The following is a 226,800-nucleotide window of genomic DNA, read 5'->3' on the forward strand; positions in this document are numbered from 1 at the left end:
ATCGACGGCGACGAACTCACCGACGCCGCCACCCGCGCCCAACAACTCGAACAACCCAACTGACATTGAAAAAGGGTGTCCTGCTTCAGCAGGTGACGCTAGGTTCTCCGGCATGAGTGGTGGTGCCGCATCTGTGTCTGCCGACGAGGTGACCGAGGTCGAGGATGTCGTGGACCAGTTCCTGGCGGCATTCACCAGTGGCCCGGAGTGCGTGGCCAGACTGGACGCCGTAGGCGAGCTGTTCCTCCCGCACGCCACGATCGTGACGTTGAGAGCCGAAGGACCGCACGAGGACGACGTCGAGTCGTTCATCGTGCCGAGGCTCGCCCTGCTCACCGAGGGAGCGCTCGAGGACTTCCGTGAGTGGCGGGTCGAGGGGAGCACAGAGGTGCGCGGAGACGTCGCGCACTGGTTCGGGCGGTATGCGAAACAGGGACGTCAGTCAGGTCAACGATTCGAGGGTGGGGGAACGAAGTCCGTGCAGCTGGTCCGGGTTTCCGGTCGGTGGCGGATCAGCGCGGTGGCCTGGCAGGACGATCCGGAGCCCGAGGTTGCTGGCTGAGGTCTAGGCGACGCAGAACTCGTTGCCCTCGGGGTCATGCATCACGACATGACCGAGGACAGTGCCGCGCTCGTCGGCGTACTCCTCATCTCGGAGCTCGGTGGCGCCTGCCTGCACGAGTCGAGCGGCGGTGGCGCGGATGAGCCGCGCGCGCTCTGCGTGGTCCCAGGGCTGTTCGCCCGCCACGCGAATGTCGATGTGGAAGCGGTTCTTCGAGGTCTTGCGCTCGGGCACGCGCAGGAAGCCGATGGCAGGGCCCGTGCCGTCGGGATCGATGATCGAGGCGCCGTCCGGGTTGTCGTAGCCCGGCTCGTGGACGTATCCGAGGGCGCTGCTCCAGAACGCGGCGAGTGCTTCCGGGTCGAGCGCGTCGGCCCCGATGGTCCAGTGCGTAGCCATGCCGGGACAGTACGTGTGGTTCCGGCCACTTGGCGTCCGGAACCGGCGTCGTTCCGCGGCCTCAGGCAGGTCTGCGGTCGGCGTGCGCCGGTTTCGGCGCACAGGTGACTTCGCGTACGGGTTCTCCACAGGCCTGGCCCTGCACGGGACAGGTTGTCTGCGCTGCGCAGCAATCTGGTCGTGGAGGTGATGACCATGACGAATCAGGTCGTGTTGGAAGGGCGGCTCTCGAAGTCGCCGGAAGAGAAGATCCTGCCCAGTGGCGATGCCGTGTGGACCCTGCGCGTCGTGGTGCCGAGACCGGAGGGCGACCGTCCCGGCGTCGACTGGGTCGACTGCTCGGTGTGGTCGGCCAGGCTTCGGCGCTCGGTCGCGAAGTGGGGCGCCGGCGACGTGGTCGTGGTCGAGGGTGTGCTGCGCCGTCGGTTCTTCCGCGTCGGCGGTGCGCCGGTGTCGAGGCTGGAGGTGGAGGCCACTGCGGGCCGACTCATTCGTCGTTCAGTTCCCGCATGAGCACGCCGAGGTGCGGCTTGGGCTGGAAGGAGGTGGCCTTCTGGGGGAGAAGATGACCCGAGAGTGCCGAGCTGTCCACCTGGTCGAACGTCGGGGCCGGCAGGAGCACGCTCACGCCGTGGCCGGCACGGGTGATGGCGTCACTCGCCGAGTGGTGGAACACCAGCTTTGAGGCGTCGACCTGCCACCGGGGGAGCAGCACCTCGTGGAGCCAGGTGATCAGCATCGGCGGTGATGCGGCAGGTGTGAGCGTGGCCCATTCCTGCCCGTCGTGCAGCACCAGCGCGTGCTCGAGCTTGGCCAGCGCCTTGTGGCTCGAGGAGTGCGTGCGGAACCGGTCGCCGTACTCCCGCGCGTTCTCGGCAATCGTGTCCAGGGAGAGGCGGGGGATCGTGCGGTGGATCGCGCACAGCTGCAGCGGGGTGTCGGCCTGGTCGATCAGCATGACGAGGGTCTGGTCCCAGCCGGTGCCGGGTTCGTCCGTGCGAAGCTGTTGCGCAGCGGCGTAGCGATGGTGCCCGTCGGCGATGACGGCGTGGGTGTCGGCCACCTCGGCACGCAGGAGCGAGACGGTGTCCGGGTCGGTGATCCTCCAGATCCGCTGGAGCTGGTCACCGCGATCGGTGTAGACGAGCTGCGGTTCGCCCCGGGTGGTCTCGTGCAACACGTCGCGCACGGACGGTGTGCCGCGGTGCATCAGCAGGATCGGGGCGGGGTTCAACGACATCTCGCGCATCCGGTGCGCCAGCTGCTGCACCTGCGCGTCCTGGACGTCTTCGTGCGCGAAGATGCGCGATTCGCTCGCTGGGAGGTCCACCAGGGCAACCAGGCCACGGATGGTCACCCCGGCGGAGGTGTACTCGTGCACGTAGAGGGCAGGGTCCGGGTCGACGGTCAGGTGTCGCTTGCGACGCCACTCGAGCAGCCGGGCCGGGACCGCCCGATAGGGTCGGGCGAAGATGCGGTGGGACGCCGGATCGCCCACATGACTGTTGGCCAGCCTGAGGGCGCGGAACGGTCGCAGGTCGAAGTGTGGGCGCGCCACCTGCGGGGTTTCCATTCAAATCATCGTAGGGCGCGACCCCCAACGGGTCGTGATCGGGCAATGAACCAGGAGGTCACCGGTGCTCAAGGCATCAGCCGGCCCGCTGGTCGAGATCTTCGACCTGGCCATGCTGGATCTCGACGGCGTCGTCTACATCGGCCCGGCCGCCGTACCGGGCGCTCCGGAGCACCTACGCCGGGCCCGTACGACCGGCATGCACCTCGCCTTCGTGACGAACAACGCGTCGAGGACGCCGGTGAAGGTCGCGCAACACCTCACCGAGCTGGGCGTCGACGCATCCCCGGAAGACGTGGTCACCTCGGCGCAGGCAGCCGCGCACGTGCTGGCCGGGATGCTCGAGCCCGGTGCACCGGTCTACCTCCTCGGCAGCGCCGGCCTCGAGGAGGCGCTCGTCGCCGAAGGCCTCAGGCCGGTCCGCAGCATGGAGGAAGAACCCCTCGCCGTGGTCAGCGGCTACGACCCGGACCTCGTGTGGCGACGGCTCATGCAGGGCGCGGTGCTGATTCGCGACGGGTTGCCGTGGGTCGCCTCCAACACTGACCTGACCGTGCCGATGGACTACGGGGTCGGTCCCGGCCACGGCGTGCAGGTGCGCATGCTGAGTGAGTTCTCCGGTGTGCAGCCGATCGTCGCTGGGAAGCCGCAGCGTCCACTGCTCGACGAGACCGTACGCCGGGTGGGCGGCAGGCGCCCGCTGATGGTCGGGGACCGCCTCGACACCGACATCGAGGGCGCCAACGGGTCAGGGCTCGACTCGCTGCTCGTGCTGACCGGAGTCACCGGGCTCGGCGACCTTGCGACCGCACGGCCGGAGCTGCGGCCGACGTACGTCGCCAGCGACCTCGGGGGACTGTTCGACACTCATCCGGCGCCGACCCGCGACGGTGAGCACGTCGTGCTCGGCGGGTGGCGCGGCGCGGTCCGTGAGGGGCGGCTCTCGATCGAGGGCGCCGGTGCCGACGACGACTGGTGGCGGGTCGCCGCCACGGTCGCCTGGGCACACCTCGACGCACGCGGGCACGCGCTCGACGTGGCCGGTGTCGACCCACCAACCGACGGCGGCGGACAGGTACGGTGACGACATGAGCGTTCAGTTCCCCAAGCCGGGCCCGCCCCTGGGCCGTCCCGACGAACAGGCGCGGCCCGCCCCGGGCGAGCCGAACGCCGGCCAGGCCCCGGTCGAGGTGCCCGAAGAATCCGATGCGTCAGACGTGTTCGAGGCGGACGAACCCACGCCGGTCGAGGACTACGCGGACGGGACCGAGGACCAGTCGGCAGCGGGCGATGCGGAAGAGCACGCACCGGCCGCGACCGCGCACACCGGGAACCACGCGGTGGACCGGGTGCTCGACAGCCTCGACACCCTGGCCGAGAAGCCGGTCGACGAGCACGTCGCGGTCTTCGAGCAGGCCCACGAGCAGCTGCGCGGGGCCCTCGACGGCCCACGCCTGCCGCGCCCCTGACCGCCGTGCCGCCACGACGCCTGCGGCTCGACGCCGAACTCGTACGCCGCCAACTGGCCCGCTCCCGTGAGCATGCCAGCGAGCTGATCGCCGCCCGCCGGGTCAAGGTGAACGGCGCCATCGCCGGCAAGCCGGCCACCGGCGTGACCACCGACGTCGCGATCGTCGTCATCGAGGATCCGGACAGTCCCGACTACGCCTCCCGTGGAGGCCACAAGCTGGCCGGAGCGCTGGCCGCCTTCACGCCCCTCGGCCTCTCCGTCACCGGACGCCGCTGCCTCGACGCGGGCGCCTCGACCGGCGGCTTCACCGACGTGCTGCTGCGCAACGGTGCCGCTGCGGTGGTGGCCGTCGACGTCGGGTACGGCCAGCTGGTCTGGCGGCTGCGCCAGGACGAACGAGTCGAGGTGCACGACCGCACCAACATCCGCGACCTGACCCCGGAGACCATCGGCGAACCCGTCGACCTGGTCGTCGGCGACCTCTCGTTCATCTCTCTCGAGCTCGTCCTCGACGCGCTGATCGGCGTGACCCGTGACGACGGCGACCTCGCGCTCATGGTCAAGCCGCAGTTCGAGGTGGGCAAGGACCGGGTCGGCAAGGGGGGCGTGGTCCGTGACCTGTCGCTGCGCGCCGAAGCCGTCCAGGCCGTCGCCGCGGCCGCCGCCCGACGTGGCTGGGGTGCCAGGGCGGTCACCACCAGCCCACTGCCGGGTCCGTCGGGCAATGTCGAGTTCTTCCTGTGGATGCGCGCCGGGGAGGCGACCATCGGGGCAGACGAGATCACCGCCGAGGTGGAGCGCTCCGGTGCCCTGGGGGTGCCGGGTGAGAGGGTTGACCCGTGACTGAAGCCAGACGCGTGCTCCTGCTGGCCCACACGGGACGTGAAGACGCCCGTGAGGTGGCGCGCGCCTTCTCCAAGGCGTTGACCGACCACGGCATCGTCGTACGCCTGCTGGCCCCCGAGGCGGCCGACCTCGACCTCGATCCCGCGTCCTTCGACCCCGAGATCGAGGTCGTCCCGGAGAGCCCGGCGGCCGCGACCGACTGCGAGCTCGCGGTCGTCATAGGCGGCGACGGCACCATCCTGCGCGCCGCCGAGATCACCCACGGACAGTCCACGCCCCTGCTCGGCGTCAACCTCGGCCACGTCGGCTTCCTGGCCGAGGCCGAGTACGACGACGTCGAGTCGACGATCCAGGCGATCATCCACCGCAACTACACGGCCGAGGAGCGCCTCACCCTCGACGTGTCGGTCTACCGCGACAAGGAGCTGGTGGCCAGCACCTTCGCGCTCAACGAGGCGAGCGTCGAGAAGGCGGCCCGCGAACGCATGCTCGAGGTGGTCGTCGAGATCGACGGCCGACCGCTGTCTCGTTGGGGCTGCGACGGCGTGGTCTGCGCGACCCCGACCGGCTCCACGGCGTACAACTTCAGTGCCGGCGGACCCGTGGTGTGGCCCGGCGTCGAGGCACTCCTGATGGTGCCGATCAGCGCCCACGCCCTCTTCGCTCGACCCATGGTCGTGGCGCCCACCTCGGTCCTGGCCGTCGAGGTGCTGGCCCGCACCGAAGGAGCCGGCGTGCTCTGGTGCGACGGGCGCCGCACCGTCGACCTGCCCCCCGGTGCGCGCATCGAGGTACGCCGCGGAGCCTCGCCGGTGCACCTGGTCCGACTGCACCAGGCCCCGTTCACCGACCGGCTGGTGGCCAAGTTCGGGCTCTCGGTCGAGGGCTGGCGTGGCGCCTCCGAACGACGTCGGCGCAATGGCGGTGGAGAGTCGTGATCGAGGAGATCCGCATCCAGTCGCTGGGCGTCATCGACTCCTCGACCCTCGAGCTCGGCCCCGGCCTGACCGTCATCACCGGTGAGACCGGTGCCGGCAAGACCATGGTGGTCACGGCGCTCGGACTGCTCCTCGGCGGTCGTGCCGATCCCGGAGCGGTGCGTTCGGGCGCCCGATCGGCACGGGTCGAGGGAGTCGTCGACGCCTCGTCCCTGCCGTCCTTCCTGACCGAGGTCGACGACCTCGGCGGTGAGGCCGAGGACGGCCGCGTCGTGCTGGCCCGCAACATCGCGGGGGAGGGCCGGTCCCGTGCCTTCGTCGGGGGAGCCTCCGTGCCCGCCTCACAACTGGCCGAGGTCACCGACGGCCTCGTCGCCGTGCACGGCCAGTCCGACCAGCACCGCTTGCTCAAGCAGGCGGCGCAGCGCCGCGCCCTCGACCTCTTCGGGGGCACCGACGTGCAGAAGCTCTTCGACCGCTACATCGAGTCGTATGCCGCACTCGCGGCCACCGAGGCCGAGCTGGTCGAGGTGGTCGCGTCGGCCCGTGAACGCGCCCGTGAGGCCGACCTGCTGCGCTTCGGCCTCGAGGAGATCGAGGCGGTCGACCCGCAGAGCGGCGAGGACGACGACCTGGCCGCGGAGGAGTCCCGCCTCGGCTTCGTCGACACGCTCAGGACCGCCGCCGAGCAGGCGCGTGAGGCGCTCTCTGCCGAACAGGGTGGCCCCGACGCGCTCGGTGCGGCCGGCGCGGCCCGACGACTGCTCGACGGCGTACGCGACCACGACCCCGTCGCAGCCGGCCTGGCCGACCGGCTCGCGGAGGTCACCTACCTGCTCTCCGACGTGGCCGCCGACGTCGCCTCCTACGCCAGCGGCCTCGACATCGACCCCGCCCGCCTGGCCGTGGTCTCCGAACGCCGCGCGGCACTGACCGCGCTGACCCGCAAGTACGGCGACACCGCCGACGAGGTGCTGGCCTGGTCGCAGGAGGCGTCCCGCAAGCTGCTCGACCTCGACGGCACCGACGACCACATCGCCGAGCTGAAGGCCGACCGGGTCCGACAGCGCGACGAGCTGGCCGAGACCGGTGCCGCACTGTCACAGGCCCGCACCGAGGCAGCACGACGACTCGGCACCGTGGTCTCCGACGAGCTGACCCTGCTCGCCATGCCGCACGCGAGTGTGGTGGTCGACGTACGCCAGCGCGAGGTCGACGCCCCGGACGACGTGGAGGAGGCCGGGTCGCCGCTCCCGGTCGACGGGCGGTGGGTGCGCTACGGCTCCAGCGGTCTCGATGACGTCGAGATCCTGCTGGCCGCCAACAAGGGCGCCGATGCCCGTGCCCTGCACAAGGGTGCCTCGGGCGGTGAGCTGTCCCGGGTGATGCTGGCCCTCGAGGTGGCCCTGGCCGAGACCAGTCCTGTCCCGACGTTCGTCTTCGACGAGGTCGACGCCGGTGTGGGCGGCAAGGCGGCGGTCGAGGTCGGCCGTCGACTGGCCACCCTGGCCCGCACCTCGCAGGTGCTGGTGGTGACCCACCTGCCCCAGGTGGCGGCGTACGCCGACCGGCACGTCGTCGTGGCCAAGTCCAGCGACGGCACGGTCACCACGTCCGGACTGACCGTCCTCGACGACGCCGAACGGGTGCGCGAGCTCTCCCGCATGCTGGCCGGCATGGAGGAGTCCGACACCGCCCTGGCGCACGCCCAGGAGCTGCTCGAGACGGCGCGCGCGGCCCGTTCCTGACTGACGCTCCGAAGCCCACTGGAGCGGCGCGTCGGGGCCCGGGTCCCGTGACGGGGTGCAACGGGTCACGCTCCGCGTGGCCTCCCGAATCCGCAGGGGGCCGCGTGCCACCATGAATCGGTCATGAAATTGCCCACTCGCCAGCCGCGTGAAGCCGCGCCTCCCGGCATCGTCGGGACCGCCCGGGTCGATCGCCGCACGCCCACCCTGCTCAGCCGCCTCGAACCCGGTGACATCGCCGTGCTCGACCACCTCGACATGGACCGGGCGACGGCCCAGCGTCTCGTCGACGCAGAGGTCGTCGCCGTCGTGAACGCCTCGCCGTTCATCTCCGGTCGCTACCCCAGCCAGGGCCCCAAGATCCTGGTCGACGCGGGCATCACCCTGGTCGACTCGGTCGGACCGGAGTCGTTCCGTGCGCTCAAGGACGGCCGCAGCGTGCGGCTGCACCAGGGCTCGGTCTTCGCCGGTGAGGAGACGGTTGCCAGCGGCCGGGTGCTGGACGCCGACCTGCTGAACATCGAGCTCGGCGACGCCCGCAGCGGCATGGGCAGCCAGCTCGACAGCTTCACCCACAACACGTCGGAGTTCCTGCGTCGCGAGCAGGACCTCCTCCTGCACGGCAGGGGCGCGCCGCGCCTCGGCACGAAGATGGCCGGACGTCCCGTCGTGGTCGTCGTGCCCGGTCCTGACCACGAGGACGAGCTCAAGGGGCTGCGCCGCTACCTGCGCGAGCAACGCCCGGTCCTGGTGGCCGTCGACGCCGGTGCCGACGCGCTGCTGGCCGCCGGCATGAAGCCCGACGTCGTCGTGATGAGCTCACCGAACAGCGCCGACTCCGACGAGACCCGCGTCTCGCCGAAGGCACTCCGGGGCGCCGAGGACGTCGTGGTCCTGGTCGACCGGGGCACCGGCCGCACTCCGATGGACTCGCTCGAGCGCCTCGGCGTACGCCCGCTGCGCTTCGAGACCGGTGCCACCGCCGAGGACGCCGGCCTCATGCTGGCGGCCCTGGGGGAGGCATCGCTGGTCGTCGCCGTCGGTGCGCACGCCAGCCTCGACGACTTCCTCGACCGACAGCGCGGCGGCCTGGCCTCCACGTTCCTCACCCGGCTGCGGGTCGGCGCCACCCTGGTCGACGCCCGCACCGTCCCCGCCCTGTACGCCGGACGCGTGCGCACGTGGCACCTCTGGCTGATCCTGCTCGCCGGACTGGTGGCGGTGGTGGCTGCCATCGCGGTGACCCCCGTCGGCCAGCAATGGCTCGACGACCTCAGCCCGCACGTTCCGGACCTGTTCGACCGCGTCAAAGGACTTCTCCCGTGATCTCGTTCCGCTACCACGTCGTCTCCATCGTTGCCGTCCTGCTGGCCCTCGCCGTCGGCGTGGCGCTCGGCGGCGGCCCCCTGTCCGAGATCGGGCGGGGCTCCGACACCGCCAGCGAGGTCCGCAAGGACAACCAGCGGCTCAGCGGCGACCTCGAGGAGGCCCGCCTCGTCTCCGGCTTCCAGGACGACTTCGGTGCGACGGTGGCCGGCACCCGGGTGTCCGCCGCACTCAAGGGCCGCCCGATCTCGCTGGTGACCCTGCCCGGCGCCGACGCCAAGCGGGTCGCCGCGCTGACCGCGCAGATCAAGGCGTCCGGCGGCTCGGTCACCGGCAGCTACGCCCTCGGCAAGACGCTGCTCTCGGCAGACGAGGGCTCGCTGGTCGACACGCTCGGCGCGCAGCTCGTCGAGACCACCAAGGACTCGGGCGTCGAGGACGGCGCCTCGACGTACGTCCGGATGGGCCAGGTGATGAGCCGGGCCGTCGCCACCGCCACCGACGCGGGCGTCGCGACCGACACCGGGGCGCGCAACATCCTCTCCAGCCTCACCAGTGCCGACCTGCTGACCACGACCGCTGGTGGCGACAAGCGCGGCAGCCTCACCCTGGTCGTGCTCGGTGACGAGCTGACCGGCACCGGTCTCGACAAGCTGCTCTCGGGCCTGGTGACGGGTCTGGCGCACGGGACCGACGGTGTCGTGGTCGCCGGGGACACCGAGTCCGACACGCTCAGCCAGCTCCGGGACGACTCGGCCGCCGCCGCTGCGGTGTCGACCGTCGACTCCGTGCAGACCCGCTCGGGACAGCTCGCGACGGTGCTCGCCTTGGCCGCGGAGGGCGCCGGTGGACCCGGTCACTACGGCGTCCACGGAAATGACGGGGCCGTTCCGCGGGGCTGATTGCTCCAACAGGCGTTTCCGTTGGTAGCCTAGAACCCCGTAGCAGACACGCAGTTCTCCATACCCAGTCTGACAGCGGGAGTTTCCTTGGCCTCATCGGCGCACACCAAGCACGTCTTCGTGACCGGAGGCGTCGCCTCCTCTCTCGGCAAGGGCCTCACGGCCTCGAGCCTGGGCAATCTGCTCAAGTCACGGGGACTTCGCGTCACGATGCAGAAGCTCGACCCCTACCTCAACGTCGACCCCGGAACGATGAACCCGTTCCAGCACGGTGAGGTCTTCGTCACCGACGACGGCGCCGAGACCGACCTCGACATCGGTCACTACGAGAGGTTCCTCGACACCGAGCTGAACCAGATCGCGAACGTGACGACCGGGCAGGTCTACTCCACGGTGATCGCCAAGGAGCGCCGAGGCGACTACCTCGGCGACACCGTCCAGGTGATCCCGCACATCACCAACGAGATCAAGGACCGGGTCCGCGCGATGGGTGGCGACGACGTCGACGTCGTCATCACCGAGATCGGCGGCACGGTCGGCGACATCGAGTCGCTGCCGTTCCTCGAGTCGGCCCGCCAGGTGCGCCACGACATCGGCCGCGACAACTGCTTCTTCCTGCACGTCTCGCTGGTGCCCTATCTCGGGCCCTCTGGTGAGCTGAAGACCAAGCCGACCCAGCACTCGGTGGCCGCGCTGCGTTCGATCGGCATCCAGCCCGACGCGATCGTGCTTCGCTCGGACCGCGAGGTGCCCCAGTCGATCAAGGACAAGATCTCCTTGATGTGCGACGTGGACAAGGAAGCAGTGATCAACTGCGCCGACGCCCCGTCGATCTACGACATCCCGAAGGTGATCCACTCCGAGGGCCTCGACGCCTACGTCGTACGCCGTCTGAACCTGCCGTTCCGCGACGTCGAGTGGACCGTCTGGGACGACCTGCTGCGCCGCGTGCACCACCCCTCCGAGGAGGTCACGGTCGCCCTGGTCGGCAAGTACATCGACCTGCCCGACGCCTACCTCTCGGTCGGCGAGGCACTGCGAGCCGGCGGCTTCGCCCACGAGGCCAAGGTCAAGATCGAGTGGATCGCCTCCGACGAGTGCGCCACGCCCGCCGGTGCCGCCAAGCACCTCTCCGACGTCGACGCGATCTGCGTGCCCGGCGGTTTCGGCATCCGCGGTATCGAGGGCAAGCTCGGCGCCCTGACCTACGCCCGCACCCACGGCATCCCGACCCTCGGCCTGTGCCTTGGCCTGCAGTGCATGGTCATCGAGTACGCCCGCTCGGAGGCCGGCCTCGAGAAGGCGGCGTCGACCGAGTTCGACGCCGACGCCCCGGAGCCGGTGATCGCCACGATGGAGGAGCAGAAGTCCTTCGTCGAGGGCGCCGGTGACCTGGGTGGCACCATGCGCCTGGGCACCTACCCGGCCCACCTCAAGGAGGGCAGCGTGGTGCGTGAGGCGTACGGCGCGGCCGAGATCGAGGAGCGCCACCGCCACCGCTACGAGGTGAACAACGCCTACCGCGACCAGCTGGAGGCGGCCGGACTGGTGTTCTCGGGCACGTCGCCCGACAACAACCTGGTCGAGTTCGCCGAGCTGCCCAAGGACGTGCACCCCTACTACGTCTCCACGCAGGCGCACCCGGAGCTGAAGTCGCGGCCGACCAAGCCGCACCCGCTCTTCGCCGGGCTGATCGGTGCGGCCATCGAGCGGCAGAAGGAACTGCGGTTCCCGATCGACGAGGAGCTGCACCGCAAGGACGAGCAGGCCTGACGGCTCGCCGGACCCCGCGTTGTCGGGGTCGGGCGATAACCTTCGGGCATGCCGCTGACAGGAGACACCCCCGAGTCGTGGCCGGTCACGTCCACGACCGACCTGCACCGTGACGACTGGGTCGTGGCGTTCCGCTCCGACCAGGTGACCCACCCCGACGACCCCGACGGTCGGTCGTTCCGTCGTCTCGTGCTGGAGCACCCCGGCGCCGCGATGGTGCTGGCACTGGACGACGACGAGCGGGTGCTGTGCCTGCGCCAGTACCGCCACCCCGCGCAGCGGCGTTTCCTCGAGCTGCCGGCCGGCATCTGCGACCACCCGGGTGAGGACCCCCGTGACGTCGCGATCCGCGAGCTCCGCGAGGAGGTCGAGTTCCAGGCGGAGGAGTGGACCCACCTGATCTCCGTGTGGGGCTCCCCGGGCATCTCGGCCGAGCAGCACCACTTCTACCTGGCGCGTGGACTGAGCCGCTGCGATCGCGGTGACTTCGCGCTCGAGGCGGAGGAGGCCGACATGGAGACCCTCTGGGTTCCGCTGGCCGAGCTGCGCGAGGCGATCCTCGACGGCCGGGTCACCGACGGGCCGGTCGCCCTCGCGGTCTTCGCGTACGACGCACGCGTGGGTTCGGGACAGCTGCGTGCGGGGCGATCGCACTGACCACTGACCGGGCAGGCGACGTCACGCGCGCCGTACGCACCTACCTCGACCACCTGTCGGTCGAGCGCGGCCTGGCCGAGAACACCCTGAAGTCCTACCGGCGAGACCTGCGCCGCTACCAGGAGCACCTCGCCCGGGAGAGCATCACCGAGCTCAGCGCGGTCACCGAGGCCGTGGTGGCCGACTTCCTCGTCCGGCTGCGCGAAGGGGATGCCGACCACCAGCCCCTCGGGTCGACGTCCGCGGCCCGCACGGTCGTCGCGGTCCGTGGCTTCCACAAGTTCGCCGTACGCGACGGCCTGGCCGAGCTCGACCCTGCGGCCGCGGTCAAGCCGCCCACCCCCGCGAAGCGGCTGCCCAAGGCGCTGCCGCTCTCGGACGTGGAGGCGATCCTGGAGGCGGCCGGCTCGGGCGGCACCGCCCTCGCCAGCCGCGACCGGGCCCTCCTCGAGGTGCTCTACGGCACCGGGGCGCGCATCTCCGAGGCGGTCGGCCTCGACGTCGACGACCTCGACCTGGTCGACGGCACCGTGCGGTTGCGGGGCAAGGGCAGCAAGGAGCGCGTCGTCCCCGTCGGGTCCTTCGCCCGCGAGGCGGTCACGGCGTACGTCGAGGGCGGCCGTCGTGACCTGGTCGGCAACGGCGCGGGTGGCCCGGCCCTCTTCCTCAACTCCCGCGGCGGGCGGCTGTCCCGCCAGAGCGCGTGGACGGTGCTGGTCAAGACCGCGGAGAAGGCCGGCGTGACCCGTGACGTGTCACCACACACCCTGCGGCACTCCTTCGCCACACACCTGCTCGACGGCGGAGCCGACGTGCGCGTCGTGCAGGAGCTTCTCGGTCACGCCTCGGTGACCACCACGCAGGTCTACACCCTGGTCACCGTCGACAACCTCCGGGAGGTCTTCGCGACCGCCCACCCGAGGGCGCAGGGGTGATGGTCCCGACAGGCCCGGGTCCGGCGCCGCGGCTGCGCGTGCTCGACGGCGTCCTGTGGAACGGCGCAGCCTTGCCGGGGGAGCGGATCGCCGCGCTGCTGGGCACGCTGGTTGCCGAGCCGCGCGGGGTCTCCGACACCCGCATGATCGAGGAGGTGTGGCCCGACAGCCGCCCGGAGCGACCACTGAAGGCGCTGCAGGTGCTGGTCTCGCGGTTGCGCACTGCCACGGACGCGGCGCTCGTCGAGAGGTACGACGGCGGCTACCGGCTCGGGCTCCCGGCCGACGACGTCGACGCGTGGTGCCTGGATCGGGCGGTCACCCGCGCCCGCAGTCAGCTGGCCACCGACCCGACCGCCGCGCTCGCCGCACTCGAGGACACTGCGGGCCTCGTGCTCGCCGACCATCAGGCCCCGGGTCCACTGGCAGCAGTCCGTGCGGCCGCAGCCAGCAGACTCGACGAGTCACGCGAGCTGCGGGGTCGGGCCCTGGCCGCGACCGGACAGTTCGCAGAGGCGCTCCCCCTGCTCGAAGGCGTGCTGCGCCGACGGCCCGACGACACGGGAGCCCGGCTGGCGCTGCTGCGCTCCATCGCCGACACGTCCGGACCGGCCGAGGCGCTCGTGCACTACGAGGCCTACCGCCACGACCTGGGCGAGCGGCTGGGCGTCAGCCCCGACCCCGAGCTGCAACGCCTCCACGGCGAGCTGCTGGCCGCCGACGACCCGGTCCGCACCGGACTCCGCTTCGACGGTGGCGCCCTGCTCGGCCGCGAGGGCGACCTGGCCGACCTGCGCACCGCGCTGGCCAACGGCCGGCTCACCACGATCATGGGCCCGGGTGGCATCGGGAAGACCAGCGTGGCCCAGGCCCTGGCGCGTGAGTCGTCGCTGCCGCGGGTGCACGTGGTCGAGCTGGTCGGCGTCGGCTCCGCTGACGACGTGGTCGCCGAGGTCGGCGCCGCCCTCGGCGTACGCGGCTCGATGACCTCGCGACGGACCCTGACCCCGGCGCAGGAGGCGGACGTCCGCGGCCGCATCGCGCAGTCGCTCGGCGAGGGACCGACGCTGCTGGTGCTCGACAACTGTGAGCACGTCCTCGAGGCGGTGGCCTCACTGGTCGCCTTCCTGCTGGTCTCCACGCGTGACCTCCGGATCCTCACCACCAGCCGGGCGCCCCTGCGGATCGCGGCCGAGCGGATCGTGCCGCTGAGCCAGCTCGCGGAGCAGGACGCCGCCGAGCTGTTCCGGCAACGGGCCCGCGCCGTACGCCCGGATGCCGCGCTCGACCCGACACAGGTGGCCGGCGTGGTGGCGCGACTCGACGGGTTGCCGCTGGCCGTCGAACTGGCCGCGGCGCGGGTGCGCACGATGTCGGTGGCGGAGATCCGGCGCGGCCTCGAGCGTCGCTTCGAGCTGCTGCGCACCCGGGACCGCGGCGCACCGGAACGCCACCGCACCCTCGAGGCGGTGATCGGCTGGTCCTGGGACCTCCTAGACGACGCCGAGCAACGCGCGCTCCGCTGGCTCTCGGTCTTCCACGACGGGTTCGACACGGTCGCCGCCGCATCGGTGATCGGCGCGGGTGCAGCCGACCTGCTCGAGAACCTCGTCGACCAGTCGCTGCTGGTGGTCAGCGAGCACGAGGGCGTGACCCGGTTCCGCTCGCTCGAGACGATTCGCGAGTTCGCCTCGCTCCGCCTCAACGAGGCGGGGGAGCGGGACGCGGCGTGGCTCGCCCAGGACGCCTGGGCGGCAGCGATCGCCGACGACAACGCGTCGATCTTCGTGGCCGTCGACCAGGTCGAACGCGTCCACCGGCTGCGCCTCGAGGAGAACAACCTGACCGACGTGCTCCGGCGAGCCCTGGCCAGGGGCGACGCCGAGCTGGTGGCCCGCCTGGTCGCCTCACTGGGCACCCTGTGGACCATCACCGGCGACCACGCCCGCGTCTTCGCGGTCTCCGACGCTGCCGCGGAGCTGCTCACCGGGTGGGACGCGCCGGAGGCAGTGCAGTCGGTCGCGTGCGAGGCGGCGGCCATCCTGCTGGTGCACCTCAACTGGGTGCCGGGGCGTCCGCTCGAGGAGCTGCGCCGGTCGATGCAGGGCTGGGACGAGCCGGACACACCGTGGGCGAAGGCGGCGTACACGATGTTCGCCGAGCCGGGCAGCCAACCGGACCCCGAGCGACTCGCAGTCCAGGCGAGTGCTGCCGATGATCCGTTGACCGCCGGCATGATGATGATGTGGGCAGCGCTGACCGCGGAGAACAACGGAGACGCGGCCCTGGCACTCGACTACGCCACGCGGGGCCTGACCTGGGCGCCCCTGACCCCCTACATCGAGGCCTCGCTCCACTCGGAGATCTCCCAGCTGCAGCTGGTGCTCGGCGACCACCGGGAGGCGGCGCGGCACGCGGAGATCGCCTGGCCCACCCTGATGCGGCTGCACGCGACTGACGACGCCCGGTCACTGCGGATCACCACGGCACTGGCGCGGTTGGTCGACGGCGACCCGGACACAGCAGAGCGCATCCTCGACGAGGTCGAGGCGATCTCCGAGGGCGTCCAGCTCGGCTCACGCATGACCCTGCAGTCGGCGCGGGCGGAGGTCCGCCTCGCCCGAGGTGACGTGGAGGGCGGGCTGAGGGACTACGACGAGGCCGTGCTCCTGATCGAGGACGCCGAGACCGGCGTCGGATTCACTCCCTGGTTGGTGCTGGGCGCGTCGTGCGCGCTGGTGGCCCGTGTCCACCACGCGCCTCCCGGTCCCGATCCGCGGGCCGACCAGCTGGCCCGGATGATCCGGGCCCACAGCACGCTCGGCGGCCAGCGCCAGGCGATTCCGGACCTGCCGCTCAACGGCATGCTCGTGGTGTCGCTGGGTGCGTGGCTGCTGCGTCACGGCGACCAGGCCGCGCGCGAGGTCGGCGTACGCCTGCTCGCGGTCGGCCAGCGGTGGGCCTACAACCGCACGTTGCCGAGCCTGCGCTGGGAGCTGCTCGCGGCGCTCGCCGAACGCATGACGCCCGGCCGGCTCGACGTACACCTCGCGGAGTACGCCGGCCGGCCGAGCGTCGAGCTGGTGCCGGAGGTCGCGGACCTTCTCGGCACGATCACATCTTCGCGTTGAAGGTGCGAAGCGACAGCGGCGCGAAGATCGCGACCAGGGCCGCGCAGCCGAGCAGCGCCCAGCCGGTCTCGGCGCCGAGGTGACCGTTGTTGGCCAGCTCGCGGATCGCAGAGATCACGTGGGAGACCGGGTTGAGGTCGGCGAAGGTCTGCAGCCAGTTCGGCATGGTGTCGGTCGGCACGAACGCGTTGGACAGGAACGTCAGCGGGAACATCACCATCAGGGAGATGCCCTGCACGCCCTGGGCGCTGCGGCCGATGATGCCGAACCACGTGAAGATCCAGGCGAGTGACCAGCCGGCGATCACGGCCAGCGCGACCGCACCGGTGACGCCGAGGATGCCGCCGCCGGGGCGGTAGCCCATCGCGAACCCGGTGGCGAAGGTCAGCACCGACGCGATCAGGTAGCGGATCAGGTCGGCCACCATGGGCCCGGCGAGCGGCGCGATCCGGGCGATCGGGAGCACCTTGAACCGGTCGAACACGCCCTTGTCCATGTCCTCACGCAGCTGGACACCGGTGGCGACGCAGGCGGTGAGCACGGTCTGGCCGATCAGCCCGGGAATGATGATCGGCAGGTAGCTCGACACGTCGCCGGAGATCGCGCCACCGAAGATGTAGGCGAACATCGCGGTGAACAACAGCGGCTGGATGGTCACGTCGAAGAGCTGCTCGAAGTTGCGGCGCATCTTCATGGTGGCGCGCCAGGCCAGGGTCATGGTCTGGCTGAGCGCGTCGGACACGCTGACCCGCGTCGGCAGGTCGAGGGTGGGGGCTGTGGTGGTCATCGGGTGGTCTCCATCAGGTCGGTGGGGTCGGCGGCTTCATCGGAGGCGTCGGCGCCGGAGGGGTGAGTGTCGTGGCCGGTCAGGGCCAGGAACACCTCGTCGAGCGACGGCTTCTGCACCGTCACCGAGTCGATGGACACGCCGCGGTCGCGCAGTGCCACCAGCACCTCGATGGACTGGTCGGTGCTGCGCAGCGGGATGTTGACCCGTCGGGCCTCGGGGCTCAGGGCGGCCTCGCCGACCATCCGCTGGGCGATCTCGGCCGTGATCGCCAGGTCGTCAGGGTCGTTGAGCTGCACCTGCAGGGTGGAGCGGCCGACCGACGACTTGAGCTCGTCTGCGGTGCCCTGGGCGACCTTGCGACCGTGGTCGATGACCGCGATCCGGTCGGCCAGCTGGTCGGCCTCGTCGAGGTACTGCGTGGTGAGCAGCACCGTGCAGCCGTCGACGACGAGCTCGCGGATGGTGTCCCACATCTGGCCGCGGGTGCGCGGGTCGAGGCCCGTGGTCGGCTCGTCGAGGAAGATCAGCGGCGGCCGGGTGAGCAGGCTGACTGCGAGGTCGAGCCGGCGCCGCATGCCGCCCGAGAAGGCGGAGATCGGCTTGCTGGCCGCCTCGGTGAGGTCGAACTGCTCGAGCAGGGTCATCGACCGGGCCCGGGCGTCGTTGCGGCCCATGCCCAGCAGGCGGGCGAAGAGCCAGAGGTTCTCGGTTGCGGTGAGGTTCTCGTCGACCGAGGCGTCCTGACCGGTCACGCCGATCAGCTGTCGGACCAGGTGCGGCTCCCGACGTACGTCGTGGCCGAAGACCTCGGCGGTGCCCCCGTCGATGGGGAGCATGGTGGCCAGCATCTTCAGGACAGTGGTCTTGCCGGCCCCGTTGGGACCGAGCACGCCGAAGACCTCGCCGCGGCGGATCTCCAGGTCGACTCCGTCGACGGCACGCTGGTCGCCGAACTGCTTGACGAGGGCCCGGGCACTCACGGCCGGGGCGTCGGTGGCCGGGACATTGGTAGGGGGTGTCATGCTCCGAGCGTGGGGGCCGCCGGTTTCACGGTGGCTCCGCGGCGGTTTCATGGCCTCTCGTCGTGGTGGTGTGCGGGCGGGTGATTGGATCGGGACATGACCCGACTCGACGTACCCCTGCCCGCGGACTCCGACGCGGACACGTTGTACGACGCGTTCACCGCGTGGGTCGAGTCGCGGGGGCTGGGCCTCTACCCGCACCAAGACGAGGCAGTCATCGAGCTGTTCTCCGGAAACAACGTCATCCTGGCCACGCCCACGGGCTCCGGGAAGTCGCTGGTGGCCCTGGGCGCGCACTTCGCCGCGCTCAACCGCGACCAGGTCAGCTTCTACACGGCGCCCATCAAGGCGCTGGTGAGCGAGAAGTTCTTCGCGCTGTGCGAGGTCTTCGGGGCCGACAACGTCGGCATGCTCACCGGTGACGCCTCCGTGAACGCGGACGCACCGATCATCGCCTGCACCGCCGAGGTGCTGGCCAACATCGCCCTGCGCGAGGGTGCGGCCGCCGACGTCGGGCTGGTCGTCATGGACGAGTTCCACTTCTACTCCGAGCCCGACCGCGGCTGGGCGTGGCAGGTGCCGATCCTCACGCTCCCGCAGGCCCAGTTCCTGTTGATGTCGGCCACACTCGGTGACGTCAGCCCGTTCGTCGAGGACCTCACCCGTCGCACGAAGAAGCCGACCGTGCTGGTCGACGATGCCGAGCGACCGGTGCCGTTGACGTTCACCTGGGCGATGACCCCGCTGGCCGAGACCCTCGAGGAACTGGTCACGACCCGGCAGGTGCCGGCGTACGTCGTGCACTTCACCCAGAAGGACGCCGTCGAGCACGCCAACCAGCTGCTCTCACCCGGGTCGTTCGGCTCGAAGGTCGTCACCCGCGAGGAGCGCGACGCGATCGCCGAGCGCATCGGGGCGTTCAAGTTCGGGGCCGGCTTCGGCAAGACCCTGTCCAAGCTGGTGCGCAGCGGCATCGGCGTGCACCACGCCGGCATGCTGCCGAAGTACCGCCGGCTGGTCGAGCAGTTGGCCCAGGACGGTCTGCTCAAGGTGATCTGTGGCACCGACACCCTCGGGGTGGGCATCAACGTGCCGATCCGCACGGTGCTGTTCACCGGGCTCGCCAAGTTCGACGGCACCCGCCAGCGCACCCTGCGGATCAGGGAGTTCCAGCAGATCGCCGGTCGTGCGGGCCGGGCCGGGTTCGACACCGCCGGGTACGTCGTCGTACAGGCGCCGGAGCACGTGATCGAGAACGAGAAGGCCAAGGCGAAGGCGGCCGCCAAGAACGCCGCACTCAGCGAAGCGAAGCTGGCCAAGAAGAAGTCGAAGGCCCAGCTGCGCCGGCCACCCGAGGGCAGTGTGGTCTGGACCGAGGAGACCTTCGGTCGGCTGGTCGAGGGCACGCCCGAGGCGCTGGTCTCCCGGATGCGGGTCGACAACTCGATGCTGCTCAACGTGGTGGCCCGCGAGACCGACGCGTTCGCGGTGATGCGCGACCTGCTGCGCGACAACCACGAGGACCCGCGCAACCGGCCCCGTCTGGTCCGCCGGGCATTGCGACTGGCCCGCTCGCTCGTGCAGTCGGGCGTGCTCACCCGGCTGACCGAGGTCGACGGGTTGGGCCGGCGGTTCGTGCTGACCACCGAGCTGCCGGAGGACTTCGCACTCAACCAGCCGCTGGCGCACTTCGCGTTGGCCGCGCTGGACGTGCTCGACCCGGAGGACCCCGAGCACCTGCTCAACCAGGTGTCGGTGGTCGAGGCGGTGCTCGAGGGGCCGCGGCAGATCCTCTTCGCCCAGCAGCACGCCGCCCGCGGGGAGGCCGTGGCCGAGATGAAGGCCGACGGCATCGAGTACGACGAACGCATGGCACTGCTCGACGAGGTGACCTGGCCGCAGCCCCTGGCCGAGCTGCTCGGGGCGACGTACGAGATGTACCGCCAGAGCCACCCGTGGCTGCCGGAGGACGGGCTGGCGCCGAAGTCGATCGTGCGGGAGATGTATGAGCAGGGGATGAGCTTCACCGACTTCGTCGGCCGCTACCAGCTGGCCCGCTCCGAGGGTCTGGTGCTGCGCTACCTCACTGACGCCTACCGCACCCTGCGACACACCATCCCCGACTCGCACCGCACGCCCGAGCTCGAGGAGCTCGTCGAGTGGCTGGGGGAGACCATCCGCCAGACCGACTCCTCGCTGCTCGACGAGTGGGAGGCGTTGACCGACCCGGAGCGGGTGGCCGGGTCCGCGGGGGAGCCCCCGCCGCCTCCACGGCCCCTGTCGCTGCAGGAGCGGCCGTTCCGGGTGATGATCCGCAACGCGATGTTCCGCCGGGTCGAGCTGTGTGCCCGCGACGACCTCGACGGGCTGATGCGGGGCGAACGGGCAACGGCAGACCTCTTCGAGCCACCGCGCGAGATCGGGATGACCCGTAGCCAGTGGGACGAGGCGATCGAGGCCTACTACGACGAGCACGACTCGATCGGCACGGCCGGCGACGCCCGTGGTCCCGACCTGCTGCAGATCACGCCAGGAACCGATCCGGAGCAGGGGCGGGTGTGGGAGGTCCGCCAGGTCATCGACGACCCCGAAGGACACCACGACTGGGTGATCGAGGCAGTGGTCGACCTCGACGCGTCGGACGACCTCGGCCAGGCGATCGTCACGTCGACGGCGATGCGACGACTGTGACCTTTCCTCCACAGGGTTGTGCACAGGTGGCACTTGCCCTGTGCAACTGAGCGCGTGGTTCTGCACAGCTTGTGCACAGATTTCCCCATGAACACAGGGATCTGGGCTCCCGCCTTGTTCGGGTCGGAGCAGTGGCCCTAGAGTCGCCCGCAGGCTCGGGCACATGTCGCCGAGTCGACAATGCACTGGAGTTGGAGGAGCGGTACATGAGCGGCGACGGAAATTTCTCCGGCAGTTTCTCCGGCTTTCCCGGTCAGGCGGGGAGTGGCGCGCCGCAGATGCCTCCCCTGCTCCGACCTCCCGTCGCACCGACTTCCCCCGGAGATGACCACCGCGTGAGCGACCCCATTCCCTTCCAGCCCCGGCAGACCGCACCAGCTCCGAAGGAGACCCCGGCCGAGGCCTTGATCGACGAGCCGGAGAAGCTCGGTCCCACGGGCCGGCCGATGCCGCACCTGCCCGAGCCGGCGCCGGTCACCACCCACGGTGGCGCCCGGGTGATCTCCATGTGCAACCAGAAGGGTGGGGNGCTGGTCGACTTCGACCCCCAGGGCTCGCTCTCGGTCGGGCTCGGGCTGAACCCGCACGAGATGGAGCTCTCCATCTACAACCTCCTCATGGAGCGTGACGTCACCTACGACGAGGTGGTCGTGCCGACCGGCGTCGAGGGCATGGACCTCCTGCCCTCCAACATCGACCTGTCCGCCGCCGAGGTCCAGCTGGTGCACGAGGTGGCCCGCGAGCAGACCCTGTCGCGCGTGCTGGCCCCGGCCCTCGAGAAGTACGACGTCATCCTGATCGACTGCCAGCCGTCGCTCGGCCTGCTGACCGTCAACGCGCTGACCGCCTCCGACGGCGTCATCGTGCCGCTCGAGTGCGAGTACTTCGCGCTCCGCGGCGTGGCCCTCCTCAAGACCACCATCGACAAGGTGCAGGAGCGGCTCAACCCGAAGCTCGAGATCGACGGCGTGCTCGGCACCATGTTCGACGGCCGCACCCTGCACAGCCGCGAGGTCATGGAGCGACTGGTGCACGCCTGGGGCGACACCGTCTTCCACACCGTCATCCGCCGCACGATCAAGTTCTCCGACTCCACCGTGGCCGGTGAGCCGATCACGACGTACGCCTCGTCGTCCGCCGGCGCCGAGTCCTACCGGCAGCTGGCCAAGGAGGTGCTGGCGCGTGTCTCGACGGGTGAGCCTGCCCGCGGCTGACGACCTCTTCCGGCCGACCTCGGCCGCCGCCGGTGACACCCGGGACGCTGCTCCGGCGCGGACCTCCGGGCCGAAGGCGGTGCCCGACGTCCAGCCGGAGGCCTCGGCGGAGTCGGCGCCGCGGAAGCCGAGTGGCCGGATCCGTCACGACGAGAAGATGACGGTCTACGTCACCTCCGACGAGCTGCTCGACATCGAGCACGCCCGGCTGCTGCTGCGGCGTACCCAGGGCCTGGCCGTCGACCGGGGCCGCCTGGTCCGGTCGGCGATCGCGATCGCGCTGGCCGACCTGGAGGAGAACGGCGACGACTCGATGCTGGTCACCCGCCTGAGGGAGTCGTGAGCGAGGCGGACGCCGTGGCCGTGGCGCCTGGAGAAGGTGAGGTCACCCCGGCCTTCGCCGTCCACCTGGCGAACTTCGAGGGCCCCTTCGACCTGCTGCTCAACCTGATCGCCAAGCACAAGCTCGACGTCACCGAGGTGGCACTCTCGACGGTCACCGACGAGTTCATCGCCTACGTCAAGGCAGGCGGTCCGGTCTGGGACCTCGAGCAGACCACGTCGTTCCTGCTCGTCGCCTCCACGCTGCTCGACCTGAAGGCCGCCCGGCTGCTGCCCCAGGGCGACGTCGAGGACGAGGAGGACCTCGCCCTGCTGGAGGCGCGCGACCTCCTCTTCGCCCGGCTCATGCAGTACAAGGCGTTCAAGCAGGTGGCCGGTGTGCTGGAGCAACGTCTGGCGGGGGAGTCGCGCAGGTTCCCGCGTGCGGTGGGCCTCGAGGACCGCTTCGCGACGCTGCTGCCCGAGGTGCTGATCGGCATCGGGCTCGAACAGTTCGCCCGGCTCGCGGCCAAGGCACTGGCCCCCAAGCCGGTGCTCGAGGTCTCGCTGCAGCACATCCACGCCGCCAAGGTGTCGGTCAAGGAGCAGGCCGCACTCGTCATCGAGCGGGTACGCCGCACCGGCACGATCACCTTCCGCGCGCTGTGCGGCGACTCACCGGACACCCTGACCACGGTGGCCCGTTTCCTCTCCCTGCTCGAACTGTTCCGCGAGGGCGCGGTCGGCTTCGACCAGATGACCCCGTTGGGTGAGCTGACCATCCGCTGGACCGGGGACGACGACGCCGAGATCGAGATCACCGACGAGTTCGACGGGGCGCCGCCGGTCGATGACCCCGCCCCCGTCGAGAGCTCCGCGCAGCCCGAACCCCCGTTGGTCGACGACGCCGCGCAGCCCGAACCCCCGCTGGTCGAGGAGGTTGCCCTGCAACCGTCTCGAGACCACTCCGACGCATCCGACCCGAACGAGGACGACGCATGACCGACGAGACCGGTGCCCCGGTGAACGAAGCCGAGCAGACCGAGGCGGAGACCCCCGCCGAGCCGACGATCGACGCCGACACGGCGACCGAGGCCGATGCTGCGCCAGAGGCTGACCCGGAGACGTTGGCCGTCCCGGTCACCGAGCTGCGCCCGTCGCTCGAGGCGATCCTCATGGTCGCCGACCAGCCGCTCGACCTGGTCACCCTCGCCTCCTCGGTCGGCTACCGGGTCGAGGAGACCGGGCAGGCGCTCGCCGGCCTCGCCGCCGAGTACGACGAACAGGGCCGCGGCTTCGAGCTGCGCAACGTGGCCGGCGGTTGGCGGTTCTACACCCGCGACGAGTTCGCCGCGGTGGTCGAGGCGTTCGTCCTCGAGGGTCAGCAGGCGCGCCTGACGCAGGCAGCGCTCGAGACCCTCGCGGTGGTTGCCTACAAGCAGCCGGTGTCCCGGGCCCGTGTCTCGGCGATCCGGGGAGTGAACGTCGACGGCGTCATGCGCACCCTGCTGACCCGTGGCCTGGTCGAGGAGGCCGGCCAGGACGGCGAGACCGGCGCCAACCTCTACCGCACCACGACCTACTTCCTCGAGAGGATCGGCGTCACCGACATCACCGACCTGCCCGAGCTCGCGCCGTTCCTGCCGGACATGGCCGACATGGAGGACGACCTCGCTGCACTCGCCGGTGGCAGCGACGAGGCCGTCGCCGCAGTGGCCGTCGAGACCTCGGGGGAGGCCCCGGGCGACCAGGTCGCGACCGACCAGACACTGCCGGCCGACACGACCGCCGCCTCCGACGAGCCGGTCCGACCGTGAACGACGACGCAGCGGACGACGGCCTGGTCCGCCTCCAGAAGCACCTGGCCCAGTCGGGTGTGGCCTCGCGCCGCAAGTGCGAGGAGATCATGCTCGCCGGCCTGGTCGAGGTGGACGGCGAGGTGGTCACCCGCCTCGGCACCAAGATCGACCCGCGCACCGCGGTGATCCACGTCGACGGCAAGCGGCTCCCGCCGATCAGCCCCAACGTCTACCTCGTGCTGAACAAGCCCCGCGGCATCGTCTCGACGATGTCCGACCCCGAGGGACGCCCCACCCTGAGCGACTTCGTGGCCGATCGTCCCGAGCGACTGTTCCACGTCGGACGGCTCGACACCGACACCTCCGGGCTGATCCTGCTCACCAACGACGGCGACTTCGCCCAGCGGGTGGCCCATCCGTCGTACGAGCTGCAGAAGACGTACGTCGCAGAGGTCGAGGGCGAGGCGACCAAGGACACCATCGCGCAGCTGTTGGCCGGCGTCACCCTCGACGACGGCCCGGTCGAGGTGTCGCGGGCGCGCATCATGCGCACCGGACAGGGCGGCGCCAAGGGCCGCAGCATCGTCGAGCTCACCATCCACGAGGGACGCAACCGGATCGTCCGCCGACTGCTCGACCACCTCGGCCACCCGGTGCGCAACCTGACCCGCACCGCCATCGGTCCGGTGCTGCTGCAGACCCTCAAGCTCGGCAAGCTCCGCGAGCTCACCGCCGACGAGCTCGGTGAGCTCCTCGACGCGGCCAAGCTCTAGAAGGTCAGCGCGGAACATCCCAGTCACCAGGTGACTTGGATGTTCCGTGTTGCTCGCCCGGCACGTCGGCGTACCGTCGTGGACATGCCCGCACCGGTGCTCGCGCCGTACGTCGCCTCGCTCGTGGCGTACGACGTGACCACGCCCGAGCCGGGCATCCATCGCGGGCTCCCGTCGCCGACGCTGACCTTCGTGCTGCCCGTCGACGAGCCCCTCGCGGTGTCGTGGGCGGGAGTGCCGGGGTCACGGACCAGTGGCTGGTCGTCGGTGTCCGGGCTGCACGACCGTCCGGCGCACATCCACCACGGCCGTCGCCAGGCGGGCATCCAGCTGGCGCTCACCCCGCTCGGGGCGCGGGCCCTGTTGGGCGTGCCGCTCGGCGAGGTGGCCAGAGCGCTCACCGGGCTCGACGAGCTCGGTCCAGACCTGCCGCTCGTCCTCCGCCGGCTCCCCGAGCAGGTGAATGGGCTCGCCGACCCGCGTGACCGTGTGCGCCTGGTCGAACGGTGCCTGGTCGAGGCGCTGGCCGCCACCGAAGCACCTGCGCCCCGCGCCGAGGTGGGGCATGCGCTGGCCCGGCTGACCCGAGGCGTCCCGGTGCACGAGGTCGCCGACGAGACCGGCTGCTCCCGGCGCCACCTGACCACCATGTTCCGGGCCGAGTGCGGCGTCACGCCCAAGGTGTTCCAGCGCATTGCGCGTTTCTCGGCCAGCCGTGAGCGTTGGGTGGCAAGCCTTGCCGCGGGTGCCGGCTCGCTGGCCGACCTGGCTGCGACATGTGGCTACGCCGACCAGTCCCACCTGACCCGTGAGTGGAACGCGTTGGCCGGTTGCACCCCGTCGGACTGGGCGCGCGAGGAGTTCCCATTCGTCCAAGACACCGGGGTCGACGACGCGGCAACCTGAGGGTCCGACGACGACGAAGGAGCCGATGATGACCTCAGCAGCCGACATCAAGCACTGGCAGACCCTGACCCTGCAGGACCCCGAGCGGATGATGCAGTGGCTCGGTGCCATCGGGTTCACCGAGCACGCGACCTACCGTGACGACAAGGACCCGACGACGGTGGTCCACGCCGAGTGGCTGTGGTCCGGCGGCGGCGGGATCATGTTCGGCTCGGTCCGGGAAGACGCCGTTGGTGTGTCCGGTCCGGGCACGGCCGCGTGCTACCTGGTCACCGACGATCCAGACACCCTCTTCGACGCGGCGGTCGCGGCAGGGGCGAGCGTCGTACGACCGATGGTGGACCAGGACTACGGCGGCCGCGGCGGCACGGTGAGCGACCCGGAGGGCAACCAGTGGTCCTTCGGCAACTACCAGCCGAAGTGAGGCCGCGGCGCCCTCCCTCGACCGGTATGGCCTAGCCTGTGCGGGCAAGGATCCGGTCAGGAAAGGACGACATCGTGGCAGTACGAGCCGTGCGTGGGGCCACGCAGCTCGAGGACGACGTACGCGAGCACATGCTCGAGCGCGTCGCCGAGATGGTCCAGGACGTGATGGCGTCGAACGGGCTCGAGGTCGACGACTTCATCTCGGTGATCTTCACCGCCACCGACGACCTCAACTCCGAGTTCCCGGCGTACGCCGCCCGCAGGCTCGGCTTCGACGACGTGCCGCTGATCTGTGCACGCGAGCTCGAGATCGACGGTTCCATGCCGAGGGTCGTGCGCATGATGGCGCACGTCGAGACCGACCTGCCGCGCGCCGACATCACCCACGTCTACCTGCACGGCGCCGCCAACCTCCGTCGCGACCTCACCCGGGTCCGCGAGGTCCCCGACGACACCGGCGCGGATGGCTGACCTGCGCGGTCCGGTCCTGGTGGTCGGCACCGGCCTCCTCGGCACCTCTGTCGCCCTGGCCTGTCGCCGGGCCGGGCTCGAGGTCTACCTGAAGGACGCCTCCTCCGAGCACCTGCGGACGGCGAGCGGCCTCGGTGCCGGCAAGGCGTACGACGGCCAGCCGGTGCAGCTGGTGGTCGTGGCCGTGCCGCCGGACCACCTCGGCAGCATCGTCGCCGACGCCCTGCGCGACACCGACGCGATCGTGACCGACGTGGGCAGCATCAAGTCCCAGCCGCTGGCCCAGGTCGCGGCCGTCGCCCCCGAGTCGGTGGGCCGCTACGTCGGGAGCCACCCGATGGCCGGCAGTGAACGGTCGGGCCCCCTGGCCGCGTCGGCGACCCTGTTCGAGGGCCGTCCGTGGGCGATCGCCGTCCACGACGAGGCCGACGCCGACGCCGTCCGCCTGGTCACCGAGCTGGTGGAAGCCTGTGGGGGAGTGCCGCTGCAGCTGACGCCGCAGGAGCATGACCAGGCCGTGGCCCGCACGTCGCACCTGCCGCACCTGATGGCCTCGCTGGTGGCCGGCCGACTGGTCGACGCCCCCGAGGAGCACTTGGCGCTCTCCGGGCAGGGGGTGCGCGACGTGACGCGCATCGCCGCGGGCGATCCGCGCCTGTGGCAGCAGATCATCACCGCGAACTCGGCGGCACTGCTCGGCCTCATCGACGAGGTACAGGGCCGGCTGACCGAGTTCCGCGCGGCCATCTCCGCTGACGAGCGCGGCCCGCTCGGCGTGCTCCTGGCCGAGGGCGTGGCCGGCACCCGGGCCATTCCCGGCAAGCACGGCGGGCCCCCGCGCCCCATGCGGAGCCTGTACGTCGCGGTGCCCGACCACCCGGGCGAGCTGGCCCGACTGTTCGCAGACGCGGGCGAGATCGGGGTCAACATCGAGGACGTGCACATCGACCACGACCCGGGCCGCCCGGTCGGCCTGGTCGAGCTGCTGGTCGAGGTCGACCGCGCCGAGCACCTGAGGGTCTCGCTCGGCGAACGCGGCTGGGACCTGCACAGCTGACCGGCGGCCCAGTCGGGGATGCCGAGTCGAGGATGGCCGGGCCGGGCTGACTCACGGGTAGGCTGCACCCTGCACTTATCGACCCAGCAGGAGGCAGGAACCCGTGAGCAACAACGTCGTCGTCGCGATCGACGGACCCTCCGGGTCGGGCAAGTCGAGCACCTCCCGCGGTGCGGCTGCCCGGTTGGGCCTGCGCTACCTCGACACCGGTGCCATGTTCCGGGCGATGACGTGGTGGATGCTCGAGAACGACGTCGACGTCCATGACCCGCAGGCAGTGGCCGCCCACGCGCTGACACCGCGCATCGAGTCCGGCACCGACCCGCTGGCACCGACCATCACCGTCGACGGCACCGACGTGGCCGTGGGCATTCGCGGCGAGGACGTCACCGGCGCGGTCAGCCCGGTCAGCGCGGTCCCCGAGGTCCGGGCCCGACTGCTCGAGCTGCAACGGGACGTGATCGGCGACGGCGGCATCGTCGTCGAGGGCCGTGACATCGGCTCCGTGGTGTGGCCGCAGGCCGAGGTGAAGCTCTACCTCACCGCCGACCCCGCCGCACGCGCGCTCCGCCGGGCCGCCGAGGAAGGCGGCTCCGACCTGGCCGCCACCGAGCAGTCGCTGCTGGCCCGCGACAAGATCGACTCCGGCAGGGCGACCGCGCCGTTGGTGATGGCCGATGGTGCGCACCACATCGACACCACGCCGTACACGCTCGAAGAGGTGATCAATCAGGTGGTCGCTCTGGTGAGCGCCGCCCGGGAAGGGGTGTGATGGCACGCACACTTCCCGACACCGACGGGGTGGAGCTGCCCCGGACCCTCATGCTGCATGGCCTGCGGCCCCTCGCTCGTTTCCTGATCCGCCGCCGCTTCGGCGTGCGGGTGCACAACGCGGACCTGGTGCCCGCCACCGGACCGGTGATCGTCGCGAGCAACCACGTGGGCGTCGTCGACGGTCCGCTGCTGGCGATCTTCGGCGCGCGGCCGGTGCACGCCCTGACCAAGGTCGAGATGTTCGAGGGCAGGCTGGGTGGGTTCCTGCGTGGAGCCGGCCAGATCCCGTTGAACCGCTTCGCCGCCGACCCGTCGGCGATGAAGGCGTGCCTGGCCGTGCTGCGCGACGGGCGTGCAGCCGGCGTCTTCCCCGAAGGCACCCGCGGACCCGGCGACTTCCGCCGCTTCCACGCCGGAGCGGCGTACCTCGGCCTGGTCTCCGGTGCGCCGATCGTGCCGGTGAGCATGATCGGCACCCGCGAACCCGGCGCCGGCAGCAACGCCCTGCCGCCCCGGGGCAGCACCGTCGACATCGTGTACGGCGAGCCGTACCGTTTCGAGCAGACTCCGTGGCCACGCACCCGGGAACAAGTGAGGCACTCGGCGTTGTTGTTGCGGGAGCACATGATCGCCCGGCTTGACGAAGCGCTGGCCCTCACCGGCCGGCAACTCCCCGGGCCCCTGCCCGTGGGGCAGCAGAACATCGATGACGACCCGCACACCGGTGTGGTCGAACAAGGAGCATGATGAGCGAGTACGACGCGTCCACCGAGGCCGGCCCGGAGATCCTGGGACCGGTGCCGGTGCTCGCCGTGGTCGGCCGCCCCAACGTGGGCAAGTCCACCCTGGTCAACCGCATCATCGGCCGCCGCGAAGCCGTCGTCGAGGACCGTCCGGGTGTCACCCGTGACCGGGTCTCCTACGACGCCTCGTGGAACGGTCGCGCCTTCACGGTCGTCGACACCGGTGGCTGGGACCCCGACGCGAAGGGCCTGGCCGAGCGCATCGCCGGGCAGGCCGAGATCGCGGTGTCGCTGGCCGATGCGGTGCTCTTCGTGGTCGACGCGACGGTCGGCATCACCGACTCGGACGAGGCCGTCGTCAAGATCCTGCGCAAGTCGAAGAAGCCCGTCGTGCTCGCTGCCAACAAGGTCGACGACCAGCGCACCGAGGCCGAGGCGTTCGGTCTCTGGAACCTCGGTCTGGGCGAGCCCTACCCGGTCTCTGCGATCCACGGACGCGGCTCGGGCGACCTGCTCGACGCGGTCCTCGAGGCCCTGCCCGAGACTCCCGAGGAGTCGTACGGCGAGGTCGGCGGCCCGCGCCGCATCGCACTCGTCGGCAAGCCCAACGTCGGCAAGTCGTCGCTGCTCAACAAGCTGGCCGGCCAGGACCGCGTCGTGGTCGACAACGTCGCCGGCACCACCGTCGACCCGGTCGACGAGCTGATCACCCTGGGCGGCCGTGACTGGCGCTTCATCGACACCGCCGGCATCCGCAAGCGGGTCAAGGAGGCCTCCGGCCACGAGTACTACGCGTCGCTGCGCACCGCCTCCGCAATCGAGCGGGCCGAGGTCGCCGTACTCGTCGTGGACGGGTCGCAGAGCCTGTCCGAGCAGGACATCCGCATCATCCAGACCGTCCGCGAGACCGGCCGTGCGCTGGTGATCGCGTTCAACAAGTGGGACCTCGTCGACGAGGAGCGTCGCTACTACCTCGACCGCGAGATCGAGCGCGAGCTCGTGCAGGTGCAGTGGGCGCCGCGGATCAACATCACCGCGCGCACCGGCTGGCACGTGGACCGGCTCGTCCCGGCGCTCGACCGCGCGCTCGAGGGCTGGGAGACCCGGGTCACGACCGGCCAGCTCAACGCTTTCCTCGGCCGTCTGGTCGCCGAGCACCCCCACCCGGTGCGTGGCGGCAAGCAGCCGAAGATCCTGTTCGGCACGCAGGCGCAGACCTCGCCGCCCACGTTCATCCTCTTCACCAGCGGCAAGCTGGACGCCGGATACGAGCGCTACATCGAGCGTCGCCTGCGTGAGGAGTTCGGTTTCGTCGGTACCCCGATCGAGCTGTCCGTGCGACCCCGCGAGAAGCGCAAGCGCTGATCGAAGGCGAACGCCCTCCTGGATCGTTGGTCGAGGAGGGCGCTCGCGTTCTTCGTTGGTCGAGGAGGGCACTCTGCGCCCGTCTCGAGACCATCTGCTGCTACATGCCCGGCACGTAGCCCGTCACCTGGTCGACCTGTGAGGCACCGACGATGAACGCATTGCCGTCGAGCCTTGCTTCGCTGACCCCGGCAGCAGCCGGAAGGTGGGACTTGGCGTTGACCGCGCCGTTGAGCAGTCCGAGTGGACCGCACCCGGTGGCGGCCGGCACGGCGAAGGTGTTGTCGACCAACCGCTGACCCTTGAGCTCGAGCACGGTCACGCCCAGGTCCGGAGCGGTGACGGTGCCGTTGGCGCCGGTGATCGGCTCGACTCCCTCCGGGGGAGTCGTCGTTCCGCTGGTCAGGTGCAGCACGAACGGTGCGTCCGGCGCGCCGATGGTGCAGTGGGGGCCGAGCAGGTTGTTCTTGAGCTCGACGTAGACCGGCAGGTCCATCCGGAGGTTGGCGCCCAGTTTGAACGTCGGAGTGCCGGCGAGGTGGACGACAGCCTTGATGTCGGTGATTCCCGGGAGCAGCCCCTCCAGTTGGGCGACGCCCAGCACCCCACCCGGGACGTTCTGGTCGGGGCCGGAGAGGGTCATGCCGTCGTTGGCGAGCACGAACGCGGGCCCGGTCGGGGTGATGCCCAGGCCGCCCTGGACGTTGACGCCCTCGGTGAGCGTCACGACGGTGGAGCCGAGCTTGAACGTGCCGCCGCGTCCCACGGAGGCGATGCAGGTGCTCGTGGTGGCGCCGGTGTCGGGGTTGGTCACCACACCGACCGGGCAGTACGCGAACGGGTCCGGATGGAGGTCGCCGTCGTCGGCCTGTGCCGTCGGAGTGCCGGACAGGCTGGTCATCGCGAGTGCGGCGGCGGCCACCGCGTACGACGTACGTCGGCGCAGCATGGTGTGGCGGATCGAGCGCATGAGGAGGGTCCTTCCCGAGGTGAGTGGATGTCCCCACCGAGCCCGGTGCTCGAGACCCTCCCGTGCTGCAAGCAAGAGGCGCAGTGGTTGGGAACTGGCTTAGCAGTTGCAGAATCCAAGTGTCAACGAATTTCGGTGCGACGAGGATGGACCCTGATTCCGTGTTCGCCGCCGGGCTGCGGTAGGGTTCCACTCGCTCCACGGCGTGAGTCGCGGGGCTTCGGGCTGTAGCGCAGCTTGGTAGCGCACTTGACTGGGGGTCAAGGGGTCGCAGGTTCAAATCCTGTCAGCCCGACCGGAGAAATCGCCTCTGTCCTGCGGAGAACGCAGGACAGAGGCGGTTTTTGCGTTTCTGGCCGACGCACAGCGCGATCGCACGACGGCCCGCATTGGGGCCGATGCCGCAAAACATGCCGCAGACCGTTCGGCCATTCTCGGGGTGACCACCTGACCGGACCCGCCCAAACCGTAGCGAGTATCCCCGCGGACCTACATCCAGGTCGTCGAGGGCGAGTTCTCCCGATCGGCGGTGACAACTCGGCAGTCACAGATCCTTCAGTCTCGGCGCCACCGGTCGTAGGCACTTTCCGCATCGGGCCCAGAAAAGCGAGGCGGCAAACACAAAAAAGCGACGTCACCCTCTTGACATGATGCGCGTCACAGGCCGACGATCGACTCCACGGGGTTGGTAATCGACTTGGAGGAGTCCACGTGCAGGCTCGAAAACTGATGGCAGCCGTTGCCGCGACGACGCTCACGATGTCCTTCGCGGCGTGCGCCACGCGCGACGACGATGCGGCCAATGACAATGAGATCGTCATCGGGCTGGTGGCTCCGACTTCGGGATTCGCCGCCGACTACGGTCCCGAAGCAGCGCAGGGCGTGGAGCTCGCGCTCGACAAGTTCGGCAGCGAGGCCGGTGGCGAGAAGGTCTCGGTGGTCAAGGTCAACGAGGACGTGCTCGACCCGTCCCAGACCCTGGAGCGGGTGAAGAAGCTCGTCGAGTCCGACGGTGCCGACGTCGTCGTCGGACCGATCTTCGGCTCCAGCCAGCAGGCAGTGTCGGCGTACCTCGACCAACAGGGTGTTCCCATGTTCACCCTGCTCGGTGGCGACGTCGCCCTGGCTGGCGGCGACGGAAGCGGGTTCATCTGGCCCGGGGCGGACAAGAAGACGGCGGCTCCGCTCGGCACCTATGCGGCCGAAGAACTTGGCTACAAGAAGATCGCGACCCTCGGACCCGACTACGCCTACGGCCAGAACGCGATCGCCGGTGTCGCGGACGCGTTCAAGTCAGCCGGCGGTGAGGTCTCCCAGCAGCAGTGGGTTCCGCTCGGGACCACGGACATGCTGCAGTACGCCACGAAGCTCGACCAGGACGTCGACGCGCTTGCCATGTGGCTGGTCCCCAACGATGCCGCGGCGTTCGTCCGCGAGTACCGCAACCTCGGGATCAAGGTCCCGTTGCTGATGTTCCAGGGCGTCTTCGACCCCACCTATCAGAGCATCGGCGACGAGCTCTCCGGTGAGATCGGCCTCAACGAGTACAACCACCTGCTCGACTACCCGGAGAATGCGGCCTTCACCAAGGCGTACGACGCCAAGTACCACGGAATTCCGAACCAGACCGTCGCCTTCGCCTACACGGTCACCGACATCTTCCTGACCGGTGCCGACGAGACCGATGGAGACACGTCCGTCAAGGCACTCCGCGAGGAGCTCGACGGGAAGGTGTTCGACACCGTCATCGGCCCGGCGTCGTACGACGCAGACGGCGTCGCCGCGTCCAACCGCACGGTGGTCAAGGCGATCAAGGACGGCAGTCGCTACGAGTGGGAACCCGTGAAGACCTACGAGAACGTCGGACACTGACATGCAGATCATCGCAAATGGGATCTCGCTCGGAGCGGTCCTGTTCCTGATGGGATCGGGTCTCGCCCTGCTCCTGGGAGCGATGGGCGTGCTCAACCTGGCCCACGGGGCGGTCTACATGGTGGGGGCGTTCGTCACCTCGACCCTCGCCGTCGACCAGGGCTACCCCCTCGTGGTCGCGATCCTGGGTGCGGCAGTGATCTGTGCGGCGCTCGGGCTGGCGCTGGAGAGGCTGTTCCGCTTCATCCCCGGCAGACCGAATGAGCAGATACTCATGTCGTTCGGGTTGATCTACGTGTTGGCCAACCTGGCCCAGTGGATCTGGGGCCCGATCGCCAAGGCACCGTTCCGGATCAGCTGGCTCGAGGGCGCCGTCCAGATCGGCGGAGTGTCGGTGCCGGCCAACCGGTTGGCCATCGCTGTCGTCGGATTCGCGATCGCGCTGATGCTCTGGCTGGTGCAGGACCGTACCCGGGTCGGCGCCATGGTGCGTGCCGGCATGGACGACGCGGAGATGACCAAGGGCCTCGGCATCAACCTCGACCGGGTGGTCCTCGCCGTGTTCGTGCTGGGCTCCGCGGTCGCCGGCATCGCCGGTGGCATGGGCGGCCTGGTCCTGGGGGCGAACACGAACCAGCCGATGGAGGTTCTCCTCATGGCACTGGTCGTGGTCGTGGTCGGCGGCATCGGCTCGGTGCCCGGCACTCTCGTCGCGGCGTTGGTGATCGGCCTGCTCGACGCCTTCTCGCGCGACCGGTTTCCCGAGATGTCCTCGGTCATGCTCTACCTGCTGATGGCCGGAGTGCTCGTGCTGCGGCCGACCGGCCTCAGTGGAAGGACGGCCTGACATGACGACCGTGTTCACCCAGCTGCGCCGCAAGGTGCCGGTCCTGGTGCTCCTGATCGGCGCTCTCGAACTGCCGTTCCTGCTCTCCAGCCAGCAGGAGAGCCTGCTCACCCGGGCCCTGATCTTCGCCATGATGGCCGCAAGCCTCGACCTCGCCTACGGTCAGGCCGGGCTCTACAGCCTCGGTCACGCCGCACTCGCCGGTGTGGGCGGCTACACCGCCGGGCTCTTGATGGTGCGCTACGGCCACGAGTCGTTCTGGTACCTCATCGTCGCCGCCGCCCTCGCGTCCGCGCTGGCGTCGCTGGTCTTCGCCCTCGTCTCGCTCAGGGCTCGCGGGCTGTACTTCATCCTGGTCACGCTTGCGCTGGGCCAGATGGTCTCGAACCTCGCCCAGCAGTGGGACTTCCTCAAGACCGCGCAGGCCGAGGCCGTCACCGGCATCTACATCCCTTCGCTCGGTCTCGGCGAGGACTGGCACTCGGGCACGCTCTACCAGTTCGTGCTCGTCCTCACTGCGCTCGGACTGTTCACCATCCAGCGGATCATCGGCTCGCCGCTAGGCCTGGCCTTCCGGGGGAGTCGAGACAACGAGGTCCGTATGGAGGCCCTCGGGTACGACGTGTGGCGCTACCGTGTTGTCGCGATCGTCCTGTCCGGCACCCTCAGCGGAGTGTGTGGTGCCCTGTTTGCCTTCCAGAGCGGGCTGATCTCGCCCACCAACATCGGTGTCGCCACGTCGGGGCTGCTGGTGCTGATGGCGATCATCGGCGGCTCCGGCACGAGGTACGGCGCCTTCATCGGCGGCATCCTCGTCACCTTGCTCCAGTTCTACGCCAACCAGTGGTCGATGGAGCGCGCCCCGATGATCATCGGCGGGCTCTTCATCGTCACCGCGCTGCTGCTCCGGTTCCGACCGAAGGTCGCCGGCGCGTTGCGCTCCCTCACGAGAGGACGGGTCTCCCATGCCGTTGCTTGAGATCGATGCAGTCGGACGGTCGTACGGCGGAGTGCACGCCGTACAGGACGTCTCGTTCAACGTGAAAGCCGGCGAGTGGGTCGGCGTGATCGGCCCCAACGGAGCCGGCAAGAGCACGCTGTTCAACATCCTCGGGGGCCAGGTGAAGGCCTCGAGCGGTCACGTGCGACTGGCCGGACGCGATGTCACACGACTCGCCCCGCACCGCCGCTACCGGGCCGGGATCTCGCGCTCCTTCCAGATCTCAAGCCTGTTCCCTGACCTCACGGTGCGTGAGCACCTGACCCTCGCGTGCCGTCAGAACCACCGATGGAGCATGGTCCGCGGCTGGCGCGGCGACCGGGTTCTCGCGGCGCGCGTCGACGAGCTCCTGGACACGTGGGACCTTGGTCGCAATGACGGCGTGGAGCTGCCCGCAAACATGTCGTACGGCGCACAACGGCGGCTCGAGCTGGCGATCGCCGTCTCGGCACAGCCCAGCCTGCTGCTTCTCGACGAGCCGAACGTCGGGCTGACAGCCTCCGAGTGCGGCGACCTGCGAGACCGCGTCGCGGAACTGGGCCCGGAGACCGCGGTCATCTTCGTCGCGCACGACATGGACATGGTCATGGGCTGGTCCGACCGCATCCTCGTCATGCACCAGGGGCAGCTCGTGGCCGACGACACCCCGGAGGCGATCGCCCGCAACGCGTTCGTGGAGGAGGTGTATCTCGGTGCAGAACCCATCGTTGCTTGAGATCAAGGACCTGCGCGGCGGGTACGGCGGGGCGCCGGTGCTGCACGGCATCGGGCTCACGGTCGAGTCCGGTTCGGTGACCGCGCTGCTCGGGCGCAACGGCATGGGCAAGAGCAGCACCATCCGGGCCATCATGGGTCAGCTGCCACGCTCCTCGGGCGCAGTGCGCCTGGCGGGCCGGGACATCTCCGAGCTGGGCCCGCACAAGCGCGCGAGGCTCGGCATCGGTCTGGTGCCCGAGTCGCGCCAGGTGTTCCGCAGCCTCACCGTGCGCGAGCACCTGGAGGTGGCGGCCAGGCGGCCGGCGTCGGGAACCGGATGGACCACGGACCGGTTGATGGACCTCTTCCCGGTGCTGCGCAAGCGCTCGAAGGCGTTCGGCAACAACCTCAGTGGCGGCGAACAGCAGCTCCTCGTCATCGCCCGCGCGCTGAGCACCAATCCGTCCCTGCTGCTCCTCGATGAGCCGACGGAGGGACTGGCTCCCTCCATCGTCAACGAGATCGCCGTCCTGCTGCGGCAACTGACCCGCGAGGCCGATGCCCCGGCCATCCTTCTGGTCGAGCAGAACCTGCGATTTGCGCTCTCGGTCGCCGATCGTGCAGTCGTCCTGGTCAGCGGCGAGGTGGCCTACGATGGCAGCGCCGAAGATCTCTCGGGCCGGCGCGACGTGCAACAGAGCCTGATCGGAGTCGGAGCCGCGTGAACCTGCCCGCCACGCTCGTGGCCGCCCGGGCCGCACTGGACTCGGGCGAGCTGACCTCGGCCGCGCTGCTCGAGGCGGTGCTGGAGCGCTCGGCGGTGCACGAACCCGCGATCAGGTCGCTGGTCACCGCCACCGTCGACCTGGCTCGTGAGCACGCGGCCAAGGCCGATGCCCGGCTGGCTGCGGGGGAGTCGGGTCCGCTCCTCGGGATCCCCGTCGTGCTGAAGGACCTGATCGACGTCGCGGGCCTCGTGACCACGGCCGGCAGCCGGGTCCTCGAGAAGAACGTGGCTCACACCAACGCCACGGTGTGGAGCCGGCTGGAGCAGGCAGGCGCCGTCCTGGTCGGCAAGGCCAACACCCACGAGTTCGCGTACGGCGGCACCACCGAGCCGACCCGCAATCCCGCGAATCCCGAACGCATCGTCGGCGGCTCGTCCGGCGGACCCGCGGCGGCCCTGGCTGCCGGACTCTGCCTCGGTGCCGTCGGCACCGACACGGCGGGCTCGATCCGCATTCCGGCGAACCTGTGCGGGGTGGCCGGCTTGAAGCCGACCCGTGGGCTGGTGCCGACCGACGGGATCGTGCCACTCTCCCCGACCCTGGACGTGGCCGGCCCGATGGCACGTTCGGTTGCGGACCTCGACCCGCTGCTACGGGTGCTGGCCGGCCTGGCCGGCGGGCCAACGCCGCAGGGGGTGCCGCGCACTGTCGGCGTCCTCGCCGGTCTCGGACGATCGGCGGCCTCGGTCGATGTCGCCGTCTCCTCGGCTGCCGACGCGTTCGGTGATCTCGGCGCGCGGGTGATGGAGGTGCGGCTGCCCGGAATCGAGGCCAGTGTCGGTGACAACTTCACCATCATCGGCCACGAGGCGAGTCGCTTCCACGCCCGGTGGGCGAATCGCGCCGACCTCTACACGCCGTACGTCCGAGCTCGGCTGGCCGCAGCTGCCCTGGTCACCGACGGGCAGTACGACACGGCGCGTACGTCGGGTATGGCGTTCAGTGACGAACTCGACCAACTGCTCGACACGGTCGAGGTCCTGCTGCTCCCGGGAGTGCCGTTCCCCGCGTCACCGGCGTACGACGAGCAGGTGCAGGTGGCAGGCGAGTGGGAGGACCGCGACACCGCGCTGTGTCGCAACACGGCCTTCGCCAACCTGACCGGGCATCCGGTGCTGGCGATCCCGGCCGGCCTGGACGAGGGGCTGCCCGTGGGTGTGCAGCTCGTCGGGCGTCGGGGGAGCGACCTCGATCTCATCGCGATCGGTGCCTCGCTCGAACCGCTGCTTCCCGACGGGCTCCCGCCGCACCTGCGCTCCCTCTAGGAGGAGGCGACCCGGTGGTCGTCGGGACCGAAGAAGGTGACGAACCATGTGTGAGCCACCGTGCGAGCCGCGTCATCGAGGTCGACCTCGGAACCGTGCAGCTTGTGCTGGGCGTACCAGACGTAGGCCGACTGCTCGACCATGCACGCCACGGACTCGGCCGCCAGCGCGGCGTCGACGCCGTTCACCTCGGTGATGCCATGGACGTTCTTGAGCGCGGTGACGAAGCGGTCGATGTGGCGGTTGCGCATCTTCCACCAGAAGTCGCGGAACCGGTCTTCGACGTGGGCAGCCTGGATGAAGGCCCGCATGACGTCGCGTTGCTCGCTGTAATGCCGCAGGTAACCCTTGTTCGACTCGACCAGCGCCTCATAGGGGTCGGTCTTGAAGTCGTGGTCGGTGGCAGTGCTCGCCTGGAAGAGCTCTTCATGGAGGTCGGCGATGACCTGGCCGAAGAGGTCCTCCTTGTTGGCGAAGTAGCGGTAGAGCCCACCCATGGAGATCTCGGCCTCCTGCGCCACGTCGGACATGCGGGCGCTGACGTAGCCGTCGCGGGCGAACACCACACGGCCCGCGTTCACGAGATGGTCGCGGGTGCGCCGGCCCTTGGGGGTGGTGGGTTCTGCGGACACTGGCATGTGCGGGCTCCCGAAGTGATCGTCTTGGCCTGTGTGGACCCGAGCATAACGTAAAGCGACGTGAGCAAAGAAAAAAAGCGACATCACTCTCTTGACAGGAGATGCAGACCGTTGGACGATCGACCTGTGACCCAGACAGCAACGCCTCTCCAGCTCGGCGCAGAGCACCCGCTCGCCGACGACTACCGCCGCAACGGCTGGTGGCCGGGTGAGCAGCTCGCCGACCGTTTCAACCGCCTCGTCGAGGCCGACCCGACCCACCTCGCACTCGTGGACGACCGTGGCCACGCGCTGACCCGTCGCGAGCTCTCGAGTCGGGCGCGCCTGATGGCCCGCGGCCTGGTCAGCGCCGGTGTGCAGGCCGGAGACGCCGTGCTGATCTACCTGCCCAACAGCGTGGAGTGGCAGGTGTCGCTGCTCGCCTGCCTGCAGATCGGCGCCGTGCCGGCGACGCTGCCGATCAGCACCGACTCCCGGACCCTGCGCCATGTCCACGAGCTCATCGGCTCCCGCGTGATCATCGGCGCCCACACCAGCCGCAACCGGCCGACCGGTGAATGGGCCCGCGACGCGGCCGTCTCGTGCGGCTGGGCGACCAGCGTTCTGCTGGTCGACGACGACGGCGCGGAGTTCTGGACCTGGGCACAGGGGGAGCGGCGTGCCCCCGTGGTTCCCGCCGGCGTCGACCACCTCATGTTCACGTCGAGCACGACGGGCATGCCGAAGGCCGTCATGCACACCGCCGACACCATGGCCGCCGTCAACCTGGGCTTCGCCCGGCGTTTCGGGATCACCGAAGAGACCCCCATCTTCATGCCGTCGCCGCTGGGCCACAGCGTCGGCGCGTGGCACGGCGGCCGACTGTCCCTGTTCACGGGTGCCACCCTCGTGCTCCAGGACCGCTGGGACCCGGTGCGTGGCCTCGAGCTCGTCGACGAGCACCAGTGCGTGTTCACCGCAGCCGCGACTCCGTTCCTCAAGGACCTCGTGGATGCCGAATGGCCGGCTGGAAAGGCCAAGCTGGCCAGCCTGACCAGCTTCCTCTGCGGCGGTGCCCCGGTGCCGCCGAGCCTTCTCGAGCAGGCCGCCGAGCAGGCCCCGCACACTCTCGTCACCGTCCTGTGGGGCATGACCGAGGGCGCCGGAACGACGGGCACGGCCGACAGCACGCCCGAGCAACTGACCAGCACCGCTGGCATCCCGCTGCCCGACCTCGAGCTCCGCATCCTCGAGCCCGACGACAACGGGGTCGGCGAGCTGGCCATGCGTGGGCCCGGGGTCTTCGTCGGCTACCTCGGGCAGGAGGAGATGTACCGCAGCCTGCTCACCCCGGACGCCTTCTTCCGCACCGGCGACCTGGCCAGCATCGGCGACGACGGCTACCTCCGCCTGACCGGGCGGCTGAAGGACCTCATCATCCGCGGCGGCGTCAACATCTCCCCGGTGCCGATCGAGAACGCGATCGCGGCTCACCCCGACGTGCTCCGGGTGGCGGTGATCGGCGAGCCCGACGAGCGCCTCGGCGAACGCATCTGCGCCGTGATCGTGGCCAGGAACCTCCCGCCGACCCTCGACGAGCTCGTGCGCTGGCTCCGTCGAGCGGGAGTGTCCGACCGCAAGCTTCCGGAGTCCCTGCGCGTCGTCGACGAAATGCCCGTGACCGCCGCAGGCAAGATCCGCAAGGTCGACCTTCGCCGCATCCTCGAGGAGCACGCATGACAGCCACATCCACCCGAACCATCGGCGACATCGACGTCGAGTGGACGGAGGCCGGCTCCGGCCCGCCCGTCGTGCTCGTGCACGGGCTTGCCGAGGGCAAGGAGACCTGGGCCGTGCAACAGCGCGACCTGGCCGACGTACACACGTTCGCCTACGACCTGCGCGGTCACGGTGGCACCACGGTTGGCGACGGCGACGCAACGCTCGAGCAGCTGGGGCGCGACCTGCTCGGCTTCCTCGAGACGGTCACCGGCCCGGCCACGGTCGTCGGGTTCTCCCTCGGTGGCACCGTCGCCCTCTGGGCCGCTGCCGAGCGCCCCGACCTGGTCACCCACGCGATCGTGCTCGGTACGTCGTCCGTGGTCGGTCGCGCCGCCACCGGCTTCTACGCGAACCGGATCGCGCAGGCCGCGGACACGGCATCCGCCGAGTTCCGTCACGGAATGCGCGAGGACACCGCCGCGGCTCTGGCGGTGGCCCACGACCAGCTCGACCAGGTCGTCGCGGAACGGCTGCGCGTGGTCGGCGACGGGCGTGGCTACGCCAATGCCGCGCAGGCAATGGCCGGTCTGAACGCCGCACCGCTCACGCCGCGCCTGGCCGACATCAAGGTGCACGTCGACGTCGTCGGCGCCACCGACGACACCTTCTGCCCTCGCAAGGCCGCAGACATCATCACCGAGGCCCTGGCCGACGTGACCTACACCGAGATCCCGAATGCGGGACACCTCATGAACATCGACAACCCGGATGCCGTGACTGCCGTCATGCGCACTGCCCTCTCTGGAAGGAACTGAACACCATGGACCGCTGGGGACTCTCGATGGGCGTCAGCCCGCGCGAACCACTGACCAACGTGACCGACCTGGCCAAGGAAGCCGAGGCCAAGGGCTTCGAGGCGATGTGGTTCATCGACTTCCAGCTCGGCATGAAGGACGTGTACGCCGCGATGAACATCGCCGCGCTCGCCACGGAGAACATGCACATCGGCTCGGCCGTCACCAACCTGCTCACGAGGCACCCCACGGTGACCGCCAACGCGACGGTTGCCCTCGACGAGCTGAGCAACGGCAACGCGATGCTCGGCCTCGGCGCAGGCTGGTCCGCGGTGTACGGCGCCGGCGGCCAGCCCTCGAAGCTCGGCGACCTCTCGGCCGGCATCGACGAGTTCCGTCGACTCTTCACCGGCGAGGAGCAGGACCTCTACGGCACCAAGGTGAAGCTGGCGACCGCAGGCAAGCAGATCCCCATCTACCTGGCCGTCTCCCAGCCCGGCATGCTGCGGCTCTCGGGTGAGAAGTGCGACGGCGCGATCCTGATGGGCGGCGCCGACCCCGAGTTCGTCGAGTGGCAGCTGAAGTACATCTACGAGGGCCTCGAGAAGGCCGGTCGCGACCGCTCCGAGATCGTCATCGACCTGGTCGTCACGATGAGCGTGGACGACGACGAGGAGCAGGCGCTCTCCGACGTGCGTGCCTGGGCGACCAGCCAGGCCGCGACGTTCGACGTGTGGAAGCACATGCCGCCCGCCTGGGAGCGCTTCCGTCCGGAGTTCGCTGCGGCCAACTCCGGCTACCACCTGGTCGAGCACCTCTCGCGGCACGCAGGCCACAAGCAGGTCGTCAGCGACGAGTTCGTGAAGTCCGTCGCGCTGGCCGGCACCGCCGACCAGTGCGTGGCGCGCCTCAAGGATCTCTGCGCCCTCGACCTCGACCGGATCACGTTCGCCCTGCTCTCCGGTGGCCGCAAGCGCCGCATGGAGCAGTTGGCCACCGACATCATTCCCGCCGTCAACGCCTGACCGTCCAGGACAAGGAGAGCACCATGACCGAGCACAAGGTCGCCGTCGTCACCGCTGCCGCCGGCGCCGGAATCGGCGCAGCCATCACCCGACGGCTGGCCGCCGACGGATTCGACGTGGTCGTCACCGATGCGCACGAGCGCAGGTGCAAGGAGCTCGCTGACGAGCTGGCCGGCGAGCACGGACGACCGTTCCTGGCCATCCCGCTCGACGTCACCGATGCGGCAGCGATCGAGCAGTGCATGAACACGGTGGTCGCCGAACGCGGTCGCCTGGACGTGCTCGTCAACAACGCCGGCTGGTCGAAGATCGAGCCCGTCGCCCAGATGTCGCTCGAGACCTGGCAGCGCTGCCTCGACGTCGACCTGACCGGCACCTTCCTCGGCATGCGGCACGCACTGCCCCACATGATCGAAGCCGGCTCAGGCGCGATCGTGAACATCAGCTCGATCGCCGCCTACGAGACGACGGCCGAGCACGGGGCGGCGTACTCCGCGGCCAAGGCGGGCGTCAACGCACTCACCCGGGTCGCCGCGGCGGAGAACGGCAAGCACGGTGTGCGGGTCAACGCGATCACACCAGGGCTGATCTACAACGACTTCCTGCGCAAGATCTACCCTGACGAGTTCTTCGACGGCTACCTGCAGGACAAGTCGAAGCTGGGCCGGATCGGGCAGCCTGACGACATCGCCAACCTCGTGGCCTTCCTGGTCTCCGACCAGGCCGGCTACATCACCGGAGAGGTCTACGGCGTCAGCGGCGGGGTCCACCCCCATGGCTGACGAGGACTTCTGCCGGTGGTCGGCGGCCGAGCTGGTCTCGGCGTACCGCCGGGGCACGGTGAGCCCGGTCGAGGTGACCACCACGTTCCTCGACCGCATCGACAGGTACGACGTCGAGTTGAACGCGTTCGTCGAGGTCACTCGTGACCTGGCCCTGGCACAGGCTTCGGAGGCGGAGAGACGGTACGCCGACGGCGGGCCGCTGGCCCCGCTGACCGGGGTGCCGGTGTCGATCAAGGACGCCTTCCACATCGAAGGTGTGGTGACCACCCTCGGCTCGCTCGTCCATCGCGACCAGGTGGCCAAGACCGACTCCGGTGTGGTCCGGCGACTGCGCGCGGCCGGGGCAGTGTTCACCGGCAAGACCAACACCGCCGAGTTCGGCCAGTCGGCCACGACCGACAACCTGCTCGGCCCCGACACGGCGAATCCGTGGGACACCACACGGACACCGGGTGGTTCCAGCGGCGGAGCCGCAGCCTCGGTGGCGGCCGGCCTCTCGACCCTCGCGGTCGGGTCGGACGGCGGCGGGTCGATCCGCATCCCCGCGGCCTTCGCCGGCCTCTACGGCCTCAAGCCCAGCGCCGGCGTGGTGAGCGACGAACGTGGCTTCCGCGCAATGACCGACTTCGTCAGCGCCGGCCCGATGACCAACACAGTGGCCGACGCACGCACCATGCTGGGCGTCCTGGCGGGCCGCACGTTCCTGCCGGCGGTGCCCCGCACCGGGCTCCGGATCGGCTACTGCGCCCACCCCGAGGGGCGCCCGGTCGATCCCGGAGTCGCGGGGGTCATCGCGAAGACTGCGCACATCCTCGAGACCCTCGGACACCACGTCACCGAGATCGACCTCCCGGTCGACGGCTGGAACGACGTGTTCGGTCCGCTGGTCCTCGACGACGAGCACCGTGAGCGCGGGCATCTGCTGGCCCAGCATGCCGACCAGCTCACCCGCTACGAGCGGTCGGCGCTGCGGGCCGCGCTCTCCCTCGACCCGTCGGCCGCACTGCGGGCCAACGAGCTGCTGCCGGTGTTCCGCCAGCGGATCGACGACCTGCTCACGACCTACGACGTGGTGCTGACTCCCGCCGTCGCCGTACCGGCCTTCCCCTTGGGGGAGAGGCCCGCCACGATCGACGGACACGAGGTCGACCAGCTCTGGGGGGCGTTCCCGTTCGCGGTGCCCTTCAACGTGGCGGGCGTTCCCGCCGCCTCACTGCCGTGCGGCCTGGTCGACGGGCTTCCCGTCGGCGCCCAGCTGGTCACCCGGGCTGGCACCGAACAGCTGCTGCTCAACATCTCCGAGCAGCTCGAGCAGGCGGTCGAGTTCGACCGCACCCGACTCGTCGAGCGGTGGTCGTCGGCCCGGGTCGGGGCCTGACATGACCGGGCGGGTCCAACACGTCGTCATCGACGCGCCCGAACGGCGCAATGCCCTGTCGCTGTCCGTGCTCGATTCGCTCACGACGGCCTTCACCACACTCGCGTGCGACGTCACAGGTGTCGTGCTGCACGGCAACGGTGACGTCTTCAGTGCCGGCGCAGACTTCCGGGAGATCACCGGGACCACGGACGACGTGGGTTACGACGAGGCCGTCGCAGCAGCTTCTCGCGCGATCCGCGCAGCGCCGGTCGCCGTCGTGGCCGCACTCGAGGGCCCGTGCCTGGGAGCAGCCGCCGACCTGGCCCTCTCCTGCGACCTGCGGGTGGCCGCGGAGGGCAGCTACCTCCAGGTGCCCGCCGTACGACTCGGACTGCTGTACAACCCGGAGTCACTCGGCCGGCTCTGTGACGCCTACCCGCGCGACGCCGTACGCCGGCTGCTGCTGCTCGGCGAACGCTTCGACCACGACTCGGCCCGGGCGGCAGGTCTGGTCTCCCAGGTCGTGGCGAAGGGCACGGCTGTCGCGACCGCGGAGGCACTCCTGGGCGCCACCACCACCGAGCACCTGGCCGCAGTCGCCGCGACGAAGGCCGTGCTCAACAGCCACGACGCGGGCACGTTCGACCCCGTGGAATGGCAGTCATCCCGTCTCGCCCTGCTCGGATCCCCGGAGCGCGCATCCGCGGTCGCCCGGGCCCGCAGCAAGCACCTCACGAAAGAAGGACAGCATGAGTGACGCCACCAACCTCAAGCGCGCCGACAACCCGCGCGACTTCCTCGACCTCGACACGCTCATCGACCACGAGGAACGCGCCATCCAGCAGACCGTCCGCAGCTTCGTGGTCAACCGGGTCCTTCCCGAGATCGGCGACTGGTACGACCAAGGCGTCTTCCCACGGGAGCTGGCCAAGGAGATGGGCGGCCTCGGTCTGCTCGGCATGCACCTCGAGGGCTACGACTGTGCCGGAACGAACGCGGTCAGCTACGGCCTGGCCTGCCTCGAGCTCGAAGCCGGGGACTCCGGCTTCCGCAGCTTCGTGTCGGTGCAGGGATCCCTGGCGATGTTCCCGATCCACGCCTACGGGTCGGAGGAGCAGAAGGAAGCCTGGCTTCCGGGCATGGCCGCCGGCGAGATCATCGGCTGCTTCGGGCTCACCGAGCCCGACTCGGGCTCGGACCCCGGCAGCATGAAGACCCAGGCCCGTCGTGACGGCACCGACTGGGTGCTCAACGGCACCAAGATGTGGATCACGAACGCACCGATCGCGGACGTCGCGGTCATCTGGGCGAGGACCGACGACGGCATCCGGGGGTTCATCGTCCCGACCGGCACTCCGGGCTTCACGGTCAACACCATCCACAAGAAGGCATCGCTGCGGGCGTCGGTGACCGGCGAGATCGTGCTCGAGGACGTGCGGCTGCCCCAGACCGCGGTGCTGCCCGGTGTCACCGGCCTGCGCGGGCCCCTGTCGTGCCTGAACGAGGCCCGCTTCGGGATCCTGTTCGGCGCCGTCGGGGCCGGCCGTGCCTGCTACGAGGCGGCTCTGGACTACAGCCTCTCCCGTGAGCAGTTCGGCAAGCCCATCGCCGGCTTCCAGCTGGTCCAGCGCAAGCTCGTGGAGATGCTGGTCAGCGTCAACCGCTCGACCCTGGTGGCCCTTCATCTGGGGCGACTCAAGGACGCCGGCACGTTGACGCCGGCGCAGGTCAGCTTCGGCAAGCTCGACAACGTGCGGCAGGCCATGGACGTCGCCCGCGAGGCACGCAACAGCCTCGGCGCGAACGGCATCACCCTGGAGTACCCGGTGATCCGGCACATGAACAACCTCGAGTCGGTCTACACCTACGAGGGCACGAACGAGATCCACACGCTGGCCCTCGGCCACGCGATCACCGGGACGGCGGCCTACCGATGAACATTCCCACCCTTACCCTTGCCGATCTCGCCGGCACCGAACTGGGCTCGCACACCGCGTCGTACGACGACACGGCCGCGATCCTCTACGCGCTCTCGGTCGGTGCCTCGGCGACCGACCTCGACCTCGTCTACGAGCGCGACCTGCGCACCCTGCCGACGTACGCCTGTGCGCTGGGCCTGTGGGCCGTGGAGTCGGCCGGCCGTCTCGGCGCCTACGACCCGAAGCGGTCACTGCATGCCTCGCAGAAGCTTGTCGTGCACGGCGAGATGCCGGCCTGCGGGGAGATCCCGATGACCGGGCGCATCGCCGGCGTTCTCGACAAGGGCAAGGCCGCCGTCGTCGAGATCGAGGTGAGCTCGTCGGTGTTCTCCGCGACGTACAACATCTTCCTGCCCGGCCTCGGTGGGTGGGGCGGAGACCGCGGACCCTCTGCCCCCGCTGCCGCACCGGTCGATCGGAACGCGAGCGACACGTTCGCGACCAGGTCGGACCTGGCCGCGCTCTACCGACTGACCGGCGACCGGCACCCGGTGCACGTCGACCCCGAGGTCGCGACCGCGAACGGGTTCGACCGGCCGATCCTGCACGGCCTGTGCACCCTGGGCATCGCCGCGCGGATCGTCGCCGGTCAGGTGGGCGCACACCCCGCCGACCTGCGTGAGCTGGAGGTCCGGCTGGCCTCACCTGTGCTGCCCGGCGACGAGCTGCGTGTCGAGTCCGGGGAGGCCGACGGCGTGGTCCACTTCGACGCCCTCGTGGGCGACACCGTCGTGCTCAAGGGCGGAACGGCGAGGTTCGGCGCATGACCACGGGGACGGCAGCGACCTCGGCGGAGATGCGGCGTGCGCTGCACCGTGCCCGCCAGGCGGTGACCCTGAACCCCGAGGAGGCGTCGGTGTTGTTGCAGGCGCGTGGGGAGGACCTGGACGCACTGTGCGAGATCGCCGGCCACGTTCGTGACGTCGGGCTCGACCAGGCCGGCCGGGCTGGAGTGATCACCTACTCCCGCAAGGTGTTCATCCCGCTGACCCGGCTGTGCCGGGACCGCTGCCACTACTGCACGTTCGCGACCACCCCGAAGAAGGTGCCGGCGCCCTTCCTGTCGATGGACGAGGTGCTGGCGATCGCCCGCGAGGGTGCGGCACTGGGTTGCAAGGAAGCCCTGATCACGTTGGGAGACCGGCCCGAGGAGCGCTGGCCGGCCGCGGCCGAGTGGCTCGACGCCAACGGGTACGACTCGACCCTGGCCTATGTGCGGGCGGTCGCGATCCGGATCCTCGAGGAGACCGGTCTCCTTCCCCATCTGAACCCCGGCGTGCTGGGGTGGGAGGACCTCCAGCGGCTCAAGCCGGTGTCCCCGTCGATGGGGATGATGCTGGAGACCACCGCGACGCGGCTGTGGTCCGAGCCCGGTGGGTGCCACTACGGCTCGCCGGACAAGGAGCCGGCCGTCCGGCTGAGGGCGCTCGAGGATGCCGGCCGCTCGTCGGTGCCCTTCACCACGGGTGTGCTGATCGGCATCGGCGAGACGTTCGCCGAACGCGCCGACGCGATCTTCGCGCTGCGCGGGATTGCGCGGCAGTACGGCAACATCCAGGAAGTCATCGTGCAGAACTTCCGCGCCAAGCCGGACACGGCGATGGCCCACGAGGATGACGCCGAGCTGGCGGAGCTGGCGGCGACCGTGGCGGTGGCCCGTGTCGTGCTCGGTCCGTCGATGCGGATCCAGGCGCCGCCGAACCTGATCGACGACCAGTTCGCGCTGCTGCTGCGGGCCGGCATCGATGACTGGGGTGGTGTCTCACCCTTGACCGCGGACCACGTGAACCCCGAACGGCCGTGGCCACAGATCGACGAGCTCGCCCTGCGCACCGCGGAGCAGGGCTTCGAGCTGCGTGAGCGACTGACCATCTACCCGGAGTTCGTGCTGCGGGGTGAGCCGTGGTTGGACCCGCGCCTGCGCCACCACGTCGACGGATTGGCCGATGCACGTGGCCTGGCACTCGAGTCGGCTGTGCCGGTGGGTCTGCCGTGGCAGGAGCCGGATCTCGACTGGACCAGCTCGGGCCGCACCGACCTGCACCGGAGCATCGACACGACCGGCCGGACCCATGACCGTCGAGACGACTTCGACCAGGTGTACGGCGACTGGGACGCCCTGCAGGACGCCTCCCTGCACACGGTCCCGGCCCGCCTGGATGGTGACGTCGCGGCTGCCCTGCGCTCTGCCGAACGCGACCCGGCCGGTCTCACCGACACCGAGGCGATGCTGCTGTTCCAGGCCGAGGGGCCTGCACTGGAGGCACTGTGTCGCCTGGCCGACGACGTACGTCGAGCCGTGGTCGGTGACGACGTGACGTATGTGGTGAACCGCAACATCAACTTCACCAACGTCTGCTACACCGGCTGTCGGTTCTGTGCGTTCGCGCAGCGCCGTACGGATGCCGACGCGTTCACCCTGTCCCTGGACGAGGTCGGCAAGCGGGCCGAGGAGGCCTGGGCGGTCGGCGCGACCGAGATCTGCATGCAGGGCGGGATCCATCCGGAGCTGCCCGGGACGGCGTACTTCGAGCTGGCCCGCGAGATCAAGCGCCGGGTCCCCGACATCCACCTGCACGCCTACTCGCCCATGGAGATCCTCAACGGCGCGGCCCGCACCGGGTTGTCGTTCCGGGAGTTCCTGGTCGCGGCCAAGGAGGCCGGGGTCGACTCGATCCCCGGCACCGCGGCGGAGATCCTCGATGACGAGGTGCGGTGGGTGCTGACCAAGGGCAAGCTGCCCGCCGCCACCTGGATCGAGATCGTGGAAACCGCGCACGAGGTGGGGCTGCGCTCGTCGTCGACGATGATGTACGGCCACGTCGACGAACCGAGGCACTGGCTGGGTCACCTCAAGGTCCTGCGCGAGATGCAGGACCGGACCGGCGGGTTCACCGAGTTCGTCGGGTTGCCGTTCGTGCACCAGAGCTCACCGATCTACCTCGCCGGAAAGGCCCGCGCCGGCGCCACCGAGCAGGAGAACCGGGTCGTCCATGCGATGGCCCGACTGCTTCTCCACGGCCGCATCGACAACATCCAGACCAGTTGGGTGAAGCTCGGCGAGCACGGCACCCGCCTGATGCTCACCGGTGGCGCCAACGACGTGGGCGGCACGCTGATGGAGGAGACCATCAGCCGGATGGCCGGTGCCCAGAACGGCTCATTGAAGTCGGTGCGGGAGCTGAACGACCTGGCCGCCGGCATCGGCCGTCCGGCCCGCCAGCGGTCCACCACTTACGGCCCGGTCTGCGAGGAGCGGGTGCAGGCTGCGGCGTCCTTCGACGAGTCGCTGCGCCGGCAACTGCCGCTCACCGTCAACGCCTGATCATCATCAACGCCTGAAGGAGAAACCACATGAGCACCATCGCGATCATCGGAGGCACCGGTCCCCAGGGCAAGGGACTCGGCTACCGGTTCGCCAAGGGTGGCCACGACGTCATCCTCGGTTCCCGCTCGGAGGAACGCGCGGTCGAGGCGGCCACCGATCTGGCCGGACGGATCTCCGGCAATGGGTCGGTCAACGGCGCCGCGAACGAGAAGGCCGCGGAAGCAGCCGACCTGGTGCTGCTCGCCATCCCGTTCGACGGCCACGACGATCTCGTGGCGTCGCTGGCCCCGCAGCTGGCAGGCAAGGTCGTGATCAGCTGCGTCAACCCGCTCGGCTTCGACAAGCGTGGACCCTACGGCCTCGACCTCGGGCCGACGTCCGCGGCCGAGACCGCCCAAGGGCTCCTGCCGGATGCTCGTGTGGTCGGTGCGTTCCACCACCTCTCCGCGGTCTCCCTGGTCAGTGAGGCCGACCTGCTCGACCACGAGGACGTCCTGGTCTGCGGCGACGACGCCGAGTCCAAGGCCGCGGTCATCGAGCTTGCCAGCACGGTGACCGGCAAGCCGGGCGTCGACGCGGGCATGCTCCGGCTGGCCCGCCAGCTCGAACCGCTCACCGCTGTCCTCATCTCGATCAACAAGCGCTACAAGGTCCGCTCCGGCCTGGCCGTCGTCGGGATCGGTCACTGACCATGGCCCCGCACACGCCCGTGAAGTGGTGGGTGATCGTCCCGATGAAGGACACCCGTCACGGCAAGTCGCGACTCGGTGGTGAGCCGGGGGAGCGACGCCAGCTCGCCATCGTGATGGCCCGGGACACCCTCTGCGCGGTGGTGAACGCCTCCGCCGTGGCCGGTGTCCTGGTGGTCTGCGACACCGCCGACGACGTCGAGTCGTTCGACCTGCCCGGAGTGAGGGTGAGGGTCGCCGAAGGTCCGGGCCTCAACGAGGCCATCCGGTTCGGCGCCGATCAGCTGCGTTCCGCAGATCCGGGCCGCGACCTGGCCGTCCTGCCGGGAGACCTGCCCTACCTCCGGTCCTCCGAGCTGGACAACGCCCTGGACCGCGCCGGAGCCGTTCCCGTCGCGTGTGTGGGCGATCGAACCGGTCGGGGCACCACGCTCCTGACCGCCAGGGCGGGCCACGAACTGCTGCCGTCGTACGGCGAAGGGTCGCTGCTGGCTCATCGAGCTGGAGGAGCCGTGGAGATCGGTCTCCCGGCCTGGTCCGGCCTGCGTCGCGACGTCGACCATGCCGGCGATCTCACCGTCGATGCGTCGCTCAACGCCCGCACTCGGTCGGTGTTGCCAGCGCGAACCGAGAGGAACCCGGGTCGGGTGCGCCCTTCCCGTGGAGACGGGTCCGTCCAGGGCACTCTCGCGTAGTCGGACGCCGGCCCGGGCAGGCTACGAAGCGACGGCGCGCAGTGCGGCGAGGAGCAGGTCTGGCGTGCCGTCCTTGTCGAAGAACTGGGTGGCGCCGGCGGCGAGCGCGCCGCCTCTCAGCCCGCCGTCGATGCTCATGGCGACGGTTGGGATGTGGAGATCGTCGGTGATCGCGCGGAGGAGTCCGAGACCGTCGCTCAACTCCGGGAGAAGGATGTCGATGAGCGCGACCGACGGTCGGTGCTGCCTGGCCGCGGCCAGTGCGGCTTCGGTAGTCGCGGACGCGTCGACGATGTCGAAACCAGCTGCACCGCCGAGGAGTGCCGACAGCGCGGTGCGGACACGGTGGTCGTCGTCGGCGATCAGCACGCGGATGGGCTCGCCTCGACGTCGGACCACCTCGGGCTCCCTTCCAGGTGCGGGTTCCTGGTCCAAGTCAAGCTGGGGCGCACCCGATGGGCGAGAGGCATTCGACGCGGTTCGCGCGCGACAATTGTCCTGGGCGATCGTCAGGGCGCAGGGACAAGCCCCTCCCTGATCGCCCACAGGGCGGCCTGCGTGCGCGAGGCAAGACCGAGCTTGACGAGCACGTTGCTGACGTGGGTGCGCGCCGTGCGTTCACTGATCACCAGGGCGTCCGCGATCTCCCGGTTGGAGCTGCCGCGGGCAACCAGCACGAGGACGTCTCGTTCCCTTGCGGTGAGGGCGCTCGAGGTGGGACCGGGGGCGACCAGGAGCTGGGTGAGCTTGCGGGCCACCAAAGGGTCGAGGTGCACCTCGCCGTCCCGGGCAGCCCGGATCGCGGCAGCCAGCTCGTCCGGCTCGGCGTCCTTGAGCAGGTAGCCGGCGGCGCCGGCCTCCAGGGCTGCGTGGACGCGCTCGGTCTCGCTGAAGCTGGTGAGCGCCACGACCTGTACGGCGGGGTGTCGCTGCGTGATGGCCGACGTGGCGGCGACTCCGTCGAGCCGGGGCATGAGCAGGTCCATGAGCACGACATCGGGCAGCTTCTCGGCCTTGTCGAGGGCTGCCAGCTCGTCAAGCGCCGCCTGTCCGTCCGCGGCCTCGCCGATCACCTCCATGTCGGGGAGCATGTCCAGGAAGGCGCGCATGCCGCGGCGTACGACGCTGTGGTCGTCGACCAGGAACACCCTGATGGCCGCCCGGTCGGACTCGTCGGTCATGGCCGCATCCGTGTGGAGGCCTCATCCGTGCTGTCCGTCGCTTCGGAGGAACGGACCGGGTGCAGGACGCCCGGCAGCACCGCCCGGACCCGGGACCCGGCGGTCGAGCTCTCGACCTCGAGGCGGCCGCCGAGGCGCTCGGCCCGTTCCCGCATGGTGTCGAGGCCGAGGTGCCCCGGATGCGGGGCATCGGGCACGAACCCGTCGCCGTCGTCCTCGATCTCCACCATCAGGCTGCCCGGGTCGTCTGGGACCTCGGCCAGCCGAATGTCGACGTGGTGGGGGTGGGCGTGCTTGACGCAGTTGTGGACCGCCTCCTGGACGACCCGCAGGAGCTCCTCCTCCGCCACCTCCTCCAGGGGCAATCGGTCCTCCTCGGCGTGCACGCGCACGTCGAGTCCCTCCCGGGCCGCGACCGCAGCAGCATGCTTGCGCACCGCAGCGGTCAGCCCTTCCTCGTGCAACGCCTCCGGGCGGAGCTGGAAGATCAGCGCGCGCATCTCGGCCAGCGCGCCCTGGGTGAGCTCGAGGAGTTGCCCCACGCCTCGCGACACGGGTCCGTCCGGGTCGGCGCCGGACTCCTGCGCCGCCAGCTGGACGGCGCGGGCGGTCAGGCTCATCGAGAACAGTGCCTGCGACACCGAGTCGTGCAGCTCGCGAGCCAGCCGGTGTCGCTCCTCCAGTGCGGCCTTGCCTTCGACGTCGCCGAGCAGCTGCACGTTGTCGACCGCGATCGCGACCTTGTCGGCCATCGCGGCCAGGAAGCTCGTGTCGGCGTCCGTGGGCTCATGCGCAGTGGGGTAGAAAGCACTGAGCACTCCGACCTCCTCGTTGCGGGCGACCAGTGGAACCACCACGACCGAGCCCCATTCAGCCTCCGCGATCGTCTCGTGCATCGGCGCGTAGCGGGGGTCGTGGAGCAGCAGCTGCAGGTCACGCCGAACCGCGGGGCGACGCTCCTCGAACGCCTCGAGGGTTCCCAGAGGGGCACCCAACCGGCGGCACTTCTCGATGTTGGCCAGGTAGTCGGCGCGGTGCCCGGCCGTCCCGGCACTTCGGAAGGCACGCGTCCGTGGATCGATCAGCACGATCGCGCAGGCCACCGAGCCCGTCGGTGGGAGCACCTCACCCGCGATCCGGTCCAGCACCTGCTGCAGGGACTCGGCGTACGCCAAGCTGGAGGCGGTCCGGGCGAACGCGGCCAACCTCCGTTCCTGTCGCCGTGCCTCGGAGACATCCCGGAACATCACCGCGATCCGCAGCCCGCGGCCGTCGATGAACCCGTTCTCGACGTACTCCAAGGTCAGCTCGCCGTCGCCGACACCGTCGACGAACCTGCTCGCGGTCCCGTTCGCCGCCGCGGTGCGGTCGGTCTGGTCCACGGGAACGAAGGGGGAGCGGTGGCCGGTCAGCTCATCGGCACCGGCGCCGAGGATCCGGCAACCTGCCGGGTTGACGTACAGCCATCGCCGGTCGGCATCGAGAAGGCCGATCCCGAGCGCCGAGGCGCGGACGAGGGCGGCCAGGACCGCAGCCCCCGGTGCCTCGGCGCTTCTCGGGCCGCGGTCGCCCGCGCCTTTGGTCTGGGTCGCTGCCAACGGGTCCATCGCGCCTCCACGGGGATGCTCCCACTCTAGGGCCGCGCAGACGGGACTGGAATGTCTCGCGGGAGCCGCATGCCGACGGACGTGGGTCGTGGTGGATGCGCCGTGACGCACAAGCGGTGTAGAACCGTAGACATGAGCGGGTACGTGCCCCGGGACCTACGGGTCTTCGTCGTGGACGATCACGACATCGTGCGTCGCGGCCTCCGCGACCTGCTGACAAAGCGTGACATCACCGTCGTCGGCGACTCGGGGTCGGCCGAGCAGGCAACCCTCAGGATCCTCGAGCTGCGGCCGGACGTGGTGCTGCTCGACGTACAACTGCCCGACGGCACCGGCGTCCAGGTGTGTCGCGACGTCCGCGCCCACGATCCGTCGATCAAGGCAATGCTGCTGACGTCGGCCGGTGATGAGGAGGCGCTGACGCTCTCAGTCCTCGCGGGCGCGGCCGGGGCACTCGTCAAGCTGGCCGGCAGCGGCGACATCATCGACGCGGTGCGCCGGGTCGGCGCAGGGAGGTCGCTGCGCGATCACGCCGACACGGAGCGCGTCGCCGATCGCCTGCGTGCTCGTGCGGAACGCCTCGACCCGCCGCTCACTCCACGAGAGAACGAGAGCCTCGTGCTCGTGCTCGAGGGACACACGGACCAGGAGATCGCCGTGCAGCGAGACGAGCCCCTGACCTTGGTGCGCGAGGAGGTGGCTCGGGTCATCGGCCGCCTCACGACGCACTGAGCGTCAGCTGCCGGTGTCCGAACCGCCGCCCAGCAACCGGGCGATCTCCTCGGTCGACCAGATCGGGCGCACGTCGTCCGGCCGGCTCCCGACCCACCCGACACCCGGCTCGAGACGGCGTACGACGCGGGCGGGCACACCGGCCACGACGCAGTGATCGGGAACGTCGCCACGCACCACGGAGCCCGCGCCGACCACGACGTTGCGTCCGATCGTCGTGCCCGGCAGGATCACGGCGCCGTGGCCGATCCAGGAGCCGGAGCCGATCGAGACCGGCTGGTGCTGGCCGAGCTGGTGTCCGATCGGCGCCTCGGGGTCCTGGTAGCCGTGGCTGGCGTCGGAGACGAAGACCGACTGGCCGAACCACACGTCGTCACCCAGCACGATGCTCTCGTGGGCGGTGAGGGTGCTGCTCGCGCCGATGACGCAACGGTCGCCGATCACCAGGCCGCGCTCGGGAAGAGGATGGTCGCCGGGACCGTAGCCGAGGGCGAGCGTGCAGTGCCGCCCGATCAGGACCTCGCTGCCGACATGGATGCCCCGCTCGCCGAGGATCGTCGCGTGCGGGAAGGCGATCAGGCTCTTCTCCCCGAAGTGTGCGAACCGGGACGCGGCCCGTGTGCCCGGCGTGATCTCGCCGACCCACTCGACGGCGCGGTGCAGCGCGTGGAGGGCGGGACTCAGCACGTTCCTCAGCATCGACACGCACCGCAGGCTAGCGGCTGCCCTGCGGCTCTGGTCATCTGTCCGTGCCCAGCGCTATCTTCGGCGTGACGCCGACGGAGGGAAGGCCATGGCCTACGACGAGGAGATGGCCGAGCGCATCAGGCAGGCACTCGAGGGCGAGGTCGGGCTGACGGAGAAGCGCATGTTCGGCGGCCTGGCGTTCCTGGTCCACGGCAACATGGCCGCCGCCGCGACCAGCAAGGGCGCGCTGATGCTGCGGGTCGACCCCTCCGAGACCGATGCACTCGTGACGGAGCAGGGGGCGGATCGCATGGAGATGAAGGGCCGCCCCATGAACGGGTGGATCACCGTCGACCCCTCGGTCCTCGACTCCGCAGACGCCCTCGATGGCTGGCTCGAGCACGGCGTCGGCTACGCCCGCACTCTCCCTCCGAAGGGCTGAGGGCCCGACGCGCAGGCGCGTCTCGGCATCATGGCTCAGCGCAGGCCGGGGTGGTTCCTGGCCAGCACGGGGAGCAGCAGGGAGCGCGGTGCCATCTGTGCGAACACCGACGCCACCCGGTTGACCTTGCCGGGGATCGCGACCAGGCGGCCACGGTCCATGGCCTCCACCGCGACCCGGGCGACCTCTTCGGCGTCGACCCACATCACCGCGGGAAGGGCCGCCTCGGCGTCCTCGCGGACGAAGCCGGCGCGCTCGCCGAAGCCGGTGTGCACCGGGCCCGGGCACAGTGCGGTCGCGGTCACGCCACTGCCGCGCAGCTCACCGGCCAGGCTCTGGGTGTAGGACAGCACGAACGCCTTGCTGGCGCCGTACGCCGCCTGCCCCGGGAGCGGCTGGAAGGCCGCGGTCGAGGCCACGTTGAGTACGGCGCCGCGGCCGCGGGCGACCATGCCGGGGAGGAAGCGGCTGCACAGGTCGACCACGCTGGCCACGTCGACCTCGACCAGGTTCAGCTCGGCCTCGGGGTCGGAGGCGCTGACCGGACCGAGGGTGGAGAGCCCGGCGTTGTTGACCAGGATCTCGGGAACGAGCCCCTCCGCGTCGATCCGTCCGGCCAGGCCGGCGCGGCCGTCCCGGTCCGCCAGGTCGAGAGTCAGCACCGATGCCTCGCCGCCGGCGGACCGCAGCTCCTCGGCGAGCGCCTCCAGCCGGCTCGTCGAACGCGCGACGAGGGTGACGTGGTGGCCCCGGGCGGAGAGCTGTCGGGCGATCTGTTCGCCGATTCCGGACGAGGCTCCGGTGACGACCGCGGTCCGGTCGGACGCGGGTGCAGGAAGGGTCATAGGGGAACCGTAGTGGCTCGGATCGAGGCCGAGAACTGGCGACGGGTCGATCAGAACTGGCGACGGGTCGGCAGGTATCTGAGACATCGCGTCACAGATATCTATTTACATGTGACTCCACGTCACATTAAAGTCGTGGTTGACCGCAATGCCGTTCCAGGATGAGGTGCGAGATGGCCGTGACCCAGAGCTACGAAGAGACCTTGGCGACCCTTTCGGAGGCGTCGGTGAACCGGCACTTCGATGCCTTCGTCGACATCGACTGGGACAACCCCGACTACGCGATCCATCACGACGACCCGCGGTGGATCCTTCCCGAGGTCGACCCGCTCGGCCGCCATGAGTGGTACAAGTCGCTGCCCAGGGAGCGCCAGATCGAGATCGGCCTCTGGCGTCAGGCCAACATCACCAAGGTCGGGCTCCAGTTCGAGCAGGTCCTCATCGGCGGCATCATGTGGCACGTCTTCTTCCTGAAGAACGGCAACCCCGAGTTCCGCTACTCGACGCACGAGGCGACCGAGGAGTGCCACCACACCCAGATGTTCCAGGAGTTCGTGAATCGCACCGGCCTCGACGTTCCCGGCGGCCCGAAGTGGTTCCGCGCGGTGGCGCCGCTGCTTCCCCTGGCTGCTCCGGTGCTGCCGGAGATCTTCTTCGCCGGCATCCTCGCGGGTGAGGAGCCGATCGACCACCTGCAGAAGTCGGTGCTGCGCGCCGGCAACGACATGCACCCGCTGCTGCAGCGGATCATGCAGATCCACGTGGCCGAGGAGGCCCGTCACATCGGCTTCGCGCACCAGTTCATCACCCACCGCACCGCGAGACTGAGCCGGCCGCGGCGCGCCTTCCTGTCGGTGATGTACCCGTTGATCATGCGCACCCTGTGCGACGTGATCATGGTCCCGAGCAAGGAGGTGACCGACGCGGTCGGCATCCCGCGCGAGGTCATCAAGGACATCTACTGGCGCGACGCCGAGTCCCGCAAGCTGCTCAAGGACCTCTTCGCCGACGTGCGGATGCTCGCCGAGGAGGCCGACCTGATGAACCCGGTGTCCCGGCGCATCTGGAAGCTGATGCGCATCGACGGTCGACCGGCCCGGTTCCGCAGCGAACCCGCCGCCTGAGTCCGCCCGTCCCGCGACCGAACGGAGTTCCGCCATGCCCCACGTCGTCACCCAGTCCTGCTGCAGCGACGCCTCGTGCGTCGTGGCCTGCCCGGTCAACTGCATCCACCCGGCCCCCGGTGAGCCCGGCTTCGCCGAGGCCGAGATGGTGTACGTCGACCCGGAGTCGTGCGTGGACTGCGGCGCCTGTGTGACGGCGTGCCCGGTCGGCGCGATCGTTCCGCACACGAAGCTGACCGAGCGCCAGCTGCCGTTCATCGCACTGAACTCGTCGTACTTCATGGACGAACCGCACGCGGACCGCACGCCATTGGCGCTGGTGCCCACCCGCCGGGTCGTGCAGGCCGATGACGTGCGCATCGCGGTGGTCGGGGCCGGCCCGGCAGCGATGTACGCCGCGGACGAGCTGCTGAAGAACCCGGGGGTGAAGGTCGACGTGTTCGACCGGCTGCCCACGCCGTACGGCCTGGTGCGCGCGGGGGTCGCACCCGACCACCAGGACACCAAGCTCGTGACGAAGCTGTTCCGGGCGATCGAGGAGCAGCCCGGGTTCCGCTACGTCCTCAACGTCGAGATCGGTCGCGACCTCAGCCATGACGACCTGGCCCGGAGCTACCACGGTGTCGTGTACGCCGTGGGCGCCTCCGCCGACCGCGCACTCGGCGTCCCCGGCGAGGACCTGGCCGGCAGCGTCTCCGCGACGGACGTGGTCGGTTGGTACAACGGGCATCCCGACCATGGCGACACGTACGTCGATCTCGGCGAACGGCGCATCGTGGTGGTGGGCAACGGCAACGTGGCGCTCGACGTCGCCCGCATCCTCACCGCTGATCCCGAGACCCTGTCGGGCACCGACATCGCCGACCTGCCCCTGGCGACCCTGCGCGGCAGTGCCGTCCAGGAGGTGCTGGTGCTCGGACGTCGAGGCCCCGCCGAGGCTGCGTTCACGATGCCCGAGCTGATCGGCCTGGCCGCACGCGACGACGTCGACGTGCTGGTCGACAACGGCGGCGAGGAGATCGTCGTGGACTCGCCCAAGACCGCCCTGATCGCGGAGCTCTCACGGCGTCGGCCCACCCCGGGGCGTCGGCGCATCGTGCTCCGCTTCCGGACCGCACCGGTCGCCGTCGTCGGCGACGGCAGCGTCCAGGCGATCGAGGTGGTGCGCACCGAGCTTCGCCCGGACGCCGACGGGGTTCCGCGTGCCGTGCCGACGGGGGAGACCGAGGTGATCCCGTGCGCCATGGTGCTCCGCTCCGTCGGCTACCGGGGGCGACCGGTGGACGGACTGCCCTTCGACGAGGCGACCGGAACCGTCCCCAACGACGGTGGCAGGGTGCGCCCCGGGGTGTACGTCGCCGGCTGGATCAAGCGTGGTCCCACCGGCTACATCGGCACCAACAAGGCCTGCGCGGAGGAGACCGTCACCGGGTTGCTGGACGATCTCGAGCACGGGCACCTGACCGAACCGACTGTGCCCGTCGAACGACTCCTGATGTCCCTGGAGGGCAAGGTCGTCGACCGGTCCGGATGGCGTCGCATCGACGACACGGAGCGCGGTCGCGGCGAGGAGCGAGCGCGCCCACGCGTTAAGATCGTGGACCTTCCCGACCTCGTGGCGGTCGCTCGGCCGCCGATGACGCAGACCGGTCGGGAGCATCGACGTCTCCCGATCCGCCAGTCCATGATCCGCCAGACCTCCAGGAGTCGAACACCCACGTGAGTGACGCAGGGTCCACCGACGGTCGCCAGTCGCGCTGGCTCGAGCACAAGCTCGAGCGACGCGGCCAGATCCTCGACGCTGCGCTGGCCGTCATCGAGGACTCTCCGCACGGCGCCGAGATACACGTCTCCCAGATCGCGGCGCGCGCGGGCCTGAGCCGCCCGGTGATCTACCGCCACTTCGCCGACCGGGCCGACCTCGACCAAGCTGTCCAGACACACATCCTCGACTCGCTGCGGGGCCGACTGACTCCGCAGGTGGTGCTGAGCGGGAGCGTCGACGAGATCATCCTGCGGATCGTCTCGACGTACGTCGACTGGGCGGCCGAGCACCCGAACCTGCACCGGGTCGCTGCCCAGGACTTCGCCGGTGTGGCGACGACGAGCCCGCTGCAGACCGCCGTACAACAGATCGCCGCCGAGCTGTCGGGGCTGATCTCGCTGGCCGCGGACGTGCTCGTGGTCGAGCTGGACGACGACGACCGCGCCGCCCTCGACCCGCTGGCGCTCGGTCTGGTCAGCCTGGCCATCAGCGCCGTCCAGCTCTGGTTGGCCAGGCCCGAGCGACAGCCCACGGCCGAGGTGTTGTCGCGGCTGCTCACCGACACGATCTGGTATGCGATCGACGGCCACACCCGCGCCCGCGGTGTCACTCTCGACCCGCACCTGCCTCTCGAGGACCTCATCGAGGCCAGCTGGACCGCTGCCCGCTGACGGGCCTGCGTGTGGCGGCCGATGTGACCGGCGAGACACCGTGCCCGGTGGAATCTCCGGTGATGCCGCGGGAGGTGGAGGCTCCACATAGGCTCGTCCTCTGATGACTGACACGCACCTGCAAACCCGGCACGCCACACCGGCGCTGGTCCGCGGACTCGACGTGGCGGCCAAGGGCGCACTGCTGCTGCTCCTGGTGATCGCGTTCGTCGACCCCAACCTCGGCAACATGCGCGACAAGGGGGCCGGTGCCCGGGCCGTCGCCTACCCGATGCTGGCCTTCACCGTTCCGGTGATCTGGTCGGTCTTCTGGAAGGAGCGCGCGTCGTTCCCCTGGCTGGCCGACCTGATGATCACGCTGTCCTGCTTCTCCGACATCTTCGGCAACCGGATGGACCTCTACGACCAGGTCGTGTGGTTCGACGACTTCATGCACTTCTTCAACACCGGCGTGATCACCGGAGCCGTCATCCTGCTCACCATGCATCGCAGCTCCACGCTGCTCGCGACCATCGAACGCGCACTCGCGATCGGGGTCACGGGGTCGGTCGTGTGGGAGCTGGCCGAGTACGCCGCGTTCCTCAGCAAGTCCTGGGAACGCCACGGCGCCTACACCGACACCCTCGGCGACCTGTCCCTGGGCATGCTGGGTGCGGTCGGCGCAGCGCTCGTCATCCACGCGATGTGGAAGCGCGGACGCCTCGGTGACGCGGCGCCGCAGCTCGAGCTCCGCTTCCGGAACCAGGCCTCGACCGTCTGACGGGTCAGGCGCCTCCGGCCGTGGACCCGCCCTTCCGTCGAGCGGACCGTGCGACATGCACTTCGGCCCTGCCGACGTACGTCGCACGCTCAGCGACGTCCGCCGTACCGCGAACTGCATGTTGGACGGCCCGACCCCTGGCGCGTACGGCGATCGCACCGACCGTGTGGTTCTGGTTGGTCCGGCCCCCGGTCTAGTCCAGCAGGCCCACCGGCCACAGGTCGTGCTCGCCGGGGAACCCCTTCAGCTCGACCCGCCGCGGCTCACCGAAGTCGAAGTCCGCGACCAGGCCCTCGTGCACGGCGTCGCTGACCAGGATCTCGCCGCCGACGGCGTGCGAGGCCACGCGGGCGGCCATGGCGACGTTGCGGCCGAAGTAGTCGCCGTCCTTCTCGATCGCGCGGCCCGTGTGCAGTCCCATGCGCACCTCCACCGGCGTACGCCGCAGCACGCGTCCGCGGGCCTCGGCCAGCCCGGTCTGCATGGAGATCGCGGCACGCAACGCCTCGCCCGGGTCGCCGAAGGCCACCATGAAACCGTCGCCCTGGGACTTCACGACGTGGCCGCCGTGCGCGGTGACCCGCTTGCGGATGACCTTGTCGTGGGCCTCGAGCAGCGCCATCCAGCGCTGGTCGCCGAGCTGCTCGTTGAGTGCGGTTGAGTCGACGATGTCGGAGAAGAAGATCGTCACCGTGCCGTCGGGTGCGGCGACCTTCTCGATCTCGGTGCGGTCGGCCAGCGCGATGCCGGTCCATTCCTCGATCGAGGAGGTCAGGAAGCCGCCGACACCTTGTTCGCGGACGCGCACAGCCGTGCCGACCGCCGTGCGGAACGCGAACGTGGCGGCCTGTCGCGGCAGGCTCGGCGCGGGCCTCTCGAGTCGACGCAGCAGCTCGTCGCGCTCCTCGCGCAACTGCCTGTTGTGCGACAGGACCCGGCCGAGCGCGACCGAGGAGACGATCAGCGCCACGACCAGGGCGATGACGACGATCGTGACGACCACCTGACCGCCTCAGCCCCGCTGAGAGGTGGCGCGGTACTTGAAGCCGCGCCCCTCGTCGAGCGGGGTGCCCTCGCAGCTGAACTGGGTGCCGGACCAGCAGCGGTAGCGTGCGGATCCGTTGGCCAGGGTCAGGGTCACCCTCGACACGATGTTCTTGTCGAAGACGAAGCGGCGGGTCGCCTGTCCCTCTGAGTTGAGCGCCACCGGCCGCTGGACGACAGAACCGTTGGTGAGGTGCAGCACCACGTGGGCGCGGGCGGCGTACGACGGCGCGGTGATCTCGATGCGCACCTGCCAGTTGGCGCCCATTCCCGTGCCGGGCGTGATGTTGTAGCTGCGCGACGCTAGGTGCTTGAGCCAGAAGGTCCGCCACCTGGTGGTACGGGTGGCCGTGTCGAGGTGCCAGGTTCCGGCGATCGCTGTGTTCGGGTACGCCGCGCCCTCCTCGTACGCCTTGTCGGGCATGGTGTTGTCGGCGGAGAACCGGACGAACGCGGCGGCGAGGCTGGTGCTGCGCGCGCGCAGCTCCGCGTCGAGGGCGCCGGTGGACGTGACGGACGCCGTACGGGCGCGGTACCAGACCTGCCGGACCACGTCGGTGCCGAACCTGTTGCCGAGGTGCTCGAAGAAGATCCAGTTGCCGTACCAGGCGCCGCCGTCGGCGTCGAGGGACTGGGCAGGCCTGGCCAGGGAGCTGTAGCGGAGGTACTGGCGGTTGTCGTTGATCTCGTCGTAGACGCGCTCCTCCATGAACGTGGCCGTGGACTCCATGAACCACGGGTCCTCGTTCGTGGCGTAGGCGAACTGCACGGTGTGGAAGAACTCGTGGGCCGCGGTCACCTTCAAGGACTCGGTCGGATCACCGGAGAAGTCGGCGAAGTCGTTGTCGAGCACCAGGAATCCGGCGGCACGCGTGGTGAACTCGTCGATGTTGGCGTAGCCGTAGACCTGGCTGGCGCCGGTGTCGCCGAGGTAGACGTCGAGGAGCCCGGTGCGGCCCTCGCCCACGGGGTTGTCCTTCGCCCCGTCGCTGAGCGGTCGGCGGTAGCGCAGGTCGCCCACCTCGCGGGCCCACACGTTCTCCATCACCGACTCGACGAGCTCGACGTAGTCAGGGACCTCGTCGTTGTCGGAGTCGGTCAGGTCGGGCATGTGCTTGCCGGTCCTGACCCAGTGGACGCAGAAGTGTGCCGTGCAGTCGATCTCGTCGGTCTGGGTTCCGTAGCTGATCTCCGGCGCGGGTGCCGTGCCGGAGTCGCTGGGCCGCAGCATCAGCTGCTCGGCCCGGTCCTGCTCGGCCGCGGGCAGGTCGGCCTTGGTCTGCTGCACCTCGAGCAACGCCATGCTGGCGTCCTGGGATCCTTCTCCGCTGAGCGCGTCCGTGGCGGACGCGAGGGCCTGGAGGGCCTTCTCCTCCTTGGATCCGTGGTCGTCCTTGGCGTGGCTCTGCGTCACGCGCGAGGCGTGGTCGCTGTCGGCGTACGCCGGGGCGCTGAGGGCTGCGACGACGACCGCAAGGGTCACCGCCAGGGCAGCACGGGGCGTCATGCGCGGAGAAGGCATGGAGCGAAGGTATCCCAGCCGGTGGGGAGGCCGCAGGCTCAGGCGGTCCCTGAGATCTTCTCGATCAGGGCGGTCGTGGAGATGGCGGGCGTGCGGGGCAGGTAGACCACCTCGCAGATGTCGGAGAACTCGTCGAAGCGGCCCTTCCAGTCGTCGCCCATGACGAGTACGTCGGCACCGAACCGCTGGATGTAGTCGCGCTTGAGCTCGAGGCTCTCCTCGACGAACACCTCGTCGACCGGCTTGAGTGCGGCGACGATGGCCAGGCGCTCGCCCTGGCTGAACACGGGGGAGCGGCCCTTCTTGCGCTCGTTCAGCGCATCGGCAGAAACCCCGACGACGAGGCGGTCACCCAACTCGGCGGCGCGTTCGATGACGCGGAGGTGGCCGACGTGGAACACGTCGAAGGTGCCGAAGGTGATGACGGTGCGAGGCATGGCGGGAATGCTACCGGGGCCCCACCTGACACAATCGACCCGCGATGAGCATTCCACTGATCACCCCCGCGCCCGAGGCGGACGAGCAACGACGAAGGGGCCTGCGCCGCATGCGCGCCGTGGCTCTCGGCCTGCTCGTCTTCGCCGCCGTCGTGTACGTCGCCACGCGTGGCCAGGACGGATGGCTCGGCTTCGTCAACGCCGGGGCGGAGGCCAGCATGGTCGGTGCGATGGCGGACTGGTTCGCCGTGACCGCGCTGTTCCGCCACCCGCTGGGCCTCCCCATCCCGCACACCGCGCTGATCCCGAAGCGCAAGGACGACCTGGGCAGGGGCCTCGAGGAGTTCGTGGGGGAGAACTTCCTGCAGGAGGGCATCGTCCGCGAGCGGGTCAACTCCGCCCAGGTGACACGGCGCATCGGCCACTGGGCGGCGAACCCGGTCAACGCCTCCCGGGTGGTCTCCGAGGTCACCGACATCTCCGTCATCGGCCTCGGTCGGGTCAAGGACCAGCACATCGTCGAGCTGGTCGACGCCGTGCTGGTGCCCCGGTTCCGCGAGGAACCGATCGCGCCGATCCTCGGGACGTTCCTCGTCGAGGCGGTCCGCGACGACCTGCACCACGGTGTGGTCGACCTGGCCCTCGAGGAGCTGCACGCCTGGCTGGTGCACAACCACGACACCTTCGTCGAGGTGCTCGGTGAGCGTGCCCCTTGGTGGGCGCCACCGAAGCTGAACGACGCGGTCACCACGCGCATCCACACCGAGGCGGTGCGCTGGCTCTCCGACATCCGTGACGACCCGCAGCACCGTGCCCGGGCGGCCCTCGACTCGATGCTCGCCCAGCTCGGCCAGGACCTGCTCTTCAACGAGGACACGCAGAAGCGCGCGGAGAACCTCAAGCTGCGACTGCTCGAGCACCCGCAGTTCTCCGCCACCGGCATCTCGCTGTGGAAGGCCCTGCGCAATGCGTTGCTGGCCGCGCTGCGTGACCCCACCGGGCCACTGAAGGCGCGGCTCGAGGGCGAGCTGGTGCGCGTCGCCCAGCGCTTCGAGACCGACGAGGGCCTCCAGCGCCGACTCGACGACCTGCTGGCAGACGCCGTGGTGTTCGGGATCTCTCGCTACGGCGCCGAGCTGACCACGGTGATCACCCACACGATCGAGCAGTGGGACGGCAAGGAGGCCGCCGACCGCATCGAGCTGCACGTCGGCCGCGACCTCCAGTTCATCCGCATCAACGGCACGATCGTCGGTGGCCTGGTCGGCGTGATCATCCACGCCGCCACGATCCTGATCCCCTGACCGGTCCCGGCATTCGGACCGGCCCTCACGACCGGGCGGTGAGCCCTCTTTAGGGACTACCGGGTGGGCGAGGGGAGAATGGGCGCATGACGACCGACGTAGGCATCCGCGACGACTCGATCCGGCTCGGGCAGTTCCTCAAGCTGGCCAACCTCGTCGAGAACGGCGCCGAGGCCAAGACCGTGATCGCCGACGGGCTGGTCACCGTCAACGGCGAGGTCGACCTGCGCCGCGGCCGCCAGCTGGTGGTGGGCGACGTGGTCACCCTCGGCACCCTCGGTGCGCGCGTGGCCGTGCACGACCCGGACGCCGACGACGGCCTGCCCTGGTAGCGACCGGTTCGCAGGACGTCGTGCTCGGACAAGCGACGACGGCCCGCCCCCTGGTGGGGAGCGAGCCGTCGTTGAGCTGTCAGTTCAGGAGACGCCGATCAGGTCGACGACGAAGACCAGCGTCTCGCCGGGCTTGATCACGCCGCCGGCACCGCGGTCGCCGTACCCCAGGTGCGGCGGGATGACGAGCTGGCGGCGGCCGCCGACCTTCATGCCCTGAACGCCGGTGTCCCAGCCGGAGATGACCTGGCCGACGCCGAGGCGGAACTGCAGCGGCGCGCCGCGGTTGTAGGACGCGTCGAACTCCTCGCCGGTGGAGTGGGCCACACCCACGTAGTGCACCGACACGGTCGAGCCGGCGGTCGCCTCGTCGCCGTCGCCCTCCGTCAGGTCGGTGATGACCAGGTCGGTCGGCGGCTCGGGGTCGACGAAATCGATCTCGGGCTTCTCAGTGCTCACAGCGTGTTGCCTCTCAGGTCTGGTGCAGGTAGTTGTCGAGCTGGTCGCGCTCGAACTCGAGCTCGCCGATGCGGCTCTTCACCACATCGCCGATGGAGATGATGCCAGTCAGGGCTCCGTCGGTGAGCACGGGCACGTGGCGGATCCGGTGTTCGGTCATCACCTGCATGAGGTGGTCGACGGGCGTGGTGCCCTCACAGGTCTGCACCTGGGTGCTCATGATCGTGTCGACGGTGGCCTCCAGCACGGCGGGGTCGCTGTGCAGGCGTCGTACGACGTCGCGCTCCGAGACGATCCCGTCGACCGAGGTGCCGTCGTTGCTGACGATCAGGGCCCCTACGTTGTGCTTGGCCAGCAGACCGACCAGCTCCCGCACGGTGGCGTCGGGGCGAATGGTGACGACGTCTTGTCGTGACTTGCCGTGGAGCACGTCATTGATGCGCATGGGACCTCCCGGTCTCTTGGTGTGACACCAGTCACGCTAGTGGTCCGACGAGGTGGTTGGGTAGGCCCGTGAACACAGTGCGGACGCCGGTGCTCCTGATGGGGTGGCTCTCCGTCGTGCTCCTGCTCGACCGGGCCGACGGTGGGGGAGGCCTGTGGCTGCAACGCGGACTGGGCCTCGGCACCTGGCTGGTGCTCGTGCTGGCACTGCGCTGGTTCACGCCGTTGGTCCGCACGCAGGCACTGGTGGTGGTCGCGTTCGCGACGGTGATCGAGTTCGTCTTCTCGCCGACGCTGGAGGTCTACCTCTACCGGTTCGAGAACGTGCCGGCCTACGTGCCACCGGGGCACGGCCTCGTCTATCTCTCGGCCTGGGCGCTGGGCCACACGCCGTTCGTGCGTCGCCACCTCACGCATGCGTCGTACGCCGTGGTGCTGGTCGGCGGAGTGTGGGCCGGGGCGGGCCTGGCCGAGGGCGACTCGCTCGGGTTCTTCTGGTTCCTCTGCCTGGCCGGGTTCCTGCTCTGGGGGCCTTCGCGCGAGGTGTACGTCGGTGCGTTCGTCGTGGTCAGCCACCTCGAGCTGCTCGGCACCGGGCTGGGCAACTGGGCGTGGCAGGCGCACGACCCGATCCTCGGGATCGGGATCGGCAACCCGCCCTCGGGAGCCGCGGGCGGCTACGGCTGGTTCGACCTGGTCGCGCTGCTCGTCGCGCCGTGGCTGCTGGCACGGTTCACACGATGGCGCGGGGCGAGGACGGTCGTCAGCCCAGCGGGGGTTCGTCCTCCGGACGCACGTCCTGGTCCGCGGGTGTCCGACGGCGTGACCTGAGGTCGTGCACCGAGCCGCCCTGCGGGGGCCGGCCCTCGTCGGTCGTGTCGGACGACCCCAGGAACGCCAGTGCGGCCTCGTGGAGATGCCCGTTGCTGGCCACCGCGTTGCCGCCGAAGGGACCGGGAGTGCCGGCCAGCGAGGTGAACTGGCCACCGGCCTCGCGCACGATGATGTCGAGCGCGGCCATGTCGTAGAGCTCCAGCTCGGGCTCGGCGGCGATGTCGACGGCGCCCTCGGCCACCAGCATGTAGGACCAGAAGTCGCCGTACGCACGGGTGCGCCAGCAGCGACGGGTCAGCGACAGGAAGTCCTCGAGCCGGCCGCGCTCCTCCCACCCGGAGAGCGAGGAGTAGGCCAGTGAGGCGTCCTCGAGGCGGCGTACGTCGGAGGTGTGGATCTGGGTCGCCTTCAACAGGGAGCGGCCGGTCCAGGCGCCGTTGTCCCGGGAGGCCCACCACCGGCGCTGCAGCTGCGGTGCGGAGACCACGCCCAGCACGACCTCGTCGTCGACGACCAGCGAGATCAACGTCGCCCAGACCGGCACGCCGCGGACGAAGTTCTTGGTGCCGTCGATCGGGTCGATCACCCAGCGACGCTGGCTGTGCCCGGTGGTGCCCTGTTCCTCGCCGACGACCGCGTCGCGGGAACGCACCCGAGAGAGCGTACGGCGAATGCCCTCCTCGACAGCCTGGTCGGCGTCGGTGACCGGCGTGAGGTCGGGCTTGCTCATCACGTGCAGGTCGAGCGCCTTGAATCGCGCCTGGGTCAGGGAGTCGGCGTCATCGGCCAGGACGTGCGCCAGGCGAAGGTCGTCGGTGTAGTCGGTGGCCATGGACACAGGCTATTCCTCTGCAGGTTTGGCTTGGTCGTGCCCTAGGGTTCAGGGCATGGAGATCAACGGCCTGCCTGCACACCCCCTGATCATTCACGCGGCGGTCGTGCTCGTTCCCGTGGCCGCTGTGCTGGCCGCGACCTACGCCGTGGTGCCCCGCTGGCGCTGGTCGACCCGCTGGCCGATGGTCGGCGCGCAGACCGCCGCACTGATCGCGGTCCTGGCCGCCTGGTTCTCCGGCCGCAACCTCAAGGCGAGCATGGTCGACGCCGGTGCCAACGCCGACCGGTTCCGCTTCCACCAGGAGCAGGCCAACATCCTGTTCTGGGTGACCATCGTGTTCTTCTTCGTGGTCCTGCTGGGCGCGTGGGCACTGGGTGGCCCCTCGGCCCTGGTCTCCGGACGTGGGGCGCGCGGCAAGCACGCCCCGATCATCGAGTGGACCATGGTGTCGATGCTGGTCATCTTCGCGATCGCGGCGATCGCCACGACCTTCCAGACCGGTGAGCAGGGCGCCCGCCTGGTCTGGGGCGGCTAGCGCTCCTGGTCCGGGCTGCCCTCACGCGAGGCCAGCAGCCGCCGGAACGACTCCACCCGCTCGGGGTCGAGGTCGCCTGCTTCCATGGCGGTGTCGAGCCCGCACTCCGGCTCACCGCTGCCGTGCGTGCAGCCGCGCGGGCACTCGTCGATCATCTCCTCGAGGTCCGGGAAGGCGCCGATCAGGTCCTCGGGCTGCACGTGGGCCAGGCCGAACGAGCGGATGCCGGGCGTGTCGATGATCCACCCGTCGTCATCGGGCAGGGCCAGCATGTACGCCGACGTCGACGTGTGCCGCCCCCGGCCGGTGACCGCGTTGACCACGCCGACCTCGCGCATCGCGTCGGGCACCAGGGCGTTGACCAGGGTCGACTTGCCGACGCCGCTGTGTCCGACGAGCACGCTGGTGGTGCCGCTGAGCACGTCGCGCACTGGTCCGACGTCGCCGCCGCGCTGAGTGACGACGTACGGGACGCCGAGGGAGCGGTACGTCGACAGCAGCGTCTCGGGGTCGGCCAGGTCGGACTTGGTCAGGCACAGGATCGGCTGCATGCCCGAGACGTACGCTGCCACGAGGGCCCGGTCGATCAGGCGCGGGCGCGGCTCCGGGTCGGCCAGCGCGGCCACCACGACGAGCTGCGCGGCATTGGCCACGATGACCCGCTCGACGGGGTCGTCGTCGTCGGCGGTGCGGCGCAGGGTGGTGGAGCGTTCGCAGACCTCGACGATGCGGGCCAGTGAGCCGTCGTTGCCCGACATGTCGCCCACGACCCGGACCCGGTCGCCGACGACCACGCCCTTGCGACCCAGTGGGCGCGACTTCATCGCCATCACCCGTCGGCCCTCGTAGTTGAGGGTGAAGCGGCCCCGGTCGACCGTGATCACGACGGCCTCGACCGCGTCGTCGTACGACGGGCGGTCCTTGGTCCGCGGCCGGGTACGGCGACGCGGTCGGTCGTAGTGCTCGATGTCCTGGTCGGAGTAGCGGCCACTCACGGGCGACCAGCCCCTGCCGGCAGCAGGCCGGCCCAGAACGCAGCGAAGTCGGGGAAGGTCTTCGAGGTGGTGGCGATGTCCTCCACGAGCACGCCGTCGACGGCGGCGGCCAGGATGACACCGGCGTGCGCCATGCGGTGGTCGGCGTACGTGCGGAACACGCCGCCGTGCAGGGCAGCGGGGCGCAGCGACAACCCGTCGGGGTGCTCGGTGACATCCGCGCCCAGGTTGCCGAGCTCGGCGGCGAGGGCAGCCAGCCGGTCGGTCTCGTGGCCGCGAATGTGGGCTATGCCGCGCAGGTGCGAGGGCGAGTCGGCCAATGCGCACAGGGCCGCGATCGCCGGTGCCAGCTCGCCGACGTCGTGCAGGTCGAGGTCGACGCCGTGCAGCGTGCCGGTTCCGGTGACGGTCAGACCGTGTTCGGAGCGGGTGACCTCGCAACCCATGGCTTCCAGGATGTCGCGCAGGGCGTCTCCGGCCTGTGTCGTGCTCTCCGGCCAGTCGCGCACCGTCACGGAGCCACCGGAGACCGCGGCGAGCGCGAGGAACGGTGCGGCGTTGGAGAGGTCGGGCTCGATCTCGTGGTCGACCGCACGGATCGGGCCGGGTGCCACGGCCCAGCGGTTGGCGTCGGAGTCGTCGACCTCGACACCGTGCTGGCGCAGCATGGCGACCGTCATGTCGATGTGGGGGAGGGACGGGACCGGCTTGCCGTCGTGGCGGACGTCGAGCCCCTCGTCGTAACGGGCGCCCGCGAGCAGCAGTGCGGAGATGAACTGGGAGGACGCTGAGGCATCGACCACGACCGTCCCGCCGCGGACGCTGCCGTGACCGGAGACGGTGAACGGGAGCCGGTCTCCGTCGGAGATGTCGACGCCGAGCCCACGCAGGGCGGTCAGGACCTCGCCGATGGGGCGGTTGCGCATGTGGGCGTCGCCGTCGAACGCGATCGTGCCGCTGGACAGTCCGGCCACCGGAGGCACGAAGCGCATGACGGTGCCGGCCAGGCCGCAGTCGACGGCGGCGTCACGGTCGAACGCGCCGGGGGAGACGCTCCAGTCGTCGCCGGTGGTGTCGATGTCGGCGCCGAGCGAGGTGAGGGCGGTCGCCATCAGCTCGGTGTCGCGCGAGCGCAGCGCCCGGCGTACGACGGACGGGCCGTCGGCCAGGGCGGCCAGCACCAGAGCGCGGTTGGTCAGCGACTTGGACCCGGGCAGGGAGACGGTGGCCTCGATAGGTTCGAGGGCGCGTGGTGCGGGCCAGGGATCAGGTGTCGTCACGGGGGAAGGGTATCGACCCGGCGCTGGCGTCACGGAGCCAGCAGGACGGTCTGGGTGTTGTTGCCGGGGTCGGCGTCCTCGGTGCCGTCGTCGGGGGTCACCGTGAAGGTGAGGGTGCTGGTGGTGAACACCTTCATCGCGGTCAGGTCGAAGGTCTCCGGGCCGTCCGCGCCGACGCTGCAGCTGAAGTTGCCCACGCCGATGCGGCTGCACCGTCCGTCGAGGAGGTCGAGGACCAGCACCGGGTTGTCGCTGGTGATCTGGAGGGTGGCCGGACCGTGGCTGACCGTGGAGGTGACCTTCCAGATCGTCGAGGCGGCGAGCCGCTCAGCGGAGGCGGTGATCGTCAGGTCGGCCACCGGTGGCGGTGGTGGTGGTGGCGGCGGTGGCGGCGGTGGCGGGGGCTGCTCCGTGGGTTTGTCCGTTGGCTTCGGCTCGTCCTTCGGCGGCGGGGCGGGGGAGTCGACGGGCGGCGCGGCATTGGTCGGTGGGACGACGGACGGCTCGGTCGTCGGGGCCGTTGAGGTCACCGGTGGCGCCGACGTCACGGGCGCAGGAACTGGCACCTTGGCCTTCGGCGGGGCCTTGGACTGTGCTGGCGCCGGCTGGGTGGCCGTCGGTGAAGGACTGTCGGTGGTGGCTGGTGCCTCGGCCCGGTCCCGCGCGGCGGGGGCCGGGTCGTCGCCACCGGACATGACCGCGAACGAGACCCCGGCGACGGCGGTCACCGCGACGACCCCGCTGACGGCCGCCACCTGGGTGTTGGCGGCGACGAAGTCCTTGATCCGGTCGACGAAGAGAAGCAGGAAGCCCTTGGTGGCCAGCGATCCGGCGCCGGCGAGGTAGGCCATGCCGGCGGAGCTGCCCAGGAGGAGCGGCGCCAGCAGGGCGCCCAGGTTCGAGTTGACCTCGGTCAGCTCGAGGTAGATCGCCATGCAGCCACGACACTCGTCGAGGTGCTTCTCGATGCGGGTGGCGTCGCGCTTGGCCACGCCCTGGCGCACGTAGGCGCCGAGGTGGTCGTGGGTCCAGCGGCACTCGGGCGCCTCGAGCTCTTCGGCGTGGGAGTTGAGGAAGGCCTGCCGCAGGCCCTCGCGGGCCCGGTAGGCAAGTGCCGACACGGAGTTGGGGCTCATGCCCAGCAGGGCGGCCACCTCGGCGGGCTTCTGGCCCTCGACCTCGGTGTGCCACAGGACCAGCTGCCACCGCTCGGGCAACGAGGCGAACGCCTTGGCGGCCGCGGCGTTCTCGAACCCCTCGACGGCGGTGTCGCGGAACGGCACCCCGGGGTCGAACGGCTCCAGGTCGTCGGTGGTGTGCAGCCGCGACCCGGCACGGATCCGGTCGACGTGGAGTCGGCGTACGGCGGTGAGCAGGTAGGCGCGGAACGCGACGTCGGGGCCGCCTCCGCCCTGGAGCACCTTGAGCACCTTGGTGAACGCGTCGGAGACGAGGTCGTCGGCGTCGGAGGGGCTCATCAGCTGGCGGGCCAGGCGGCGGGCCGCGCCCACGTGGCGCTCGAACAACTGGCCGTATGCGGACGTGTCGCCACCCCGGACGGCCGAGATCAGCTCGGCATCGCCCAGTTCCTCGAGTTCGGGAAGTGTGGTGCTCACGGTTGTCCAACGATCCAGTTCGCAATTGATGACGCTGTTCAGCGTAGTCCTCTGCGGACCCGGCCGCGCGGGCCCCGGAGCTGCCGGGGCAGACGTGCCCGGGAGAAAGTTTTGCGAAACCGCGTCATGAAGCCCGCCCCGCCCCGTTTCAAGGTCACGAGAACGTCGAGCATGACGAACCGAGGGGAGCAGGGCCGTGGGTTTCTTCGACACGTTGGTGCGACGAAGCAACACGGATGGTCCCGAGGCGATGGGCTCACTGGACGAACGCGTACGGCTGGGGTTGCCGGCGCCGTTCGAAGCAGTGGGAGAGGCTCTCGCCTCGGGATCAGGCTCCGCTGAAGCCTGTGAAGTGGCAGGACGGGCTCTGGCCAGGGACGGAGCCTCGCTCGACGAGGCTCTCGACCAACTGGGCCAGACCAGTCGTGCCGTCACGGGAGGGGAACCGGCCTTTGACGACATCCGTGCGCTGTCCATGGCATGGAGCGAGTCGACACTGGCCTACCTGCACCAGCTGTCCTGCGAGGACCCGCTCACGGGTCTGGCCAGTCTGGCGCACATCCGCAGCCGCCTGTCGGAGCTGTACCGGGGACAGCTCGGACGGGACGCTGCGGGAATCGAGGAGACCCACGCCCTCGTGGTGATGGAGATCCCGGAGGAGCGGCCGGGTCACGGTGCCGACCAGTTCACGCGAGCAATGAGGCTTTCCCGCCTCGGGGACGCTGCGCGAACTGTCTTCAGCGGCACCGAGACCATCGGTCGCTCCGGCACGAACCGGGTCGTGGTGGTCGTGGATAGGGACGCGCAACTGGGTCGCCGTGTGGCGCTCGTGCGCACTTTGCTGGGGATGGCCGACCACCCGACCAGGATCTGGATCGAGGGACTGCCCTCGACCGACCGCGCGGCAGCCGCACTGCTCGACGAGCTCTGCCGCACCTGAACCTGCCGTACCTGAACCTGCCGGGGGAACTCGGCTCGGGGAGGCGCCGACCACCGTGTGCGGGTGGTCGGCTCCTCGGGCGTCTCGACTTGGCTCGCTGCCCTGCGCACCTCACTGAGTGTCTCGACCCGCCCGTCGCGACCTCGCAAGCTCGGTCGCGGGGCTTGCTCGACCCGCCTCGCTACTATCCGTGCACTCCTTCGTCGTGCACGGATAGTCTCGGCGCATGTGTGGACGCTATGCCTCGTCGCGCCAGCCCGAGGACCTCATCGAGGAGTTCGAGGTCCAGGAGTCGTTGGTCCCTGAGCCGCTGGAGGCCGACTACAACGTGGCCCCGACCAAGGACGTGTACGCCGTGCTCGAACGGCCCGCCAAGGAAGAGCGCCCGCAGCAGCGCCAGTTGCGCGTGCTGACCTGGGGCCTGATCCCGTCGTGGGCCAAGGAGGCCTCGATCGGCAACCGCATGATCAACGCGCGCATGGAGACCGTCGCCGAGAAGCCGGCGTACCGCCGTGCCTTCGCCTCGCGGCGTTGCCTGCTGCCCGCCGACGGCTACTTCGAGTGGTACAAGACCGAGGAGCAGACCAAGTCCGGCAAGCCGAAGAAGCAGCCCTACTTCATCCGCCCGCAGGACGGCGGGGTGCTGGCCATGGCGGGGCTCTACGAGATCTGGCGTGACCCGTCGCGGCCGGACGACGATCCGGCGCCGTTCCGCTGGACGTGCACGGTGATCACCACCGACGCGGAGGACTCGCTCGGCCGGATCCACGACCGCATGCCGTTGATGGTGCCCGCCGACCGCTGGGGCGACTGGCTCGACCCGACCAGCAAGTCGACCGACGACCTGCTGTCGTTGCTCGAACCCGCAGCCCCCGGGCGACTCGAGGCGTTCCCGGTCTCGACCCTGGTCAGCAACGTGCGCAACAACGGCCCTGAGCTCATCGAGCCGCTGCCCGTCGAAGGGGTGGAGTGATGGTCAACGTCGAGAAGATGCTGCCCACGCCGTACGGCGATGCACGGCTGGTGTCCTCACGCTCCCGTCGCCCGGTCGCCACACTGCTGCTCAGCCACGGCGCCGGTGCCGGGATCGACACTCCCGACCTGGAGGCACTGGCCAAGGCCCTGCCCGGCCAGGGCATCACGGTGCACCGCCTCGAGCAGCCGTGGAAGGTGGCCGGAAAGAAGGTCGCGACCGCCCCGCCCACCCTCGACGTGGCCCTGAAGCTCGCCGCGGACCACCTGCGGCCGCGAACACCGTTGATCCTCGGCGGCCGCTCCGCCGGGGCACGCTCGGCGGCCCGTTCGTCGCGCGCCCTGGGGGCGTCCGGCGTACTGGCCCTGTCGTTCCCGTTGCACCCACCGGGGCGGCCGGAGAAGAGCCGGGTCGACGAGCTGCTCGGCGTGAGGGTGCCGCTGCTGGTCGTGCAGGGCGCCCGTGACCCGATGGGCCGGCCCGAGGAGTTCCCGGCGGGCACCGAGCTGCTCGAGGTGCCCTACGCCGACCACTCGTTGCGGGTCGGCAAGGCCGCACCCCTGAGCGGTGACGACGTCACCGCGATGATCGTGGAGGCCACCCTGGAGTGGATCGTCCGGGAGGTCACCGGGCGCTGATCCGGCCCTCCGGGAATCAACCACGGTCCGGTTCTGTTCTGGACTATGTGATCGCCGTACTCGAACGTCCCGCCGCCCCGGTAGTCTGGGAGGCGATGACTGAATCCCTGACGACCGATGTCGACATGACCGAGGTCGACATCGCCAACGAGACCGACGCGCAGCGCTCGATGCGGTTCGAGCGCGACGCCATGCCCTTCCTCGACCAGCTCTACTCGGCCGCGATGCGGATGACCCGCAACCCGGCCGACGCCGAGGACCTGGTCCAGGAGACCTTCGCGAAGGCGTACTCCGCCTTCCACCAGTACAAGCCCGGCACGAACCTCAAGGCCTGGCTCTACCGCATCCTCACCAACACGTTCATCAACACCTATCGCAAGAAGCAGCGCCAGCCGCAGCAGTCGATGGCCGAAGACGTGGAGGACTGGCAGCTCGCCCGCGCGGAGTCACACTCCTCGACCGGGCTCAAGTCGGCGGAGATGGAAGCCCTCGAGCATCTCCCCGACTCCCAGGTGAAGGACGCGCTGCAGCGTCTCCCCGAGGAGTTCCGCCTCGCGGTCTACCTCGCCGACGTCGAGGGGTTCCCCTACAAGGAGATCGCCGAGATCATGGAGACACCCATCGGCACCGTGATGTCCAGGCTGCACCGCGGCCGGCGCCAGTTGCGCGACATGTTGTCGGGCTACGTCCGCGACAACTACCTGCTGAAGTCCGCCCCGGAAGGTGACGAGTGATGACCGGGCAGAACGAGACCGAAGACTGTTCGGACTTCCTCGAGCGCATCGTCTACCTCATCGACAACGAGCTCGACGAGGCCGACTGCTCGGTCGTCCGCCAGCACCTCGACGAGTGTGGACCGTGCCTCGCGAAGTACGACCTCGAGCGCACCGTCAAGGCCGTCGTGGCCCGCTCGTGCTCCGAGTCGGCGCCGCAGGGCCTGCGTGAGCGGGTGCTCGTGCAGTTGCGCCAGGTGCAGGTCCGGATCACCGAACAGTGACCCACGACGAGTGAAGTGTCCGGGCCGATTCGCGGCCCGGGTGGCTTTGCTGCGACAATGGCCGCCGCAGATCTCCAGGAGGAAACCATGGGCAAGACCGGACGCAAGCGCCGCTCGCGCAAGAAGAAGGGCGCGAACCACGGCAAGCGCCCCAACGCCTGATTCGTCAGGCCTGCTGAACCCCCGAGCCAATCCCTTTGGCGAGGGGGTTCGTTCATTTGTCGCGAACCGTGGGTTTTTGGTGCGCGAGCCTGCAACTCTTGCGCCTCGAACCGGCAATTCTTGAGTACGCCGTTGGCGGTCGGCGCGCATGGTGCGCGAGACTCACTGCATGTCGACCGCTGACCTCACCGCCGCCCTGACCTTCACCGTCACCGACGACGACACCGCGCTCGCGGTCGGCAGCGGCTCCCTTGCCGTCCTCGGCACACCGCGGCTGCTGGCCTGGTGTGAGGCGGTCACCTGCGCGGCGATCGAGCCCACGCTGGCCGAGGGCAGTACCTCGGTCGGCACGCGTGTCTCCCTGGAGCACCTGGCCGCCAGCAAGGTCGGCGCCGAGGTGGTGGTCACCGCCTCGTCGTCGTACGCCGACGGGCGGCTGGTGCGCTTCGCGGTCTCCGCGCGCGACGGCGGCAAGCTGGTCGGCAACGGCGAGGTCACCCGGGTCGTCGTCGACGCCGAGAAGTTCCTGTCCCGGCTCTGACCTCAGTTGAAGCGCAGGCCGAACGCCAGCAGGTCGATGCCCTCGACCGGCGACCAGTCCGCCTCCGGGAGCCGGGTGAAGCCGAGGGCGGCGTAGAGCCGGTGCGCCGACTTCATGGTCGGCAGCGACGAGAGGCGTACGCCGGACAACCCGCCGGCACGAGCCCGGTCGAGGCAGGCAGCCACCAGGGCACGGCCGACACCGCGACCTCGTGCGGTGGGAGCGACCACGAGCATCCGGAACTCACCCTCGTCGTCCTCGGCCGTCTCGCGCCACTTCGACCCGGTGGGGCAGTACGTCACAGCCCCCAGGAGCTCGCCCTCGTCGACCGCGACCAGCAGCTCGGCTCCGGTGGCTCGCGCCTGCGCGTCCTTCAGCTCGGCCACGTATTCGGCAGTGGCATGGATGTACCCCTCGTCGACGTACACCGCCGCGGTCAGCTCGCCGATGCGACTGAGCTCGGCGGCGTGCGCCTCCCTGACCTCCATGCTCAGATGCCGAACGTGGCGCGGGGGTAGGCCGCCTCGACGTCGGTGATCACGTTGACCAGGTAGGGCACACCGGAGGCGAAGGCGCGGTCGATCGCGGCACCGATCTGACGGGGATCACTCACCGTCTCGCCGGCGCCGCCCAAGGCCTTGACCACCTCGTCGTACGGCGTGCGCGGTGCGAGGTCGGCGGCCACGTCGTAGCCGTAGAGCATCTGCATCGGGCCCTTCTCGAGGCCCCATGCGGAGTTGTTGCCGCAGACCATCACGACCGGGAGGTCCTGGCGCACGAGCGAGTCGACGTCCATCAGCGAGAAGCCCGCCGCGCCGTCGCCGAGCAGGAGCACCACCTGGGACGAGGGCCGGGCGATGCGGGCCGCCATCGCGGAGCCGAGTCCCGCGCCCAGGCAGCCGTAGGGCCCGGGATCGAGCCAGCACCCGGCCCGCTTGGGCTCGACGAACTTGCCGGCGAAGCTGACGAAGTCGCCACCGTCGCCGATCACGACCGCGTCGTCGGCCAGTCGCGGCACCAGCTCGCCGTAGATCCGCGCCGGGTGGATCGGGTCGGCCTCGGCGGAGAGCAGCGCGCTGTCGCGCTCGACGGCCGCTGCCACGCCCTGCTGCAGCGCCGAGACCCACGGTGACCAGTCGGGCTTGCGCACCACCTGGTGCATGGCATCGACCAGGGCTTCGAAGAGCAACGACAGGTCGCCGTACGCCGACCCGGCGAGCGTGGCGTGTCCGGAGACCTGCGCCTCCGAGTCGGCGATGTGCACGACCTCTGCGACCGGCGCACCGTCCTTGCCGCCGAAGACGCCGTAGCCGAGCCGGAAGTCGAGGGGCGTGCCCACCACGACCACGAGGTCGCTGGTGCCCAGTGCCTGGCCGCGGGCCTTGGTCACCAGCAGGGGATGTCCGCCGGGGACCACGCCGCGACCCATGCCGTTGGTGATCGTCGGGATGCCGATGGCCTCGACGAAGCTGCGGGCGGCCACGTCGGCCCCGTCGGCCCACACGTCGGTGCCCAGGACCAGCACCGGCCGTTGCGCACGACCGATCAGCTCGGCGATGCCGGTGACCGACTCAGGGTCCGCGACCGCCGGGTCGGTACGCCGCACGCCGGTGAAGTCGCTCGTCGCCGAGTTGAAGAACTCATCCATCGGCACGTCGACGAAGGCCGGGCCCCGATGCGGGGAACGGGCGGCGGCGAACGCGTCGTCGATGCCGCCCGCGATGTCTCCGACGGTCGGCAGGGTGCGCGCGTGCTTGGCCACCGGTGCGATGATCGGCGGCTGGTCGAGCTCCTGCAGGCTGCCGGTGCCCCAGCGGTTGCCCGGCGCGCGACCGCCCACCACGACCATGGGGGAGCCGGCGAACTGGGCCTGTGCGATCGCGCTGACCCCGTTGGTGACACCGGGGCCGGCGGTCAGCACGGCCAGGCCGGGAACGCGAGTGAGCTTGCCGGTCGCCTCGGCCGCGAACGCCGCCGTCTGTTCGTGGCGTACGTCGACCAGCCGCATCGGCGGGTCGGCCTTCACCGCGCCGTCGTACATCGGGAACACATGGGCCCCGGAGAGGGTGAACATGGTCTCGACGCCGTGGGCGCGGGCCACATGCACGGCGAGCTCGCCGCCGTGGCCGGTCAACGATCCGCTCTCGTCACTCATAACCAGAGGTTAGCCATCACCCAGGTGGTGTGGGTTCGACTCGCGCAGCCGGTCGATGAGGACGAGCAACAGATCGGCCCGCAGCTCGGGCGCCGGGGTCGAGAAGGCGATCTTGAGATAGAGGGCACGCAGGAACGACTGCGCGTTGAACGTCGTCAGGAACGGGTTTCCCTCGCCTCCGCTGGCCGTTGCGGCGTTCGCCAGCCGCGCGATCCAGGCCTCGAGCACCCCGATCGGGACCAGGTTGCGGCGCAGGACGATCGCGGTGGCCTCGGCCATCCGGTCCGGCTCGCCGCAGACCAGCAGCTCGGCGTTGGGCAGGAGCAGTCGGTCCGCCAGCACGTCGAGCAGCACGGTGAGCTCGTTGGACGTGAAGTGCGGCGAGCCGGCGAGGATGCCGATCGCGTCGGCGCCGTGCGCCGCGGCATGGGCCCAGCCCTTGCCCTCGACGAAACCGCGCAGGTCCTGCTCGCGGACGTACCAGCTGGCGATGCGGTCACCCCACTCCAGCACCTTCGACGAGGACAACCCGATGTTGTTGCCCCGGTCGAGGCACTCGGCGAGGACCAGCGCGGAGAAGCTTCGGCGGAACACGGTGTCGGTGCCGCTCTCGCCGATCCCGACGTCGAGTCCGGCGGCCATTCCGTCGCCGAGTCCGACCAGCAGGTCGTCGTACACACCGCGCTCGATCCAGGTGGCCAGGACCTGGTAGGCGGTCGTGTCGCGCTGCACCGGATCGGTGCTGCCGAGCATGGTGGTGAGCTCTGTGGTCAGCTCGGCGAGGGGGCGATCGGTCGGCACGGCCAGATCGTGGGTGAGCACGTGTTCCCAGATCGTTGACGCCATGCGCGCCAGTCTGCCAGTAGGTCGACCGGTCGCCGTGACGAGCCTCCGGGCATGAACGATGCTGGACAGCATCCGTGGCTCGTCCGGCGATGACCACTACTCTGGCGCAGTGCCCACTCTCGATGAACTGGCCAAGGCGCACACGGACCTCGACTCCGGCGACCTGGCCTGGCTGCAGCGGTTGATGGCCGACTGGCAGATCATCGCCGACCTCTCCTTCGCCGACCTGGTCCTGTGGCTGCCTGACCACGAGGGCAAGGGATTCTGGGCCGGCGGCCAGATGCGCCCGACCACGGGTCCGACCGCGCTCCTCGACGACGTCATGGGCACGTTCGTGCCGGTCAACCGCAGACCGATGCTCGACATGGCCTTCGCACAGGGTCGGGTGATCCGCGAGGGCGACCCGGAGTGGCGTGACGACGTGCCGGTGCGGGTCGAGACGATCCCGGTCCGTCGTGGCGACCGGGTGATCGCGGTGGTCGCCCGCAACACCAACCTCCTGGGCGTGCGGACGCCGAGCCGGCTCGAGCTCTCCTACTTGCAGACCGCGGCCGACCTGACCCAGATGATCAGCCAGGGCCTGTTTCCCTCGGCCGGCGAGCGCAGCGACCACGCCGACACACCCCGGGTCGGCGACGGCTTCATCCGCGTGGGACTCACCGGCATCGTCACCTACGCCTCACCCAACGCCCTCAGCGTCTACCGGAAGCTCGGCCACACGGGTGACCTGGTCGGACACGTGCTGACCGATCTGACCCGGCAGCTCGTGCCGCCTCGCAAGCGACCCGATGAGGAGACGCTCAGCTCCGTGCTCGGCGGCCACCTCCACAAGGATGCCGAGATCACCGGCAGCGGCGCCGCCGTGATCGCTCGCAGCATTCCGCTGCGACCGGCAGGCGAGCACATCGGAGCGCTGATCCTGCTGCGTGACGTCACCGACCTGCGGCGGCGCGACCGTGAGCTGGTCACCAAGGACGCCACGATCCGCGAGATCCACCACCGGGTGAAGAACAACCTGCAGACCGTGGCCGCGCTGCTGCGACTGCAGGCCCGACGCATGGACACTCCAGACGCCAAGGCCGCGCTCGAAGAGGCCGTACGCCGGGTCGGGTCGATCGCCATCGTCCACGAGACCCTGAGCCAGGCCGTCGAGGAGCACGTCGAGTTCGACGAGATCGCCGACCGCCTGGGACGCATGGTCACCGATGTCAGTGCGGTGGGGGAGTCGGTGCGCGTCGTACGGACCGGCACCTTCGGAGTGCTCGCCTCAGAGGCCGCCACGGCACTGGCCATGGTGATCACCGAACTGCTGCAGAACGCGGTCGAGCACGGCTACTCCACCGGCGACTCGGGCCGCATCACCCTCGACGCCAGGCGCATCGTGGGTCGACTGCACGTCACGATCGAGGACGACGGGCAGGGGCTGCCCGACGGCTTCGACCTCGACGGAACCGTCAACCTGGGCCTGTCGATCGTGCGCACCCTGGTCGAGTCGGAGCTGGCCGGAGTGCTCGACATGGGAGCCGCGCACGCGCCGTTGCAGCACGGCACGCGGGTCCAGATCGATCTTCCGATTGAGTGAACCCTGGTCTCGGGCGTGCTTTCGGCGCATTCGAAACGTGCCGAGGCCCGGTGACCGAAAGCAGACCTGAGGCCGCGACTACGCAGTGCGGACGCGAGCCCGGGCGTTGCGGCGCTTCAGCGCGCGACGCTCGTCCTCACCGAGTCCACCCCAGACGCCGTGGTCCTGTCCCGCCTCGAGGGCCCAGGCGAGGCATTGTTCGCGCACCTCGCAGCGTCGGCACACCTGCTTGGCCTCCTCGATCTGAAGGATCGCGGGACCGGTGTTGCCGATCGGGAAGAACAACTCCGGGTCCTCATCGAGGCATGCGGAGCGATGGCGCCAATCCATGGCGGGGGACTTCCTTTTCACTAGCGGCGTCAACGACCTGTGGATCGTTGCGTAAAAGTTCGGTGTGCGCGCAGGCTCTCGCGAACCTGTTCAAGGCGCACGCAATAGATTCGCAAGAACTGGACCCCGTGACAACCCCTTACCGGGGTCACTTTGGTCACAAGTATGGTTTTTACCCGTGAGCACCCTCCCCGACAGCGCAACTCCGGCGCCCCTGACCGTCGCAGCCAGCCTGACCGGGGTCGAGGGCGTGGCAATGCTCGGGTACGGCGTCCTGGAGCTCTTCAACGTCTCCACGGAGCGCCTGACCATGGGTCTGACCACCGCGCTGTTCTTCGGCGGGTACGGCGTCTTCCTGCTCTGGGCCGCGTGGTCCATGAACCGGGGCGGGTCCTGGGCGCGCAGCCCGATCGTGCTCACCCAGCTGCTCCTGCTCGGCATGGCCTGGAGCTTCCGCGGCGGTGAGACGACCGGCGTGGCCATCGGCCTGCTCGTGGTGGCGCTGATCGTGCTGGTCGGAGCCCTGCACCCGGCCAGCATCGACTTCCTCGCGGACGACGACGGCGCCGAGGTCGACTGAACGTCACCTGGCCGAGGGCTCAGTTCGAGTCGGCCAGTGCCTCACGCAGGTGGTCGAGGGTCTTGCTGAGCAGTCGTGAGACGTGCATCTGGCTGACCCCGACCTCCGTGGCGATCTGGGACTGCGTCATGTTCTTGAAGAACCGCAGCATCAGGATGTTCTTCTCGCGGGGTGGCAGCTGCTCGAGCAACGGCTTCAGCGACTCGCGGAGCTCCACGTGCTCGAGGCCCTCGTCGTCGATGCCCATCGTGTCGAGCATGCTCAGCGAACCCTCCTCGCTGCTGTCGCTGCCGGCGTCCAAGGACAGCGTCGAGTAGGCGTTGCTCGACTCGATGCCCTCGATGACCTCCTCGACCGAGCAGCCGATCGCCCCGGCCAGCTCGGACGGCGTGGGGGAGCGGCCCAGCGACTGGTTGAGCTCGGCGGTGCACGCACTGATCTGCATGCGGAGCTCCTGGAGGCGCCGGGGAACCCGGATCGCCCAGCCCTTGTCGCGGAAGTGCCGCTTGATCTCGCCGATGATCGTCGGGGTGGCGTACGTCGAGAACTCCACCCCGCGGTCGGTGTCGAAACGGTCGACGGCCTTGATCAGCCCGATGGTGCCGACCTGGACGAGATCCTCGAACGGCTCGCCACGGTTGCGGAAACGGCGTGCGCAGTGCTCCACCAACGGCAGGTGCAGGCGCACCAGGTCGTCGCGGGCTCCGGACCGCATGGCCTCGCTCAGGCCGTCGTCAGCCACCCTGTCGAAGAGCGCGGCGCTGGCTGCCTTGATCTCCGCCAGCGGCATGCGCTGTGGGGGTCCCCCGGTTTCGGCACTCATGTCAGGCGTCGACCGTCGAGTTCATCGTCATCGTCACCGCGAGCGTGCCGTCACCGGTCGACAGATCGGCGTGCGTGGTCAGGGCGCTGAGCACCTGCCACGCGAAGCCGTCCTCCTCCGGCAGCTCTGCCGTGGTGCTGGGCACCGTGATCGTGATGGTGACCTCGCCGGACTTCATGAAGAACTGGCAGGTCAGGTCCGTGCCCTCGGTCGCGGAGGGCAGCACCATGGCGCAGGCCTCGCCGACGGCCATGCGGAGGTCCTCGATGTCATCGAGGGTGAAGTCGAGCCGGGCGGCCAGGCTCACCGTGGTGGCCCGCAGCACGGACACGTAGGCGCTGTCTACGGGAAGTCGGAGCTCGACATCGGGTCGCATGCGGACAACATATCGCCTGCTCCGCTCGTGCGGGCGGAGCCCGGCTCAACGACCTCTTCACCGGATGGTCACGATCGCCGGGCCTTCACTTGTCGCCAAGGCGTCGGGCACGGAGCAATGCGTTCACCTGAACACACAGTTCGCCGTACGACGGGGGCAACGCACGCTCAGACGATGGTCCCCGGGTCTGAACTGTATGTTCAAGTGAACGCGAAGGCCTGAACGGCCGACCCGGCCGTGGTGCCGGTAAACGGAGAAGGGCGCCGCGCTGGCGCGCGACACCCTTCCTTTGGACGGCGAAGGCCTGAACGGCCGACCCGCCCGTGGTGCAGGTAAACGGTGAAGGGTGCCGCGCTGGGGCGCGACACCCTTCCTTTGGACGGCGAAGGCCTGAACGGCTCGACTCCGTCGAGATCGTTCAGGCCTTCTTGGTCTCCCAGAAGATCTCGGCGATCTCGTCGATCTTGGCGAGCAGCTGGTCGGCCACCTCGGCGTCCATGGAGCCCTTGGTGCCGGTCGCGCCGGCAAGCTTGGTCGCCTCGTTCACCAGCGTGTGCAGCTGCGGGTACTTCTCGAAGTGCGGGGGCTTGAAGTAGTCGGTCCACAGCACCCAGAGGTGGTGCTTGACCAACTCGGAGCGCTGCTCCTTGATCAGGACCGCGCGGGTGCGGAAGTCCGGGTCGTCGTTGTCGGCGAGCTTGCCGATGACGGCCTTGATGGACTCGGCCTCGATACGGGCCTGGGCGGGGTCGTAGACACCACACGGCAAGTCGCAGTGGGCCTGGACCTCGACGGTGGGGGCGAACAGTCGCGCAAGCATGCTTGGCGTCCTCTCCTTCGACAGATGAACGTTGACGGTTGAGCTGACTGCGACACTACTCCGCATGGGCAGAGGACGGCAGGCGGGTGTCACTGGCCGGTTCGGCATCGCCGTCGTCCGCGGCAGGTCGATGGAGCCGGGCCTGCGCGACGGAGATCGGGTCCTCGTGCGCTACGACGTACCCGTGGGGCCCGGCGACGTCGTGGTGGCCCGGTTCGTCGACGGCACCCTCGTGGTCAAGCGGGTCGACGGGGCCCGCCAGACCCGTTCGGGCGATCCGGGTTGGTGGCTGCTCAGCGACAACCCGGGGGAGGGGATCGACTCCCGGCACCGCGGGGTCGTGCCGGCCGAGGCGGTGCTGGGCGTCGTACGGCGCCGGGTGTGGCCGATCCTGCGGCGGTGACGCGCGTCTCACTTCTTCGGCACGGAAGGAATCGCCATTCTGTGCGCGCCCGGGTTATGACAAGATGACCGGCAGGGAGACCCCCTGGTCCGACAAGTTCCGCGAACCACCTCTGACGCGTCGAGCTGGGCCCGCCCACACCGCACTCTCTTACGAAAGTCCGTCATGCCTTCCTCTGTGAACGACAACGCGGAGCACCCGTTCGCGGGCGACCCCGTCTTCGACCTGCACGTCGGCGGGAAGATGGAGATCCGCTCCCGGGTCGAGCTGGCCGGGGCCGACGAGTTGTCGCTCGCCTACACGCCGGGTGTGGCCCGCGTCTGCGAAGCGATCGCCGAAGACCCCGAGATGACCCGCCACTTCACGTGGGTGCCCAACACGGTGGCCGTGGTCACCGACGGAACGGCCGTTCTTGGCCTGGGCGACATCGGACCGGCCGCAGCCATGCCCGTGATGGAGGGCAAGGCGGTGCTGTTCAAGCAGTTCGGCGGCGTCGACGCGATCCCGATCTGCCTGGCCACCACCGACGTCGACGAGATCGTCGAGACCGTGGCCCGCATGGCGCCGTCCTTCGGCGGCATCAACCTCGAGGACATCTCTGCGCCGCGCTGCTTCGAGATCGAGCAACGGCTCAAGGACCGCCTCGACATCCCCGTCTTCCACGACGACCAGCACGGCACCGCCGTGGTCGCCCTGGCCGCCCTGAAGAACGCGCTGAAGCTCACCGGGCGCCTCGCCGAGACGACCCGCGTCGTGATCTCCGGTGCCGGCGCCGCGGGCGTGGCGGTCACCCGGATCATGCTCGAGGCGGGCATCAAGGACATCGCCGTCATCGACCGGCAGGGCGTGCTCAACTCCGAGCGTTCCGACCTCACCCAGGTCAAGCAGGACCTCGCCCGAGACACCGCCGACAACTTCGGTCGCACGGGCAGCCTGGCCGACGTCATGAAGGGCGCCGACGTCTACATCGGTGTCTCCGGTGGCAACGTTCCCGAGGAGATCGTGGCGACCATGGCGGCCGACGCGATCATCTTCGGCCTGGCCAACCCCACGCCCGAGGTGCACCCCGACGTCGCCCACCGGCACGCCCGCGTGGTTGCCACCGGCCGGTCCGACTACCCCAACCAGATCAACAACGTGCTGGCCTTCCCGGGCATCTTCCGGGGTGCGTTCGACGTGCACGCCCGGGCGATCACCGAGGGCATGAAGCTGGCCGCCGCCGAGGCGCTGGCCGATCTCGTCGGCGACGCGCTCACCGAGGACTGCATCATTCCCTCGCCGTTCGACCCGCGGGTCGGCCCGGCGGTCGCGGCCGCGGTGGCCGAGGCGGCTCGTCGCGACGGAGTCGCCCGCATCACGGGTGACTGACCACCACCGACTGACCAGCGACTGACCACCCAGCCGGCAAGGCTCCACACGTCGCTAGGCTCGGGTCATGTTTGCGGTCTATGCAGAGAAGTTCTCGTCCGAAGATCCGCTGAGCGGCCTGGTGGTCGGGGAGCGTCCCGACCCGGTCGCCCCTGATGGCTGGACGACGGTCACCGTCAAGGCAGCCTCGCTCAACCACCACGACCTCTGGTCGTTGCGCGGGGTCGGGCTCCGCGAGGAGTCGCTGCCGATGATCCTCGGCTGCGACGCCGCGGGTCTCGACGAGGACGGCAACGAGGTGCTCGTGCACGCCGTCGTCAGCGACCCGGACTGGTCCGGCGACGAGACCTTCGACCCGAAGCGCTCCCTGCTCTCCGAGCGCCACCAGGGCACCTTTGCCGACAAGGTGATCGTGCCGAGGCGCAACGTGATCGCCAAGCCCGCCTCGATGTCGTTCGCCGAGGCGGCCTGCCTGCCGACCGCCTGGCTCACCGCGTACCGCATGCTCTTCACCCAGGGCGGGCTCAAGGCCGGCGACAGCGTGCTGGTGCAGGGCGCCGGCGGCGGCGTGGCCACCGCGCTGATCACGCTGGCTCGTGCCGGCGGCCTGAAGGTGCTGGCCACCAGCCGCGACAAGACCAAGCGGACCCGCGCCCTCGAGATCGGTGCCCACGAGGTCTTCGAGTCCAACGCCCGGCTGCCGATGAAGGTCGACGCGGTCATGGAGACCGTCGGCCGCGCCACCTGGTCCCACTCGATCCGGGCCCTGCGCCCCGGCGGCAGGATCGTGATCAGCGGTACGACGTCCGGCCCACAGCTCGACGACGCCGAGCTGACCCGCATCTTCTTCCTCCAGCTGAGCGTGGTCGGCTCGACGATGGGCACCAGCCGTGAGCTGGCCGCCCTGACCCAGATGCTGGACGCCACCGGCACCCGCCCCCTGATCGACCGTGAGATCCCCATGGCCGACGCACGTGAGGGCTTCGCGGCAATGGCGAAGGGTGACGTGTTCGGCAAGATCGTCCTCACCCGATGACGGCACCGGGCCGGCACCTGGTCACCGGCGCCGGCTCGGGGATCGGTGCGGCGGTCGCCCGCATCCTCGCCGGTCGCGGCGACGAGTTGTGGCTGCCCGCCCGCTCGGCGCAGCGCGCCGACGACCTGTCACGCGAGTTCCCCCAGGCGCACGTGTTCGTGGCCGACCTCGCCGACCCGGCTTCGCTGGAGCAGTCCCTGACCGGCCTGCCCGATGCCCTCGACAGCGTGCTGCACATCGCGGGTGTCGTCGAGCTGGGTCCTGTGGCGGAGCTCGAGGTGGACGACCTTCGCGCGCAGCTCGACGTGAACCTGGTGGCCCCGATGCTGCTCACCAAGGCCTGTCTCCCGGCGCTGCGTGCTGCGCGTGGCCTGGTGCTCGTCGTGAACTCCTCCGCCGGTCTCACGGCGAACGCACACTGGTCGGCCTACGCCGCCTCGAAGTTCGGGGTGCGCGCGTTTGCCGACGCCCTGCGTGCCGAGGAGCAGGGGAACGGCGTACGCGTCACCACCGTCTACCCCTCACGTACGGCGACCGCGATGCAGCAGAAGGTGCACGAGCAGGAGGGGGCGGCGTACGACGCGAGCAACTGGATCGATCCGCAGACCGCGGCCGGGACGATCGTCCACGTGCTCGACCTGCCGGGGGACGCGACGATCCCCGAGGTGACGATCCGGCCGGCTCCACGACAGGGCTGACCTGCTGAGCACGGCTTGATCGGCAGACAAGCAAGGCGGCCCCGCGACTCATCGAGTCGCGGGGCCGCTCTGCGTCTGGAACCAGGGCGTGTCCTAGTCCTCCGGATCGTCGAGGCGGGCCAGCCAGGTGGCCAGCCGCTCGACGGGGGTCTCGAACTCCGGGAACGTGTCGGTGAACTCCTGCAACCGGTCGGCGACCCACGCCAGGGTGACTTCCTCGTCACCCCGACGCTTCTCGAGCTCTTCGATGCCGCGGTCGGTGAAGTACATCTGGTTCAGCTCACTCGAAGGCACGGTCGAGCAGGTTGCGCTGCTCTTCCTGGTGCCGCTTGGCCACGCCCACCGAGGGCGCCGACGAGGCGGCCCGGGTGATCGGCTGGACCTCGATGCCGAGCTTGTTCCAGACGTTGAGCGCGTAGTGCGGCCACGGGCCCATGTTCTGCGGCTCGTCCTGCACCCAGCGGACCGTCTTGAGGTTCGGGAACTTCTTGATCTCGTCGGCGATCTGCTCGTCGGGCGACGGGTAGAGGCGCTCGACGCGGGCGATCGCGAAACGGTTGCCGTTCTCGCGCTTGCCGCGGTCGACCATGAGGTCCCAGGTGACCCGGCCCGAGCACAGCAGCAGCGTGTCGACGGTGTTCGGGTCGGCCTGGTCGTCGCCGATCAGGCCCTGGAACGACCCCTGCGTGAAGTCGGCCGGCTGCGAGGCCGCCTCCTTGCGCTTGAGCATCGACTTGGGCGTGAAGACCACCAGCGGGCGGTGCTCCTCACCCAGCGAGTGCCGGCGCAGCAGGTGGAAGTACGACGCGGGCGTCGACGGCTGTGCCACGACCATGGCGTCCTCGGCACACATCGCCAGGAACCGCTCGATGCGGGCCGACGAGTGGTCGGGGCCCTGGCCCTCGTAGCCGTGCGGCAGGAGGAGTACGACGCCCGACTGCTGGCGCCACTTGGCCTCACCGGCGGTGATGAACTCGTCGATGACGGTCTGTGCGCCGTTGACGAAGTCACCGAACTGGGCCTCCCACAGCACCAGGGCGTCGGGACGGGCCACGGAGTAGCCGTACTCGAAGCCGAGGGCGGCGTACTCGGAGAGCAGCGAGTCGTAGACGTGGAAGCGGGCCTGGTCCTCGGTGAGCGTGCTCAGCGGGGTCCACTCGTCGGCGTTGGTGCGGTCGATGATGGTGGCGAACCGCTGCACGAACGTGCCGCGACGTGAGTCCTGGCCGGCCAGACGCACCGGACGACCCTCCATCAGCAACGAGCCGAATGCCAGGATCTCGCCGGTGCCCCAGTCGATCGGGCCCTCGGTGATCGCCGTGGCGCGACGCTGGAGCTGCGGCATCACCTTCGGGTGGACGGTGAAGCCCTCCGGCGGCGTGACGTAGGCGTCGGAGATGCGCTTGAGGACGTCCTGGCTGATCTTGGTGACCGCCTCGCCCGCGGGCTTCTCCGGGTAGTCCGGAACGGTGGTCCACTCGTCGGGCGAGCTCTTGGCCTCACGCACCTCGGTGAAGACCCGCTCGAGCTGCTGCTGGTAGTCGCGCAGCACGGTCTCGGCCTCCTCGATCGTGATGTCGCCACGACCGATCAGGGACTCGGTGTAGAGCTTGCGGATCGACCGCTTCTGCTCGATCAGGTCGTACATCAACGGCTGGGTGTACGACGGGTCGTCACCCTCGTTGTGACCGCGACGGCGGTAGCAGACCAGGTCGATGACGACGTCCTTGCGGAACGCCTGGCGGTACTCGAAGGCCAGACGAGCCACGCGGATGCAGGCCTCGGGGTCGTCGCCGTTCACGTGGAAGATCGGCGCCTGCACCATGCGGGCGACGTCGGTGCAGTAGAGCGAGGAGCGCGACGAACCGGGGGAGGTGGTGAAGCCGACCTGGTTGTTGACCACCAGGTGGATCGTGCCGCCCGTGCGGTAGCCGCGCAGCTGCGACAGGTTGAGCGTCTCGGCGACGACACCCTGACCGGCGAACGCCGCGTCACCGTGCACGAGCAGCGGGAGCACGGGGTATTCGGCGCCCCGGTCGAGGACGTCCTGCTTGGCGCGGGCGATGCCCTCGAGCACCGGGTCGACGGCCTCGAGGTGCGACGGGTTCGCGGCCACGGAGACCTTGATCCTGTCGCCGAGGCCCGAGAGGAACTCACCCTCGGCGCCGAGGTGGTACTTCACGTCGCCGGATCCCTGGACGGTGCGCGGGTCGATGTTGCCCTCGAACTCGCGGAAGATCTGGGAGTACTTCTTGCCGACGATGTTGGCCAGCACGTTGAGGCGCCCACGGTGGGCCATGCCGATGCAGACCTCGTCGAGGGCCGACTCGGCCGCTGCCTCACAGATCTCGTCGATCACCGGCACGGTGGTCTCCGCGCCCTCGAGGCTGAACCGCTTCTGGCCGACGAACTTGGTCTGCAGGAAGGTCTCGAAGGCCTCGGCCTGGTTGAGCTTCAGCAGGATCCGCAACTGCTCCTCGCGGGGCGTCTTCACGTGCGGCTGCTCGACGCGCTCCTGGATCCAGCGACGCTGCTCGGGGTCCTGGATGTGCATGTACTCGATGCCGATGGTGCGGCAGTAGGAGTCACGCAGGATGCCGAGGATCTGGCGCAGGCGCATGAAGCGGCGGCCCTCGCCACCGAACGAGCCGGTGGCGAACTCGCGGTCGAGGTCCCACAGGGTCAGCCCGTGCGACTCGATCTCGAGGTCGGGGTGGCTGCGCTGGCGGTACTCGAGCGGGTCGGTGTCGGCCATCATGTGACCGCGCACCCGGTAGGCGTGGATCAGCTCGAGGATGCGGGCCTGCTTGCTGATCTCGTCATCGTGGTTGGTGGCGATGTCGTTGCCCCAACGGATCGGCTCGTAGGGGATGCGCAGCGAGCGGAAGATCTCGTCGTAGAACCCCTCCTCGCCCAGCAGCAGCTGGTGCAGCCGGCGCAGGAACTCACCCGACTGGGCACCCTGGATGACCCGGTGGTCGTAGGTCGAGGTGATGGTGAGGATGCGGCTGACCGCGTTGCGGGTCAACGTCTCCTCGGACGCGCCCTGGAACTCCGGCGGGTAGTCCATCGAGCCGACGCCGATGATCGCGGCCTGGCCGGCCATCAGGCGGGGGACCGAGTTGTTGGTGCCGAGGCCACCGACGTTGGTCAGGCTGATCGTGGTGCCGGTGTAGTCGTCCATCGACAGCTTGTTGTCGCGGGCCTTGCGGATGATCGCTTCGTACGCCGTCCAGAAGCCGGCGAAGTCCATCGACTCGGTCGCCTTGATGGAGGGGGCGACGAGCTGGCGGGTGCCGTCGGGCTTCTGCTGGTCGATGGCCAGCCCGAGGTTGATGTGCGCCGGCGTGACCATGGTGGGCTTGCCGTTGGTCTCGGTGTAGGAGTTGTTCATCTCCGGCATCGAGCGGATCGCCTTGACGATCGCGTAGCCGATGAGGTGGGTGAACGAGACCTTGCCACCACGGGCGCGCTTGAGGTGGTTGTTGATGACCACGCGGTTGTCCCACAGCAGCTTCACCGGGACGTTGCGCACCGAGGTTGCCGTCGGGACGTGGAGGGAGACGTCCATGTTCTTCGCCGTGGCGGCCGCGATGCCGCGCAGCACGGTGTGCTTCGGCTCGTCGGTCGGCTCGCTCGGCTCGCTGGGCTTGGGGTCACGCGGCTCGGGGTTCGCGGTGCCCTTGGCGGGCTCGACCGGCTTGCTCACCGGGCGGGGCTTGGCCACCGGAGCCGGCGTCGCGGAGTCGGCCGCGGGTGTCTCTGCCGCAGGCGCTGCCGCGGCGGGAGCCGCCGCAGCCTGCTGCGCGGGCTGGGAGGGTGCCGCGGCCGGGGCGGACGCGGTCGGTGCGGTCGTCCGTGAGGCCGGCGCGGAGGCGTCTCCGGATGCGGGAGCGGCCCCGTTGGAGCCGCCCTGATCCTTGAAGTATGCGGTCCATTCCGGGCCCACGCTGGCCGGATCCTTCTGGTACTGCTCGAACATTTCGTCAACGAGCCACTCGTTGGCTCCGAAGTCGATAAGTCGGTTGTTCTGAGAAGACTCAGCCACGGCTTGGTTCGCCTCTTCCGGTGCGGCATTTGCGGGGTGTCGATACAAGCGTCAAGGCTAGACCCACCCGGCAACAAATGCAGAGGCTGGTCTCCCTTCTCGGGCAAGGTGTTGCCGGTATCACCATTGAGGAGGTGCACGACTGATGTCGACGAAGAGAAATCGGCGAGCACGAGGAGCCGCACTGGTGCTCGTCCTGGCCCTGTTCGCGAGCGGATGCAGCTCCGACGACGAGGGCGACGACCCGACCGAGAAGGGGCGTGCGCCGGGGCTCGACGAGCCCCGGGTGGCCCAGGTGCCCCTGGTGGCCACGGTCGGCAAGGTCACCGGCAAGCTCCCGCCGAAGCGGCGCACGCAGGCAGTGACGACGGTCGGACGCACCGTCGACACGTGGTTCGAGGCGGCCTGGGTCGGCGGCGACTTCCCCCGGCGCAGCATGAAGGGCTCGTGGCCCGGCTTCACCCGCGACCTGGCAGCGCAGGCCCGGCACGACAGGACGCTCACCTCGAACGCCCAGCTGGCGGGCCGCATCGACGAGGTGACCGTCGTACGCCGCACCGTGAAGGTCGACCTGCTCGGCGCGTCGAAGCGAGCGGTGGGTGCCACCGCGCGCTTCCGGCTCGTCTTCGACACCGACGGTGACGCCCGGCGCCGCGTGACGGTGACAGGTCGGCTGACCCTGAGCCCGGTCAAGGGCACCTGGCGGATCTTCGAGTACGACGTGGCGCGCTCGGCCAGGGCCGTGCCGGCGTCGAGGAAGGACAACTGATGCGACGACTACTGAGCAGGACGGCGTTGGCCGCCGTACTCTCCGCGACGCTCTTGCTCGTGCCGAACAGCTCGGTGAGCCAGACCGACGCGACCCTCGTGAAGGTGCAGCGCGCGCAGGGGGTCGACCTGTCGCCGGACGTGGTGTGGATCCTGGCTCTCGGCTCCGATGCCCGGCCCGGCCAGAACGTGCTGCGCAGCCGTGCCGACGCCATCCAGCTGGTCGGCATCAACAGCCGCACTGGCGCGGCCACGGCGATCGGCATGCCGCGCGACTCCTGGGTCTCGATCCCGGGACACGGGTCGAACCGGATCAACGCGGCCCTCTACTTCGGCGGTCCGCAGCTGATGGCCGAGACCGTGAAGGGCCTCACCGGCGTGGAACCCGACTACGTGATGGTGGCCAGCTTCATGGGGCTGCGCAACATGGTCACCGCGATCGGCGGCATCACGGTCAACTCGCGGCACGCCTTCAGCGACCCCTACCTTCGGCCACAGGGCTTCAAGGTGGGCAAGCAGCACCTCGGTGGGTTGGGGGCGTTGGCGTTCTCGCGGGTGCGCAAGTCGTTGCCGCGTGGTGACTTCGACCGGTCGGCGAACCAGCAGGAGACACTGCAGGCGATCCACCGGCAGGTCAAGGCCCGGCAGGACCAGCCCGGCTTCCTCGACAAGGGCACCCTGGCGGTCATGCAGCACATGGACGCCCGGGTGCCGCCCAAGGAGCTCTTCCGCATCGCACGCGCGGTGGCGGCGGTGCGCAGCGACCGGATCACCCACTGCGTGGTCAACGGCAGCATCGGGAACATCGGTGGCGCCAGCGTCGTCCTGCCGTACGTCGACCAGGCGCGGCGCTACGGCAACGACGCCCGCAAGGACGCCGTGATCTCCCACTGCTGAACCGGCGGGCGTGAGCTCGGGAAAGCGTGAAGGGGCGGCTCCGGATCGGAGCCGCCCCTTCAGCGTCTGTCAGGTGATGCGGTGGATCAGGTGCGACGCAGGCTGGCCTTCGCCACGCCGATGTTCACCACGACGGTCTGGTCGCCGAGCACGGTCACCCGAAGGGCCGTGACGGTGATGCCGGTCTTGGTGGTCGACTTCACCATCGACTGGATCTTGACCAGCCCGCCGATGTCGAGCGTCTGGCCGGGGACCGGAACCTTGTAGGCCTTGCCACCGAAGGTGATCGAGGCGACCGAGCTTCCGGCTGTGCTCTTGGCGATGCGGCCCTTGGCGGAGCGCGCCACGTTGGCACGGGCCACGACGCCCTTGACCTGCAGGCTGGAGTCGCCGACGCCCAGCTTGATGTCGGCCAGTGCGGCCTCGGTCCAGGCCTTGGCGCGGCCACGGCTCTGCTGCACGCCGTACACCCGGGCCTGGGCGACACCGGCGACGACGGCGTTCAGGTTCAGCAGGTTGGCGCCGACCGTCGCGCTCTTGCGGACCACGCCGCGAGTGCCCTCACAGGGAATGGAGCGCTCGGAGATCGGACCCGCGGTGACCACACCGCCGAGCACCTTGGCCTCGAGGACCCGGGCGTTGCCGGCCATCACGGCTGACGGGACGTCGTCGCTGATCTGGGCGAAGGAGCGACCGATGGTCACGTTGACGTCGTCGGATCCGCCGGCGTGGCCGTCGAGACCGAAGAGCGTGACGTTCAACGCCACGGCGTTGGCGAACGCGTGGTGGGCGTAGGCCGCCTTGCGCGTCTTGCCGAGCCGGATGACGCCGAGACCGGGGAGCGTGAGCTCGTTGCCGGTGGCCTTCTGCAGCTGCTTGATCAGGTCGCCGACGCCGGCGCCGACCTGGTTCAGGATGTCGTCGAGCGGCGTGCCGGTGTTGGCGGCGATGTCGACCGAGCTGAACGACGCGCTGGTGCCGAACCTGCCGGACCGGGCGTGGGCGTCGGCCGTGGTGGAGAGACCGGTGATGCTGAGGTTCAGCCCGTCGGCAGCGCCGAGACGGACCGAGGCGACCCGGTTGGTGCTGCGCATGCCGACGGTCCTGCCGGACTTGTAGGTGCGGCTGCGGCTGGCCACGGCGCCGACCTTGAGCACGGGGCTCGGGTTCGGCACGTTGGCGGCGGCGACGCTGCGGTCACGGATGATGCCGGTACGGCGGGTGCAGCCCAGCCAGGAGTAGGCGGTCGGCGACGACGAGACGCCGGCGAGGCCGACGTTCGCGTAGGTGCCGTAGGCCCAGCCCTGGAACGCGTAGTTCGTGATGGTCGTCGCGGCCGCGGCGGGTGCCGCGTTCGCGCTGCCGGCAAGGCCGAGCGCACCGACCATGGCCACTGCCGTGGCCGTTGAAGCAGCGAGAATACGCCGCACTGAAGTCTTCACAGGTTGTCTCCCCAAAACGATAAATAGTGGTCCGAGACCGCCTATGTCAGCTCCCGATGAAAGGTCTCACCGGATGCAACGAGAGGCAGTCCACTTCGTTACGTGGAAATCTTCCCCAAAATTGGGCAAACCCGCTGGAGAATGGCGAGATTGCCCGGCATTCGGATGGTTCACACCAGTCACACGGGTCACGAAATGCCGACAACCCCGCACGTTCGGGCGGGGTTGTGGTGGTGATTCGGTCGAGCGCCTCCGGCAGGATTCGAACCTGCGGCACCTGGTACCGGAAACCAGTGCTCTATCCCCTGAGCTACGGAGGCATGCGCGTCGCAGCGCGCTGCCGAAGACTACCGGTCGATACTCGCTGACGTGAAACCGAGGTCCGCCGATAGGCTTACCGGGTGACTCCCGAACAGCTCTCCACCGCAGTCGTCGATGCCCTTGCCTCGTTGGTCGACCAGGGCGCGCTCGCCCTGCCCGACGGCGTTCCCTCCGAGGTGACGATCGAGCGGCCGCGACAGAAGGGCCACGGGGACTACGCCACCAACGTCGCCCTCCAGCTCGCCAAGAAGGCTGGCACGAATCCGCGCGCCCTCGCCGAGCTGGTGGCGGAGAAGCTGACTGCCGCCGACGGTGTCGCCGAGGTCGAGATCGCCGGTCCCGGCTTCCTCAACATCACGGTCGACGCGGGCGCCCAGGGCCGGCTCGCCGCCGAGGTCGTGGCCGCCGGGTCATCGTACGGCGCCTCCGACGCGTTCGCCGGCGAGAAGATCAACCTCGAGTTCGTCTCGGCCAACCCCACGGGTCCGTTGCACATCGGTGCCGTGCGTTGGGCTGCCGTCGGTGACGCGCTCGGCCGAATCTTCACGATGACCGGCGCCGAGGTCACCCGGGAGTACTACTTCAACGACCACGGCGGCCAGATCGACAGGTTCAGCAACTCGTTGCTGGCCAGCGCCAAGGGGGAGCCGGCCCCCGAGGACGGCTACGGCGGCGAGTACATCCAGGACATCGCCGCAGCGATCGTCGCGCAGGAGCCCGACGTCCTCGAGCTCGGCGACGACGAGGCGCGCGAGGTCTTCCGCCGGATCGGCGTCGAGATGATGTTCGACGAGATCAAGAAGTCGCTGCGCGACTTCCGCGTCGACTTCGACGTCTACTTCCACGAGGACAACCTGCACAAGAGCGGTGCCGTCGCGAAGGCGGTCGAGCGGCTCACCGAGCTCGGCAACACCTACGAGAAGGACAACGCGCTCTGGCTCGCCACCGAGAAGTTCGGTGACGACAAGGACCGCGTGATCATCAAGTCCGACGGCAACGGCGCCTACCTGTCCGGCGACCTGGCCTACTACCTCGACAAGAGGGAGCGGGGCTTCGACCGCTGCTTCATCATGCTCGGCGCCGACCACCACGGCTACGTGGGCCGCATGAACGCCATGTGTGCCGCATTCGGCGACGAGCCGGGCAAGAACCTCGAGATCCTGATCGGCCAGATGGTCAACCTGCTCCGCGACGGCCAGCCGCTGCGGATGTCCAAGCGTGCCGGGACGGTCGTCACCATCGACGACCTGGTCGGCGCGATCGGTGTCGACGCCAGCCGCTACGCACTGGCCCGCTACCACTCGGACTCGCCCATCGACATCGACCTCGACCTGTGGGCGAAGGCAACCAACGACAACCCGGTCTTCACCGTGCAGTACGCCCACGCACGGGTGGCGAGCCTGCTGCGCAACGCGGCCGACCTCGACGTCGTGGCGGCGTCGCACCCCGAGCTCCTGGTCCACGAGAAGGAGGGCGTGCTGCTGCGCTCCCTCGCGGAGTTCCCGCGCGTGGTCAAGGCGGCCGCCGAGCTGCGCGAACCGCACCGGGTCGCGCGCTACCTCGAGGACCTCGCCGGCGTCTACCACCGGTTCTACGACAGCTGCCGGGTGCTGCCCCGCGGCGACGAGGAGACCACGGACCTGCACCGGGCGCGGCTGTTGCTCGTCGACGCGACCCGGACCGTGCTGGCCAACGGCCTCGCCCTCCTGGGCGTCTCCGCGCCCGAGAGGATGTGATCCGGAGTGCCTACCGCCCACCCCTCCGGCTGGGCCCACGCTGACGGTGCCCTCCGGGGACCCCACTGGTTGCGTGAGCCCGACGACGCCAACGCCCTGGTCGGCCAGCTCTGGTCGTCGACCGCGCACAAGAACGACGACGGTGCGCTGGTCGTCGGGGGAGTGGACCTCCGTGACCTCGTCGCCGAGCACGGCTCACCGGCGTACGTCCTCGACGAGGACGACTTCCGCGGCCGGGCGCGCGCCTTCCGTGACGCGTTCTCGGCGTACGACGTCTACTACGCCGGCAAGGCGTTCCTCTGCACGACGATCGCCTCGTGGATCGCCGAGGAGGGTCTGTGCCTCGACGTGTGCTCCAACAGTGAGCTGACCGTCGCCCTGCGTGGTGGCGTGGACCCGTCGCGCATCGGCTACCACGGCAACAACAAGACCACCGCCGAGCTGCGGCGTGCGATCCAGGCCGATGTGGGCCGCATCGTGGTCGACTCCCTCCACGAGATCGAGCGGCTCGAGGCGATCACGGCTGGTCTCGAGGTGGGACGTGCCTCCTCGACCGGGGGGTCGGTGAAGGTGATGCTGCGGGTGACCGCGGGCGTCGAGGCGCACACCCACGAATACATCGCCACTGCCCACGAGGACCAGAAGTTCGGCTTCTCGATCACCTCGGGCGACGCCTTCGAGGCCGTACGCCGCGTGCTCGCCGCGCCGGGCCTCGAGCTCCTGGGGCTGCACAGCCACATCGGCAGTCAGATCTTCGACTCCTCGGGCTTCGAGGTGGCCGCCCGACGGGTGCTGGCGCTGCACGCCCGGGTCTCCGAGGAGCTGTCGGTCGACATGCCCGAGATGGACCTCGGCGGGGGCTTCGGCATCGCCTACACCACCCAGGACGACCCGTCCGACCCGGCGCAGCTGGCCACCGAGATGAGCAAGATCGTGGAGCACGAGTGCCGCGCGCTCGGCATCGAGGAGCCGCGCCTCTCGATCGAGCCCGGTCGGGCCATCGTCGGGCCGAGCGTGTGCACGGTCTATGAGGTCGGAACGGTGAAGGAGGTCGCCCTCGACGGCGGCGCGCGACGGGTCTACGTCAGCGTCGACGGCGGCATGAGCGACAACATCCGCACCGCCCTCTACGACGCCGACTACTCGTGCACGCTGGCCTCACGCGTCTCGGAGGCGCCCGCCGTCCTGGCCCGCGTGGTCGGCAAGCACTGCGAGGCCGGCGACATCGTGGTCAAGGACGAGTTCCTCCCGGGCGACGTACGCCCCGGAGACCTCGTCGCGGTGCCCGGCACCGGCGCCTACTGCCGCTCGATGGCCAGCAACTACAACCATGCGCTGCGCCCGCCGGTGATCGCTGTACGGGACGGCGTCACGCGCGTCGTCGTTCGGCGAGAGACTGAGGACGATCTTCTGGCCACCGACGTGGCACCCCGACGTGATGGAGCAAGCAGTTGAGTGAGGCTGGCAAGCGGCTGAAGGTCGCAGTCCTGGGATGCGGTTCGGTCGGCTCACAGGTGGTGCGGTTGCTCACCGAGCAGTCCGACGACCTGGCCGCGCGGATCGGTGCGCCGGTCGACCTGGTCGGCGTCGCCGTACGCCGCCTCGACGCGACCCGCGAGGTCGAGGTGCCCGAGGGACTGCTCACCACCGACGCCGACGCGCTGCTCGCCCGGGGCGACCTCGACCTGGTGGTCGAGGTGATCGGTGGCATCGAGCCGGCCCGGTCGCTGATCCTGACCGCGCTCGAGAACGGCGCCTCGGTCGTCACGGCCAACAAGGCGCTGCTCGCCGAAGACGGGCCGACGCTCTTCGAGGCCGCGGCCAAGGCGGGGCGCGACCTCTACTACGAGGCGGCCGTCGCCGGCGCGATCCCGATCCTGCGGCCGCTGCGTGAGTCGCTGGCCGGTGACAAGGTCACCCGCGTGCTCGGCATCGTCAACGGCACCACCAACTTCATCCTCGACAAGATGGACACCTCGGGTGCCGGCTTCGGCGAGGCGCTCGAGGAGGCCCAGGAGCTCGGGTACGCCGAGGCCGACCCGACCGCCGACGTCGAGGGCTTCGACGCCGCAGCGAAGGCCGCCATCCTGGCCAGCATCGCGTTCCACACCCGGGTCACCGCCGACGACGTCTACCGTGAGGGCATCTCCGAGGTGACCGCCGCCGACGTGCAGTCGGCCCGCGAGATGAAGTGCGTGGTCAAGCTGCTGGCGATCTGCGAGCTCAAGGACGACGCTGTCTCGGCGCGCGTGCACCCGGCGATGATCCCGCTCACCCACCCGCTGGCGTCGGTGCGTGAGGCCTACAACGCGGTCTTCGTCGAGTCCGAGGCGGCCGGTCAGCTGATGTTCTACGGCCCCGGCGCCGGCGGCTCACCGACCGCGTCGGCGGTGCTCGGTGACCTCGTCACCGCGGCCCGCAACCGTCTCGGCGGAACGCGCGGCGCGGGGGAGTCGGCGTACGCCGATCGTGTCGTGCTGCCCATGGGCGAGACGATCACGCGCTACCACGTGGCGCTCGACGTCCAGGACCGCGCGGGTGTGCTGGCGGCTGTTGCGCTCGCCTTCGCCGAGCACGACGTGTCGATCCAGACCGTCCGCCAGGAAGGCCGCGGCGCCGACGCACAGCTCGTCGTGGTTTCCCACAGGGCGACCGACGCCCAACTCAGCGCCACCGTCGAGCACCTGCGGGGCATGGACATGGTTCGCGAGGTCACCTCGGTGATGCGCGTGGAAGGTGAATCAGAGTGAGCACGCACCAGTGGCGCGGCGTCGTCGAGGAGTACCGCGACCGCCTCGACATCCCCGAGGGCACCCCGGCCATCACCCTGCGTGAGGGCGGCACCCCGCTGGTCTCCTCCGGATGGCTCTCGGGCCTCACCGGCGCCGAGGTGTGGCTCAAGGTCGAGGGTGACAACCCCACCGGCTCGTTCAAGGACCGCGGCATGACCGCGGCGATCTCCGTGGCGGTGCACGAGGGCGCCAAGGCCGTGGTGTGCGCCTCGACCGGCAACACGTCGGCGTCGATGGCGGCCTACGCGGCCAAGGCCGGCATCAAGCCGCTCGTGCTCGTGCCCGATGGCAAGATCGCGGCCGGCAAGATGGCCCAGGCGATCGTGCACGGCGCGCAGGTCATCATGGTGCGCGGCAACTTCGACGACTGCCTGGCGATCGCCCGCGGCCTGTCCGAGAAGTACCCCGTCGCGTTGGTGAACTCGGTCAACCCGATCCGCCTGCAGGGCCAGAAGACCGCGTCGTTCGAGATCGTCGACTTCCTCGGCGAGGCCCCCGACCTGCACTTCCTGCCGGTCGGGAACGCCGGCAACATCTCGGCGTACTGGCTCGGCTACACCGAGTACGTCGCCTCCGGTGACGCCACTCGGCTGCCCGTGATGCGTGGCTTCCAGGCCGAGGGTGCCGCACCCCTGGTGACCGGAGAGCCGTTCCCGAACCCCGAGACCAAGGCCACCGCCATCCGGGTCGGCAACCCCGCCTCGTGGACCCTGGCCGTCGACGCCGCCACCGAGTCGGGCGGCGGGTTCACCTCGCTGACCGACGAGGAGATCCTGGCCGCCCAGAAGGCGCTGGCCTCCAGCGACGGCGTCTTCGTCGAACCGGCCTCGGCAGCCGGTGTGGCTGGTCTGCTGAAGGCGCACGTCGGTGGCGAGGACTTCACCGGCAAGACGATCGTCATCACCGTGACCGGCCACGGGCTCAAGGACACCGCGACCGCACTCGAGGGGTTCGGCGACCTCGTCGACAACGTGGTCGACCCCGACGTCGAGTCCGCGGCGGCGGCGGCCGGTCTCGCCTGACATGGCGCGATTCGTCGACGGCCCGGTCACGGTCTCGGTGCCGGCGACCTCGGCCAACCTCGGACCGGGCTTCGACTCGCTCGGCCTGGCCCTCTCGTTGCGCGACGAGCTCACCGGCACGGTGACCGGCTCCGGCCTGCGCATCGACGTCGAGGGTGCCGGTGCGGACGACGTACCCCGCGACGAGTCGCACCTGGTGGTGCGTGCGATGCGGGCTGCGTTCGGTCTGATGAACGCCGAACCTCCGGGCCTGTCGTTGAGCTGCGTCAACCGCATCCCGCACGCGCGCGGCCTGGGCTCGTCATCTGCCGCCATCGTCGGGGGCCTCGCCCTGGCCCGCGGCCTCGTCGCCGGCGGGCAGCTGCTGCTCGACGACGACGCGATGTTCCGCCTCGCGGCGGAGATCGAGGGGCACCCCGACAACGTGGCGCCTGCGCTCTACGGGGGCTTCGTGATTTCGGGACGTGAGGCGAACGACTTCTACGCCGCCGGGTCGGTCGTCGACCCGCGCATCTCGGCGGTGGTCTTCATCCCGTCCACCCCCGTCTCGACCGAGGCCGCCCGGGGCCTGCTGCCCGACGTCGTCCCGCACGCCGACGCTGCGGCGAACTCCGGACGTACGGCGCTGCTGGTCGCGGCCCTGGCCCGACGTCCGGACCTGCTGCACCTGGCCACCCGCGACTACCTGCACCAGTCCTACCGGACGCCCGCGATGCCGCAGTCCTTGGCGCTGGTCGAGGCCCTGCGCGGCCAGGAGCACCCGGCGATCGTCTCGGGGGCGGGGCCGACCGTCCTGGCGTTCACCGACGGCCCGGTGCACCCGGTGGCGGGCTGGTCGACCGGCCCCGAGTCCCTGATGGCGCAGTGCCCTGAGGGCTGGACGACGCTTCACCTCGAGGTCGACACGCACGGGGTTGTCGTCACCAGTTGACCCCACGCCGACGCGTACGACGGGTGCGCAGTGAGGGCGGTCACCTGGTGTTACTCTGGTCGGGCGCCACGATCATCAGGCGCTCGCACTCCCTCTGGGTTCGCCCGGCGCGGTGCACCCTCCTCCTCGTCATGTCGCAGTCGGCGACCGTCACCTCGGTGTGACTCGCGACCGGGCGCGACGAGGCACATACACGAGAAGCCGTCGGCACTCGAGCCGGAACGGCACAGATACGTGGGAAGGACCTCACGTGACGGAAACCAACGAGACCACCGCTGCGACGCAGTCGGAGGCCCCGGCCGCCAAGGCCGCGCCCAAGAAGCGCACCGGCGGGCTCAACTCCATGCTGATCGCCGACCTGAAGGCCATGGCCGGCGGCCTCGGCATCAGCGGCTCCGGCAGCATGAAGAAGGCGCAACTGGTCGAGGCCATCAAGGCGGCCCAGACAAGCGGCAAGACGAGCGGCCCGTCGGGCGGCAAGCCGGTCGCCGACAAGCCGGCCGCGGAGTCGTCCGCACCGAGCGGAGGCTCCAGCGACAACGCCCCGGACCAGCCACGGGTCCGGACCCGGGTCCGCGGCGCGGCCAAGGCGCCGGGCGCCGCTGCCGGATCCGGCGAGGGTGAACGCCCGGCCGACGAAGCGAACACCGTGCGTGAGTCGCGCGGTGAACGCCAGCGTGCCCAGGGCGACCGGGAGGCCACGAACCAGGAGTCGTCGGTCCGCGCGACAGCAGGCGAGGCCTCCGGCGCGGACGCGTCGGAGGGCCAGCGCGCCCGCCGCGACCAGCCCGAGAAGCAGTCGGACAAGCAGTCGGACAAGCAGGCCGATCAGGCGCAGGACCGTGGCGCCGGCCAGCAGGACAAGCAGCACGGCGACAAGCAGCAGGGCCGCCAGGACAAGCAGCAGGACCGGCAACAGGACCGGCAACAGGACCGGCAACAAGGCAACCGCCAGTCCGGCCAGCAGGACAAGCAGCAGGAGAAGCAGCAGTCCGACAGGCAGGGCGGCCAGCAGGACAANCCGCCAGCAGGGCGGCCAGCAGGACAACCAGTCCGACCGTGACGAGCAGGGCAGTGGCCGCAACCGTCGTCGTCGGGGCCGCGACCGTTCCGAGCGCGGCGAGCGTCCGGAGCGCAGCACCCGTGGCGGCCGCAACGAGCCCGACACCACGATCCTCGAGGACGACGTACTCGTGCCGGCGGCCGGCATCCTCGACGTCCTCGACAACTACGCATTCGTGCGCACCAGCGGCTACCTGCCGGGCGCCGAGGACGTCTACGTCTCCCTGTCGATGGTCCGCAAGTTCGGACTGCGCCGCGGCGACGCGATCGTCGGCCAGGTGCGCCAGCCCCGCGAGGGCGAGCGCAAGGAGAAGTTCAACCCGATGGTCCGCATCGACGCGGTCAACGGTGCCGACCCGGAGTCGGCACGCAGCCGGGTCGACTTCTCCACGCTGACCCCGCTCTACCCGACCGAGCGGCTTCGCCTCGAGACCGAGCCGACCAACCTGATCGGCCGGGTCATCGACATCGCGGCCCCGATCGGCAAGGGCCAGCGCGGCCTCATCGTCTCGCCCGCCAAGGCCGGCAAGACGATGATCATGAAGTCGATCGCGAACTCGATCACGACGAACAATCCCGAGTGTCACCTGATGGTGGTGCTGGTCGACGAGCGTCCTGAGGAGGTCACCGACTTCGAGCGCTCGGTCAAGGGCGAGGTCATCTCCTCGACCTTCGACCGGCCGGCCAGCGACCACACCACGGTCGCCGAGCTGGCGATCGAGCGGGCCAAGCGGCTCGTCGAGCTCGGCCACGACGTCGTCGTACTCCTCGACGGCATCACCCGGTTGGGTCGGGCCTACAACCTGGCCGCCCCGCCGAGCGGCCGGATCCTCTCCGGCGGCGTCGACTCGGCTGCGCTCTACCCGCCGAAGAAGTTCTTCGGTGCCGCCCGCAACATCGAGGACGGCGGGTCGCTGACCATCCTGGCCACGGCGCTCATCGAGAGCGGCTCCAAGATGGACGAGGTGATCTTCGAGGAGTTCAAGGGCACCGGCAACATGGAGCTGCGCCTGCGTCGCGATCTCGCGGACAAGCGGATCTTCCCGGCCATCGACGCAGTCCAGTCCGGCACTCGCCGGGAAGAGATGCTGATGAGCGAGGAAGAGCTCGCCATCGTGTGGAAGTTGCGTCGGGTTCTCTCCGGGCTCGACGGCCAGCAGGCCCTCGAGCTGCTCCTGGAACGCCTGCGGAAGTCGCAGACCAACATCGAGTTCCTGATGCAGGTGCAGAAGACGACACCTGCCCCGGGGACCGCTGACTGAGCAGTTTCCCGGGCCCGAAGCCCTAGGGTTGCCACATGGCGAGGATCGTTGTGGCAGATGACGACGAGGACATTCGTGAACTCGTCGTCTTCAAGCTCCGGCAAGCGGGGCACGAGGTGTCCGCCGTCAGTGACGGTGCGGCCGCCGTGGAGGCGTGCCGCGCCGACAAGCCTGCCCTGGCCCTGCTCGACATCATGATGCCGGGGATGAGCGGTCTGGACGCCGCTCGGGCACTGCGCGCGGAGCCCGCCACGGCCAGGCTGCCGATCATCCTCCTGACTGCGCGGGCCCAGGAGTCCGACATCGAACAGGGCTTCGCGGTCGGGGTCGACGACTACATCACGAAGCCGTTCTCACCGCGGGAGCTCGCCTCACGGGTCGCCGCAGTCCTGGCCCGGAGCGGTGCGTGACCCTCCTCATCGGCCTGGTGGTCGCGCTCCTCGTCGCCGCAGTCCTGCTGGTCGTCCTGCTTCTCGCGCTCCGCGTGACCTCGGGGCTGCGCACGGTCCGGCACACCCGGGAGCACGAGGCCACGCGTGGGCTGGTGTTCGAGCTGGTGCTCGGTGACCCGGAGGACTCAGCCCGGGCTCGGCGTGAGCTCGCCGCCCTCCAAGGAGGCGAGTGGGACCGTGCCGAGCACCAGGTGTTCAGCCTGCTGCCCAAGGTCTCCGGCGACACGCGGGAGCGACTCGTCGAGCTGGTCCGCCAGAGGAATGCCGCGGACAGGGCCCGTCGCCTCCTGCGGCGGAGGTCCTCCGTGGCGCGCTGCCGCGGGGCCCACCGTCTCGGTGCCCTGCGCGACCCGGTCGACGTAGCCGCCCTCACCGGTTGCCTGCACGACCGTCACTTCCTGGTCCGCCGGGTGGCACTGCGGGCACTGGGCAGCATCGGCGACCCCGCCGCCGTACCCGCCATCCTCGCGACCTCCGACGATCCCGCACTGACCCGCGACGTCGTCTCCGCACTCCAACGCATCGGCATCGACGCCGCACCCGACCTGCGCGGCTGCGTCGAGGAGGGCCTGCGCAGTGCACCCGGCCGGGCAACCGAGCTCGCGGTCATCGCGCTCGGGCTGATCGGTGATGCTGCCGCCGTTCCCGTCCTCACCCGGGCACTCGACTGCGTGGACGAGGGCGTGCAGGCCGAGGCCGCCATCGCGCTCGGGCTGATCGGTGCGCCCCGGGCGATCAGCTCACTGATCGCGCGGCTCGACACCGACAGCGACCGGGTGCGCAGGGCGGCTGCCCGTGCGCTCGGTGAGATCGGTGATCCCAAGGCCGCCGACGGACTCGGCTCCGCGCTCTCCTCGTCGCCCCGGCTGACCGCGCGAGCATTGGCCGGCGCCCTGCTGCGACTGGGCGAGGCCGGCCGCCGGGTGCTGCAGGAGCACGCGTCGCCGTACGCCCGCGAGGCCCTCGCGGTCGACGCACTGCGGAAGGCCGCCCGATGACCTGGGTCGACGGCTTCACCACGATCATCGAGGCCGTGGGCTGGTTCTTCATCGCCTACTCGCTCCTGATCAACACCAGCTTCCTGGTGCTCACCTTCCTCGCGGTGACCGACTTCGTCGGTTATCGGCGACGCATCGAGTTCGCGGCGTACGACGAGACGTTCGGCGAGCCGTTGGCGCGTGGCGTGTCCGTGCTGATGCCGGCGTACAACGAGGAGGCCACGATCGTCGAGTCGGTGCGCGCCATGCAGGCGATGCGCTACCCGGACTTCGAGATCGTCGTCGTCGACGACGGTTCGAAGGACGACACGGTGGCACGCCTCGTCGAGGCCTTCGACCTCATCGAGATGCCCCTGGTCGTCGGCGACGTGGTGGCGAGTGGGAGCGAGGTGCTGGGCACCTATCTCTCCAGGCAGGGCAGCAACAACCTGGTCCTCGTCACGAAGACCAACGGGGGCAAGGCCGACGCGCTCAACGTGGGCATCAACATGGCCCGCAAGGAACTGGTCTGCATGGTTGACGCGGACTCCTTGCTCGACCCCGACTCCCTGCTCCACGTCTCGCGCCCGTTCGCCGACAATCCCGAGCAGGTCGTGGCCGCCGGGGGAGTGATCCGCATCGCCAACGGCTCGACGGTCAGCAAGGGACGGGTCACCGACGTCCGCATGCCGCGCACGTGGTTGTCGCGCGTGCAGGTGGTCGAGTACCTCCGCGCGTTCATGATCGGCCGTGCCGGTTGGTCGGCCACCGGAGGCCTGCTGATCATCTCGGGTGCGTTCGGCATCTTCCGCAGGGACGTGCTGCAGGCGGTCGGCGGGCTCGCCGTCGACTGCATCGGCGAGGACGCCGAGCTCGTGGTCCGGATCTACCGCTGGATGGGCGACGAGGGCATCGACGGCAAGGTGGTCTTCGTCTCCGAACCGGTCGCGTGGACCGAGGCGCCGGAGGAGCGTGCGGTGCTGGCCAGGCAGAGGCGTCGCTGGCACCGCGGCCTCGCCGAGATCCTGGGCCGGCACCGGGGCATGCTGCTGCGCCCGAAGTACGGCGTGATCGGGATGGTCACCATGCCCTGGTTCGTGCTCTTCGAGCTGCTCGCCCCGTTCCTCGAGCTCTTCGGGGTGGCCTACTTCATGGTGGTGATGGCACTTCTCGGCCTCGAGCACGCCGGCTGGCTGGGTGGGCACGACCTGGTCGACCTGTGGTTGGTGGTGCTCTTGCTCGCCGCGTCGATCCTCTACGCCTTCCTGTTGACGCTGACCGCGCTCCTGGCCGAGGAGATGTCCTACCGCCGGTATCGCGGAGCCGGCGACCTGATGCGTGCGGTCCGGGGTGCGGTGGAGGAGAACTTCGGCTATCGCCAGCTCACCGCGTTGTGGAGAGCCGGAGGTGCCGTGGAGGCGATGCGGAAGTCCACCCCCGTGTGGGGCGAGATGAAGCGCCGCGGTTTCGGGGGTGACGCATGATCGAGCGCGACACCGTGGGGCGCCTGATCGCGCGGTTGGTCACCCCGATCCTCCTGTTGATGATGGTGCTGGGCATCCTCGGAGTGATCGGTGTCTACCGGACCAACCTGTCGGTGAACCGGGTGGCCGACGAGGTCGCCCCCGGTGAGAAGGCCAACCGCGACTTCATGCAGCTGATGACCGATGCCGAGACCGGCGTCCGTGGCTGGGTGATCGACGGGCAGGAGTCGGCGCTGGCGCCCTACCGTGCGGCCCTCCGAGCGCTCCCCGACACCGCCGCGGAGCTGCGGAAGCACGACCACATCCGCCCCGACTTGAAGGGGCTGGTCGCGCGTCAGGAGGAGCTGGTGGAGCAGTGGCAGGTCGTCTACGCGCGGCCTCGGCTGGCCGACGCCCCGGGAGCGACCGGCTACGACCCGGGCCGGTTCGCCGAGGGGAAGGCCGTCTTCGACGACCTGCGGGCAGTGAACGTGCAGATCGATGACTCCCTCGAGGCCGAGGGCGACGAGGCCCGACACCGGGCCCGGCTGGCGTATCGCCGCGCGATCATCGCGATGGTCACCCTGACTCTCCTGGCCGCGCTGCTGGGCTGGTTCCTGGGCCGTCGGTTGCGTCGTCGGGTGGGGGACCCCCTGTCGGAGCTCGAACGCACGGTCAGCGCCCTCGCGGCGGGAGACACCTCGGCACGGGCGCCGGTCAGCGGCCCGCGCGAGATCACGGCGGTGGCCAGGGCGTTCAACGTCCTGGCAGCGGAGAGTGAGCGCGGCCAACAGGTCGAGGCCCAGACCAGGTCCCGGCTCCTCGACCTCGACCAGGCCAAGACCGACTTCGTCTCCAACGTCTCCCATGAGCTGCGCACACCACTGACCAGCATCCGCGGCTACCTCGAGCTGTTGCGTGACGAGATGGACGATCCGGACCCGGGGACCGTCCAGATGTGGGACGTCGTGGAGCGCAACGTCGGTCGTCTCAGTGTGCTCGTGGAAGATCTGCTGAGCCTGTCGAACGCCGAGGCCCGGCACACCACTCTCACCGAGGTCGACCTTGCCGCGGTCGTCGAGGACGTGGTGATGGACCTGCGCATCGCGGCCACCAACCGGGGGATCCGGTTCGTCGTCGACGTGCCCGACGTCCTGATCCGCGTCCTGGCGGACAAGACCCAGCTGTCGCGGGCCATCCTCAACGTGGTCTCGAACGCGGTGAAGTTCTCCCTGGACGACGGCAACGTCGAGGTGCGACTGCGCACGGACGGCGAGGAGGCGACCCTGACCGTGCGCGATGACGGCATCGGCATCCCGTCCCAGGACCTCGACCGCCTGGGCTCCCGCTTCTTCCGTGGGTCGAATGCCGTGAGCCGCCAGATCGGCGGCACTGGGCTCGGAGTCCGCATGGTGCAGGTGATCCTGGCCAGGCACGGCGGACGGGTGTCGTTCGAATCCGTGGAGAACGAGTTCACCCTCGTCACCATCCACCTGCCGGTGCGCAGCCACGGTAGGGGAGCCAACCGGGAAGAAAACGACGCCGTCCAGGGTTGATCCCTGTCGTGACCTCAACGATTCCGACGACCGCGCCCAGGACCTCGTCGGAACCGACCGGCAGCCACGCGCAGGTGGTGCTGGTGCTCGGTGCGTTGATCGCCCTCGGACCGCTGAGCATCGACATGTACCTCCCGGCGCTCCCGGGACTGAGAGACGACCTGTCGGCCGGGGAGTCGCAGGCCCAGCTGACGCTGACCGGGATGCTGCTCGGACTTGCCTTCGGGCAGCTCGTCATCGGGCCCCTGTCCGACGCCCTCGGGCGCAAGCGGCCATTGGTCACTGGCCTTGCGGTCCATGCCGCGGCGTCCGTCCTGTGCGCGTTGGCGCCCTCGGTCGAGATGCTCGCGGGTGCCCGCCTCGTGCAGGGCTTCGCCGGTGCCGCGGTCTCCGTGACTGCGATGGCCGTCGTCCGTGACCAGTTCGAGGGCATCGCGGTGGCGCGGATCATGTCCCGGCTCATGCTGGTGATGGGGGCCGCACCCATGCTGGCCCCCACGTTTGGCAGCGTGGTGCTCGGCTGGACGTCCTGGCGTGGCATCTTCGTCGTGCTCGCGGTGGCGGCCGCGCTGATGGTCGTCCTCGCCACGGTGGCGCTTCGCGAGACGCTGCCGCCCGAGCGGCGACGCCCGGCGCGGATCCGTTCGAGCCTGGGGACCTATCGCTCCCTGTTGGCCGACCGGGCGTTCCTCGCGCTTGCCTTGATCGGTGGACTGATGATGGCCGCGATGTTCAGCTACATCTCGGGGGCCTCGTTCGTTCTCCAGGAGGGCTTCGATCTGAGTGCAGCAGAGTTCTCCGTGGTCTTCGGTGCGAACGCCCTGGCCTTGATCGTGATGTCCCAGGTGAACCCGGCGCTGTTGCGCCGGTTCCGGATCCTCGACGTGATGACGACCTCGATCGTCGTCGCGTTGGTGGCCGCCATCGCCCTGGTGCTGACCGGCCTGACCGGGATCGGCGGCCTCGTCGGCGCCCTGCTTCCCTTGGCGGTGCTGCTGGGTTGCGCCGGGCTGATCATGCCGAACGTCCCGGCGTTGGCCCTGAGTCGCCACGGTGAAGCAGCGGGTTCGGCTGCGGCCGTGCTCGGCTTCCTGCAGTTCGGTGTCGGGGGAGTCGTGGCACCCGTGGTCGGGCTGTTCGACAGCACGACCACCGTGCCGATGGGGGCCGTGATGGTCTGCGCCGTGGTCCTCGCGCTCATCTTGCTCGTGGTCGTCGTACGCCGTGATCCGCAGGTGCGCGCGTTCGCCTGAGCGTCTGCCGGACGCGGGAATAGCCCGATTGGTGCGATGGTTGCAGACGGTGGCACAATTGTGCGCTGGTTCCGGTTCACGCTCCCACATCCGGTGGTGGCGACCCGGCGACCCTGTTAGCGAGGACACCATGCAGAAGGAAATCCACCCCGAGTACGTCGACACCCAGGTGACCTGCACCTGTGGCAACTCGTTCACGACTCGCAGCACCGTCACGAGCGGCTCCATCCACTCCGACGTGTGCTCGGCGTGCCACCCGTTCTACACCGGCAAGCAGAAGATCCTTGACACCGGCGGCCGCGTCGCCCGCTTCGAGGCCCGCTACGCCAAGAAGGCCGCGAAGCCTGCCGAGAAGACCGAAGCCAACTAGCTTCTCCGAGTCGCCGGTCCCCGCACGTGTGCGGGTGGCCGGCGTCTTGCATTTGTCCGTGTTCGTGTCACACGCCTGTTGCCGTTGAGGAGTACGCCGTGTTCGAGGCCGTCGAGGGATTGCTCGCCGAGCACCGCGAGATCGAGGCCAGGCTCGCCGAGCCCGGGACCCACGCCGACCAGCGGCTGGCCAAGACCCTCAACCAGCGCTACGCCGAGCTGTCCGCGATCGCCCGCACCTACGACGAATGGCTCGGGCTCGGAGACGACATCGAGGCGGCCCGTGAGCTGGCGGGGGAGGACCCGGCGTTCGCCGACGAGGCGGTCGAGCTCGCCGAGCGTCGTACCCGCGCCGAGGAGCACCTGCGGCACCTGCTGGTGCCCCGTGACCCGAGCGACGCCAAGGACGCGCTGCTCGAGGTGAAGTCGGGGGAGGGCGGCGAGGAGTCGGCCCTCTTCGCCGCAGACCTGCTGCGCATGTACACCCGCTATGCCGAGCAGCGTGGCTGGAAGACCGAGGTGCTCGACGCGACGCCGTCCGACCTCGGCGGCTACAAGAGCGTCACCGTTGCCGTGAAGGCCAAGGGAATTCCCGAGCCCGGTGAGGCACCGTTCGCCCTGCTCAAGTTCGAGGGCGGAGTCCACCGCGTCCAGCGGGTGCCGGTCACCGAGTCCCAGGGCCGCGTGCACACCTCCGCCGCAGGCGTCCTGGTGATGCCCGAGGCCGAGCAGGTCGACGTCACGGTCGACGACAACGACCTGCGCATCGACGTCTTCCGCTCCAGTGGTCCGGGTGGCCAGAGCGTCAACACCACCGACTCCGCCGTGCGCATCACGCACCTGCCGACCGGCATCGTGGTCAGCTGCCAGAACGAGAAGTCGCAGTTGCAGAACAAGGAGTCCGCGATGCGCATCCTCCGCGCGCGACTGCTTGCCGCCGCCGAGGATGAGGCCAACGCCGAGGCGAGCGCCGCGCGCAAGAGCCAGATCCGCACGGTCGACCGCTCCGAGCGGATTCGCACCTACAACTTCCCGGAGAACCGCCTCTCCGACCACCGCACCGGCTACAAGGCCTACAACCTCGACAGCGTGCTGGACGGCGATCTCGGGCCGGTGATCGACAGCTGTGTCCAGGCCGACCTGGCCACCCGGCTGGATGCACTCGAGTCGTGAGCGCCGTGCGTGACGTGCTCCGCGGAGCCACCGCCACTCTGACGGCAGCCGGAGTGGCCAGTCCCGACTTCGACGCCGCCGAGCTGTTGGCCTTCGTGCTCGGCACCACGCGGACGATGCTGGTGGTCGACCCGCCGGAGCTGGACGACGAACGCCGTGCGGCGTACGACCTCCTGGTCCGGCGTCGTGCCGACCGCGAGCCGCTGCAGCACCTGACCGGCGTGGCCGCGTTCCGTCACGTCGAGCTCGCCGTCGGCCCGGGGGTCTTCGTGCCGCGGCCGGAGACCGAGCTGCTGGCGGGCTGGGCGATCGAGCAGGCACAGCGGGTCACCGGCCGCCCAGCGGTCGTGGTCGACCTGTGCACCGGCTCCGGTGCGATCGCCCGCGCCGTGGCCGACGAGGTCCCGGAGGCCCGGGTGCATGCCGTCGAGCTCGACGAGTCCGCGCACCGCTGGGCCGAACGCAACCTCGCCGGCACCGGCGTCGAGCTGCGCCAAGGCGACATGGCCACGGCGTACGACGACCTCGCCGGCACGGTCGACGTCGTGGTCTGCAACCCGCCCTACATTCCCCTCGAGGCGTGGGAGTCCGTGGCCCCGGAGGCGCGCGACCACGATCCGCACCTGGCCCTCTTCTCCGGCGACGACGGACTGGTCGCCATGCGGGTGCTCGAGGAACGGGCCGGCCTGCTGCTGTGCGACGGGGGAGTCGTGGGTGCGGAGCACGCGGACGTGCAGGCCGATTCCGCGCCGGCGGTCTTCGCCGCCACCGGTCGCTGGGCCGAGGTACGCGATCACCTCGATCTGGCAGGTCGCGCGCGCTACGTGACGGCCCGGCTGGCACGATAGCCCCGTGAAGTACCCGACCACCGACGACGCGGAGCTCGAGGCCGCGGTCACCGCAGCCACCCTGGCCGTACGACGAGGCGAGCTGGTCGTGTTTCCCACCGACACCGTCTACGGACTGGCTGCCGACGCATTCGACGCGGACTCCGTGACGGCCCTGCTGGCGGCCAAGGGACGCGGACGCGAGATGCCTCCACCGGTCCTGGTCAGCGCCGCGACCACCCTCGACGCACTGACCACCGGCGTGGCCCCCTGGGCGCGGGCGCTGGTCGACGCCTTCTGGCCCGGACCGCTGACCCTGGTCTGCACGGAGCAGGGCTCGCTCAAGTGGGACCTCGGTGACACCCGCGGCACGGTCGCGGTGCGGATGCCCGACGAGCCGATCGCCCTGGCCATCCTCGAACGCACCGGCCCGCTCGCCGTCAGCTCGGCGAACCTGACCGGCCGACCGGCGGCCCTCGACGCCGACCAGGCCGAGGAGATGCTCGGTGAGTCGGTGGACGTCATCGTCGACGGCGGACCCTCCCGGGGAGGCGTCCCCTCGACGATCGTCGACGTCACCGGGGAGCAGCCGCGGCTGCTGCGTGCCGGGGGCATCGGGGTCGATGCGATCAACGAGGTGCTGGAGCCGCTCGACGTGGCCCTCACGGAAACCGACTGATGCGCGAGTACCTCCTCGTCTTCCTGGTCGCCGCATCGGTGACCTACCTGCTCACCGTCATCGCCCGCGAGATCGCGCTGCGCACCGGCGCGGTCGCAAAGGTCCGCGACCGCGACATGCACGCCGTGCCGATTCCCTACTTCGGCGGCCTGGCCCTCCTCGGCGGCCTGACCGCGGCCTACTTCGTGGCCCGCCAGCTGCCCTTCCTCTCGCTCAGCGCCCCCAACGTGTTCCGCGACGCCGGCGTCGTGCTGATCGCCGGGGCGTTGATCTGCATGGTCGGCGTCCTCGACGACCTGATCGAGCTCGACGCGCTGACCAAGCTCGGCGGCCAGGTGCTCGCCGCGGGCTTCCTGATCGCGTTCGGCGTGCAGTACCTCTTCTTCCCGGCGCCCGGTGGGGGACAGTTCTCCATCGACCAGTCCCAGAGCGCGCTCCTGACCGTGCTCACGGTGGTGGCGACGGTGAACGCGGTGAACTTCATCGACGGCCTCGACGGACTGGCCTCCGGCGTGGTCGGCCTGGGCGCCTGCGCGCTGTTCGTCTTCTGCTACCAGATCGCCAACCTCAACGACCAGTCGCTGGCCGTGACCGGAGCCCTGCTGAGTGCCTCACTGGGCGGCGCCTGCGCCGGCTTCCTGCCGCACAACTTCTACCCGGCCCGTCTGTTCATGGGCGACAGCGGCTCGATGCTGCTCGGGCTGTTCCTCTCGGCCTCGGCGCTGACGCTCTCGGGCCAGTTCTCGGCCACCGACGTCACCCGGGGCGGTGGGGGATCGCAGGCCAGCCTGCTGCCGACCTTCCTGCCGATCATCGTGCCCCTGTCGATCCTGATCGTGCCGTTCGTCGACCTCCTGCTGGCCGTCATCCGCCGTACCCGTCGGGGCCAGATGTTCTACCACCCCGACAAGCAGCACCTGCACCACCGGATGCTCGAGATCGGGCACTCCCACCGCCGCGCCGTGCTGATCATCTGGCTGTGGGCGGGGCTGATCGGCTTCGGCACGGTGCTGGCAAGCCTCTACGCGAGCCCGCTGACGTGGGTCGCGCTGCTCCTCTGGTTCGTGGCCACGGTGGCGCTGACGTTCGTCCTGCCGCGGGTCAACAGACTGGATCCGGTCGACGCCTGACGCGCTTCTCGGTGGTCGAGTAGCGAGCCTATCGAGACCCGATTGGCACCCCGCACGGACTTTGTGCTACTTTTCACAAGCGTTCGAAAGACCGCCCGAATCCCCGAAGAGAAACGGCCGCCATCATGACGACCGAGTCGAAGCGCAACCTCACCCGCAGCGGTGAGTCAGTGCTCCTCGGTGCGGCCGTCGGAGCGCTCCTCCTCGGCGCCCTCGCCAGTGTGACCGGTGCGTTGGTCGCCGACTCCGCGGCGGCGTACGGCGCACTGGCCGGCACGTTGATCGTGGTGCTCGTGTTCGCCGGGGGATCGTTCCTGGTCAACCTCGTGGCCGGCATCAGCCCTGCGGCGTCCCTGCTGATCGCGCTGCTGACCTACACCCTCCAGGTGGTCCTGATCGGGGTCATCTTCTACGCACTTGCCGACTCCGGGCTCGTCGACGACGTGCTCGACGGCCGCTGGCTCGCCGGTGCCGTCATCGTCGGCACGGTGGGCTGGATGGTGTCCCAGATCGTTCTCACCACGCGTCTGCGCCTGCCGGCGTACGACCTGACGGACGCGGGTGCGCGATGAGTCGCCGCGACTGCTATTGTCCGGTTCGCGATGGCTCAGCAGAAACCTCCGACCGCGCACTCCGACAAGCGTTCCTCCAACGAACCACAGGGCGACCCGTGGCATGCGTTCGGATACATCGTTGCCGGCGTGTTCCTGTATGGAGCGCTCGGCTGGGGACTGGATCGCTGGCTGGGCACCACCTACATCGTGGCGATCGGGATCCTGCTCGGTGCAGGCTTCGGGATCTACATGACCTGGGCCAGATTCAGACAACCATTCACAGACCACAAGTAGCGCAGCTGCCGACACAGGAGACACCGTGAGTTCAATCGCGACGTCCGTGACACGCGCCGACGGCTTCACGCCGCCCGGCCCGGGGGACTTCAACCTCCCACCCATCGGTCCGGACAAGACCTTCGAGTTCCTCGGCGAGCACATGTACCTCGGCGTGACCAAGCCGATGATTCAGCTGGTCCTCGTGGCCGGCCTGGTGTTCGTCTTCTTCTGGGCCGCTTCGCGCAAGCGGGCCATGGTTCCCGGCAAGCTGCAGTACGTCGGCGAGCAGGGGTACGGCTTCGTCCGCAACTCGATGGGCCGCGACATCATCGGGTCCAAGGACTTCCTGCCGTACGTCCCGTACCTCTTCGCGCTGTTCTTCTTCCTGCTGATCAACAACCTCCTCGCGAGCGTCCCGTTCTTCCAGTTCCCGACCTTCTCGCGTGCGGGACTGGTCTACACGCTCGCTCTGATGAGCTGGTTCGTCTACATCGGCGCCGGGGTGAAGAAGCACGGCTTCGTCGGTTGGCTGAAGCTGACCTGTGTCCCGTCCGGCGTGAGCCCGGCGATGTACCCGTTGCTCGTCCCGCTCGAGTTCATGTCGAACATCCTCGTGCGGCCGGTCACGCTGGCCCTGCGTCTGTTCTGCAACATGTTCGCCGGCCACATGCTGCTCATCCTGTTCGCCCTCGGCGGCCAGTACCTCATCACCGAGATGTCCATCCAGTACGCCCCGGTGGGGATCCTGGCCTGGCTGCTCTTCATCGTGATCTCGTTCCTCGAGCTCCTGATCCAGTTCCTGCAGGCCTACGTGTTCGTCCTGCTGAACGCCATGTACATCCAGGGCTCACTCGCAGACGAGCACTGACCACCACGCTCCCGCACCACCCCAGCTCCTGCCCCGCCCCCCAAAGTTTCCAACCAGGAAATAACCGAAAGGAACAAGCCGTGCTTGCAATGGCTATCGAAGGCTCCGCCAACATGATCGGCTACGGCCTCGCCGCTATCGGCCCCGGTATCGGTATCGGTCTGATCTTCGCCGCTTACATCAACGGTGTCGCCCGTCAGCCGGAGGCCCAGAGCCGCCTGCAGACCATCGCCATCCTGGGCTTCGCGCTCGCCGAAGCGCTCGCGATCATCGGTATCGCCCTCGCGTTCGTCCTTTAGTCGACGCGTCGGCCATCACGCCTGATCTAGGACCCGGAAGAAGGACCTGCTCATGCAGACTCTGACCATCCTCGCAGCAGAGGAAGGACACGAGCTCAACCCGCTCGTGCCCCACCCGATCGAGATGGTGCTCTCGCTCGTCGTCTTCGGCCTCCTCTTCTTCGCCGTGAAGAAGTGGGTCGTGCCGAACTTCGAGGCGACGTTCTCCGAGCGCACCTCGGCGATCGAAGGTGGCCTCGCGGCCGCCGAGACCAAGCAGGCCGAGGCGGACGCCAAGCTCGCCGAGCTCGACCGCCAGCTCTCGGAGGCACGCCACGAAGCGGCGCGCATCCGTGAGGAGGCCCGTGAGCAGGGCGCCACGATCGTGGCGGAGATGCGGGAGCAGGCCCAGGCCGAGTCCACCCGCATCGTCGAGCACGGCAAGGCCCAGATCGAGGCCGAGCGCCAGCAGGCGGTCACCTCGCTCCGCGCCGAGGTCGGCTCCCTGGCGACCGGCCTGGCCGGTCGCATCGTCGGGGAGAGCCTCGATGACGAAGCTCGCCAGAGCCGCGTCGTCGACCGCTTCCTCGCCGAGCTCGAGGGAGCCAACTGATGTTGCTTCGGGGAGCCTCGGCCGACGCACTGGCCGCACTGTCGGGTGAGCTGGAGAGCACGCTCTCCGGTGGCGCCGACGCCGAGCGGGTCGGTGACGACCTGTTCGCGGTGGCGCTCGTGGTGCGGTCCGACGGTTCCCTCCGTCGCGTGTTCACCGACACGACGGTCCCGCCCGAGGCCAAGGCCGGCCTGGTCGAGGACCTGTTCGGTGGCAAGGCGGACGGCGGCACGTTGCAGCTCGTCAAGAGTGCAGTGGGTCGCCGTTGGACGGTCGGCCGGAACCTCGCCGACGCCCTGGAGCGACTCAGCGAGATCGCGACCGTGAAGTCGTCCGGCGACCAGGCCGGCCGCCTCGCGGACGAACTTTTCGTGGTCGGCCAGCTGGTCAAGGCGAACCCCCAGCTCCGTGACGCGTTGTCCGACCCGGCGCGCACCTCCGACGACAAGGTCGCCCTCGTGGGTGACCTGCTCGACGGCAAGGCGCTGCCGGCCACGGTGACGCTGACCAAGCAGGCACTGGCCGGCACCTACCGGACGGTCTCCGCGGCCCTCGCTGAGTACCAGCAGGTCGCCGCAGCCGTCCACAGCGAGAGCGTGGCGGAGGTCCGAGTGGCCCGCCCGCTCACCGACGCGGACCGCCAGCGCCTCACCGACGCACTTGCCCGGCAGTACGGCCGTGCAGTGCACCTCAACGAGGTCATCGACCCCGACGTCATCGGAGGTCTCCGTGTGGAGATCGGCGACGACGTCATCGATGGCACCGTTGCCAGCCGGCTCAGTGACGCCGGCCGCAAGTTGGCCGGCTGATTTTTCCGGCTGACCAACCATCAGTACCTGAACTGAACCGAGCAGACTCAAGATAAGGAAGTGTGATGACGGAGCTTTCGATCCGTCCGGACGAGATCCGGGACGCGCTGCAGCGCTTCGTGTCGGACTACAAGCCCGACACCGCGAGCCGTGAAGAGGTCGGCATCGTGGCCGAGGCCGGCGACGGCATCGCCCGCGTCCAGGGCCTGCCATCGGTGATGGCGAACGAGCTGCTCGAGTTCGAGGACGGCACCCGTGGCCTGGCCCTGAACCTCGACACCCGCGAGATCGGTGTCGTCATCCTGGGTGACTTCGACGGCATCGAGGAGGGTCAGCCGGTACGCCGTACCGGTGAGGTCCTCTCGGTCCCCGTCGGCGACGGTTACCTGGGCCGGGTCGTCGACCCGCTCGGCACCGCCATCGACGGTCTCGGCGAGATCGAGACCACCGGCCGTCGTGCCCTCGAGCTCCAGGCGCCCGGCGTCATGGAGCGCAAGTCGGTGCACGAGCCGCTCGCCACCGGCATCAAGGCGATCGACGCCCTGACCCCGGTCGGCCGCGGCCAGCGCCAGCTGATCATCGGTGACCGCGCGACCGGCAAGACCACGATCGCCATCGACACGATCATCAACCAGAAGGCCAACTGGGAGTCCGGTGACCCGGACAAGCAGGTGCGCTGCATCTACGTCGCCATCGGCCAGAAGGGTTCGACCATCGCCTCCGTGCGTGGCGCCCTGGAAGAGGCCGGCGCGCTGGAGTACACCACCATCGTGGCGTCCCCGGCCTCCGACTCCGCCGGCTTCAAGTACCTCGCCCCCTACACCGGCTCGGCCATCGGCCAGCAGTGGATGTACGACGGCAAGCACGTCCTGATCGTGTTCGACGACCTGACCAAGCAGGCCGAGGCCTACCGCGCCGTGTCGCTGCTGCTGCGTCGTCCGCCGGGCCGTGAGGCCTACCCGGGTGACGTGTTCTACCTGCACAGCCGCCTGCTCGAGCGTTGCGCCAAGCTCTCCGACGAGATGGGCAAGGGCTCGATGACGGGCCTCCCGATCATCGAGACCAAGGCCAACGACGTCTCGGCGTTCATCCCGACCAACGTCATCTCGATCACCGACGGCCAGATCTTCCTGCAGTCCGACCTGTTCGCGGCCAACCAGCGTCCGGCCATCGACGTCGGTGTGTCGGTCTCCCGCGTGGGTGGCTCGGCCATGACGAAGGCGATGAAGGCGGTCACCGGTTCGCTCAAGGTCGACCTGGCGCAGTTCCGTGCCATGGAGGCGTTCGCCATGTTCGCCTCCGACCTCGACGCGGCCTCGCGCCAGCAGCTCGACCGCGGCCAGCGCCTGATGGCCCTGCTCAAGCAGCCGCAGTACTCCCCGTACCCGGTCGAGGAGATGACCGTGTCGCTGTGGACCGGAACCTCCGGCCGCCTCGACAAGGTCCCGACCGAGGACGTCCTCCGGTTCGAGAACGAGTTCCTCGACTACCTGCGCCGTTCGCACGAGGGCATCCTCGCCGGCATCCGCGAGACGCAGAAGTTCGAGGACTCCACCGAGGACCAGCTGACTGCTGCGTACGACTCCTTCCTCGACCAGTTCGAGACCTCCGACGGCCAGTCCATCAAGGCCGGCAAGGAAGAGCACGTCGCTCTCGAGGACGAGGACGTCGAGCAGGAGCAGATCGTCAAGCAGAAGCGGGGCTGACGTGTTCATTGGCTACCACGGCGTCCACGGCGGGGGTGATCTCTGATGGCCCTCTCGGTGCGCGAGTACCGTGCGCGGATCAAGTCGACGGAGTCGATGAAGAAGATCACGCGCGCCATGGAGCTGATCGCCGCGTCCCGCATCATCAAGGCACAGCAGCGGGCGCAGGCGGCAGCGCCGTACGCCCGTGAGCTGACCCGTGCGGTCTCGGCCGTGGCGACGTACTCCAATGTCGACCACGCCCTGACCACGGAGCCGGAGAACCCGACCAAGGCCGCGGTGCTGATCGTGACCAGCGACCGCGGTCTGGCCGGCGCCTACTCCTCGAGCGTGCTCAAGGAGGCCGAGCGCCTCCTCGAGAAGCTGCGCGGTGAGGGCAAGAAGGCAGACCTCTACGTCTCCGGACGCAAGGGCGAGGCCTACTTCCGGTTCCGCGGGCGCCCGATCGTGCAGAGCTGGACGGGCTTCTCCGACCAGCCGACGTACGACGTGGCGCACGACATCGGCGAGACGCTGATCCAGGCGTTCCTCAATGACGACGACACCGCGGCCGACGAGGGGATTGCTCCCGGAGTCGACGAGGTGCACGTGGTCTACACGCGGTTCCGCTCGATGCTGGTCCAGGAGCCGACCGCCGTTCGTCTGCTTCCCCTGGAGGTCGTCGAAGGTGAGGAAGCCCCGGAGGAGTCGGAGCTGCTGCCGCTCTACGAGTTCGAGCCGTCGCCTGCCGACGTCCTCGACTCCCTGCTGCCGCGTTACGTCCAGAGCCGCATCTTCTTCGCCCACCTGCAGGCCGCCGCTTCCGAGCTGGCTGCCCGTCAGAAGGCGATGAAGGCTGCGACGGACAACGCGGACGAGCTCATCAAGAAGTACACGCGTATTGCCAACCAGGCCCGCCAGGCCGGCATTACCCAGGAAATCAGCGAGATTGTCGGTGGCGTCAACGCCCTTGCCGACGCCAACGCCGGCCAAGACTGAAGCGGAGAAGTGAGATAAATGACTGCCACTGTTACTGAGGGCAACGAGACCACCGCGGGTGGTGTCGGCCGCATTGCCCGCGTCATCGGCCCGGTCGTGGACATCGAGTTCCCGACCGACTCGATGCCCGGCATCTACAACGCACTCACGTGCGAGTTCGAGCTGAACGGCGAGACCAAGACGATCATCCTCGAGGTCGCCCAGCACATCGGTGACGGCATGGTGCGCGCCATCTCGATGAAGCCCACCGACGGCCTGGTCCGTGGCGGACAGATCATCGACACCGGTGAGTCGATCACCGTGCCGGTGGGCGACGCCACGCTCGGCAAGGTCTTCAACACCACCGGTGACTGCCTGAACCTCGAAGAGGGCGAGACCCTCGAGGTCAGCGAGCGCTGGGGCATCCACCGCAAGGCTCCGGCCTTCGACCAGCTCGAGTCCAAGACCCAGATGTTCGAGACCGGCATCAAGGTCATCGACCTGCTCACGCCCTACGTGACCGGTGGAAAGATCGGCCTGTTCGGTGGTGCCGGTGTCGGCAAGACCGTGCTGATCCAGGAAATGATCGCCCGTGTGGCCAAGAACCACGGTGGTGTGTCGGTGTTCGCCGGTGTCGGCGAGCGCACCCGTGAGGGCAACGACCTCATCGTCGAGATGGAAGAGGCCGGCGTCATCGGCCAGACCGCCCTCGTCTTCGGCCAGATGGACGAGCCGCCGGGCACGCGTCTGCGGGTCGCCCTGTCGGCGCTCACGATGGCGGAGTACTTCCGCGACGTGAAGAACCAGGACGTGCTGCTCTTCATCGACAACATCTTCCGGTTCACGCAGGCCGGTTCCGAGGTCTCCACGCTGCTCGGCCGCATGCCGTCCGCCGTGGGTTACCAGCCGAACCTCGCCGACGAGATGGGTCAGCTCCAGGAGCGGATCACCTCGACGCGCGGTCACTCGATCACCTCGATGCAGGCGATCTACGTTCCCGCCGACGACTACACCGACCCGGCCCCGGCGACCACCTTCGCCCACCTGGACGCGACCACCGAGCTCTCGCGAGAGATCGCCTCGCTCGGCATCTACCCGGCCGTGGACCCGTTGACGTCGACCTCGCGGATCCTCGACCCGCAATACATCGGCAACGACCACTACAACACCGCGGTCCGCATCAAGTCGATCCTGCAGCGCAACAAGGAGCTCCAGGACATCATCGCCATCCTCGGTGTCGACGAGCTCGGCGAAGAGGACAAGATCATCGTGTCGCGGGCCCGCCGCATCCAGCGGTTCCTCTCGCAGAACACGTACGTCGCCAAGCAGTTCACCGGCATCGAGGGTTCCACGGTCTCCATCGGCGACACCGTCGAGGCGTTCACGAAGATTGCGGACGGCGAGTACGACCACGTCGCCGAGCAGGCCTTCTTCATGTGCGGTGGGCTCGAGGACGTCGAAGCCAAGTGGGCCGAGATCCAGAAGTCGCTCTGATGGCTGAGTCAACCTCCGACCCGCTGCAGGTCGAGCTGGTCGCCGCCGATCGCCTGGTGTGGTCGGGCGAGGCCTCGATGGTCATCGCCCGCACCACCGAGGGCGACGTCGGTGTCCTGCCCGGTCACGCGCCGATGCTCTCGCTGCTGATCGAGGGCGTCGTCGACATCCGCACGCTCGAGGGTGAGACCTGGGTCGCGGCCGTGGAGACCGGGTTCCTCTCGGTCGCCAACAACCGTGTCTCGATCCTCTCCGAGTACGCCGAGATGTCGCACGACATCGACCTCGAGAAGGCCCGTCACGACCTCGAGCGCGCCCAGGCCGCCGGGGAGAACGACGACGCCGCACAAGAGGCCGTCCGCAGTGCCGAGGCCCGCATCAGGGCAGCGGAGAGGGCCTCCTGAGACGAGGGCAGCATCGCCCGCTAGAGTGACGCCACGCGTCGCTTTGGTAGGGAGGGATGGATGCCGCTCTGGCAGTGGTTGGTCGACTCTGTCGGCATCATCCTCGTCCTCGTTGTCGTCTACGGAGTTGCGCTCGTCGTTCGTCGCCGCGCGCTCTCCCGCAACGGCGGCACATTTGAATTGAGCCACCGCGCCCGGTCTGAACAGACCGGGCGCGGTTGGGTTCTCGGACTCGGTCGCTACTCCGGCGAGCGGCTCGAGTGGTTCCGCATCTTCTCGCTCTCGCCCCGGCCGCGCAGCAGCTGGCTGCGCACCGACCTGGTCTACGCCGGTCGCCGCGACGCCGAGGGCACCGAACAGATGTCCCTGTACGCCGAGCACGTGATCGTCGTCGTCGAGTCCGAGGGCGGCCCCATCGAGTTCGCGATGAGTCCGAGCTCCCTGATGGGCTTCCAGTCGTGGCTCGAGGCCGCCCCTCCCGGCGCGGACTGGAACCAGCGCCGGCCGCGGCTCTGACGCCCGTGGTGACCGGCACGTCCGGGCCCACCCTGGCCGCCCGCAACGCGGTGGCCGCGGTCTTCGCCCTCAACGGCTTCTGCTTCGCCTCCTGGGTCTCCCGCATCCCTGACGCCCGTGAGCGCCTCGACCTCTCCAACGGTCAGCTCGGGCTGCTGCTCCTGGCCCTGTCCGTGGGCTCCCTGCTCGCGCTGCCGTTGACCGGCGCCCTGGTCAACCGGGTCGGGGCCGCGCGAGTCGTGCTGATCGGTGCCTGCGTCGACGGGGTCGGCCTGGTGCTGGTCGCGCTCGGGGCCGGGGTCTTCGAGCACACCGCCGTGACCGCCGCGGGACTGCTGCTCTACGGCATCGGGACCGGCACCTGGGACGTCGCGATGAACGTCGAGGGCGCCGCGGTCGAGCACGAGCTGGCGCGCACGATCATGCCGCGCTTCCACGCCGGTTTCAGTCTCGGCACGGTGGCGGGTGCGCTGCTCGGCGCCCTGGCCGCCGGGCTGCACCTGCCGATGCCCGTGCACCTCGGCGCGGTCGCCCTGTTCGCGGTCTGCCTGGTGGGCCCGTTGGTCCGCCGCTTCCTGCCTCGCGCCCTCGAGGAGGGTGAGCTGCCGGACCGCAGCGGTTCTGCTCTCGGCGCCTGGACCGAGCCACGAACCTTGCTGATCGGCCTGATGGTCCTGGCGCTGGCCCTCACCGAGGGCGCCGCGAACGACTGGCTGGCGGTCGCCCTGGTCGACGGCTACGACGTCGAGCACTGGGTCGGCGTCGCTGGTTTCGCCCTGTTCGTCACCGCGATGACCGTCGGGCGCTTCTGGGGGAGTCGGCTCATCGACCGGCACGGCCGGGTCGGCGTGCTCTGGTCGACGATGCTGGCCGCCGGGGCCGGACTGCTGCTGATCGTCTTCGGCGGACACCCCGCCCTGGTGGTCTCCGGCATCCTGCTGTGGGGACTGGGTGCCTCACTCGGCTTCCCGGTCGGCATGAGCGCCGCCGCCGACGACCCGGAGCATGCGGCATCACGGGTCAGCGTGGTCTCGACGATCGGCTACACGGCGTTCCTGGCCGGCCCGCCCCTGCTCGGCTTCCTGGCCGAGGAGGTCGGCACGTTGCGCGCGTTGCTGGTGGTCGTCGTACTCCTCGTGCCGTCGGCGTTCGTCGTACCCGCGGCACGTGAGTCGGGCCGTCGTGAGGTCCGCCCCGGTTGATCAGTGGCAGGTGCCTCAGGAATCCACGGTTCGAGGCGCAAGAACCCACGGTTCGAGGCGCAGGAACCCACGGTTGGTCAGGACCGCTCGCCGCCGGGGACCCACAGGACGTCACCGTTCTCACGGTTGGCGTGCCGGGCCAGGATGAACAGCAGGTCCGAGAGTCGGTTGAGGTACTTGATCGCCAGCACGTTCATCGTGGCCTCGTGCTCGGCGAAGGCCAGCCAGGCCGACCGCTCGGCCCGGCGTACGACGGTGCGCGCGACGTGGAGGTGGGCCGCGCCGACGGTGCCGCCGTTGAGGATGAACGAGCGCAGCTTCTCGAGCGGCTCGTTGAACTGGTCGCACCAACCCTCGAGGCGATCGATGTAGTCCTGCTCGATGCGCAGTGGTGGGTACTCCGGGTTCTCCACGATCGGGGTGCAGAAGTCGGCACCGACGTCGAAGAGGTCGTTCTGGATCGTGGTCAGGACGGCGACGACGTCGGCGTCGAGATCGCCCTGGGCGAGCGCCACCCCGATCACCGCGTTGGCCTCGTCGACGGTTGCGTAGGCCTCGAGGCGCAGATCGTTCTTCGAGGCGACGCTCATGTCACCGAGACGGGTCTGCCCGGCGTCGCCGGTGCGCGTGTAGATGCGGGTGAGGTTGACCATGCGCCCGAGCCTAGTGCGCCGGACCGACGGCCTCGCGGACCGGTCCGAGAAGGTTGATCGCGAAACCACATGCGTCACACCCGCCACATAGCGGACGGTCCGGTCGCAAGGCGTTCGCACAGGGTGCACCCGGGAAACTCAGTGGAAATTAATGGCCGCAGGGGCAACGCTTTTGGCGTGTGACGCGTCATAGTCTGTGAACACCAGAGTTCGATGGGTGGCAATCGGGTGTCACCGCGAAGGGAGGCGAGATGGACATCATGCGAGACGGATCCACGCTCGTGCTTGCTGGACAGTTCGACGTCCGGAGCACCATGGAAGTGCGCACCGCGATCTACGAGCACATGAGCGCCAGCCTCGACGACGTCGTCGTCGACCTGACCGACGTGTCGACCGTTGACCTCACCGCCCTCAAGGTGCTTGCCGTCGCCACGCGCACGGCCGAGCGCCAGGGCCGCCACCTCCGGTTGCGCGGCTGCGGTCCTTCCGTACGCCGACTCCTGCACATGTCCCACCTCTTCCGACTCGTCGAGGTCGAACGCGAGCCGATCTCCGCCTGACCTCGTCGTGGCCAGCGGGCCAAGTGGCTCATGAGCTGAGCAGCTGCCCGGCAAGGGACAGCATCGCAAGCAGCAACGTTGCCGCGCCGTAGACGACGGCCGCCGAGCAGAGCCCTTGCAGTGCCGGCGCCCACCGGCGTACGGCCGTGTTCAGGCGCAGCAGCACCAGGACGCCGGCAGACAGGACGAACGCGATCACGGAGGCGATGAGGACGAGCACGAGGGTCGGGCCGAACGCGCTGCTGATGAAATCGCCCAGGAAGCCTCCGAGGCTCCAGTTCTCGGCCCCGCTCGCGGCCACGATCAGGGCGTAGACGAACCCGAGCACCAGCACCAGGATCAACGCGAAGGTGCCGACCACCATGATCACGCCGAGCGAGCTGAAGACGGCCGTCCAGACGAGTGGCGCGCGCAGTGTGCTCTCCGGCCTCGGCGGAAGCGGTGCGTAGGGCGGCCACGGCGGGGCCTGGTGCTGCGCCGGCCACTGCTTTCCCGGCCAGGGCGGGGGAGCAGGATGCGGCGGACGAGGTTGGTTCTCGGGCATGCGCCCATCCTGCCCGGTGTAGTCATTGCCACACGTGAGACCGGTTACCGGAAGTTAACGGACGCTCTAGGCTCAGCCCATGAGCTCTGCAGAGAAGCCCGTGGCCAAGGATCGCCCCTGGGTGATGCGCACCTACGCCGGCCACTCCACGGCCGAGGCGTCCAATGCGCTCTACCGAAACAACCTCTCGAAGGGCCAGACCGGACTCTCGGTGGCCTTCGACCTGCCCACGCAGACCGGCTACGACCCCGACTCGCCCCTGGCGCGTGGTGAGGTCGGCAAGGTCGGCGTACCGGTCCCGCACATGGGGGAGATGCGCAAGCTCTTCAAGGACATCCCGCTCACGGAGATGAACACCTCCATGACGATCAACGCGACGGCCATGTGGCTGCTCGCGATGTACCAGGTGGCCGCCGAGGAGCAGAACCCCACGCTGGACCCGGCCGAGGTCGCCAAGCAGCTCGCCGGCACCACGCAGAACGACATCATCAAGGAGTACCTCTCCCGCGGGACCTACGTGTTCCCGCCCGAGCACTCCCTGCGCCTGATCAGCGACATGATCGCCTACACGGTCAACTACATCCCCAAGTGGAACCCGATCAACATCTGCAGCTACCACCTGCAGGAGGCCGGTGCCACGCCGACCCAGGAGCTCGCCTACGCGCTCGGCACCGCCATCGCGGTCCTCGACGCGGTCAAGGCCGCGGGCCAGGTCTCCGAGGAGGACTTCGAGAAGGTCGTCGGCCGCATCTCGTTCTTCGTCAACGCGGGCGTCCGCTTCGTCGAGGAGACCTGCAAGATGCGGGCCTTCGTGCAGCTCTGGGACGAGATCACCCGTGAGCGCTATGGGGTGAGCGACCCGAAGATGCGCCGCTTCCGGTACGGCGTCCAGGTCAACTCGCTCGGCCTGACCGAGGCCCAGCCGGAGAACAACGTCCAGCGCATCGTGCTCGAGATGCTCGGCGTGACGCTGTCGAAGAACGCCCGTGCCCGCGCCGTACAGCTGCCGGCCTGGAACGAGGCCCTCGGCCTTCCGCGTCCGTGGGACCAGCAGTGGTCGCTGCGCCTGCAGCAGGTGCTGGCCTTCGAGTCCGACCTGCTCGAGTACGAAGACATCTTCGACGGGTCCCACGTCATCGCGGCGAAGGTCGACGAGCTCGTCGCCGGCGCCAAGGCCGAGATGGACCGCGTGCAGGCCCTCGGCGGTGCGATCGCCGCGGTCGAGTCGGGCTACATGAAGTCCGAGCTGGTCTCGGCACACGCCGCCCGCCGTGGCCGCATCGAGTCCGGCGAGGAGAAGATCGTCGGCGTCAACAGCTTCGAGACCACCGAGCCCTCGCCGCTGACCGCCAACCTGGACGACGCGATCATGACGGCCGACCCCAAGGCCGAGGAGGCCGCCAAGGCCTCCGTCGAGGCCTGGAAGTCCGAGCGTGACGACGCTGCCGTGACCAAGGCGCTGGCCGACCTGGCCGAGGCTGCCAAGGGCACCGGGAACCTGATGGAGGCGACCCTGGTCGCCGCCCGTGCCGGCGCGACCACCGGCGAGTGGGCCGGCACCCTGCGCGAGGTCTTCGGCGAGTTCCGGGCCCCCACCGGTGTCTCCGGTGCAGTGGGTGTGGCCGAGGCCGGCGCCGAGCTGACCGCCGTGCGCGAGAAGGTCACCGCCACCGGCGAGGAGCTCGGCGGACGGCTGCGCCTGCTGGTCGGCAAGCCGGGCCTCGACGGTCACTCCAACGGTGCCGAGCAGGTCGCCGTCCGCGCCCGTGACGCCGGGTTCGAGGTCATCTACCAGGGCATCCGCCTGACGCCCGAGCAGATCGTCGCCGCTGCGGTGGCCGAGGACGTGCACTGCGTCGGGCTCTCGATCCTCTCCGGCTCGCACATGGAGCTGGTGCCGGCCGTGCTGAAGGGCCTCGAGGAGGCCGGCATGGGCGACGTCCCGGTGATCGTCGGCGGCATCATCCCCGAGTCCGATGGCAAGGCGCTGGTGGCCAGCGGTGTCGCCGCGGTCTACACCCCCAAGGACTTCGGGCTCACCGAGATCATGGGCGGCATCGTCGACGTGATCCGGCGGGCCAACGGGCTGTAGGTCGTCGGGCCGGGCGTGCGGCGTACGTCACAGAAGGTAAGGCACGCCTAAGCGCGCTTGGTACGATCCTCGGGTGGGCAAGTCCAAGAAGCCGAAGAGCAAGTGCTGCGTGTCCAAGGACCGCTGCAAGCGCTGCCCGCTGCGCATGCTCAAGGAAGGCACGCTTCCCTCGGGCTACACCGTGAAGAAGCGCAAGCTGGTCAAGGTCGACAAGAAGACCGCGAAGAAGCTCGCCAAGGCCGCCTGACCCCTCCCGGGTCCGCTCCGCGAGATTGGCGCGAACCAATCCGGGATCGAGTGCGTCTCCTCAAGTGATGGTCCGAACAGCGGACCCGCAGCGATGGGGGAACCTCGTGAAGAAGTCTCTGATGACCCTGGCCCTGACCGCGACCATGGGCACCGTGCTGGCCCAGTCGCCGGCACATGCCTCGGCACCGACGGCGGTGCGCACCGCAGCGTCGGCCAATGTCAGCGTCGACGCCCAGGCGGTCAACCCGTACGCCGGCACCTCGAAGTGGCGCCTGATGTCGACGGCGAGCGACGTCGACGGTGACGGCACGATCGACGGCATCTCGATCCGCAGGAAGTCGGCCAACGTGTGCTCCGTGCGCGTGACCATGGGGACGCGGGTGGCGGGCACCAAGGACCTCTACACCTCGTGGGGCAACCCGTGCGTCTACCACGGTGACGCGCCGATCGACCCGGTCAAGGGGTCGGAGATCAGCATCCTCACCGGCATGGGTGCGCACACCGCGTGGCACTCGATCGTCACCTGGCGCAACGGGCGCCTCGTCCTGGAGCGGTCTCCGATTCGTCCCCAGTGGACCGTCGACAGCACGGTGATGGTCCAGGAGGGCGTGCGGCGGACGCGCAACGCGAACGGCGAGATCCGTCTCGTGCACACCGGCGTCACGCGGGGCAACGGGAACCGCTGGGGCGGCCAGGCGGAGACCTACGCCTACCGCAACGGCAAGTGGGTCATCTCGGCGCGCAAGCAGGTCGTCCTCAGCGACGCCGCGGCGTCCCGCGTGGGCGGGTGGCACGTGCGCTACCTGCCCCGCTTCAACCGCTGAGCCCCGCGCCACGCGCCCGTGGGGAGAGTTCACCGACAACCCTTGCGGGTCTGCGGCAGACTCTCCCCATGGCACGCGTGAACGTGGTCGGGGCGGGAGTCGTCGGGCTCACCTGCGCCATCAGGCTGCTCGAGTCCGGCCACCGGGTCGACGTACTGGCCAGGGACCTGCCCCTGGAGACGACGAGCTCGGTCGCCGCGGCCATCTGGTATCCCTACCGGGCGCTGCCGCAGGACCGGGTGACGGCCTGGTCGGGGGCGTCGTACGCCGAGTTCGTCGGCCTGGCCGGCGACCGCGCGACCGGGGTCCGCATGGTCACCGGCACTGAGGTGTTCACCACCCGCAAGGCAGAGCCGTGGTGGCGCGCGGCAGTGCCCTCGCTCGACCGTGAGACCTCGCTCCCGCCCGGCTTCGTCGACGGCTGGACGTTCACCACGCCGGTCGTGGAGATGCCGCTCTACCTGCGCTGGCTGGCCGCGCGCGTCGAAGAGCTCGGCGGCACGATCACCAGGATGAACCTGCAGGCGCTGCCGACCGGTGGCGACCTCGTGGTCAACTGCGCCGGACTCGGCGCGCGCCACCTGGCCTCGGACAAGTCCGTCGTGCCGGTGCGCGGCCAGGTCGTGGTGGTCGAGCAACGGGGCATCGACCGGTGGGCCATCGACGACGACGGGCCGACGTACGTCGTACCCCGCTCGCGCGACGTCGTCATCGGCGGCACGTCCGACGAGGGGGACTGGAGCCGCACGCCGTCACCCGGGACCGCCCGCGAGATCCTGGCCCGTGCGGCGCGGATCATGCCCGAGATCGAGGGCGCCAAGGTGCTGCGGCACAAGGTCGGGCTCCGGCCGGTGCGACCCGCCGTGCGCGTCGAGAGGGTCGGGCGCGTCGTGCACTGCTACGGGCACGGCGGCGCCGGCGTCACGATGTCGTGGGGATGCGCCGACGAGGTCGCGGACCTCGTCAACGCCTGAGGGTCGCTAGGCCTTCAGGCGGGCGTTGCGACGGTGCAGGAGCGGCACCACGATGGCGAGGCCCACCACCGCACCGACGATCACGCCGAGGAGTCCCCGGTCCTCGCCGAAGATGCCGACGGCTGCGTAGTGGCCGGCGATGGCCAGCGCCATGACCAGGACCGCGGCGCACATCCGCGTGATGATCTCGGCGAAGAAGAGCTTCGCGAAGGACTCCTGTGGTCGGGCCGTGCCGTCCCGCTGCAGCCTCGGCAACGGCTTCTCGTGGACCACGGCCGCCGGGTTGAGGGGGCCGTAGATGTGCGGGTACGTCGTGTCGCCGACCGTGTCCTCGCGCCATTCCGAGGTGAGCTTGTCGGTCTCGATGGTGAGCAGCACCAGGGGGCCCGGCGCATCGGCGTAGTAGCGCTCGCGGACGGTCTCCCACTGGTCCTCGCGCGACGCGTGGATGAAGCCCTCGTCCTCGAGCGTGCGGCCGTACGTCGACTGAGCGTAGGAGCCGGCCAGCCTGGCGGCGTCCCAGCGCGACTTCTCGGCGATGTGGAAGATCTGCATGGCGCGCATCATGTCAGGACTCGTGCCCGACCTCGCGGACGCGGGTCAGAAGAGCCTGTCGGTGGGATCGTCGAGGCCGCGCAGGGCGTTGTAGTCGACGGTCACGCAGTGGATGCCGCGGTCGCCGGCCAGCACCTTGGCCTGCGGCCGGATCTCCTGGGCCGCGTAGATGCCACGCACGGGGGAGAGCAGCGGGTCGCGGTTGAGCAGCTCGAGGTAGCGGGTCAGCTGCTCCACCCCGTCGATGTCGCCGCGGCGCTTGATCTCGACGGCCACGGACTCGCCGTTCTCGTCGCGGCACATGAGGTCGACCGGGCCGATCGCCGTCGGGAACTCCCGGCGTACCAGCGTGAGTCCGGGGGAGAGGGTGGCCGGGTGGTCGGCGAGGAGCTCCTGGAGGTGCTTCTCGACGCCGTCCTTCTGGAGGCCGGGGTCGATGCCGAGGTCGTGCTCGGAGTCGTGGTGGATCTCCTCGAGCACGATGCGCAGGGTGTCCTCCGGGCCCTTGGCGGTGCTGCGACTGGTGACGTTCCACTCGAGGTGGCCCTCGTCGTTGACGAGCTCCTTCACCGTGCAGGGAGGCGACATCCAGTTCAGCGGCTTGTAGGAGCCGCCGTCGCTGTGGACGAGGACCGAACCGTCGGCCTTGATCATCAGCACGCGGGTGGCCATCGGCAGATGAGCGGTCAGTCGGCCGGCGTAGTCGACCTGGCAACGGGCTACAACGAGTCTCACGGGAGAGCAGGCTACCCGCAGGCGTGACGAACGCTACGGTCCGATGGGTGAACTTCGGCTACTCATGGGTAGGAACGACGTTTACAGTCTTCGCCATGACCGACACCACTGAGCAGACCTTCCGCGAGCTGGTCTTCCCGTACCTCAACCACGCCGTGCGCATGTACGAGACGTCGTACGCCACCCGCGCGGACATCGACGCTGCCATGCGCTTCGGCTGCGGCTACCCGTCCGGCCCGCTGACCGTCCTGGACGAGCTCGGTCTCGGTGTCGTGCGCGACGTGCTCGCCGCCCGGTTCGCCGAGTCCGGCGACAACCTGCACAAGCCCGCGGACCTGCTCGACGAGCTGGTCGCCGAGGGTCGCCTGGGCAAGGAGTCGGGTCGCGGCTTCTACACGTACGCCGACGGCGCGGTCGTCGCCGACGACGAGACTCCCTCCGCCGACAGCGCGCCGCAGCTGCGCCACGAGATCACCACGGTCGGCGTGGTCGGCACCGGCACCATGGCGTCGGGCATCGTCGAGGTCTTCGCCAAGAGCGGGTACGACGTGGTGTTCGTCGGCCGTTCGACCGAGAAGACCGACGGTGTGGTCGCGGCGATCACCAAGTCGCTGGACAAGGCGATCTCGCGCGGCAAGCTCGACGAGGCCGGCAAGGCCGACGTACTGGCCCGCCTGACCGCGGCCACCGAGCGTGAGGCGCTGGCCGACGTGGACCTGGTCGTCGAGGCGATCGCCGAGGACCTGGCCGTCAAGACCGAGCTCTTCCGCGACCTGGACCGGATCGTCAAGCAGGGCGCGATCCTGAGCACCACGACGTCGTCGCTGCCGATCACCGAGCTGGCCGGCGTGACCGGGCGACCCGAGGTCGTCATCGGCATGCACTTCTTCAACCCGGCCGCGATCATGAAGCTGGTCGAGGTGGTCACCACCGAGCTGACCAGCCCCGAGGTCGACGAGACCGTGCGTGCGCTGACCGCCAAGGTCGGCAAGGTGGCCGTGTCGTGCGGCGACCGCGCGGGATTCATCGTGAACGCGTTGCTGTTCCCCTACCTCAACGACGCCGTCAAGGTCATCGACGAGGGTCGCGGCGACATCGAGGAGATCGACGCGGCGATCAAGGAGCAGGCCGGGTTCCCGATGGGCCCGTTCGCGCTGCTCGACGTGGTCGGCAACGACGTGTCGCTGGCGATCCAGCAGGAGCTGTACGCCGAGTTCAAGGAGCCGGGCTTCACGCCTGCCGCCGGACTCGAGAAGGTCGTCACGGACGGTCACCTCGGTCGCAAGACCGGCCGGGGCTTCCACGACTACAGCTGATTACTGGAACCAACGGGTCAGGCCGCCCGAGAGGCGGTTTGTCCCGATCCGTGGGAGCGGATCGGGTGCTGCGGACGTCGTGCCATCATTCGATGCATGACGACCGCAGCGCCTGAGCCCACTGCCCCTCGCGAGATCTCGACCGTCGGCGTGATCGGCCTCGGCACCATGGGTGCCGGCATCGCCGAAGTCTTCGCCCGCAACGGCTTCACCGTCATCGGTGTCGACCAGGACGACGAGGGGGTGGCGCGTGGCCGCCAGCACCTCGAGCACTCGACCGGGCGCGCCGTGGCGCGCGGCAAGCTCAGTGAGACGGACCAGAAGACCCTGCTCGACCGCATCTCGCTTGGCACCTCGATGGCCGACCTGGCGCCCGCCGACTTCGTGGTCGAGGCGGTCGTGGAGTCGCTCGAGGTCAAGAAGGCGATCTTCCGCCAGCTCGACGACATCGTCGCGCCCGACGCGATCCTGGCCACGAACACCTCGTCCCTGTCGGTCACCGAGATCTCCACGGCCAACAGCCGTCCCGGCCGCGTGGTGGGCATCCACTTCTTCAACCCGGCTCCGGTGCAGAACCTCGTCGAGATCATCCGCACGGTCGTCACCGAGGCCGACGTGCTCGAGCGGGCGAAGTCGCTGGTCGAGCAGGTGGGCAAGAACCCCGTCGTCTGCGGTGACAAGGCCGGCTTCATCGCCAACACGCTGCTCTTCGGCTACCTCAACCACGCGGTGTCGTTCTACGAGGGCAGGTACGCCTCCCGCGAGGACATCGACGCCGCCATGCGCTTCGGCTGTGGCTACCCGATGGGCCCGCTCGCGCTGCTCGACCTGATCGGCCTCGACACGGCGTACGAGATCCTGGACACGATGTACAAGCAGGGCCGCGACCGCCTGCACGCGCCGGCGCCGATCCTCAAGCAGATGGTCACCGCCGGTCTGCTCGGCCGCAAGACGGGCCGCGGCTTCTACACCTACGAGGGTCCCGACAGCTCCAAGGTCGTCGCCGACGAGCGGACCCCGTCGGCCGACAACGCGCCCCAGCTGCGCCACGACATCACGACCGTCGGCGTGGTCGGCACCGGCACGATGGCGTCCGGCATCGTCGAGGTCTTCGCGAAGAGCGGACACGACGTCCTGTACGTCGGCCGCTCCCAGGAGAAGGTCGACGGCGTCGTCGCGGGGATCACCCGCAACTTCGACAAGCAGATCCAGCGGGGCAGGGCCACCGAGGACGACAAGGCCGCAGCGCTTGCTCGCATCTCCGGCACCACGAGCCTCGACGACCTGGCCGACGTCGACCTCGTGGTCGAGGCGATCGCGGAGGACCTCGCGATCAAGACCACGCTGTTCGAGAACCTCGACGAGATCTGCAAGCCTGGTGCGATCCTGGCCACCACCACCTCGTCGCTGCCGATCATCGCGATGGCCAAGGTGACCTCGCGGCCGCAGGACGTCATCGGCATGCACTTCTTCAACCCCGCCGCGATCATGAAGCTGGTCGAGGTCGTCACGACGGTCTCCACCTCCGACGACGTGGCCGAGTCGACGCGGGCGCTGTGCGACAAGGTCGGCAAGGTGGCCGTCTCGTGTGGCGACCGGGCCGGGTTCATCGTCAACGCGTTGCTGTTCCCCTACCTCAACGACGCGGTGAAGATGCTCGAGGCGCACTACGCGACCGCCGACGACATCGACACGGCCATGAAGCAGGGCTGTGCGCTGCCGATGGGCCCGTTCGAGCTGCTCGACGTGGTCGGCAACGACGTGTCGCTGGCGATCCAGAAGGAGCTCTACCTCGAGTTCCGCGAGCCGGGCTTCGCGCCCGCGCCGCTGCTGGAGCACCTGGTCACCGCCGGCTACCTCGGCCGCAAGACCAAGCGCGGCTTCCGCGACTACTCCGCCCGATAGTCCCTGACGTTTCGGCCCCTGACGCGCGATAGTCCCTGACGTTTCGGCCCCTGACGCGCGGTAGTCCCTGACGTTTCGGCCCTTCCAGAGGACCGAAACGTCAGGGACTGCCTCAGTCGAGGCAGAACTCGTTGCCTTCGGGATCGGCCATCACGATGAAGCCGTTGCTCATCGGCGGGGACGGCTCGAACCGCTTGCCGCGGGTGGCGCCCATCGCGACGAGTCGCTCGCACTCGGCCTCCAGTGCGGCCATCCGCTCCTCGGGACCGAGACCGGGCGCCGCGCGTACGTCGAGGTGCACGCGGTTCTTCGCGGTCTTCCCCTCGGGCACCCGCTGGAAGAAAAGCCGAGGCCCGCTGCCGTCGGGGTCCTCTGCCGCGGACGCGGAGTTCCACTCGCTCTCGGGTACGCCGGCCTCGGCCAGGAACTCGTGCCACGCCTCGAAGACGTCCGTGCCCTCCGACACCTCGCGACCGGGTGGGCAGGGGTTGACGTAGCCCAGGGCCGAGGCCCAGAACTGGCTCAGGGACTGGGGATCGGCGCAGTCGAAGGTGATCTGGACTGTTCGAACATCGCTCATGGCAGGCCCCTTCACTCGGCCCGGCGCCACGGCTTGAGCCACGGCGTCTCTGGCCAGCCCTCGCGCGCCGCGACCAGCTCATACATCGTTGCGCCGTCGATCGCCTCGCGGATGATGTCGGCGTGACCGGCGTGCCGAGCCATCTCCTCGATCAAATGGAGCCAGACCCAGCGCACCGACCAGTGGGCGATGTCGGTGGGGTTCCAGGGTGCGGGCGGCACCGGAACCGGGGCATCGAGGTCCACGGCGGCAATCGCCTCGAGGACCGCGGCACTCGCGTCATCGAACGCCTTCAATGCCCCGTCGACCGTGTCGCCCTCGAGCCAGGTGATCATGCGCTCGCGCTCGGCGTACTGCTCCTCCTGTGGGCGGTCGTCGACGACCGGCCCGGGCGAGGCGTTCACGCTGGCCGCCCAGCTGATCTGGTTGTGCGTGGCGTGCTTGACCAACGCACCGACGCTCAGTGCGCTGGTGGTCGGCGTACGACCGGCCTCCTCGTCGGTGAGGCCGAAGATGACGGCGCGATAGGCGTCCTGTTGCTGGATGACATAGGCGCGGAGGCCGTCGCGTTCGTCGGTGACAGGGGGAGCCTGGGCGGGCATGGGATGTCCTCTCGTCGGTGGAGCACCAGTCTGTCGTCCTTTCCGGCCAGTTCCTGACCGCTATTGCGCGGACTCAGAAATCGGGCACGGACGTCGCTGTGCCGCCGGCTTCCTCGACCAGCCGCATGGCGGGCGACGCGGCCCGTCGGCCTCCAGGCGTGCCGCGACACGGGCACACCACTGCGCTGCGGTGTCAGGCATGACTCCCACGATGACGGAGCGGTCCGTCCCTGCCAAGGCAATTGCGCCCACCCCGTCGTGGTACGCCGACCGCACCGTAGCCTGTGCCCGTGACGCAGAGCGACGTGTACCTGACCGAGATGGGCGAGAGCGGGTCGCGGGTCGTGTTCTTCCACGGGCTCTTCGGCCAGGGCAAGAACTGGACGCAGGTCGCGAAGTCGCTGGCCCCCGATCACCGGGTGACGCTGGTCGACATGCCCAACCACGGGCGCTCGGCCTGGACGGAGCATCTCGACTACGTCGAGTTCGCCGACCGTCTCGCCGAGCTGTTCTCGGCCGATGACCCGGTGGTGTTGGTCGGGCACTCGATGGGCGCCAAGATCGCGATGGTGCTGGCGCTGCGCCACCCCGAGCTGGTCGAGCGGCTGGCCGTGGTCGACATGTCGCCCGTGGACTACGCGAACGGCAGCGAGTTCGGAGTGTTCATCGAGGGCATGCAGGGCATGGACCTCGACTCCCTTGAGCGGCGCTCCGACGCTGATGCGGCCCTCGAGGTCGCCGCGCCCAGCACGACCGTGCGCAGCTTCCTTCTGCAGAACCTCCGACGTGAGGGCACCGGCTGGCGCTGGCAGCCCAACCTCGAGCTGCTCGGTCGTGAGCTCGACGTGCTGGGTGGCTGGCCCGAGGACCGGCTCGGCGACGTGGCGCCGTACGAGGGTCGGGTGCTGTGGGTCGCCGGCGCCAATTCGGCGTACGTCACCGACGAGTACGCCGATGCGATGCTGCGCTGGTTCCCGCGCGCGTCGCGGGTCACGGTCAAGGGTGCCGGGCACTGGGTGCACTCCGAGCAGCCCGAGATCTTCCGGCAGGTGCTGTCCCGCTTCGTCGAGTTGGCGTAGTCCGGCGAAGGCGCCGCCTTCGACCGCAACGCTCTCGGCCGCGCCGCCGCCGGTCAGCGACGCGGCCGGAGTGTCAACCCTTGGCGATGTCGAACAGGTTGCCCTCGGGATCGGCGAGCGTCACCCACTGGAACCCGGCCTCGTCGAACTCACCCAGGCGCTTGGCGCCGAGGTCCACCGCACGGTCGACCTGTGCGGTCCACGTGGAGGAAGCCAGGTCGAGGTGCACGGCGTTCTTGCCCGGCGTCCGGTCCGGCACCTTCATGAAGACGAGGGCCGGGCTGATGCTCCCGCCCATCCCGATGCTGGCGTAGTCCACGGTCGCCTCGGGGTCGACGGGCACCTCCATGAGGGCGGACCAGAAGTCCGCGAGGGCAGCGGCGTCGCTGCAGTCGAACGTCACGGCGGCCATGATGATGGTCATGATGAGCTCCTTGTTGTCGGGTGAAGCATGGGCGTCATGCTGACCGGAGTGGCCAGCAGATCTCGGTGCGGTGTTCGCTGGGGTGATCTGTCTCGTCGGAGCCGACCAGGTAGCGCTCCCGGATCGGGTCCGGCAGACCTTCGTCGTTGCGGGCCACGTGACTGCCCAGGGCGCCGTACGTCCGATCGAAGTCATCGAACAGCCCGACGTGCTCCGTGACGGCGAACCTGCCACCGGGGAGCTCCAGGCGGGTGACCGCGGCGTCCCCGGTCGGCTCACCGGTGGCGGCAGGAACCGGCAGGAAGGCGACCACCTCGCCGGCGTCGTCCTCGAAGAACTCGCGGGCGTACGTCGCCCCGGCCGGCCCACTCGCCTCGATGCCGAGCCGCCCCGCAGCCATCGCGAGGCGGCCGAACGTCTCGTCCGACCACTCGAAGATGTCGTCGATCGAGACAATCGCGGAGACGGCGAGCGCAGGGAGGTCGGGCACGGTGCGGTAGTCCACCGCGAGCGCCGGGCCGGGGGAGAGCAGCAGCCGCAGGGAGGCGACGACGTCCCTGGTGCGTTCGAGCTCTGTCTCCATGCGCGTGAGGTGCGCCTTGAGTGCTGCGTCGCTGGTCTCCTGGTTCGGAGCCGAGACCACCTCACGCACCTGCGCCACCGGCATGTTCAGGTCACGCAGCCGGCGGATCAGATGAGCCTGCCCGACCTGGTCGAGGTCGTACCTCCGGTAGCCGCTACCGACGTCGATGCTGGCCGGCTCGAGCAACCCGACCTCGTGGTAGTGGTGCAGCGTCTTCACGCTGAGGTAGGTGAGTCGGGAGAACTCCCCGATGGTGACGGTGGTGGCCATGGCGACGATCAAACACCCTCCGGTCACCGGAGGGTCAAGCCTCCTGTGGGCAGGGCTCGTTCGGTGGTCCGCGGAGGCTCAGCCCTGGCGGGCCCGGTAGGCGGCGACGGCGGCCCGGTTGCCGCAGGTGGTGCTGCAGAACCGGCGCGAGCGGTTGCGGGAGAGGTCGAGCACCAGTCCGTCGCAGTCGTCGTCGGCGCAGACACCCAGGCGCGACATCTCGTCGCTGCGGACCACGTCGATCATCGCCATCGCGGTCTCCACCATGATGCGTTGCGCCCACGGGCGGTCGGGCGCGATGGCGTGCAGGTGCCAGTCCCACTCGTCGTGGCGCACCAGCTGGGGGAGTGCGCCGGCCTCGGCCAGCAGCTCGTTGACCAGCGTCGCGCTGCGGTCGCGCTCGCTGGTCAGCACCTCGCGCAGCACCGGTCGCAGGGCCCGGATGTCGTCCAGCTCCGCGCGGGTGCGCTCGTGGCGGCCGGTGTACTCCCAGGTCGTCCAGAACGCGTCGGCCTCCGCGACAGTGGTCAGGGTCTCGGGCGTGACGGCGGTGTTGACCAGGGCGACGGCGGCCTGGAGCGACACCTCCGTGTCATGAGCGAAAACCATGTTGACACCTTACATGCCTGAGCGTAGCGTCATGTGCCATGACCGCGATGACTCATGACGTCCTCACACCTGTCTCGTCATCGCGGCTCGGCTCCGGTCTCGCCTTCGCGCTGGCTTCGGCGGCGTCGTTCGGACTCTCCGGGGCCCTGGCCAAGGGCTTGCTCGAATCCGGCTGGAGCGCAGGCGCGGCGGTCACGGTCCGCGTGTCGATCGGTGCGCTGATCCTGCTGGTGCCCGCACTGCTCGCCGTTCGCGGTCGCTGGCACCTGGTGCGCCGCAACGGCTTGCTGGTGGCGGCGTACGGCGTCGTGGCCGTGGCCGGTTGCCAGCTGTGCTACTTCTACGCGGTCGCGCACATGCAGGTGGGTGTCGCGCTGCTGATCGAGTACACCGCACCGGTCGCGGTCGTGGTGTGGCTCTGGCTGCGGCACGGGCACGCGCCGGGCCCGCTCACCCTGGTCGGTGCCGCCGTGGCCGCAGGAGGCCTGGTGCTGCTGCTCGACGTGGTCTCTGGTGCGTCGCTGAGTGTGGCCGGCGTGCTGTGGGCACTGGGTGCGATGATCGGCGCGGCCACCTACTTCGTGATCTCCGCCGACGAGGACAACGGGCTCCCGCCGCTGGTGCTGGGCGCGGGCGGTCTCGTGGTCGGCGCCGCCTGCCTGGGCCTGGCCGGCCTCGTCGGAGTGGTGCCGATGGCCGCCTCGACCGCCGATGCGTCGTACGACGGCATGCAGGTTCCCTGGTGGGTCCCTCTCGTGCTGCTCGGCGTGGTGACCGCGGCGCTGGCCTACACGACCGGCATCGCGGCCGGACGCCGACTCGGCTCGCGACTGGCCTCGTTCGTGGCCCTGACCGAGGTGATCGCCGCGATGTTCTTCGCCTGGCTGCTGCTCGACGAGCTGCCGGGCTGGCTGCAGCTGGCCGGGGGAGTGTTCGTGCTCGCCGGGGTCGTGATCGTGAAGCTGGGTGAGCCCCGGGCCGGGATCGAGGTCGGGGTCCCCGACCCGTCGTGAGTTCCCGCTGACCCGGCGCGAGTTCGCGAACTGGCGACGGGTCGACCTGAACTGGCGACGGGTCGATCAGAACTGGCGACAGGTCAGCGTTCGTCCTGACGGCGGACGAACACCTCCTGGGTGAGCAGCAGGATTGCGGCCGCGGTCGGCACGGCCATCAGGGCGCCGACCACACCGAGCAGGCCTCCACCGACCAGTGCCGCGATCACGGTGACCGAGCCCGGCACGCTGACCGAGCGCTGCATCACGCGCGGGTAGATCACGTAGTTCTCGAGCTGCTGGTAGAGCGCGTAGTAGACCAGGCAGGCGATCCCGACGCCCGGCGAGATCGTGAACCCGATCGCCGACACGATCAGCATGGCGATCGTGGCACCGACCATCGGGATCAACGAGAGCAGACCGACCACGAACGACAACGCGACGGCGTACTCGCCCAGGCCCACGATGAACAGGAACACCAACGAGGCGAGTGACGCGCAGACCGCGACGACGAAGGCACCGGAGACGTAGCCGCCGATGCCCTGGAGCACCCGGTCGCCCAGGCGGGTGACCCGGTCGCGACGCGAGGCGGGCGCGAGGCGGTAGAACGCGGCCTTGGTCTTCGGCAGCGAGGCCAGGAAGTAGAGCGTCAGCACGATCACGATGAACGCGTTCAGCAGCGCCGAGAGGACCGCGAGGCCGAAGCCGAGCACACCACCGAAGGCGCGCTGGGCGAGGTTGCCGTCCTCGATGTAGTCCTTGGCCTTCTGGATGAGGTCGTAGTCCTCGTTCCACTTCTGGACCCGCTTGTTCTCCTGCAGCTGGTCCAGCCAGTGGGGTGCGTTGCTGGTCAGCGCGGCGACCTGCTCGCTGATCACCGGCACGATCGCCGAGATGAACAGGCCGATCGCGATCAGCACGATCACGATCACCGACAGCACGGCCAGCGAGCGCCGCATGCCGCGTCGCTCGAACCACTCGACGAGCGGGTTAAGGCCGGCCGCCAGGAACATGGAGACCACGACCAGGACCAGCGTCGAGCCGATCGCCAGCACCTGCTGTCCGAGCCAGTACGCCGTCAGCAGGCCGAGGCCGCCGAAGAAACCGATGTAGTACGGCGAGTGCCCGATGGGTGGACCGGGCTGGCCGAGGTGCCGCTCGCCGACGTGGTGCTTCTCCAGATGCTCCTCGACCTCGTCCTCGGCCAGTTCGGCGCGCTCGGCAGCGTCCTCCGCGCGCTCGGCAGCCTCGGCAGCGACCGCCGCGTCGTCGACCCCGTCGTCCAGGTCAGGGCCGTGATCCCCGTGATGGGCCATGGATGCGCTCAGTCGTCGAAGCCGGCGACGACGTCGCGGAGTGCTCCGAGCTGGGCGGTGATCGCGTCGCGACGCTTCGTCATGCGGTCGACCTCGGCGCGCACTGCGGCCAGCTCGCGGTCGGCGTCGGCCTGTCCGGACGCGGTCAGGCTCTCGGCCTGGCTACGGGCCGAGGCGACGATCTGCTCGGCCTCCCGACGCGCACGGGTGAGCAGGGCGTCGGACTCGGACTGTGCCTGCTGGCGGTGGGCCGTGGCCTGGGTGCTGGCCTCGGTGGCGCGCTCCTCGGCTGCGACGGCACGCTGCTCGGCCTCCTCGACCAGGCGACGCGTCTCGGCGGTGGCGTTCGAGTGGTGGTCGGCGGCCTCCTTGGCCAGCCGCTCCTTCTCGACCGCGAGCGTGCGCCGGGCTTCCTGCACCTCACGGTCGGCGGCGGCGCGGGACTTCTCCGCCTCACGGGCGGCGCTGACCTTGGCGTCGTTGCTCTCCTGCGTGGCGGCCAGGCGCAGCTGGTCGGCCTCGCGCTTGGCGGCGGCGCGCAGGTCGTTGGCCTCGGTGCGGGCCAGGGCGCGCTCCTGCTCGGCGTCGGCGATCAGGCGGGTGCGCTGCTCGTCGAGCTCGGCGAGCTGGACGGTGCGCATGTCCTCGGCCTCACGGGTGGCGTCGGAACGGATCGCCTTGGCGTCCTTGGTGGCCTGGGCACGGATCTCCGTGGCCTCGCGGATGGCCTGGAGGCGGATGTCCTCGGCCTCCTCCTCGGCCAGGCGGAGCAGCTCGTTCGCGCGGCCGCCGAGCCCGGCGTACGACGGCGCCTCGACCTCGGAGACCTGCTTGCGCAGGCCGGCCAGTTCGGACTCCAGCTCGATGACCCGCTTCTCGGACGCGCCGAGGCTGTTGCCGAGGCCGGCCTTCTCGTTGGTCAGCTGTGAGAGCAGGGAGTCGACGGCGGCCTGGTCGTAGCCGTTGCGTCGTACGACGGGCAGTGCGGGGAGCCGGGACTGACCGGTCTGGGAGCCGCCCTGCGACGTGGCCTGGGTGTTGACCAGGCTGCCTGAGGGGCGCGCTGCGGGACGCGCGGGTGCGGCAGGCTGGGAAGGGACCTGGGCAGCGGGCCGGGCCGGCTGGGCGGGCGCCTGCGCGGCCGGCTCCTGCTTGGCCGAGGGCTGGCGGGCGGGCTGGGCCGCCGGGCGGACCGTGGTGCTCGTCTGGGTCGGCTTCGCAGCCGTCCTGGGGGGCGAGGACTTCTCGTCGCTCTCGCGCTTCACCACGGGGATGACCTGCGTGGCGTCGTCGGCGCCCTCGGGCGCGCCGCCCTTGGTCGGCTCCTCGTCGAAGATGGACAGGCCGTCGTCGCTGCTCATGGGGTTATTTCCTCCGTCAGTGGTGATGCATCCCGGGTTGCGTGCCAAGTGTGGCGGATGGACGAAAAAGAACACACCCCGGCTCGCGCAGATTGCGCGAACCGGGGTGTGATTTGGTCGATCAGATGCCGCGGAAGGCGTTGATCTTCGTCAGGTGCTTCTCGCGGAGCTCGTGGTTGAGCACGCCCAGGCCCTCTTCCGGGGAGAGCGCGAGGACGCCGACCTTGCCCTGGTGCTTGTTGTGGTGCACGTCGAGCGCGGCCTGGCCGACCTGGTCGAGGGTGTAGGTGCGCGACAGGGTCGGGTGGATCTTGCCCTGTGCGATGAGGCGGTTGGCCTCCCACGACTCGCGGTAGTTGGCGAAGTGCGAGCTGATGATGCGCTTCAGGTTCATCCACAGGTAGCGGTTGTCGTACTCGTGCATGTAGCCCGAGGTCGAGGCGCAGGTGGTGATCGTGCCGCCCTTGCGGGTCACGTAGACCGACGCGCCGAACGTCTCACGGCCCGGGTGCTCGAAGACGATGTCGATGTCCTCGCCGCCGGTGAGCTCGCGGATCTTGGCCCCGAAGCGCTTCCACTCCTTCGGGTCCTGCGCGGTGCCTTCGTCGTTCCAGAACTTGTAGGCCTCTTCGGAGCGGTTGATGATCAGCTCCGCGCCCATGCTGCGGGCGATCGCGGCCTTCTCCTCGTTGGAGACGACACACACGGGCGTGGCGCCACCGTTGAGGGCGTACTGCGTGGCGAAGCCGCCGAGGCCACCGGAGGCGCCCCAGATCAGGACGTTGTCGCCCTGCTTCATCTGGCCGCCGTTCTTCGAGACGAGCTGGCGGTAGGCGGTGGAGTTCACCAGGCCGGGGGAGGCAGCCTCTTCCCAGGTGAGGTGCTCCGGCTTCGGCATCAGCTGGTTCGACTTGACCAGGGCGACCTCGGCGAGGCCACCGAAGTTGGTCTCGAAGCCCCAGATGCGCTGCTCGGGGTCGAGCATCGAGTCGTTGTGGCCGTCGGCGCTCTCCATCTCGACCGAGAGACAGTGGGCGACGACGCGGTCGCCGGCCTTCCACTTGGTCACGCCGGCGCCGGTCTTGAGCACGACGCCCGAGAGGTCGGAGCCGACCACGTGGTAGGGCAGGTCGTGGCGCTTGGTGAGCTCGGAGAGGCGGCCGTAGCGCTCGAGGAAGCCGAAGGTCGAGACCGGCTCGAAGATCGAGGTCCACACGGTGTTGTAGTTGATCGCCGAGGCCATGACTGCGACGTACGCCTCACCGGGGCCGAGCTCGGGAAGCGCGACGTCCTCGACGTGGAGGGACTTGCGGGGGTCCTTCTCCTTGCTGTCGAGGCCCTCGAACATGCCGACCTCGTCCTTGTGGACGGTGACCGCCTTGTAGGACTCGGGCAGGTCGAGGTTGGCGAAGTCCTCGGTGGCGGTGTCGCCGGCGAGGATTGCGTCAAGAATGTGCTGCACGGGCGTGCTCCCTGATCAGTTGCGTATGGTCGGGCGATTTCGGCACAAGATACTGGTCGTTAACCGGCCGTGGTGGGGGATGAGACGGACGTCTCAGGCGTGGTCGGAGGCGGCAGCAGGCTCGACGAGCTCGACGAGCACACCACCGGCGTCCTTGGGGTGGATGAAGTTCACCCGCGAGTTCGACGTACCCCGCTTGGGGGCGTCGTACAGCAGGCGCAGGCCGCGCTCGCGCAGGATCGCGGCGACCTGCTCGACGTCGGTGACCCGGTAGGCGAGCTGCTGCAGGCCCGGTCCGGAACGGCCGAGGAACTTCGCGATCGTCGACTCGTCGTTGAGCGGCGCCAGCAGCTGGATGCACGAGCCCGAGTCGCCGACGCCGACCATGGCCTCGCGCACGCCCTGCTCCTCGTTGACCTCCTCGTGCACGACCTTCATGCCGAAGTTGTCGCGGTAGTAGGCGGTCGCCACGTCCAGGTCGGGTACGGCGATGCCGACGTGGTCGATGGCGATGAACAGGTGCTCGGGGACTTCCAGTGGTGCGGTCATGGGTCCATGGTCGTACGAAACGGTGGAGAGAGCGTGACGACGTCCACATCCGGGACACATGTTGCCGACGGGTAGGTCGGGGATAGGCTCGAAAGCATTCCATTCGTGTTTGACGCAGGAGGAACAACCATGTCGTCCGTCATCGTCGCAGGGGCCCGTACGCCCGTCGGCCGCCTTCTCGGTGGTCTCAAGAGCCTGAGTGCTGCCGATCTCGGTGGCGTCGCCATCAAGGGCGCCCTGGAGAAGGCCGGCGTCGCCGGCGACCAGGTCGACTACGTGATCATGGGCCAGGTCATCCAGGCCGGTGCCGGGCAGATCGCCGCGCGCCAGGCCGCGGTCAAGGGTGGCATCCCGATGGACGTCCCCGCGATCACCATCAACAAGGTGTGTCTCTCCGGCATCAACGCCATCGCGCTGGCCGACCAGCTGATCCGCGCCGGTGAGCACGACATCGTCGTGGCCGGCGGCATGGAGTCGATGACCCAGGCCCCGCACCTGCTGCCGAAGTCCCGCGAGGGCTTCAAGTACGGCGACACGTCGCTGGTCGACTCGATGGCGTACGACGCGCTCTACGACCAGTTCACCGACCAGGCCATGATCAACCTCACCGACAGCCACAACGTCGCCGGCGCCAAGCTGACCCGCGAGGAGCAGGACGCCTTCTCCGCCCAGTCGCACCAGCGTGCCGCGCTGGCCTGGAAGAACGGCCTCTTCGACGAGGAGGTCGTGCCGGTCACGATCAAGTCGCGCAAGGGTGACGTCACGGTCAGCCAGGACGAGGGCATCCGTGGCGACACGACCGTCGAGTCGCTGGCCGGACTGCGCCCGGTCTCCAAGGACGGCACCATCACCGCCGGCTCCGCCTCGCAGATCTCCGACGGCGCCGCCGCGGTCATCGTGATGAGCAAGGCCAAGGCCGAGGAGCTCGGCCTCGAGTGGCTCGCCGAGATCGGCGCCTCCGGCCAGGTCGCCGGCCCCGACTCCACGCTGCAGCTGCAGCCGGCCAACGCGATCGCCAAGGCTGCCGAGAAGGAGGGCATCGCGGTCTCCGACATCGACCTCTTCGAGCTCAACGAGGCGTTCGCGGCCGTCGGCATCGAGTCGGGTCGCCAGCTCGGCGTCTCCGACGACAAGATCAACGTCAACGGTGGCGCCATCGCCATCGGCCACCCGGTCGGCATGTCGGGCACCCGCATCGTGCTGCACCTCGCGCTGGAGCTCCAGCGCCGTGGTGGCGGCACCGGTGCCGCCGCCCTGTGTGGCGGCGGCGGTCAGGGCGACGCCCTGATCATCAAGGTCCCCGCGAAGGCCTGACTTGGTCTCCACACCTGACGCAGCGACGGCCGGCCGACCCCGTGGTCGGTCGGCCGTTGCCGTCCCCGAGCTCGTCGAGAAGGCCCGCACGGGGGACCCGCGCTCGGTCGGGCGCCTCATCTCCCTGGTCGAGGACGAGTCCCCGCTGCTGCGCGAAGTGATGGCTCTGCTGGCGCCGCACTCGGGCCGGGCGAGGATCGTCGGCATCACCGGCTCCCCGGGGGTCGGCAAGTCCACGACCACCAGCGCCCTGATCACCGAGCTGCGTGGTGCAGGACAGCGGGTCGGCGTACTCGCCATCGATCCGTCGTCGCCGTTCTCCGGCGGCGCGCTGCTCGGCGACCGCGTCCGCATGCAGGACCACGCGACCGACCGCGACGTCTTCATCCGTTCGATGGCCTCGCGCGGCCATCTCGGCGGTCTGTCGTGGAGCACTCCGCAGGCGATGCGGGTGCTCGACGCGTCGGGCTTCGACACGATCGTGGTCGAGACCGTCGGTGTGGGCCAGAGTGAGGTCGAGATCGCCGGCCTCGCGGACACCACGATCGTGCTGCTCGCGCCCGGCATGGGCGACGGCATCCAGGCCGCGAAGGCGGGCATCCTCGAGATCGGCGACCTCTACGTGATCAACAAGGCCGACCGCGACGGGGCCAGCACCGTACGCCGCGACCTGCGCGGCGCGCTCGCCCTGTCGCAGCGGCCCGAAGGCGCCTGGAAGCCGCCGATCCTGATGACCACGGCGCAGAACGGCGAAGGCCTGGCCGAGGTGGTCACCGCGATCGACGAGCACCACGCCTGGTTGGAGTCCACAGGGGAGCTGTTGCGGCGGCGTACCCGCCGTGCCCGCGAGGAGATCGAGGCGATCGCGTTGACCGCACTGCGCCAGAGATGGGGCGGCATCAGCGACCGGCGTACCGAGCTCGACACCCTGGCCGCCCGGGTGGCCGGTGGCACCAGTGACCCGTGGGCCGCGGCCGACGAGCTCCTGGCCACGCACCTGGAATGACGCGCCCGGGCGCGCCTCCGCGACACGCGGCGGCGGAGTTGCCACAATGACCGGGCATGCGTTTCCGACGCGCGCAGACGCACGCCCCGACGATTCACCTGAGGATGGAGATTGAGATGGACGCCAAGAAAGGCGTACTCGCCGTCGTCGTCCTGTTCATCGGCTTCTACATGTTCAAGGACCCCAGCGGCCTCGCCGAGCTGGCCAGCGCCGGCGCCGGTGAGGGATGGGCCCTGACCACGCAGCTCTTCGAGGCGACGATCCGCTTCCTCAACGAGTTGTTCTAACGGTCATGGGGTTGACCAAGGCCCTCACGGACCCGAACATCCGCAAGCACCTCCTCCGCGAGGAGGGCGAGGTGATCGTGGACGAGGTCATGCACCACTGGATCGTCTACACCCTGCCGGTGCTCGAGGTCCTGGCTGCGATCGGGCTGCTGGTGGTCTTCCCGTTCATCGACCTCGACCTCGCCTGGTTCCCCTTCCTGCTCGCCTTCGTGATCCTGGCCCACGCCGCCTGGAAGACGCTGGCGCACTTCCGCGACCGCTTCGTGATCACCAACATGCGGGTCTTCCGGGTCCACGGCGTGCTCAGCCAACACCTGGCCACCATGCCGCTGAGCCGGATTCTCGACATCACCGTGGTCAAGCCCTTCCAGGGCCGCATCATCGGCTACGGCCACTTCGTCTTCGAGTCCGCCGCCCAGGAGCAGGGCCTGCGCGACATCCGCTTCGTCGGCCAGCCCGACCAGCGCGACCTGTCGATCCAGCGTGTCGTCCAGCGTTCCGGCCTCCGCGGCCCGAAGGTCAACTAGGTCCGCCCATGCCCCTTCCCTTCGACCCGATCGACGAGGCCGCCCGCCAGTGGGGGCTGCGCTGGAGCGACCAGACGGCGATGCACGCGGTCACCTCGCTGATGCGCGTGCAGCAGCTGGTGCTGGCCCGTCTCGACGCGATCCTCAAGCCCCACGGGCTCACCTTCGCCCGCTACGAGGCGCTGGTGCTGCTGACCTTCTCCTCCCGCGGGTCGCTGCCGCTGGGCAAGATGGGGGAGCGCCTGCAGGTGCACCCGACCTCGATCACCTCGATCATCAATCGCCTGGTCGCCTCGGAGCACGTCGTACGCCGTCGGCACCCCGATGACGGGCGCACGGTCCTCGCCGAGATCACCGAGACCGGCCGGGCCGTCGTCGAGGCGGCCACGGCCGACCTGATCGCGGCCGGCTTCGCCCTCGAGGCGCTCTCCGACGACGAGCTCACCCAGCTGTCGGCGTTGCTGCGTCCCGTCCGCAATGCGGCCGGGGACTTCTGATCGGTGGATTCCGGCCAGATCTGGGTAGGGTGCCGGGCGTGATCGTGATCCCGGGTTCCGTCGTACGCCGCACGGCCGCGCTCGCGCTGGTGGGCGTGGTCGCCCTGGCGCCGGCTGCCAGTGCCGATCCCGGCGATCCGGTCGACCTCGGCGGTACGCCGGTGAAGTCCACCACTGACGCAGGCAACCCGACGATGCTGAAGGCCGGGCTGTGGAGCACCACGCTCAAGGCTGGAGAGTCCCTGGAGCGGCAGTTCGCCTATCGACGTACGGCGGACGACACGTCCGTCCACGTCTCGGTGACTGCCACACCAGCCGAGTCGTCGGAGTCGATCAAGCTCGAGGCCTTTGCCGACGACGGCACGTCCTGCGGCAGCGAGACAGCCAGCGCCAGCTACGCAACGCCGAGCACCGCCATCGGAGTTGATCTCGAGGTCGGTCCCGATGGGCACGGCGACCGCAACTCGGTGTGCCTCACCTCCACGGTGATCCGGTTCGAAGTGGGGCCCAACACCGACACCCGCACCGGCACGTCCGACCTGCCGATGACCATCAAGGTGGTGGAGGAGAGCCCGTTGGCAGACGCCAACGAGCGTCTCCCAGAGGTGCCGGAGACGGAGGCGTCGTTCCGGGCGCCGGCCGACGGCGTCGACCGCGGGACCATCGAGGGCGCGACGTCGTTCGACGAGGCGCCGCTGCTGAAGTCGGGCACCTACGATTCCACCGTCACCGAGGGTGAGCAGCGTCTCTACCGCGTGCACCTCGAGTGGGGCCAGACCCTGGCCGCGGCGCTGCACGTGGAGGCCCTGTCCGGGAAGGATCTGGAGAAGAAGTTCGGCATCTCGGGGCCGACCCTCTACCTGGGTCTCTACAACCCGATGCGCCGCGACCTCGACTCGGCCTACTCCGACTCCGACGTCGATGGATCAGTCGACGACACGGCGCTCGATCTCGACACCGGTGTCGGCCCGGTGCGCTACCTGAACCGCTACGACGACCAGAACACCTACCTGCCCGGCGACTACTACGTGAGCGTCGTCGTCCCGGAGGAGACCGCCTCCGAGCGTGGCCCTGCGGAGATCGGGTTCGCGCTCACCGTCGAGGCACAGGGCGACATCGCCGGTGCCCCGACGTACGCCGAGGACCAGCCCTTCCTGGTCGGCGACGGCAAGCGGTCGGAGGTGGCCTCGGGCAACCCCGCACCCGGGCCGGACGACGCGGGCTGGCTCTCGGCCCGCCATGTCTCCGGGCTCGGCATCGGCCTGGCCGGGCTGGTCTGCCTCGCCCTCGGCGCCCTGCGCCTGCGTCGCCCCTGACACGAACCTGCAACTGTTGCGCTTCGACCCGGCAGTTCTTGACGTACGGAGAGCGCAAGAACTGCCCGCTCGCGCATCAAGGACTGCAGGTTCGTGGGATCAGGTGAGCAGCAGCCAGGCGCCCACGAACACCGCGACCAGGCCCACCACCAGCAGGACGTACGCCGGGAGCCGTGAACCCACCTGGGCCGGCGCCACGGGCTGGACCCGCGTGGCCGCACCGTGGTCGACGCGCGTGCCGGGGGCCGGGCGATGGTCGACGCGGGTCGCCGGCGCCGTGCCGTGGTCGAGCCGGGTCGAGGCCGACGTGTCGGTCGGGGAGCCGGGCAACGTCGTGGCCAGCCCGTCGAAGTGGTCGCGCACGGTGACGGTCTCGCCGGCTGCCGCGGGCAGGGTGTCGAGGCGCAGGTCGGCCAGATCGGCCCGCATGTCGGCGGCCGACGCGGGGCGTTGCCCGGGGTCCTCGTCGCAGGCCCTGGCCAGGAGGTCGAGCAGGGCGTCGCGGTTCTCGTCGTCGGTGCGCAGCGCGTCGACGTCGAGGCCGGGGGAGTCGGCGGTGGGGCGCACACCGGTGAGCATCTCGATGCCGACCCGGCCGACCGAGTAGAGGTCGGAGCGGAAGTCGGGGTCGGCGCCGCGCCACTGCTCCGGGGCCATGTAGCCGGGGCTGCCGATCACCATCGAGGCCCGGGTCATCCGCGGTTCGTCGAGCGGTGCGGCGATGCCGAAGTCGGTCAGTCGCACGTGCGGCCGGCCGCCGCCGGTGGGCTCGAGCAGCAGGTTCGCCGGCTTCACGTCGCGGTGCACGATGCCGGCCCCGTGCACGGCCTCGAGCGCCTGCAGGGTCTGGTCGACGAGGAGGGCCACCCAGCGCACGGGCAGGGCGCCGTACTGCTTGAGGAGGTCGGCCACGGACCCGCCACGGACCAGCGGCATGGTGAAGAGCACGCGGTCGTCCATGCCGGCCCACGACTGGGGCGTGACCACGTGGAGGTGGTCGATGCGCATGGACTGCTCGCGCACGAAGCGCAGCAGCGATGCCGCATCGGACTGGCGCAGGATCTTGGCCGCCTTGACCTGGTGGTCGGCACGGTCGAGGACGCACCACACCGTGCCCATGCCGCCCATGGCGATCGGGTCGAGGAGTTCGTACCGGCCTGCGAAGACTTCACCCACGCGGGAGACCCTACCCAGCGAGTCAGTAGGCCATGCGGGCGCCGCCGGCGCCGCTGCCGTTGACCATGAGGGTCTGGCCGGTGATGAACGCTGCGCCTGTGCTGGCCAGGAAGAGCACGGCACTGCCGACGTCCTGGAGGGTGCCGGTGCGCTGGGTGCGGGTGCGGGTGAGCAGGGGCCCGGACTGCCGGTCGATCTGGACCCGCAGCTGGCTCTGCCTCGGGACCATGACGGTCGAGGCGACGCCGTTGACGCGCACGCCGTTGGGTGCCCAGGCGGCGGCAAGGCGGGCCGTGCTGTTGAGCATCTCCTGGTGGGCGTTGGCGGGTCCGACCGCCATCTCGCACCAGCGACGCACGTAGTGGGTGTTGATCACCGATCCGCCGCCGCGCATGGTGCTCTCTCCGAGCCGGTGGCGCAGGCGGTGGGTCAGCTGGCTCGGGCCGAGCAGGCCCAGACGCACCGATTCGGAGACGAACTCCTGCTCGTGCACGTCGCTGGAGTGCGGAACGCGGGCGCTCGCCGCGTTGACCACGATGTCGACATCGCCGACCTGCTCCGCCACGCGCACGATCGAGTCGTGGCTGGTCAGGTCGAGACGCAGGTAGGAGAACGCGTCGAGGTTGACGTCGTACGCCGAGGTCAGCGACTGGGTGCCGGTCACCGTGACGCTGGCGCCGTATCGAGAGAAGTTGCGGGCCACCAGGTTGCCGAGTCCACGGGTGCCGCCGACCACGAGCACGCGTCGCCCGGTGAAGTCGTACGACGGGGCAGCCACGTGTTCTCCTCCCGAGAAACGATGACGACAAGGGGTGGGTGGTCGGGCGCGGGCAGGAGCAGTCACCGCGTTCGGTGCGTTGTGGATCGCACGAGAGGTGTACTACCGGGTAGCCGGCCGGGCCGCGGCCCATCATTGCAGAAAAACCCGGCATTCGCAGAGTCGGCCGAGTAGGGTGTCGGCGTTCAGGGCGAGGACGGGTGCAAGGGCAGGGTGTGCGGGCTGTGTCGAGGCTGGTGAGTGCCCTGTTCGCGGTGCTCGTGGGGTTGTCGGTGGCACTTCCGGGCCACGCCGCAGCAGACGACGACACACTGCCAGTCTGGGTCTCCGCCGCATCCTCGGATGCTGGCCGCAGCCATCTTGACCGCACGGCCGACCGGACCCGCACCGTCCCGGCGTACCTGCCGACGTACCGCCGCGACCGTGTCGTCCCGGTGTTCTCGGTGCGCTTCCGGGCCTCGGCCGGCGAGCGGCGCTACGTGGCCACCAAGGTGGTGGCCGAGCAGGGCCGCACGACCCCCGACCAGTTGCTGCTCGCCTCCCTCTCCCTCACGTGTACGCCGACCGCGGCCGGCGTACGCACGGCGGGAGCCTCCCGCAACGTGATGCGCGGCCACGCGACCGGTCTGGTGGCGCGGTTCGTCTACGTGGCGCCGACGACGGGCGACGTGGTCTGTCGGGTGTGGGCCAGCGGGCTGCGACCGCGACCGTCGTCCTCCGGCTACCAGAGCGCGAACACGTGGCAGGTCGGTCGCACCTCGCGGCTCTGGGTGTCGGCCGTGGTGCCGTGGTGGAACCGCAGCGTGTCCACCTCGCGGCGCTCGCGCGTGCTGCGGGCCGGTGAGGGCCTGTCCGTACGCCGGGTCGTGGGGGTGGGCAGCGAGGCCACGACGTTCGAGGTGGCTGCCGACCACAAGGTGACCACCTGCTCGGCTGTGGGGGGCAGCCGCGACTCCAGCACCGCTGGCCGTGAGCTGTGCTCGGGACGGGTCAGTCGCAGCGGGTCGGGTGTGCGCCTGGTCGTCCGGGCCCTCCAGGAAGCCCGCCGCGGCGCCCGGTGCGGCGTCGCGAGGACCGTGGTGGACCGTCTCTCGTGGGTGGCCGCCGACGTCCACCACAGCACCGTCTCCGGAGCCGGCCGGGTGCGGGTGAGCCACGCCAGCGGATGCCTTCCGAAGTTCGTGATCACCTCCCGGATCGGACACCGGCACGGCGCCGACCTCGTGGTCCACGCGCCTTCCTACAGGGGCACGATCGTCAGCCGTTGAGTCATCGGGGAAGATGGTCCCCATGAGTCAACAGCCGTTCTCCCGTCCTGGTGCGATCGACCTCTCCGGGCTGCGCCGTCCGGCAACCCCGCCCGCCGGATCGTCGGGCGCCGGCGCCCCCGGTTCCTCGGGTGGCGCTGCCGGCGCCTACTCGGTCGAGGTCTCCGAAGCGAACTTCCAGTCGCTGCTCGAGTCGTCGATGACTGGTCCGGTCGTCCTCGTCTTCCACTCACCGGGCCAGTCGCCGGAGAGCACGACCTACGCCCGCGACGTGGCCGCGGTGACGGGCGAGTACGACGGCCGTTTCCTCGCCGGTCTCGTCGACATCGACGCGTCCCCCCAGATCGCCCAGGCGATGCAGATCCCGCAGGTGCCGCTGATGCTCGTCATCATCGACGGTCGCCCGGCCAGCCAGCCGATCCCCGGCGCCCTCGGCGCCGACGAGCTCCGAACCCTCTTCAACCAGCTGGCCCAGCAGCTCACCGCCCAGGGCATCACCGGCCGCCACCAGCCGCTCCCGGCCACCGGTGCCGAGGGTGACGAGGACGCCGAGCCCGAGGCCGACCCCCGCTACGCCGCCGCACAGGACGCGCTCGGCGAGGGCAACATCGACCTCGCGGTCGAGGAGTACCAGAAGCTCGTCGACGCCAACCCGGCCGACGTCGAGGCCGCTGCGGGACTGGCGATGGCGAAGGTGCTCCAGCGCACCCAGGGCGTCGACCTGAACACCGCGCGCGAGGCTGCGGCGTCCGCTCCCGATGACGTCGACGCGCAGACCCTGGTCGCCGACCTCGACATGCTCGGCGGCCACGTCGACGACGCGTTCAACCGGCTGGTCGACCTGGTCCGGCGTACCTCCGGTGCCGAGCGCGACAAGGCCCGCACCCACCTGCTCGGGTTGTTCGCCGCGGTGGGCAACGAGGACTCGCGAGTGATCCGGGGCCGCCAGAACCTGGCTTCCGCGCTCTTCTGACCTGGGTCCGGCATCGGATTCTTCCCGGCACTTGCGCGGTGGTGTGGTCGGTTCGCCCGTGGCAGGACGCGTGTGGAGCGACCACGACCCCGCGTTACTGCGGGGGAGCGGGCGACGGTCAGGGGTGGCCGGACTCGGTGTACGCCGATCCGGTGTCACCCGCGTTGGCCAGCGTGGCCGCCACCCGCCGATGGGTGAAGTCGGCGGCCCGTTCCTGGATCTCGTCGAGGGTGAGGAAGGCAGCCTCCCGGATCTCGCGTGCCTCGAGCACCATGCCGTCGACCAGGGATGCGTCGTGCACGCCACCGTCGAAGACCAGGCAGACCGCGTCGTCCCAGCCTGACCACGGCGGCAGCCAGTCGGTGAGCAGCAGCTTCCCGGCGGGGATGTCGACGCCGAGCTCCTCGGCCAGCTCGCGTGCGGTGGCCAGGCGCGGTGACTCGCCGACCTCGACCACGCCCCCGGGCAGGTCCCAGTCCTTCTTGTAGGTCAGCCGGCACATCAGGACCCTGCCCGCGTCGTCGCGGACCAGCATCTGGCCGATCGCCCGCTTGCGTGGCAGGAACGAATTGAGCATTGCCCGGAAGCCCGCGCCATCGGTCAGCGGCGGGTCGTCGGCCAGCCGGGCGAGTACGACGAACTCGCCGTCGGCGTCGCGACGTACGCCCTCGCGCCGCAGGCCCGACCAGGTGGCGACCCGGAGCCCGGCGTCGTCGTCGACGTGCACGTGGGCCTCGACGCGATGGTGCTCCTCGAGGGCGCCGTTGACGCCGGCGGTGACCGTCTCGATCGCCTTGGTGAAGGAGAGCTCGCGCAGGTCGGGGCCCCAACTGATCCGTGCGGCGCCGTCAGAGGTGGTCTCGACGACGACGGCCACGGCGGTCGGCTGCTCGGTCACGGCGCCACCCTATCCATCCCTCACCAACCCGCACTTCTTGCGTCGCGAACTGGCACTTGTTGCGCCTCGAACCGCCAAGCCCTGCGGTCCTTGACAGCGCCGGACGTGCAGGTTCGCGACGCAAGAATCCGCGGCTCGCGCATCAAGAATCCACGGTTCGCGCATCAACAATTGCAGGTTCGTGGGGGTCAGGCGGGGTGCAGGTCGCCGGTGCGGGTGAGGGTGAGGAGGAGGTCGTGGGCGCAGGCGGCGACCGGGTTCTCGCCGGCGCGGCCGGCCAGGTCGACCAGCGCCCAGAGGTCCGCGGCCCGGGCCAGCTCGAGCAGCCGGGCGCTGTGCATCCGCCCCGTACCAGCGTTGACGGTGCCGTCGTCGCTGGTTCCGGCACCGCCGTCCTCGCGGCCGGGGAGGCCGTCGATCTCGACGGAGTCGAGGAGCGACTCGACGAACGCGGGGGACTCCTCGAAGCGCAGCAGGTTGCCGAGGTCGGTCACCGGCAGGCCCGCGTGCGCGAACTCCCAGTCGAGCACGCCGGTGACCTCACCCGTCCCGGGGTCGACGAGCAGGTTCTTCGGGTTGAAGTCGCTGTGCACCAGGCACCGCCGGGCGATCGGGTCGAGCAGGTCCTGGGCGTGATCGGCGAGCGCGAACAGCCTGTCGAGGTCCTCCGGCGCCCAGGCCTCCAGTGCCGAACCGGGGACGACGTGCTCGACGAACGTGCGCAGGTCGGCGGCCCCGGACCCGAAGGAGCCGAGCCGCAGGTCCGCGTCGACGAACGGACCGCCGCGCAGGAACGGCATCCGGTTGAGCCGGGTCAGCACGTCGCCGACGTGGACGCCGATCCTGCCCTGCAACGCCTCGTCGGCGTCGGCCAGCACGAGGTCGAGTCTCTCGCCGAGCAGGAACGAGGTGACCAGGATGCCGGGGACGTCGGCCACCGGGTCGGATCGGCGTACCTCCAGGACCTCCGGCACCGGCAGCAGTCCGCGCACCAGGCACAGGACGGCGGCGTCGATGTCGACCGCGTCCGGCCCGCGTTGTGCCGACCGCGCCGCGAGGATGCGTACGACGACCTTCTCCCCGCCGCTCGTGCCGAGGAAGGTCTCGCCACTGTGCCCGCCCTCGAGCGGTGTGAGTCCGGCGTCGAACAAGTCAGGATTCCTCGTCGCGGCGCAGCCAGATCGTGGCCAGGGGCGGCACCACGACGGTGGTGCGGGCCGGCTGGCCGGACCACTCCCCGACGACCGCCTCGACCCGGCCGAGGTTGCCGACACCGGAGCCGCTGTAGGCGGTGGCGTCGGTGTTCAGCACCTCGTGCCAGTCGCCGGCGGCAGGCATGCCCAGCACGTAGTCGTGGTGCGGGACCGGTGAGAAGTTGGTGACGCAGACGACGTCGGGCCCGTTGTTCGCACGCCGGACGAACGAGAAGACGTTGCGCTGCGCGTCGTTGGCGTCGATCCACGCGAAGCCGGCCGGGTCGTGGTCGAGCGCGAACAGGGCGGGGGAGTCGCGGTAGACGCCGTTGAGGTCGCGGACCAGGTCGTGCATGCCGCGGTGCTCCACGTGGTCGAGCAGCCACCAGTCGAGCTCACGCGCCTCGGCCCACTCCGACTCCTGGCCCAGCTCGCAACCCATGAACAGCAGCTGCTTGCCGGGGTGGGCCCACTGCAATGCCAGGTAGGCGCGCAGGTTGGCCAGCTGCTGCCACCGGTCGCCGGGCATCTTGCGCAGCAACGAGCCCTTGCCGTGCACGACCTCGTCGTGCGAGAGCGGCAGCACGTAGTTCTCCGCGTAGGCGTAGACCATCGGGAACGTGAGCTGCCCGTGGTGGTGCACGCGGTGGATCGGGTCCTGCTGCACGTAGGCGAGGGTGTCGTGCATCCATCCCATGTTCCACTTGAACCCGAAGCCGAGCCCGCCGTCGGAGGTGGGCTGGGTGACCCCGGGCCAGGCGGTCGACTCCTCGGCCACCATCATCACGCCGGGCACCCGCCGGTAGACCGTGGCGTTGAGCTCCTGGAGGAACTGCACGGCCTCGAGGTTCTCGCGCCCGCCGTGCACGTTGGGGGTCCACTCGCCCGGCTCGCGGGAGTAGTCGAGGTAGAGCATCGACGCCACCGCGTCGACCCGGAGGCCGTCGGCGTGGAACTCCTCGAGCCAGTAGAGCGCACTGGCGACCAGGAAGTTGCGCACCTCGTTGCGGCCGAAGTCGAAGATGTAGGTGCCCCACTCGGGGTGCTCGCCGAGCGACGGGTCGGGGTGCTCGTAGAGCGGCGTGCCGTCGAAGCGGGCCAGCGCGAACTCGTCCTTCGGGAAGTGCGCCGGCACCCAGTCGAGCAGCACGCCGATGCCCGCCTGGTGGAAGCGGTCGACCAGCAACCGAAGCCCGTCGGGGTCACCGAACCGTGCGCTCGGCGCGTAGTAGGAGGTCACCTGGTAGCCCCAGGAGCCGCCGTACGGGTGCTCCATCACCGGCAGCAGCTCGACATGGGTGAAGCCGAGACCGCGCACGTAGGCCACCAGCTCGTCGGCCAGCTCGGCGTAGTCGAGCATCTCGGAACCGTGCTTGCGCCACGACCCGAGGTGCACCTCGTAGACCGACATCGGCTCCTCGGTGTGCCGCTGCTGCGCGCGCTGCCGCATCCACTGGTCGTCGCCCCAGGCGTACGCCGAGGTGGTCACCTTCGACGCGGTCTGCGGCGGCACCTCGGTGGCGAAGGCGAGCGGGTCGGCCTTCTCATGCCACTGGCCGTCGGGACCGAGCAGGGCGAACTTGTACGTCGCACCGTCGCCCACGTCGGGCAGGAAGATCTCCCACACCCCCGACCTGCCGAGCTGGCGCATCGGGGTGGACCGGCCGTCCCAGCCGTTGAAGTCGCCGATCAGGCGCACGCCGCGGGCGTTGGGAGCCCAGACCGCGAACGACGTGCCGGTCACGCCGCTGTCGTAGCGGCGTACGTGGGCGCCGAGCGCCTGCCACAGCTGCTCGTGACGCCCCTCGTTGATCAGGTGCAGGTCGGTCTCGCCCAACGTCGGCAGGTAGCGGTAGGGGTCGTCGTACGTCGTGGGCTCGCCGCCGTCGTAGGCCACCGCGATCCGGTAGTCGGGGATTTCGGAGACCGGCAGCTCGCCGACCCAGACGCCCGCGTGCTCATGCGCGAGTGCGGTGCGCTCCTGCCCGTGCAGCACCTCGACGGACGAGGCGAGCGGGCGCAGCACCCGCACCGTCACCGCGCCCTCGTGGGGGTGGGCGCCCAGCACTGCGTGCGGGTCGCCGTGACCGCCGCTGACCAGCAGCTCGAGCTCGGTGTGGTCGATCGGTCGGACCGGCACGGTGGACCTCCTCGGTTCGGGCGTGGATCAGGCGGTCAGCCGGGCGATCCCGGCGAGCGGGATGTCCAGCCAGGTGGGGCGGTTGCGGGCCTCGTAGACGCATTCGTAGACGGCCTTGTCGGCCTCGTAGGCGGCCAGCACCAGCCGTTCGTCGTCGGTGAGGTCGCGGCCGGCGTACGCGGTGACGAAGGCGTCGCGGTTGCGCTGCGTCCACTCCTCGCCGCGGTACGCGCGCTGCGCGTTGCCGGTGTCGTCGGAGCCACGGAAGGCGCGCTCGACGACCGCCGCGGCGTAGTCGAACGAGCGGAGCATGCCGGCCACGTCGCGCCACACGGAATCGGGCAGCAGCCGGTCGGCCAGCGGCTTGGCAGGCTCGCCCTCGAAGTCGACGATCTTCCAGCCCTTGACCGTGCGCAGCGTCTGGCCGAGGTGCAGGTCGCCGTGCATGCGCTGCACGGTGAGGGAACCGAGCGACCCGAAGCGGTCGAACATCGCCCGCAGTGCCGGCGCGTGGTCGGCGAGGCCGGGCACGATCTCGATGGCATCGGTGAGCCGGTCGTGCATGCCCCGGCCAAGGGCCGTGACGTCGGCCGCCGCGAACTGCTCGGTGGGGAACGCCTCGGCCAGGACCTGGTGGGTCTCGGCCAGGGCGGCACCGAGCCGCTCGCTCTCGGAGGCGAAGTCGCCGCCCACCTCGTCGGCGTGCAGGTCGGCCTCGGCGTACAGGTTGCGCACGCTCGCCTGCGCCAGCTCCCACCCGTCGCTGGCGGTGCGGAGGAACTGCTGGAGCATCGCCAGCTGGATGATCGAGTCGGAGGCCTCGTCGACGGTGTCGAGCCAGCCGTAGAGCGCGGCGACGTTGTCGGAGCCGGCCTCGGTGAGCACGTGGTGGATCTGGATGTCGGGGTTCACCCCCGGCGTCACCTTGCGGAACACCTTCATCAGGCAGTCCTCGCCGAAGGCGACCGAGGAGTTCGACTGCTCGCCACTGAACAGGGTCGAGTGTGCGGTCAGGTCGAGGTCGTGGCCCGGCAGCCGGTGGAAGACCAGCAGGTCGCGCCGGCTGGAGGCGTCGGACCCGGCCTCGGCGAAGGCGCTCAGCCACTGGCCCATCGCGTCGCGGTCGTGCACGGCGTCGTAGACGAACGAGTCGCCGAAGTCGTCGTCGGTCCAGGTGCCGATCAGGGCGTGGTCGAGTCGGCCGTCGGCCTCGCTGCGGAACGACAGCGGCACCTGGTAGAGCTCACGGTCGCCGTCGTCGTAGGTCACCTCGACCAGGTCGATGGCCACCTTCGGGCCGTCGTCGGACGCCGGGAGCACGCCCGTACGGCGGGTCGAGGTGACGGTGAACGCGCGCCCCTTGCCGCCGAACCACCGTGCGGACTCGACGAAGGCGGTGAGGTGGTCGTGCACGGTCACGGTGCGGTCTCCTCCTTGGGCAGGCGGAACCAGTAGAAGCCGTAGCCGCCGAGGGTCAGCAGGTAGGGCAGCTCGCCGATCGCGGGGAACGGCACCCCGCCCAGGAGCTCGGTGGGGGAGCGGCCCTCCCACTGTCGCAGGTCGAGCTCGACCGGCTGCGGGAAGCGGGAGAGGTTGTTGACGCAGACGATGACGTCGTCGCCGTGCTCGCGCGCATAGGACAGCACGCTCGGGTTGGACCCGCCGAGGTCGTGGAACGTGCCGAGCCCGAAGGCGTCGTGCTGGCGACGGGCGTGGACCATGCGGCGGGTCCAGTGCAGCAACGAGGAGGCGTTCTCCATCTGCGACTCGACGTTGACCGCCTGGAAGCCGAAGACCGGGTCCTGGATCGCCGGCAGGTGCAGCTTGCCGGGCGTCGCCGAGGAGAAGCCGGCGTTGCGGTCGGGCGTCCACTGCATCGGCGTGCGTACGCCGTCACGGTCACCGAGCCAGATGTTGTCGCCCATCCCGATCTCGTCGCCGTAGTAGAGCACCGGGGAGCCGGGCAACGAGAGCAGCAGGGCGGTGAACAGCTCGATCTGGTTGATGTCGTTGTCGAGCAGGGGTGCCAGCCGCCGGCGGATGCCGATGTTGGCCTTCATGCGGGGGTCCTTGGCGTATTCGTCCCACATGTAGTCGCGGTCGTCGTCAGTGACCATCTCGAGGGTCAGCTCGTCGTGGTTGCGAAGGAAGATGCCCCACTGGCACGAGTCGGGGATCGCCGGAGTCTGCTCGAGGATCTCCGAGATCGGGTAGCGCGACTCGCGCCGTACGGCCATGAAGATGCGCGGCATCACCGGGAAGTGGAAGGCCATGTGGCACTCGTCGCCGCCGACCTCGGGGTTGCCGAAGTAGTCGACCACGTCGGCGGGCCACTGGTTCGCCTCACACAGCAGCACCCGCCCGGGGTAGTTCTCGTCGACGAACCTGCGGCACTTGCGGAGGAACTCGTGGGTCTCGGGGAGGTTCTCGCCGTTGGTGCCGGGACGTTCGTAGAGGTAGGGCACCGCGTCGAGGCGGAAGCCGTCGAGGCCCATGTCGAGCCAGAAGGCCATCGCCTCGAACATGGCGTCGTGGACCTTGGGGTTGTCGAAGTTGAGGTCGGGCTGGTGGCTGAAGAACCGGTGCCAGAAGTACTGCTGGCGCACTGGGTCCCAGGTCCAGTTCGACGGCTCGGTGTCGACGAAGATGACCCGCGCGTCCTGGTAGAGCTCGTCGGTGTCGGACCACACGTAGAAGTCGCCGTAGGGGCCGTCGGGGTCCTCACGACTGGCCTGGAACCACGGGTGGGCGTCACTGGTGTGGTTCATCACGAAGTCGATGATCACCCGGATGCCGCGCTTGTGGGCCTCGTCGAGGAACTCGTGGAAGTCGTCGACCGACCCCGCCTCGGGGAGGATGTTGGTGTAGTCGGCGACGTCGTACCCGCCGTCGCGTAGCGGCGAGGTGAAGAACGGCGGCACCCACAGGCAGTCGACACCGAGCCACTCGAGGTAGTCGAGCTTCTCGGTCAGTCCCTTGAAGTCTCCGGTGCCGTCACCGTTGGAGTCGCGGAAAGAGCGCACCAGCACTTCATAGAAGACCGCGGTCTTGAACCACTCCGGTTGGTCGCCGATCGTGCTCTCGCCGATGCTCTGGCTCTCGGTCAACGGGGGCTCCTCACGGTCAGGATGTGGGCCGGCTCGACCGACGGGTCGAGCCGGACGTAGTTGTGCTCGGTCCAGTTCCACGTCTGGTCGGTGAGCTCGTCGTGGACGACGAAGGCCTCGTGCGGGTCGAGGCCGAGGGCAGCGAGGTCGAGGTGCACCATCGTCTCGCGGGTCGCGTGCGGGTCGAGGTTGACCACGACGATCACGATGTCGTCGCCCGCCCCCGGAATGTGCGCAGTCTTGCTGAAGCAGAGGATCGCGTCGTCGTCGGTGCGGTGCACGGTCACGTTCCGCAGCAGCTGCAGCGCAGGGTGCGCGCGCCGCAGCGCGTTCAGCTTCGTGATGTACGGCGCCAGGGTGCGGCCCTGCTCGTCGGCAGCGGCCCAGTCCCGGATGCGGATCTGGTACTTCTCGGAGTCGAGGTACTCCTCCGACCCGGGCTTGACCGCCACGTGCTCGAAGAGCTCGAACCCGGCGTAGACGCCCCAGCTCGGGGCGCCCAGTGCGGCCACCGTGGCGCGCACCTTGAACGCCGCCGGGCCGCCGTACTGCAGGTAGGCGTGGAGGATGTCGGGGGTGTTGACGAAGAGGTTCGGCCGCATCAGGTGGCTGGACTCGTGGCTCAGCTCGAGCAGGTAGTCGCCGAGCTCCTGCTTGCCGGTGCGCCAGGTGAAGTAGGTGTAGCTCTGGTGGTAGCCGATCGCCCCGAGCCCGTGCATCATCGCCGGCCGGGTGAAGGCCTCGGAGAGGAACAGCACGCCCGGGTCGATGCGGCGCACCTCGGCGAGCAGGCGCTCCCAGAAGGCGAGCGGCTTGGTGTGCGGGTTGTCGACGCGGAAGATGCGGACGCCGTGCTTCAACCAGTGGCACACGACCCGGAGCACCTCGGCGTAGATGCCGGTCGGGTCGTTGTCGAAGTTGATCGGGTAGATGTCCTGGTACTTCTTCGGCGGGTTCTCCGCGTAGGCGATGGTGCCGTCGGCGCGAGTGGTGAACCACTCCGGGTTGGTCGTGACCCACGGGTGGTCGGGGGCAGCCTGCAGCGCCAGGTCGAGCGCCACCTCGATGCCGAGCTCGCCGGCGCGGGCGACGAAGGCGTCGAAGTCGTCGATCGTGCCGAGGTCGGGGTGGACGGCGTCGTGGCCGCCGTCCTTCGAGCCGATCGCCCACGGCGAACCCACGTCGTCGGGTCCGGGGGTCAGCGTGTTGTTGGGTCCCTTGCGGTTGACCTCGCCGATCGGGTGGATCGGCGGCAGGTAGACCACGTCGAAGCCCATGTCGGCGACCGCGTCGAGGCGCTTCGCCGCGGTCTGGAACGTGCCGGTGGTGACCGTGCCGGTCAACGGGTCGAGGGTGGCGCCCTCGGAACGTGGGAAGAACTCGTACCAGCTGCCGTAGAGGGCGCGACGGCGGTCGGCGTACGCCGCGTAGGGGCCCTCGACGGTGACCAGGTCGCGCAGCGGGTGGTCGACGAGGGCGGCCCGGAGCTCGGGCGACTGGAGCACGGCGAGCCGCGCCGCGACCGGCCGGCTCGTGTCGGTGGTGGCCTTGAGTGCGGAACCGACAAGGTCGCGGGTGGCGCGGTCGGTCGCGGGCACGGCAGCCAGCACCCGCTCGAGGAGCAGTCGTCCCTCCATGAACATCAGCTCGGTGTCGATGTCGGCGGGGATCTTGATGTCGGCCGCGTGCTGCCACGTGGCGACCGGGTCGGACCACGCGTGCACCTCGAAGGTCCACGGACCCTCGCGGTCGGGGGTCACCCAAGCCGTCCAGCGGTCGGGCACGTCAGGGTCGAGGGTCATCCGCACCGGCGGGCGTCGTACGCCGGCAGGATCGGTGAGCACCACCTCGGCGCCGAGCTTGTCGTGGCCCTCGCGGAAGACCGAGGCGGTCACCGGGAACGGCTCGTCAAGGGTGGCCTTGGCGGGCTGGCGGCCCAGGTCCACGACCGGGGTCACGTCCATCACGGGTATGCGTCCGACCATGGGCCCCAGACTTCCGGATCGCCCCGCCACAAGCAAACGGCAGGGCGACCCGGGTCAGACCGCTGTCGGAACCGCTTGCTCCCGGACCGCCCGGCGGTGCAGCACGAGCCCGACCAGGCCGGTGAGGAACATCCCGCCGACCAGGGCGACCGCTGCGATCGTCGGCCAGCCCTGACTGGTGATCGACCCGTGGTGCCAGGCCAGCGCGGCCAGCCCGAGGGCGCCGATCATCATCACCCCGGCCAGGCCCGGGCGCACCCGGTCGAGGTCGTCCTCGACCAGCGCCTGGAGCAGGGCGACACCCAGGACGAGCCCCCACACGCCGAGTGCGCGGGCGTCGACGACCTGCAGGTCCCACGGCAGCATCGGGATCCACCAGCCCGGTTCGACGAGGAGGGCCAGCCCGAGACCGAGACCGGACGCTCCCTCGACGGCGATGGCCGGCAACGCCCAACGCGGGATCGGGAAGCGGCGCTCCATCGGCAGTGCGGGTTCACGGGACTGCGCGGCCAGGGCAGCCAGGATGGCGAACGGCAGGGCAGCCATCGCCGCGAGCCAGCCGAGTGAGAGCACGTAGGCGATCACCGGTCCGCCACCGACCCGGGTCTCGCCCAGGTGCATCACGGTGACGACGAGGAGCCCGCTGACCAGCAAGAGTGCGGGCAGCACGGCGATCCGGACCTCCTCCCAGTGGTCGCGCATCGCGGCACCCAGCATCATCGGCACTGCGCCGAGGAAGCCCGCGCCGATCAGTGCGGCTGTCACCGGGCTCGCGAACTCCCACGCGAAGCTCTTGCCGGTCTGCTCGCTGCCGGCGAAGAGCACCAGGCCCACCACGGCCGAGAGCAGGCCGAGCACGACCAGCACCAATGAGACGAGCGGGGCAGTCTCCCTGCCCTCGAGCCCGTTTTCCTGCATGACAGTGTCTGCCATTCTTCTCCCTCCCCAGGGTTGTCTTTACATTCTGGAACAGATGTCGAAACTCTGGAAGTAGAACGCTGATTTGTCCGAGAGGTGGCGGTTGTGCCGTGGGCTAGCGTCAGGCCATGCGTGCGATCCGAAGGTTCACCGTCCAGCCCGTCCTGCCCGAGGCGCTGCACCCGCTCGGGGAGCTGTCCACCAACCTGCGTTGGGCCTGGCACCCCGCGACCCAGGACCTCTTCCGGGCCGTTGACGCCGAGCTGTGGGAGTCGGTCCACCACGACCCGGTCAGGTTGCTGGGCGCGGTCCCGCCCGCGCGCCTCGACGAGCTGGCGGCCGACGACTCGTTCCTGGGCGAGATGGGGGCGGTGCATGCCGACCTCACGACGTACCTCACCGGCGACCGCTGGTTCCAGAAGACCGCGGCCACGGAGGGCACCTGGCCCACGTCGATCGCCTACTTCTCTCCCGAGTTCGGCATCACCGCGGTGCTGCCGCAGTACTCCGGCGGCCTCGGCATCCTCGCCGGCGACCACCTGAAGACGGCCTCCGACCTCGGCGTCCCGATCGTCGGCGTCGGCCTGCTCTACCGACACGGCTACTTCCGCCAGCACCTGTCCCGCGAGGGCTGGCAGGAGGAGACCTATCCGGTCCTCGACCCCAACGGCCTGCCCATCTCGCTGCTGCGCGAGGCGGACGGCGAACCGGCCTCGGTCACGGTTCCGCTCCCGGGCGACGACCCGCTGCACGCCCGCGTCTGGGTGGCGCGCGTCGGGCGGGTGCCGCTGCTGATGCTGGACGCCGACACCGAGGCGAACGCGGAGCACCTGCGCACCGTCACCGATCGCCTGTACGGCGGCACCAGCGAGCACCGCCTCCTCCAGGAGCTCCTGCTCGGCATCGGTGGGGTCAAGGCGTTGCGGGCCCATTCACGGCTGACCGGAGCCCCGGCACCCGAGGTGTTCCACACCAACGAGGGCCACGCGGGTTTCCTCGGCCTCGAGCGGATCCGCGAGCTCACCGTCGATGAGGCCGGGCCACGGCTCGACTTCGACACGGCACTCGAGGTCTCGAGGGCCGGCACCGTCTTCACCACGCACACGCCCGTCCCGGCCGGCATCGACCGCTTCCCGATCGACCTGATCGCGCAGTACTTCGGCGGCTCGGGAGACAACGGCGGCGGCGCTGTGCCGGGCGTACCGTCCGACCGTGTGCTCGCCCTGGGCGCTGAGGACTACGAGGGCGGCGACCCGGGTGTGTTCAACATGGCGGTGATGGGCTTCCGGCTGGCCCAGCGGGCCAACGGCGTCTCGCAGCTGCACGGCCACGTCTCACGCGGCATGTTCAACGGCTTGTGGCCGGGCTTCGACGAGACAGACGTGCCGATCGGGTCGATCACCAACGGCGTCCACGCCCCGACCTGGGTGGCCCGCGAGGTCTTCGAGCTGGGCTCGGCCGTGGGTGGCGAGGTCTCCACCGACAGTCCCGGCGCGTGGGACGTCGTCGACCGCGTCGCCTCGACCGACATCTGGAGGGTCAAGCGGCTGCTGCGTGAGCGACTGGTCGAGGACGCCCGCCGCAGGCTGCGCGCCTCGTGGGAGCACCGGGGCGCCGCCGAGGCCGAGCTCGGCTGGGTCGACGAGGCGCTCGACCCCGACGTCCTGACCATCGGGTTCGCGCGCCGGGTGCCGTCGTACAAGCGGCTGACCCTGATGCTTCGCGAACCGGAGCGCCTCAAGCGGCTGCTGCTCGACCCGGACCGCCCGATCCAGCTGGTCATCGCCGGCAAGTCGCACCCCGCCGACGACGGTGGCAAGAAGCTGATCCAGGAGATCGTCAGGTTCGCCGACGACCCCGAGGTGCGGCACCGCATCGTGTTCCTGCCCAACTACGACATCGCCATGGCGCAGCCGCTCTACCCGGGCTGCGACGTGTGGCTCAACAACCCGCTGCGTCCCTACGAGGCCTGCGGTACGTCGGGCATGAAGGCTGCGCTCAACGGTGGCCTCAACCTCTCGATCCTCGACGGCTGGTGGGACGAGTGGTACGACGGCCGCAACGGCTGGTCGATCCCGTCCGCCGACGGCATCGACGATCCCGACCGTCGCGACGACCTCGAGGCCGGTGCCCTCTACACACTGATCGAGGAGGAGATCGCGCCGCGCTTCTACGACCTCGACGACGACGGCGTGCCCTCGCGCTGGATCGAGATGGTGCGCCACACGCTCAAGTCGTTGGGCCCGAAGGTGCTCTCGAGCCGCATGGTGCGCGACTACGTCGAGCAGCTCTACGCCCCGGCGGTCGGCACCGCGCGTGAGCTCACGGACCACGCGCGCGCAGCGGCCTTCGCGGAGTGGAAGCAACGGGTGCGTTCCGCGTGGCCCGGGGTGCGGGTCGAGCACGTCGAGTCCCACGACGTCGCCGACTCACCCGAGGTCGGCTCGCGCCTGTCGGTGCACGCGTTCGTGTCGCTGGGTGGCCTCGCCCCCGAGGACGTCGACGTGCAGCTGGTGCACGGCACGATCGCCGCTGACGACACGCTGGCCGACACCGTGGGGGAGTCCCTGCAGCCGGTGGCGTCGTACGACGGCGGCCGGCACCGGTTCGACGGAGCGGTCACGCTGGAGCGGCCCGGCCCGTTCGGCTACTCGGTTCGCATCCTGCCGCGCCACGACCTGTTGGCGTCGCCCGCCGAGCTCGGACTGGTCGCCCTGCCCTGAGTCGGCCCTCCCGGTTGATCGGGGCGTTCCGGCACCGACGGTGACGGAGCGGACCTACAGTCGGTCCGTGAGGGACTCTGCGGGTCGCAACCGGCTGGCCGGCGCCGCTGCGGCGTTCACCAGCAACGCCCGCAACCCCGACCTGCGCCGGGCCCAGCTGAGCTTCCTCGGTGCCTGGACCGCCGAGTGGGCCTTCACGGTGGCCCTCGGCATCGTCGCCTACCGCGACGGTGGCGCGACCGCGGTGGGTCTGGTCGGGCTCCTGCGGATGGCGCCCTCCGCGCTCATCGCCCCGCTCCTGTCGCCCCTCGCCGACCGCGGACGTCGCGAACGGGTCCTGATCGTGGTGTCGACGGTGCGGGGTGTCGCGACCGCCGGAGCGGCAGTCGTTGCCGCACTCGCGGGCCCGCCCGTCGTGATCTACGTCCTGGCTGTGCTGTCGACGATCGCGGCGACCCTCTTCCGGCCGGCACACTCCGCGTTGCTGCCCTCGTTGTGCCACACTGGGCACGAGCTGGCCAGTGCCAACGTGGTCCGAGGCTTCCTCGACTCCGCCGCCACCTTGGTGGGCCCGCTCCTGGCGGCGGTGCTGCTCGGACTCACCGACGTGGCCGTGGTGTTCGCCATGGCGGCAGCCTCGTCCCTGTGGGCTGCCGGGCTCCTGCTCCGGCTGTCGTACGACGCCCCGCCCCGACCCTCGGCAGCGGCCCGGCCTCGGCTCGTCCGGGAGGCCGCTGAGGGAGTGCGTGCGGTGCTCCGCAACGCCGACCTGGCCCTGATCCTCGGTCTCGCCGCGGCCCAGTCCTTCACCCGGGGTGCGTTGACCGTGCTCTCGGTGGTGGTTCCCCTCGAGCTGCTCGGCACGGGAGACGCCGGGGTCGGCACGTTGATGGCGGCCGTCGGCGTGGGTGCCGTGCTCGGCTCCCTGGCAGCCTCGCTGCTGGTCGGCACTCGCAGGCTGGGCGCCTGGTTCGCGGTGGGCGTCGCACTGTGGGGGCTCCCGCTCGCGCTCGTCGGGGTCTTCCCCGAGGAGTGGCCGGCCCTCTTCCTCGTGGCCTTCGTCGGCGTCGGCAACGCGTTGATCGACGTGGCGGGCTTCACCCTGCTCGGCCGGCTGGCGCCCGACGAGGTGCTGGCCCGGGTGTTCGGGGTCCTGGAGAGTCTGGTCGCGGTGTTCATCGGGATCGGGGCGGTGGCCGCGTCCTGGGTGGTCGCGATCTCCGGCCCACGCTCCGCACTGGTCGGCATCGGTCTCGTGTGTCCCGTCCTGGCGATGCTCGCGTGGCGACGGCTGCGACTCCTCGACGGCACGGTGGGGGAGCACGACCACGACGTCGAGCTCCTCCAGCGAGTGGCGATGCTGCGGACGCTGCCGCTGCCCTCCGTCGAGCAACTGGCCCGGGGTCTGGAGCCGCTCGACGTGCCGGCGGGCCACGTGGTCTTCTCCCAGGGTGACCTCGGGGACCGGTACTACGTGATCGAGGTGGGCGAGGTCCAGGTGGTCGGCGACGGGGCCGTGGTGGCCACCCTCGGCCCGGGAGAGGGCTTCGGCGAGATAGCGCTGTTGCGGCGCACGCCCCGCACGGCGACGGTGGTGGCCGCGACCGACGCCCGATTGTGGGCCCTGCTGTCGGACCGCTTCCTGCCTGTCGTCCTCGGGTTCACCCCCAGTGCCCGGGAGGCAGCGGTCGGCGTCTCGGTCATGCTCGACCGGTTCGCCCCCGAGGATCCGCCCGCCGAACCGCCGCCGACCTCAAGCTGAAGCTCGTGTCCGGGCCGATGCACGAGATCTCGTCGGAGCTGGAAGGAATCGGACCGGTGCGCGCCCACGACGTCGATGCCATCGGCAACGCCGGGGAAGCCCACTCGCAAGGCCCGTTCAGGACGGCGCTGCGTCGGTGCCCGAGCCCTCGGCCCGGTCGTCGTCGGGCTCCGGCGTCCATGCTTCGGCGCGAACCTCCTCGTGCGAGGCACTCAGCCGGGTCGCGCGGGCCGACAGCAGCGCCATGATGCGGGCCACCACCAGGGCGAGGTAGAGCATGCCGGCGATCTGCTCGATCATCACGAACGAGCGCGCGTGCGGCCGGATCGGCGTGATGTCGGAGAGCCCGGTGCTGGTCAGCGTGGTGACCGAGAGGAACAGCAGCTCGGTCCACGAGCGCGGGTCGGCAGTGTTGACCGCGGCGTTGAACGAGTCGGGCCAGATGAGCTGCGTGGCGGCGTACACGTAGGCGAAGGCCCATGCCAGGACGGTGAAGGTGGCCCCGGTCGCGAAGACCTCGTCGGTGGTGACCACGGTGTCGGAGAACATGTAACGGATCAGCGCGAACGCCGTGTAGAAGTAGAACGCGGCGTGGAAGACCGCCGACCACAGCGCGAACGCCTCGTTGTCGGGCGAGGTGGCCTCGAGGACGGTCAACACGATCACCGGCCCGCCCAGCAGCACGGCCACCCAGCTGAGCGCCGGGGTCATCCGGATCGCCATCACCGCAATCGCCAGCACCACAAGGGCAAACGTGCCGAACACGGCCCGTCCCACCGGCGCCTCCCCGAGGAACGGGTAGGCCACGATGCCGAGCAGCTGCACGAACAGCAGGACGGCCGACGGGTGCTGACGGGTCAACCGGAGCCACTGGGTCACGGTCGCTGATCCTTCCGCCCCGCGGTCACGGGGTCAAACGTTGTTAGCGTGGGCGCCATGGATGCTTCTCCTGGCAATCGTCGAATGGTCCTGGTCCTGGCCGGTGTGATCCTCGCGGTGGGGGTGGGCCTGCTGATCGGCCGGGTCGCCTTCGCCGCCCCCGAGACGGACATCGAGCTCGCGTGCACGTCCATCGACGCGCTTCCCGATGACGAGTCCGTCAAGGAGATGCTCGACGAGTTCGACGCGACCAAAGCCGACCGGCTGCTGGCGATCGGCAGTCATGCGCGTGCTGCCGAGGGTGAGGACTCCGGCTTCGCCAAGTCCGGGGAGCGCATCATGCGCGGCATCATGAGCAACGACATGGACGAGGCCGACGAGGCACTCGAGGACCTCCGCGAGCAGTGCGACGGCCAGTGAGTCTCAGCCTCGGGGCTCAGGTCTGGCGGAGCACGACGACGGAGTGGGCGCCCAGCTCGATCGCGCCACCGGCCTTCACCGCGGCGCCCGGGGGTTGATCGGGGTCGGTGGAGAGCACGACCTCGCCGCTCTGCACCCACTCGTTCTCGGGCAACGTGAAGGTGACACTGTCGCCCGAGCCGTTGAGCCAGATCATGAAGGACCGGTCGACCTGCTGCTCGCCGCGGGGGCCGGGGGAGCGCAGCGGTGCCCCCGAGACGAACATGCCGATCACCGCGAGTGACTCGTCGAACCAGTCGTCGGCGGTCATCTCGCGTCCGGACGGGTGCAGCCAGGCAAGGTCCTTCGGCCCGTCCTTGATCGCCGGACGTCCCTCGAACCAGTGGCGCTGGCGCAGCGCCGGGTGCTCGCGGCGCAGGCGCAGCGCGGCCTTGGTGACCTCGTAGACGTCGAGCCACGCGTCGTCGGGCCGCCAGTCGATCCAGGAGGTCTCGTCGTCGTGCGTGTAGGCGTTGTTGTTGCCGTGCTGGGTGCGCCCGCGCTCATCGCCCGCGGTCAGCATCGGCGTGCCGTTCGACAGGCAGAGCGTCGCCATCAGGTTGGCCGCCTGGCGACGCCGCAACGCGACGATCTCCGCGTCGTCGGTCTCGCCCTCGACGCCGTGGTTCCACGAGCGGTTGTTGTCGGTGCCGTCGCGGTTGTCCTCACCGTTGGCCTCGTTGTGCTTGTGGTCGTAGGTGACCAGGTCGCGCACGGTGAACCCGTCGTGGGCGGTCACGAAGTTGACCGTCGAGTACGGCGAGCGGCCGTCGTCGGCGTACAGGTCGGACGAACCTGCCAGGCGCGTCGCGACGGTGCGGATGCCGGCTGAGTGTCCGCGCCAGAAGTCGCGGATCGTGTCGCGGTACTGGTCGTTCCACTCCACCCACGGCGGCGGGAACTCGCCCACGCGGTAGCCGTCCATCGACGCGTCCCACGGCTCCGCGATCAGCTTCACGTGCCGCAGGACCGGGTCCTGGCCGATCGCGGTGAGCAGGTGACAGTCCATGTCGACCTCCTGCCGCACCCGGGTCAACGCCGAGGCGAGGTCGAAGCGGAACCCGTCGACGTGCATCTCGGTCACCCAGTAGCGCAGCGAGTCCAGGATCAGCCGCAGCACGTGCGGGTTCGAGGCGTCGACCGTGTTGCCGCACCCGGTCACGTCCCAGTAGGTGTCGTCGTACGGCGGCGGCGTGTCGTCCTCGTTCGGCTCGGGCCGGACCCGTTGGTAGGTGCCGCGGTCGTCGAGGCCGCGGAACGAGAGGCTCGGCCCGAGCGCGCCACCCTCGGCGGTGTGGTTGAAGACGACGTCGAGGATCACCTCGAGCCCGGCCTCGTGCAGCGCCTTGACCATGGCCTTGAACTCGGTGACCTGCTCGCCGCGGTCGCCGGAGGCGGCGTAGCCGTTGTGCGGCGCGAAGAAACCGATCGAGTTGTAGCCCCAGTAGTTGACCTGACCGTTCTCCATGAGCCGGGGCTCGGAGACGAACTGGTGGATCGGCAGCAGCTCGACGGCGGTCACGCCGAGGTCCTTGAGGTAGTCGGTCACCGCCGGGGTGCCCAGCCCGGCGTACGTGCCGCGCAGCTCCTCGGGAACCCGGTCGTGCAGCGCGGTCATGCCCTTGACGTGCAGCTCGTAGATGACGGTGTCGCGCCAGCGGCGGTGCATGGGTGCGTCGCCGCCCCAGTCGAAGTCGTCGTGCACCACGACACTGCGCGGGACGTACGGCGAGGAGTCGGTGTCGTTGCGTTCGTCGGGCGCCTCGAGCTGGTGCGCATAGATTGCCGGATCATGCGTGACCGCCCCGGAGACCGCACGGGCGAAGGGGTCGAGCAGAAGCTGTGCCGGGTTGAACCGCAGCCCCGACTCGGGGTGCCACGGCCCGTCGACGCGGTAGCCGTACAACGTGCCGACCGGCACGCCCGGGATGGCTCCGTGCCAGATGCCCAGGGACTGCTCCGTCAGTGCATGGCGCTTCTCACCGCCGTGCTCGTCGAAGAGGCACACGGTCACGCCGGTCGCGGCCGGCGCGTGGACGGCGAAGTTCGTCGCCTCCGCCGACCAGGTGGCGCCGAGGGGGTAGTTGCGCCCAGGCCACACGGCGGCGTGTTGCCCTGGGTGGGTCCAGATTCCGGGAGTCACCCGCGACATTGTCCACGAGCCCGCCCACTAGAGTCGCATCCGTCACCCGAACCACGTCAGGAGTTGCAACCGCACATGGGCACCAACGAGACCGCCGGCACCAGCGAATTCGTCCGGCTCGAGGTGGCCGACGGCGTCGCCACCATCCGCCTCGACCGACCCAAGATGAACGCGTTGAACAAGCAGGTCCAGGAGGAGATCCGGGCCGCCGCCGCCGAGGCCACGGCACGCGCTGACGTCAAGGCCGTGGTCGTCTACGGCGGCGAGCGCGTCTTCGCCGCCGGCGCCGACGTCAAGGAGATGGCCGACATGTCCTACACGGAGATGGTCGACCGCTCCGGTGGGCTGCAGTCCGCGTTCACGGCCGTGGCGAAGATCCCCAAGCCGGTCGTCGCCGCGGTCACCGGCTACGCCCTCGGCGGTGGCTGCGAGCTGGCCCTCTGCGCCGACGTGCGCATCGCCGCCGACAACGCCACCCTGGGCCAGCCCGAGATCCTCCTCGGCATCATCCCGGGCGCCGGTGGCACCCAGCGACTGACCCGCCTGATCGGCCCGAGCAAGGCCAAGGACCTCATCTTCACCGGCCGGTTCGTGAAGGCCGACGAGGCGCTGGCCATCGGCCTCGTCGACCGCGTCGTCCCCGCCGACGAGGTGTACGCCGAGGCCGTGAAGTGGGCCGCGCAGTTCGCCGGCGCCGCGTCGTACGCCGTCCGCGCGGCCAAGGAGGCCATCGACCGCGGACTCGAGGTCGACCTCGAGACCGGCCTCGAGATCGAGCGGGCGCAGTTCGCAGCGCTCTTCGCCACCGAGGACCGCACCATCGGGATGTCGTCGTTCGTGGAGAACGGCCCCGGCAAGGCGGAGTTCCGCGGCGCGTGACTCCTGCACCGACGGCGCGTTGACCCTAATGTTCGTGCTGGAGAGTTGAGACCAACGAAGGGATCGGTAGTGGCCGAGAACCAGGACAAGACCAAGGGCAAGGCCGAGGAGAAGCCCTCTTCGCGCAAGGCACCGATCGAGATCAGCCTCGGGTCAGTGCGCACCCGGGTCGCCCAGGTCGTGTGGCTGCTGTGCGCCGTGTTCGCGCTGATCCTGGCGCTCGGCGCCCTGACCTATGCGCTCAAGGCCAACGCCGACAACGGGCTCGTCGAGTTCGTGCGCGACTGGGCCGGCCGACTCGACCTCGGCATCTTCAGCCTGGAGAACGGCATCAAGGAGTTCACCGGCAAGAACGCCGAGATCAAGAACGCCCTCTTCAACTGGGGCATCGGCGCGGTGGTGTGGCTGGTCATCGGCAAGGTGCTCGACAAGGTCATCCGCCCCTGACCGTACGACGCAGCGCCGTGGGGCGCTGACGAGCCGAAGGCCCGGTGTGTGGATCGTGTGTGCCACGTGCCGGGCCTCTTCGGTGTGTCTCCTCACACCCGACACTGCCATCCCCGAACCCGGATTCGGTGAAGGTCGCTGCAGTCAGTGCTCTCCACCGTTGCGTGAAGTCACGGCGGACGTCGTACGGCGCGTCGGTTGTGAGTTATCTCGCCGTGGACGCTGTTCCGTCACGCCGCGACCACCCGGTAACCTCACAGCACAATCGTTCTCGCCGCAGCCGCGGCGTGTCGTATCCACTTGCACAGGAGGGGCCGACCAGGCCGCGCCACCATGAACATTGTTGTCCTCGTGAAGCATGTCCCCGACGCCACCGCCGACCGGCGGTTCGAGTCGGACAACACCGTCGACCGCGTCGGCGTCGACGGGCTCCTGTCCGAGCTCGACGAGTACGCCGTCGAGCAGGCACTCCAGATCAAGGAGAAGTCCGGCGACGACGTCACCGTGACCGCTCTCTCGATCGGCCCCGAGAAGGCCACCGACGCCGTCCGCAAGGCCCTCCAGATGGGTGTCGACCAGGGTGTCCTGGTGACCGACGACGCGATCGCCGGCTCCGACGCCGTCGCGACCTCGCTGATCCTCGCCAAGGCGATCGAGAAGATCGCCGAGGGCAACGGCGCTGCCGACCTCGTCGTCACCGGCATGGCCTCCACCGACGCCGGCACCAGCCTCGTCCCCGCGATGCTCGCCGAGCGCCTCGGCCTGCCGCAGGTCACCTTCGCCTCGGTCGTCGAGACCCAGGGCGACCAGATCCGTGCCAAGCGCGACGGCGACGCCGCCACCGAGGTCATCGGTGCCACGCTGCCCGTCCTGCTGTCGGTCACCGACCAGACCGGTGAGGCCCGCTACCCGTCGTTCAAGGGCATCATGGCGGCGAAGAAGAAGCCGCTGGAGACCTACACGCTGGCCGACCTCGGTGTCGACGCCGGCCAGGTCGGCCTCGATGCCGCCTGGACCACGGTCGAGGAGACCACGGCCCGCCCGCCGCGCACCGCCGGCGAGATCGTGACCGACGAGGACGGCTCGGGCGCCAAGGCGCTGGCCGACTTCCTCGCCTCCAAGAAGTTCATCTGAGGAGCCTGAACATGTCTGAAATCCTGGTACTCGTCGACCACGTCGACGGCAACGTCCGCAAGACCACCAACGAGCTCCTGACGATCGCCCGCCGCCTCGGCGAGCCGTCGGCCGTCTTCATCGGCTCCGGTGAGGCCCCCGTCGAGGCGCTGAAGAAGTTCGGTGCCGAGAAGGTCTACGTCGTCGACGACGCCGAGATCAAGGGCTACCTCGTGGCCCCCAAGGCCGAGGTGCTCGCCCAGATCGCCGCCCAGGCCTCGCCCGGTGCGATCCTGATCCCGTCCTCCGCCGAGGGCAAGGAGATCGCCGGTCGCCTGGCGATCAAGATCGAGTCGGGTGTCATCACCGACGCGACCGACGTCACCGACGGCGGGGTCACCACCCAGTCGGTCTTCGCCGGTTCGTTCACCGTGCAGGCCAAGGTCGCCAAGGGCACGCCGATCATCACGGTCAAGCCCAACTCGGCTGCCCCCGAGGAGGTGGCCGGTGCCGGTGCCGTCGAGCAGTTCGCCGCGACGATCTCCGACGCGGCCAAGACCGCCCAGATCGTGGCCTCGCAGCCGCGTGAGGCGACCGGTCGCCCCGAGCTCACCGAGGCCGCCATCGTGGTCTCCGGTGGTCGTGGCACCGGCGGCAACTTCGACCCGATCGAGGCGCTCGCCGACTCGCTCGGTGCCGCCGTCGGCGCCTCGCGTGCCGCCGTCGACTCCGGCTGGAAGCCGCACACCTTCCAGGTCGGCCAGACCGGCAAGGTCGTCTCGCCGCAGCTCTACGTCGCCAACGGCATCTCCGGTGCGATCCAGCACCGCGCCGGCATGCAGACCTCGAAGACCATCGTGGCCGTCAACAAGGACGAGGAGGCCCCGATCTTCGAGCTCGTCGACTTCGGTGTCGTCGGTGACCTCCACACGGTCCTCCCGGCCCTGACCGAGGCGATCAACCAGCGCAAGGGCTGACCCCTCGCCGCCAGCACGTCGTACGACGAACGCCGCGTCCTCCCGTCGGGGAGGACGCGGCGTTCCTCATTTCCGTCGACCCGTCGCCAGTCCTGATCGACCCGTCGTCAGTTTCGGTCGACCCGTCGTGAATTCGGTGGGACCACGAGAACTGGCGACGGGTCAACGAGAACTGGCGACGGGTCAACGGGAACTGGCGACGGGTCAGTCGACGTTCATCGGGTAGACCTTGACCGTGCGGGCACCGAGCCGTCCGCCGATGAGCACCTTGCGGTAGGCGACGTTGTTCGTGGTGTCGCTCTCGACCAGGTTGTGCACCGGGTTGGCCTCGACCGCGATGTAGTAGACCCCGTTGGGCAGCCCCTTCAGGCTGAACGACTGACCCGCCCGGAACTGCGCGTAGGTGTCACCCGAGCCCGAGGCCAGCACCTCGCGGATGCTGAGGGAGTCGCGCTCACCGCACGCGGTGTGCAGGTCTGTGGTGTCGGGCTGCCAGTCGGCGCCATCGACGGTGTAGTCGATGGCGTCGGTGTTGGCCAGGCAGAACGCCTCCTTGCGCGAGCGGACCACGCCCACCTTGTGCGCATCGAGCAGGCGGTAGCGGGCGAAGTCACGGAAGTGCCAGTGCTGGTGGGTGTCCTTGTTGTCCCACGCCATGGTGCCGACCAGGCGATAGCCGACCTGGTTGCCGTCGGCGTCCAGGAAGTACTGGTAGGCGTCCATGATGTCCTCGTTCGGCCGGCGGAAGCCGTCGACGACGAGGGGACTGTTGCCGGCGTTCCACACGTTCGCGGAGAACTGCAGGTAGTTGCCCGAGCCGTCCACCCGGATGCCGAACGCGGGGATCGAGCGCAGGTCGGGCTGGGGCTCGCCCGGTGCACCGGCTGCCGCCCTGGTGGGCTCGGTCGTGCCTGGTCGCAACGACGCCGTGACGGTCCGACGCTCGTGATCGTCGTAGTCGGGTGCGTCCTTGCTGACCCGAAGGGTGAAGGTCTTCACCCCGTCCGAGGCGGGGATGCCGAAAAGGGTGCGGTACTTCGCGGTGACCGCCACCGTCACCTGGTAGCGCCCCGGCGCGAGCTTCAGCCGCATCCAGGAGTCGAGCCGTGTGGCGTAGCCCTCCTGGATGCCCATCACCGAGCCGAGCATGATGCGGCTGGTCGAGCAGCTCTGGGGGTACGGCGAGCGCAGCGGGGCATCGGGGTGTGCCCTCTCGGTGGACCAGCTGTTCAGGCAGCCGGACCGGTAGCGGGTGGTGACGAGTTCGCCGCCCTTGCGGAAGTCCATCCGCAGGAAGCCGGGCAGGCCCGCGAAGTCGGTGACCGTACGCCGGGGAAGGGTGACCACCTCGCTCCCGTGGTGCCAGGTGGTGACGATCGGGGCGCCGTACGCCGTGCGCTTCGACCTGATCTCGAAGGGGGCACCCTGCGCCACCAGTCGCAGCGACGGGTCGAGCTCGACCCGCGTGCCGGACAGGTAGCCCTCGACCAGGCGGGGCGCCGTCAGTCGCAGCGGTGACGGGGTGGCCTCGTCGGCGGTCGAGACGCCCGAGGCCCCGGAAGATGCCGTGGACAGGGTCGGTGCCGCCCCGGCCGTGCTGCCGGCGGCGACACAGGCGAGTGCGGTGAGTGGAGCAGCAAGGGCGATGACGAGCCTGGAACGTTTCACGTGTTGCCTCCCGATGGATGGACTCCCTGCTGTGTCAGACGCCTGAGACACCCCGATGGTTGCGTCGTTCGCCGACTAGGCTCAAGGAGTGAGCATCGAGCAGGACGTCAGGACAGTCGCGGAGCGCGCCCGGGAGGCGAGCCACGATCTCGCGATCGCCACCAGGTCGACCAAGGACGCCGTGCTGGCGGCGATGGCCGACGCGCTGGAGGCCGGGACCGAGTCCATCGTGGCCGCGAACCGCGACGACATCGCCCGGGCCGAGCAGGCCGGCACGCCGCCCAACATCATCGACCGACTGCGCCTCGACCGCGAGCGCATCGAGGGCATGGCCCAGGGCCTCCGCGACGTCGCCGCGCTGGCCGACCCGGTCGGCGAGGTGGTGCGCGGCAGCACGCTGGCCAACGGCCTCGAGCTGCGCCAGGTGCGGGTGCCGTTCGGCGTGGTCGGCATCATCTACGAAGCCCGTCCCAACGTCACCGCCGACGCCGCAGGCATCTGCCTCAAGTCGGGCAACTCGGTGCTTCTCAAGGGCTCCAACTCCGCGCTCTCCTCCAACACCCGCATCGTCGAGGTGCTCCGCGCGGCGATCGAGGGACTCGGCCTCAACCCCGACGTCGTGCAGCTGGTGCCGGGGGAGGGCCACGAGGGCGCCAAGGTGCTGATGCGGGCGCGCGGCCTGGTCGACGTACTCATCCCGCGCGGAGGCGCCGGCCTGATCCGCAGCGTGGTCGCCGAGTCGACGGTGCCGGTGATCGAGACCGGGGTCGGCAACTGCCACGTCTACGTCGACGTCGACGCCGACCTCGAGAAGGCGGTCGCGATCGTGGTCAACTCCAAGACCCACCGCACGAGCGTGTGCAACGCGGCCGAGACCCTGCTGGTGCACGAGGACATCGCCGACGACTTCCTGCCGACGATCATCGACGCCCTGCAGGACAAGGGCGTCACGATCCACGGCGACGAGCGCTTCCGTGAGTACGACGGGGTGGTGCCGGCCACCGACGAGGACTACGCCGAGGAGTTCCTCAGCCTCGACATCGCGGCTGCCGTCGTCCCCGACATCGAGGGGGCGATCCGGCACATCCGCGCCAACAGCAGCCAGCACACCGAGGCGATCGTGACCGAGAGCCAGGCGGCGGCCCGGCGCTTCACCACGGCCGTGGACTCGGCCGCCGTGCTGGTCAACGCGTCCACGCGATTCACCGACGGGGGTGAGTTCGGCTTCGGTGCGGAGATCGGCATCAGCACCCAGAAGCTGCACGCCCGCGGCCCCATGGGACTGGTCGAGATGACCAGCACGAAATACGTCGTGACGGGGGACGGTCACATCCGCTGAGGCAACAGCCTGTAGCGTCCCTGTCATGCGTGGGGTGCGACTCGGGGGAGCCGGGGCATGAAGGCGTTCTTCGGCACACTCGGCTTCAGCATCCTCTCGGCCGTCGTGCCGATCTTCAACGTCGAGGTCTACCTGGTGGCTCTCGCCACCCAGATCCCCAAGAGTGCCGCCCTCCCGGTCGCCATTGCGGCCGGCGCGGGCCAGGCCCTGGGCAAGGTGCTGTGGTACCACGGCACGCAGAAGTCGCTGCAGCTGCCGTGGATGCGCAAGCGCATGGAGTCCGAGCGCTGGAAGAACAGCTTCGACCGCTGGGAGAAGCGCATCGAGGCCCGGCCGAGGTTGGCCGCAGCCTTCATGTTCTCCAGCGCCCTGGTCGGAGCGCCACCCCTGCTGGTGATGGGTGCGATCGCCGGCGCCCTGCGGTTCAACATGACGATGTACGTCACCACCATCTTCGTCGGACGCAGCATCCAGTCGTGGGTGATCCTGGCCGGCCTGACCAGCCTGTTCCACTGAGTCCGGTGCCGGGTGAATCCGGATCGGCGTCCGGTGGCGTGGCCGACGCCCGGCTCACGATAGGATCGCGGCCATGTCGTTGACCTCCTTGACCATCATCGCCGCCGAGGCCCACAGTGAGCCCGCCGTCAGCCCGTACGTCGTCGGCGCCATCGCGCTCGGCCTCCTGCTGGCCTCACTGCTGATCCTGATTGCCATCGGCGGCGGGCGCGAGCACAGCTGATCATGGGCGAACGCCGTCGCGTGGGGGTGATGGGTGGCACCTTCGACCCGATCCACCACGGACACCTCGTCGCGGCCAGCGAGGTGCAGGCGTGGTTCGACCTCGACGAGGTCATCTTCGTGCCCACCGGCGATCCGTGGCAGAAGTCGGATCGCGTGGTGTCACCGGCGGAGCACCGATATCTGATGACGGTGATCGCGACCGCGGCGAATCCCCGGTTCACCGTCTCCCGGGTCGACATCGACCGGGACGGTCCGACGTACACGATCGACACGCTGCGCGACCTGGGCGAGCAGCTGCCCGACGCCGATCTCTACTTCATCACCGGGGCGGACGCGCTGGCCAACATCTTCACCTGGCGTGACGTCGAGGAGCTGTTCAAGCTCGCCAACTTCGTGGGCTGCACCCGGCCCGGCTACGAGATGGAGGCCGAGACCCTGGCCTCGATCCCGCACGAACGGGTGACGCTGGTCGAGATTCCCGCCCTGGCGATCTCCTCGACCGACTGTCGTGACCGCAAGCAACGCGGCGAACCGGTCTGGTACCTCGTGCCGGACGGTGTCGTCCAATACATCGCCAAGCACGACCTCTATCCCTCTGGAGCAACGAAGTGACCGCCACCGACCATGCCGTCGAGCTCGTCCATGCCGCCGCACGTGCGGCCTCGGACAAGCTGGCCCAGAAGATCATTGCCTTCGACGTCTCCGAGCAGTTGGCGATCACCGACGCGTTCGTGCTGGCCTCGGCCTCCAACGACCGCCAGGTCAAGTCGATCGTCGACGAGATCGAGGACAAGCTCCGCGAGATCGGTGCCAAGCCGATCCGTCGCGAGGGTGAGCGCGACGGACGCTGGGTGCTGATCGACTACGGCGAGATCGTCGTGCACGTGCAGCACGAGGAGGAGCGCGAGTTCTACGCGCTCGAGCGACTCTGGCGCGACTGTCCGGCCATCGAGCTGCCGGCAGACGTCGTCTCCCACGAGAAGTGACCCGACGACTCGTCCTGCTCCGGCACGGCCAGACCGCGTGGAACGCGATCGGCCGTGGGCAGGGGCATGCCGACGTCGAGCTCGACGACACGGGGCACGAGCAGGCGTCCGCCGTGGCGCCGTACGTCGCGGCGTACGCACCGACCGTGCTGTGGTCCTCCGACCTGGCCCGCGCCCGCCAGACTGCGGCGTACGTCTCCAAGGAGACCGGCCTCGACGCGCGGCTCGACGAGCGGTTCCGCGAGTTCGACCTCGGGGCGCGCACCGGGCTGACCATGGCGGAGTACGCCGAGCAGTTCCCGGCCGAGTACGCCGATTTCCGGGCCGGGCACTTCACGGCTGTTCCCGGAGGTGAGACGACTGCCGACGTGGTGTCCCGCTTCGCGGACGGGCTCGACGACGTCGTGGCCGGTCTGGCCGCGGGGGAGTGTGGCGTGGTCGTGGCCCACGGCGCGGCGCTGAAGGTGGCGCTGATGGCCGCACTCAACTGGCCGGGCGAGCAGGCCTCCGGCCTCCAGGGCCTCGACAACTGCGGTTGGGCGGTGCTCGAGGAGCTCGACGAGGGTGGTCGATTCCGGCTCGCGGCCTACAACCTGACCGCCCGTCCCACCCCTCCCGGGTGACGCGAGGTGACGGTCGCTCCACACGCGTCGTACGACGTGCGATCCGTCAACAGCGCCGCACAAGTGCCGTGCCGACCCCCGATTTCGCATCTCGACCGGACGTTGGTTAAACTTCCCGACGTTGTCAGCCGCAAGGCTGGTGATGATGGGGCTGTGGCGCAGCTGGTAGCGCACCTGCATGGCATGCAGGGGGTCAGGGGTTCGAGTCCCCTCAGCTCCACCAAATCTCAGAGCGGCCGCCTTCGGGCGGCCGTTCTGCGTTGGTGCACCGGGAGCCGTGCCGTTCAACATGCAGTTGGGCTCCGCGAGCCGGCTGTTGAGCGTGACCGGGGCGGGTGAAGGTGCGAACTGCATGTTCAACGGCACGCCGGCAGGCGGTCTTCCTGGCTTGTCGCCGGCGTGGGCCCACGTGCGGCCCGCGAAGTAACCAAATTGCGGCATGCTCGCGGGGCGTCCCGAAACCTAACGTGACACTGGACGCACCGTGCGGCCGAAGCGTCGAGCTGGGAGGCCGCACGATGGACGTTGAGCTGTTGATTCGACGTGGGCGACGCACGGTGATCGCGGCGGTCGCCATGGCATTGATGATGTTCGCCCAGCCGACACAGGCGAGTCCGTCGATGACCACGGACGCGACGCCCCGGGTCAACGGCCCCGTCTACGCGATCGCCCAGGTGGGCGACCTGACGATCATCGGAGGGGACTTCACGACGGTCGGCGGCAAGCCGCGGGCGAACGTGGCCGCCATCCGCGCCGACGGCACCCTCGACCCGACCTTCAACCCGTCGACCGACGGCATCGTCCGGGCACTGGCCGGCTCGGCGGACGGCACGACCGTCTACGTGGGCGGCAGGTTCACGACGGCCGGAGGCGCTGCCCGCGCCAACCTGGCGGCGGTCGACATCGCGACCGGGACCGCGCTCCCGACCTGGCAGGCCGACACGACGGGCACGTCGCCCGGCATCTCGGCCCTGACGACGTACGCCGACAGGCTCTACGTGGGTGGCACCTTCAGCGGCATCGACGGAACCGTCCGTGCCTCGCTCGTGGCGCTGAGCTCGTCGGGTGACGTCATCTCGAACTTCCGCTCCCGCGCCAATGCCGGGGTGAAGTCGATCCGGGTGTCACCGGACGGCGCGGTCGTCTATGCGGCCGGTGCGTTCTCCAAGCTCGGCGGGCTCGACCGTCCGTTCGGTGTGGGGGCGATCGCCTCGACCACCGGTGACGCCACGGCGTTCAACCCGGCCGAGGGCAGCGACCTCTCGATCACGCTGGGCCTCTCCCCGGACGGCTCACGTCTCTACTTCTCGACGCCCGACAACCGCCTCTTCTCCTACGACACGGCGACCAGCGACCTGGTGTGGATCCGCAAGACCAGCGGTGACACGCAGGCGATCTACCCCACGGCGACCGAGGTCTACATCGGCGGGCACTTCTCCCAGATCGTCACCTACAAGATCAAGCGCTGCTTCCTGGCCTCGCTGAACGCCTCGGACGGCACGGTGACCCCTTGGGACCCGAACCCCGTCGGTGGCGACATGGGGGTCTGGGCGATCACCCCGACGCCGAACTCGCTGTCGGTCGGCGGCACCTTCACCACGGTCGGCGGGGTCGACCGGGTCCGGTTCGCCCGCTTCCCCGGCACTCCGTAGACAGTCGCAGGCAGTCGATCTGCTGGAGGGAATCACGCGGAACCTGCGTGATTCCCTCCAGCAATGCCGGTCGTGCCTGTTCCCTTCGTACCTGAAGTATGTGAGACTCCACGTAACACGTACTTCAGGAGGCTTGTCGACATGCAGTTGTCCCACCTGGTCCATGATCGCGCCGGTTCTGGTGAACCCGTCGTGCTGATCCACGGCATCGGTCACCGGCGCGGTGCCTGGGCGCCGCTCTTCGACCGTCTCGCCGACCGCTACGACGTGATCGCGCTCGACCTCGCCGGGTTCGGTGACTCCCCGGGCTACCCGAAGGGCGTGGCCTACACGATGGACCACGCGTGCGCCGACCTCGCGGCGAACTTCGCGGAGTGGGGCATCGACCGCCCGCACGTCGTCGGCAACTCGCTCGGTGGCGCGATCGCCCTCGAGCTCGGTGCCCGTGGTCTGGCGTCGTCGGTGACCGCAATCAGCCCGGCCGGGTTCTTCGGCCGCGTCGACCGCTTCCAGGCGCTGGTCCCTCTTGTACTCATGCGAGTCGCGGCGACCCTGCCCGATCGGGTCCTCCAGCTGGTCGCCGGGTCAGCCGCGGGCAGGCGCCTGGTCGGTGCTCCGCTCTATGCCCATCCGGACCGCATGACGGCGTGGGCGACGTACCAGGACTGCCTGGCGATGAAGCGCAGCAGCGGATTCTTCCCGACCGCCCGTTCGGGCGTCGGGTACGCATTCGAGGAGCAGGTCGACGTGCCGACCACGGTGGCGTGGGGGACCAAGGACAGGCTGTTGCCCTACCGACAGTCCCGGACGGCGCGCCTGCGACTCCCGGCGGCGCGCCACGTGCCGCTCAAGGACTGCGGCCACGTGCCGATGATCGACGATCCCGACGCGATCCTCGACGTCATCGACGAGGTCGTGGGACGCACCCGGAGCAGCAGTCGGGGCGTCGCCTGACCTGACCTGCCGAACCGGGGCGAACCACTCCGAACCCTCGCCGTCGACCGCAGCGATGGTGCATGGTTGACCCATGGCAGGCGTCAGGGACCAGCTCAACCGCGACATCACTCCCGAGGGCGGCGTCGTGGTGGGCGACGACGGATCCCGATCCGCGGCCGCCGCGATCACCTACGCGGTGGGCGAGGCCGCGCGTCGGGGCTGCGCCGTCCACGTGATCCGGGCCTGGACCTTCACCAGTGCGATCAGGCCCGACGACGTCCCGCTGGGCATCACTCCATCGATGCTCGAGCTCGAGGAGGCCACGCTCGAGGCAGAGAAGGCCCGGGTGGCCGGCATCGTCGGTGACTCCGCGATCGAGGTGCACGTGCACGTCGCCTGCGGTCCGTCGGCGCAGGCACTCATCAAGGCGGCAGAGACCGCGGACGTGCTCGTGGTCGGCAGCCGCGGGCGCGGCGGGTTCAAGAGCCTGGTCCTCGGCTCGGTGGCCGACCAGTGCATCCGGCACGCCTCCGGCCCGGTCGTCGTCGTCCGCGACTGACCTCGTCGGCACCCCGCTCAGGCCGGGGCTGGCGCCGGGCGTTCGCCGTACCAGACCGCGAGCCGGCCATGGTTCCCGATCGCGCGCAGCCGCTCCTCGGTGGCCTGCCGGGCGTCGTCCGGGACCGCGAGCAGCAGGTGGTCGCCACCACGCAACGAGGTGTGTACGTCGGGACTGAGCAGCTCCCGGTCGCGGTGCACCAGGGCGAGTGCGGCACCGGGTGGGAGCCGGAGGTCGCTCACGTAGACCCCGTGCAGCTGCGACCCCGACGGGACCCGGAACTGCAACAGGTGGGCGTGCATGTGCTCCAGCGGCGCCGACTCGACCTCGAGCTCCTCGGGTGTGGAGTCCACGGTCACGCCGGTACGACGAGCCAGCCACGGCAGCGTCGGTGCCTGCACCAGCGTGAATGCCACGACCAACAGGAAGACCACGTCGAAGATGCGTTGCGCAGCAGGCAGTCCCTGTGCCACGGGGATGGTGGCCAACACGATCGGCACGGCGCCCCGCAGGCCCGCCCACGACAGGAAGACCTGTTCGCGCAGGGGGATCCGGGCCCAGGACGTGCACACGAACACCGAGACGGGGCGGGCCACGAAGGTCAGTCCGATGCCGACGATCGCCGCGGACGCGAAGGCCTCCGGCAGGCGGGAGGGGCTGGCCAGCAGGCCGAGCAGGACGAAGAGCCCGATCTGGGCAAGCCAGCCGAGACCGTCCGCGAAGCCGGCGGTGGCCTGCCGGTGGGGCAGGTCGGCATTGCCGAGCCACATGCCGGCGACGTAGATCGCCATCAGCGCGCTCGCCCCGGCCGCACCGGCGGTGGCGAAGGCCAGGAACATGATCGCGATCGTGGCCAGCGGGTAGAGCCCGGCGGAGGGGAGCGCGCTGCGCTGCAGGAGGTGCTGGCCGAACCAGGCCACGACCAGGCCGATCAGCACGCCGAGGGTCAGCTGGTAGACGATCAGGCCGCCGATCTGCCACGGGTTCGCGGTGTCCCAGGCGTCGCTGACCACCACCGTGACGAGGATGATCACCGGTGGGTCGTTGAAGCCCGACTCCGCCTCGAGCAGTGACCGCAGCCGCGGCCTGATCGGCATCCGGCGCAGCACGGAGAACGTCGCAGCGGCGTCCGTCGAACCCACGACCGCGCCGAGCACGAGCGCCGTACGCACGTCGACGTCGAGCACCAGCCAGGCGATGGCCGACGTCACCGCGACGCTGACCGCGACGCCGAGGGTGGCCATCACCCCGGCCAGGCCGACGACGGGCCGGATCACCGACCACTTCGTGCTGAACCCGCCCTCGCCCAGGATCACGGCCAGGGCGAGGGTGCCGAGCAGCATGGTGAGGTCGACGTCCTCGAACTGCAGGCCGAGGCCGGCCTCGCCGATCGCGAGGCCGATGGCCAGGTAGAGCAGGAGGCTGGGCACACCGGCACGGGCGGACACGCGGACGGCTGCCACCCCGGCCAGCAGGACCAGGGTGGCACCGAGGATCGCCACGTTCAGATCCATGAGGGAGGTGCGCCCATCCGGTCAGCCGGTCCCGTGCGGCGTCGTGCGGTCGAGCATCAGGCGGCGCAGCTCGGGGGTGACCTCGACCTCGGACGACGTGACGACCGCGCTCTCGATCGCGACGCCGGCCACGGTGGCGCCGGACAACCCGGCCGGGTCATCGCCGATCGAGGGGAGCGCATGGGCAGGTGAGGCCGCGATCCCGCGGCGCAGCAGGTCCTCCACCGCGTCACTGAGTGTTCCGGCGTCGGCCACCGCCCCGGGCAGGTGCACCACGAACTCGACTCCCGTGCGCGCGGTGACCCCGTCCGTGGTGTTGGCCGAGGCGACCGCCCAGAGTCGGTGCGGCTCCGGCGTCGCTTCGGAGGTACGCCGCAGGAACGCCGCGACGCACACGAGCAGCACCGAGACCGCGACGAGCCCGACAACCACGACGAGCATGCCTCGCCCCTTCCTGTGCGCCGTGCTGGTGCGGTGGCCCCGCCGGATCCGATGCAAGGACATCGAGGCGGGGCCCCGCTGGTCTCCAGTCTTCGCGACTGCCGCGCCACAACACATGGGGTCTGCTCCCCAAAACTGCCTGCGAGGCCGTGATTGCGTGGACAGGCTTGGACGGGTGCGTGAGCATGGCGGCATGACCAGCGCCCACGGTGTCTCGCTCTCCTCACGGGTGATCCTGATCAACGGTGTGCTGTTCGCCCTCGGTACGGCGTTGCTCGCGTTCTCCCCGGCCACCGTGTCGCCACGCCCCCTGTGGTCCGAGGTCATCGTGCTGGCCGTCGGCCTGGCCGTGATGATCGTGGCGAACTCCGTGCTCGTCGGCAGCAACCTGAGGCCGCTGGACCGACTCGTCGCCCAGCTGGACAGGGCCCGTTCGACCGATCCGATCGAGAGACTGCCGGTCCCCGAGTCCGGCATCTCGCGGGAGCTCGCGATCTCCGTCAACGACCTGCTGGGCCGGATCGAGGCCGCGCAGCGCGACAGCAGCCTGGCCGCCCTCGCGGCACAGGAGGCCGAGCGGGCCCGCATCGCCCAGGAGCTGCACGACGGCGTCGGACAGTCGCTCACCGCCGTGCTCCTCGAGCTGGGCGCGCTGGCCGAACAGGCTCCACCCGAGACCGCCGCCTCCCTCGAGCGGGCCCGCGAAGCCACGCGAGCCAGTCTCGACGAGGTGCGCGGCGTGGCCCGTCAGCTGCGGCCGCACGTGCTCGAGGACCTCGGCCTGCGCAGTGCCCTGGCCGCACTGACCACCGAGCTCTTCACGCACACCTCCACCCACGTGAGTCGCGGCATCATGCCTGGGCTGCCGGTGCTGGACGACGCCGTCGAGCTGGTCGTCTTCCGGGTCGCCCAGGAGGCGCTGACAAACGTGGCGCGGCACGCGGAGGCGGCCACGGTGGAGCTGTCGCTGGCGCAGGTGGGCGGCGACGTCGTCCTCACGGTGGCCGACGACGGCCGCGGCATCCGATCCGGCGCGACCGGCACGGGGTTGCGCGGCATGCGCGAGCGGGCGTCGTTGGTGCACGGGAACCTGGCCGTCGAGCGTCGTGACGGCGGTGGCACCGTCGTACGCCTGGAGGTGCCGTGGTGAGCAGGTCGGCGCGGATCCTCCTGGCCGACGACCACACGCTGGTACGCCGCGGCGTACGCATGATCCTCGAGCAGCAGCCCGACCTCGAGGTGGTGGCCGAGGCCGGCGACGGAGCCGAGGCGGTGGAGCTGCTGCGCACCACCGAGGTCGACCTGGCGATCCTCGACGTGGCGATGCCGCGGCTCACCGGACTCCAGGCGGCCCGCGAGATCTCGCGGCGCAAGGATCCGCCGCGGATCCTGATGCTCTCGATGCACGACAACGAGCAGTACTTCTTCGAGTCGCTGCGGGTCGGCGCCAGCGGCTACGTGCTGAAGTCCGTGGCCGACCGCGACCTCGTCGACGCCTGCCGGGCCGCACTGCGTGGCGAGTCGTTCCTCTACCCGGGCGCGGAGTCGACGCTGGTGCGCGACTACCTCGCGCGGTTGAGCCGCGGCGAGCGCCTGCCCCGTGCCGTGCTCACGCCGCGTGAGGACGAGGTCGTGAAGCTGATCGCGGAGGGCCACTCGTCACGGGAGATCGCTCGGGAGCTGACGATCAGCGTCAAGACCGTCGAGCGGCACCGTGAGAACGTGCTCGCCAAGCTGGGCATGCGCGACCGCACGGAGCTGACCCGCTACGCGATCAGGGTGGGCCTGATCGAGCCGTGACGCCGACCGGTACGTCGCCGCCGGCTCAGGTGATCGTCATGCCGCCGTCCACCGGCAGGGTCTGGCCGGTGATGTAGCCCGCTGCGTCGGAGGCCAGGAAGACCGCGGTGGCGGCCAGCTCGCGCGGGTCTCCCTTGCGCCCGGCCGGGATGCGCTGTTGCTGCTGCTCGAGGTAGCCCGGCGGGTACTGCTCGGTCATCTCGGAGGTGAAGAAGCCGGGGGCGATCGCGTTCACGCGGATGCCCTTGCGGCCGGTCCACTGCTGCGCCAGGTCGCGGGTGAGGCCGATCAGCCCGGCCTTGCTGGCGGCGTACGCGGCCTGGGGGAGCCCGGCGGTGGTGAGGCCGAGGACCGAGCTGATGTTGATGATCGAGCTGCCCGGCTCCATGACGCGGCCGCAGGCCTGGGCCATCCAGTAGCAGCCGTTGAGGTTCACGTCGATCACGCTGGTGAACTGCTCGACCGTCTCGTGCGTCGCGGGGACGGCGGTGCCGATGCCGGCGTTGTTGACCAGCACGTCGACCCGCCCGAACTCCGCCATCGCCGCGTCGACGAGGGCCTGGCACTGGGCCTGGTCGGCGACGTCGGTGGCGACGGTGAGCACGCGGCGTCCGGCGGCGCGCACGAGCTCGGCGGTCTCCTCGAGGCGGTCGACGCGGCGGGCGCCGAGCACGACGTCGGCTCCCGCTTCCGCGAAGCCCTGGGCGAAGGCGACCCCGAGGCCGCTGGAGGCGCCCGTCACGACGGCCACCTTGTCGTCGAGTCGGAACAGGTCGGAGAGGCTCATGCGCACATTGGTATCACGGTCCGGACCCGCTCCGGCGGCTCGCCGTGGAACGGCCTCAGGGCTTCCAGACGATCGGGTCACCGGACATTCCGAGGCCGGAGTACTGGACCTCGGTCACGGCCTTGGCATCGTCGGGGACCGACATCGCCACGCACATGGTGCCGCTCTCACCGGCCGCGGTGACCGGCAGCTGTCCGTCGCACCCTTCCTCGATGCCGAAGACCGTCTCCTCACCGGTGTCGACGATGCCCTTCCAGTCGAACGCGCCCAGCGACAGCGCGCTGGCCAGGTCGTCGACGGCGCGTACCTCGATGGTCACCAGGGCGTTGCGGCCGAGAGGTCCGGCCTTGCCGATCGCGACGTTCCGGACGGTGTACTCGACGAGCGCGCCGTCCCCGCTGTCGGTCAGCGCGACGGTGGCGGTCTCGCCGTACTTCAGCACCGTGCCGCCGGGTGTGACGTCGGCGTCCGTGGACGGCGAGGTCGGGGAGGTGGGGACGGTCGGTGACAGGCTCGGCCCGTCGGTCGGAGAGGTCGTCGGCTCGGGCACGTTCAACGTGGGCGCACTGGCGGGGTCGCCGGCCACGGCCGACTCGGTGGAGTCGCCGCTGTCGCACCCGGTCAGGACGAGGGCTGCGAGACAGACGACGACGGGGAGTGCGGAGCGCAGGCGCATGGTGGGGACCCTCGGTGTTCGGCGGAGTGGTGTGGGTGTTCCGGCTGAGTGTTCGGCGGGGGCGGATGCCCCCGGTGTGCATGTCTTCTGCCCATGGCTCGTACCGGCCAATCCCCGGCTGGGACCTGCGGTAACATGGTGGCATGTCTCAGCGGTTGCTTCTTCGCCAGCCGCGCTGATCGAGAACGATCATCGCGGCCACCCTCCCTGCCCGGAGGGTTTTTTTGTGCACTCAGACAGTGCGAGAGGCACTGCCTGGATGCCGGCCGGAACTGACATGCGGGACGCGGGATGACACGAGGAGAAACAGATGAGTGAGCAGGTCGAGCGGACACAGGTCGATTCGGTCGACACCGACCGCGAGGCGACGTACGACGTCATGGCGACGCAGGACAGGTGGCAGCAGGTCTGGGAGGACCTGGCGCCCTTCGTCGCGCACGACGACTCGCCCCGCGAGAAGCGCTACGCCCTCACGATGTTCCCCTACCCCTCGGGCGACCTGCACATGGGCCACGCCGAGGTCACCGCGCTGCACGACGTGATCGCACGCTACTGGTGGCAGAAGGGCTACGAGGTCCTGAACCCGATGGGCTGGGACTCCTTCGGCCTTCCCGCCGAGAACGCCGCCATCAAGAACGACACCCACCCGGCGACGTACACCTACGCCAACATCGAGACGCAGTTCGAGTCCTTCAAGAAGTACGGCCTGAGCTTCGACTGGACCCGCCGGCTGCACACCTCCGACCCGGAGTACTACCGCTGGACACAGTGGCTGTTCCTGAAGCTGCGCGAGCAGGGCCTGGCCTACCGCAAGAACAGCCCGGTCAACTGGTGCCCGAACGACCAGACCGTGCTGGCCAACGAGCAGGTCGTCGACGGTGCGTGTGAGCGCTGCGGCGCCGAGGTCACCAAGCGCGAGCTGACCCAGTGGTACTTCCGCACCACGGCGTACGCCCAGGAGCTGCTGGACTGCCTGGACGACCTGCAGGAGAACTGGTCGGACAAGGTCGTCAACGCCCAGCGCAACTGGATCGGGCGCTCCGAGGGTGCGCACGTCGACTTCGTGATCGAGGGACGGGCCGAACCCGTCACGGTCTACACCACGAGGCCCGACACGATCTTCGGCACGACCTTCATGGTCGTGGCCGTCGACGCGCCCTTGGCCGAGGAGCTGGTGACCGACGAGCGCCGCACGGAGTTCGAGACGTACCGCGAGGAGATCCGCCGGGAGACCGAGATCGAGCGGCTGTCCACCGACCGTCCGAAGACCGGCGTCGACCTGGGCGTCACGGCGACCAATCCGGTCACCGGTGCCCAGATCCCCGTGTGGGCCACGGACTACGTGCTGGCCGACTACGGCACCGGCGCGGTGATGGGGGTGCCCGGCGGAGACCAGCGCGACTGGCAGTTCGCCACGCAGATGGGCCTGCCGATCGTGCGCACCACCGAGCCGCCGGCCGACTTCGAGGGCGAGGCCTTCCACGGCGAGGGGCCGACGATAAACTCGCCCGCGGCCGGCGTGGACGCCCCGCTGGACATCAACGGACTGCCGGTCGACGAGGCCAAGTCGACGACCATCTCCTACCTGCAGGACGCCGGCCTGGGCCGCGGCACGGTCAACTTCCGGCTGCGTGACTGGCTGCTGTCGCGCCAGCGCTACTGGGGTGCCCCGATCCCGATCATCCACTGCCCGGTCGACGGCGAGGTTCCGGTCCCCGAGGACCAGCTGCCCGTCGTACTGCCCGACCTGCGTGGTGCGGACCTGAAGCCCAAGGGGGTCTCGCCTCTGGGCGCGGCCACCGACTGGGTCAACGTCGCCTGCCCCACGTGTGGCGGACCCGCGAAGCGCGACACGGACACGATGGACACGTTCGTGGACTCGTCGTGGTACTTCCTGCGCTACCTGTCGCCCAATGACGACACCCGGGCCTTCGACCCCGCGCTGGCCGAGAAGTGGGGCCCGTGCGACCTGTACATCGGCGGTGACGAGCACGCCGTCCTGCACCTGCTGTACGCCCGCTTCTTCACCAAGGCCATGCGCGACATGGGGCTGATCTCGTGGGACGAGCCGTTCTCGGCGTACCTGTCGCAGGGCAAGGTGATCAACAACGGTCGCAAGATGAGCAAGTCCCTGGGCAACGGCATCAACCTGGGGGACCAACTTGCGGAGTTCGGTGTCGACGCCGTACGCCTGACCCTGGTCTTCGCGAGCCCACCCGAGGACAACATCGACTGGGCCGACGTGTCTCCGGCCGGTTCGGCGAAGTTCCTGCAACGCGCCTGGCGGTTGAGTGGCGACGTGGCCTCCGAGCCCGGCGCCGACCCGGCGGCCGGCGACGTGGCGCTGCGCAAGGTCACCCACCGGACGCTGCACGACGGTGCCGCTCTGGTGGAGTCGTACCGGTTCAACGTGCTGGTCGCCCGCATCATGGAGCTGGTCAACGCGACCCGCAAGGCGATCGACTCCGGCTGCGGCCCGGCCGACCCGGCGGTCCGTGAGGCCACCGAGGCGGTGTCGATCATGCTGTCGCTGGTCGCGCCGTACACGGCCGAGGAGATGTGGCACCGACTGGGCCACGAGCCGACGGTCGCCCGGGCCGGCTGGCCAGTGGTCGACGAGGCGTTGCTGGTCGAGGACTCCGTGGTCGCGGTGGTGCAGGTCCAGGGCAAGGTGAAGGCCCGTCTGGACGTGTCTCCCGACGTCTCCGAGGCCGACCTGGAGGCGGCGGCGCTGGCCGATCCCGCGATCGTCAAGGCGCTGGAGGGCAAGACCGTGCGCAAGGTGATCGTGCGCGCCCCGAAGCTGGTCAACATCGTCGCGGGCTGACCTGCCCGTGCGTTTCTGCCCGAATGACGTGAAGCTTCACGGCATTCGGGCAGATTCACAGGCTCGCCTGTGAATCTGCCCCGCCACGATAGGGTTCGGGCATGCCTGAGCGTCGTGTCGCCGTCGTCACCGACTCCACCTCGACACTGACGCACGACGAGGCCGCGGCCCACGGAATCGTCGTGATTCCCCTGCAGGTGATCATCGGCGCGACCTCCTACGACGAGGGCGTCGACGAGGGCGCCAGCCCCGAGATGGTGGCCGCGGCCCTGAAGTCGTTCACGCCGGTGACCACGTCGCGGCCGAGCCCGGCAGGGATGCTCGAGGTCTACGCGGACCTCGCTGCGCAGGGGTACGACGAGATCGTCACGTTCCACCTCTCGAGCCGGATGAGCGGCACCTTCGAGTCCGCGCTGATGGCCTCGCGTGACGCGACGATCCCGGTGCACGTGGTTGACACGCAGCAGGTCGGTCCGGCGGTCGGGTACGCCGCGATCGCCGCCGTGCGGGCCCTCGAGGGGGGCGCCAGTGCGGAGAAGGCCGGGAAGATCGGCCTGGAGCGGGCCCTGTCGTCGACGTCCCTGTTCTACGTCGACACCCTCGAGTACCTGCGGCGCGGCGGCCGCGTGGGCAGTGCCGCCGCGTTCTTCGGTGGGGCCCTCGCGGTCAAGCCGTTGCTGCGCATCGAGAACGGCAGCATCGAGTCGTTCGAGAAGGTGCGTACGGCGGGCAAGGCCCTGGCGCGACTCGAGGACCTTGCAGCCGAAGCCGCGGGGGAGGACCCGGTCGAGCTGACCGTGGCCCACCTGGCCAGCCCGGACCGGGCCGAGCAGCTCGCGAACAAGCTGGCCGCCCGGCTCGGCCTGCAGGCACCGGTCCGGACCGTCGAGCTGGGCGCCGTCCTGGGCGCCCACGTCGGCCCCGGAATGGTCGCCGTGTGTGTGATGCCCACCGGCGCCTGAGCACTGTCGTGCACTGAGCTGCACGCGATTCACGCTCCTGTCCACAGGGCGGAGTGGGTGCCCTGTCGTTCGCCCTCGGGTTTTCCTACGGTCGTGGAATGCGTCCCCGAGGTCAGTCCACTGCGCACGCCGAAGCCGTCTCCCGTCGGCTGGAGCTGCTGAGCGCCGAGCTGCGCGCGCACTCCGGCCCCGAGACTCGGTCGCCGTCCGGGTCCCCGCCGCGGTCGCCGTCCCCCGACGCCGGGCCCGGCGATGACGGGCACACGCACGTGCGTGAGCTGCGGCTGGCGCGTGAGTCGGCGATCGCGCCTGATGACGACGACGACGGCTGGGTCCCGCCACCGTCAGTGCCGCCTCTGTCCGAGCCGGCCCTGCCCGAGTCGTCGGTCGTGCCGGGCTCTCCACGGGCGTCCGGTCCCGACGCTCCCGTCGATCTGCCGGCGCCGGCATTGCCCGTGCCGGGACGCCACGCCGCCCGGCGTACGACGCGCTCGTGGGTCGACGTCTCCGCCTTCCGTGGTCGAGTGGCCCTCACGGCCGGCCAGGTGGCGGCCTTGGCCGTGCTGGTCGCCGTGGGTCTGGCGATCACGGCGTGGTGGGTGATCCGCGACGACGCCGGGGCCCCGGTCGCCGAGCCGATGGGTGGTGCCGCCCTCGCAACGCCTGCGGGTGGGGTGCCCTCGGCGTCGGCGCCGATGTCTTCGGGATCGGCGTCCCCGTCCACCGAGCTGGTCGTCGACGTGACCGGCAAGGTGCGACGCCCCGGCATCGTCGTGCTGGAGCCCGGTGCCCGCGTCGTCGACGCCCTGAAGGCTGCCGGTGGCGTCCGGCGCGGCGTCGACCTCAGCGGTCTCAACCAGGCCCGGCCCCTGGTCGACGGTGAACAGATCGCTGTCGGGGTACCCGCTCCGCCGGGTGTCGCGGCCACGTCACCCCCGTCCTCCGGTGCTCCGGCCGGCGAGCTGGTCAACCTCAACACGGCGACCGGCACCGAGCTGGAGGAGCTGCCCGGGGTCGGTCCGGTCACGGCCGAGGCCATCATCGCGTGGCGCGACACGAACGGAGGTTTCCAGAGCGTCGACCAGCTCCTCGAGGTCGACGGAATCGGTGAGAAGACGCTGGCCGACCTGGCACCGCACGTCACACTCTGATGCGTGCCGGTGACCTGCTCCGACTGGCCGAGGTGCCGGAGGTCGCCGACCTGCGGATGCCGGCCGCCGGGCTGGCCGCCTGGCTGGGAGGTGTGGGAGGACTGCTCGCGCCCGTTCCCTCGGCCGTGGCCGGCGCGCTGGTCACCCTGGTGGTCTTCCGCCTGGTCGAGACGCCGGCGCTGCGGCGTGCCGTCGTGGCCTGGTTCCTGATCGCACTGGCCGTCGGGACCAGTGCTGCGCTGCGCGACCTGGCCGTGCGGTCCGGTCCGGCTGCGGCCTTGTCCGAGACCCGTACCGCCGTGTCCGCGCGGGTGACCGTGACCTCCGACCCGCGACCGGTGCAGGGGCAGTTCGCCACGTCCATCATCATGCGGGGCACCGTCTCCGTGCTGGGTGCACGCGGGTCGTCGTACGACGTGCACACGCCGGTGCTGCTGATCGCCGACGAGTCGTGGGCGCACGTCGAGCTGGGCAGCACCATGACCGTGCGCGGCCGGCTGGCGCCGTCCGGGGGACATGACGTGGCGGCGGTGCTGACACCGTTCGGCCCGCCGCCGCGGGCGGACCCACCCTCGGTCCTGTGGCGTGGTTCCGCCGCGGTGCGCCACGCGATCAGGGAGTCCTCCTCGGTCGGTCCGGCCCCGGCCCGCGACCTGGTGCCGGCCCTGGTCGACGGCGACGACCAAGGCCTGCCCGACCAGGTCCAGGAGGAGTTCAGGGCCTCTGGGCTGACCCACCTCCTGGCCGTCTCCGGCACCAACCTCACGCTGGTCGTCGGGTTCCTGCTGGTGGTGGGCCGGTGGTGCGGGGTGCGTGGCCGCTGGCAGTACGCACTCGGGGCGGCGGGCATCGTCGGGTTCATCCTCCTCGCCCGCACCGAGCCGAGCGTGGTCCGAGCCGCCGCGATGGGCACGGTCGCGCTGCTCGGGATGGGCTCGAACGGCACCGGTCGGGGCGTGCGGGCGATCGGCGTGGCCGTGGTGGGACTGTTGCTGCTCGACCCGTGGCTGGCCACGGCCGTCGGGTTCGCGCTGTCCGTGCTGGCCACGGCAGGCATCCTGCTGCTCTCGCCGGTGTGGTCGCGTGCCCTGGCGCACTGGATGCCGATGTGGATGGCCCAGGCGATCGCCGTACCGACCGCGGCACAGCTGGCCTGCACTCCGTTGGTGGCCGCGATCTCGGGCCAGGTCAGCCTGGTCGCGGTGCTGGCAAACCTGGCTGCGGGGCCGCTGGTCGCCCCGGCCACGGTGTGCGGGCTGCTCGGAGGAGTCATCGGACTGGTGTGGAGCGGGGCCGGCATGGTGCCCGGGTGGCTGGCCTGCCTCTGCGCGCGCGGCATCATCGCGATCGCCGACCGCGCCGCAGGGCTGGCGCTCCCCGCGATCGAGTGGGGCACCGACTGGATCGCGCTCGGTGTGCTCACCGCGATCTGCGCGGGGCTGGCAGTCACGCTCGGCACGCTGCTGGCCCACCGCTCCTCGGGTCTGGGCTGCTGCCTGCTGATGGTGCTGGTCGTGCTGGTGCCGTTGCCGTCGCCGGGCTGGCCGCCCGAGGGGTGGGTGATGACGGTGTGCGACGTGGGGCATGTCAGGTTGCCTCTGTAGCATGCAACGCATGACCTCACTCCGCGCAGCGATCTACGTACGTGTCAGCAAGAACCGAACCGACGACTCAGCCAAGCCGGAGCGTCAGATCAAGTCCTGCTCCCTGCTCGGCAAGGCCAAGGGCCTGACCCTGATCGCTGAACCGTTCGTGGACGATGACGTGAGCGCGTACAAGGGCAAGAAGAAGCGTCCTCAGTACGAAGCCCTGCTGGACCTGATCAAGGCCGGTGAGGTGGACGTGGTGCTGTCATGGCACATCGACCGGATGCTTCGCACCACTCGGGAGATGTTGGAGTTCATCACCTTGGCCGAAGAGACCGGGGTCAGCATCGAGTCCGTGCAGGGTGGCTCACTGGACCTGTCCACTCCTGCCGGACGCATGGTCGCCACGATCCTCGCGTCCGTCTCACAGGCTGAGGTCGAGATGAAGGCAGAGCGGCACCTACTGAAGAACGAGCAGACCCGTCAGGCCGGAGGCTCCACGGGTGGCCCGGTGCCGTTCGGCTGGACCTTGGGGGAGAAGGTTGGCCACTCCCGTCAGTTCATCGTTGATGAGGACGCAGCGAAGGCGATCAAGACAGCCACCACAGCCCTGATCGAAGGCTCAGAAAATCTTTCTCAGATCGCCCGTGACTGGAACGCACAGGGACTCCGTACGACGTTCGACAAGCCGTGGAATCACAACAGCCTGAAGAAGGTCTTGGTACGTCCTCGCAACGCTGGCCTTGTCGAGCACCACGGCTCCATCCTCGAAGGCGTAGAAGCCTCGTGGAGCCCGCTTGTGTCGGTGGAGGAGTGGCATGCCGTCTGCTCGGTGCTGGACGGCCAGAGGCGTGCCCAGAGCCCGCGCAAGCACCTGCTGTCCAACCTCCTCACCTGTGCCAAATGCGGCAAGCCGTTGGTGGCCGGTATGACGGTCAAGAAGGTCAAGGGCAGGGAGTACCGCTACGAGCAGTACAAGCACGCACCGGGGCAGGGGACCGGCTGTGGTGCCTCCATTGAGCGGACCATGGTGGACAAGAAGGTCAGGACCTATGTCAGGCACATTCTGACTTTTCAGAAAATAGAATCTCTGGTCCCTCAGTCCCACGACCTCACCTCTGCTCTGTCCCTCCGCAGTGAGGTGGCAGGCATCGAGAAGAGGATGCAGGAGTTGGAGGACCTGTGGGCTGACGGCGAGTTCTCCACGGATGGATACAAGAAGCAGCGGAAGGCCCTCTCAGAGGCCAGAGAAGTGGCACTGAAGGGCTTGGCAGGGCTTACGGAGCGCAATGCCTTCGCTGGGCTTCTCTCGGGCCTTCAGAAGGCCTCTTTTGAGGACTCGGTGAAGATGGGTCAGCAGTTCGATGCTCTGTCTCTCGATCACCGCAAGACCGTGGTCTCTGCCTTGTTCCCGAAGATCGTGATTGAGCCCGGTAGGGGAGAGGATCGAGTGAAGTTGTACAACGCTGACGGGGAAGAGTTCGAATTAACCTGACAAGTGTCAACTCTGATTCTCACTTTATTTTTTTGACTTAGATACATTCCATCGCTGCGCTAGGCCTTGAATCCCAAGGCAAAGGCTCGCTCGCCGCCGCTTCGCGGCTCGCTTCAAGGGTGCTCGATGAAGTCGAAGACTTACCTCTAGATGTCATGGGTCGCTTTTGCGACCCTGACTTAGTAAGTACGTAGGTAAGCTTTGCTATGTATGCTTTGAATAGGCGAAGGCAGGGACGATCTAACGCGACAGTCCCTCGATGAAAGGCATACGTATGTTGGAGACATTCTCACCCGATGGGGCATCTGCTGGTTGGTTCGCAGAGAACTACTTCATCGCAGGCAATCCCGACTTCTCTCGGTTCGAGCACCCTCGGCTGTCTGCCGATCCGTCCCACGGGAAACTGATCAACTTCTTCTGCATCCGATTTCCTGACGGCGTGGACCTCGCTTCTGGTCAGCGTGAGCCCTCCATGGTGTTGCGAGACGGCTCAGACCTCTATGCGCTCTGGTTCCATCACAGCGTTGACCCTGCCCGGATCAGTGAGCGTTCCGGTAAGCCCTCTGCGCACAACCTCTACTTGCAGGTGCGTTTCAAGTACGCCTCACTGATGAGCGGCACTGTGGTGGACGAATTCCCGAACCCCTTCCTCACCCCCGCTCGCTGGAACGGGCACATCGACACCCTGAAGGCCTTCAAGGACGATCTGAGGGCCGTGGACAACTGGGGGTCATTCCTTGTCCCTGAGTTCCTGTCCCGTGGCGGTAGCGCCAACACAGAGGCGCAGAGGGACGCACGTGCAGCGTTCAACGAGTGGCAGAAGACCCGCGCCGGAGGACAGGCACAGGAAATCATCAACGCCGTGGAAGCCGGACTCAGCAACCGAGAATTGTCGATGCGCTTCAACGTGAAGCCGGAGTCAGTGCCCTCGATGATCAGCCGCGCACGGAAGCGCCTTGCCTCATGAAAAGTGAAAGGCCCTCAGGTAACCGGCGAAGGCGTCCTGAGGGCCAGACGGCTGAAAGGCATTCAAAGCCGTCGAACACAGACTACACAGGAGACGCCTCATGAACGACAAGGACCGCATCCAGAAGGCTCTGGCCGACATGGAGGAAATCTCCACGCTGAACACCACAGAGGCCCGCAGGGACTCACAGCGAAACAAGCGGCTGGTGGACTCCGGTGAGACGTACCGGAGCCAGTACCCGAAGAAGAACTTCCGCACCTTGAAGAAGCACGATCACTGAGGCCGTACGTACTACATGGACACCAAGGCAGAAACTCGGACCTGTGCTGTGGAGACCTGTGACAGGCGTAGGCACGCAAGGAATCTCTGCACCATGCACTACCGACGTTTCTTGCGTCATGGTGATGCTGAGCCCCGCCAGAGGAAACCAAGGTCGGAGGAGCCAAAGCAGCAGAAGCCAAGGCAGCAGAAGCCAAGGCAGCAGAAGCCAAAGGAGCCCTGTTCAGTGAACTGGTGTGAAAAGCCCGCGAGGACAAGGAGTTTCTGTCTGACTCACTATTCCAACTTCAACAAGTGGGGCAATCCGTTCGGCAGGCCGGTAGAGGTGGACATCGAGAAAGTCACAGCGAGATTCCTCACCGAACTCCGTGCCGACCCGGAGGAACTGGTGGCCCTCGCAGAACACGCTGCGCTGGTCATTCACGGTCCTGAGTGGGTGGAGGAGCAGAAGGTGACTCGGATGCGCAGGATTGCAGAAGTTGAGAAAGACCCGGCGACTGTCGGTGCAGCCATGGGGATGACCTCACCGGACGTGACCAAGTTGGCCAAGAAGCATGGAGTCACCTTGTTCACAGGCTTGGAATGCGGCTGAAAAGAAAGTTCAAGAAAGTCGGCCTGAGCCCGAAGAAACGAAGGCCGGGTGACGATACTTAAGTATGGAATCCGCTGAATACGAAGCCCTTCGCTTCTTGGCCAGACACCCGGAACTTCAGTCACCCAAGTCCCACGAACGCAGGACTGCCGAATTCCTGACCGAACTGGGCTACGACGGCTTCAAGATCATGGGCCTTCGTCTGGTTTCAGAAAATAAAAACGAAGATCAACCGGCCTGAAGCCGTACGTACTACAACCAACTAGTGCAGGAGTTTTGAGATGAATACCGAAATGATCGAGTACACAGCAGTTGAACTCACCTACAAGGGTGAAGCCGTCCACCTTCCTGTGAGGGCAGACCTGACCCTCGTAGAGGTTGCCCGCCTCGCTCTTGAGGCGTGGGACACAGACAGCGAAGACCCGGATGACTTGACCTTCGCTGAACTGGATCGGGGCATGTCGGACAAGACGTACAACGCGCTGTCACCGGAGGACCGCGCAGCCTTCGACCAGAAGCAGGCTGAAGACCGTGCAGAGATGCAGGCTCGCGCACAGGCCCGACGAGCAGCCAAGAAGGCCTAGGACTACAAACCCACCTATCGAGGAGTGCAGACCTCATGATCAACATTCAGGAAGTCATCGTGCTGGCAACGCTCGCAGTAATCGGCCTCACCGGCTGTAGCGAGCAGTCAGACGACAAGGCAGAGAACACCACCAAGCAGCAGGACACCTCACTCAGGACCGCAGTGGAGGCCTACTCGGACGCGTACCTGACGGGCGATGACGCTTCGTACTCCATGCTCAGCCAGCGCTGTCAGGAACGGAATGACCGTGTGGTGTGGGCAGACCTGATGAAGCGCACAGCCCGCATCTTCGGTGAGGCGCAACCGCTCACCTCCTTCGATGCACAGGTCAGTGGCGACATGGCCCGTGTCACCTACACGTACGAGAACACCGACATCAACCAGACCTCCGAACCATGGGTCAGGGAAGACGGACAGTGGAAGGAAGACGACTGCTGACATGGACTACACCAACCAACGGCTGTGCCTGTGGATCAGGGTGGTCCTCTATGCCACCGCACACCACGGCCAGCCGTTGGAGGCAGGGGAACTGAGGCAGGCCCTCGACCCCACTGTCAGGTCCACCGACATCAGCAGAGCCATACGCACAGCCACCCGCCACGGTCTGCTCCACCCACGCAGCAGCGCACGCTGCCTCTACCTCAAGGACCAGAGACGATGACCACGACACAGCAGGACAGGTGGGCAGGTCGCAAGGTCCTCGAAGCACGCAGCATCATGGCCAACAAACTCCCGTCGCCCTGTGGTCAGTGTGGGAAAGAAGTCACAGAGAAGGACAAGTGGGTGGTCGGCCACGTCAAGAGCCGGATCACTCACCCTCACCTGACATGGGTGCTGAGCAATTGGCGCATCGAGCACAAGGCATGCAGTGACAAGACAGGGCAGGCAGCAGTAATTGAAAAAGCTAAATTCGATGCGCTGAAGTCAGTGGGCTTCGTTTTTCCCCCAGAGATGGAGGCCGGAAAGCCCCCGCTTCTTCCTGTACACACACACGAGAACCATTCTCAACCGCTGGAGGTCCGAGAAGGCCTGTCGTGGGCCAACCTCTGCCAGAACGCACCTGAATGGCTCCAGCCCTATCTGGAGGTCCCGGAGAACGCCTCCCCACCGATGTGGGTCACGGGTGTTCACCCGGAGGCTGTGGGCTCCTACGGGCCTGAAGCCCTCGCGTGGATGACGGAGAACCTGAAGGAGCGGGGCAAGCCGCTCAGCCTGCGCTGGTGGCAGCGTCTCGCTGTGGTGCTCCAACTCCAGCACCGCGAAGACGGGACCTTGTGCTTCAGGACCATCCTTGAGTCTGGCCCTCGACGGATCGGCAAGTCAGTCCGTCTCCGTGCCATGGCTCTGTGGCGATTGGAGAACGGTCCCGACCTCTTCGAGCCGGAGCAGTTGGTCCTGCACACCGGCAAGGACCTCGCAATCGTCCGGGAGGTCATGCGCAAGGCGTGGGCATGGGCTGGCCCTCGCGATGACTGGTCCTGCAAGAAGGGGATGACTGAGCCGGAGGTCTCCTATGCCGACGTGAATCGTTGGGTGGCCCGCAGCAAGGACGCGACCACCGGCTATGACGCCTGCCTCGCTCTGGTGGACGAAGCGTGGGACGTGAAGCCTGCCTCCATTGATGACGACTTGGAGCCCACGATGCTGGAGCGGGAGTCTCCGCAACTGGTCCTCACCTCGACCGCGCACCGCAGGGCAACCAGCCTCATGCGTGGCCGCATCCTCGATGCCCTCAGCGTGGACGATGGAGAGACGCTGGTGCTGATCTGGGGAGCGCCTGTCGGCTCTGACCCTGCTGACCCTGCCGTGTGGCGCGCAGCGTCCCCGCACTGGTCGGATGACCGTGCCTCGATGATGAGCAGCAAGTTTGCGAAGGCCATGGCCGGTGAGACCGATCCCGAGTTCGATGACCCCGATCCGATGGAGGGCTTCAAGGCTCAGTACTTGAATATGTGGCGGCTGAGGGATCGGCACGTGGAGCACGGCTCCGCTGTCTTCACCGCAGACCAGTGGGAGACCCTGACCGCTCTGCTGCCCGACACACGGCCTGACAGCGCAGCAGTGGAGTCATGGCACGCCGAAGGTGTCTCCGTCGCTCTGGCATGGCGCAGCGGGCTCGACACGGCGACTGTTCAGGTCCTCGACTTCCCCGACACAGCCTCAGCCGTGGCAGCCCTCAAGGACAGCGGCTTCAGAGGACGCGCCACTGTCGGAGCCAGCCTGCTGGAGGACCCTGCCTTCAAGAACGTGCGCACCACCAAGGGACAGGGCAGGCCTGCTGCCTCGGTGCAGGAACTCGCCCGTCTGGTGGCCGAAGGACAGGCTATGCACGACGGAGGGGAACACCTCACTACGCAGGTGCTGGCAGCCCGTACGACTCCCGGTGCTGACGGTCCCCGGCTGGTCTCCAAGGCCCGTGGGGACGCGATCAAGGCCGCTGTGTGGGCACTGACCTCTGCACGCAAGGCACGCTCCGGAAGGCCGCGCATCCTGTTGCCCTCAAGCGTTTAGGTGAAAAGCAAGCAAAACGTGCTTGCTTTTCCGTCTATTGATATCTAGTAAATCTAATAGAATGTCCATATGGGCGTTCTCAGGTCACTCTTCACGGGTAAGCCTGACCCCATTGTTGAGGCGGCAACGTCCAAGTCCCTTCAGCCGGTCTTCGCAGGCGTCGATATCGACCCCGGCACCCTCTACGGAGTTCAGACCCTCGATGAGGCAATGCTCTGGATGCAGGGAATTCGTCGGATCACCCGTCGTGAAGCAATGACAGTCCCCGCTGTCTCCAAGGCCCGCAATCTCATTGCCGGAGGCCTTGGCCAGTTGCCTCTTCGCCTCCACGACCAGAACAACGAAGTTGTGGACTGGTCTCTGCTCTCGCAGCCGGAGGCCGGAGAGTCCTCCATCACCACGTGGACCAACGTCATTGACGATCTGCTCTTCAGTAAATATTCCTATCTCCGGGTGACGCACCTCGGCTGGCACGGCAAGCCCGCAGAGGTCATCCGACTGGACCCTGAGTCCGTCACCTACCGGCCTGACCTCCACGTCTACCGCACCGCCACCGGCTCCGGCACCGCTGGGGAGTGGAAGCCGGATGACCAGATCATCCGCATCGAAGGACCGAACGACCCGCTGCTTGTCGCCGGAGCCCGCGCTATCCGCGCTCTGGGTCGCCTTGAGGCCGCTGGCCTGAACGCGGCTGAGGGTGTTCCCCCGATGGACTGGTTCAGCCCCGCAGACGGTGTGGACCCGTACAACCTCGATGACCCCGATGACCAAGCCGAAGTACGGGCGATCCTCGACGCGTGGAAGCAGGCCCGTCAGGAGCGCTCCACCGCCTATGTCCCCGGTGCCCTGAAGTACAACACCAACTCCTTCAACCCGGAGCAGTTGCAACTCGTACAGGCCCGTGAAATGGCCATTGGCGAGATTGCCCGGCTCACCGGCATCGACTCCGACGACCTCGGCCTGAACACCACCAGCCGGGTCTACTTCAACGCGCAGGACCGTCGCCGCGCCTTCCTCGACTTCGTGGTGGGTCCGTACATGCGGGCCATTGAGTCCCGGCTCTCCATGCCCGACGTGACACCGCGTGGCTACACGGTGCGCTTCGACACCGCCGACTTCGCGAAGGCCGACGACCTCACCAGTGCTCAGACCGACGAAATTCTTGTGCGCTCCGGAGTCATGGACATCAACGAGATTCGTGAGCGCCGTGGGCTGGCTCCGCTGAGCACTCCCAAGTCCTCCACTCCCGCGCTCCCTGCGCCTGTCCCTGAGGAGGCCCTTCGATGAAGGTCACCCTGTCTGCCGCAGACTTCACCGCCGACACTGAGAGGCGCACCCTCACAGGGCTGCTCCTGCCGTTCAACGCGGTGTCCCGTCCTGCCGCCGATCCGCGCACCGGGAAGGTCTCCACCTTCTCCTTCTCTGAGGGCACCGTGACCCTGCCGGAGGACCCGTCCGACGTGATCCTGAACTACGGCCACGACCGCGAATCCATGGCCGCACAGGTGGGAGTCGGTGCTGAGTTCACCCTCCAGCCCGAAGGCGTGCAGGCCAAGTTCCGCATTGCCCGGACCCCTGAGGGTGACCGGGTGTTGGCACTGGCAGAGGACCGCATCCTCAAGTCCTTCTCCGCAGAGGTCGAAGGCGAGTTCGTCAACCGTGGCGGTGTCCAGCACGCCGTGTCCACGAATCTCTACGGCGCAGCAATCGCGCTCAAGCCCGCATTCGTGGGAGCACACATCACCAGCGTGGCGGCATCCGCCGCAACAGAGAAGGGAAATCACATGACCGACGAGACCACGGAGAAGGTCGAGGCCACTCAGGTCTCGTTCTCTGCCGACGAAGGCAAGGCACTGGCCACCAAGGTCACTGAACTTGCCACCAAGATCGAAGGACTGGCCGACATCAAGGTTCCTGTCACCACGGCACAGTTCGCCGTCAAGGAAGAGCCCATCTACCGCTTCAGCGGTCACGAGGGTGCTCCCTCCGGCTTCGACTTCGCCACCGACATCCTGAACGCAGCCCGCTACGGCGATCAGGCTGCCTTCAAGCGGGTGCAGGACTTCACCGCTGAGTACATCGGCGCTGACTTCGTGGACACCGGAGACACCACGGCGGTCAACCAGCCCACGTACCGCCCGGACATGTTCCTTGGTCAGGCTCCGGTCCCGACCAGCCCCATGTTCGACACCTTCCGCAAGGGTGGCCTCAGCGACATCACTCCCTTCTTCTACTCGAAGTTGGACCGTGCTGCGACCAACGTTGGTGTGGCCGATCACGTCGAGGGAACCGACCCCACGAACAAGGACCTTGTGACCGTGGCCGGTGCCACCGTCAGCCCGGTGCCTGTCTCCGGCAAGGTGCACATCACCCGCGAAGTGGGCGATCAGGGCGGCAACCCGCAGGTCTCCGGCCTCGTGTGGGCTGAGTTCGAGCGCTCCTTCAAGATCGCTCTGGAGACCAAGACCGCTGCTCTGGTCAACGCTGCCACCGTCACCTCCCTGACCTCGGCTATCGCAGCCGGTGCCACGGGTGCTGTGGCCGGTCAGGCGATTGAGGCCGGTCTGCTCGGTCTCCAGTTCCTCGCGGACGGCTCGCGCTTCACCAAGTCCTTCGGTCACGTGGACCTGTACACGGTGCTGGCCACCTACGAGAACGCGGACGGTGAGAAGCGTTACCCGATCATCAACCCGCAGAACCGTGACGGCATCTCGGGGGCGAAGTACTCGTTCCTCGACATCGCCGGTTACCGCATGGAGCCGGGTCACTCGCTGGGTGCCACGGGCGTCAACTCCAAGTCCTACGTGGCTGACCCCGGTGCGGTGCACGTGTGGAACTCGGGCCTGAACCGCTTCGACAAGTTGACCGAGAAGGTGGAGGGCTGGGACATCGGCTGCTTCGCGTACTTCGCGGGCATCGTCTACGACGTCTCCGGCCTCCGTCAGATCACCTACACGAAGGCGTGATCTGACATGGCTGAGAAGAAGGCTCCTGCTGCCAAGGCCGCAACGGTCGGTGACGTGGTGAAGGTACCCAAGGGCCAGACCCTGATGGTCCTTCCTGACGGCACCGTCGTGACCGCCCGTGGCTCCTACGTCCTCGACAAGCCGGGTCTGTACGTCTGTGGCTCGCTCCGGGTCGAGGCCTCTGAGAGTCGCGAGGACTGATCCGCATGGCTGAGCAGTCGGAGTTCGTCAAGAACTGCATTGCCCGTCGTGCCAAGGCTGCCGGGACATCGGAGTCTGCACCTTCGGTGTCCCGGCCTGCAAAGAAGACAGCGGCGAAGAAGACCGCTGCTGCCAAGAAGAGCAAGTGAGGAAGGAGGGGACATGAACAAGCCGGACCTGACCATCGTCAAGGCGTACCTCGGGAATTCCGAGTGGGACGACACCACGATTACTGCTGCGCTCAACGCTGAGGCCGCAGCACAGGCGAAGGCCTGCCGTGTCCCCTCCGAGCCCACTGAGTGGCCTGCTGACCTCGCTGAGGCCCTGTGCCGACGTGTGGCAGCCAATCTGGCCAACAGGAACACGCCTCTGGGCTTCCAGTCCTCGCTGCTGGAGACAGGCGGAGTGATCGCCCGGACGGGTGGCGGTGACCGCGAGGTGCGCAGGTTCGAAGCCCCGTACAAGAAGTTGGTCATCGGATGAGCGCCGCAGAAGTCAGGCAGGCCCTCGCAGACGCCGCCAGCACCGTGGAGGGGATCACCTGCTTCCCCTACTACAAGCAGATGACCAAGCCGGGTGGCGCGTGTGTCCGCAAGGACCGCACCGAATACCCGAATGACTTCGGTGGAGTGAACACGTGGCAGGTCGTGGTGATCCTGCCGCAGGACCAAGCAGCCGCAGAGAAGTTCATGGACGAGAAGACGCCGCTGCTGGTGGCTGCCCTCTCTCCTGAGATGCGCGTAACAGAGGCGTACCCAACAGTCACCGTTCTGCCCGATGGGGGCAGCGCGGTTAACACCGTCCTGATTCAGGGCAACCGAGAAGAGGAGTAAAACAATGGCCGCACTTGGAACTCGGCTGCTCACCATCGAAGTGGGCGGCTCGGAATACAAGGCTGAGGTCTCGAACGTTCGGATCACCTCTGGTGCATCGGACTCGGACTTCACCTCCTTCGCGGACGCTGCCTCCGGTGGCGGTCGTGAATACAAGTTGGCGATGACTCTCGTTCAGGACCTTGCCACCGGCTCCCTGTGGCGCGAGGTCTGGGACAACACCGGCACTGAGGTGCCCTTCACGCTGGCTCCGTACGGCAACGCCGCTCCGGCTGCCGGTCAGGGTCACGTCGTGGGCAACGCGGTCATCTCTGAGCCTGACGGCGATCTGCTCGGCGGTGAGGCCAACGCCTCGACCACCGCGCGTTTCACCATCGACGTTGAGTGGTCGTGCACCGCCAAGCCCACGCTGGATGAGGCTCCCTGATCCGTCATGGCCAAGTCCATCGGTGTGAAGGTCGAAGGTCTCAGTGGAGTTGTCCGCAACCTTCAGAAGATGGGTGTTGAGGTCGAAGACCTCAAAGACGCCTTTGCCCGCATCGGTGAACAGGTCAAGCCCGATTACCAGCGAGTCACCCCGGTCAGGTCTGGACGCCTCCGGGGTGACTACCGGGTCAGCAAGGCCAAGGGGAAGGTCAACCTCTACGTAGGTCGGGCCTCCATCCCCTACGCCGGTCCCATCAACTACGGCTGGGCTGCTCGCAACATCGCTCCGGCCAACTTCATCGCCAAGGGTGACGAGACCGCATCGCCCAAGGCATCCAACTCGCTCGAAGAAGCAATCTCCGATCTGGTCGAGAAATTGAACCTCGGCTGACTCATGAAAGGTGCAGACAGCATGAATGAAGAGAAGAAGATCACCGCAGACGAGTTCATCGAGTCCCTGACGGGATTTGAGGAAATCGCAATCGCGAAGGCCTTCGGAGATGAGGTCTTCAACCTCGCTCAGAACAAGGAAACGATGTTCGTTCGTGCCCTTGTCTTCGTCCACTTCAAGCGTGAGGGCAGCAATGACCCTGAGGCGAAGAAGCAGGCCCTGAGCATGACCCTGAAGGCCGCACAGTCGATGTTCGCGGATGAGGACGACACGGCGGTGCAAATGGAGTCGGGGGAAGGCGAGACTCCCGCCGCGTAACGGCCTTCGACCTCGGCGTCTGGTGCGTGATGACCAGACAGACACCGGAGGTCTGGATGAGCCTCACTCGGCTGGAGCGGGAGCAGTTCTTCGAGGCAGGCAAGCAGTTCCACGGGATCAAGGGATAGGAGGAGGGCGACATGGCAGCCAAGCCGGTCAAAATTGCGATCATCGCGAATGCCGCTCAGGCCAAGCGTGAACTGAACTCCTTCTCCTCCAGCCTCTCGGACAAGTTCAAGAAGGTCGGCAAGGTCGCAGCCGTTGGCGCTGCCGTGGCCGGTGCAGCACTGCTCAAGATCGGTGCCGACTCGGTGAAGGCAGCCTCAGATTCTCAGCAGTCTCTCGGGGCTACTGAGACCGTCTTCGGCAAGTACGCCGATGGAGTCATCAAGAACTCCAAGAGGGCTGCTACCGCAATCGGCCTGTCAGCCAACGAGTACCGGGAACTGTCCAACGTGACAGGTGCCTTGCTCTCCGGTGCTGGCATGCCGCTGAAGAAGGTTGCCGGTCTCACCGACGACCTGAACAAGCGGGCCTCCGACATGGCTGCCACGTTCGGCGGGACCACCCGTCAAGCAGTGGAGTCCATCTCCTCCCTGATGAAGGGTGAGGCTGACCCCATCGAGAAGTACGGCGTCAGCATCAAGCAGAGCGATGTCTCGGCACGGCTGGCAGCCAAGGGCCTCGACAAGTTGACCGGCTCTGCGAAGAAGCAGGCTGAGATGCAGGCCCGCCTTGAACTGCTGATGTCCAAGACCGCGAAGACGCAGGGTGCCTTCAAGCGGGAGTCAGGAACTCTGGCCCATCAGCAGCAGGTCCTCGGTGCTCAGTTTGAAAATCTGAAGGCCAAGATCGGCTCGATCCTCCTGCCGGTCCTGACCGCTCTGTTCACGTTCATGAACAACACCGCGATCCCGGCTCTGACCACGTTCGGCTCAGCCATGCGGGACAAGTTGGCTCCGTACGTGGACAAGGCCAGAGACGGCTTCAAGGACCTGATGAAGATGCTGGAGCCGGTGGGCAACTGGCTTCGCAAGCACCCTGAGGTCATCAAGGGCATCGGCATCGGTCTGGGCATCGCTGCCGGGGCTGCTGTCGTCTTCGCTGCTGGCATGGGCCTTGTGGCCCTCGCTACCTCCCCGATCACCCTGACGGTGCTGGCAATCGCGGCCTTGGCCGGAGGCATCGCCTACGCGTACAAGAACTCCGAGACCTTCCGCACTGGTGTGGCCAAGGTCGGAGAGATTGCCATGCAGGTCTTCGGCTGGATGCAGACCAACGTGCTGCCGATCCTCACCGCTATTGGTGCCTACTACGTGGCTGTGTTCAACCGGCTGCGCTCCACCACACAGACGCTGCTCGGGGTCATCCAGAGCCTGTGGCGGGTCTTCGGTGGGACCATCACTGCCTTCCTCACCAACACCTTCAAGAACCTCAAGACCGTGGTCGAAGGTGGCCTGAAGGTGATCCGGGGAATCATCAAGACCGTCACCTCGATCATCAAGGGTGACTGGAGCGGCGCATGGAACGGGATCAAGACCATCCTGTCGGGCGCATGGGGCGTCATCCGGGGCATCGTGTCCCAAGGCGTCAACATCGTGAAGAGCGTCATGTCCGGTGCGTGGGCTGCGATCAAGGGCCTGACCTCCGCCGCGTGGAACGCGATGAAGACCAAGGTCAGCAGCACCATCAGCGACATCGTGGGCTATGCCAAGGGCATCCCCGGCAAGGTCACTGGGGCACTGGGAGACCTCTCCGGCCTGCTGAAGGACATCGGCTTCTCCATCATCGACGGACTCCTTCAGGGCATGAAGGATGCGTGGGACAACGCCTCCGGCTGGCTCTCCAGCAAGGCAGGGGAAATCAAGGACCTCAAGGGTCCTCCTGCCAAGGACAAGATCATCCTTGTCGAGAACGGCAAGTTGATCATGAAGGGCTTCCTCAAGGGCCTGAAGAACGGCTGGGTCTCGGTCGCCAAGTACCTCTCCCGTGTCACCCAGTACGTGAAGGCTGTGCTGGACAAGCGCTACGACGGAGCAGCGTTGCGTGCGCACACTCGTGCGGTGCTGCGCTCCCTCAAGGACGAGTACCGGGCGATCCAGCGCAATGAGGCCGCACAGGACCGTGTGAACAAGCGGCTTGCTGCTGTGAAGAAGTTGCTGGCTGACCGCACCAAGGCAGCCAAGGACTACGTAGCCTCGGTGAAGGCCTCGGTCATCTCCACCGGCAACATCACCTCACTGGGTCAGAGCGGTGACGGCTCCTCCTCGATCAGCAACCTGATCACCGAGTTGAAGAACAAGGTGAACAACGCGAAGCGGTACGCCTCGCTGATCGCACAGTTGACCAAGGACAGTCTGAACAAGACCTCCCTTCAGCAGTTGATTGATGCCGGTGTGGAGGGAGGTCTGGCGACCGCTGAGGCTCTGGCCTCCGGTGGCAAGCAGGCCCTGTCTGAGGTCAACTCCCTGACCAAGGAACTGGCAGCCACCGGCACCGCTCTGGGGACCTCCACCGCCAAGACCATGTACGGCGCGGGCATCGAAGCAGCCAACGGTCTGATCAAGGGACTGAACACGAAGGCCAAGCAACTGGACAGGGCTGCTGTACGCCTCGCCAACGTCCTTGTGAGGGCTGTGAAGCGGGCACTGGGCATCAAGTCCCCGTCCCGTGTCTTCAAGGGCTTGGGCGACAACGTGACCAAGGGTCTGGTCATCGGGCTGGACGAGTACCGGGTGAAGAAGGCCGGTCAGGCTCTGTCCTCCAGTCTTCAGCAGGGCTTCGGTGAACCGGCACTTCAGGCCTTCGCCACCGCATCCGCGCAGCAGCGGTCCTCTGTGGCTGTGAAGTTGACCAGCGAGCAGGTCTCTCAGTTGCAGCGTGGCCGTGAGATTCAGATGGACCTCAACGCGTACAAGGCTGTTGGTGGACGGGTGAGCGCATGAGCCAGCAGTTCAAGACCGTGGGCGTGCTCCGACTGGAGGTTGAGGACGACCCCACCGGCCTTGTGAACCTGATCGTGAACACGTCGGGCGAGATGGGCGGCTACGGCTGGGTCACTCCTACCGGGTCGATCAAGACCGACTCGCTGGGCTACGGGCTGGAGTTGAACTACGCACCCCAAGGCGGCGCACCGGAGTACTTCGCGAGTGAGCCCGCCACAGCCGTTGCAGGGCACTACGTCGCAGCGTCGTGGGTGATGCGCACGACCACGTACTACCGGGCCAAGATCGAGTACCTGAACTCCTCGCAGGTCGTGATCGGCTCCTCAGCGCAGACCGGCTACCTGACCGCCTCAGTGCCCGCCTCCGCCTCCATCGGACCCTCCCTGCTGCCCGCTGGCACCGCCTTCGTGCGTCTGCGCTTCGACGTGTTCAGCAACAACACCGGAGGCAACCCCATCGGTGGTCAGCGCTGGCACCTCCAGCAGGCCACCATGGCAACCGCTGCCACCTCTGGAGCACTGGGCACCTCCAAGACCAACCTGATCACCAACCCCTCCTTCGAGACCGACACAGCCGGGTGGACGGCAGACGCTGGAGTCGGCCTCACCCGTGTCACGACACAGCAGCAGGTCGGAGCAGCGGCTCTGGAGGTCAAGCCCAACGGCGCGACGGTGACGACCCATACGAACCTCGTGCGCAACCCGTCCTTCGAGACGAACGTGTCGCTGTGGTCGGGTGCATCCCTGCTCGAACTGGGCGGAGCCGACGCGACCCTGACCCGCATCGCCTCCACTGCTGGCTCTGGGTCGTGGGCGGCACGCGTCAATGATGACGCTGCTCCCGGTGCGTCGAACGCGATGCAGGTCTACTCATCCTTGATGGACGTCACTCCGAGCACAAAGTATTACCAGCGAGTGAGCGCGAGAGTCTCCGGCCAGTCCAATCGAATCTATCTCCTCATTGCGTGGTACACCGCCGCCGATGTTTACATCAGCACCGCAGCCGTGCTGGCCAAGACCGTGACCGTTGGCGACACCACGTGGTACGACCTCGCAGGGAGCGCCACCGCACCCTCGAACGCGGCAAAGGCTCGCGTCGTCGTGCGCTACTACACCCCCGGCGAGACCTACGTAAACGGCTCCCTCGGCGGCTACTTCGATGCGGTCTACTTCGGCTCCACCGATCCGGGCTCCTACTTCGACGGCTCGACTCCTGATGCTGGTGACACCGACTACTCGTGGACCGGCACCGCTCACGCCTCGACCTCGACCAAGGTCATCACCGTTCCGCTCGGCGCGAGTACCGCAGGAGTGAAGACCACTGTCACGGTGCAGGGCAGCAAGGCCTACACGCTCTCGGCGTACCAGAAGACCGCTGTCACAGCGCGTTCCCTCAAGTGGACGTTGGACTGGTACGCAGGAGCCACACTGCTCTCCAGCGCGGTCTACACGGTCGGCACCGACTCCACCTCATGGACACGGTTCAGCAAGACGATCACCGCACCTGCTGGCGCAACCTCGCTGGAGTGGTCCCTGCGCTATGACACCCTCGCAGCCGGTGAGAGCCACTACATCGACGCTGTGATGGTCCAGCAGTCCTCCACGCTCAACGCCTACTTCGAGGGCACGGTGGGTGAGTCTGACCTGTCCGGTGTGGAGCCCGTGCCCTATCTCGACGTGCTCGGCCCGACCCATGACATCAAGGTCGTGCGTGAGGCACTGAACGTCGGGACCTTGACCGCCACCATCCTCGACTCCTCCCTTGATCCTTCACAGAGTGACCTGATTCGGCCCGGTCGCCGTCTCCGTCTGATGACGCTGGACAACGACTCCGATGAGTGGTCTCCCTTGTTCATGGGCAAGGTCGTGGACGCAGCGGTCACCTACGAACTGAAGAACCCGAACGTCCCTGACCAGAAGCGTGCCCGGATCGAACTCACCGCCTCTGACCCGAACGCCTCCCTTGCGCAGCAGACGCGCAGCGAAGGTGTCACGACCATTGATGAACTCCGGTGGGTGGTCGAAGGCTGTGGGGTGCCGTGGAACATCAACGGCTCCGGTCAGCAGTACTCCTCTCCGCCCGTGGTGGCCGTCAACGACAACGCCTCTGCGCTGGACCAGATCGCTGTCACCCGTGACTCCAACCTCGGCTATGCGTGGGTGGACCGCTACGGGGTGTTGCAGGTCTGGGACGCAGCCCTGATGGGCGCGACCAGTACGGGCACCTTCGCTGAGGCCCAGTACACAGACCTCGATCTTTCGTTCAACTCGGGCGACCTGATCAACGAAGTGACGATCAAGTTCCTTCGGCTGAACCCGGCCACCGGGGAGACGGAGGAGATTCCGTACGGCCCGTACCGGGATGAGACTTCGATCAACGAGTGGGGTGTGCGCTCGAAGGAGTTCACCGTGCAGGGGATCAGTGAGGAGACCGCTGACCTCGATCTGTACGCGCAGGCGATCCTTACCGCGAACTCCACGCCTGAGGTGCGCATCAACTCTGTGACCATGCCGGTCACTGAGGTCTCTCACCTTGTCGTGGGTAGGGCACTGCATGACCTCTACGACCTCGTGGTGGTCAGCAACGCGTCCAAGGGGATCAGCCATGACTCCCGGATCACCACCATCGAGCACAGCATCACCCCGGACAAGTGGATGATGAAGTTCGGCTTCTCCGGTGAGGGTGTGGTGGCCTCGCCCACGTTCACCCCGTCCCCGCAGACCGGAGCCGGTGGCAAGACCCTCGGGCAACTTCTGCGGCCCATCGGTGAGGTGACGATGTTCTACGGGGCCAAGGCTGACATCCCTGCCGGGTGGCTCCCTCTGGACGGCTCCACGGTCCCGGCTGAGTACGCAGACCTGATCGCTCACCTTGGTGGCACCACGTTGCCGAACTTCACTGACCGTCTGCCCATCGGTGCGGGCACAAAGGCTCTGGGCACCACCGGAGGCGCACCGACGAAGACTCTGAGCGTGGCCAACCTTCCGGCTCACAAGCACGACATGACTCACGGCCACACCACGATGTCCTCCAACGACATGGCTGTGCAGTCCACCGCCTCCTTCAAGCGGGCCAGCAACACAGTGGGCACGACCACCAACGGAGGCTTGGTCAACAACTTCACCGGGGACACCGGCAACACCGGCTCTGGCACTGCCTTCGACGTGATGAACCCGTGGCTGTCCCTCTGGTTCATCATGAGGGCGATCTGATGGACAACACGAAGTTGGTCATCACGTTCGTGGGCACGGTGTTCATGGTGGCCCTGTGCGGGATCATCGTGCTGGCTGTGCGGGATCAGAACGTGCCTGACGTGCTCCAGAACATCGCTGTGGGCTCGATGACCCTGCTGGGTGGCCTGCTGGTCCCTGCGAAGACTCCGCCTGAGTAGTGCCTTCGTTCACCGAGTCCATCGCCTTCGCGCTGTGCGCTGTCATGGGCTGGTTCTGGCACAAGTTGAGGCACCGGGACCGTTAGGCACTACAGAGTTAACGTGACACAGGGCGACGGGATCGCGCTGAACGCCGGCGACGGGCAGGCCGTGCTGGTCGACGTCGGACCCCAGGCCGGTTCGATGGACCACTGCCTCGAGCGACTGGGCGTGAAGGTGCTGCCCACGATCGTGCTCAGCCACTTCCACGCCGATCACGTCGACGGCTTCGCCGAGACGGTGGGTGGGCGCCGGGTGGGCGCCGTACTCGTCAGCGGGCTGCCGGAGCCGGAGGAGCGGTTCGCCGCGGTCCAGGCGGAGACCGACGGCCGGATCCGCACCCCGGCGTACGGCGAGGTGCAGCAGATCGGCGACGTGCGCATGCAGGTGATCGGCCCCGTGCCCGGCACGCTGCTGGCCGGCGACCCGAACAACGCCTCCCTGGTGGTGCTGGCCGAGATCCGTGGGGTCCGGATCCTGCTGACCGGTGACGTCGAGCCCGACGGGCAGGCCCGACTCGCGGCCGCCTACCCGGGCCTGCGCGTCGACGTGCTGAAGATCCCTCACCACGGCAGCCGCTACCAGGAGATGGACTTCCTGGTCGCACTCGATCCGGCGATCGCGATCGCGTCGGTGGGCGAGGACAACGACTACGGCCACCCGGCGGCCTCCACGATGGAACCGCTGCGCGACTCCGGAGCCCGGGTCTTCCGCACCGACCGGGACGGCGACGTGGTCGTCGCGTTGCGTGACGGAAGGCTCCGGGTCTCCACCGGCGACTGAATGGCCCCGCGGACTCGGGCTGGCGGGCCGGCCGCCGCACCGCGGGTCGGCGCTGTCGGCGGGCTGTGGCAGGCTTGGCGCACCATGGCAGAACCACGCGCAGCAGACGTCCTCGGCCGAGTCACGCTGGTGACCGGCAGCGAAGAGTTCCTCAACGAACGCACGGTCGTCGGAGTGCGCGCCGCCGTCCGAAAGCACGACGCGGAGGCTGAGTTCTCCGAGGCCCAGGGCAACGACCTCACCCTCGCCACGCTGGGCGAGCTGGCGGCGCCGTCACTGTTCTCCACGACCCGGTGCGTGGTCGTGCGGGGGCTGGAGAACCTGCCCGACGAGTCGGTGGCCGGGCTGCTCGACTACTGCGCGGCCCCGGCCGAGGACATCGCGTTGGTGCTGGTGCACGGCGGCGGGCAGAAGGGGAGCGGCGTGCTCACCAAGCTGCGCAAGGTCGGCGCCGTCAACGAGGTGAAGTCGCAGGCAGTCAAGGGCGTCGAGTTCACCCGCTTCGTGGTCTCGGAGGTGCGCGGGCACGGCTCGCGCCTCGACGACGACGCCGCCGACTTCCTCGTCCAGGCCATCGGCCAGGACCTGCGCTCGCTGGCCGCTGCGGCCCACCAGCTCGTCAACGACTACCCGGGGGAGTCGCTGACCGTCGAACGGGTCAAGCGCTACTTCGGTGGCCGCGCCGAGGCGAAGTCGTTCGCCGTCGCCGACCACGCGTTCTTCGGGCGTCGGGCGCCTGCTCTCGAGGAGCTGCGCTGGGCTCTCGACGGGGGCACGCCTCCGGTGCTGATCACGTCCGCCTTCGCCGGTGGTGTGCGGGGCCTGGCCCGCTACGTCTCCGCGCCGCGGGGCATGCGTGAGGCCGACCTGGCCCGTGAGGTCGGCGTACCGCCCTGGAAGCTGCGCACGCTGCGCGACCAGTCACGCTCATGGACCCCCGATGGTCTCGGCTCGGCGATCCGCGCGATTGCCCAGGCCGACGCCGACATCAAGGGCGCGGCCCACGATGCGGCCTACACCCTCGAACGACTCGTGCTCACGGTCGCCGGTCTGCGCGAGCAGCGTCCCGGCCGCTGACCTTGCTCGCGACCCGTCGTGAGTTCGCGAACTGGCGACGGGTCGGTTCGAGTTCACGACGGGTCGGCATGCAAAAAGGCGCCGGACCCCTGACGGGGACGGCGCCTGGTTGCGGCAAGGGCTACCTCAGAGCGAGGCGGCCTTCTTGCTGATGGCCGACTTGCGGTTCGCGGCCTGGTTCTTGTGGATGACGCCCTTGGAGGCGGCCTTGTCGAGCTTCTTGTTCGCGTCGACGGCGGCGGCCGCGGCGGCGTCCTTGTCGCCCGACTCCGCGAGTTCGCGGAACTTGCGCACGGCCGACTTCAGACCGGTCTTGACCGACTTGTTGCGCTCGCGCGCAAGCTCGTTCTGACGGTTGCGCTTGATCTGGGACTTGATGTTCGCCACGTTTGCTGCGCTTTCACTTGGTTCGGACTGGGATATGAGGTCTTGGGTGGGCCGGTGAGTAAAGCCCGTTGGACCAGCGGGAAATCCGGTCCGTGGCGTGTCAGCGAAGAGGGCGCCAGACATGCAAGGAGAAACTCTATCAGCGGCCCCGGAACGCCCCAAATCCGTCGTTCGGGTCGAACTGGCGACAGGTCGATGCGAACTGGCGACGGGTCACCAGTTGCGGCGTTCGGAGAGCCAGGACCACACGGCGGCCCCCTGCCAGGCCTGGGAGGCGCGCATGTGGGGCGAGTTGGACGGCACCGGGTCGTCGGCGGACTTCAGGAAGTGCCCGGCGAGCAGGGCCAGGGCGCTGTCGACGTGTGCGGGTGGCACGTCGCGGGTCAGCCGGCGAGAGGCCAGGACAGCCTCGACGTCGAGGCCGTCGCCGCGGGGACCGATCAGGGCAGACAGCGTGTCGAACCATGGCGCCCCGAGGACCGGCCAGTTCCAGTCGCAGATCCACAGGGCGCCGTCGGTGCCGAGCAGGGTGTTGTCGTCGCGGATGTCGGTGTGCTGCACCGCGCCGCCACGCAGGGCCTCGGCGAACCCGGCGGCCAGGTCGGCTGCCTCGTCGGCATGGGCCAGGCTCGGGTGCCGTTCCCGGATCACGTCCCAGTACGCCGGCAGGTCGGCGAGGTCCTCCTCGATCAGGTCCAGAGCCAGGTCGGCCGGCGCCTCGACGTCGGCGACCGCCTCCAGTGCGTCGAGGAGCCGGTCGAGGTCAGGTCGCTGCCAGGGGCGCGCCGGCAGGTGCGCGTCGACGTACTCGAACCCGAGCACCACCCAGTCGTCGTCGTGCGACCACAGGAGACGGGGTGCGGGCACGAGTTCCTGGAGGACGCCCAGCTTGCGCGCCTCCTCGCGGTAGGAGAGCGCGAACATCCTCTGCGCCTTCACCGAGGCGGCCTTCACGAAGTGCTGGGTGCCGTCCTCGCACGTCAGCACCGAGGCGAAGCCGGGGGTGAACCCGCCCCCTTGGGAGTCGGCCCGGACGACGGGGGAGCCGCAGTGCTCCTCGACCAGCGCGCGGATGTGCGGCGGGAGGAACTGCCACTCGAGCCGGCGCGCGGTCGTGCCGCTGGCTGGACGGGCCGGGAGGGTGCTGGTCATGCGGGATGGTCTCCTGGGGGTCTTGTCTGCGCCACGACGGCGGACACGAGGACGCCGGCCGGCACCCGGAGGTGCGGACCGGCGTCCACATGAGGGTGTCGGATCAGCGGGTGGTGCACACCCACGTCAGGAGCCGCGAGTTGTAGCCGGCGCGGGCCTTGGCGGTCCGGATGGTGCGGGCCTTCGAGTAGTAGCGAGCGTAGCCCCAGTGCAGCGTGCCGTCGGCGCGGCGCTTGTAGGCGTAGGCGCCGCACTGGTTCACGATCACCATCCTGACCACGCACTTGTACGGGTAGTTGGAGTGCGCGCGGCACCGGCGGATCGCGGAGATGCGCGCGTTGCGCTTGGTGGCGTAGTCGTACGACGTGCCCCAGGCGTAGTCGCCGTCCGATATGGCGATCGCCCCCCAGTTGTAGCGTCGCGCGGCCAGTCGGGCCGGAGCGGCAGTCGTGCTTGCGGCGGGGCCGGCTGCGACCGTGGCCGCCGGCGCCGCGGTGGCCGCGGTGGCGCCGGTGCTCAGTGCGGCCATGACGCCGACGGTCATGAGGAGGGCGGCGAGCAGGACACCTGCTCGGGTGATCAGCTTGCTCATGGGAGCAGTCCCTTTCTGGATGGTTGATGCGGTGACGCCCCGCCCCTACCCGCACGACGTCGTCCGAAACGGTTCGGCGACGGTTGACTCGCGGATGAACGGCTCGACCCACCTTCCCGGACATAATTGCGATGCGCGACGGCCCCTCCACGTGATGTCGTGTGAGGCATGCCGGAACTCGTCAGCCCCACGTCCCGTGTCATGGCCTCGTTCCTCGAGGCGATGGACGAGTACGTCGCCGAGGGCGCCCGCGACACCCAGACCGCCGGCTGGATCGAGAAGTACTCCGCCACGTGGCACAGCGCCGAGGGCTTCGCAGCCTTCGTCGACCAGCTCGCCGCCGAGGAGGTCGACCGGTCCCGCCTGCCCGAGCGTTGGGTACTGACCTCCACCCGGTGGTACGTCGACGGCGAGACCTACCTCGGGCGGATCGCGCTGCGCCAGGAGCTCAACGACTTCCTGGCGGACATAGGCGGCCACATCGGGTACGACGTACGCCCCTCGGCCCGGCGACGCGGACACGCGACCGCGATGCTGCGAGGCATGCTGCCGCTGGCCCACGGCTTCGGCATCGACCCGGCCCTGGTCACCTGCGACGACGACAACGTCGGCTCGATCCGGGCCATCGAGGCCTCCGGCGGGGTGCTCGAGTCGCTCCGTGGCGACAAGCGACGCTACTGGGTGCCCACCGCCGGCCACAGCCACTGATCTGTCGGTTCGGCGCTGGCCCGGGGTCATGGGACAATGACGAGCCGCACGTCGTACTCCGCACCACAGCCCAGAGAGCATGCCGCCGTTGACCTCGCAAGCGCCGAAGCCCGGCCACACCGATCCCGCGATCATCAGGAACTTCTGCATCATCGCGCACATCGACCACGGCAAGTCGACCCTTGCCGACCGGATGCTCCAGCTCACCGGAGTCGTCGATGCGCGGGCTGCCCGGGCTCAGTACCTCGACCGCATGGACATCGAACGCGAGCGCGGCATCACGATCAAGTCGCAGGCGGTCCGGATGCCGTGGACCGTCACGCAGGAAGCAGCCGCGAGTCACGGCATCGACTCGGGGCCGGGCGACTATGTGCTCAACATGATCGACACTCCCGGCCACGTCGACTTCACCTATGAGGTCTCGCGCTCGCTCGAGGCATGTGAGGCGGCCGTCCTCCTGGTCGACGCTGCCCAGGGCATCGAGGCGCAGACCCTGGCGAACCTCTACCTGGCCATGGGCGCGGACCTCCACATCATCCCGGTGCTCAACAAGATCGACCTGCCCGGCGCCAACGTCGAGAAGTACGCCGCCGAGCTTGCCGGGCTGGTGGGCTGCGACGTGTCCGACGTACTCCTCACCTCCGCGAAGACCGGCGTCGGAGTCGAGGCATTGCTCAACGAGATCGTCAAGCAGACCCCCGCGCCCGTCGGCGACGCCGATGCGCCTGCGCGGGCACTGATCTTCGACTCCGTCTACGACACCTACCGCGGCGTGGTGACCTACGTCCGCGTCGTCGACGGCAAGCTCTCCCACCGCGACCGCATCAAGATGATGTCGAACGGCGTCGTGCACGAAATGCTCGAGGTCGGCGTGATCAGCCCCGAGCCGGTGAAGGGGAGCGAGATCGGGGTCGGCGAGGTCGGCTACCTCATCACCGGCGTGAAGGACGTGCGCCAGTCGCGGGTCGGTGACACCGTCACCAGTCAGCACCACGGAGCCACCGAGGCCCTCGGTGGCTACAAGCATCCGAATCCGATGGTCTATGCCGGGCTCTACCCCATTGACGGCGACGAGTACCCCAATCTGCGCGATGCGCTGGAGCGCCTGCAGCTCAACGACGCCGCGCTCGCCTATGAGCCGGAGACCTCCGGTGCCCTCGGCTTCGGCTTCCGCTGCGGCTTCCTCGGCCTGCTGCACATGGAGATCGTCCGTGAGCGGCTCGAGCGCGAGTTCAACCTCGACCTGATCTCCACCACGCCCAACGTGATCTACACCGTCACGATGGAAGACGGCACGGTCATCGAGTGCACCAACCCCAGCGAGTACCCTGACGGCAAGGTCGCCGAGGTGCGTGAGCCGGTCGTGCGCGCGACGATCCTGACGCCGTCCGACTACATCGGCACGATCATGGAGCTCTGTCAGGCCAAGCGCGGTCAGCTCGGCGGCATGGACTACCTCTCCGAGGACCGCGTCGAGATGCGCTACACCTTGCCGATGGGCGAGATCGTCTTCGACTTCTTCGACCAGCTGAAGTCGCGCACCAAGGGGTATGCCTCGCTCGACTACGAACGCTCGGGTGACCAGGCCGCCGACCTGGTCAAGGTCGACATCCTGCTGCAGGGCGAGCCCGTCGACGCGTTCTCCGCGATCGTGCACCGCGATGCGGCGTACAACTACGGCGTGATGCTGGCCGGCAAGCTGAAGGAACTGATTCCCAGGCAGCAGTTCGAGGTGCCGATCCAGGCCGCCATCGGTGCCCGGGTGATCGCCCGCGAGAATATCCGCGCGATCCGCAAGGACGTGCTCGCCAAGTGCTACGGCGGCGACATCAGCCGCAAGCGCAAGCTTCTGGAGAAGCAGAAGGAAGGCAAGAAGCGGATGAAGATGGTCGGCCGGGTCGAGGTGCCGCAGGAGGCGTTCGTCGCCGCCCTCTCGACCACGCAGCCCACGGAGAAGTCCAAGAAGTAGCAGCAGGGTCAGCCGCGCCGGAACCAGCCGCGCTTCCTGGCCGGCTCCGCGACGGTCGGCCCGGTCGACGCTCCTCCGGGGACCAGGTCGAGCACGTCCAGGCCCTGGCCCACGACGTCGGTTCCCGGCTGCAGGCTGAAGCGGGTGCCGGCGAGCTCCAGCTGCTCGCCCGCGCCCAGGGCCCGTCGCTCCCGCACCCGAGCTCCGAGTGCCTCGGTGAGTGCGGTGAAGGCGTCGGCCGGGCCTCCCGGCCAGTTGGTGGCCTGCACCTCGGGCCAGCCGAAGGCACCGAGGCCCCGGGTGAAGGCAGTCGCCGCACCGGCGCTGCCCTGCATCGCGTGCACCCGGAACCAGGTGCGCTCGGGCTGACCCTCGGCCACGTCGTGGACGTACATCACATCGGTGTTCACGATCATCTGGCGCGGCAACCAGACCGCCTTCGCATCGGTGTCGTCCAGCAGGTAGGCGACCAGATTGCTGACCAGGTCCGAGCTGGTCCAGGGATCGTCGGTCGGGGCCGTGATGGTGGCGTACGCACGGTGAGCGGCGACGGCGGGCTCCAGGGTGGCGCGCAGTGGACTCGTGGACAGGTCGGCCAGCAGGTCCCGGTCGGTGATCGGAGCACCCACGACACCGAGGGTGAGCTCGCACCCGTTGACCCGGGATGCCAGCGCGGGAACCGGCGGCACACCCTCGAGGGCGGCTGCCAGCTCCGGGGAGACCACCCCGAAGACCTCCGCCATGGTGGCCGGCACTGCGGGGAGCAGGATGACAGCGTCGGGTCGGGTCGGGTCCTGCAGGTTCATGTCGTCTGCTTCCGGGAGGTCAGTGGGTGCGGGGAGACTATCCAGTTCCGGGTCGCGCAAACCACGGGTCACACGGGCACTCCTAGGCTGGCCCACGTGAACGGTGACGTCGTGGAGATCCCCTCCGGACTGCGCGCGCAGGCCCGGCTGGGCGACGCGTGGGCCGACTGGCTGGATGCTCTGCCCAGACTGGCCGCCGAGGTGCTGGCCGAGTGGGACCTGACGCTCGACGGACCGTCGATGCACGGCTTCTGCTCCCTGGTCCTGCCGGTGCGCACCGTGTCCGGGCTGCCCGCGGTGCTCAAGCTGCACACGGACGCCGACGCCGAGGAGTCCGACCACGAGCACCTGGCCCTGCAGCACTGGCACGGTCATGGAGCGGTGGCGCTGCTGCGCGCCGATCCGCGGCGCCGGGCGATGCTCCTCGAACGGCTGCATCCCGAGGACCTCACCGACCTCTGGGACCTGGAGGCCTGCGAGGTGGTGGCCGGCCTCTACCGGCGGATCCACGTGCCGGCACTCCCACAGCTGCGCTCGCTGACCTCGTTCGTCGGCCGGTGGAACGACGACCTGTCGCGGCTGCCGCGCAACGCCCCGATCCCGCGGCGGCTCGTCGAGCAGGCCACGGCGCTGGGGAAGTCCTTCGTCGACGACCCTGCCAGCACCGACACGCTGATCCACGGCGACCTCCACTATGAGAACGTCCTGGCCGGCGATCGTCAGCCCTGGTTGGTGATCGACCCGAAGCCGATGAGTGGCGACCCGCACTACGAGGTCGCTCCGATGTTGTGGAACAGGTGGGACGAGATGGTCGCGGGCGGTGACCTGCGCGACGCCGTACGCCGGCGCTTCCACACGCTGGTCGACCACGCGGAGCTCGACGAGGAGCGCACTCGCGACTGGGTCGTCGTACGCATGGTGCACAACGCGATGTGGGCGGTGCAGGACGCCGAGCGTGCCGGCGGCCCGCTCACCGCTGGGGACCGGGAGTGGATCACCCAGTGCGTCACGCTCGCCAAGGCAGTCCAGGACTGACGCGGACGACTGGTTGACTGGCTCCATGACACGACCGGTCACCCTCGTCACCGGCGGCACGCGCGGGATCGGTGCCGCCACGGCCCTGCGACTCGCGGCCGACGGCCATGACCTGGTGCTGGGCCATGCCCGCGACGAGGTCGCCGCGTCGGAGACTGCGGCGGCCGTGCGCGAAGCGGGTGCCTCCTGCACAGTGGTGCGCGGCGACCTCACCACCGATGACGGCATCGATGCCTTGTTCGCGGCCGCCACGTCCGGGGCCGGTCCGCTGACCGGCGTGGTCAACAACGCCGGGGCGACCCTGCACATCGCGCCACTCGCCGAGACCCCCGTCGACGTCGTACGTCGCAGCATCGAGCTCAACCTGACCGCCGCGATCCTCGTGGCCCGAGCGGCCGTGCGCGCCCTCGGCCGTTCGTACGGCGGGGCAGGAGGCGTGCTGGTCAACATCGGCTCCGGCGCGGCGACCCTCGGCGCGCCGGGGGAGTACGTCCACTACGCGTCCGCCAAGGCGGGCATCGACGCGTTGACGGTCGGCCTGGCGCAGGAGGTGGCCGCCGACGGGGTGCGGGTCGTGGCGGTGGCTCCCGGCCTCGTCGACACCCGCATCCATGCGGACGCGGGTGATCCCGGCCGGCTCGAGCGGGTGGGAGGGCGTGTGCCGTTGGGCCGGGCTGGAACACCCGAGGAGATAGCCGAGGCCGTGGCCTGGCTGCTCTCCGACGCCGCGTCCTACGTCACCGGCACGACCCTGCGGGTCGCCGGTGGTCGCTGACCGCGCCGGTGCAGCCGGCCGTCCGTGCGGGGCACTGCCTGATTCATGGGCTTTTGCGCCCATTGTGCGACTGGTGGGCGGGATCGCGTGCGCGAGGTGCCTCGGTGATCTAGGTTACTGGTACGTACACGAGGGTGGGTCGTGTCAGACGACCGCGCCCGCACAGCCGAACCATCAGGAGTGAGATGCCGATCAACTACGACGCATCGTTCGTCGAGACGATGCCCCGCAACGTTGCGGTGCAGTTCCTCGACAGGGTCGAGAAGTCGTCGGCCAGTGAGGCATACCGCTTCCCGGTCGGCGACAACTGGGAGTCCGTCACCTGGCAGCAGGTGGGCGACCGCGTGTCCCGTCTCGCGGCAGGCCTGATGGCACTGGGCATCGAGCCCGAACAACGCGTCGGTATCGCCGCAGGCACCCGCTACGAGTGGATCCTCGCCGACCTCGCCGTGATGTGCGCTGGTGCCGCCACGACGACGGTCTACCCGTCGACGAACGCGGCCGACACGGCGTACATCCTCAGCGACTCGGAGTCGCGCGTGGTCTTCGCCGAGGACGACGACCAGGTCGCCAAGCTGGTCGAGCACCGCGCGGAGCTGCCCCACCTGGCCAAGGTGGTCACGTTCGACGGCACCGCCGACGGCGACTGGGTGATCGACCTGGCCGAGCTCGAGCGGCTCGGCGCAGAGTTCCTCGAGGCCAACCCCGCAGCGGTGACCGACCACGCTGCGGCCATCGACCCCGAGCAGCTCGCCACCCTGATCTACACCTCCGGCACGACGGGCCGGCCCAAGGGCGTCCGCCTGCGCCACCGGGCCTGGGTCTACGAGGGTGAGGCGATCGCCTCCCAGGACATCCTTCACGAGGACGACCTGCAGTTCCTGTGGCTGCCGATGGCCCACTCGTTCGGCAAGGTGCTGCTCTCGACCCAGCTGGCCTGCGGCTTCCCGACCGCGGTCGACGGCCGGGTCGACAAGATCATCGACAACCTGGCGATCGTGAAGCCGACCTTCATGGGTGCCGCCCCGCGCATCTTCGAGAAGGCCTACTCGCGCATCGTCACCATGCAGGCTGCCGAGGGTGGCGCCAAGGAGAAGCTGTTCAAGAAGGCGTTCGCGGTGGGCCTCGAGGTCGACCGGCTCAAGCGCGAGGGCAAGTCGGTCCCGTTGACCCTCAAGCTCCAGCACGGGCTGTTCGACAAGCTGGTGTTCAGCAAGGTCCGTGACCGGTTCGGTGGCCGGGTCCGGTTCTTCATCTCCGGCTCCGCGGCGCTGAACCGTGAGGTCGCCGAGTGGTTCCACGCCGCGGGCATCACGGTGCTCGAGGGCTACGGCATGACCGAGAACGCGGCCGGCGCCACGGTCAACCACCCCGACCAGTACAAGTTCGGCTCGGTGGGCGCGCCGTTCCCGGGCAGCGAGGTGAAGATCGCCGAGGACGGCGAGGTGCTGCTGCGCGGCCCCCACGTCATGGAGGGCTATCACAACCTCCCGGAGGCCACCGCCGAGGCGCTCACCGAGGACGGCTGGCTGCACACCGGTGACATCGGGGAGCTCGACGACGACGGCTTCCTCAAGATCACCGACCGCAAGAAGGACCTCTTCAAGACCTCCGGCGGCAAGTACATCGCGCCGTCGGCGATCGAGTCGCAGTTCAAGGCGATCTGCCCCTACGCCAGCCAGTTCCTGGTGATCGGCAACGAGCGCAACTTCGTCTCCGCCCTGGTCACCCTCGACCCCGACCAGATGACCGACTGGGCCGCCCAGAACGGCAAGGAGGGGGCCTCCTACACCGAGGTCGTCACCAGCCCCGAGGCCAAGGAGATGGTCAGCGGGTACGTCGACGAGCTCAACGGCCGCCTCAACCGCTGGGAGACGATCAAGAAGTTCAAGATCCTCGACCACGACCTGAGCATCGAGTCCGGCGAGCTGACGCCGTCGATGAAGGTCAAGCGCAAGGTCGTGGAGGACAACAACAAGGAGCTCATCGCGTCCTTCTACGGCTGAGCCTGGGGCTCTGTGCTCCGGCACTGGCAACGCACAGCAGGCACACAGGTCGACCGGCTCTGATGGGTGTCGGCGGAGAGATCCGCCGACACCCATTCGGCATTTCCTGGAGGCGGTACGACGATGAACCCGGTGCACGACGACGGCGAGCGCGACGGCCATGACCATGCCCACGACGAGGGCCTGTCGCAGGACCTCGGTCGCATCGTCGAGAGCGGAAGGCGGCCGATGGCGCGGCGCGGTGTACTCGCCCTCTTCGGCGCAGTGGGCGCCGCGGGTCTGGTGGCCTGCGCCGAGGGGTCGGACAAGACCGTGGTCAGTGGCACGGAGTCCGCGGCGCAGGGCGGGCCGCCGGTAGGCGGGGCGCCACCGGCCGGTGGCGGTGCGGACTCAGGCGTCGACGTCGCCGAGGGGGAGATCCCCGAGGAGACCAACGGCCCCTACCCGGCCGACGGCACCAACGGCGTCAACGTGCTCACCGAGAGCGGCGTGGTCCGCAGCGACATCACCAGCAGCTTCGGCAGTGCCTCCGGTGTCGCCGCCGGCGTACCGCTGACCCTCAAGCTGAAGGTCTACGACCTCGACGGCGAGGAGATCTCGGCGCTGGCCGGCGCGGCCGTCTACGTGTGGCACTGCGACCGCGACGGCAACTACTCGCTCTACTCCGAGGCCGTCTCCGAAGAGAACTACCTGCGCGGCGTCCAGGCGGCCGACGAGTCGGGCAACGTCACGTTCACCACCATCTTCCCGGCCGCCTACATGGGCAGGTGGCCGCACATCCACTTCGAGATCTACCCATCCCTCGACGACGCCACGAGTGCGTCGAACCGCCTGCGCACCTCGCAGCTCGCCTTCCCCGAGGACGTCTGCGACGAGGTCTACGCGAACGCGGACGGCTACGGGACGAGCGCTTCGAACATGGAGCAGACGCCTCTCGACCAGGACAACGTGTTCTCCGACGGCCACTCGTTGCAGATGGCGAAGGTCACCGGCTCGATGGAGAAGGGGTATGTGGCCACGCTGAATGTCCCGGTTTGAGCCACCCGGTGATTGGATGGGCGGGTGCCCTCAGCCCTGCCTCCCGGAGACCCGGCTCCCGCCGACGGCCGGCTCCCGGAATCGGCGCTGGCCGGGGCCGCCGACCGCCCGTTCGGCGTCTACGTCCACGTGCCGTTCTGCACGGTGCGTTGCGGCTACTGCGACTTCAACACCTACACCGCGACCGAGCTGGGTGAGGGCGTCACGCGTGCGACGTACGCCGAGTCGGCGATCGCCGAGATCCGCCAGGCGCGCGCCGTGCTCGGCGACGTCGACCGTCGCGTCGACACGATCTTCTTCGGCGGCGGTACGCCGACGCTGCTGCCCCCGGCCGACCTGACCGCCATCGTCGCGTCGATCTCCGCCGAGTTCGGTCTGGCCGACGACGTCGAGGTCACGACGGAGGCGAACCCGGACAGCGTGGCCCTGTGGGACCTCGAGGCCCTGCGTCACGGCGGGTTCAACCGGCTGTCGTTCGGCATGCAGTCGGCGGTGCCACATGTGCTCAAGACCCTCGACCGCACCCACGACCCGTTGCGAGTCCCGGCGGTGGTCGACTGGGCCAGGCAGGCCGGCTTCGACCAGGTCAGCCTTGACCTGATCTACGGGACGCCGGGGGAGTCGGCAGCCGACTGGCAGGAGTCGCTCGACGCCGCGCTGGCGTGCCGCCCCGACCATGTGTCGGCGTACTCGCTGATCGTGGAGGAGGGCACGGCGCTGGCCCGTCGGGTGCGCCGGGGGGAGATGCCGATGACCGATGACGACGACCACGCCGACAAGTACCTCGCCACCGACGCGGCCCTGTCGGCGGCCGGACTGGGCTGGTACGAGGTCTCGAACTGGTCGACCGACGTCGACACGCGATGCCGGCACAACATGCTCTATTGGCAGGGGGCGGACTGGTGGGGCGTCGGCCCCGGCGCGCACTCCCACGTCGGCGGGGTTCGCTGGTGGAACGTCAAGCACCCGGCGGCGTACGCCGAGCGCATCTCCCGAGGAGTCAGCCCGGCGCTGGCCCGGGAGGTCCTCGACGACGAGACCCGCCGGGTCGAGCGCGTGCTGCTGGAGATCCGGATCCGCGACGGACTGTCACTCGACCTGCTCGACGACCAGGCCCGCGCGCTGCTGCCCGACCTGCTCGCCCGCGGCCTCATCGAGCCGAACCCACTCGAGCCGAACCCACTCGACCCGGGCCCACTCGACCCGGGGCGCCTGGTGCTGACCCTGCAAGGCCGGCTGCTGGCCGACGCCGTCGTCCGCGACCTCATCTGACCAACCGTGCATTCTTGATGCGCGAACCGTGGATTCTTGCGCCTCGAACCCGCAGTCCTTGACGTCCGAACCTGCAGTCCTTGCGGTCTGGCGCCAGGCAGCGACCTCAGGGAGCGGTCACGAAGTCGATCAGCTCCTCGACCCTGCCGAGCAGAGCCGGGTCGAGATCCTGGAAGCCGCGCACCCCGCCGAGTATGTGCTGCCAGGCGCGGGCGATGTCGGTCTGGTTGCGGTGCGGCCAGCCGAGCTGCTGGCAGACGCCGTACTTCCACTCGATGTTGCGCGGCACGTCGGGCCACCGGGCGATGCCCAGTCGCTCGGGCTTCACCGCCGCCCAGACATCGATGAACGGGTGGCCGACGATGAGCACGTGCTTGCCGACCGGGGACTTGGCGATCGACTGGGCGATCCG

At 69.1% G+C, this 226,800-nt stretch carries 227 protein-coding genes, 3 tRNA genes and 2 pseudogenes (1 of these 232 only partly in view); 167 read left to right on the forward strand and 65 right to left on the reverse strand.

Features of this window, described 5'->3' with window-relative positions; genetic code table 11:
- Positions 1-133 precede the first annotated feature (133 nt).
- Positions 134-562, forward strand: a complete 429-nt coding sequence (locus ASH02_RS02595) for a nuclear transport factor 2 family protein (RefSeq protein ID WP_200959062.1) — start codon at positions 134-136, stop codon at positions 560-562.
- 3 nt (positions 563-565) lie between these two features.
- Here ASH02_RS02595 and ASH02_RS02600 read toward each other — a convergent pair whose 3' ends face one another.
- Positions 566-961 (reverse strand): VOC family protein, encoded by a 396-nt coding sequence (locus ASH02_RS02600; protein WP_056686131.1) that lies wholly within the window; start codon positions 959-961, stop codon positions 566-568.
- Positions 962-1,156: 195 nt separating this feature from the next.
- Here ASH02_RS02600 and ASH02_RS02605 point away from each other — a divergent pair, with 195 nt between their 5' ends.
- On the forward strand, positions 1,157-1,474 hold the full coding sequence (locus ASH02_RS02605) for a single-stranded DNA-binding protein (protein ID WP_235530231.1): 318 nt from the start codon (positions 1,157-1,159) through the stop codon (positions 1,472-1,474).
- Here ASH02_RS02605 and ASH02_RS02610 read toward each other — a convergent pair.
- Positions 1,449-2,534 (reverse strand): DUF1015 family protein, encoded by a 1,086-nt coding sequence (locus ASH02_RS02610; RefSeq protein ID WP_056686135.1) that lies wholly within the window; start codon positions 2,532-2,534, stop codon positions 1,449-1,451. The genes ASH02_RS02605 and ASH02_RS02610 overlap by 26 nt on opposite strands.
- Before the next feature lie 64 nt (positions 2,535-2,598).
- Here ASH02_RS02610 and ASH02_RS02615 point away from each other — a divergent pair, with 64 nt between their 5' ends.
- The 11 genes from ASH02_RS02615 (at position 2,599) to ASH02_RS02665 (ending at position 16,261) form a co-directional block, all read left to right on the forward strand.
- The gene (locus tag ASH02_RS02615) at positions 2,599-3,618 is read left to right on the forward strand and encodes an HAD-IIA family hydrolase (protein WP_235532643.1); all 1,020 of its coding nucleotides are present in this window, start codon (positions 2,599-2,601) and stop codon (positions 3,616-3,618) included.
- 4 nt (positions 3,619-3,622) lie between these two features.
- Entirely contained in the window at positions 3,623-4,003 is a 381-nt protein-coding gene (locus tag ASH02_RS02620) for a hypothetical protein (RefSeq protein ID WP_156393730.1), read from the forward strand.
- A gap of 5 nt (positions 4,004-4,008) precedes the next feature.
- Positions 4,009-4,848 (forward strand): TlyA family RNA methyltransferase, encoded by an 840-nt coding sequence (locus ASH02_RS02625; RefSeq protein WP_056686141.1) that lies wholly within the window; start codon positions 4,009-4,011, stop codon positions 4,846-4,848.
- Complete coding sequence (locus tag ASH02_RS02630; RefSeq protein WP_056686144.1) at positions 4,845-5,789, forward strand: NAD kinase; 945 nt, start codon at positions 4,845-4,847, stop codon at positions 5,787-5,789. The genes ASH02_RS02625 and ASH02_RS02630 overlap by 4 nt, the downstream gene beginning before the upstream one ends.
- On the forward strand, positions 5,786-7,537 hold the full coding sequence (recN, locus tag ASH02_RS02635; RefSeq protein WP_056686147.1) for a DNA repair protein RecN: 1,752 nt from the start codon (positions 5,786-5,788) through the stop codon (positions 7,535-7,537). Before ASH02_RS02630 ends, recN begins: the two co-directional genes overlap by 4 nt.
- 123 nt (positions 7,538-7,660) lie before the next feature.
- Positions 7,661-8,863, forward strand: a complete 1,203-nt coding sequence (steA, locus tag ASH02_RS02640) for a putative cytokinetic ring protein SteA (RefSeq protein ID WP_056686151.1) — start codon at positions 7,661-7,663, stop codon at positions 8,861-8,863.
- Positions 8,860-9,765, forward strand: a complete 906-nt coding sequence (locus tag ASH02_RS02645) for a copper transporter (RefSeq protein WP_056686154.1) — start codon at positions 8,860-8,862, stop codon at positions 9,763-9,765. Before steA ends, ASH02_RS02645 begins: the two co-directional genes overlap by 4 nt.
- Positions 9,766-9,852: 87 nt before the next feature.
- On the forward strand, positions 9,853-11,538 hold the full coding sequence (locus ASH02_RS02650; RefSeq protein WP_056686157.1) for a CTP synthase: 1,686 nt from the start codon (positions 9,853-9,855) through the stop codon (positions 11,536-11,538).
- Between the two features lie 48 nt (positions 11,539-11,586).
- Positions 11,587-12,195 (forward strand): NUDIX domain-containing protein, encoded by a 609-nt coding sequence (locus ASH02_RS02655; RefSeq protein WP_056686160.1) that lies wholly within the window; start codon positions 11,587-11,589, stop codon positions 12,193-12,195.
- A complete protein-coding gene (xerD, locus tag ASH02_RS02660) occupies positions 12,192-13,130 on the forward strand; it encodes a site-specific tyrosine recombinase XerD (protein ID WP_082564032.1) in 939 nt (312 codons plus the stop codon). Before ASH02_RS02655 ends, xerD begins: the two co-directional genes overlap by 4 nt.
- Positions 13,130-16,261, forward strand: coding sequence for an ATP-binding protein (locus ASH02_RS02665; protein ID WP_056686166.1), 3,132 nt, complete (start codon positions 13,130-13,132; stop codon positions 16,259-16,261). The genes xerD and ASH02_RS02665 overlap by 1 nt, the downstream gene beginning before the upstream one ends.
- On the opposite strand, the gene ASH02_RS02670 is transcribed toward ASH02_RS02665, so the two are convergent.
- Together ASH02_RS02670 and ASH02_RS02675 are read right to left on the reverse strand one after the other, a co-directional pair.
- Complete coding sequence (locus ASH02_RS02670; protein ID WP_056686169.1) at positions 16,245-17,048, reverse strand: ABC transporter permease; 804 nt, start codon at positions 17,046-17,048, stop codon at positions 16,245-16,247. The two genes, ASH02_RS02665 and ASH02_RS02670, sit on opposite strands and share 17 nt — an antisense overlap.
- A complete protein-coding gene (locus tag ASH02_RS02675) occupies positions 17,045-18,073 on the reverse strand; it encodes an ATP-binding cassette domain-containing protein (protein ID WP_056686172.1) in 1,029 nt (342 codons plus the stop codon). The genes ASH02_RS02670 and ASH02_RS02675 overlap by 4 nt, the downstream gene beginning before the upstream one ends.
- 96 nt (positions 18,074-18,169) lie before the next feature.
- Between ASH02_RS02675 and ASH02_RS02680 the strand changes: the two genes are divergently transcribed.
- The 13 genes and pseudogenes from ASH02_RS02680 (at position 18,170) to der (ending at position 30,613) form a co-directional block, all read left to right on the forward strand.
- Positions 18,170-20,764: a DEAD/DEAH box helicase gene (locus tag ASH02_RS02680; RefSeq protein ID WP_056686175.1), complete on the forward strand. Its 2,595-nt coding sequence runs from the start codon at positions 18,170-18,172 to the stop codon at positions 20,762-20,764.
- A gap of 529 nt (positions 20,765-21,293) precedes the next feature.
- Positions 21,294-21,978 (forward strand): annotated as a pseudogene (locus ASH02_RS02685) (ParA family protein); the annotation flags it as partial.
- Positions 21,947-22,321: a hypothetical protein gene (locus tag ASH02_RS02690; RefSeq protein WP_056686178.1), complete on the forward strand. Its 375-nt coding sequence runs from the start codon at positions 21,947-21,949 to the stop codon at positions 22,319-22,321. The pseudogene ASH02_RS02685 and the gene ASH02_RS02690, both read left to right, overlap by 32 nt.
- Positions 22,318-23,301 carry a segregation and condensation protein A gene (locus tag ASH02_RS02695; RefSeq protein WP_082564034.1) on the forward strand — a complete coding sequence of 328 codons (984 nt, stop codon included), beginning with the start codon at positions 22,318-22,320 and terminating at the stop codon, positions 23,299-23,301. The genes ASH02_RS02690 and ASH02_RS02695 overlap by 4 nt, the downstream gene beginning before the upstream one ends.
- Positions 23,298-24,116: an SMC-Scp complex subunit ScpB gene (scpB, locus tag ASH02_RS02700; protein ID WP_082564035.1), complete on the forward strand. Its 819-nt coding sequence runs from the start codon at positions 23,298-23,300 to the stop codon at positions 24,114-24,116. The genes ASH02_RS02695 and scpB overlap by 4 nt, the downstream gene beginning before the upstream one ends.
- The gene (locus ASH02_RS02705; protein ID WP_056686182.1) at positions 24,113-24,871 is read left to right on the forward strand and encodes a pseudouridine synthase; all 759 of its coding nucleotides are present in this window, start codon (positions 24,113-24,115) and stop codon (positions 24,869-24,871) included. Before scpB ends, ASH02_RS02705 begins: the two co-directional genes overlap by 4 nt.
- 84 nt (positions 24,872-24,955) lie before the next feature.
- The gene (locus ASH02_RS02710) at positions 24,956-25,777 is read left to right on the forward strand and encodes a helix-turn-helix domain-containing protein (RefSeq protein WP_056686767.1); all 822 of its coding nucleotides are present in this window, start codon (positions 24,956-24,958) and stop codon (positions 25,775-25,777) included.
- A 28-nt stretch (positions 25,778-25,805) separates the two neighbouring features.
- Positions 25,806-26,201, forward strand: coding sequence for a VOC family protein (locus tag ASH02_RS02715; RefSeq protein WP_056686770.1), 396 nt, complete (start codon positions 25,806-25,808; stop codon positions 26,199-26,201).
- 74 nt (positions 26,202-26,275) lie between these two features.
- A complete protein-coding gene (gene aroH, locus ASH02_RS02720; protein WP_056686185.1) occupies positions 26,276-26,674 on the forward strand; it encodes a chorismate mutase in 399 nt (132 codons plus the stop codon).
- Positions 26,667-27,731, forward strand: coding sequence for a prephenate dehydrogenase (locus tag ASH02_RS02725; RefSeq protein ID WP_056686188.1), 1,065 nt, complete (start codon positions 26,667-26,669; stop codon positions 27,729-27,731). The genes aroH and ASH02_RS02725 overlap by 8 nt, the downstream gene beginning before the upstream one ends.
- 103 nt (positions 27,732-27,834) lie before the next feature.
- Complete coding sequence (gene cmk, locus ASH02_RS02730) at positions 27,835-28,503, forward strand: (d)CMP kinase (RefSeq protein ID WP_056686191.1); 669 nt, start codon at positions 27,835-27,837, stop codon at positions 28,501-28,503.
- Positions 28,503-29,252 (forward strand): lysophospholipid acyltransferase family protein, encoded by a 750-nt coding sequence (locus ASH02_RS02735; RefSeq protein ID WP_056686194.1) that lies wholly within the window; start codon positions 28,503-28,505, stop codon positions 29,250-29,252. The genes cmk and ASH02_RS02735 overlap by 1 nt, the downstream gene beginning before the upstream one ends.
- Positions 29,252-30,613, forward strand: a complete 1,362-nt coding sequence (gene der / locus ASH02_RS02740) for a ribosome biogenesis GTPase Der (protein ID WP_056686197.1) — start codon at positions 29,252-29,254, stop codon at positions 30,611-30,613. Before ASH02_RS02735 ends, der begins: the two co-directional genes overlap by 1 nt.
- A 100-nt stretch (positions 30,614-30,713) precedes the next feature.
- Here the strand turns inward: der and ASH02_RS02745 are convergent, their stop codons facing one another.
- Entirely contained in the window at positions 30,714-31,583 is an 870-nt protein-coding gene (locus ASH02_RS02745; RefSeq protein ID WP_056686200.1) for a hypothetical protein, read from the reverse strand.
- A gap of 221 nt (positions 31,584-31,804) precedes the next feature.
- Between ASH02_RS02745 and ASH02_RS02750 the strand changes: the two genes are divergently transcribed.
- The 7 genes from ASH02_RS02750 to ASH02_RS02780 all read left to right on the forward strand — a co-directional run bounded on the left by ASH02_RS02750 (position 31,805) and on the right by ASH02_RS02780 (position 38,051).
- Positions 31,805-31,878 (forward strand) — tRNA-Pro (locus ASH02_RS02750).
- 416 nt (positions 31,879-32,294) lie between these two features.
- On the forward strand, positions 32,295-33,455 hold the full coding sequence (locus tag ASH02_RS02755) for an ABC transporter substrate-binding protein (protein WP_156393731.1): 1,161 nt from the start codon (positions 32,295-32,297) through the stop codon (positions 33,453-33,455).
- 1 nt (position 33,456) lies between these two features.
- A complete protein-coding gene (locus ASH02_RS02760) occupies positions 33,457-34,302 on the forward strand; it encodes a branched-chain amino acid ABC transporter permease (RefSeq protein WP_056686206.1) in 846 nt (281 codons plus the stop codon).
- A 1-nt stretch (position 34,303) separates the two neighbouring features.
- Positions 34,304-35,281, forward strand: coding sequence for a branched-chain amino acid ABC transporter permease (locus ASH02_RS02765; RefSeq protein WP_057294271.1), 978 nt, complete (start codon positions 34,304-34,306; stop codon positions 35,279-35,281).
- Positions 35,268-36,017: an ABC transporter ATP-binding protein gene (locus tag ASH02_RS02770; protein WP_056686214.1), complete on the forward strand. Its 750-nt coding sequence runs from the start codon at positions 35,268-35,270 to the stop codon at positions 36,015-36,017. Before ASH02_RS02765 ends, ASH02_RS02770 begins: the two co-directional genes overlap by 14 nt.
- Positions 35,995-36,723, forward strand: a complete 729-nt coding sequence (locus ASH02_RS02775; protein WP_200950169.1) for an ABC transporter ATP-binding protein — start codon at positions 35,995-35,997, stop codon at positions 36,721-36,723. Before ASH02_RS02770 ends, ASH02_RS02775 begins: the two co-directional genes overlap by 23 nt.
- Complete coding sequence (locus ASH02_RS02780) at positions 36,720-38,051, forward strand: amidase (RefSeq protein ID WP_056686220.1); 1,332 nt, start codon at positions 36,720-36,722, stop codon at positions 38,049-38,051. Before ASH02_RS02775 ends, ASH02_RS02780 begins: the two co-directional genes overlap by 4 nt.
- On the opposite strand, the gene ASH02_RS02785 is transcribed toward ASH02_RS02780, so the two are convergent.
- Positions 38,048-38,689, reverse strand: coding sequence for a TetR/AcrR family transcriptional regulator (locus ASH02_RS02785; RefSeq protein ID WP_200950170.1), 642 nt, complete (start codon positions 38,687-38,689; stop codon positions 38,048-38,050). The two genes, ASH02_RS02780 and ASH02_RS02785, sit on opposite strands and share 4 nt — an antisense overlap.
- 126 nt (positions 38,690-38,815) lie before the next feature.
- Between ASH02_RS02785 and ASH02_RS02790 the strand changes: the two genes are divergently transcribed.
- From ASH02_RS02790 to cofC, 11 genes are read left to right on the forward strand one after another with little or no spacing between them, the layout of a single operon-like run.
- Entirely contained in the window at positions 38,816-40,408 is a 1,593-nt protein-coding gene (locus ASH02_RS02790) for an AMP-binding protein (protein ID WP_056686226.1), read from the forward strand.
- Entirely contained in the window at positions 40,405-41,205 is an 801-nt protein-coding gene (locus tag ASH02_RS02795; protein WP_056686229.1) for an alpha/beta fold hydrolase, read from the forward strand. Before ASH02_RS02790 ends, ASH02_RS02795 begins: the two co-directional genes overlap by 4 nt.
- Before the next feature lie 5 nt (positions 41,206-41,210).
- Positions 41,211-42,209, forward strand: coding sequence for an LLM class flavin-dependent oxidoreductase (locus tag ASH02_RS02800; RefSeq protein ID WP_056686232.1), 999 nt, complete (start codon positions 41,211-41,213; stop codon positions 42,207-42,209).
- 23 nt (positions 42,210-42,232) lie between these two features.
- A complete protein-coding gene (locus tag ASH02_RS02805) occupies positions 42,233-42,991 on the forward strand; it encodes an SDR family NAD(P)-dependent oxidoreductase (RefSeq protein WP_056686235.1) in 759 nt (252 codons plus the stop codon).
- The gene (locus ASH02_RS02810; protein ID WP_056686238.1) at positions 42,984-44,372 is read left to right on the forward strand and encodes an amidase; all 1,389 of its coding nucleotides are present in this window, start codon (positions 42,984-42,986) and stop codon (positions 44,370-44,372) included. Before ASH02_RS02805 ends, ASH02_RS02810 begins: the two co-directional genes overlap by 8 nt.
- Before the next feature lies 1 nt (position 44,373).
- Entirely contained in the window at positions 44,374-45,111 is a 738-nt protein-coding gene (locus ASH02_RS02815) for an enoyl-CoA hydratase/isomerase family protein (RefSeq protein ID WP_056686241.1), read from the forward strand.
- Entirely contained in the window at positions 45,104-46,291 is a 1,188-nt protein-coding gene (locus ASH02_RS02820) for an acyl-CoA dehydrogenase family protein (protein WP_056686243.1), read from the forward strand. Before ASH02_RS02815 ends, ASH02_RS02820 begins: the two co-directional genes overlap by 8 nt.
- Positions 46,288-47,100 carry a MaoC/PaaZ C-terminal domain-containing protein gene (locus ASH02_RS02825; protein WP_056686246.1) on the forward strand — a complete coding sequence of 271 codons (813 nt, stop codon included), beginning with the start codon at positions 46,288-46,290 and terminating at the stop codon, positions 47,098-47,100. The genes ASH02_RS02820 and ASH02_RS02825 overlap by 4 nt, the downstream gene beginning before the upstream one ends.
- On the forward strand, positions 47,097-49,658 hold the full coding sequence (locus ASH02_RS02830) for a bifunctional FO biosynthesis protein CofGH (protein ID WP_082564038.1): 2,562 nt from the start codon (positions 47,097-47,099) through the stop codon (positions 49,656-49,658). The genes ASH02_RS02825 and ASH02_RS02830 overlap by 4 nt, the downstream gene beginning before the upstream one ends.
- Positions 49,659-49,687: 29 nt before the next feature.
- On the forward strand, positions 49,688-50,350 hold the full coding sequence (npdG, locus tag ASH02_RS02835) for an NADPH-dependent F420 reductase (protein ID WP_056686248.1): 663 nt from the start codon (positions 49,688-49,690) through the stop codon (positions 50,348-50,350).
- Between the two features lie 2 nt (positions 50,351-50,352).
- The gene (gene cofC, locus ASH02_RS02840; RefSeq protein WP_056686251.1) at positions 50,353-51,045 is read left to right on the forward strand and encodes a 2-phospho-L-lactate guanylyltransferase; all 693 of its coding nucleotides are present in this window, start codon (positions 50,353-50,355) and stop codon (positions 51,043-51,045) included.
- Positions 51,046-51,066: 21 nt separating this feature from the next.
- Here cofC and ASH02_RS02845 read toward each other — a convergent pair whose 3' ends face one another.
- The 3 genes from ASH02_RS02845 to ASH02_RS02855 all read right to left on the reverse strand — a co-directional run bounded on the left by ASH02_RS02845 (position 51,067) and on the right by ASH02_RS02855 (position 53,833).
- Positions 51,067-51,444: a response regulator gene (locus tag ASH02_RS02845; RefSeq protein WP_056686254.1), complete on the reverse strand. Its 378-nt coding sequence runs from the start codon at positions 51,442-51,444 to the stop codon at positions 51,067-51,069.
- 110 nt (positions 51,445-51,554) lie between these two features.
- Positions 51,555-52,226: a response regulator gene (locus ASH02_RS02850; RefSeq protein ID WP_056686257.1), complete on the reverse strand. Its 672-nt coding sequence runs from the start codon at positions 52,224-52,226 to the stop codon at positions 51,555-51,557.
- A complete protein-coding gene (locus ASH02_RS02855; RefSeq protein WP_056686260.1) occupies positions 52,223-53,833 on the reverse strand; it encodes a GAF domain-containing sensor histidine kinase in 1,611 nt (536 codons plus the stop codon). Before ASH02_RS02855 ends, ASH02_RS02850 begins: the two co-directional genes overlap by 4 nt.
- A 132-nt stretch (positions 53,834-53,965) precedes the next feature.
- Between ASH02_RS02855 and ASH02_RS02860 the strand changes: the two genes are divergently transcribed.
- Positions 53,966-54,565 (forward strand): response regulator transcription factor, encoded by a 600-nt coding sequence (locus ASH02_RS02860; protein WP_056686262.1) that lies wholly within the window; start codon positions 53,966-53,968, stop codon positions 54,563-54,565.
- 3 nt (positions 54,566-54,568) lie between these two features.
- Here the strand turns inward: ASH02_RS02860 and ASH02_RS27365 are convergent, their stop codons facing one another.
- Positions 54,569-55,264 carry an acyltransferase gene (locus ASH02_RS27365; protein WP_056686777.1) on the reverse strand — a complete coding sequence of 232 codons (696 nt, stop codon included), beginning with the start codon at positions 55,262-55,264 and terminating at the stop codon, positions 54,569-54,571.
- Positions 55,265-55,358: 94 nt separating this feature from the next.
- On the opposite strand from ASH02_RS27365, the gene ASH02_RS02870 reads away from it, so the two are divergent.
- Positions 55,359-55,694, forward strand: coding sequence for a TfoX/Sxy family protein (locus ASH02_RS02870; protein ID WP_057294272.1), 336 nt, complete (start codon positions 55,359-55,361; stop codon positions 55,692-55,694).
- Between the two features lie 35 nt (positions 55,695-55,729).
- Here the strand turns inward: ASH02_RS02870 and ASH02_RS02875 are convergent, their stop codons facing one another.
- The gene (locus ASH02_RS02875; RefSeq protein WP_056686264.1) at positions 55,730-56,539 is read right to left on the reverse strand and encodes an SDR family NAD(P)-dependent oxidoreductase; all 810 of its coding nucleotides are present in this window, start codon (positions 56,537-56,539) and stop codon (positions 55,730-55,732) included.
- A gap of 173 nt (positions 56,540-56,712) precedes the next feature.
- Between ASH02_RS02875 and ASH02_RS02880 the strand changes: the two genes are divergently transcribed.
- The 4 genes from ASH02_RS02880 (at position 56,713) to ASH02_RS02895 (ending at position 60,859) form a co-directional block, all read left to right on the forward strand.
- Positions 56,713-57,663, forward strand: coding sequence for an AurF N-oxygenase family protein (locus ASH02_RS02880; RefSeq protein ID WP_082564040.1), 951 nt, complete (start codon positions 56,713-56,715; stop codon positions 57,661-57,663).
- A 34-nt stretch (positions 57,664-57,697) separates the two neighbouring features.
- Positions 57,698-59,386, forward strand: coding sequence for an FAD-dependent oxidoreductase (locus ASH02_RS02885; RefSeq protein ID WP_056686269.1), 1,689 nt, complete (start codon positions 57,698-57,700; stop codon positions 59,384-59,386).
- The gene (locus ASH02_RS02890; protein ID WP_056686271.1) at positions 59,383-60,099 is read left to right on the forward strand and encodes a TetR/AcrR family transcriptional regulator; all 717 of its coding nucleotides are present in this window, start codon (positions 59,383-59,385) and stop codon (positions 60,097-60,099) included. Before ASH02_RS02885 ends, ASH02_RS02890 begins: the two co-directional genes overlap by 4 nt.
- A 103-nt stretch (positions 60,100-60,202) precedes the next feature.
- Positions 60,203-60,859 (forward strand): hypothetical protein, encoded by a 657-nt coding sequence (locus ASH02_RS02895; protein WP_056686274.1) that lies wholly within the window; start codon positions 60,203-60,205, stop codon positions 60,857-60,859.
- 193 nt (positions 60,860-61,052) lie between these two features.
- On the opposite strand, the gene ASH02_RS02900 is transcribed toward ASH02_RS02895, so the two are convergent.
- The 3 genes from ASH02_RS02900 to ASH02_RS02910 are packed head-to-tail and all read right to left on the reverse strand — an operon-like array spanning position 61,053 to position 63,862.
- Complete coding sequence (locus ASH02_RS02900) at positions 61,053-61,862, reverse strand: adenylate/guanylate cyclase domain-containing protein (RefSeq protein ID WP_056686276.1); 810 nt, start codon at positions 61,860-61,862, stop codon at positions 61,053-61,055.
- Positions 61,863-61,871: 9 nt separating this feature from the next.
- Positions 61,872-63,425: an MXAN_6640 family putative metalloprotease gene (locus ASH02_RS02905; RefSeq protein WP_156393734.1), complete on the reverse strand. Its 1,554-nt coding sequence runs from the start codon at positions 63,423-63,425 to the stop codon at positions 61,872-61,874.
- Positions 63,426-63,463: 38 nt separating this feature from the next.
- Complete coding sequence (locus tag ASH02_RS02910) at positions 63,464-63,862, reverse strand: adenylyltransferase/cytidyltransferase family protein (RefSeq protein WP_056686284.1); 399 nt, start codon at positions 63,860-63,862, stop codon at positions 63,464-63,466.
- A 44-nt stretch (positions 63,863-63,906) separates the two neighbouring features.
- Here ASH02_RS02910 and ASH02_RS02915 point away from each other — a divergent pair, with 44 nt between their 5' ends.
- Entirely contained in the window at positions 63,907-65,166 is a 1,260-nt protein-coding gene (locus tag ASH02_RS02915) for a DUF445 domain-containing protein (protein WP_056686286.1), read from the forward strand.
- An 86-nt stretch (positions 65,167-65,252) separates the two neighbouring features.
- A complete protein-coding gene (locus ASH02_RS02920; protein ID WP_056686291.1) occupies positions 65,253-65,498 on the forward strand; it encodes an RNA-binding S4 domain-containing protein in 246 nt (81 codons plus the stop codon).
- A gap of 84 nt (positions 65,499-65,582) precedes the next feature.
- On the opposite strand, the gene ASH02_RS02925 is transcribed toward ASH02_RS02920, so the two are convergent.
- Together ASH02_RS02925 and ASH02_RS02930 are read right to left on the reverse strand one after the other, a co-directional pair.
- Positions 65,583-65,957, reverse strand: a complete 375-nt coding sequence (locus tag ASH02_RS02925; RefSeq protein ID WP_056686294.1) for an FKBP-type peptidyl-prolyl cis-trans isomerase — start codon at positions 65,955-65,957, stop codon at positions 65,583-65,585.
- 13 nt (positions 65,958-65,970) lie between these two features.
- Positions 65,971-66,402, reverse strand: coding sequence for a CBS domain-containing protein (locus ASH02_RS02930; protein WP_056686296.1), 432 nt, complete (start codon positions 66,400-66,402; stop codon positions 65,971-65,973).
- Positions 66,403-66,470: 68 nt separating this feature from the next.
- Between ASH02_RS02930 and ASH02_RS02935 the strand changes: the two genes are divergently transcribed.
- Complete coding sequence (locus ASH02_RS02935) at positions 66,471-67,232, forward strand: hypothetical protein (RefSeq protein ID WP_056686298.1); 762 nt, start codon at positions 66,471-66,473, stop codon at positions 67,230-67,232.
- Here the strand turns inward: ASH02_RS02935 and hisN are convergent.
- Complete coding sequence (hisN, locus tag ASH02_RS02940) at positions 67,165-68,067, reverse strand: histidinol-phosphatase (RefSeq protein WP_082564041.1); 903 nt, start codon at positions 68,065-68,067, stop codon at positions 67,165-67,167. The two genes, ASH02_RS02935 and hisN, sit on opposite strands and share 68 nt — an antisense overlap.
- Positions 68,068-68,122: 55 nt before the next feature.
- Between hisN and ASH02_RS02945 the strand changes: the two genes are divergently transcribed.
- Positions 68,123-68,605 (forward strand): hypothetical protein, encoded by a 483-nt coding sequence (locus tag ASH02_RS02945; protein WP_056686301.1) that lies wholly within the window; start codon positions 68,123-68,125, stop codon positions 68,603-68,605.
- Here the strand turns inward: ASH02_RS02945 and rsgA are convergent.
- Genes rsgA through ASH02_RS02960 form a run of 3 tightly spaced genes read right to left on the reverse strand, consistent with a single transcriptional unit; the run spans position 68,602 to position 72,496 of the window.
- Positions 68,602-69,600: a ribosome small subunit-dependent GTPase A gene (rsgA, locus tag ASH02_RS02950; protein WP_056686304.1), complete on the reverse strand. Its 999-nt coding sequence runs from the start codon at positions 69,598-69,600 to the stop codon at positions 68,602-68,604. The two genes, ASH02_RS02945 and rsgA, sit on opposite strands and share 4 nt — an antisense overlap.
- Entirely contained in the window at positions 69,597-70,880 is a 1,284-nt protein-coding gene (gene aroA / locus ASH02_RS02955) for a 3-phosphoshikimate 1-carboxyvinyltransferase (RefSeq protein WP_056686307.1), read from the reverse strand. Before aroA ends, rsgA begins: the two co-directional genes overlap by 4 nt.
- 29 nt (positions 70,881-70,909) lie before the next feature.
- Positions 70,910-72,496, reverse strand: a complete 1,587-nt coding sequence (locus ASH02_RS02960) for a sigma-70 family RNA polymerase sigma factor (protein ID WP_056686310.1) — start codon at positions 72,494-72,496, stop codon at positions 70,910-70,912.
- Between the two features lie 352 nt (positions 72,497-72,848).
- On the opposite strand from ASH02_RS02960, the gene ASH02_RS02965 reads away from it, so the two are divergent.
- From ASH02_RS02965 to ASH02_RS02990, 7 genes are all read left to right on the forward strand, one after another.
- Positions 72,849-73,436 carry a hypothetical protein gene (locus ASH02_RS02965; protein WP_056686314.1) on the forward strand — a complete coding sequence of 196 codons (588 nt, stop codon included), beginning with the start codon at positions 72,849-72,851 and terminating at the stop codon, positions 73,434-73,436.
- Between the two features lie 226 nt (positions 73,437-73,662).
- Complete coding sequence (locus tag ASH02_RS02970) at positions 73,663-74,409, forward strand: SOS response-associated peptidase (RefSeq protein ID WP_057294273.1); 747 nt, start codon at positions 73,663-73,665, stop codon at positions 74,407-74,409.
- Positions 74,409-75,047: an alpha/beta hydrolase family protein gene (locus tag ASH02_RS02975; protein ID WP_057294274.1), complete on the forward strand. Its 639-nt coding sequence runs from the start codon at positions 74,409-74,411 to the stop codon at positions 75,045-75,047. The genes ASH02_RS02970 and ASH02_RS02975 overlap by 1 nt, the downstream gene beginning before the upstream one ends.
- Before the next feature lie 95 nt (positions 75,048-75,142).
- Positions 75,143-75,781 (forward strand): sigma-70 family RNA polymerase sigma factor, encoded by a 639-nt coding sequence (locus ASH02_RS02980; protein WP_056686780.1) that lies wholly within the window; start codon positions 75,143-75,145, stop codon positions 75,779-75,781.
- The gene (gene rsrA / locus ASH02_RS02985) at positions 75,781-76,044 is read left to right on the forward strand and encodes a mycothiol system anti-sigma-R factor (RefSeq protein ID WP_056686322.1); all 264 of its coding nucleotides are present in this window, start codon (positions 75,781-75,783) and stop codon (positions 76,042-76,044) included. The genes ASH02_RS02980 and rsrA overlap by 1 nt, the downstream gene beginning before the upstream one ends.
- An 87-nt stretch (positions 76,045-76,131) precedes the next feature.
- Complete coding sequence (locus ASH02_RS27465; RefSeq protein ID WP_396378553.1) at positions 76,132-76,206, forward strand: 50S ribosomal protein bL37; 75 nt, start codon at positions 76,132-76,134, stop codon at positions 76,204-76,206.
- 169 nt (positions 76,207-76,375) lie between these two features.
- A complete protein-coding gene (locus ASH02_RS02990) occupies positions 76,376-76,747 on the forward strand; it encodes a thioesterase family protein (RefSeq protein ID WP_056686783.1) in 372 nt (123 codons plus the stop codon).
- 2 nt (positions 76,748-76,749) lie between these two features.
- Here the strand turns inward: ASH02_RS02990 and ASH02_RS02995 are convergent, their stop codons facing one another.
- From ASH02_RS02995 to ASH02_RS03005, 3 genes are read right to left on the reverse strand one after another with little or no spacing between them, the layout of a single operon-like run.
- Entirely contained in the window at positions 76,750-77,235 is a 486-nt protein-coding gene (locus ASH02_RS02995) for a GNAT family N-acetyltransferase (protein ID WP_056686325.1), read from the reverse strand.
- A 2-nt stretch (positions 77,236-77,237) separates the two neighbouring features.
- A complete protein-coding gene (locus ASH02_RS03000; protein WP_056686328.1) occupies positions 77,238-78,902 on the reverse strand; it encodes an acetolactate synthase in 1,665 nt (554 codons plus the stop codon).
- A gap of 9 nt (positions 78,903-78,911) precedes the next feature.
- Positions 78,912-79,748 carry a DUF2785 domain-containing protein gene (locus tag ASH02_RS03005; protein ID WP_056686331.1) on the reverse strand — a complete coding sequence of 279 codons (837 nt, stop codon included), beginning with the start codon at positions 79,746-79,748 and terminating at the stop codon, positions 78,912-78,914.
- A 109-nt stretch (positions 79,749-79,857) separates the two neighbouring features.
- On the opposite strand from ASH02_RS03005, the gene ASH02_RS03010 reads away from it, so the two are divergent.
- The gene (locus tag ASH02_RS03010) at positions 79,858-81,330 is read left to right on the forward strand and encodes a sensor histidine kinase (protein WP_056686785.1); all 1,473 of its coding nucleotides are present in this window, start codon (positions 79,858-79,860) and stop codon (positions 81,328-81,330) included.
- 78 nt (positions 81,331-81,408) lie between these two features.
- Here ASH02_RS03010 and ASH02_RS03015 read toward each other — a convergent pair whose 3' ends face one another.
- Positions 81,409-81,660, reverse strand: coding sequence for a WhiB family transcriptional regulator (locus ASH02_RS03015; protein WP_056686333.1), 252 nt, complete (start codon positions 81,658-81,660; stop codon positions 81,409-81,411).
- A gap of 178 nt (positions 81,661-81,838) precedes the next feature.
- On the opposite strand from ASH02_RS03015, the gene ASH02_RS03020 reads away from it, so the two are divergent.
- Entirely contained in the window at positions 81,839-82,240 is a 402-nt protein-coding gene (locus tag ASH02_RS03020) for a hypothetical protein (protein WP_056686336.1), read from the forward strand.
- Between the two features lie 19 nt (positions 82,241-82,259).
- On the opposite strand, the gene ASH02_RS03025 is transcribed toward ASH02_RS03020, so the two are convergent.
- The 3 genes from ASH02_RS03025 to sodN all read right to left on the reverse strand — a co-directional run bounded on the left by ASH02_RS03025 (position 82,260) and on the right by sodN (position 84,259).
- Positions 82,260-83,063, reverse strand: coding sequence for an RNA polymerase sigma factor SigF (locus ASH02_RS03025; RefSeq protein WP_056686339.1), 804 nt, complete (start codon positions 83,061-83,063; stop codon positions 82,260-82,262).
- A 1-nt stretch (position 83,064) separates the two neighbouring features.
- Positions 83,065-83,439, reverse strand: a complete 375-nt coding sequence (locus ASH02_RS03030; RefSeq protein ID WP_056686341.1) for an anti-sigma factor — start codon at positions 83,437-83,439, stop codon at positions 83,065-83,067.
- Positions 83,440-83,857: 418 nt separating this feature from the next.
- A complete protein-coding gene (gene sodN / locus ASH02_RS03035) occupies positions 83,858-84,259 on the reverse strand; it encodes a superoxide dismutase, Ni (protein WP_056686344.1) in 402 nt (133 codons plus the stop codon).
- A 64-nt stretch (positions 84,260-84,323) separates the two neighbouring features.
- Between sodN and ASH02_RS03040 the strand changes: the two genes are divergently transcribed.
- From ASH02_RS03040 to ASH02_RS03055, 4 genes are all read left to right on the forward strand, one after another.
- Positions 84,324-84,662 (forward strand): S24 family peptidase, encoded by a 339-nt coding sequence (locus ASH02_RS03040; protein ID WP_056686347.1) that lies wholly within the window; start codon positions 84,324-84,326, stop codon positions 84,660-84,662.
- Positions 84,663-84,827: 165 nt separating this feature from the next.
- Entirely contained in the window at positions 84,828-86,030 is a 1,203-nt protein-coding gene (locus tag ASH02_RS03045) for an NAD(P)-dependent malic enzyme (RefSeq protein ID WP_056686349.1), read from the forward strand.
- Between the two features lie 67 nt (positions 86,031-86,097).
- The gene (locus ASH02_RS03050) at positions 86,098-87,066 is read left to right on the forward strand and encodes a zinc-binding dehydrogenase (protein WP_056686353.1); all 969 of its coding nucleotides are present in this window, start codon (positions 86,098-86,100) and stop codon (positions 87,064-87,066) included.
- Entirely contained in the window at positions 87,063-87,764 is a 702-nt protein-coding gene (locus tag ASH02_RS03055; protein WP_056686357.1) for an SDR family oxidoreductase, read from the forward strand. Before ASH02_RS03050 ends, ASH02_RS03055 begins: the two co-directional genes overlap by 4 nt.
- Before the next feature lie 93 nt (positions 87,765-87,857).
- On the opposite strand, the gene ASH02_RS03060 is transcribed toward ASH02_RS03055, so the two are convergent.
- On the reverse strand, positions 87,858-88,034 hold the full coding sequence (locus ASH02_RS03060; RefSeq protein WP_235530257.1) for a DUF6104 family protein: 177 nt from the start codon (positions 88,032-88,034) through the stop codon (positions 87,858-87,860).
- Positions 88,035-88,044: 10 nt separating this feature from the next.
- Positions 88,045-91,812: a multifunctional oxoglutarate decarboxylase/oxoglutarate dehydrogenase thiamine pyrophosphate-binding subunit/dihydrolipoyllysine-residue succinyltransferase subunit gene (locus tag ASH02_RS03065; RefSeq protein ID WP_056686361.1), complete on the reverse strand. Its 3,768-nt coding sequence runs from the start codon at positions 91,810-91,812 to the stop codon at positions 88,045-88,047.
- 145 nt (positions 91,813-91,957) lie between these two features.
- Between ASH02_RS03065 and ASH02_RS03070 the strand changes: the two genes are divergently transcribed.
- Positions 91,958-92,581, forward strand: a complete 624-nt coding sequence (locus ASH02_RS03070) for a hypothetical protein (RefSeq protein WP_156388876.1) — start codon at positions 91,958-91,960, stop codon at positions 92,579-92,581.
- Positions 92,581-93,477, forward strand: a complete 897-nt coding sequence (locus tag ASH02_RS03075; protein WP_056686369.1) for an LCP family protein — start codon at positions 92,581-92,583, stop codon at positions 93,475-93,477. Before ASH02_RS03070 ends, ASH02_RS03075 begins: the two co-directional genes overlap by 1 nt.
- 86 nt (positions 93,478-93,563) lie before the next feature.
- Here ASH02_RS03075 and ASH02_RS03080 read toward each other — a convergent pair whose 3' ends face one another.
- Positions 93,564-94,919: a choice-of-anchor P family protein gene (locus ASH02_RS03080; protein ID WP_156388877.1), complete on the reverse strand. Its 1,356-nt coding sequence runs from the start codon at positions 94,917-94,919 to the stop codon at positions 93,564-93,566.
- Between the two features lie 247 nt (positions 94,920-95,166).
- Positions 95,167-95,239, reverse strand: a tRNA-Arg gene (locus ASH02_RS03085).
- An 81-nt stretch (positions 95,240-95,320) separates the two neighbouring features.
- Here ASH02_RS03085 and argS point away from each other — a divergent pair.
- The 29 genes and pseudogenes from argS (at position 95,321) to ASH02_RS03225 (ending at position 123,601) form a co-directional block, all read left to right on the forward strand.
- On the forward strand, positions 95,321-96,976 hold the full coding sequence (gene argS, locus ASH02_RS03090; protein ID WP_056686375.1) for an arginine--tRNA ligase: 1,656 nt from the start codon (positions 95,321-95,323) through the stop codon (positions 96,974-96,976).
- A gap of 6 nt (positions 96,977-96,982) precedes the next feature.
- Positions 96,983-98,431 carry a diaminopimelate decarboxylase gene (gene lysA / locus ASH02_RS03095; protein ID WP_056686386.1) on the forward strand — a complete coding sequence of 483 codons (1,449 nt, stop codon included), beginning with the start codon at positions 96,983-96,985 and terminating at the stop codon, positions 98,429-98,431.
- Positions 98,428-99,726 (forward strand): homoserine dehydrogenase, encoded by a 1,299-nt coding sequence (locus ASH02_RS03100; protein ID WP_056686389.1) that lies wholly within the window; start codon positions 98,428-98,430, stop codon positions 99,724-99,726. Before lysA ends, ASH02_RS03100 begins: the two co-directional genes overlap by 4 nt.
- Complete coding sequence (gene thrC, locus ASH02_RS03105; RefSeq protein WP_056686392.1) at positions 99,723-100,790, forward strand: threonine synthase; 1,068 nt, start codon at positions 99,723-99,725, stop codon at positions 100,788-100,790. The genes ASH02_RS03100 and thrC overlap by 4 nt, the downstream gene beginning before the upstream one ends.
- 1 nt (position 100,791) lies before the next feature.
- Positions 100,792-101,721: a homoserine kinase gene (gene thrB / locus ASH02_RS03110; protein WP_056686393.1), complete on the forward strand. Its 930-nt coding sequence runs from the start codon at positions 100,792-100,794 to the stop codon at positions 101,719-101,721.
- 367 nt (positions 101,722-102,088) lie between these two features.
- Positions 102,089-102,741 (forward strand): hypothetical protein (locus tag ASH02_RS26915; protein WP_235538978.1); only part of this gene is annotated, 653 nt, incomplete at its 3' end.
- A 1-nt stretch (position 102,742) separates the two neighbouring features.
- Positions 102,743-104,045, forward strand: a pseudogene (gene rho, locus ASH02_RS03115) (transcription termination factor Rho); the annotation flags it as partial.
- Between the two features lie 35 nt (positions 104,046-104,080).
- Positions 104,081-104,455 (forward strand): response regulator transcription factor, encoded by a 375-nt coding sequence (locus ASH02_RS03120; RefSeq protein WP_056686397.1) that lies wholly within the window; start codon positions 104,081-104,083, stop codon positions 104,453-104,455.
- The gene (locus ASH02_RS03125; RefSeq protein WP_056686400.1) at positions 104,452-105,495 is read left to right on the forward strand and encodes a HEAT repeat domain-containing protein; all 1,044 of its coding nucleotides are present in this window, start codon (positions 104,452-104,454) and stop codon (positions 105,493-105,495) included. The genes ASH02_RS03120 and ASH02_RS03125 overlap by 4 nt, the downstream gene beginning before the upstream one ends.
- Positions 105,492-106,958 (forward strand): glycosyltransferase family 2 protein, encoded by a 1,467-nt coding sequence (locus ASH02_RS03130; protein ID WP_056686403.1) that lies wholly within the window; start codon positions 105,492-105,494, stop codon positions 106,956-106,958. The genes ASH02_RS03125 and ASH02_RS03130 overlap by 4 nt, the downstream gene beginning before the upstream one ends.
- Positions 106,955-108,493, forward strand: coding sequence for an ATP-binding protein (locus ASH02_RS03135; RefSeq protein WP_056686406.1), 1,539 nt, complete (start codon positions 106,955-106,957; stop codon positions 108,491-108,493). The genes ASH02_RS03130 and ASH02_RS03135 overlap by 4 nt, the downstream gene beginning before the upstream one ends.
- Before the next feature lie 8 nt (positions 108,494-108,501).
- Positions 108,502-109,746 (forward strand): multidrug effflux MFS transporter, encoded by a 1,245-nt coding sequence (locus ASH02_RS03140; RefSeq protein WP_082620786.1) that lies wholly within the window; start codon positions 108,502-108,504, stop codon positions 109,744-109,746.
- Between the two features lie 130 nt (positions 109,747-109,876).
- The gene (rpmE, locus tag ASH02_RS03145; RefSeq protein ID WP_056686409.1) at positions 109,877-110,116 is read left to right on the forward strand and encodes a 50S ribosomal protein L31; all 240 of its coding nucleotides are present in this window, start codon (positions 109,877-109,879) and stop codon (positions 110,114-110,116) included.
- Positions 110,117-110,214: 98 nt separating this feature from the next.
- Complete coding sequence (prfA, locus tag ASH02_RS03150; RefSeq protein WP_056686412.1) at positions 110,215-111,288, forward strand: peptide chain release factor 1; 1,074 nt, start codon at positions 110,215-110,217, stop codon at positions 111,286-111,288.
- Entirely contained in the window at positions 111,285-112,136 is an 852-nt protein-coding gene (gene prmC / locus ASH02_RS03155; protein ID WP_056686414.1) for a peptide chain release factor N(5)-glutamine methyltransferase, read from the forward strand. Before prfA ends, prmC begins: the two co-directional genes overlap by 4 nt.
- Before the next feature lie 4 nt (positions 112,137-112,140).
- Positions 112,141-112,794 carry an L-threonylcarbamoyladenylate synthase gene (locus ASH02_RS03160; protein ID WP_056686417.1) on the forward strand — a complete coding sequence of 218 codons (654 nt, stop codon included), beginning with the start codon at positions 112,141-112,143 and terminating at the stop codon, positions 112,792-112,794.
- On the forward strand, positions 112,794-113,924 hold the full coding sequence (locus ASH02_RS03165) for a glycosyltransferase family 4 protein (protein WP_056686420.1): 1,131 nt from the start codon (positions 112,794-112,796) through the stop codon (positions 113,922-113,924). Before ASH02_RS03160 ends, ASH02_RS03165 begins: the two co-directional genes overlap by 1 nt.
- Before the next feature lie 125 nt (positions 113,925-114,049).
- Entirely contained in the window at positions 114,050-114,496 is a 447-nt protein-coding gene (locus tag ASH02_RS03170; protein WP_056686423.1) for a hypothetical protein, read from the forward strand.
- A gap of 30 nt (positions 114,497-114,526) precedes the next feature.
- Complete coding sequence (locus tag ASH02_RS26920; RefSeq protein WP_056686425.1) at positions 114,527-114,772, forward strand: AtpZ/AtpI family protein; 246 nt, start codon at positions 114,527-114,529, stop codon at positions 114,770-114,772.
- A gap of 25 nt (positions 114,773-114,797) precedes the next feature.
- A complete protein-coding gene (atpB, locus tag ASH02_RS03180; RefSeq protein WP_235530236.1) occupies positions 114,798-115,622 on the forward strand; it encodes a F0F1 ATP synthase subunit A in 825 nt (274 codons plus the stop codon).
- A gap of 89 nt (positions 115,623-115,711) precedes the next feature.
- Positions 115,712-115,921 (forward strand): ATP synthase F0 subunit C, encoded by a 210-nt coding sequence (atpE, locus tag ASH02_RS03185; RefSeq protein WP_056686433.1) that lies wholly within the window; start codon positions 115,712-115,714, stop codon positions 115,919-115,921.
- A gap of 52 nt (positions 115,922-115,973) precedes the next feature.
- A complete protein-coding gene (locus tag ASH02_RS03190) occupies positions 115,974-116,513 on the forward strand; it encodes a F0F1 ATP synthase subunit B (RefSeq protein WP_056686436.1) in 540 nt (179 codons plus the stop codon).
- A complete protein-coding gene (locus ASH02_RS03195) occupies positions 116,513-117,322 on the forward strand; it encodes a F0F1 ATP synthase subunit delta (RefSeq protein ID WP_056686439.1) in 810 nt (269 codons plus the stop codon). The genes ASH02_RS03190 and ASH02_RS03195 overlap by 1 nt, the downstream gene beginning before the upstream one ends.
- A gap of 65 nt (positions 117,323-117,387) precedes the next feature.
- Positions 117,388-119,028, forward strand: coding sequence for a F0F1 ATP synthase subunit alpha (atpA, locus tag ASH02_RS03200; RefSeq protein ID WP_056686441.1), 1,641 nt, complete (start codon positions 117,388-117,390; stop codon positions 119,026-119,028).
- A 45-nt stretch (positions 119,029-119,073) separates the two neighbouring features.
- Positions 119,074-120,006 (forward strand): F0F1 ATP synthase subunit gamma, encoded by a 933-nt coding sequence (locus ASH02_RS03205; protein WP_056686446.1) that lies wholly within the window; start codon positions 119,074-119,076, stop codon positions 120,004-120,006.
- Between the two features lie 18 nt (positions 120,007-120,024).
- Positions 120,025-121,479 (forward strand): F0F1 ATP synthase subunit beta, encoded by a 1,455-nt coding sequence (gene atpD / locus ASH02_RS03210; protein ID WP_056686447.1) that lies wholly within the window; start codon positions 120,025-120,027, stop codon positions 121,477-121,479.
- Entirely contained in the window at positions 121,479-121,883 is a 405-nt protein-coding gene (locus tag ASH02_RS03215) for a F0F1 ATP synthase subunit epsilon (RefSeq protein ID WP_056686450.1), read from the forward strand. Before atpD ends, ASH02_RS03215 begins: the two co-directional genes overlap by 1 nt.
- A 60-nt stretch (positions 121,884-121,943) precedes the next feature.
- The gene (locus tag ASH02_RS03220) at positions 121,944-122,399 is read left to right on the forward strand and encodes a DUF2550 domain-containing protein (RefSeq protein ID WP_056686452.1); all 456 of its coding nucleotides are present in this window, start codon (positions 121,944-121,946) and stop codon (positions 122,397-122,399) included.
- Positions 122,400-122,407: 8 nt separating this feature from the next.
- Positions 122,408-123,601 (forward strand): MFS transporter, encoded by a 1,194-nt coding sequence (locus ASH02_RS03225; RefSeq protein ID WP_235532645.1) that lies wholly within the window; start codon positions 122,408-122,410, stop codon positions 123,599-123,601.
- A 77-nt stretch (positions 123,602-123,678) separates the two neighbouring features.
- Here the strand turns inward: ASH02_RS03225 and ASH02_RS03230 are convergent, their stop codons facing one another.
- Positions 123,679-124,254 (reverse strand): cob(I)yrinic acid a,c-diamide adenosyltransferase, encoded by a 576-nt coding sequence (locus ASH02_RS03230; RefSeq protein ID WP_056686458.1) that lies wholly within the window; start codon positions 124,252-124,254, stop codon positions 123,679-123,681.
- A gap of 251 nt (positions 124,255-124,505) precedes the next feature.
- On the opposite strand from ASH02_RS03230, the gene ASH02_RS03235 reads away from it, so the two are divergent.
- Positions 124,506-124,814: an STAS domain-containing protein gene (locus ASH02_RS03235; protein ID WP_056892426.1), complete on the forward strand. Its 309-nt coding sequence runs from the start codon at positions 124,506-124,508 to the stop codon at positions 124,812-124,814.
- A 28-nt stretch (positions 124,815-124,842) separates the two neighbouring features.
- Here ASH02_RS03235 and ASH02_RS25895 read toward each other — a convergent pair whose 3' ends face one another.
- A complete protein-coding gene (locus tag ASH02_RS25895) occupies positions 124,843-125,358 on the reverse strand; it encodes a hypothetical protein (RefSeq protein ID WP_156388878.1) in 516 nt (171 codons plus the stop codon).
- A gap of 79 nt (positions 125,359-125,437) precedes the next feature.
- On the opposite strand from ASH02_RS25895, the gene ASH02_RS03245 reads away from it, so the two are divergent.
- The 4 genes from ASH02_RS03245 (at position 125,438) to ASH02_RS03255 (ending at position 129,497) form a co-directional block, all read left to right on the forward strand.
- Positions 125,438-127,450: a protein meaA gene (locus ASH02_RS03245; protein WP_056686467.1), complete on the forward strand. Its 2,013-nt coding sequence runs from the start codon at positions 125,438-125,440 to the stop codon at positions 127,448-127,450.
- Positions 127,451-127,523: 73 nt separating this feature from the next.
- Positions 127,524-127,697: a hypothetical protein gene (locus ASH02_RS26585; RefSeq protein ID WP_200951203.1), complete on the forward strand. Its 174-nt coding sequence runs from the start codon at positions 127,524-127,526 to the stop codon at positions 127,695-127,697.
- Between the two features lie 106 nt (positions 127,698-127,803).
- Complete coding sequence (locus tag ASH02_RS03250) at positions 127,804-128,523, forward strand: hypothetical protein (protein ID WP_156409694.1); 720 nt, start codon at positions 127,804-127,806, stop codon at positions 128,521-128,523.
- 68 nt (positions 128,524-128,591) lie between these two features.
- A complete protein-coding gene (locus ASH02_RS03255) occupies positions 128,592-129,497 on the forward strand; it encodes an FAD-dependent oxidoreductase (RefSeq protein WP_057294276.1) in 906 nt (301 codons plus the stop codon).
- Between the two features lie 6 nt (positions 129,498-129,503).
- On the opposite strand, the gene ASH02_RS25475 is transcribed toward ASH02_RS03255, so the two are convergent.
- Both ASH02_RS25475 and nucS read right to left on the reverse strand, forming a co-directional pair.
- Positions 129,504-130,052, reverse strand: coding sequence for a DUF952 domain-containing protein (locus tag ASH02_RS25475; protein WP_082564060.1), 549 nt, complete (start codon positions 130,050-130,052; stop codon positions 129,504-129,506).
- A 45-nt stretch (positions 130,053-130,097) separates the two neighbouring features.
- Positions 130,098-130,787 (reverse strand): endonuclease NucS, encoded by a 690-nt coding sequence (gene nucS, locus ASH02_RS03265; RefSeq protein ID WP_056686477.1) that lies wholly within the window; start codon positions 130,785-130,787, stop codon positions 130,098-130,100.
- Between the two features lie 95 nt (positions 130,788-130,882).
- On the opposite strand from nucS, the gene ASH02_RS03270 reads away from it, so the two are divergent.
- Positions 130,883-132,103, forward strand: coding sequence for a 3-hydroxyacyl-CoA dehydrogenase NAD-binding domain-containing protein (locus tag ASH02_RS03270; protein WP_056686480.1), 1,221 nt, complete (start codon positions 130,883-130,885; stop codon positions 132,101-132,103).
- Positions 132,104-132,199: 96 nt separating this feature from the next.
- A complete protein-coding gene (locus ASH02_RS03275; RefSeq protein WP_056686484.1) occupies positions 132,200-134,008 on the forward strand; it encodes a 3-hydroxyacyl-CoA dehydrogenase family protein in 1,809 nt (602 codons plus the stop codon).
- 112 nt (positions 134,009-134,120) lie between these two features.
- Here the strand turns inward: ASH02_RS03275 and ASH02_RS03280 are convergent, their stop codons facing one another.
- Together ASH02_RS03280 and ASH02_RS03285 are read right to left on the reverse strand one after the other, a co-directional pair.
- Positions 134,121-134,588: a VOC family protein gene (locus ASH02_RS03280; protein WP_056686487.1), complete on the reverse strand. Its 468-nt coding sequence runs from the start codon at positions 134,586-134,588 to the stop codon at positions 134,121-134,123.
- A gap of 11 nt (positions 134,589-134,599) precedes the next feature.
- Positions 134,600-135,190, reverse strand: coding sequence for a DinB family protein (locus ASH02_RS03285; RefSeq protein WP_056686490.1), 591 nt, complete (start codon positions 135,188-135,190; stop codon positions 134,600-134,602).
- Positions 135,191-135,480: 290 nt separating this feature from the next.
- On the opposite strand from ASH02_RS03285, the gene ASH02_RS03290 reads away from it, so the two are divergent.
- Positions 135,481-136,269 carry an alpha/beta fold hydrolase gene (locus ASH02_RS03290; protein ID WP_235530238.1) on the forward strand — a complete coding sequence of 263 codons (789 nt, stop codon included), beginning with the start codon at positions 135,481-135,483 and terminating at the stop codon, positions 136,267-136,269.
- A gap of 73 nt (positions 136,270-136,342) precedes the next feature.
- On the opposite strand, the gene ASH02_RS03295 is transcribed toward ASH02_RS03290, so the two are convergent.
- The 3 genes from ASH02_RS03295 to ASH02_RS03305 form a co-directional block, all read right to left on the reverse strand.
- Entirely contained in the window at positions 136,343-136,693 is a 351-nt protein-coding gene (locus tag ASH02_RS03295) for a VOC family protein (protein WP_056686493.1), read from the reverse strand.
- Between the two features lie 34 nt (positions 136,694-136,727).
- Positions 136,728-137,546 carry a MerR family transcriptional regulator gene (locus tag ASH02_RS03300; protein WP_056686796.1) on the reverse strand — a complete coding sequence of 273 codons (819 nt, stop codon included), beginning with the start codon at positions 137,544-137,546 and terminating at the stop codon, positions 136,728-136,730.
- Positions 137,547-137,624: 78 nt separating this feature from the next.
- Positions 137,625-138,155 (reverse strand): CGNR zinc finger domain-containing protein, encoded by a 531-nt coding sequence (locus tag ASH02_RS03305; RefSeq protein ID WP_056686496.1) that lies wholly within the window; start codon positions 138,153-138,155, stop codon positions 137,625-137,627.
- Between the two features lie 38 nt (positions 138,156-138,193).
- Here ASH02_RS03305 and ASH02_RS03310 point away from each other — a divergent pair, with 38 nt between their 5' ends.
- On the forward strand, positions 138,194-139,168 hold the full coding sequence (locus tag ASH02_RS03310) for an EamA family transporter (RefSeq protein ID WP_056686498.1): 975 nt from the start codon (positions 138,194-138,196) through the stop codon (positions 139,166-139,168).
- An 83-nt stretch (positions 139,169-139,251) separates the two neighbouring features.
- Here ASH02_RS03310 and ASH02_RS03315 read toward each other — a convergent pair whose 3' ends face one another.
- The 4 genes from ASH02_RS03315 to mce all read right to left on the reverse strand — a co-directional run bounded on the left by ASH02_RS03315 (position 139,252) and on the right by mce (position 143,835).
- Positions 139,252-140,463, reverse strand: coding sequence for an AI-2E family transporter (locus ASH02_RS03315; RefSeq protein WP_082564045.1), 1,212 nt, complete (start codon positions 140,461-140,463; stop codon positions 139,252-139,254).
- Positions 140,464-140,471: 8 nt separating this feature from the next.
- The gene (locus tag ASH02_RS03320; RefSeq protein ID WP_056686502.1) at positions 140,472-141,824 is read right to left on the reverse strand and encodes a hypothetical protein; all 1,353 of its coding nucleotides are present in this window, start codon (positions 141,822-141,824) and stop codon (positions 140,472-140,474) included.
- Between the two features lie 121 nt (positions 141,825-141,945).
- The gene (gene ccrA, locus ASH02_RS03325; protein WP_056686504.1) at positions 141,946-143,286 is read right to left on the reverse strand and encodes a crotonyl-CoA carboxylase/reductase; all 1,341 of its coding nucleotides are present in this window, start codon (positions 143,284-143,286) and stop codon (positions 141,946-141,948) included.
- Between the two features lie 93 nt (positions 143,287-143,379).
- Positions 143,380-143,835, reverse strand: coding sequence for a methylmalonyl-CoA epimerase (mce, locus tag ASH02_RS03330; RefSeq protein ID WP_056686506.1), 456 nt, complete (start codon positions 143,833-143,835; stop codon positions 143,380-143,382).
- 129 nt (positions 143,836-143,964) lie between these two features.
- On the opposite strand from mce, the gene ASH02_RS03335 reads away from it, so the two are divergent.
- From ASH02_RS03335 to ASH02_RS03355, 6 genes are all read left to right on the forward strand, one after another.
- Positions 143,965-145,149, forward strand: coding sequence for an acetyl-CoA C-acetyltransferase (locus tag ASH02_RS03335; RefSeq protein ID WP_056686509.1), 1,185 nt, complete (start codon positions 143,965-143,967; stop codon positions 145,147-145,149).
- A gap of 1 nt (position 145,150) precedes the next feature.
- A complete protein-coding gene (meaB, locus tag ASH02_RS03340) occupies positions 145,151-146,155 on the forward strand; it encodes a methylmalonyl Co-A mutase-associated GTPase MeaB (protein WP_056686511.1) in 1,005 nt (334 codons plus the stop codon).
- 116 nt (positions 146,156-146,271) lie between these two features.
- Positions 146,272-146,442 carry a hypothetical protein gene (locus tag ASH02_RS25900; RefSeq protein WP_156388880.1) on the forward strand — a complete coding sequence of 57 codons (171 nt, stop codon included), beginning with the start codon at positions 146,272-146,274 and terminating at the stop codon, positions 146,440-146,442.
- 5 nt (positions 146,443-146,447) lie between these two features.
- The gene (locus ASH02_RS03345; protein ID WP_056686514.1) at positions 146,448-146,969 is read left to right on the forward strand and encodes a PH domain-containing protein; all 522 of its coding nucleotides are present in this window, start codon (positions 146,448-146,450) and stop codon (positions 146,967-146,969) included.
- 8 nt (positions 146,970-146,977) lie between these two features.
- Entirely contained in the window at positions 146,978-147,466 is a 489-nt protein-coding gene (locus ASH02_RS03350) for a MarR family winged helix-turn-helix transcriptional regulator (protein WP_056686517.1), read from the forward strand.
- 38 nt (positions 147,467-147,504) lie between these two features.
- A complete protein-coding gene (locus tag ASH02_RS03355) occupies positions 147,505-148,782 on the forward strand; it encodes a hypothetical protein (protein WP_057294277.1) in 1,278 nt (425 codons plus the stop codon).
- A 99-nt stretch (positions 148,783-148,881) separates the two neighbouring features.
- On the opposite strand, the gene ASH02_RS25905 is transcribed toward ASH02_RS03355, so the two are convergent.
- Together ASH02_RS25905 and ASH02_RS03365 are read right to left on the reverse strand one after the other, a co-directional pair.
- Positions 148,882-149,958: a serine/threonine-protein kinase gene (locus ASH02_RS25905; RefSeq protein ID WP_057294278.1), complete on the reverse strand. Its 1,077-nt coding sequence runs from the start codon at positions 149,956-149,958 to the stop codon at positions 148,882-148,884.
- A 22-nt stretch (positions 149,959-149,980) separates the two neighbouring features.
- A complete protein-coding gene (locus ASH02_RS03365; protein ID WP_056686527.1) occupies positions 149,981-150,736 on the reverse strand; it encodes an SDR family NAD(P)-dependent oxidoreductase in 756 nt (251 codons plus the stop codon).
- 236 nt (positions 150,737-150,972) lie between these two features.
- Between ASH02_RS03365 and ASH02_RS03370 the strand changes: the two genes are divergently transcribed.
- Both ASH02_RS03370 and ASH02_RS27250 read left to right on the forward strand, forming a co-directional pair.
- Positions 150,973-152,004, forward strand: a complete 1,032-nt coding sequence (locus ASH02_RS03370; RefSeq protein WP_156393737.1) for a hypothetical protein — start codon at positions 150,973-150,975, stop codon at positions 152,002-152,004.
- Between the two features lie 22 nt (positions 152,005-152,026).
- The gene (locus ASH02_RS27250; RefSeq protein ID WP_056686533.1) at positions 152,027-152,977 is read left to right on the forward strand and encodes a tetratricopeptide repeat protein; all 951 of its coding nucleotides are present in this window, start codon (positions 152,027-152,029) and stop codon (positions 152,975-152,977) included.
- A 118-nt stretch (positions 152,978-153,095) separates the two neighbouring features.
- On the opposite strand, the gene ASH02_RS03380 is transcribed toward ASH02_RS27250, so the two are convergent.
- The 7 genes from ASH02_RS03380 to ASH02_RS03410 all read right to left on the reverse strand — a co-directional run bounded on the left by ASH02_RS03380 (position 153,096) and on the right by ASH02_RS03410 (position 163,233).
- On the reverse strand, positions 153,096-153,875 hold the full coding sequence (locus tag ASH02_RS03380; RefSeq protein WP_056686535.1) for an NUDIX domain-containing protein: 780 nt from the start codon (positions 153,873-153,875) through the stop codon (positions 153,096-153,098).
- A gap of 188 nt (positions 153,876-154,063) precedes the next feature.
- Positions 154,064-155,026, reverse strand: a complete 963-nt coding sequence (locus ASH02_RS03385) for a phosphotransferase (protein ID WP_057294279.1) — start codon at positions 155,024-155,026, stop codon at positions 154,064-154,066.
- A 1-nt stretch (position 155,027) separates the two neighbouring features.
- Positions 155,028-157,208: a 1,4-alpha-glucan branching protein GlgB gene (gene glgB / locus ASH02_RS03390; RefSeq protein ID WP_056686541.1), complete on the reverse strand. Its 2,181-nt coding sequence runs from the start codon at positions 157,206-157,208 to the stop codon at positions 155,028-155,030.
- 27 nt (positions 157,209-157,235) lie between these two features.
- Positions 157,236-158,627 carry a maltokinase N-terminal cap-like domain-containing protein gene (locus ASH02_RS03395; RefSeq protein WP_056686544.1) on the reverse strand — a complete coding sequence of 464 codons (1,392 nt, stop codon included), beginning with the start codon at positions 158,625-158,627 and terminating at the stop codon, positions 157,236-157,238.
- On the reverse strand, positions 158,624-160,315 hold the full coding sequence (treS, locus tag ASH02_RS03400; RefSeq protein WP_056686547.1) for a maltose alpha-D-glucosyltransferase: 1,692 nt from the start codon (positions 160,313-160,315) through the stop codon (positions 158,624-158,626). The genes ASH02_RS03395 and treS overlap by 4 nt, the downstream gene beginning before the upstream one ends.
- A complete protein-coding gene (locus ASH02_RS03405) occupies positions 160,312-162,300 on the reverse strand; it encodes an alpha-1,4-glucan--maltose-1-phosphate maltosyltransferase (RefSeq protein ID WP_057294280.1) in 1,989 nt (662 codons plus the stop codon). The genes treS and ASH02_RS03405 overlap by 4 nt, the downstream gene beginning before the upstream one ends.
- A gap of 54 nt (positions 162,301-162,354) precedes the next feature.
- Positions 162,355-163,233 carry a hypothetical protein gene (locus tag ASH02_RS03410; protein ID WP_057294281.1) on the reverse strand — a complete coding sequence of 293 codons (879 nt, stop codon included), beginning with the start codon at positions 163,231-163,233 and terminating at the stop codon, positions 162,355-162,357.
- A gap of 113 nt (positions 163,234-163,346) precedes the next feature.
- On the opposite strand from ASH02_RS03410, the gene glgP reads away from it, so the two are divergent.
- Together glgP and ASH02_RS03420 are read left to right on the forward strand one after the other, a co-directional pair.
- On the forward strand, positions 163,347-165,941 hold the full coding sequence (gene glgP / locus ASH02_RS03415) for an alpha-glucan family phosphorylase (RefSeq protein ID WP_057294282.1): 2,595 nt from the start codon (positions 163,347-163,349) through the stop codon (positions 165,939-165,941).
- Positions 165,942-166,008: 67 nt separating this feature from the next.
- Positions 166,009-167,703: an MFS transporter gene (locus tag ASH02_RS03420; protein ID WP_162262571.1), complete on the forward strand. Its 1,695-nt coding sequence runs from the start codon at positions 166,009-166,011 to the stop codon at positions 167,701-167,703.
- A gap of 117 nt (positions 167,704-167,820) precedes the next feature.
- Here ASH02_RS03420 and ASH02_RS03425 read toward each other — a convergent pair whose 3' ends face one another.
- Positions 167,821-168,582, reverse strand: coding sequence for an ion channel (locus ASH02_RS03425; RefSeq protein ID WP_082620787.1), 762 nt, complete (start codon positions 168,580-168,582; stop codon positions 167,821-167,823).
- 57 nt (positions 168,583-168,639) lie between these two features.
- Here ASH02_RS03425 and ASH02_RS03430 point away from each other — a divergent pair, with 57 nt between their 5' ends.
- Positions 168,640-169,002, forward strand: coding sequence for a hypothetical protein (locus ASH02_RS03430; protein WP_156393740.1), 363 nt, complete (start codon positions 168,640-168,642; stop codon positions 169,000-169,002).
- A gap of 16 nt (positions 169,003-169,018) precedes the next feature.
- Here ASH02_RS03430 and glgX read toward each other — a convergent pair whose 3' ends face one another.
- A complete protein-coding gene (gene glgX / locus ASH02_RS03435; RefSeq protein ID WP_056686802.1) occupies positions 169,019-171,184 on the reverse strand; it encodes a glycogen debranching protein GlgX in 2,166 nt (721 codons plus the stop codon).
- A gap of 75 nt (positions 171,185-171,259) precedes the next feature.
- Between glgX and ASH02_RS03440 the strand changes: the two genes are divergently transcribed.
- The 4 genes from ASH02_RS03440 (at position 171,260) to ASH02_RS03455 (ending at position 174,600) form a co-directional block, all read left to right on the forward strand.
- A complete protein-coding gene (locus ASH02_RS03440) occupies positions 171,260-172,063 on the forward strand; it encodes an enoyl-CoA hydratase/isomerase family protein (RefSeq protein WP_057294284.1) in 804 nt (267 codons plus the stop codon).
- A gap of 69 nt (positions 172,064-172,132) precedes the next feature.
- Positions 172,133-172,510: a hypothetical protein gene (locus ASH02_RS03445; protein ID WP_235530240.1), complete on the forward strand. Its 378-nt coding sequence runs from the start codon at positions 172,133-172,135 to the stop codon at positions 172,508-172,510.
- A gap of 351 nt (positions 172,511-172,861) precedes the next feature.
- The gene (locus tag ASH02_RS03450; protein WP_235530242.1) at positions 172,862-173,644 is read left to right on the forward strand and encodes an electron transfer flavoprotein subunit beta/FixA family protein; all 783 of its coding nucleotides are present in this window, start codon (positions 172,862-172,864) and stop codon (positions 173,642-173,644) included.
- An 11-nt stretch (positions 173,645-173,655) separates the two neighbouring features.
- Positions 173,656-174,600, forward strand: coding sequence for an electron transfer flavoprotein subunit alpha/FixB family protein (locus ASH02_RS03455; protein ID WP_056686572.1), 945 nt, complete (start codon positions 173,656-173,658; stop codon positions 174,598-174,600).
- Positions 174,601-174,804: 204 nt separating this feature from the next.
- Here ASH02_RS03455 and ASH02_RS03460 read toward each other — a convergent pair whose 3' ends face one another.
- Positions 174,805-176,268, reverse strand: coding sequence for a lysyl oxidase family protein (locus tag ASH02_RS03460; RefSeq protein WP_156409695.1), 1,464 nt, complete (start codon positions 176,266-176,268; stop codon positions 174,805-174,807).
- An 88-nt stretch (positions 176,269-176,356) separates the two neighbouring features.
- Here ASH02_RS03460 and ASH02_RS03465 point away from each other — a divergent pair, with 88 nt between their 5' ends.
- From ASH02_RS03465 to ASH02_RS03505, 10 genes are all read left to right on the forward strand, one after another.
- Positions 176,357-177,607 carry a glutamate-5-semialdehyde dehydrogenase gene (locus tag ASH02_RS03465; protein WP_057294286.1) on the forward strand — a complete coding sequence of 417 codons (1,251 nt, stop codon included), beginning with the start codon at positions 176,357-176,359 and terminating at the stop codon, positions 177,605-177,607.
- Positions 177,608-177,664: 57 nt separating this feature from the next.
- On the forward strand, positions 177,665-178,123 hold the full coding sequence (locus ASH02_RS03470; protein ID WP_056686582.1) for a hypothetical protein: 459 nt from the start codon (positions 177,665-177,667) through the stop codon (positions 178,121-178,123).
- Between the two features lie 73 nt (positions 178,124-178,196).
- Positions 178,197-178,346 (forward strand): hypothetical protein, encoded by a 150-nt coding sequence (locus tag ASH02_RS25910; protein WP_156388885.1) that lies wholly within the window; start codon positions 178,197-178,199, stop codon positions 178,344-178,346.
- 2 nt (positions 178,347-178,348) lie between these two features.
- Positions 178,349-178,960 (forward strand): nicotinate-nucleotide adenylyltransferase, encoded by a 612-nt coding sequence (gene nadD / locus ASH02_RS03475; protein ID WP_056686586.1) that lies wholly within the window; start codon positions 178,349-178,351, stop codon positions 178,958-178,960.
- Positions 178,957-179,334, forward strand: a complete 378-nt coding sequence (gene rsfS / locus ASH02_RS03480) for a ribosome silencing factor (protein ID WP_056686589.1) — start codon at positions 178,957-178,959, stop codon at positions 179,332-179,334. Before nadD ends, rsfS begins: the two co-directional genes overlap by 4 nt.
- Positions 179,331-179,957, forward strand: a complete 627-nt coding sequence (locus ASH02_RS03485; RefSeq protein WP_056686592.1) for a histidine phosphatase family protein — start codon at positions 179,331-179,333, stop codon at positions 179,955-179,957. The genes rsfS and ASH02_RS03485 overlap by 4 nt, the downstream gene beginning before the upstream one ends.
- A gap of 147 nt (positions 179,958-180,104) precedes the next feature.
- A tRNA-Ala gene (locus ASH02_RS03490) sits at positions 180,105-180,180 on the forward strand.
- Between the two features lie 295 nt (positions 180,181-180,475).
- A complete protein-coding gene (locus ASH02_RS03495; protein WP_056686595.1) occupies positions 180,476-181,609 on the forward strand; it encodes a hypothetical protein in 1,134 nt (377 codons plus the stop codon).
- 141 nt (positions 181,610-181,750) lie between these two features.
- A complete protein-coding gene (locus ASH02_RS03500) occupies positions 181,751-182,563 on the forward strand; it encodes an alpha/beta fold hydrolase (protein WP_056686598.1) in 813 nt (270 codons plus the stop codon).
- A gap of 73 nt (positions 182,564-182,636) precedes the next feature.
- Complete coding sequence (locus ASH02_RS03505) at positions 182,637-183,104, forward strand: universal stress protein (protein WP_056686601.1); 468 nt, start codon at positions 182,637-182,639, stop codon at positions 183,102-183,104.
- 17 nt (positions 183,105-183,121) lie between these two features.
- Here ASH02_RS03505 and ASH02_RS03510 read toward each other — a convergent pair whose 3' ends face one another.
- The gene (locus tag ASH02_RS03510) at positions 183,122-184,606 is read right to left on the reverse strand and encodes a potassium/proton antiporter (protein ID WP_235530244.1); all 1,485 of its coding nucleotides are present in this window, start codon (positions 184,604-184,606) and stop codon (positions 183,122-183,124) included.
- Positions 184,607-184,639: 33 nt separating this feature from the next.
- Positions 184,640-185,059: a hypothetical protein gene (locus tag ASH02_RS03515; RefSeq protein ID WP_056686606.1), complete on the reverse strand. Its 420-nt coding sequence runs from the start codon at positions 185,057-185,059 to the stop codon at positions 184,640-184,642.
- A gap of 193 nt (positions 185,060-185,252) precedes the next feature.
- Between ASH02_RS03515 and ASH02_RS03520 the strand changes: the two genes are divergently transcribed.
- Both ASH02_RS03520 and ASH02_RS03525 read left to right on the forward strand, forming a co-directional pair.
- Positions 185,253-186,209, forward strand: coding sequence for a sensor histidine kinase (locus ASH02_RS03520; RefSeq protein WP_056686609.1), 957 nt, complete (start codon positions 185,253-185,255; stop codon positions 186,207-186,209).
- Positions 186,206-186,859, forward strand: a complete 654-nt coding sequence (locus ASH02_RS03525; RefSeq protein ID WP_056686809.1) for a response regulator — start codon at positions 186,206-186,208, stop codon at positions 186,857-186,859. Before ASH02_RS03520 ends, ASH02_RS03525 begins: the two co-directional genes overlap by 4 nt.
- Positions 186,860-186,884: 25 nt before the next feature.
- On the opposite strand, the gene ASH02_RS03530 is transcribed toward ASH02_RS03525, so the two are convergent.
- Together ASH02_RS03530 and ASH02_RS03535 are read right to left on the reverse strand one after the other, a co-directional pair.
- Complete coding sequence (locus ASH02_RS03530) at positions 186,885-187,646, reverse strand: SDR family NAD(P)-dependent oxidoreductase (RefSeq protein ID WP_056686612.1); 762 nt, start codon at positions 187,644-187,646, stop codon at positions 186,885-186,887.
- A 55-nt stretch (positions 187,647-187,701) separates the two neighbouring features.
- Positions 187,702-188,322 (reverse strand): hypothetical protein, encoded by a 621-nt coding sequence (locus ASH02_RS03535; protein WP_056686616.1) that lies wholly within the window; start codon positions 188,320-188,322, stop codon positions 187,702-187,704.
- A gap of 310 nt (positions 188,323-188,632) precedes the next feature.
- Here ASH02_RS03535 and leuS point away from each other — a divergent pair, with 310 nt between their 5' ends.
- The 26 genes from leuS (at position 188,633) to holA (ending at position 214,648) form a co-directional block, all read left to right on the forward strand.
- Entirely contained in the window at positions 188,633-191,149 is a 2,517-nt protein-coding gene (gene leuS / locus ASH02_RS03540) for a leucine--tRNA ligase (protein ID WP_056686619.1), read from the forward strand.
- A gap of 101 nt (positions 191,150-191,250) precedes the next feature.
- Complete coding sequence (locus tag ASH02_RS03545; RefSeq protein WP_056686622.1) at positions 191,251-192,111, forward strand: DegV family protein; 861 nt, start codon at positions 191,251-191,253, stop codon at positions 192,109-192,111.
- A gap of 98 nt (positions 192,112-192,209) precedes the next feature.
- Positions 192,210-193,262, forward strand: a complete 1,053-nt coding sequence (locus ASH02_RS26930; protein WP_056686625.1) for a ComEA family DNA-binding protein — start codon at positions 192,210-192,212, stop codon at positions 193,260-193,262.
- A complete protein-coding gene (locus tag ASH02_RS03555) occupies positions 193,262-194,866 on the forward strand; it encodes a ComEC/Rec2 family competence protein (RefSeq protein WP_057294287.1) in 1,605 nt (534 codons plus the stop codon). Before ASH02_RS26930 ends, ASH02_RS03555 begins: the two co-directional genes overlap by 1 nt.
- A 10-nt stretch (positions 194,867-194,876) precedes the next feature.
- Entirely contained in the window at positions 194,877-196,343 is a 1,467-nt protein-coding gene (locus tag ASH02_RS03560) for a recombinase family protein (protein ID WP_162262572.1), read from the forward strand.
- 259 nt (positions 196,344-196,602) lie between these two features.
- Positions 196,603-197,310 (forward strand): hypothetical protein, encoded by a 708-nt coding sequence (locus tag ASH02_RS03565; protein WP_156409696.1) that lies wholly within the window; start codon positions 196,603-196,605, stop codon positions 197,308-197,310.
- Between the two features lie 100 nt (positions 197,311-197,410).
- Positions 197,411-197,590, forward strand: coding sequence for a hypothetical protein (locus ASH02_RS03570; protein WP_057294290.1), 180 nt, complete (start codon positions 197,411-197,413; stop codon positions 197,588-197,590).
- Between the two features lie 225 nt (positions 197,591-197,815).
- Positions 197,816-198,181, forward strand: a complete 366-nt coding sequence (locus ASH02_RS26935; RefSeq protein ID WP_156409697.1) for a hypothetical protein — start codon at positions 197,816-197,818, stop codon at positions 198,179-198,181.
- Between the two features lie 64 nt (positions 198,182-198,245).
- Positions 198,246-198,422: a hypothetical protein gene (locus ASH02_RS25915; protein WP_156409698.1), complete on the forward strand. Its 177-nt coding sequence runs from the start codon at positions 198,246-198,248 to the stop codon at positions 198,420-198,422.
- Between the two features lie 40 nt (positions 198,423-198,462).
- Positions 198,463-198,765 carry a hypothetical protein gene (locus ASH02_RS03580; protein ID WP_057294292.1) on the forward strand — a complete coding sequence of 101 codons (303 nt, stop codon included), beginning with the start codon at positions 198,463-198,465 and terminating at the stop codon, positions 198,763-198,765.
- Between the two features lie 35 nt (positions 198,766-198,800).
- Positions 198,801-199,205: a hypothetical protein gene (locus ASH02_RS03585; protein ID WP_057294293.1), complete on the forward strand. Its 405-nt coding sequence runs from the start codon at positions 198,801-198,803 to the stop codon at positions 199,203-199,205.
- Positions 199,206-199,424: 219 nt separating this feature from the next.
- Positions 199,425-201,278 carry an HNH endonuclease gene (locus ASH02_RS03595; RefSeq protein ID WP_156409699.1) on the forward strand — a complete coding sequence of 618 codons (1,854 nt, stop codon included), beginning with the start codon at positions 199,425-199,427 and terminating at the stop codon, positions 201,276-201,278.
- Positions 201,279-201,347: 69 nt separating this feature from the next.
- Positions 201,348-202,565 carry a phage portal protein gene (locus tag ASH02_RS03600; RefSeq protein WP_057294296.1) on the forward strand — a complete coding sequence of 406 codons (1,218 nt, stop codon included), beginning with the start codon at positions 201,348-201,350 and terminating at the stop codon, positions 202,563-202,565.
- Complete coding sequence (locus ASH02_RS03605) at positions 202,562-204,244, forward strand: hypothetical protein (protein WP_057294297.1); 1,683 nt, start codon at positions 202,562-202,564, stop codon at positions 204,242-204,244. The genes ASH02_RS03600 and ASH02_RS03605 overlap by 4 nt, the downstream gene beginning before the upstream one ends.
- A 6-nt stretch (positions 204,245-204,250) precedes the next feature.
- On the forward strand, positions 204,251-204,445 hold the full coding sequence (locus ASH02_RS03610) for a hypothetical protein (protein WP_057294298.1): 195 nt from the start codon (positions 204,251-204,253) through the stop codon (positions 204,443-204,445).
- A 5-nt stretch (positions 204,446-204,450) separates the two neighbouring features.
- The gene (locus ASH02_RS25920; protein WP_156409700.1) at positions 204,451-204,594 is read left to right on the forward strand and encodes a hypothetical protein; all 144 of its coding nucleotides are present in this window, start codon (positions 204,451-204,453) and stop codon (positions 204,592-204,594) included.
- A 13-nt stretch (positions 204,595-204,607) separates the two neighbouring features.
- Positions 204,608-204,928 (forward strand): hypothetical protein, encoded by a 321-nt coding sequence (locus tag ASH02_RS03615; protein WP_057294299.1) that lies wholly within the window; start codon positions 204,608-204,610, stop codon positions 204,926-204,928.
- Complete coding sequence (locus ASH02_RS03620) at positions 204,925-205,278, forward strand: hypothetical protein (protein WP_057294300.1); 354 nt, start codon at positions 204,925-204,927, stop codon at positions 205,276-205,278. Before ASH02_RS03615 ends, ASH02_RS03620 begins: the two co-directional genes overlap by 4 nt.
- Before the next feature lie 163 nt (positions 205,279-205,441).
- The gene (locus ASH02_RS25925; protein WP_156409701.1) at positions 205,442-205,705 is read left to right on the forward strand and encodes a hypothetical protein; all 264 of its coding nucleotides are present in this window, start codon (positions 205,442-205,444) and stop codon (positions 205,703-205,705) included.
- Between the two features lie 6 nt (positions 205,706-205,711).
- Positions 205,712-206,095 (forward strand): hypothetical protein, encoded by a 384-nt coding sequence (locus tag ASH02_RS03630; protein WP_057294302.1) that lies wholly within the window; start codon positions 205,712-205,714, stop codon positions 206,093-206,095.
- Positions 206,096-206,116: 21 nt separating this feature from the next.
- Positions 206,117-206,413, forward strand: a complete 297-nt coding sequence (locus ASH02_RS03635; protein WP_057294303.1) for a hypothetical protein — start codon at positions 206,117-206,119, stop codon at positions 206,411-206,413.
- Positions 206,414-206,553: 140 nt separating this feature from the next.
- Positions 206,554-209,358, forward strand: coding sequence for a phage tail protein (locus ASH02_RS03640; RefSeq protein WP_057294304.1), 2,805 nt, complete (start codon positions 206,554-206,556; stop codon positions 209,356-209,358).
- Positions 209,355-212,570, forward strand: a complete 3,216-nt coding sequence (locus ASH02_RS03645; protein ID WP_057294305.1) for a tail fiber protein — start codon at positions 209,355-209,357, stop codon at positions 212,568-212,570. The genes ASH02_RS03640 and ASH02_RS03645 overlap by 4 nt, the downstream gene beginning before the upstream one ends.
- Complete coding sequence (locus ASH02_RS03650) at positions 212,570-212,749, forward strand: hypothetical protein (RefSeq protein ID WP_057294306.1); 180 nt, start codon at positions 212,570-212,572, stop codon at positions 212,747-212,749. The genes ASH02_RS03645 and ASH02_RS03650 overlap by 1 nt, the downstream gene beginning before the upstream one ends.
- A gap of 102 nt (positions 212,750-212,851) precedes the next feature.
- Positions 212,852-213,571 carry a ComEC/Rec2 family competence protein gene (locus ASH02_RS03655; RefSeq protein ID WP_057294307.1) on the forward strand — a complete coding sequence of 240 codons (720 nt, stop codon included), beginning with the start codon at positions 212,852-212,854 and terminating at the stop codon, positions 213,569-213,571.
- Between the two features lie 84 nt (positions 213,572-213,655).
- Entirely contained in the window at positions 213,656-214,648 is a 993-nt protein-coding gene (gene holA, locus ASH02_RS03660; RefSeq protein WP_056686628.1) for a DNA polymerase III subunit delta, read from the forward strand.
- Positions 214,649-214,774: 126 nt separating this feature from the next.
- Here holA and rpsT read toward each other — a convergent pair whose 3' ends face one another.
- The 3 genes from rpsT to ASH02_RS03675 all read right to left on the reverse strand — a co-directional run bounded on the left by rpsT (position 214,775) and on the right by ASH02_RS03675 (position 216,779).
- A complete protein-coding gene (rpsT, locus tag ASH02_RS03665) occupies positions 214,775-215,035 on the reverse strand; it encodes a 30S ribosomal protein S20 (RefSeq protein WP_056686631.1) in 261 nt (86 codons plus the stop codon).
- A gap of 213 nt (positions 215,036-215,248) precedes the next feature.
- Entirely contained in the window at positions 215,249-216,187 is a 939-nt protein-coding gene (locus ASH02_RS03670) for a hypothetical protein (RefSeq protein WP_056686634.1), read from the reverse strand.
- A gap of 103 nt (positions 216,188-216,290) precedes the next feature.
- Positions 216,291-216,779 carry a DUF4189 domain-containing protein gene (locus tag ASH02_RS03675; RefSeq protein ID WP_056686637.1) on the reverse strand — a complete coding sequence of 163 codons (489 nt, stop codon included), beginning with the start codon at positions 216,777-216,779 and terminating at the stop codon, positions 216,291-216,293.
- A 168-nt stretch (positions 216,780-216,947) separates the two neighbouring features.
- Here ASH02_RS03675 and ASH02_RS03680 point away from each other — a divergent pair, with 168 nt between their 5' ends.
- Complete coding sequence (locus ASH02_RS03680) at positions 216,948-217,487, forward strand: GNAT family N-acetyltransferase (protein ID WP_056686640.1); 540 nt, start codon at positions 216,948-216,950, stop codon at positions 217,485-217,487.
- Between the two features lie 79 nt (positions 217,488-217,566).
- Complete coding sequence (gene lepA, locus ASH02_RS03685; protein ID WP_056686642.1) at positions 217,567-219,456, forward strand: translation elongation factor 4; 1,890 nt, start codon at positions 217,567-217,569, stop codon at positions 219,454-219,456.
- A gap of 8 nt (positions 219,457-219,464) precedes the next feature.
- Here the strand turns inward: lepA and ASH02_RS03690 are convergent, their stop codons facing one another.
- Positions 219,465-220,262 carry a hypothetical protein gene (locus tag ASH02_RS03690; RefSeq protein ID WP_056686645.1) on the reverse strand — a complete coding sequence of 266 codons (798 nt, stop codon included), beginning with the start codon at positions 220,260-220,262 and terminating at the stop codon, positions 219,465-219,467.
- Between the two features lie 96 nt (positions 220,263-220,358).
- On the opposite strand from ASH02_RS03690, the gene ASH02_RS03695 reads away from it, so the two are divergent.
- The 5 genes from ASH02_RS03695 (at position 220,359) to hemW (ending at position 226,388) form a co-directional block, all read left to right on the forward strand.
- The gene (locus tag ASH02_RS03695) at positions 220,359-221,297 is read left to right on the forward strand and encodes an aminoglycoside phosphotransferase family protein (protein ID WP_056686649.1); all 939 of its coding nucleotides are present in this window, start codon (positions 220,359-220,361) and stop codon (positions 221,295-221,297) included.
- A 25-nt stretch (positions 221,298-221,322) separates the two neighbouring features.
- Complete coding sequence (locus tag ASH02_RS03700) at positions 221,323-222,072, forward strand: SDR family oxidoreductase (protein WP_057294308.1); 750 nt, start codon at positions 221,323-221,325, stop codon at positions 222,070-222,072.
- A gap of 185 nt (positions 222,073-222,257) precedes the next feature.
- Complete coding sequence (locus tag ASH02_RS03705) at positions 222,258-224,078, forward strand: AMP-dependent synthetase/ligase (protein ID WP_057294309.1); 1,821 nt, start codon at positions 222,258-222,260, stop codon at positions 224,076-224,078.
- Positions 224,079-224,201: 123 nt separating this feature from the next.
- On the forward strand, positions 224,202-225,116 hold the full coding sequence (locus ASH02_RS03710) for an intradiol ring-cleavage dioxygenase (RefSeq protein WP_057294310.1): 915 nt from the start codon (positions 224,202-224,204) through the stop codon (positions 225,114-225,116).
- 24 nt (positions 225,117-225,140) lie between these two features.
- On the forward strand, positions 225,141-226,388 hold the full coding sequence (hemW, locus tag ASH02_RS03715; RefSeq protein ID WP_057294311.1) for a radical SAM family heme chaperone HemW: 1,248 nt from the start codon (positions 225,141-225,143) through the stop codon (positions 226,386-226,388).
- Between the two features lie 106 nt (positions 226,389-226,494).
- Here the strand turns inward: hemW and ASH02_RS03720 are convergent, their stop codons facing one another.
- Positions 226,495-226,800 carry the final stretch of a DUF3097 domain-containing protein gene (locus tag ASH02_RS03720; protein WP_057294312.1) on the reverse strand. Its footprint extends 549 nt past the window's final position, so the window shows 306 of its 855 coding nt (coding positions 550-855); the start codon falls outside the window, past its right edge; its stop codon occupies positions 226,495-226,497.

Source organism: Nocardioides sp. Soil796 (genome assembly GCF_001429525.1).
Classification (GTDB): domain Bacteria; phylum Actinomycetota; class Actinomycetes; order Propionibacteriales; family Nocardioidaceae; genus Nocardioides.

Coding starts and splice junctions, on each gene's coding strand:
- ASH02_RS02600 (WP_056686131.1), bottom strand. CDS start 961: ATGGCTACGCACTGGACCATCGGGGCCGACGCGCTCGACCCGGAAGCA.
- ASH02_RS02605 (WP_235530231.1), top strand. CDS start 1,157: ATGACGAATCAGGTCGTGTTGGAAGGGCGGCTCTCGAAGTCGCCGGAA.
- ASH02_RS02610 (WP_056686135.1), bottom strand. CDS start 2,534: ATGGAAACCCCGCAGGTGGCGCGCCCACACTTCGACCTGCGACCGTTC.
- ASH02_RS02620 (WP_156393730.1), top strand. CDS start 3,623: ATGAGCGTTCAGTTCCCCAAGCCGGGCCCGCCCCTGGGCCGTCCCGAC.
- steA (WP_056686151.1), top strand. CDS start 7,661: ATGAAATTGCCCACTCGCCAGCCGCGTGAAGCCGCGCCTCCCGGCATC.
- ASH02_RS02655 (WP_056686160.1), top strand. CDS start 11,587: ATGCCGCTGACAGGAGACACCCCCGAGTCGTGGCCGGTCACGTCCACG.
- ASH02_RS02665 (WP_056686166.1), top strand. CDS start 13,130: ATGGTCCCGACAGGCCCGGGTCCGGCGCCGCGGCTGCGCGTGCTCGAC.
- ASH02_RS02670 (WP_056686169.1), bottom strand. CDS start 17,048: ATGACCACCACAGCCCCCACCCTCGACCTGCCGACGCGGGTCAGCGTG.
- ASH02_RS02675 (WP_056686172.1), bottom strand. CDS start 18,073: ATGACACCCCCTACCAATGTCCCGGCCACCGACGCCCCGGCCGTGAGT.
- ASH02_RS02680 (WP_056686175.1), top strand. CDS start 18,170: ATGACCCGACTCGACGTACCCCTGCCCGCGGACTCCGACGCGGACACG.
- scpB (WP_082564035.1), top strand. CDS start 23,298: ATGACCGACGAGACCGGTGCCCCGGTGAACGAAGCCGAGCAGACCGAG.
- ASH02_RS02710 (WP_056686767.1), top strand. CDS start 24,956: ATGCCCGCACCGGTGCTCGCGCCGTACGTCGCCTCGCTCGTGGCGTAC.
- ASH02_RS02715 (WP_056686770.1), top strand. CDS start 25,806: ATGACCTCAGCAGCCGACATCAAGCACTGGCAGACCCTGACCCTGCAG.
- ASH02_RS02725 (WP_056686188.1), top strand. CDS start 26,667: ATGGCTGACCTGCGCGGTCCGGTCCTGGTGGTCGGCACCGGCCTCCTC.
- ASH02_RS02735 (WP_056686194.1), top strand. CDS start 28,503: ATGGCACGCACACTTCCCGACACCGACGGGGTGGAGCTGCCCCGGACC.
- der (WP_056686197.1), top strand. CDS start 29,252: ATGAGCGAGTACGACGCGTCCACCGAGGCCGGCCCGGAGATCCTGGGA.
- ASH02_RS02745 (WP_056686200.1), bottom strand. CDS start 31,583: ATGCGCTCGATCCGCCACACCATGCTGCGCCGACGTACGTCGTACGCG.
- ASH02_RS02760 (WP_056686206.1), top strand. CDS start 33,457: ATGCAGATCATCGCAAATGGGATCTCGCTCGGAGCGGTCCTGTTCCTG.
- ASH02_RS02765 (WP_057294271.1), top strand. CDS start 34,304: ATGACGACCGTGTTCACCCAGCTGCGCCGCAAGGTGCCGGTCCTGGTG.
- ASH02_RS02770 (WP_056686214.1), top strand. CDS start 35,268: ATGCCGTTGCTTGAGATCGATGCAGTCGGACGGTCGTACGGCGGAGTG.
- ASH02_RS02785 (WP_200950170.1), bottom strand. CDS start 38,689: ATGCCAGTGTCCGCAGAACCCACCACCCCCAAGGGCCGGCGCACCCGC.
- ASH02_RS02795 (WP_056686229.1), top strand. CDS start 40,405: ATGACAGCCACATCCACCCGAACCATCGGCGACATCGACGTCGAGTGG.
- ASH02_RS02800 (WP_056686232.1), top strand. CDS start 41,211: ATGGACCGCTGGGGACTCTCGATGGGCGTCAGCCCGCGCGAACCACTG.
- ASH02_RS02805 (WP_056686235.1), top strand. CDS start 42,233: ATGACCGAGCACAAGGTCGCCGTCGTCACCGCTGCCGCCGGCGCCGGA.
- ASH02_RS02810 (WP_056686238.1), top strand. CDS start 42,984: ATGGCTGACGAGGACTTCTGCCGGTGGTCGGCGGCCGAGCTGGTCTCG.
- ASH02_RS02815 (WP_056686241.1), top strand. CDS start 44,374: ATGACCGGGCGGGTCCAACACGTCGTCATCGACGCGCCCGAACGGCGC.
- ASH02_RS02820 (WP_056686243.1), top strand. CDS start 45,104: ATGAGTGACGCCACCAACCTCAAGCGCGCCGACAACCCGCGCGACTTC.
- ASH02_RS02825 (WP_056686246.1), top strand. CDS start 46,288: ATGAACATTCCCACCCTTACCCTTGCCGATCTCGCCGGCACCGAACTG.
- ASH02_RS02830 (WP_082564038.1), top strand. CDS start 47,097: ATGACCACGGGGACGGCAGCGACCTCGGCGGAGATGCGGCGTGCGCTG.
- npdG (WP_056686248.1), top strand. CDS start 49,688: ATGAGCACCATCGCGATCATCGGAGGCACCGGTCCCCAGGGCAAGGGA.
- cofC (WP_056686251.1), top strand. CDS start 50,353: ATGGCCCCGCACACGCCCGTGAAGTGGTGGGTGATCGTCCCGATGAAG.
- ASH02_RS02850 (WP_056686257.1), bottom strand. CDS start 52,226: ATGACCGACGAGTCCGACCGGGCGGCCATCAGGGTGTTCCTGGTCGAC.
- ASH02_RS02855 (WP_056686260.1), bottom strand. CDS start 53,833: ATGGACCCGTTGGCAGCGACCCAGACCAAAGGCGCGGGCGACCGCGGC.
- ASH02_RS02860 (WP_056686262.1), top strand. CDS start 53,966: ATGAGCGGGTACGTGCCCCGGGACCTACGGGTCTTCGTCGTGGACGAT.
- ASH02_RS27365 (WP_056686777.1), bottom strand. CDS start 55,264: ATGCTGAGGAACGTGCTGAGTCCCGCCCTCCACGCGCTGCACCGCGCC.
- ASH02_RS02870 (WP_057294272.1), top strand. CDS start 55,359: ATGGCCTACGACGAGGAGATGGCCGAGCGCATCAGGCAGGCACTCGAG.
- ASH02_RS02875 (WP_056686264.1), bottom strand. CDS start 56,539: ATGACCCTTCCTGCACCCGCGTCCGACCGGACCGCGGTCGTCACCGGA.
- ASH02_RS02880 (WP_082564040.1), top strand. CDS start 56,713: ATGGCCGTGACCCAGAGCTACGAAGAGACCTTGGCGACCCTTTCGGAG.
- ASH02_RS02885 (WP_056686269.1), top strand. CDS start 57,698: ATGCCCCACGTCGTCACCCAGTCCTGCTGCAGCGACGCCTCGTGCGTC.
- ASH02_RS02895 (WP_056686274.1), top strand. CDS start 60,203: ATGACTGACACGCACCTGCAAACCCGGCACGCCACACCGGCGCTGGTC.
- ASH02_RS02905 (WP_156393734.1), bottom strand. CDS start 63,425: ATGCCTTCTCCGCGCATGACGCCCCGTGCTGCCCTGGCGGTGACCCTT.
- ASH02_RS02910 (WP_056686284.1), bottom strand. CDS start 63,862: ATGCCTCGCACCGTCATCACCTTCGGCACCTTCGACGTGTTCCACGTC.
- ASH02_RS02915 (WP_056686286.1), top strand. CDS start 63,907: ATGAGCATTCCACTGATCACCCCCGCGCCCGAGGCGGACGAGCAACGA.
- ASH02_RS02920 (WP_056686291.1), top strand. CDS start 65,253: ATGACGACCGACGTAGGCATCCGCGACGACTCGATCCGGCTCGGGCAG.
- ASH02_RS02930 (WP_056686296.1), bottom strand. CDS start 66,402: ATGCGCATCAATGACGTGCTCCACGGCAAGTCACGACAAGACGTCGTC.
- hisN (WP_082564041.1), bottom strand. CDS start 68,067: ATGGCCACCGACTACACCGACGACCTTCGCCTGGCGCACGTCCTGGCC.
- ASH02_RS02945 (WP_056686301.1), top strand. CDS start 68,123: ATGGAGATCAACGGCCTGCCTGCACACCCCCTGATCATTCACGCGGCG.
- ASH02_RS02970 (WP_057294273.1), top strand. CDS start 73,663: ATGTGTGGACGCTATGCCTCGTCGCGCCAGCCCGAGGACCTCATCGAG.
- ASH02_RS02975 (WP_057294274.1), top strand. CDS start 74,409: ATGGTCAACGTCGAGAAGATGCTGCCCACGCCGTACGGCGATGCACGG.
- ASH02_RS02980 (WP_056686780.1), top strand. CDS start 75,143: ATGACTGAATCCCTGACGACCGATGTCGACATGACCGAGGTCGACATC.
- rsrA (WP_056686322.1), top strand. CDS start 75,781: ATGACCGGGCAGAACGAGACCGAAGACTGTTCGGACTTCCTCGAGCGC.
- ASH02_RS02990 (WP_056686783.1), top strand. CDS start 76,376: ATGTCGACCGCTGACCTCACCGCCGCCCTGACCTTCACCGTCACCGAC.
- ASH02_RS02995 (WP_056686325.1), bottom strand. CDS start 77,235: ATGGAGGTCAGGGAGGCGCACGCCGCCGAGCTCAGTCGCATCGGCGAG.
- ASH02_RS03000 (WP_056686328.1), bottom strand. CDS start 78,902: ATGAGTGACGAGAGCGGATCGTTGACCGGCCACGGCGGCGAGCTCGCC.
- ASH02_RS03005 (WP_056686331.1), bottom strand. CDS start 79,748: ATGGCGTCAACGATCTGGGAACACGTGCTCACCCACGATCTGGCCGTG.
- ASH02_RS03015 (WP_056686333.1), bottom strand. CDS start 81,660: ATGGATTGGCGCCATCGCTCCGCATGCCTCGATGAGGACCCGGAGTTG.
- ASH02_RS03025 (WP_056686339.1), bottom strand. CDS start 83,063: ATGAGTGCCGAAACCGGGGGACCCCCACAGCGCATGCCGCTGGCGGAG.
- ASH02_RS03030 (WP_056686341.1), bottom strand. CDS start 83,439: ATGCGACCCGATGTCGAGCTCCGACTTCCCGTAGACAGCGCCTACGTG.
- sodN (WP_056686344.1), bottom strand. CDS start 84,259: ATGCTTGCGCGACTGTTCGCCCCCACCGTCGAGGTCCAGGCCCACTGC.
- ASH02_RS03040 (WP_056686347.1), top strand. CDS start 84,324: ATGGGCAGAGGACGGCAGGCGGGTGTCACTGGCCGGTTCGGCATCGCC.
- ASH02_RS03045 (WP_056686349.1), top strand. CDS start 84,828: ATGCCTTCCTCTGTGAACGACAACGCGGAGCACCCGTTCGCGGGCGAC.
- ASH02_RS03050 (WP_056686353.1), top strand. CDS start 86,098: ATGTTTGCGGTCTATGCAGAGAAGTTCTCGTCCGAAGATCCGCTGAGC.
- ASH02_RS03055 (WP_056686357.1), top strand. CDS start 87,063: ATGACGGCACCGGGCCGGCACCTGGTCACCGGCGCCGGCTCGGGGATC.
- ASH02_RS03060 (WP_235530257.1), bottom strand. CDS start 88,034: ATGTACTTCACCGACCGCGGCATCGAAGAGCTCGAGAAGCGTCGGGGT.
- ASH02_RS03070 (WP_156388876.1), top strand. CDS start 91,958: ATGTCGACGAAGAGAAATCGGCGAGCACGAGGAGCCGCACTGGTGCTC.
- ASH02_RS03075 (WP_056686369.1), top strand. CDS start 92,581: ATGCGACGACTACTGAGCAGGACGGCGTTGGCCGCCGTACTCTCCGCG.
- thrB (WP_056686393.1), top strand. CDS start 100,792: ATGGCGCGATTCGTCGACGGCCCGGTCACGGTCTCGGTGCCGGCGACC.
- ASH02_RS03120 (WP_056686397.1), top strand. CDS start 104,081: ATGGCGAGGATCGTTGTGGCAGATGACGACGAGGACATTCGTGAACTC.
- ASH02_RS03130 (WP_056686403.1), top strand. CDS start 105,492: ATGACCTGGGTCGACGGCTTCACCACGATCATCGAGGCCGTGGGCTGG.
- ASH02_RS03135 (WP_056686406.1), top strand. CDS start 106,955: ATGATCGAGCGCGACACCGTGGGGCGCCTGATCGCGCGGTTGGTCACC.
- rpmE (WP_056686409.1), top strand. CDS start 109,877: ATGCAGAAGGAAATCCACCCCGAGTACGTCGACACCCAGGTGACCTGC.
- ASH02_RS03165 (WP_056686420.1), top strand. CDS start 112,794: ATGCGCGAGTACCTCCTCGTCTTCCTGGTCGCCGCATCGGTGACCTAC.
- ASH02_RS03170 (WP_056686423.1), top strand. CDS start 114,050: ATGACGACCGAGTCGAAGCGCAACCTCACCCGCAGCGGTGAGTCAGTG.
- ASH02_RS26920 (WP_056686425.1), top strand. CDS start 114,527: ATGGCTCAGCAGAAACCTCCGACCGCGCACTCCGACAAGCGTTCCTCC.
- atpE (WP_056686433.1), top strand. CDS start 115,712: ATGGCTATCGAAGGCTCCGCCAACATGATCGGCTACGGCCTCGCCGCT.
- ASH02_RS03190 (WP_056686436.1), top strand. CDS start 115,974: ATGCAGACTCTGACCATCCTCGCAGCAGAGGAAGGACACGAGCTCAAC.
- ASH02_RS03195 (WP_056686439.1), top strand. CDS start 116,513: ATGTTGCTTCGGGGAGCCTCGGCCGACGCACTGGCCGCACTGTCGGGT.
- atpA (WP_056686441.1), top strand. CDS start 117,388: ATGACGGAGCTTTCGATCCGTCCGGACGAGATCCGGGACGCGCTGCAG.
- ASH02_RS03205 (WP_056686446.1), top strand. CDS start 119,074: ATGGCCCTCTCGGTGCGCGAGTACCGTGCGCGGATCAAGTCGACGGAG.
- atpD (WP_056686447.1), top strand. CDS start 120,025: ATGACTGCCACTGTTACTGAGGGCAACGAGACCACCGCGGGTGGTGTC.
- ASH02_RS03215 (WP_056686450.1), top strand. CDS start 121,479: ATGGCTGAGTCAACCTCCGACCCGCTGCAGGTCGAGCTGGTCGCCGCC.
- ASH02_RS03220 (WP_056686452.1), top strand. CDS start 121,944: ATGCCGCTCTGGCAGTGGTTGGTCGACTCTGTCGGCATCATCCTCGTC.
- ASH02_RS03230 (WP_056686458.1), bottom strand. CDS start 124,254: ATGGTCAACCTCACCCGCATCTACACGCGCACCGGCGACGCCGGGCAG.
- ASH02_RS03235 (WP_056892426.1), top strand. CDS start 124,506: ATGGACATCATGCGAGACGGATCCACGCTCGTGCTTGCTGGACAGTTC.
- ASH02_RS25895 (WP_156388878.1), bottom strand. CDS start 125,358: ATGCCCGAGAACCAACCTCGTCCGCCGCATCCTGCTCCCCCGCCCTGG.
- ASH02_RS03245 (WP_056686467.1), top strand. CDS start 125,438: ATGAGCTCTGCAGAGAAGCCCGTGGCCAAGGATCGCCCCTGGGTGATG.
- ASH02_RS03255 (WP_057294276.1), top strand. CDS start 128,592: ATGGCACGCGTGAACGTGGTCGGGGCGGGAGTCGTCGGGCTCACCTGC.
- ASH02_RS25475 (WP_082564060.1), bottom strand. CDS start 130,052: ATGCAGATCTTCCACATCGCCGAGAAGTCGCGCTGGGACGCCGCCAGG.
- ASH02_RS03270 (WP_056686480.1), top strand. CDS start 130,883: ATGACCGACACCACTGAGCAGACCTTCCGCGAGCTGGTCTTCCCGTAC.
- ASH02_RS03275 (WP_056686484.1), top strand. CDS start 132,200: ATGACGACCGCAGCGCCTGAGCCCACTGCCCCTCGCGAGATCTCGACC.
- ASH02_RS03280 (WP_056686487.1), bottom strand. CDS start 134,588: ATGAGCGATGTTCGAACAGTCCAGATCACCTTCGACTGCGCCGATCCC.
- ASH02_RS03285 (WP_056686490.1), bottom strand. CDS start 135,190: ATGCCCGCCCAGGCTCCCCCTGTCACCGACGAACGCGACGGCCTCCGC.
- ASH02_RS03295 (WP_056686493.1), bottom strand. CDS start 136,693: ATGACCATCATCATGGCCGCCGTGACGTTCGACTGCAGCGACGCCGCT.
- ASH02_RS03300 (WP_056686796.1), bottom strand. CDS start 137,546: ATGGCCACCACCGTCACCATCGGGGAGTTCTCCCGACTCACCTACCTC.
- ASH02_RS03305 (WP_056686496.1), bottom strand. CDS start 138,155: ATGGTTTTCGCTCATGACACGGAGGTGTCGCTCCAGGCCGCCGTCGCC.
- ASH02_RS03310 (WP_056686498.1), top strand. CDS start 138,194: ATGACCGCGATGACTCATGACGTCCTCACACCTGTCTCGTCATCGCGG.
- ASH02_RS03315 (WP_082564045.1), bottom strand. CDS start 140,463: ATGGCCCATCACGGGGATCACGGCCCTGACCTGGACGACGGGGTCGAC.
- ASH02_RS03320 (WP_056686502.1), bottom strand. CDS start 141,824: ATGAGCAGCGACGACGGCCTGTCCATCTTCGACGAGGAGCCGACCAAG.
- mce (WP_056686506.1), bottom strand. CDS start 143,835: ATGACCGCACCACTGGAAGTCCCCGAGCACCTGTTCATCGCCATCGAC.
- ASH02_RS03335 (WP_056686509.1), top strand. CDS start 143,965: ATGTCGTCCGTCATCGTCGCAGGGGCCCGTACGCCCGTCGGCCGCCTT.
- ASH02_RS25900 (WP_156388880.1), top strand. CDS start 146,272: ATGGACGCCAAGAAAGGCGTACTCGCCGTCGTCGTCCTGTTCATCGGC.
- ASH02_RS03345 (WP_056686514.1), top strand. CDS start 146,448: ATGGGGTTGACCAAGGCCCTCACGGACCCGAACATCCGCAAGCACCTC.
- ASH02_RS03350 (WP_056686517.1), top strand. CDS start 146,978: ATGCCCCTTCCCTTCGACCCGATCGACGAGGCCGCCCGCCAGTGGGGG.
- ASH02_RS27250 (WP_056686533.1), top strand. CDS start 152,027: ATGAGTCAACAGCCGTTCTCCCGTCCTGGTGCGATCGACCTCTCCGGG.
- ASH02_RS03405 (WP_057294280.1), bottom strand. CDS start 162,300: ATGGTCGGACGCATACCCGTGATGGACGTGACCCCGGTCGTGGACCTG.
- ASH02_RS03410 (WP_057294281.1), bottom strand. CDS start 163,233: ATGGCAGACACTGTCATGCAGGAAAACGGGCTCGAGGGCAGGGAGACT.
- glgP (WP_057294282.1), top strand. CDS start 163,347: ATGCGTGCGATCCGAAGGTTCACCGTCCAGCCCGTCCTGCCCGAGGCG.
- ASH02_RS03430 (WP_156393740.1), top strand. CDS start 168,640: ATGGATGCTTCTCCTGGCAATCGTCGAATGGTCCTGGTCCTGGCCGGT.
- ASH02_RS03440 (WP_057294284.1), top strand. CDS start 171,260: ATGGGCACCAACGAGACCGCCGGCACCAGCGAATTCGTCCGGCTCGAG.
- ASH02_RS03455 (WP_056686572.1), top strand. CDS start 173,656: ATGTCTGAAATCCTGGTACTCGTCGACCACGTCGACGGCAACGTCCGC.
- ASH02_RS03470 (WP_056686582.1), top strand. CDS start 177,665: ATGAAGGCGTTCTTCGGCACACTCGGCTTCAGCATCCTCTCGGCCGTC.
- ASH02_RS25910 (WP_156388885.1), top strand. CDS start 178,197: ATGTCGTTGACCTCCTTGACCATCATCGCCGCCGAGGCCCACAGTGAG.
- nadD (WP_056686586.1), top strand. CDS start 178,349: ATGGGCGAACGCCGTCGCGTGGGGGTGATGGGTGGCACCTTCGACCCG.
- ASH02_RS03495 (WP_056686595.1), top strand. CDS start 180,476: ATGGACGTTGAGCTGTTGATTCGACGTGGGCGACGCACGGTGATCGCG.
- ASH02_RS03500 (WP_056686598.1), top strand. CDS start 181,751: ATGCAGTTGTCCCACCTGGTCCATGATCGCGCCGGTTCTGGTGAACCC.
- ASH02_RS03505 (WP_056686601.1), top strand. CDS start 182,637: ATGGCAGGCGTCAGGGACCAGCTCAACCGCGACATCACTCCCGAGGGC.
- ASH02_RS03515 (WP_056686606.1), bottom strand. CDS start 185,059: ATGCTCGTCGTGGTTGTCGGGCTCGTCGCGGTCTCGGTGCTGCTCGTG.
- ASH02_RS03520 (WP_056686609.1), top strand. CDS start 185,253: ATGACCAGCGCCCACGGTGTCTCGCTCTCCTCACGGGTGATCCTGATC.
- ASH02_RS03530 (WP_056686612.1), bottom strand. CDS start 187,646: ATGAGCCTCTCCGACCTGTTCCGACTCGACGACAAGGTGGCCGTCGTG.
- ASH02_RS03535 (WP_056686616.1), bottom strand. CDS start 188,322: ATGCGCCTGCGCTCCGCACTCCCCGTCGTCGTCTGTCTCGCAGCCCTC.
- leuS (WP_056686619.1), top strand. CDS start 188,633: ATGAGTGAGCAGGTCGAGCGGACACAGGTCGATTCGGTCGACACCGAC.
- ASH02_RS03545 (WP_056686622.1), top strand. CDS start 191,251: ATGCCTGAGCGTCGTGTCGCCGTCGTCACCGACTCCACCTCGACACTG.
- ASH02_RS26930 (WP_056686625.1), top strand. CDS start 192,210: ATGCGTCCCCGAGGTCAGTCCACTGCGCACGCCGAAGCCGTCTCCCGT.
- ASH02_RS03555 (WP_057294287.1), top strand. CDS start 193,262: ATGCGTGCCGGTGACCTGCTCCGACTGGCCGAGGTGCCGGAGGTCGCC.
- ASH02_RS03560 (WP_162262572.1), top strand. CDS start 194,877: ATGACCTCACTCCGCGCAGCGATCTACGTACGTGTCAGCAAGAACCGA.
- ASH02_RS03565 (WP_156409696.1), top strand. CDS start 196,603: ATGAAAGGCATACGTATGTTGGAGACATTCTCACCCGATGGGGCATCT.
- ASH02_RS03570 (WP_057294290.1), top strand. CDS start 197,411: ATGAACGACAAGGACCGCATCCAGAAGGCTCTGGCCGACATGGAGGAA.
- ASH02_RS25915 (WP_156409698.1), top strand. CDS start 198,246: ATGGAATCCGCTGAATACGAAGCCCTTCGCTTCTTGGCCAGACACCCG.
- ASH02_RS03580 (WP_057294292.1), top strand. CDS start 198,463: ATGAATACCGAAATGATCGAGTACACAGCAGTTGAACTCACCTACAAG.
- ASH02_RS03585 (WP_057294293.1), top strand. CDS start 198,801: ATGATCAACATTCAGGAAGTCATCGTGCTGGCAACGCTCGCAGTAATC.
- ASH02_RS03595 (WP_156409699.1), top strand. CDS start 199,425: ATGACCACGACACAGCAGGACAGGTGGGCAGGTCGCAAGGTCCTCGAA.
- ASH02_RS03600 (WP_057294296.1), top strand. CDS start 201,348: ATGGGCGTTCTCAGGTCACTCTTCACGGGTAAGCCTGACCCCATTGTT.
- ASH02_RS03605 (WP_057294297.1), top strand. CDS start 202,562: ATGAAGGTCACCCTGTCTGCCGCAGACTTCACCGCCGACACTGAGAGG.
- ASH02_RS03610 (WP_057294298.1), top strand. CDS start 204,251: ATGGCTGAGAAGAAGGCTCCTGCTGCCAAGGCCGCAACGGTCGGTGAC.
- ASH02_RS25920 (WP_156409700.1), top strand. CDS start 204,451: ATGGCTGAGCAGTCGGAGTTCGTCAAGAACTGCATTGCCCGTCGTGCC.
- ASH02_RS03615 (WP_057294299.1), top strand. CDS start 204,608: ATGAACAAGCCGGACCTGACCATCGTCAAGGCGTACCTCGGGAATTCC.
- ASH02_RS03620 (WP_057294300.1), top strand. CDS start 204,925: ATGAGCGCCGCAGAAGTCAGGCAGGCCCTCGCAGACGCCGCCAGCACC.
- ASH02_RS25925 (WP_156409701.1), top strand. CDS start 205,442: ATGACTCTCGTTCAGGACCTTGCCACCGGCTCCCTGTGGCGCGAGGTC.
- ASH02_RS03630 (WP_057294302.1), top strand. CDS start 205,712: ATGGCCAAGTCCATCGGTGTGAAGGTCGAAGGTCTCAGTGGAGTTGTC.
- ASH02_RS03635 (WP_057294303.1), top strand. CDS start 206,117: ATGAATGAAGAGAAGAAGATCACCGCAGACGAGTTCATCGAGTCCCTG.
- ASH02_RS03640 (WP_057294304.1), top strand. CDS start 206,554: ATGGCAGCCAAGCCGGTCAAAATTGCGATCATCGCGAATGCCGCTCAG.
- ASH02_RS03645 (WP_057294305.1), top strand. CDS start 209,355: ATGAGCCAGCAGTTCAAGACCGTGGGCGTGCTCCGACTGGAGGTTGAG.
- ASH02_RS03650 (WP_057294306.1), top strand. CDS start 212,570: ATGGACAACACGAAGTTGGTCATCACGTTCGTGGGCACGGTGTTCATG.
- holA (WP_056686628.1), top strand. CDS start 213,656: ATGGCAGAACCACGCGCAGCAGACGTCCTCGGCCGAGTCACGCTGGTG.
- ASH02_RS03670 (WP_056686634.1), bottom strand. CDS start 216,187: ATGACCAGCACCCTCCCGGCCCGTCCAGCCAGCGGCACGACCGCGCGC.
- ASH02_RS03675 (WP_056686637.1), bottom strand. CDS start 216,779: ATGAGCAAGCTGATCACCCGAGCAGGTGTCCTGCTCGCCGCCCTCCTC.
- ASH02_RS03680 (WP_056686640.1), top strand. CDS start 216,948: ATGCCGGAACTCGTCAGCCCCACGTCCCGTGTCATGGCCTCGTTCCTC.
- lepA (WP_056686642.1), top strand. CDS start 217,567: ATGCCGCCGTTGACCTCGCAAGCGCCGAAGCCCGGCCACACCGATCCC.
- ASH02_RS03690 (WP_056686645.1), bottom strand. CDS start 220,262: ATGAACCTGCAGGACCCGACCCGACCCGACGCTGTCATCCTGCTCCCC.
- ASH02_RS03700 (WP_057294308.1), top strand. CDS start 221,323: ATGACACGACCGGTCACCCTCGTCACCGGCGGCACGCGCGGGATCGGT.
- ASH02_RS03705 (WP_057294309.1), top strand. CDS start 222,258: ATGCCGATCAACTACGACGCATCGTTCGTCGAGACGATGCCCCGCAAC.
- ASH02_RS03710 (WP_057294310.1), top strand. CDS start 224,202: ATGAACCCGGTGCACGACGACGGCGAGCGCGACGGCCATGACCATGCC.